At 40.0% G+C, this 230,686-nt stretch carries 215 protein-coding genes, 1 tRNA gene, 2 other RNA genes and 1 pseudogene (2 of these 219 cut by a window edge); 103 read left to right on the top strand and 116 right to left on the bottom strand.

Translation table 11 applies throughout. The annotated features are described in order from the left end of the window. Positions 1–1,628, top strand: the 3' portion of a protein-coding gene (locus AAU57_RS14310) for a hypothetical protein (protein ID WP_231717831.1). Its footprint begins 109 nt before the window's first position; the window shows 1,628 of its 1,737 coding nt (coding positions 110–1,737); its start codon lies beyond the left edge, outside the window; it ends in the stop codon at positions 1,626–1,628. 148 nt (positions 1,629–1,776) lie between these two features. Continuing rightward, positions 1,777–3,411, top strand: a complete 1,635-nt coding sequence (locus AAU57_RS14305) for an amidohydrolase (protein WP_055413567.1) — start codon at positions 1,777–1,779, stop codon at positions 3,409–3,411. Here the strand turns inward: AAU57_RS14305 and AAU57_RS14300 are convergent. From AAU57_RS14300 to AAU57_RS14265, 8 genes are all read right to left on the bottom strand, one after another. Then, positions 3,405–3,842: a YkvA family protein gene (locus tag AAU57_RS14300; RefSeq protein WP_055413566.1), complete on the bottom strand. Its 438-nt coding sequence runs from the start codon at positions 3,840–3,842 to the stop codon at positions 3,405–3,407. The two genes, AAU57_RS14305 and AAU57_RS14300, sit on opposite strands and share 7 nt — an antisense overlap. After that, a complete protein-coding gene (locus AAU57_RS14295) occupies positions 3,839–4,255 on the bottom strand; it encodes a VOC family protein (RefSeq protein WP_055413565.1) in 417 nt (138 codons plus the stop codon). The genes AAU57_RS14300 and AAU57_RS14295 overlap by 4 nt, the downstream gene beginning before the upstream one ends. A 63-nt stretch (positions 4,256–4,318) precedes the next feature. Beyond that, positions 4,319–4,861 carry a ClpP family protease gene (locus AAU57_RS14290; protein ID WP_055413564.1) on the bottom strand — a complete coding sequence of 181 codons (543 nt, stop codon included), beginning with the start codon at positions 4,859–4,861 and terminating at the stop codon, positions 4,319–4,321. Between the two features lie 58 nt (positions 4,862–4,919). Beyond that, the gene (locus tag AAU57_RS14285) at positions 4,920–5,942 is read right to left on the bottom strand and encodes an AI-2E family transporter (protein WP_055413563.1); all 1,023 of its coding nucleotides are present in this window, start codon (positions 5,940–5,942) and stop codon (positions 4,920–4,922) included. A gap of 1 nt (position 5,943) precedes the next feature. Further along, positions 5,944–6,183, bottom strand: coding sequence for a Rho termination factor N-terminal domain-containing protein (locus AAU57_RS14280; RefSeq protein WP_055413562.1), 240 nt, complete (start codon positions 6,181–6,183; stop codon positions 5,944–5,946). Positions 6,184–6,224: 41 nt separating this feature from the next. Next, positions 6,225–7,061 (bottom strand): alpha/beta fold hydrolase, encoded by an 837-nt coding sequence (locus AAU57_RS14275; RefSeq protein WP_231717830.1) that lies wholly within the window; start codon positions 7,059–7,061, stop codon positions 6,225–6,227. 9 nt (positions 7,062–7,070) lie between these two features. Continuing rightward, complete coding sequence (locus AAU57_RS14270) at positions 7,071–7,616, bottom strand: hypothetical protein (RefSeq protein ID WP_055413561.1); 546 nt, start codon at positions 7,614–7,616, stop codon at positions 7,071–7,073. A 121-nt stretch (positions 7,617–7,737) separates the two neighbouring features. Then, positions 7,738–9,258, bottom strand: a complete 1,521-nt coding sequence (locus tag AAU57_RS14265; RefSeq protein ID WP_055413560.1) for a helicase HerA-like domain-containing protein — start codon at positions 9,256–9,258, stop codon at positions 7,738–7,740. A gap of 166 nt (positions 9,259–9,424) precedes the next feature. Here AAU57_RS14265 and AAU57_RS14260 point away from each other — a divergent pair, with 166 nt between their 5' ends. Beyond that, positions 9,425–10,054, top strand: coding sequence for a 7-carboxy-7-deazaguanine synthase QueE (locus AAU57_RS14260; RefSeq protein WP_055413559.1), 630 nt, complete (start codon positions 9,425–9,427; stop codon positions 10,052–10,054). Here the strand turns inward: AAU57_RS14260 and AAU57_RS14255 are convergent. Then, a complete protein-coding gene (locus AAU57_RS14255) occupies positions 10,051–10,590 on the bottom strand; it encodes a DUF2911 domain-containing protein (protein ID WP_055413558.1) in 540 nt (179 codons plus the stop codon). The genes AAU57_RS14260 and AAU57_RS14255 overlap by 4 nt on opposite strands. A gap of 164 nt (positions 10,591–10,754) precedes the next feature. Between AAU57_RS14255 and gyrB the strand changes: the two genes are divergently transcribed. The 4 genes from gyrB (at position 10,755) to secDF (ending at position 18,256) form a co-directional block, all read left to right on the top strand. Continuing rightward, entirely contained in the window at positions 10,755–12,692 is a 1,938-nt protein-coding gene (gene gyrB / locus AAU57_RS14250; protein ID WP_055413557.1) for a DNA topoisomerase (ATP-hydrolyzing) subunit B, read from the top strand. A gap of 87 nt (positions 12,693–12,779) precedes the next feature. Next, the gene (locus AAU57_RS14245) at positions 12,780–13,862 is read left to right on the top strand and encodes a DUF6588 family protein (RefSeq protein WP_055413556.1); all 1,083 of its coding nucleotides are present in this window, start codon (positions 12,780–12,782) and stop codon (positions 13,860–13,862) included. A 146-nt stretch (positions 13,863–14,008) separates the two neighbouring features. Then, positions 14,009–14,929 (top strand): malate dehydrogenase, encoded by a 921-nt coding sequence (gene mdh, locus AAU57_RS14240; protein ID WP_055413555.1) that lies wholly within the window; start codon positions 14,009–14,011, stop codon positions 14,927–14,929. Positions 14,930–15,190: 261 nt separating this feature from the next. Next, a complete protein-coding gene (gene secDF, locus AAU57_RS14235; RefSeq protein WP_055413554.1) occupies positions 15,191–18,256 on the top strand; it encodes a protein translocase subunit SecDF in 3,066 nt (1,021 codons plus the stop codon). A gap of 341 nt (positions 18,257–18,597) precedes the next feature. On the opposite strand, the gene lgt is transcribed toward secDF, so the two are convergent. The 4 genes from lgt to folE form a co-directional block, all read right to left on the bottom strand. Beyond that, positions 18,598–19,533, bottom strand: a complete 936-nt coding sequence (gene lgt, locus AAU57_RS14230; RefSeq protein ID WP_055413553.1) for a prolipoprotein diacylglyceryl transferase — start codon at positions 19,531–19,533, stop codon at positions 18,598–18,600. Between the two features lie 69 nt (positions 19,534–19,602). After that, entirely contained in the window at positions 19,603–19,827 is a 225-nt protein-coding gene (yidD, locus tag AAU57_RS14225; RefSeq protein ID WP_055413552.1) for a membrane protein insertion efficiency factor YidD, read from the bottom strand. Continuing rightward, positions 19,828–21,315: a cysteine--tRNA ligase gene (cysS, locus tag AAU57_RS14220; RefSeq protein WP_055413551.1), complete on the bottom strand. Its 1,488-nt coding sequence runs from the start codon at positions 21,313–21,315 to the stop codon at positions 19,828–19,830. A gap of 77 nt (positions 21,316–21,392) precedes the next feature. Then, complete coding sequence (gene folE / locus AAU57_RS14215; RefSeq protein WP_055413550.1) at positions 21,393–22,064, bottom strand: GTP cyclohydrolase I FolE; 672 nt, start codon at positions 22,062–22,064, stop codon at positions 21,393–21,395. 168 nt (positions 22,065–22,232) lie between these two features. Between folE and AAU57_RS14210 the strand changes: the two genes are divergently transcribed. Beyond that, complete coding sequence (locus AAU57_RS14210) at positions 22,233–26,258, top strand: T9SS type B sorting domain-containing protein (protein WP_055413549.1); 4,026 nt, start codon at positions 22,233–22,235, stop codon at positions 26,256–26,258. An 87-nt stretch (positions 26,259–26,345) separates the two neighbouring features. Here the strand turns inward: AAU57_RS14210 and AAU57_RS14205 are convergent, their stop codons facing one another. Beyond that, positions 26,346–27,869 (bottom strand): OmpP1/FadL family transporter, encoded by a 1,524-nt coding sequence (locus tag AAU57_RS14205; protein ID WP_055413548.1) that lies wholly within the window; start codon positions 27,867–27,869, stop codon positions 26,346–26,348. A 13-nt stretch (positions 27,870–27,882) separates the two neighbouring features. Beyond that, positions 27,883–28,929 (bottom strand): hypothetical protein, encoded by a 1,047-nt coding sequence (locus tag AAU57_RS14200; protein WP_156340230.1) that lies wholly within the window; start codon positions 28,927–28,929, stop codon positions 27,883–27,885. 107 nt (positions 28,930–29,036) lie between these two features. Between AAU57_RS14200 and proS the strand changes: the two genes are divergently transcribed. From proS to rpsT, 3 genes are all read left to right on the top strand, one after another. Next, positions 29,037–30,515 carry a proline--tRNA ligase gene (gene proS, locus AAU57_RS14195; RefSeq protein ID WP_055413546.1) on the top strand — a complete coding sequence of 493 codons (1,479 nt, stop codon included), beginning with the start codon at positions 29,037–29,039 and terminating at the stop codon, positions 30,513–30,515. Positions 30,516–30,593: 78 nt separating this feature from the next. Continuing rightward, positions 30,594–30,665: transfer RNA gene (locus tag AAU57_RS14190), tRNA-Glu, on the top strand. A 43-nt stretch (positions 30,666–30,708) separates the two neighbouring features. Next, positions 30,709–30,960 carry a 30S ribosomal protein S20 gene (gene rpsT, locus AAU57_RS14185; protein ID WP_055413545.1) on the top strand — a complete coding sequence of 84 codons (252 nt, stop codon included), beginning with the start codon at positions 30,709–30,711 and terminating at the stop codon, positions 30,958–30,960. Positions 30,961–31,092: 132 nt separating this feature from the next. Here rpsT and AAU57_RS14180 read toward each other — a convergent pair whose 3' ends face one another. Further along, complete coding sequence (locus tag AAU57_RS14180) at positions 31,093–31,680, bottom strand: hypothetical protein (protein WP_055413544.1); 588 nt, start codon at positions 31,678–31,680, stop codon at positions 31,093–31,095. 243 nt (positions 31,681–31,923) lie between these two features. Continuing rightward, positions 31,924–33,699 carry a transcription termination factor Rho gene (gene rho / locus AAU57_RS14175; protein WP_055413543.1) on the bottom strand — a complete coding sequence of 592 codons (1,776 nt, stop codon included), beginning with the start codon at positions 33,697–33,699 and terminating at the stop codon, positions 31,924–31,926. Between the two features lie 208 nt (positions 33,700–33,907). On the opposite strand from rho, the gene AAU57_RS14170 reads away from it, so the two are divergent. The 3 genes from AAU57_RS14170 to AAU57_RS14160 all read left to right on the top strand — a co-directional run bounded on the left by AAU57_RS14170 (position 33,908) and on the right by AAU57_RS14160 (position 38,185). Further along, positions 33,908–34,318 carry a DUF4293 domain-containing protein gene (locus AAU57_RS14170; protein ID WP_055413542.1) on the top strand — a complete coding sequence of 137 codons (411 nt, stop codon included), beginning with the start codon at positions 33,908–33,910 and terminating at the stop codon, positions 34,316–34,318. A 170-nt stretch (positions 34,319–34,488) separates the two neighbouring features. Continuing rightward, entirely contained in the window at positions 34,489–35,241 is a 753-nt protein-coding gene (locus AAU57_RS14165) for a LytR/AlgR family response regulator transcription factor (protein WP_055413541.1), read from the top strand. Continuing rightward, positions 35,228–38,185, top strand: a complete 2,958-nt coding sequence (locus AAU57_RS14160) for a histidine kinase (RefSeq protein WP_082438642.1) — start codon at positions 35,228–35,230, stop codon at positions 38,183–38,185. The genes AAU57_RS14165 and AAU57_RS14160 overlap by 14 nt, the downstream gene beginning before the upstream one ends. A 173-nt stretch (positions 38,186–38,358) precedes the next feature. Here the strand turns inward: AAU57_RS14160 and AAU57_RS14155 are convergent, their stop codons facing one another. Next, complete coding sequence (locus AAU57_RS14155; protein WP_055413539.1) at positions 38,359–38,847, bottom strand: metallophosphoesterase family protein; 489 nt, start codon at positions 38,845–38,847, stop codon at positions 38,359–38,361. A gap of 285 nt (positions 38,848–39,132) precedes the next feature. Between AAU57_RS14155 and truA the strand changes: the two genes are divergently transcribed. The 3 genes from truA to AAU57_RS14140 are packed head-to-tail and all read left to right on the top strand — an operon-like array spanning position 39,133 to position 42,127. After that, positions 39,133–39,891, top strand: a complete 759-nt coding sequence (gene truA, locus AAU57_RS14150) for a tRNA pseudouridine(38-40) synthase TruA (protein WP_055413538.1) — start codon at positions 39,133–39,135, stop codon at positions 39,889–39,891. Further along, complete coding sequence (locus AAU57_RS14145; RefSeq protein ID WP_055413537.1) at positions 39,884–40,351, top strand: DUF1109 domain-containing protein; 468 nt, start codon at positions 39,884–39,886, stop codon at positions 40,349–40,351. The genes truA and AAU57_RS14145 overlap by 8 nt, the downstream gene beginning before the upstream one ends. A 3-nt stretch (positions 40,352–40,354) precedes the next feature. Beyond that, positions 40,355–42,127: an ABC transporter ATP-binding protein gene (locus AAU57_RS14140; RefSeq protein WP_055413536.1), complete on the top strand. Its 1,773-nt coding sequence runs from the start codon at positions 40,355–40,357 to the stop codon at positions 42,125–42,127. Here the strand turns inward: AAU57_RS14140 and AAU57_RS14135 are convergent. The 3 genes from AAU57_RS14135 to folP are packed head-to-tail and all read right to left on the bottom strand — an operon-like array spanning position 42,124 to position 44,590. After that, positions 42,124–42,966 carry a DUF3667 domain-containing protein gene (locus AAU57_RS14135; RefSeq protein ID WP_055413535.1) on the bottom strand — a complete coding sequence of 281 codons (843 nt, stop codon included), beginning with the start codon at positions 42,964–42,966 and terminating at the stop codon, positions 42,124–42,126. The genes AAU57_RS14140 and AAU57_RS14135 overlap by 4 nt on opposite strands. Next, entirely contained in the window at positions 42,966–43,742 is a 777-nt protein-coding gene (cdaA, locus tag AAU57_RS14130) for a diadenylate cyclase CdaA (protein ID WP_055413534.1), read from the bottom strand. The genes AAU57_RS14135 and cdaA overlap by 1 nt, the downstream gene beginning before the upstream one ends. Before the next feature lie 17 nt (positions 43,743–43,759). After that, complete coding sequence (gene folP, locus AAU57_RS14125; protein WP_055413533.1) at positions 43,760–44,590, bottom strand: dihydropteroate synthase; 831 nt, start codon at positions 44,588–44,590, stop codon at positions 43,760–43,762. Positions 44,591–44,645: 55 nt separating this feature from the next. On the opposite strand from folP, the gene AAU57_RS14120 reads away from it, so the two are divergent. After that, positions 44,646–45,179 (top strand): DUF1599 domain-containing protein, encoded by a 534-nt coding sequence (locus AAU57_RS14120; RefSeq protein ID WP_055413532.1) that lies wholly within the window; start codon positions 44,646–44,648, stop codon positions 45,177–45,179. 178 nt (positions 45,180–45,357) lie between these two features. Here the strand turns inward: AAU57_RS14120 and AAU57_RS14925 are convergent. Next, positions 45,358–45,522 (bottom strand): annotated as a pseudogene (locus AAU57_RS14925) (thioredoxin family protein); the annotation flags it as partial. Positions 45,523–45,822: 300 nt separating this feature from the next. Between AAU57_RS14925 and AAU57_RS14115 the strand changes: the two are divergent. Beyond that, positions 45,823–46,407: a hypothetical protein gene (locus AAU57_RS14115; RefSeq protein ID WP_055413531.1), complete on the top strand. Its 585-nt coding sequence runs from the start codon at positions 45,823–45,825 to the stop codon at positions 46,405–46,407. Between the two features lie 167 nt (positions 46,408–46,574). Next, positions 46,575–47,102: a hypothetical protein gene (locus AAU57_RS14110; protein ID WP_055413530.1), complete on the top strand. Its 528-nt coding sequence runs from the start codon at positions 46,575–46,577 to the stop codon at positions 47,100–47,102. 2 nt (positions 47,103–47,104) lie between these two features. On the opposite strand, the gene AAU57_RS14105 is transcribed toward AAU57_RS14110, so the two are convergent. Continuing rightward, positions 47,105–47,668: a thioredoxin family protein gene (locus AAU57_RS14105; protein ID WP_055413529.1), complete on the bottom strand. Its 564-nt coding sequence runs from the start codon at positions 47,666–47,668 to the stop codon at positions 47,105–47,107. Positions 47,669–47,794: 126 nt separating this feature from the next. Between AAU57_RS14105 and AAU57_RS14100 the strand changes: the two genes are divergently transcribed. Together AAU57_RS14100 and AAU57_RS14095 are read left to right on the top strand one after the other, a co-directional pair. Next, positions 47,795–48,115 carry a hypothetical protein gene (locus AAU57_RS14100; protein ID WP_055413528.1) on the top strand — a complete coding sequence of 107 codons (321 nt, stop codon included), beginning with the start codon at positions 47,795–47,797 and terminating at the stop codon, positions 48,113–48,115. Continuing rightward, complete coding sequence (locus AAU57_RS14095; RefSeq protein ID WP_055413527.1) at positions 48,099–48,440, top strand: tRNA-binding protein; 342 nt, start codon at positions 48,099–48,101, stop codon at positions 48,438–48,440. Before AAU57_RS14100 ends, AAU57_RS14095 begins: the two co-directional genes overlap by 17 nt. A gap of 4 nt (positions 48,441–48,444) precedes the next feature. Here the strand turns inward: AAU57_RS14095 and AAU57_RS15145 are convergent, their stop codons facing one another. After that, complete coding sequence (locus AAU57_RS15145) at positions 48,445–48,615, bottom strand: Lacal_2735 family protein (protein ID WP_055413526.1); 171 nt, start codon at positions 48,613–48,615, stop codon at positions 48,445–48,447. 31 nt (positions 48,616–48,646) lie between these two features. After that, the gene (gene rlmF / locus AAU57_RS14085) at positions 48,647–49,480 is read right to left on the bottom strand and encodes a 23S rRNA (adenine(1618)-N(6))-methyltransferase RlmF (protein WP_055413525.1); all 834 of its coding nucleotides are present in this window, start codon (positions 49,478–49,480) and stop codon (positions 48,647–48,649) included. A gap of 154 nt (positions 49,481–49,634) precedes the next feature. Between rlmF and AAU57_RS14080 the strand changes: the two genes are divergently transcribed. From AAU57_RS14080 to AAU57_RS14070, 3 genes are all read left to right on the top strand, one after another. Next, positions 49,635–50,984: a DEAD/DEAH box helicase gene (locus AAU57_RS14080; RefSeq protein WP_055413793.1), complete on the top strand. Its 1,350-nt coding sequence runs from the start codon at positions 49,635–49,637 to the stop codon at positions 50,982–50,984. 109 nt (positions 50,985–51,093) lie between these two features. Further along, entirely contained in the window at positions 51,094–51,618 is a 525-nt protein-coding gene (locus AAU57_RS14075; protein ID WP_156340227.1) for an OmpH family outer membrane protein, read from the top strand. A 94-nt stretch (positions 51,619–51,712) separates the two neighbouring features. Further along, the gene (locus AAU57_RS14070) at positions 51,713–52,996 is read left to right on the top strand and encodes an APC family permease (protein WP_055413523.1); all 1,284 of its coding nucleotides are present in this window, start codon (positions 51,713–51,715) and stop codon (positions 52,994–52,996) included. A 40-nt stretch (positions 52,997–53,036) separates the two neighbouring features. Here the strand turns inward: AAU57_RS14070 and AAU57_RS14065 are convergent, their stop codons facing one another. The 6 genes from AAU57_RS14065 to AAU57_RS14040 form a co-directional block, all read right to left on the bottom strand. Next, positions 53,037–53,762, bottom strand: coding sequence for a heavy metal translocating P-type ATPase (locus AAU57_RS14065; RefSeq protein WP_055413522.1), 726 nt, complete (start codon positions 53,760–53,762; stop codon positions 53,037–53,039). 6 nt (positions 53,763–53,768) lie between these two features. Beyond that, positions 53,769–54,995 carry a permease gene (locus tag AAU57_RS14060; RefSeq protein ID WP_055413521.1) on the bottom strand — a complete coding sequence of 409 codons (1,227 nt, stop codon included), beginning with the start codon at positions 54,993–54,995 and terminating at the stop codon, positions 53,769–53,771. Position 54,996: 1 nt separating this feature from the next. Then, positions 54,997–55,875, bottom strand: a complete 879-nt coding sequence (locus AAU57_RS14055; protein WP_055413520.1) for an NHL repeat-containing protein — start codon at positions 55,873–55,875, stop codon at positions 54,997–54,999. After that, positions 55,875–56,507: a heavy-metal-associated domain-containing protein gene (locus AAU57_RS14050; RefSeq protein ID WP_055413519.1), complete on the bottom strand. Its 633-nt coding sequence runs from the start codon at positions 56,505–56,507 to the stop codon at positions 55,875–55,877. Before AAU57_RS14050 ends, AAU57_RS14055 begins: the two co-directional genes overlap by 1 nt. 18 nt (positions 56,508–56,525) lie before the next feature. Then, complete coding sequence (locus AAU57_RS14045) at positions 56,526–57,290, bottom strand: hypothetical protein (protein WP_055413518.1); 765 nt, start codon at positions 57,288–57,290, stop codon at positions 56,526–56,528. Between the two features lie 68 nt (positions 57,291–57,358). After that, positions 57,359–57,772 (bottom strand): HYC_CC_PP family protein, encoded by a 414-nt coding sequence (locus AAU57_RS14040; RefSeq protein WP_055413517.1) that lies wholly within the window; start codon positions 57,770–57,772, stop codon positions 57,359–57,361. A gap of 116 nt (positions 57,773–57,888) precedes the next feature. Here AAU57_RS14040 and AAU57_RS14035 point away from each other — a divergent pair, with 116 nt between their 5' ends. Continuing rightward, positions 57,889–59,616: a mechanosensitive ion channel family protein gene (locus AAU57_RS14035; protein ID WP_055413516.1), complete on the top strand. Its 1,728-nt coding sequence runs from the start codon at positions 57,889–57,891 to the stop codon at positions 59,614–59,616. Here AAU57_RS14035 and AAU57_RS14030 read toward each other — a convergent pair. Both AAU57_RS14030 and AAU57_RS14025 read right to left on the bottom strand, forming a co-directional pair. After that, a complete protein-coding gene (locus AAU57_RS14030; RefSeq protein WP_055413515.1) occupies positions 59,613–60,029 on the bottom strand; it encodes a response regulator in 417 nt (138 codons plus the stop codon). The genes AAU57_RS14035 and AAU57_RS14030 overlap by 4 nt on opposite strands. Continuing rightward, positions 60,026–61,276, bottom strand: a complete 1,251-nt coding sequence (locus tag AAU57_RS14025; RefSeq protein WP_197275420.1) for a sensor histidine kinase — start codon at positions 61,274–61,276, stop codon at positions 60,026–60,028. The genes AAU57_RS14030 and AAU57_RS14025 overlap by 4 nt, the downstream gene beginning before the upstream one ends. A gap of 528 nt (positions 61,277–61,804) precedes the next feature. Here AAU57_RS14025 and AAU57_RS14020 point away from each other — a divergent pair. The 6 genes from AAU57_RS14020 to AAU57_RS13990 all read left to right on the top strand — a co-directional run bounded on the left by AAU57_RS14020 (position 61,805) and on the right by AAU57_RS13990 (position 69,355). Next, positions 61,805–63,196, top strand: a complete 1,392-nt coding sequence (locus tag AAU57_RS14020; protein WP_055413513.1) for a hypothetical protein — start codon at positions 61,805–61,807, stop codon at positions 63,194–63,196. 350 nt (positions 63,197–63,546) lie between these two features. Beyond that, a complete protein-coding gene (locus tag AAU57_RS14015) occupies positions 63,547–64,821 on the top strand; it encodes a tyrosine-type recombinase/integrase (protein ID WP_055413512.1) in 1,275 nt (424 codons plus the stop codon). Positions 64,822–64,827: 6 nt separating this feature from the next. After that, positions 64,828–65,787 (top strand): hypothetical protein, encoded by a 960-nt coding sequence (locus tag AAU57_RS14010; protein WP_055413511.1) that lies wholly within the window; start codon positions 64,828–64,830, stop codon positions 65,785–65,787. 396 nt (positions 65,788–66,183) lie between these two features. Further along, entirely contained in the window at positions 66,184–66,525 is a 342-nt protein-coding gene (locus AAU57_RS14000) for a plasmid mobilization protein (RefSeq protein WP_055413509.1), read from the top strand. Then, complete coding sequence (locus AAU57_RS13995) at positions 66,509–68,863, top strand: relaxase/mobilization nuclease domain-containing protein (protein ID WP_055413508.1); 2,355 nt, start codon at positions 66,509–66,511, stop codon at positions 68,861–68,863. Before AAU57_RS14000 ends, AAU57_RS13995 begins: the two co-directional genes overlap by 17 nt. Before the next feature lie 3 nt (positions 68,864–68,866). Further along, positions 68,867–69,355 (top strand): hypothetical protein, encoded by a 489-nt coding sequence (locus tag AAU57_RS13990; RefSeq protein WP_055413507.1) that lies wholly within the window; start codon positions 68,867–68,869, stop codon positions 69,353–69,355. A 1,046-nt stretch (positions 69,356–70,401) separates the two neighbouring features. On the opposite strand, the gene AAU57_RS13985 is transcribed toward AAU57_RS13990, so the two are convergent. Continuing rightward, positions 70,402–71,379 carry a hypothetical protein gene (locus AAU57_RS13985; RefSeq protein ID WP_055413506.1) on the bottom strand — a complete coding sequence of 326 codons (978 nt, stop codon included), beginning with the start codon at positions 71,377–71,379 and terminating at the stop codon, positions 70,402–70,404. A gap of 423 nt (positions 71,380–71,802) precedes the next feature. On the opposite strand from AAU57_RS13985, the gene hsdR reads away from it, so the two are divergent. From hsdR to AAU57_RS15220, 12 genes are all read left to right on the top strand, one after another. Further along, a complete protein-coding gene (hsdR, locus tag AAU57_RS13980; protein WP_055413505.1) occupies positions 71,803–74,112 on the top strand; it encodes an EcoAI/FtnUII family type I restriction enzme subunit R in 2,310 nt (769 codons plus the stop codon). A gap of 21 nt (positions 74,113–74,133) precedes the next feature. Next, a complete protein-coding gene (locus tag AAU57_RS13975; protein WP_055413504.1) occupies positions 74,134–75,171 on the top strand; it encodes a hypothetical protein in 1,038 nt (345 codons plus the stop codon). Between the two features lie 81 nt (positions 75,172–75,252). After that, on the top strand, positions 75,253–76,809 hold the full coding sequence (locus tag AAU57_RS13970) for an N-6 DNA methylase (RefSeq protein ID WP_055413503.1): 1,557 nt from the start codon (positions 75,253–75,255) through the stop codon (positions 76,807–76,809). Beyond that, positions 76,802–77,959 carry a restriction endonuclease subunit S gene (locus AAU57_RS13965; protein ID WP_055413502.1) on the top strand — a complete coding sequence of 386 codons (1,158 nt, stop codon included), beginning with the start codon at positions 76,802–76,804 and terminating at the stop codon, positions 77,957–77,959. The genes AAU57_RS13970 and AAU57_RS13965 overlap by 8 nt, the downstream gene beginning before the upstream one ends. Positions 77,960–77,978: 19 nt before the next feature. Next, positions 77,979–79,331 carry a RelA/SpoT domain-containing protein gene (locus AAU57_RS13960; protein ID WP_055413501.1) on the top strand — a complete coding sequence of 451 codons (1,353 nt, stop codon included), beginning with the start codon at positions 77,979–77,981 and terminating at the stop codon, positions 79,329–79,331. A 164-nt stretch (positions 79,332–79,495) separates the two neighbouring features. Then, positions 79,496–80,011, top strand: a complete 516-nt coding sequence (locus AAU57_RS13955; protein WP_055413500.1) for a hypothetical protein — start codon at positions 79,496–79,498, stop codon at positions 80,009–80,011. Beyond that, the gene (locus AAU57_RS13950) at positions 80,008–80,403 is read left to right on the top strand and encodes a helix-turn-helix transcriptional regulator (RefSeq protein WP_055413499.1); all 396 of its coding nucleotides are present in this window, start codon (positions 80,008–80,010) and stop codon (positions 80,401–80,403) included. The genes AAU57_RS13955 and AAU57_RS13950 overlap by 4 nt, the downstream gene beginning before the upstream one ends. Beyond that, positions 80,384–80,809: a hypothetical protein gene (locus AAU57_RS13945; RefSeq protein ID WP_055413498.1), complete on the top strand. Its 426-nt coding sequence runs from the start codon at positions 80,384–80,386 to the stop codon at positions 80,807–80,809. Before AAU57_RS13950 ends, AAU57_RS13945 begins: the two co-directional genes overlap by 20 nt. 293 nt (positions 80,810–81,102) lie before the next feature. After that, on the top strand, positions 81,103–81,654 hold the full coding sequence (locus tag AAU57_RS13940) for a DUF427 domain-containing protein (protein WP_082438640.1): 552 nt from the start codon (positions 81,103–81,105) through the stop codon (positions 81,652–81,654). 230 nt (positions 81,655–81,884) lie between these two features. Further along, positions 81,885–82,298, top strand: a complete 414-nt coding sequence (locus AAU57_RS13935; RefSeq protein WP_055413497.1) for a LexA family protein — start codon at positions 81,885–81,887, stop codon at positions 82,296–82,298. Then, positions 82,298–83,554 carry a Y-family DNA polymerase gene (locus AAU57_RS13930; protein WP_055413496.1) on the top strand — a complete coding sequence of 419 codons (1,257 nt, stop codon included), beginning with the start codon at positions 82,298–82,300 and terminating at the stop codon, positions 83,552–83,554. Before AAU57_RS13935 ends, AAU57_RS13930 begins: the two co-directional genes overlap by 1 nt. A gap of 410 nt (positions 83,555–83,964) precedes the next feature. Further along, positions 83,965–84,243, top strand: coding sequence for a phage integrase N-terminal SAM-like domain-containing protein (locus AAU57_RS15220; protein WP_197275419.1), 279 nt, complete (start codon positions 83,965–83,967; stop codon positions 84,241–84,243). A gap of 314 nt (positions 84,244–84,557) precedes the next feature. Here AAU57_RS15220 and AAU57_RS13925 read toward each other — a convergent pair whose 3' ends face one another. The 12 genes from AAU57_RS13925 to ssrA form a co-directional block, all read right to left on the bottom strand. Then, complete coding sequence (locus AAU57_RS13925; RefSeq protein ID WP_055413495.1) at positions 84,558–85,931, bottom strand: sugar porter family MFS transporter; 1,374 nt, start codon at positions 85,929–85,931, stop codon at positions 84,558–84,560. A gap of 269 nt (positions 85,932–86,200) precedes the next feature. Next, positions 86,201–88,246 (bottom strand): T9SS type A sorting domain-containing protein, encoded by a 2,046-nt coding sequence (locus AAU57_RS13920; protein ID WP_082438639.1) that lies wholly within the window; start codon positions 88,244–88,246, stop codon positions 86,201–86,203. Between the two features lie 66 nt (positions 88,247–88,312). Next, positions 88,313–90,334 (bottom strand): hypothetical protein, encoded by a 2,022-nt coding sequence (locus AAU57_RS13915; RefSeq protein ID WP_156340222.1) that lies wholly within the window; start codon positions 90,332–90,334, stop codon positions 88,313–88,315. A 17-nt stretch (positions 90,335–90,351) separates the two neighbouring features. Further along, positions 90,352–92,037, bottom strand: coding sequence for a T9SS type A sorting domain-containing protein (locus AAU57_RS13910; RefSeq protein ID WP_055413492.1), 1,686 nt, complete (start codon positions 92,035–92,037; stop codon positions 90,352–90,354). Between the two features lie 52 nt (positions 92,038–92,089). Beyond that, positions 92,090–92,272: a hypothetical protein gene (locus AAU57_RS15135; protein ID WP_156340219.1), complete on the bottom strand. Its 183-nt coding sequence runs from the start codon at positions 92,270–92,272 to the stop codon at positions 92,090–92,092. A gap of 45 nt (positions 92,273–92,317) precedes the next feature. Next, positions 92,318–95,131 carry a T9SS type A sorting domain-containing protein gene (locus tag AAU57_RS13905; RefSeq protein ID WP_055413491.1) on the bottom strand — a complete coding sequence of 938 codons (2,814 nt, stop codon included), beginning with the start codon at positions 95,129–95,131 and terminating at the stop codon, positions 92,318–92,320. A 6-nt stretch (positions 95,132–95,137) separates the two neighbouring features. Continuing rightward, positions 95,138–97,399, bottom strand: coding sequence for a beta-glucosidase BglX (gene bglX, locus AAU57_RS13900; protein WP_055413490.1), 2,262 nt, complete (start codon positions 97,397–97,399; stop codon positions 95,138–95,140). A 6-nt stretch (positions 97,400–97,405) separates the two neighbouring features. Beyond that, positions 97,406–98,743: a glucoamylase family protein gene (locus AAU57_RS13895; RefSeq protein WP_082438677.1), complete on the bottom strand. Its 1,338-nt coding sequence runs from the start codon at positions 98,741–98,743 to the stop codon at positions 97,406–97,408. Between the two features lie 40 nt (positions 98,744–98,783). Beyond that, the gene (locus tag AAU57_RS13890) at positions 98,784–100,223 is read right to left on the bottom strand and encodes a RagB/SusD family nutrient uptake outer membrane protein (RefSeq protein WP_055413488.1); all 1,440 of its coding nucleotides are present in this window, start codon (positions 100,221–100,223) and stop codon (positions 98,784–98,786) included. 11 nt (positions 100,224–100,234) lie between these two features. Continuing rightward, on the bottom strand, positions 100,235–103,240 hold the full coding sequence (locus AAU57_RS13885) for a SusC/RagA family TonB-linked outer membrane protein (RefSeq protein WP_055413487.1): 3,006 nt from the start codon (positions 103,238–103,240) through the stop codon (positions 100,235–100,237). Between the two features lie 218 nt (positions 103,241–103,458). Then, positions 103,459–106,122: a hypothetical protein gene (locus AAU57_RS13880; protein ID WP_055413486.1), complete on the bottom strand. Its 2,664-nt coding sequence runs from the start codon at positions 106,120–106,122 to the stop codon at positions 103,459–103,461. Between the two features lie 788 nt (positions 106,123–106,910). Then, positions 106,911–107,309: a transfer-messenger RNA gene (gene ssrA / locus AAU57_RS14920) on the bottom strand. Between the two features lie 216 nt (positions 107,310–107,525). Between ssrA and AAU57_RS13875 the strand changes: the two genes are divergently transcribed. Further along, on the top strand, positions 107,526–108,758 hold the full coding sequence (locus AAU57_RS13875) for an NAD(P)-dependent oxidoreductase (RefSeq protein WP_055413485.1): 1,233 nt from the start codon (positions 107,526–107,528) through the stop codon (positions 108,756–108,758). Between the two features lie 19 nt (positions 108,759–108,777). Here AAU57_RS13875 and AAU57_RS13870 read toward each other — a convergent pair whose 3' ends face one another. The 8 genes from AAU57_RS13870 to AAU57_RS13835 all read right to left on the bottom strand — a co-directional run bounded on the left by AAU57_RS13870 (position 108,778) and on the right by AAU57_RS13835 (position 114,508). Further along, positions 108,778–109,170, bottom strand: a complete 393-nt coding sequence (locus AAU57_RS13870; protein WP_055413484.1) for a DUF2809 domain-containing protein — start codon at positions 109,168–109,170, stop codon at positions 108,778–108,780. Further along, the gene (locus AAU57_RS13865) at positions 109,160–109,849 is read right to left on the bottom strand and encodes a DUF1361 domain-containing protein (protein WP_082438638.1); all 690 of its coding nucleotides are present in this window, start codon (positions 109,847–109,849) and stop codon (positions 109,160–109,162) included. Before AAU57_RS13865 ends, AAU57_RS13870 begins: the two co-directional genes overlap by 11 nt. Beyond that, complete coding sequence (locus tag AAU57_RS13860; protein ID WP_055413482.1) at positions 109,846–110,145, bottom strand: hypothetical protein; 300 nt, start codon at positions 110,143–110,145, stop codon at positions 109,846–109,848. The genes AAU57_RS13865 and AAU57_RS13860 overlap by 4 nt, the downstream gene beginning before the upstream one ends. Beyond that, positions 110,135–111,520: a DUF4153 domain-containing protein gene (locus AAU57_RS13855; protein ID WP_055413481.1), complete on the bottom strand. Its 1,386-nt coding sequence runs from the start codon at positions 111,518–111,520 to the stop codon at positions 110,135–110,137. Before AAU57_RS13855 ends, AAU57_RS13860 begins: the two co-directional genes overlap by 11 nt. A gap of 121 nt (positions 111,521–111,641) precedes the next feature. Further along, positions 111,642–111,929 (bottom strand): winged helix-turn-helix domain-containing protein, encoded by a 288-nt coding sequence (locus AAU57_RS13850; protein ID WP_055413480.1) that lies wholly within the window; start codon positions 111,927–111,929, stop codon positions 111,642–111,644. 38 nt (positions 111,930–111,967) lie between these two features. Further along, on the bottom strand, positions 111,968–112,609 hold the full coding sequence (locus tag AAU57_RS13845) for a hypothetical protein (protein WP_055413479.1): 642 nt from the start codon (positions 112,607–112,609) through the stop codon (positions 111,968–111,970). Between the two features lie 229 nt (positions 112,610–112,838). Further along, a complete protein-coding gene (locus AAU57_RS13840) occupies positions 112,839–113,315 on the bottom strand; it encodes a GIN domain-containing protein (RefSeq protein ID WP_156340213.1) in 477 nt (158 codons plus the stop codon). A gap of 503 nt (positions 113,316–113,818) precedes the next feature. After that, on the bottom strand, positions 113,819–114,508 hold the full coding sequence (locus AAU57_RS13835; RefSeq protein ID WP_055413477.1) for a T9SS type A sorting domain-containing protein: 690 nt from the start codon (positions 114,506–114,508) through the stop codon (positions 113,819–113,821). A 340-nt stretch (positions 114,509–114,848) separates the two neighbouring features. Between AAU57_RS13835 and AAU57_RS13830 the strand changes: the two genes are divergently transcribed. Beyond that, on the top strand, positions 114,849–117,074 hold the full coding sequence (locus AAU57_RS13830; protein WP_156340210.1) for a response regulator: 2,226 nt from the start codon (positions 114,849–114,851) through the stop codon (positions 117,072–117,074). A gap of 339 nt (positions 117,075–117,413) precedes the next feature. Here AAU57_RS13830 and AAU57_RS13825 read toward each other — a convergent pair whose 3' ends face one another. From AAU57_RS13825 to AAU57_RS13795, 7 genes are all read right to left on the bottom strand, one after another. Then, entirely contained in the window at positions 117,414–118,082 is a 669-nt protein-coding gene (locus tag AAU57_RS13825) for a hypothetical protein (protein ID WP_156340207.1), read from the bottom strand. Positions 118,083–118,362: 280 nt separating this feature from the next. Further along, positions 118,363–119,184: a 3-deoxy-8-phosphooctulonate synthase gene (gene kdsA / locus AAU57_RS13820; protein WP_055413474.1), complete on the bottom strand. Its 822-nt coding sequence runs from the start codon at positions 119,182–119,184 to the stop codon at positions 118,363–118,365. Positions 119,185–119,226: 42 nt separating this feature from the next. Then, positions 119,227–119,544, bottom strand: a complete 318-nt coding sequence (locus AAU57_RS13815) for a rhodanese-like domain-containing protein (protein ID WP_055413473.1) — start codon at positions 119,542–119,544, stop codon at positions 119,227–119,229. Further along, positions 119,541–120,941 carry an MBL fold metallo-hydrolase gene (locus AAU57_RS13810; protein WP_055413472.1) on the bottom strand — a complete coding sequence of 467 codons (1,401 nt, stop codon included), beginning with the start codon at positions 120,939–120,941 and terminating at the stop codon, positions 119,541–119,543. The genes AAU57_RS13815 and AAU57_RS13810 overlap by 4 nt, the downstream gene beginning before the upstream one ends. 69 nt (positions 120,942–121,010) lie before the next feature. Next, entirely contained in the window at positions 121,011–121,727 is a 717-nt protein-coding gene (locus AAU57_RS13805) for a thioredoxin family protein (protein ID WP_055413471.1), read from the bottom strand. Then, positions 121,724–122,191 carry a TlpA disulfide reductase family protein gene (locus tag AAU57_RS13800; RefSeq protein WP_156340204.1) on the bottom strand — a complete coding sequence of 156 codons (468 nt, stop codon included), beginning with the start codon at positions 122,189–122,191 and terminating at the stop codon, positions 121,724–121,726. The genes AAU57_RS13805 and AAU57_RS13800 overlap by 4 nt, the downstream gene beginning before the upstream one ends. A 112-nt stretch (positions 122,192–122,303) precedes the next feature. After that, on the bottom strand, positions 122,304–122,795 hold the full coding sequence (locus AAU57_RS13795) for a YkgJ family cysteine cluster protein (RefSeq protein WP_055413469.1): 492 nt from the start codon (positions 122,793–122,795) through the stop codon (positions 122,304–122,306). Positions 122,796–122,893: 98 nt separating this feature from the next. Here AAU57_RS13795 and AAU57_RS13790 point away from each other — a divergent pair, with 98 nt between their 5' ends. After that, entirely contained in the window at positions 122,894–123,667 is a 774-nt protein-coding gene (locus tag AAU57_RS13790; protein WP_156340201.1) for a hypothetical protein, read from the top strand. Positions 123,668–123,671: 4 nt separating this feature from the next. Here AAU57_RS13790 and AAU57_RS13785 read toward each other — a convergent pair whose 3' ends face one another. From AAU57_RS13785 to ffh, 4 genes are all read right to left on the bottom strand, one after another. Continuing rightward, positions 123,672–124,151 carry a hypothetical protein gene (locus AAU57_RS13785; protein WP_055413467.1) on the bottom strand — a complete coding sequence of 160 codons (480 nt, stop codon included), beginning with the start codon at positions 124,149–124,151 and terminating at the stop codon, positions 123,672–123,674. Between the two features lie 97 nt (positions 124,152–124,248). Beyond that, complete coding sequence (locus AAU57_RS13780; protein ID WP_055413466.1) at positions 124,249–125,139, bottom strand: bifunctional 5,10-methylenetetrahydrofolate dehydrogenase/5,10-methenyltetrahydrofolate cyclohydrolase; 891 nt, start codon at positions 125,137–125,139, stop codon at positions 124,249–124,251. A gap of 109 nt (positions 125,140–125,248) precedes the next feature. Beyond that, positions 125,249–125,593, bottom strand: a complete 345-nt coding sequence (locus AAU57_RS13775; protein ID WP_055413465.1) for a four helix bundle protein — start codon at positions 125,591–125,593, stop codon at positions 125,249–125,251. A gap of 152 nt (positions 125,594–125,745) precedes the next feature. Then, the gene (ffh, locus tag AAU57_RS13770) at positions 125,746–127,074 is read right to left on the bottom strand and encodes a signal recognition particle protein (RefSeq protein ID WP_055413464.1); all 1,329 of its coding nucleotides are present in this window, start codon (positions 127,072–127,074) and stop codon (positions 125,746–125,748) included. 337 nt (positions 127,075–127,411) lie between these two features. Here ffh and AAU57_RS13765 point away from each other — a divergent pair, with 337 nt between their 5' ends. Together AAU57_RS13765 and AAU57_RS13760 are read left to right on the top strand one after the other, a co-directional pair. After that, a complete protein-coding gene (locus tag AAU57_RS13765) occupies positions 127,412–128,176 on the top strand; it encodes a bacteriorhodopsin-like (protein ID WP_055413463.1) in 765 nt (254 codons plus the stop codon). Positions 128,177–128,326: 150 nt separating this feature from the next. Next, a complete protein-coding gene (locus AAU57_RS13760) occupies positions 128,327–128,704 on the top strand; it encodes a PH domain-containing protein (RefSeq protein WP_055413462.1) in 378 nt (125 codons plus the stop codon). Between the two features lie 193 nt (positions 128,705–128,897). Here AAU57_RS13760 and AAU57_RS13755 read toward each other — a convergent pair whose 3' ends face one another. From AAU57_RS13755 to AAU57_RS13700, 13 genes are all read right to left on the bottom strand, one after another. Then, positions 128,898–129,329: a peptidylprolyl isomerase gene (locus AAU57_RS13755; protein WP_055413461.1), complete on the bottom strand. Its 432-nt coding sequence runs from the start codon at positions 129,327–129,329 to the stop codon at positions 128,898–128,900. A 401-nt stretch (positions 129,330–129,730) separates the two neighbouring features. Then, on the bottom strand, positions 129,731–129,955 hold the full coding sequence (locus AAU57_RS15130) for a hypothetical protein (protein ID WP_156340198.1): 225 nt from the start codon (positions 129,953–129,955) through the stop codon (positions 129,731–129,733). Positions 129,956–130,050: 95 nt separating this feature from the next. Continuing rightward, positions 130,051–130,431 (bottom strand): hypothetical protein, encoded by a 381-nt coding sequence (locus AAU57_RS13750; protein ID WP_156340195.1) that lies wholly within the window; start codon positions 130,429–130,431, stop codon positions 130,051–130,053. A gap of 147 nt (positions 130,432–130,578) precedes the next feature. Continuing rightward, positions 130,579–131,187 carry a hypothetical protein gene (locus AAU57_RS13745; RefSeq protein ID WP_055413459.1) on the bottom strand — a complete coding sequence of 203 codons (609 nt, stop codon included), beginning with the start codon at positions 131,185–131,187 and terminating at the stop codon, positions 130,579–130,581. Further along, entirely contained in the window at positions 131,187–131,735 is a 549-nt protein-coding gene (locus tag AAU57_RS13740; RefSeq protein ID WP_055413458.1) for a hypothetical protein, read from the bottom strand. Before AAU57_RS13740 ends, AAU57_RS13745 begins: the two co-directional genes overlap by 1 nt. 179 nt (positions 131,736–131,914) lie before the next feature. Next, positions 131,915–132,262 carry a hypothetical protein gene (locus tag AAU57_RS13735; RefSeq protein WP_055413457.1) on the bottom strand — a complete coding sequence of 116 codons (348 nt, stop codon included), beginning with the start codon at positions 132,260–132,262 and terminating at the stop codon, positions 131,915–131,917. Positions 132,263–132,411: 149 nt separating this feature from the next. After that, positions 132,412–132,711, bottom strand: coding sequence for a type II toxin-antitoxin system RelE/ParE family toxin (locus AAU57_RS13730; protein WP_055413456.1), 300 nt, complete (start codon positions 132,709–132,711; stop codon positions 132,412–132,414). Then, the gene (locus tag AAU57_RS13725) at positions 132,704–132,952 is read right to left on the bottom strand and encodes a type II toxin-antitoxin system ParD family antitoxin (RefSeq protein ID WP_055413791.1); all 249 of its coding nucleotides are present in this window, start codon (positions 132,950–132,952) and stop codon (positions 132,704–132,706) included. Before AAU57_RS13725 ends, AAU57_RS13730 begins: the two co-directional genes overlap by 8 nt. 221 nt (positions 132,953–133,173) lie before the next feature. Beyond that, on the bottom strand, positions 133,174–133,638 hold the full coding sequence (locus tag AAU57_RS13720) for a hypothetical protein (RefSeq protein ID WP_055413455.1): 465 nt from the start codon (positions 133,636–133,638) through the stop codon (positions 133,174–133,176). Positions 133,639–134,334: 696 nt separating this feature from the next. Next, positions 134,335–135,072 carry a hypothetical protein gene (locus tag AAU57_RS13715; protein ID WP_055413454.1) on the bottom strand — a complete coding sequence of 246 codons (738 nt, stop codon included), beginning with the start codon at positions 135,070–135,072 and terminating at the stop codon, positions 134,335–134,337. Next, a complete protein-coding gene (locus AAU57_RS13710) occupies positions 135,072–136,847 on the bottom strand; it encodes a hypothetical protein (RefSeq protein ID WP_055413453.1) in 1,776 nt (591 codons plus the stop codon). The genes AAU57_RS13715 and AAU57_RS13710 overlap by 1 nt, the downstream gene beginning before the upstream one ends. A 54-nt stretch (positions 136,848–136,901) precedes the next feature. Beyond that, a complete protein-coding gene (locus tag AAU57_RS13705; protein ID WP_055413452.1) occupies positions 136,902–137,471 on the bottom strand; it encodes a hypothetical protein in 570 nt (189 codons plus the stop codon). 168 nt (positions 137,472–137,639) lie between these two features. Next, positions 137,640–138,191 (bottom strand): hypothetical protein, encoded by a 552-nt coding sequence (locus AAU57_RS13700; protein ID WP_055413451.1) that lies wholly within the window; start codon positions 138,189–138,191, stop codon positions 137,640–137,642. A 711-nt stretch (positions 138,192–138,902) separates the two neighbouring features. On the opposite strand from AAU57_RS13700, the gene typA reads away from it, so the two are divergent. Further along, positions 138,903–140,708, top strand: a complete 1,806-nt coding sequence (typA, locus tag AAU57_RS13695; protein ID WP_055413450.1) for a translational GTPase TypA — start codon at positions 138,903–138,905, stop codon at positions 140,706–140,708. 170 nt (positions 140,709–140,878) lie between these two features. Here the strand turns inward: typA and AAU57_RS13690 are convergent, their stop codons facing one another. From AAU57_RS13690 to AAU57_RS13680, 3 genes are all read right to left on the bottom strand, one after another. Then, entirely contained in the window at positions 140,879–143,419 is a 2,541-nt protein-coding gene (locus tag AAU57_RS13690; RefSeq protein ID WP_055413449.1) for a M14 family zinc carboxypeptidase, read from the bottom strand. Between the two features lie 72 nt (positions 143,420–143,491). Continuing rightward, the gene (locus AAU57_RS13685; RefSeq protein ID WP_055413448.1) at positions 143,492–143,878 is read right to left on the bottom strand and encodes a PUR family DNA/RNA-binding protein; all 387 of its coding nucleotides are present in this window, start codon (positions 143,876–143,878) and stop codon (positions 143,492–143,494) included. A gap of 68 nt (positions 143,879–143,946) precedes the next feature. After that, positions 143,947–145,695: an ABC transporter ATP-binding protein gene (locus AAU57_RS13680; RefSeq protein ID WP_055413447.1), complete on the bottom strand. Its 1,749-nt coding sequence runs from the start codon at positions 145,693–145,695 to the stop codon at positions 143,947–143,949. 109 nt (positions 145,696–145,804) lie between these two features. On the opposite strand from AAU57_RS13680, the gene AAU57_RS13675 reads away from it, so the two are divergent. From AAU57_RS13675 to AAU57_RS13655, 5 genes are all read left to right on the top strand, one after another. Further along, complete coding sequence (locus AAU57_RS13675) at positions 145,805–146,929, top strand: Glu/Leu/Phe/Val family dehydrogenase (protein ID WP_231717829.1); 1,125 nt, start codon at positions 145,805–145,807, stop codon at positions 146,927–146,929. A 113-nt stretch (positions 146,930–147,042) separates the two neighbouring features. After that, a complete protein-coding gene (locus tag AAU57_RS13670) occupies positions 147,043–147,981 on the top strand; it encodes a transcription antitermination protein NusB (protein ID WP_055413446.1) in 939 nt (312 codons plus the stop codon). Positions 147,982–148,051: 70 nt separating this feature from the next. Beyond that, positions 148,052–148,516 (top strand): DUF1573 domain-containing protein, encoded by a 465-nt coding sequence (locus AAU57_RS13665; protein WP_055413445.1) that lies wholly within the window; start codon positions 148,052–148,054, stop codon positions 148,514–148,516. Between the two features lie 8 nt (positions 148,517–148,524). Next, positions 148,525–148,818, top strand: a complete 294-nt coding sequence (gene yajC, locus AAU57_RS13660; RefSeq protein ID WP_055413444.1) for a preprotein translocase subunit YajC — start codon at positions 148,525–148,527, stop codon at positions 148,816–148,818. A 126-nt stretch (positions 148,819–148,944) separates the two neighbouring features. Next, entirely contained in the window at positions 148,945–149,256 is a 312-nt protein-coding gene (locus AAU57_RS13655) for a GIY-YIG nuclease family protein (protein WP_055413443.1), read from the top strand. A gap of 202 nt (positions 149,257–149,458) precedes the next feature. On the opposite strand, the gene AAU57_RS13650 is transcribed toward AAU57_RS13655, so the two are convergent. Beyond that, positions 149,459–149,938 (bottom strand): SRPBCC family protein, encoded by a 480-nt coding sequence (locus AAU57_RS13650; RefSeq protein WP_055413442.1) that lies wholly within the window; start codon positions 149,936–149,938, stop codon positions 149,459–149,461. Between the two features lie 112 nt (positions 149,939–150,050). On the opposite strand from AAU57_RS13650, the gene AAU57_RS13645 reads away from it, so the two are divergent. The 5 genes from AAU57_RS13645 (at position 150,051) to AAU57_RS13625 (ending at position 156,806) form a co-directional block, all read left to right on the top strand. Then, positions 150,051–151,985: an alpha-1,4-glucan--maltose-1-phosphate maltosyltransferase gene (locus AAU57_RS13645; protein ID WP_055413441.1), complete on the top strand. Its 1,935-nt coding sequence runs from the start codon at positions 150,051–150,053 to the stop codon at positions 151,983–151,985. Positions 151,986–152,088: 103 nt separating this feature from the next. Next, on the top strand, positions 152,089–153,711 hold the full coding sequence (locus AAU57_RS13640; RefSeq protein ID WP_055413440.1) for a maltokinase N-terminal cap-like domain-containing protein: 1,623 nt from the start codon (positions 152,089–152,091) through the stop codon (positions 153,709–153,711). After that, positions 153,708–155,606, top strand: a complete 1,899-nt coding sequence (gene glgB, locus AAU57_RS13635; RefSeq protein WP_055413439.1) for a 1,4-alpha-glucan branching protein GlgB — start codon at positions 153,708–153,710, stop codon at positions 155,604–155,606. Before AAU57_RS13640 ends, glgB begins: the two co-directional genes overlap by 4 nt. Positions 155,607–155,718: 112 nt before the next feature. Then, entirely contained in the window at positions 155,719–156,321 is a 603-nt protein-coding gene (locus AAU57_RS13630) for a hypothetical protein (protein ID WP_055413438.1), read from the top strand. 86 nt (positions 156,322–156,407) lie between these two features. Beyond that, positions 156,408–156,806, top strand: coding sequence for a GlcG/HbpS family heme-binding protein (locus AAU57_RS13625; RefSeq protein WP_055413437.1), 399 nt, complete (start codon positions 156,408–156,410; stop codon positions 156,804–156,806). A 104-nt stretch (positions 156,807–156,910) separates the two neighbouring features. Here AAU57_RS13625 and AAU57_RS13620 read toward each other — a convergent pair whose 3' ends face one another. After that, entirely contained in the window at positions 156,911–157,693 is a 783-nt protein-coding gene (locus AAU57_RS13620; protein ID WP_231717828.1) for a DUF4382 domain-containing protein, read from the bottom strand. 250 nt (positions 157,694–157,943) lie between these two features. Here AAU57_RS13620 and AAU57_RS13615 point away from each other — a divergent pair, with 250 nt between their 5' ends. Continuing rightward, positions 157,944–158,534, top strand: a complete 591-nt coding sequence (locus AAU57_RS13615; protein ID WP_055413436.1) for a DUF4136 domain-containing protein — start codon at positions 157,944–157,946, stop codon at positions 158,532–158,534. 161 nt (positions 158,535–158,695) lie between these two features. Here AAU57_RS13615 and AAU57_RS15125 read toward each other — a convergent pair whose 3' ends face one another. Then, positions 158,696–158,848, bottom strand: coding sequence for a hypothetical protein (locus AAU57_RS15125; RefSeq protein ID WP_156340192.1), 153 nt, complete (start codon positions 158,846–158,848; stop codon positions 158,696–158,698). Positions 158,849–158,883: 35 nt separating this feature from the next. On the opposite strand from AAU57_RS15125, the gene AAU57_RS13610 reads away from it, so the two are divergent. Beyond that, positions 158,884–161,289 (top strand): glycoside hydrolase family 31 protein, encoded by a 2,406-nt coding sequence (locus AAU57_RS13610; protein WP_055413435.1) that lies wholly within the window; start codon positions 158,884–158,886, stop codon positions 161,287–161,289. A 122-nt stretch (positions 161,290–161,411) separates the two neighbouring features. Here the strand turns inward: AAU57_RS13610 and AAU57_RS13605 are convergent, their stop codons facing one another. The 6 genes from AAU57_RS13605 to AAU57_RS13580 all read right to left on the bottom strand — a co-directional run bounded on the left by AAU57_RS13605 (position 161,412) and on the right by AAU57_RS13580 (position 167,480). Continuing rightward, positions 161,412–162,626 (bottom strand): amidohydrolase family protein, encoded by a 1,215-nt coding sequence (locus AAU57_RS13605; RefSeq protein ID WP_055413434.1) that lies wholly within the window; start codon positions 162,624–162,626, stop codon positions 161,412–161,414. A 131-nt stretch (positions 162,627–162,757) separates the two neighbouring features. Beyond that, on the bottom strand, positions 162,758–163,339 hold the full coding sequence (locus AAU57_RS13600) for a hypothetical protein (RefSeq protein WP_055413433.1): 582 nt from the start codon (positions 163,337–163,339) through the stop codon (positions 162,758–162,760). Positions 163,340–163,553: 214 nt separating this feature from the next. Next, the gene (gene pepT / locus AAU57_RS13595) at positions 163,554–164,798 is read right to left on the bottom strand and encodes a peptidase T (RefSeq protein ID WP_055413432.1); all 1,245 of its coding nucleotides are present in this window, start codon (positions 164,796–164,798) and stop codon (positions 163,554–163,556) included. Between the two features lie 155 nt (positions 164,799–164,953). After that, on the bottom strand, positions 164,954–165,373 hold the full coding sequence (locus AAU57_RS13590) for a hypothetical protein (protein WP_055413431.1): 420 nt from the start codon (positions 165,371–165,373) through the stop codon (positions 164,954–164,956). Positions 165,374–165,396: 23 nt separating this feature from the next. Further along, positions 165,397–166,827, bottom strand: a complete 1,431-nt coding sequence (locus tag AAU57_RS13585) for a CCA tRNA nucleotidyltransferase (protein WP_055413430.1) — start codon at positions 166,825–166,827, stop codon at positions 165,397–165,399. Positions 166,828–166,832: 5 nt separating this feature from the next. Beyond that, a complete protein-coding gene (locus tag AAU57_RS13580; protein ID WP_082438637.1) occupies positions 166,833–167,480 on the bottom strand; it encodes an L-threonylcarbamoyladenylate synthase in 648 nt (215 codons plus the stop codon). Positions 167,481–167,594: 114 nt separating this feature from the next. Here AAU57_RS13580 and AAU57_RS13575 point away from each other — a divergent pair, with 114 nt between their 5' ends. Continuing rightward, positions 167,595–168,371, top strand: coding sequence for a lipopolysaccharide kinase InaA family protein (locus AAU57_RS13575; RefSeq protein ID WP_231717827.1), 777 nt, complete (start codon positions 167,595–167,597; stop codon positions 168,369–168,371). Between the two features lies 1 nt (position 168,372). Continuing rightward, on the top strand, positions 168,373–169,212 hold the full coding sequence (locus tag AAU57_RS13570) for a glycosyl transferase (protein ID WP_156340189.1): 840 nt from the start codon (positions 168,373–168,375) through the stop codon (positions 169,210–169,212). On the opposite strand, the gene AAU57_RS13565 is transcribed toward AAU57_RS13570, so the two are convergent. Beyond that, positions 169,192–169,956 carry a glycosyltransferase family 2 protein gene (locus AAU57_RS13565; RefSeq protein WP_055413427.1) on the bottom strand — a complete coding sequence of 255 codons (765 nt, stop codon included), beginning with the start codon at positions 169,954–169,956 and terminating at the stop codon, positions 169,192–169,194. The two genes, AAU57_RS13570 and AAU57_RS13565, sit on opposite strands and share 21 nt — an antisense overlap. 87 nt (positions 169,957–170,043) lie before the next feature. Here AAU57_RS13565 and AAU57_RS13560 point away from each other — a divergent pair, with 87 nt between their 5' ends. Beyond that, positions 170,044–170,889, top strand: coding sequence for a glycosyltransferase family 2 protein (locus tag AAU57_RS13560; protein WP_055413426.1), 846 nt, complete (start codon positions 170,044–170,046; stop codon positions 170,887–170,889). Between the two features lie 50 nt (positions 170,890–170,939). Here the strand turns inward: AAU57_RS13560 and AAU57_RS13555 are convergent, their stop codons facing one another. From AAU57_RS13555 to AAU57_RS13545, 3 genes are read right to left on the bottom strand one after another with little or no spacing between them, the layout of a single operon-like run. Continuing rightward, positions 170,940–171,878 carry a stealth family protein gene (locus AAU57_RS13555; RefSeq protein WP_055413425.1) on the bottom strand — a complete coding sequence of 313 codons (939 nt, stop codon included), beginning with the start codon at positions 171,876–171,878 and terminating at the stop codon, positions 170,940–170,942. A gap of 45 nt (positions 171,879–171,923) precedes the next feature. Further along, positions 171,924–172,838, bottom strand: a complete 915-nt coding sequence (locus AAU57_RS13550; RefSeq protein ID WP_055413424.1) for an ATP-grasp fold amidoligase family protein — start codon at positions 172,836–172,838, stop codon at positions 171,924–171,926. 45 nt (positions 172,839–172,883) lie between these two features. Continuing rightward, on the bottom strand, positions 172,884–173,699 hold the full coding sequence (locus tag AAU57_RS13545) for a 2,3,4,5-tetrahydropyridine-2,6-dicarboxylate N-succinyltransferase (protein ID WP_055413787.1): 816 nt from the start codon (positions 173,697–173,699) through the stop codon (positions 172,884–172,886). A 93-nt stretch (positions 173,700–173,792) separates the two neighbouring features. Here AAU57_RS13545 and ruvX point away from each other — a divergent pair, with 93 nt between their 5' ends. Genes ruvX through AAU57_RS13530 form a run of 3 tightly spaced genes read left to right on the top strand, consistent with a single transcriptional unit; the run spans position 173,793 to position 175,267 of the window. Next, a complete protein-coding gene (gene ruvX / locus AAU57_RS13540; RefSeq protein ID WP_055413423.1) occupies positions 173,793–174,206 on the top strand; it encodes a Holliday junction resolvase RuvX in 414 nt (137 codons plus the stop codon). 19 nt (positions 174,207–174,225) lie between these two features. Beyond that, on the top strand, positions 174,226–174,816 hold the full coding sequence (gene def / locus AAU57_RS13535; RefSeq protein ID WP_055413422.1) for a peptide deformylase: 591 nt from the start codon (positions 174,226–174,228) through the stop codon (positions 174,814–174,816). A 43-nt stretch (positions 174,817–174,859) separates the two neighbouring features. Beyond that, positions 174,860–175,267 carry a DUF5606 domain-containing protein gene (locus AAU57_RS13530; RefSeq protein WP_055413421.1) on the top strand — a complete coding sequence of 136 codons (408 nt, stop codon included), beginning with the start codon at positions 174,860–174,862 and terminating at the stop codon, positions 175,265–175,267. A gap of 109 nt (positions 175,268–175,376) precedes the next feature. On the opposite strand, the gene AAU57_RS13525 is transcribed toward AAU57_RS13530, so the two are convergent. From AAU57_RS13525 to rlmD, 4 genes are read right to left on the bottom strand one after another with little or no spacing between them, the layout of a single operon-like run. After that, entirely contained in the window at positions 175,377–176,078 is a 702-nt protein-coding gene (locus AAU57_RS13525) for a DUF6048 family protein (RefSeq protein ID WP_055413420.1), read from the bottom strand. Then, on the bottom strand, positions 176,059–176,571 hold the full coding sequence (locus AAU57_RS13520; RefSeq protein ID WP_055413419.1) for a DUF6452 family protein: 513 nt from the start codon (positions 176,569–176,571) through the stop codon (positions 176,059–176,061). Before AAU57_RS13520 ends, AAU57_RS13525 begins: the two co-directional genes overlap by 20 nt. Then, positions 176,564–178,027 (bottom strand): TlpA family protein disulfide reductase, encoded by a 1,464-nt coding sequence (locus tag AAU57_RS13515; RefSeq protein ID WP_055413418.1) that lies wholly within the window; start codon positions 178,025–178,027, stop codon positions 176,564–176,566. The genes AAU57_RS13520 and AAU57_RS13515 overlap by 8 nt, the downstream gene beginning before the upstream one ends. 4 nt (positions 178,028–178,031) lie before the next feature. Further along, complete coding sequence (gene rlmD, locus AAU57_RS13510) at positions 178,032–179,453, bottom strand: 23S rRNA (uracil(1939)-C(5))-methyltransferase RlmD (protein WP_055413417.1); 1,422 nt, start codon at positions 179,451–179,453, stop codon at positions 178,032–178,034. A gap of 146 nt (positions 179,454–179,599) precedes the next feature. Between rlmD and rocD the strand changes: the two genes are divergently transcribed. After that, the gene (rocD, locus tag AAU57_RS13505; RefSeq protein ID WP_055413416.1) at positions 179,600–180,871 is read left to right on the top strand and encodes an ornithine--oxo-acid transaminase; all 1,272 of its coding nucleotides are present in this window, start codon (positions 179,600–179,602) and stop codon (positions 180,869–180,871) included. Positions 180,872–180,960: 89 nt separating this feature from the next. Here rocD and AAU57_RS13500 read toward each other — a convergent pair whose 3' ends face one another. The 4 genes from AAU57_RS13500 to AAU57_RS13485 all read right to left on the bottom strand — a co-directional run bounded on the left by AAU57_RS13500 (position 180,961) and on the right by AAU57_RS13485 (position 184,104). Further along, positions 180,961–181,323, bottom strand: coding sequence for a CCC motif membrane protein (locus tag AAU57_RS13500; protein ID WP_055413415.1), 363 nt, complete (start codon positions 181,321–181,323; stop codon positions 180,961–180,963). A 99-nt stretch (positions 181,324–181,422) separates the two neighbouring features. Continuing rightward, on the bottom strand, positions 181,423–181,785 hold the full coding sequence (locus AAU57_RS13495) for a CCC motif membrane protein (protein ID WP_055413414.1): 363 nt from the start codon (positions 181,783–181,785) through the stop codon (positions 181,423–181,425). Between the two features lie 13 nt (positions 181,786–181,798). Continuing rightward, positions 181,799–182,092 carry a DUF2752 domain-containing protein gene (locus AAU57_RS13490; RefSeq protein WP_055413413.1) on the bottom strand — a complete coding sequence of 98 codons (294 nt, stop codon included), beginning with the start codon at positions 182,090–182,092 and terminating at the stop codon, positions 181,799–181,801. Positions 182,093–182,097: 5 nt separating this feature from the next. Then, positions 182,098–184,104, bottom strand: coding sequence for a T9SS type A sorting domain-containing protein (locus AAU57_RS13485; protein ID WP_055413412.1), 2,007 nt, complete (start codon positions 184,102–184,104; stop codon positions 182,098–182,100). Positions 184,105–184,215: 111 nt separating this feature from the next. Between AAU57_RS13485 and AAU57_RS13480 the strand changes: the two genes are divergently transcribed. Beyond that, positions 184,216–184,407, top strand: a complete 192-nt coding sequence (locus tag AAU57_RS13480) for a hypothetical protein (RefSeq protein ID WP_055413411.1) — start codon at positions 184,216–184,218, stop codon at positions 184,405–184,407. Then, positions 184,400–184,936 (top strand): Smr/MutS family protein, encoded by a 537-nt coding sequence (locus AAU57_RS13475; RefSeq protein WP_055413410.1) that lies wholly within the window; start codon positions 184,400–184,402, stop codon positions 184,934–184,936. The genes AAU57_RS13480 and AAU57_RS13475 overlap by 8 nt, the downstream gene beginning before the upstream one ends. A gap of 2 nt (positions 184,937–184,938) precedes the next feature. Here AAU57_RS13475 and AAU57_RS13470 read toward each other — a convergent pair whose 3' ends face one another. Beyond that, positions 184,939–185,916 carry a hypothetical protein gene (locus AAU57_RS13470; RefSeq protein WP_055413409.1) on the bottom strand — a complete coding sequence of 326 codons (978 nt, stop codon included), beginning with the start codon at positions 185,914–185,916 and terminating at the stop codon, positions 184,939–184,941. A gap of 71 nt (positions 185,917–185,987) precedes the next feature. Here AAU57_RS13470 and AAU57_RS13465 point away from each other — a divergent pair, with 71 nt between their 5' ends. Continuing rightward, positions 185,988–187,145, top strand: coding sequence for a cysteine desulfurase family protein (locus tag AAU57_RS13465; protein WP_055413408.1), 1,158 nt, complete (start codon positions 185,988–185,990; stop codon positions 187,143–187,145). Here AAU57_RS13465 and AAU57_RS13460 read toward each other — a convergent pair. Beyond that, on the bottom strand, positions 187,142–189,619 hold the full coding sequence (locus AAU57_RS13460) for a TonB-dependent receptor (protein ID WP_316931658.1): 2,478 nt from the start codon (positions 189,617–189,619) through the stop codon (positions 187,142–187,144). The two genes, AAU57_RS13465 and AAU57_RS13460, sit on opposite strands and share 4 nt — an antisense overlap. Positions 189,620–189,628: 9 nt before the next feature. Next, positions 189,629–191,338, bottom strand: a complete 1,710-nt coding sequence (locus AAU57_RS13455) for a M23 family metallopeptidase (RefSeq protein ID WP_055413407.1) — start codon at positions 191,336–191,338, stop codon at positions 189,629–189,631. 118 nt (positions 191,339–191,456) lie between these two features. Here AAU57_RS13455 and AAU57_RS13450 point away from each other — a divergent pair, with 118 nt between their 5' ends. The 4 genes from AAU57_RS13450 (at position 191,457) to rny (ending at position 193,820) form a co-directional block, all read left to right on the top strand. Next, a complete protein-coding gene (locus AAU57_RS13450; RefSeq protein WP_055413406.1) occupies positions 191,457–191,744 on the top strand; it encodes a hypothetical protein in 288 nt (95 codons plus the stop codon). Between the two features lies 1 nt (position 191,745). Then, complete coding sequence (locus AAU57_RS13445; protein ID WP_055413405.1) at positions 191,746–192,036, top strand: cell division protein ZapA; 291 nt, start codon at positions 191,746–191,748, stop codon at positions 192,034–192,036. 51 nt (positions 192,037–192,087) lie between these two features. Next, a non-coding RNA gene (ssrS, locus tag AAU57_RS14915) (6S RNA) lies at positions 192,088–192,197 on the top strand. Between the two features lie 45 nt (positions 192,198–192,242). Continuing rightward, a complete protein-coding gene (gene rny / locus AAU57_RS13440) occupies positions 192,243–193,820 on the top strand; it encodes a ribonuclease Y (RefSeq protein WP_055413404.1) in 1,578 nt (525 codons plus the stop codon). Between the two features lie 228 nt (positions 193,821–194,048). Here rny and AAU57_RS13435 read toward each other — a convergent pair whose 3' ends face one another. Both AAU57_RS13435 and xerD read right to left on the bottom strand, forming a co-directional pair. Further along, positions 194,049–194,996, bottom strand: a complete 948-nt coding sequence (locus AAU57_RS13435) for an aldo/keto reductase (protein ID WP_055413403.1) — start codon at positions 194,994–194,996, stop codon at positions 194,049–194,051. A gap of 69 nt (positions 194,997–195,065) precedes the next feature. Continuing rightward, positions 195,066–195,968 carry a site-specific tyrosine recombinase XerD gene (gene xerD, locus AAU57_RS13430; protein WP_055413402.1) on the bottom strand — a complete coding sequence of 301 codons (903 nt, stop codon included), beginning with the start codon at positions 195,966–195,968 and terminating at the stop codon, positions 195,066–195,068. Positions 195,969–196,169: 201 nt separating this feature from the next. Here xerD and AAU57_RS13425 point away from each other — a divergent pair, with 201 nt between their 5' ends. After that, entirely contained in the window at positions 196,170–196,778 is a 609-nt protein-coding gene (locus tag AAU57_RS13425) for a porin family protein (protein ID WP_055413401.1), read from the top strand. 94 nt (positions 196,779–196,872) lie between these two features. Beyond that, positions 196,873–197,304 (top strand): type II 3-dehydroquinate dehydratase, encoded by a 432-nt coding sequence (gene aroQ / locus AAU57_RS13420; protein ID WP_055413785.1) that lies wholly within the window; start codon positions 196,873–196,875, stop codon positions 197,302–197,304. 72 nt (positions 197,305–197,376) lie between these two features. Here aroQ and AAU57_RS13415 read toward each other — a convergent pair whose 3' ends face one another. Next, entirely contained in the window at positions 197,377–197,730 is a 354-nt protein-coding gene (locus AAU57_RS13415; protein WP_055413400.1) for an NINE protein, read from the bottom strand. 45 nt (positions 197,731–197,775) lie between these two features. Here AAU57_RS13415 and AAU57_RS13410 point away from each other — a divergent pair, with 45 nt between their 5' ends. Then, positions 197,776–198,657, top strand: a complete 882-nt coding sequence (locus AAU57_RS13410; protein WP_055413399.1) for a hypothetical protein — start codon at positions 197,776–197,778, stop codon at positions 198,655–198,657. Between the two features lie 312 nt (positions 198,658–198,969). On the opposite strand, the gene lpdA is transcribed toward AAU57_RS13410, so the two are convergent. Then, positions 198,970–200,361, bottom strand: coding sequence for a dihydrolipoyl dehydrogenase (lpdA, locus tag AAU57_RS13405; protein ID WP_055413398.1), 1,392 nt, complete (start codon positions 200,359–200,361; stop codon positions 198,970–198,972). Between the two features lie 75 nt (positions 200,362–200,436). On the opposite strand from lpdA, the gene AAU57_RS13400 reads away from it, so the two are divergent. Both AAU57_RS13400 and AAU57_RS13395 read left to right on the top strand, forming a co-directional pair. Next, complete coding sequence (locus AAU57_RS13400; protein ID WP_055413397.1) at positions 200,437–201,549, top strand: quinone-dependent dihydroorotate dehydrogenase; 1,113 nt, start codon at positions 200,437–200,439, stop codon at positions 201,547–201,549. A gap of 174 nt (positions 201,550–201,723) precedes the next feature. Further along, on the top strand, positions 201,724–202,344 hold the full coding sequence (locus AAU57_RS13395) for a LysE family translocator (protein ID WP_055413396.1): 621 nt from the start codon (positions 201,724–201,726) through the stop codon (positions 202,342–202,344). A gap of 6 nt (positions 202,345–202,350) precedes the next feature. On the opposite strand, the gene AAU57_RS13390 is transcribed toward AAU57_RS13395, so the two are convergent. Both AAU57_RS13390 and AAU57_RS13385 read right to left on the bottom strand, forming a co-directional pair. Beyond that, the gene (locus AAU57_RS13390; RefSeq protein WP_156340186.1) at positions 202,351–202,884 is read right to left on the bottom strand and encodes a hypothetical protein; all 534 of its coding nucleotides are present in this window, start codon (positions 202,882–202,884) and stop codon (positions 202,351–202,353) included. Between the two features lie 128 nt (positions 202,885–203,012). Next, on the bottom strand, positions 203,013–204,791 hold the full coding sequence (locus tag AAU57_RS13385; RefSeq protein ID WP_055413394.1) for a glycoside hydrolase family 15 protein: 1,779 nt from the start codon (positions 204,789–204,791) through the stop codon (positions 203,013–203,015). Positions 204,792–204,886: 95 nt separating this feature from the next. On the opposite strand from AAU57_RS13385, the gene AAU57_RS13380 reads away from it, so the two are divergent. The 14 genes from AAU57_RS13380 (at position 204,887) to AAU57_RS13315 (ending at position 217,823) form a co-directional block, all read left to right on the top strand. Beyond that, entirely contained in the window at positions 204,887–207,103 is a 2,217-nt protein-coding gene (locus tag AAU57_RS13380; RefSeq protein ID WP_055413393.1) for a bifunctional alpha,alpha-trehalose-phosphate synthase (UDP-forming)/trehalose-phosphatase, read from the top strand. Positions 207,104–207,139: 36 nt separating this feature from the next. Further along, the gene (locus AAU57_RS13375) at positions 207,140–208,003 is read left to right on the top strand and encodes a hydroxymethylglutaryl-CoA lyase (protein ID WP_055413392.1); all 864 of its coding nucleotides are present in this window, start codon (positions 207,140–207,142) and stop codon (positions 208,001–208,003) included. A gap of 833 nt (positions 208,004–208,836) precedes the next feature. Further along, entirely contained in the window at positions 208,837–209,913 is a 1,077-nt protein-coding gene (locus tag AAU57_RS13370) for a 2Fe-2S iron-sulfur cluster-binding protein (RefSeq protein ID WP_055413391.1), read from the top strand. Positions 209,914–210,058: 145 nt separating this feature from the next. Next, entirely contained in the window at positions 210,059–211,021 is a 963-nt protein-coding gene (paaA, locus tag AAU57_RS13365; RefSeq protein WP_055413390.1) for a 1,2-phenylacetyl-CoA epoxidase subunit PaaA, read from the top strand. A gap of 54 nt (positions 211,022–211,075) precedes the next feature. Continuing rightward, complete coding sequence (paaB, locus tag AAU57_RS13360; RefSeq protein ID WP_055413389.1) at positions 211,076–211,372, top strand: 1,2-phenylacetyl-CoA epoxidase subunit PaaB; 297 nt, start codon at positions 211,076–211,078, stop codon at positions 211,370–211,372. Between the two features lie 42 nt (positions 211,373–211,414). After that, positions 211,415–211,762, top strand: a complete 348-nt coding sequence (locus tag AAU57_RS13355) for a four helix bundle protein (RefSeq protein WP_055413388.1) — start codon at positions 211,415–211,417, stop codon at positions 211,760–211,762. A gap of 53 nt (positions 211,763–211,815) precedes the next feature. Beyond that, positions 211,816–212,616 carry a 1,2-phenylacetyl-CoA epoxidase subunit PaaC gene (gene paaC / locus AAU57_RS13350; protein WP_055413387.1) on the top strand — a complete coding sequence of 267 codons (801 nt, stop codon included), beginning with the start codon at positions 211,816–211,818 and terminating at the stop codon, positions 212,614–212,616. 77 nt (positions 212,617–212,693) lie between these two features. After that, entirely contained in the window at positions 212,694–213,191 is a 498-nt protein-coding gene (gene paaD, locus AAU57_RS13345) for a 1,2-phenylacetyl-CoA epoxidase subunit PaaD (protein WP_055413386.1), read from the top strand. 106 nt (positions 213,192–213,297) lie between these two features. Next, on the top strand, positions 213,298–214,077 hold the full coding sequence (locus AAU57_RS13340) for an enoyl-CoA hydratase-related protein (protein ID WP_055413385.1): 780 nt from the start codon (positions 213,298–213,300) through the stop codon (positions 214,075–214,077). A 44-nt stretch (positions 214,078–214,121) separates the two neighbouring features. Beyond that, positions 214,122–214,475: a four helix bundle protein gene (locus tag AAU57_RS13335; RefSeq protein WP_055413384.1), complete on the top strand. Its 354-nt coding sequence runs from the start codon at positions 214,122–214,124 to the stop codon at positions 214,473–214,475. Further along, positions 214,475–215,692 (top strand): 3-hydroxyacyl-CoA dehydrogenase NAD-binding domain-containing protein, encoded by a 1,218-nt coding sequence (locus AAU57_RS13330; RefSeq protein WP_055413383.1) that lies wholly within the window; start codon positions 214,475–214,477, stop codon positions 215,690–215,692. Before AAU57_RS13335 ends, AAU57_RS13330 begins: the two co-directional genes overlap by 1 nt. After that, a complete protein-coding gene (locus tag AAU57_RS13325; RefSeq protein ID WP_055413382.1) occupies positions 215,689–216,096 on the top strand; it encodes a PaaI family thioesterase in 408 nt (135 codons plus the stop codon). Before AAU57_RS13330 ends, AAU57_RS13325 begins: the two co-directional genes overlap by 4 nt. Positions 216,097–216,168: 72 nt before the next feature. Next, positions 216,169–216,546 (top strand): four helix bundle protein, encoded by a 378-nt coding sequence (locus AAU57_RS13320; protein ID WP_055413381.1) that lies wholly within the window; start codon positions 216,169–216,171, stop codon positions 216,544–216,546. Positions 216,547–216,611: 65 nt separating this feature from the next. Beyond that, entirely contained in the window at positions 216,612–217,823 is a 1,212-nt protein-coding gene (locus tag AAU57_RS13315; protein ID WP_055413380.1) for an acetyl-CoA C-acyltransferase, read from the top strand. Between the two features lie 13 nt (positions 217,824–217,836). Here AAU57_RS13315 and AAU57_RS13310 read toward each other — a convergent pair whose 3' ends face one another. The 3 genes from AAU57_RS13310 to AAU57_RS13300 all read right to left on the bottom strand — a co-directional run bounded on the left by AAU57_RS13310 (position 217,837) and on the right by AAU57_RS13300 (position 220,253). After that, positions 217,837–218,562, bottom strand: a complete 726-nt coding sequence (locus AAU57_RS13310; RefSeq protein WP_055413379.1) for a hypothetical protein — start codon at positions 218,560–218,562, stop codon at positions 217,837–217,839. An 82-nt stretch (positions 218,563–218,644) separates the two neighbouring features. Continuing rightward, positions 218,645–219,445, bottom strand: a complete 801-nt coding sequence (locus AAU57_RS13305; protein ID WP_055413378.1) for a hypothetical protein — start codon at positions 219,443–219,445, stop codon at positions 218,645–218,647. Between the two features lie 4 nt (positions 219,446–219,449). Next, positions 219,450–220,253, bottom strand: coding sequence for a hypothetical protein (locus AAU57_RS13300; protein WP_055413377.1), 804 nt, complete (start codon positions 220,251–220,253; stop codon positions 219,450–219,452). Positions 220,254–220,571: 318 nt separating this feature from the next. Between AAU57_RS13300 and paaZ the strand changes: the two genes are divergently transcribed. From paaZ to AAU57_RS13280, 4 genes are read left to right on the top strand one after another with little or no spacing between them, the layout of a single operon-like run. Continuing rightward, the gene (paaZ, locus tag AAU57_RS13295; RefSeq protein WP_055413784.1) at positions 220,572–223,115 is read left to right on the top strand and encodes a phenylacetic acid degradation bifunctional protein PaaZ; all 2,544 of its coding nucleotides are present in this window, start codon (positions 220,572–220,574) and stop codon (positions 223,113–223,115) included. Between the two features lie 27 nt (positions 223,116–223,142). Beyond that, complete coding sequence (locus AAU57_RS13290; protein ID WP_055413376.1) at positions 223,143–223,463, top strand: GIY-YIG nuclease family protein; 321 nt, start codon at positions 223,143–223,145, stop codon at positions 223,461–223,463. Positions 223,464–223,507: 44 nt separating this feature from the next. Then, the gene (locus AAU57_RS13285; protein ID WP_055413375.1) at positions 223,508–224,260 is read left to right on the top strand and encodes an enoyl-CoA hydratase/isomerase family protein; all 753 of its coding nucleotides are present in this window, start codon (positions 223,508–223,510) and stop codon (positions 224,258–224,260) included. 50 nt (positions 224,261–224,310) lie between these two features. After that, positions 224,311–224,910 (top strand): transferase hexapeptide repeat family protein, encoded by a 600-nt coding sequence (locus AAU57_RS13280; RefSeq protein ID WP_055413374.1) that lies wholly within the window; start codon positions 224,311–224,313, stop codon positions 224,908–224,910. A gap of 34 nt (positions 224,911–224,944) precedes the next feature. On the opposite strand, the gene AAU57_RS13275 is transcribed toward AAU57_RS13280, so the two are convergent. Beyond that, the gene (locus tag AAU57_RS13275; RefSeq protein ID WP_231717826.1) at positions 224,945–225,316 is read right to left on the bottom strand and encodes a hypothetical protein; all 372 of its coding nucleotides are present in this window, start codon (positions 225,314–225,316) and stop codon (positions 224,945–224,947) included. A 112-nt stretch (positions 225,317–225,428) separates the two neighbouring features. On the opposite strand from AAU57_RS13275, the gene AAU57_RS13270 reads away from it, so the two are divergent. After that, the gene (locus tag AAU57_RS13270; RefSeq protein ID WP_055413372.1) at positions 225,429–226,790 is read left to right on the top strand and encodes a dihydrolipoamide acetyltransferase family protein; all 1,362 of its coding nucleotides are present in this window, start codon (positions 225,429–225,431) and stop codon (positions 226,788–226,790) included. 77 nt (positions 226,791–226,867) lie between these two features. Continuing rightward, positions 226,868–228,889: a thiamine pyrophosphate-dependent enzyme gene (locus AAU57_RS13265; protein WP_055413371.1), complete on the top strand. Its 2,022-nt coding sequence runs from the start codon at positions 226,868–226,870 to the stop codon at positions 228,887–228,889. A 56-nt stretch (positions 228,890–228,945) separates the two neighbouring features. Here AAU57_RS13265 and AAU57_RS13260 read toward each other — a convergent pair whose 3' ends face one another. Beyond that, entirely contained in the window at positions 228,946–229,428 is a 483-nt protein-coding gene (locus tag AAU57_RS13260) for a GIN domain-containing protein (RefSeq protein ID WP_055413370.1), read from the bottom strand. Positions 229,429–229,843: 415 nt separating this feature from the next. Between AAU57_RS13260 and AAU57_RS13255 the strand changes: the two genes are divergently transcribed. Further along, positions 229,844–230,266 carry an OsmC family protein gene (locus AAU57_RS13255; RefSeq protein ID WP_055413369.1) on the top strand — a complete coding sequence of 141 codons (423 nt, stop codon included), beginning with the start codon at positions 229,844–229,846 and terminating at the stop codon, positions 230,264–230,266. Further along, positions 230,263–230,686: the beginning of a trans-sulfuration enzyme family protein gene (locus AAU57_RS13250; RefSeq protein ID WP_055413368.1), read on the top strand. Its footprint extends 743 nt past the window's final position; the window shows 424 of its 1,167 coding nt (coding positions 1–424); the start codon lies at positions 230,263–230,265; its stop codon lies off the right edge, out of view. The genes AAU57_RS13255 and AAU57_RS13250 overlap by 4 nt, the downstream gene beginning before the upstream one ends.

Genomic DNA, 230,686 nt, shown 5'->3' with positions numbered 1-230,686 from the left:
CGGTTGTCAAGGCTTATGATCCATCTGTGGCAGATGCTTTTAAAGTCAAGAGTACACCACAATTGAACGACACCACAAAAATCCAGAAGAAAGCAGTTACCTACAGCATATTTTCTGTTCCTGTGGCATCAACCTTTACACCAGCAAAAGGAAAGCTGTCAAGATTGAAGCCTAGACAACGACCTACCTATTACGATAACTATGCTCGTTTGGGATTTGGTAACTACGGCAACATCGTGGCAGAATTTGCAGGGAATATTGAAGTGGATAAAGACAGTGATTTTGGGATATTCCTAAATCACAATTCCTCTCTAGGTGGTATTGATGAGGTGCTTCTTGATGATTCTTACCTAGATACGGCATTGGACCTTTCATTTGGTCATCGATCTAGATCTGCTAGCTATGGTATCACGGCTGGCGCGAGATATCAAGGTGCAAATCTATATGGTGTGAATCCTTTCTTTACACAGCAATTGATCAATCAAGATCTGGACGACAAGGATGTAGGCGTGAATTATCTTTCTTATGGTTTGGGTGGTAATCTTGATTTCTTTGATTCGGTTTTTAAGAGTTTACAGGCTAAAGTGACTGGGATCACCAGTAATATGGATGGTAGTGAGATACGCGCGATGATTGAGCCACAGCTTGCGTTTGACATCGAGGGAACCGAAGTAGAATTGGGAGTTTCGATAGATTATTTATCGGGTGGTTTTGATGATCAAGGCCGCTTACCAGCGCAAACAGATTACTCTTATGTAAGTTCAGGGGTCAATCCTAGCATCAATTTATATGGTGATCTTTATAAAGTAGAGTTGGGCGCGACCGTGAATTATTTATCAGATCTTGAAAACAGCGACGGTCAATTCAACATCTATCCAGATATTCTTGCGACCTACAAATTACTGGATGATCAGATCATTGCTTACACCCAGATTTATGGTGGTCTGGACATGAATAGCTTGCAGCAATTTGCAGATGAGAACGTTTTTCTCGCACCAGCTATTGATATCAAACCTACTGACCGCGTGATCGACGCACAACTAGGTTTGAAAGGAAAAATCACCAACAACGTAGGCTATAAATTCTATGGTGGTTACAAAAAAGAAAATGACCGCTACCTCTATACTAAAGATGTAGGTCGCGTGATCGCTGCACAAGCTCCCAAGGATGAATTGGGTAACGTGTTTTTCACTGAGTATGCAGATGTTGCCACGACCTTTTTTGGTGGATCTTTGAGTGTAGACGTGAGTTCTAAGTTCAATATGACACTCAACGGTCGCAGTATGAATTATGATGTCACAAATGCTGCAGATATTGAGAACACTGCCTCACAACTTCCAGAATTCACCGCAGATGTGGTAGGAACCTATCAAATCACTGATAAGTTGGATATAGGCACGACCGTTTATTTTGTAGGAGAACGCGATGTATATAGAACTGGTTTGGGTGTAGAATCTCTGGACAGTTTTGTGGACCTAAATGTAGATGCCAATTACAAGATTAACCCTAGATTGACGGTCTTTTTGAGAGGAAACAACTTGACTGGCGGCAATTATCAATATTACTTAGACTATCCAGTGCAGGACCTACAGGTTTTAGGTGGAGCAGTTTATAAATTTGATTTTTAAAAATATGTTCGCTTTCCTGTGTGCCTGCAGCCAGGTGCGAAAGCGGAAATTTCCCAACTATTAATGAGAATAAAAAGAAGCTATCCAATAAGGTAGCTTCTTTTGGTTTTATGAGATATCACAAAACTTTGTGTCTTATTTTTAACCCATGAAAAATATCTTCTTCCTCGCAATAGTTTTAGTCCTGGCATCCTGCAAAAATGAAAATGCAGATAATTATGTCGATGCCATTTATACTAATGGTAACATCTACACCGTCGATAATGCATTTAGCGTGGCAACGACTATGGCAGTAAAAGACGGAAAAGTCTTTGCTGTTGGAAGCCAAGACGAAATCGATGCACTTAATTTGAAGTCAGATAACATTATAGATCTAGAAGGTCAGTATGTATATCCAGGATTGATTGATGCGCATTGCCACTTTTATAGGTTCGGAGAACAATTACAACAGGTAGATTTGAAAGGCACTACTAGCTACCAAGAAGTACTGGATAAAGTAAAAGCCTTCCAAGAGAAGAACAATAAATCCTACATCATAGGTCGCGGTTGGGATCAAAACGATTGGGATGTAAAAGAATATCCAACAAAAGCAGAATTGACCGAACTTTTCCCCAACACACCTGTTGCTCTTACACGTATTGATGGACATGCAATGATTGTAAATCAGGCGGCTCTTGACCTCGCGGGTATTGATGAGCAAACGGCTTTTTCAGGTGGTGATATTGAGCAAATTGATGGTCAGCTGACTGGAATATTGGTGGACAATCCCATGGAATTGATAGAAAAAACATTTCCTGCCGCAAGCCGTGAAGCCGATATTGAAGCGTTGATGGATGCTCAGGAAATCAACTTTAGCTATGGACTGACAACGGTAGATGATGCTGGTTTGAATCGCAACACCATTGAATTGATCGATAGCCTACAACAGGCCGGAGCTCTAAAAATGAAGATTTATGCCATGGTAAGCAACACACCAGAAAACCTAGATTACTATCTGGATAAAGGCACTATAAAAACCGATCGGCTGAATGTAAGATCCATCAAGTTCTACGCAGATGGAGCTTTAGGATCTCGCGGTGCTGCTATGAAAGAAGAATATTCTGATCGCGAAAACCATTTTGGAGCACTCCTTAGTAGTGTGGAAGATTTCAAAAAAACAGCAGAGCGTATTGCCGCGACAGACTATCAAATGAACACGCATGCCATAGGCGACAGTGCCAATGTTGTTGTTCTTAAGACGTACCGTGAATTACTCAATGATATGCCAGACAGAAGATGGCGTGTGGAACACGCCCAAATCATTAGTCCAGCAGATTTTGAATATTTTGATCGCGATAGGATTTTACCATCGGTACAACCTACTCATGCGACGAGCGATATGTATTGGGCTGAGGATCGAGTAGGAGCAGAGCGCATCAAAGGTGCCTATGCCTATCAAAAACTGCTGGATCAGTCAGGAATGCTTGCATTGGGAACTGATTATCCCGTAGAACAAGTCAATCCATTTTTGACGTTTTATGCCGCGGTTGCAAGACAGGATACCACTGGTTATCCTGAAGGTGGTTTTAATCCGCAGGATGCGATCTCTCGAGAAGATGCTTTGCGAGGTATGACCATCTGGGCAGCTTATTCCAATTTTGAAGAAGAGGAAAAGGGAAGTCTGGAAAAAGGAAAATCGGCAGATTTCATGATTCTTAAAGAAGACCTCATGAACATGCCGATTCAAAATGTGCCCAACCTAAAAGTAGTTGGGACTTATATCAATGGTGAAAAGGTTTATTGAGCCTCTTCTATCTTTTCAATTTCTTCTCGAGTGATGTGATCTTGGGATATTTTCCAGTCCAGATAGCGATGTAGGTCTGAATCAATCCAGCCCACAACAATGGTCAATACGGTGATATCATCTAGATAACCCAATCCAGGAATAAAATCTGGAATAAGGTCAAAGGGACTAATTACATATAGCAAGGAACCACCTATGGCAGCAATGGTAAACCATGGTACTGCGGTGTAGACACCTTTGCGGTAATCCTTGATCATCATCATCATGACATCGACGAGTTTGTAATACTTTTTAAGCATTTTGACCGTCGACATAAGAAAGGATAGTTTTCCTTCTCTTTTGATCACCTCATCCACATCTTCTGTGGTAGTTTCATTGGTTTTTTCCAGCACATAGTCTTGGTCTGGCGTAAAAAAATCTTTCAGATTCATGTTGCAAAAATTTGGTTGAAATCCTTGAACGATTTGAATTCCAGCGCATTTCCGCTAGGATCCTTGAAGAACATCGTGGCCTGCTCGCCAGGTAATCCTTCAAATCGTATGTAGGGTTCGATTATAAATGTGATGTTTTTGTTTTGTAACTCTTTCGCGAAAGCGTGGAAATTATCCCATTCCAGTACCACACCAAAATGCGGAACTGGTACAGACTTTCCATCTACAGCATTGGAAACCTCTGGTGCAATATTGTCGCTCACGTGAATGACGAGTTGATGGCCAAAGAAGTCAAAGTCCACCCAATGGTCACTACTGCGGCCTTCTTTCATGCCCAAGGTGTCACGGTAAAATGCTCTAGTGGTTGTGATTTCCCGCACGGGAATCGCTAGGTGAAATGGTGTTAGACTCATGTTCTAAATGTATAAAAAAAGCCGTCCTTGTTAGAAACGGCTTAGGTTAATGTATTCTCAATATTAGAGGATGCCATCCACGATACCGTACTCAACGGCCTCGTCTGCGCCCATCCAATAATCGCGGTTAAAGTCCTTCATCACCTTTTCAAAGCTTTGTCCACAATTATCTGCTAGGATTTGTGCGCTAAGTTCCTTGGTTTTGAGGATCTCAGTAGCGGTGATTTCAAGATCTGCACCAGTACCGCGAGCGCCACCACTAGGTTGGTGAATCATCACACGGCCATGTTTTTGTATGAATCTTTTTCCTTTGGCACCACCAGAAAGTAGAATACTTCCCATAGAGGCTGCAAGACCGCTACAAACAGTACTTACTGGACTGCTTATTTGTTGCATGGTGTCATAGATGGAAAAACCAGCAGTAACATAACCGCCTGGACTGTTGATTACAAAAGTGATTTCTTCATTACTTAAGGAATCCAGATACAATAGTCTGTCAACACAGTGTCTTGCGGTACGGTCATCTACCATTCCCCAAATGAACAACTTGCGTTGCTCAATGAATTTTTCATCTATTTTATCCTGGAGTTTTATCGCTTTACTCATTCAATTTTTGTTTGGCATAAAAATAAGAAAATATAGGTTGGCAGCTGTTGTAATGATCTTAAATGGTTTCATCCCGATCACCATATTCTTTCTTGTAGATTTTAATCAAAAGTAAAAACAAGCTGATCAATAAAGGACCAAAAATAAGTCCTATAAATCCAAATAATGGAACACCTATCACCACACCGATCAAGGTGATCAAAGGATGAATATCAGCTAGCTTTTTTTGAACGATCAGTCTAAATAGATTGTCTGTGGAGCCTACTACCACAGCGCCATAAATTAGAACACCTATCGCAGCTTCTGTATTTCCTTGAGCCAATAGCAATATGACTACTGGACCTATACCTAAGGCAGTCCCAACAAAAGGGATCATACTACCTATTACCGTCACCCCAAACCAGAAGAATGGATTCTCTACTCCAAATATATAATATCCAATCAAAGCTACAGCACCTTGCATAATAGCTACCAGTGGTATGGCAATAGCGTTGGATTTTACCAGATCAATACTTTCTTTGCCTATAGCTTCTATGTTTTTCTTCTTGAGTGGCAGGTATCTTAAGGTAGCGTTTTGCCAGGTTTTCCTTTCAACTAGCATATAGTATAAGATGAAGAACATAACACCTACCGCAATAAATATGGTCAAACTGGAGCTCGCAAAGTTGCTAAACACGTAAGAAAGCGTACTCTTTACCTGATCTCCCTCTATGGCTGGAATCACATCAAAACCAACATATTCTTCTATCTGTACGATTTGAGACTTGATTTGTTCTGTAATTTGATCACTGTTTGCGAGCGCATCTTTGATCTGCGAGGTAAACATCAGAGCCAATCCTGCAATAGGTAATAGGATGACTATAATACTCACTACGAGCAATAAGGTTGCTGCTATCCACGGTTTCCATCCTTTTTTTTCAAAGTATCGTTGCGCAGGAACGAGTAAGACATAAAGAGTTACAGCGGCAAGTACACCACCTAAATAAGGTAACATCTCATAGATGATTAACACTGCTGCCATTAGGAGTGCTAACACTACAAAAATCTGTCTTATGATGCTGGCTGGTATTTTTTTATTCATCCTAGTTGTTTCGTAGGGCTTCTATAAGTTCTTGCTTATTCATTTTGGAACGCCCATCGATACCTACTTTCTTGGCTTGTTGGTATAGATCTTCTTTGGTTCGATCCTCGTATTTCTTGGCTTCACCACCTTTTTCTCCGCTATCAGGTGTGTTGGCGATACGTGCCGCTTTTTCTTGAGAGTATCCTTTATCTCTTAAGGCTTCGTACTGGTCTTCGTTTTTGATGCTAGGTCTGCCCATCTTTTTATTTTAAAGATACTGTGAACCTTGAGCTATTTTTCCTATAAAAAGGCTAAGATTTGATCAACGACTTCTGGTGTATGAAGGCTATGGCCACCAGTTTTGGAAGTGTAAGTGGATGCATTTTTCAATCTAGAGGCAATAGATGGCATGCTTTCATAACCTACAATCGCGTCTTGCTTACTGTGAATAAGAAGCACTTGTGCATTAATATCTTGCACAAAATCTGCAGAATTAAACTCAGAAATATGGAAACCGTACGTTTTGAGCAATAAGTCATCAATGGCTTGGTAGACCTTGTCGTTGAACCCAGTCAATTTTTGATATCCATTCATGATCTTGTCAAAACGATCTGGACCACCCAACAAAACAATTTTTTCTATAAAATCATGAGGATGTTGAGACTCTTGATAAATTGTCGCCATGGCACCAACACTATGGGCGATGATGATCTCTGGCTGGTATAGCTCTATGACCTTTTTAATTTCTCTGGAATATTTCACAGCTGTAAAGTCTGTGCCACTGGACGCACCATGGGCCGGCGCATCTGTGGAAATGATATTATAATCCAGTTCACGCAATGGATCAATCAAGTACTTCCATCGCCAAGAGTTGGATTCCCATCCATGGATCAGTAAGATGGTTTTTCCTTGACCTTTCCAATGGTAAAGTTGTACAAAACCTTCTTCTGTAATCAGTTTTTGTTTTCTTGCCGTGTTTAAAAATTCGTTTTGGAACGGCTGTATTTTTCCTGCTCGTGGATGGCTAAATACGTGTAGCGCCTTTTGCCCAGCTTTCTCTTGAGAGAACACCGAGATAAGGTTAAAATAAAAGCCGTACAGTTTAGGTACGGCTTTGTTTAAAAAACTTTTAAGCATAATATGAGGTTACCAACTTATGAAAACGTACTCTGGTTTTGCAGTATCAGGAATCATCGTTTTCTCAATCGTTGCGCTTACGTCATAAGTAACTTCCGCAGGTAATTCTTCCTTGTCGATTGTGAAATAAAAATTTTGTTCGTCTACCCAGATCACGGCGCTGTTGATCATGTTGTCAATACTGCTCACTTTGTAGGTGTCGCTTATGGTTTTAAAATCGCTGTCGATGCTTATACCTTCTGCAGTGACATATCGATTGTCTCTTACTCTAATGTTTTCAATAGTAGAGGTACTGTCAGATTCATAAGGCGTTAATGATAACAAGTGCTTGCCACCTTTTTCATAGATCTCAATAACGTTGGGACCATTGGCATATTCATCGTCTTGAACGGGATTTACAATGCTGTCCATGGCAAAAAGGCTGTCGATTTGATACACCATGGCATCTTTGGTCAACATTCCTATGCGGTCCTTGTTCCATTCAAATGGATCTTGTTCTTCCGCACAACTGGCGAGAACGGTAATGGTAACTAGTATAAAAAGTAACTTTTTCATATAAAAATTTAAGGTTGTAAAATTACGTTGACTGTTGGGACTAGCCAATTATAAAATGGTTTGTTTAAGGCAAAAGATTTGGAGAGTTTCGCTTTCGCGAAAGCGGAATATTTTACCATCATTACTTCAACGCCTTACCTAGAATTCCCATCACGCCACGAATGAAGGTAGCGCTGGTGAGCACTTTGATAATGGGGTTTTGTCGAGTACTTCTTCTGCTGGAAGAGCTTGAACTGGAAGTTCTGGCACGTTCTTTTTGAGCCTTTTCCTTGATTTCATCTTCGTGGGCTTGATCCATTTTTTCCTGAAGCATTTCCTCGGCGCTCTCGCGGTTGATGGACTCATTGTATTTGTCCGTCAATTCAGAGTCTGCAATGAGATCGTCCAACTCACGATTTGTCAAAACGTCCATACGACTTTCTGGTGCACGTAGCAGTGTTGCCGCTAGCGGGCTAGGTCGACCTTTCTCATCCAGTGCAGATATCAATGCTTCACCTATTCCTAGAGAGGTCAACACTTCTGCAGTGTCATAATATTCTGTTATGGGGTAGTTTTGTGCCGTGAGTTTGATGGCTTTGCGATCTTTGGCCGTAAAGGCACGCAATGCATGCTGCACCTTGAGACCCAACTGGCTCAAGACACCTTCTGGTATATCGGTAGGGTTTTGAGTTACAAAATATAGACCGATACCTTTTGAGCGAATCAGTTTTACGATGCTTTCAATCTGATCCAGTAATGCCTTGCTGGCATTGTCAAAAATCAAGTGAGCTTCATCAATAAATAGCACCAATTCTGGACGGTCGCTGTCACCTTGCTCTGGGAACGTGCTGTAGATTTCGGCAAGTAGGCTCAACATAAACGTCGAGAATAATTTAGGTCGGTCCTGAATGTCTGTGAGACGTATGACGTTGACATAGCCGTCTCCATTTTTATCCTTGCGCACCAGATCTTTCACTTCAAAACTGCGCTCGCCAAAAAACAATTCGGCGCCCTGTTGTTCCAGTTCGACCAGTTTACGCATGATCGCGCCAGTAGATGAGGTTGATATGCGTCCATATTCTGCCTGGAATTCGTCTTTACCGGCACCCGTTGCAAATTGAAGCACCTTTTTTAGATCTCTAAGATCCAGTAATGGCAATTTGTTATCATCACAATATTTAAATACAACACTTATGATTCCGGCTTGTGTTTCTGTCACATCCAGAATTCTGGATAGCAATACCGGGCCGAACTCGCTTACCGTGGCTCTCATGCGCACACCATCCTGTTCAGAAATCGTCATGATTTCTGTTGGGCTGGCCCTCTTTTTAAAGTCCAATCCTATGGTCGCATGGCGTTCGTCAATCTTTGGGTGGCCATCGCTAGCCGCGGCAATACCAGAAAGGTCTCCTTTAATATCCATCAATAAAGATGGCACGCCTTGCTGCGATAATTGCTCTGCAATGATTTGTAAAGTCTTGGTTTTACCGGTTCCAGTTGCACCAGCGATCAAACCATGGCGGTTCATGGTTTTTAAAGGGATTTTTACATGTGCTCCTGTAATGGCATTTCCATCCAGCATCGCGGCTCCCATGATGATGCTATCACCTTTGGGACTATAACCTTCTTCAATGCTTTTTACAAAATCTTCTTTTCTGGACATAGGTAAAGCTTTAGAACAAAAGTAAAAGAAAAACAAGTGGTTGGAAAGACCAGTTTAAATGGCGTTTAAAAATCCAAACAGCTCATGGTTATTGAAGTTAAAATCAGCGTGTTTAAGGCGCTTAAACTTTTTCCAGTACATGATAATGAATTATTTTTGCAGCCGCATGAAAGACACGATTGAAAATAAGGTAGATGCTGGTGTAATGTTGCCACTTATGGAAGAATTCTACACCATTCAAGGTGAAGGATTCCATACAGGTACGGCAGCATATTTTATAAGAATAGGTGGCTGTGACGTTGGTTGCCACTGGTGCGATGTCAAGGAAAGCTGGAATGCCGAAACGCATCCACCTACAGCCATCGAGCACATTGTGGAAAATGCAGATAAATGGAGCAAGACCATCGTGATCACTGGCGGCGAGCCGCTCACGTGGAACATGCAACCGTTGACCACTGCGCTTAAGGATCGCGGCATGACCGTGCATATCGAGACCAGTGGTGCATATCCATTGACGGGAACCTGGGACTGGATTTGCCTATCTCCCAAAAAGGTGAAAATGCCCGTTCCAGAAATCTATAAAGAAGCAAACGAGCTTAAGGTAATTGTGTATAACAAGAATGATTTCGCTTTCGCAAAAGCGGAATCTGAAAAAGTATCTTCTTCCTGTCAATTATTCCTGCAGCCGGAATGGTCCGTGCGGGAAAAAATGATCCCGTTAATCACGGAATTTGTCATGGAAAACCCAGAATGGCGCGTGTCTCTACAAACGCACAAATATTTAAATATTCCCTAGTTAGCGGCCACGTCAAAGTGTAGACTGGCGATGCGATCGTCCCAACCCATAAAGATGGTGCCGCCGTCAATCTCATCAATAATCCTGATGGAGAAATTCTCAATGGTTTCTGGAGCTGGCGATACCTTCATGTCGGTCGTGAAAATATCATATTGATTGTCATATCTCGTTCCCCATTGGGTGGTCTGACTGTTCAAGATAAACTTCCAGTTCTCTTCTCCAGGAATTGTGAAAATACTGTAGGTGCCTGCCTCAACGAGTTTATCATTGATGGTCACGTCCTTGTAAAAAGTAATTTCAGTAGCTTCATTGGCTCCAGTTCTCCATACCTTACCGTAGGGAACCAATTCGCCAAAAACGACTCTATCGCGCTTTGCTGGCCTGCTGTAAATAATGCGGGCAATCGCTGCCTGATCATCACCTCGATACATCACTACATCCAGCGGACTTTTGTCCAAGCCGGAAAAGGCGAGGTCCTGAGCAGTTGATAATTGACTAAGAAACAATAGGCTGAAAAGCGGAATGAAATATTTCATAATGAGGTCGTTTTTATTACAACCAAAATTCATCAATAATATTGCCGTCCGTTATTAATAATTTGTTAATAACTTAACCGGTCCAATAGCGCCAAACAACCTATAAACACTAATGGTTCACTATATTTGTTTATTACGCATTATAGCAAAATTTACTAGGATTTATGAGCGAGGATAACAAGAAAAATTACGGTGCCGATCAGATTCAGGCGCTTGAAGGAATGGAGCACGTGCGCATGCGTCCATCCATGTATATAGGCGATGTGGGAACACGTGGTTTGCACCACTTGGTTTATGAAGTAGTCGATAACTCTATTGATGAGGCGCTAGCCGGTCACTGTGATAATATCGAGGTGATTATAAATGAGAATAACAGCATCACGGTGACTGATGATGGTCGTGGTATCCCAGTAGATATCCACAAGAAAGAAGGAGTGTCTGCACTACAAGTGGTAATGACTAAAATTGGTGCTGGTGGTAAGTTTGACAAAGACTCTTACAAAGTTTCTGGTGGGTTGCACGGTGTAGGTGTAAGTTGTGTGAACGCACTTTCTGATCACTTGAAAGCAACGGTTTATCGCGATGGAAAAATTTACGAACAGGAATATGAGCGCGGTAAGGCGATGTATCCTGTTAGAGAGGTAGGAACTACAGATAAAAGAGGTACGGTAATTACATTCTTGCCAGATCGCAGCATCTTCCAACAAACGACGGAGTATAACTACATCACTCTTGCAAACAGATTGCGTGAGCTATCCTTCTTAAATAAAGGAATTCGCATCGTTCTGATTGATAGAAGAGTTAAGGATGAGAATGGAAATATCATTGAAGAGGTGTTCCAGTCTGAAGAAGGATTGAAGGAATTTATCCGCTTCCTAGACGATACACGCCAGCCTATTATTGCAGACGTGATCTCTATGGAAGGTGAAAAGAATGACATTCCAGTTGAGGTAGCCATGATCTACAACGACAGTTATTCTGAAAACCTACATTCTTATGTAAACAACATTAATACCCATGAAGGTGGTACGCACCTAAGCGGTTTCCGTCGTGGATTGACAACAACGCTCAAGAAATATGCTGACGCCTCAGGTCTATTGGACAAGCTGAAGTTTGATATTTCGGGAGACGACTTTAGAGAAGGTTTGACGGCGATTATTTCTGTGAAGGTTCAAGAGCCTCAATTTGAAGGTCAGACCAAAACGAAATTGGGTAACCGTGAGGTAACTAGTGCGGTTTCTCAAGCGGTTTCCACTATGTTGGAAGACTATTTGGAAGAAAACCCAGCCGATGCCAAGACTATTGTCCAAAAGGTGATTCTTGCCGCAACCGCTAGACACGCAGCTCGCAAGGCACGTGAAATGGTACAGCGCAAGACGGTCATGAGCGGTGGTGGATTGCCAGGAAAGCTTTCTGACTGCTCAGAAACTGATCCAGAAATCTGTGAAGTATTCTTGGTTGAGGGTGACTCCGCAGGTGGAACGGCAAAAATGGGTCGCGACCGTAATTTCCAAGCGATCATGCCATTGCGTGGTAAGATCTTGAACGTGGAAAAAGCGATGCAACACAAGGTCTTTGAAAATGAAGAGATCCGTAATATTTATACAGCATTAGGTGTTACCATTGGAACTGAAGAAGATTCCAAAGCATTGAACCTGGACAAACTACGTTATCATAAGGTAGTCATCATGTGTGATGCAGATATTGATGGTTCGCACATTGCAACATTGATCTTGACCTTCTTCTTTAGATATATGAGAGAGTTGGTAGAGAAAGGATACGTCTATATCGCCACGCCTCCATTGTATCTTCTTAAAAAAGGAAACAAAAAACGATACGCATGGTCCAATAAGGAACGTGATGAAATCAATGAAGAATTTGGTGGATCTGCTGCCATACAGCGTTACAAAGGTCTAGGAGAAATGAATGCAGATCAATTATGGGATACGACCATGAATCCTGAATTCAGAACCCTTAGACAAATCACCATTGAAAACTTGCCAGAAGCAGATCGAGTTTTCTCCATGCTTATGGGTGATGAAGTGCCGCCACGACGTGAGTTTATTGAAAAGAACGCTATTTATGCCAACATCGACGCATAACATCCAGCTTATTTAAAAAGTAAAAATCCTGACTCTAAACTAGAGTTGGGATTTTTTCGTTTATGAGATAACCCTAAAACCACCACTATGAAAAAATATATTGTTGCCCTAACGATCTTGTTGACATCAACGTTTTCAACCGCACAGGATGGTCTTTCTGAAGTTCTTGCTGCTGGACTGGATGCAGCGACCTCATTTACCAACTCTTATGCAGAACCAGCTGCCAAAGCCTTTTCCTATAATCTATCTGCTGGATGGTATGATGACGCTCGAGCCTTGCCCAAGGGAAAATTCAATGTCACTTTAAGAGCGCAGGCTACTTTCTCTAGCGATGATGAAAAATCTTTCCTCTTAGATCCAGTTGTGTATGAAGGGCTCATTCAAAACTCGTACGACAATACTAACAGTCCACCTGCAAATATTCGTGTTACTTTTGGTGATGGCAGCAGTACGCCACGATTGATTGCTACTGCTTTAGGAGAGAATGATCCATCGCAGTCACTGGTCGTTATTTCTACAGATCGCACCACTGGCATTGAAACCAGCCGGTCGGTTATTGAATTACCGCAAGGACTAGGTAATGCTGGAGTGGACGTGGTACCATCGGCTTTTTTACAGGCTGGATATGGATTAGGCGCTGGACTGGAATTGAAGGCCAGATTTGTACCTAAAATACAGATTGACGAGGCAGAAATCGCTATTTATGGTGGTGCCCTACAGTGGCAGTTGACAGAAGTTTTGGACAAAAATGATGTGCTGCCGGTTGAGATTTCTGTTTTGGCAGGTTACAGCATCTTGGATGCGCTGTATGATTTTGAGGATGGTGCCGTGGTCGATGGCGTGGACCAGCGACTGGAAACAAAATCGGGTAGCTTTACATTATCATTAATTGCAGGAACAGATTTCAAAGTCCTTAATTTTTACGGTGGTCTCAATTACAACGCAGGCACCACACAGACTGATTTGCTGGGAACGTACACCGTTCGCAATTCAGGCAGTATTTTCCCGGTATCCCAAACTTTTGAAGATCCCATAACGGTAAAAACTGACGTGAGCTCCATGCTGGGCACGGTCGGGACTAAGCTTACACTGGGTTTTTTCCAGATCGATGCGAGCTACACACTGGGCGCGTTTGATACGGTCAACAGTGCTATTGCCTTTAAGTTTTAGCAGTTCCCTCAAAAATTTATGGGTAAGATCCCGGCAACCTTTGAGATAGATTTAATTATTAATAAATACGATTTCAATATCTTTAGGGCTTGAAAGAAATTCGCTTTCGCGAAAGCGAGATAATTAATCATCAATAAACACATTTTATGAAAGTTACCGTAGTAGGAGCAGGCGCAGTAGGCGCGAGTTGTGCAGAATATATCGCCATCAAGAATTTTGCTAGCGAAGTTGTTTTGCTGGATATCAAAGAAGGTTTTGCCGAAGGTAAAGCGATGGACCTGATGCAAACCGCATCACTTAATGGTTTTGACACTAAGATTACTGGTGTGACCAACGATTATTCCAAGACTGCAGGTAGCCATATTGCCGTCATCACTTCAGGAATACCGCGCAAGCCTGGTATGACCCGTGAAGAGTTGATAGGAATCAATGCTGGGATCGTAAAATCGGTTTCAGAGAGTATTGTAAAGGAATCACCAGACGTGATTTTGATAGTAGTTTCCAACCCGATGGATACCATGACTTATCTAGCACATCAATCTACGGGATTACCTAAAAACCGCATCATAGGAATGGGTGGTGCATTGGATAGCGCTCGTTTCAAATACAGACTAGCCGAGGCTCTTGAAGCTCCTATTTCTGACGTTGATGGAATGGTCATAGGTGGTCACAGTGATACTGGTATGGTGCCATTGACCAGACTTGCAACACGCAACAGTGTCCCGGCAAGTGAGTTCTTAAGTGAAGACCGCTTGAATCAAGTTATGGAAGACACCAAAGTAGGTGGAGCTACATTGACTAAATTATTGGGAACCAGCGCATGGTACGCACCAGGTGCGGCAGTTTCTGGACTGGTACAAGCTATTGCCTGTGACCAGAAGAAGATTTTCCCATGTAGTACGTTGCTAGATGGCGAGTACGGTTTGTCTGATCTTTGTATAGGTGTCCCAGTCGTATTGGGCGCTAATGGTATTGAGAAGATCGTGGAGATCGACCTATCAGACGAAGAAAAAGAACACCTGCACAAGAGTGCCGAAGGTGTGAAGGCTACCAACGCTTTGTTGTAAAAACCTTTCTTTAAATAACTGAAACCGCTCATTTTGGGCGGTTTTTTTATGCCCAGATTTGAGCGACGGTAATATGAAAGTTGTTACTAGCTGGGATTGTGGAATGTTCGCTTTCGCGAAAGCGATGACCACACAAGCCTACAAATAAATTTTAAAGCGTTGTTTTCCAGTGGGGTTGCGATTTAAATTTTAATTGCTAGAAGATGCTCGAAAGCCTATATTTGCTCGTTCAAATTTTAACAACAATTAAAGATTTAAAGAATGCAAAATAAAGGACTGATCAGATTCTTTGCGATCATTTTTGCAATTGTGAGTATCTATCAACTTACGTACACTTTTATTACCAACAAAGTTGAGAATGATGCAGAGGCTTATGCTGAGAGAATCGTGGATGCAGATGCGCCTAATTCTTCATCGCTTATCGAGGAAGCTAGAAAGAGATATCTAGATTCTGTAGCGAGTAAGGACGTTTGGGGTGGCTACACCACGTATGCAGGTGCAAAGGATAATGAGCTTAAAAAAGGTCTGGACCTTAAAGGTGGTATCAATGTGATCCTTCAAATCTCTGTTCGCGACCTATTAATAGGTATGGCAGATGGTTCTACTGATGGTGACTTCCGTACGGCACTGGATCGTGCAGATGAGCGCATCAAGGATGGACAGCAAAGCTATTATGACTACTTCATTGAAGAGTTCAACGCTATAGATGGCGCACAGCTAGCTTCTCCAGATATTTTTGCCAATCAGGAAATGGAAGGCCGTATTGACTTTGATATGTCAAATGGTGACGTTGAGCCTATCTTGAGAGAAGAGCTACAGTCATACATGGTGAGTGCTTTTGATGTATTGAGAAAGCGTATCGATAAATTTGGTACGACTCAGCCTAACATCCAGCAGCTAGGAAACACGGGACGTATCCTGATCGAGATGCCTGGTGAAAGAGACATCAAGCGTGTTGAGCAATTGTTAGTAGGTACCGCATTGTTGGAATTCTGGCATGTGTATAAAGCTGGAGACATTGCTCCTTATTTAGTAGCGGCAGACGCTTACTGGGCAGATAAGATTGCCAGTGAAAAAGGTAATGTTGTTGCAGACTCAACTGCTGTTGAGCAAGTAGCTGACACAGTTGCTGTACAAGAAGAACAAGACAATTCTCTAGAGTCTCTTTTGAATGATAATGAGATTGATAGCGAAGACCCTATCGATGAACTTGATGAGGCACAATATGATGCCAACCCAATCCTTTCCAGAGTACTTGCTCCAGGAAACACCGCTGGTCCTATTATCGCTACTTTTAGAGCTGCAGATCAAGAGTTGATCCAAGATTACCTTGATGATCAACAGGCAAGAGCAAAGTTAAATCCAGCACAACGCTATGTGAAATTTGCTTGGGGACGACCTGAGTTGAATGACGAGTTGGGTTATGAACTGATCGACCTTTATGCGATACGTTCCAATGCGCAAGGTGAGGCTCCACTTTCTGGTGGCGTTATTACCAATGCAAAGCAAGATTATGACATCAACGGTAAAGTAATCGTTAGTATGTCCATGAATAGTGAAGGTGCAAAAATATGGGAAGAAATGACCACTGAAGCCTTCCAAAACCAAACACAAGTTGCGGTTGTTCTTGACAACACAGTTTATAGTGCTCCGGGAATCAACGATGGTCCTATTGCTGGTGGTAACAGCCAGATATCTGGAGACTTTAGTGTTGCAGAGGCAGAAGATCTTGCTACCGTTCTTAAAGCTGGTAAACTTCCTGCAAGAGCCGAAATTATCCAGAAAGAAATCATAGGCCCATCATTAGGTCAAGAAGCGATCAATGCTGGTTTATGGTCATTTGCGATTGCCTTGTTGTTGGTATTGGTATGGATGTTCTTCTATTATGGTAGAGCTGGATTGTATGCAGATATCGCATTGTTGGTCAACATTCTTTTCATCTTTGGTGCATTGGCATCCTTTGGTGCGGTATTGACCTTGCCTGGTATTGCAGGTATCGTATTGACCATAGGTATATCGGTAGATGCTAACGTACTGATCTTTGAAAGAATACGAGAAGAGCTGGCAAAAGGGAAATCACAGGCAGACTCCATCAAAGATGGTTTCAATAATGCCTTGAGTTCTATTTTAGATGCCAACATCACGACCTTCTTGACGGCCGCGATTCTATACATCTTTGGTACTGGACCTATCCAAGGTTTTGCAACCACTTTGATGATAGGTATCCTTACATCATTGTTTACAGCGATCTTTATCACCAGATTATTTATTGACGGTTATGGTAAAAACGGTAAGTCACTAGCATTTACTACTAGCTTTACTAAAACTTGGTTTACCAATATCAATATCGACTTCCTCAAGAAAAGAAAAGCAGCTTATACGCTTTCTGGATTCTTGATCATCGCGAGTATCATTTCTCTTGCAACCTTGCAATTGAACTTTGGTATCGACTTTACAGGTGGTCGTAAGTACACCATACGTTTTGAGCAGGATATGAATGCGACTGAGGTCACCAGCATCTTGAGCAGCCCAGAAGTATTTGGAAGTGCTGAGGCTAAAACTTATGGAGCAGAGAATCAGCTAGCGATCAGTACCAAGTACAAAATCGATGGTGATGACAGTGAAGTAAGCGCAGAGATCGAGGAGAAGCTATTCAACTCCTTGAAGCAATTCTTCCCAGCAGACTTGACCCAAGAGGAATTTGCAGATGTAAGTGAAGTGGACAAGGATTATGGTATCATGTCTAACTTCCAAGTAGGACCTACCATTGCAGATGATATCTTGACAGGATCCCTTTATGCGATCTTTGGATCGTTAATCGTAGTGTTCCTTTACATCTTGATACGTTTCCGTAGATGGCAATTCTCATTAGGTGCGGTAGCGGCAGTATTCCATGATGTGATTATCGTACTGGGTGTATTCTCGGTGACTTATAAGATCATGCCATTTAACATGGAGATTGACCAGGCATTTATCGCTGCGATCCTGACGGTAATAGGTTACTCACTTAATGACACGGTGGTTGTGTTTGATAGAATTAGAGAGTTCATTGCAGAAAAGACCAATTGGGACTTCGGTCGTACCGTGAATGGTGCGATAAGCAGTACGATCTCTAGAACTTTGAATACTTCCTTGACCACGTTGATTGTATTATTAGCGATCTTCATCTTTGGTGGTGAATCTATTAGAGGCTTCATGTTTGCCTTGATAATTGGTGTGGTTGTAGGTACGTACTCATCGGTATTTATCGCGACTCCTATCATGTATGACTCATTGAGAAAGACTAAAGACAGACCTAGAAAAGCAATTCCAGAGAAGGAAGCTTAATAGTTAAGTTCAAATACACAAAGCCCGAACATCATGTTCGGGCTTTTTTTATGCATTGATCATAGGTTTTGATGGGTTTCGCTTTCGCGAAAGCGAACTCAATTGAGCCAGAGTAACAGTTGGTTTCTAGTTTATCTTAGTTAGAAGATATACCAAGGGCTTAAAGCTCCATTCATCCAAAGAACGAAGGATAAGGATCGGCAGCAAGCGATGGTTTAAATAGTTGTGTAGGAGTATTAGGATGATAGGCTAGAGCCATGATCAAACACAGAAGAATCCGGACGTAAAAAAGCCTCTAGCAATGTAGAGGCTTTTTTAAATAAAGTTATACTTGACGTATGTTAAACCTCACGCTTGATCCAGCTCTCAGGTCTAAACATGAGTAGTAAACCTAATAGAATAAATGGGATACTCAACATTTGTCCTGTATTTAAGCCAAAGATAAAGTTCTCGCCACCTTCTACCTGCTTGATCTTCACAAACTCAATAAAGAATCTCGCTACAAATAAGCCCACAAAAAACAATCCTAGCAAGTAGCCTACTTTCTGTTTTTTGTCCGTTTTCCAGTAGACAAAATAAAGTAAAACAAAAAGCGCTACATAGCACAACGCTTCATATATCTGCGATGGGTGACGCCATGGTATAGAATCTAGCAACGCAGAATATTGCGGATCGTTGACCACAGCCTCAATCGCCTTATCGGTATCCTTAATTCCTGTTGCATAGAGCGCATCGCGCACCGCAGGATCTGAAGTGTCTCTTACAAATTTAAATGCCCAATCCACATCAGTTACCTTACCTACAATCTCACTATTGAGCAAATTACCCATACGTACAAAGGCTCCACCTATGGCGGTAGGAATCACAATACGATCCAGGATCCAGAACATATGCTTCTTCAAATGCTTGCGACTGTAGAAATACATAGCAATCATAATACCTATTGCAGCACCATGACTGGCCATTCCGGCGAAACCGGTCCACTCAAATGGGCTCAGTTTGAAAGGGAGAAAGACGTGTAATGGGTCTGTGAACAGCACTTCTGTTTCATAGAATAAATAGTGACCTATACGTGCACCTGCAAGACAGCCTATGACCGTGTACATAAATAAAGGATCCAATTTATCATGGCTGATACCATCCTTTGTAAAAATGGGCTTGATGATGTACCATCCCAAAACAAAGGCAACCACATAAGAAAGGCTGTAAAAATGAATGGTAAAAAACCCTAGGTCTATACCTTCTAACGGATTCCAAATGACTTTAAGTGGTAACATGTATATGGTTTAAAAAAGGTCTAAAATACTATTATTAATTCGCTTACGCTATGGTCAAGAATGGAGTCGTTAAGGTACAGGATCATAACCTTTGCCGCCCCAAGGATGACAACTTGCAATCCTTTTGATTCCCAGCCAGGTGCCTTTAAAAAGGCCATATTTCTTCAGGGCTTCAACGGTATAATGGGAACAAGTAGGTTGATATCTGCAGGTAGCTGGCAAGAAAGGCGATATTCCAGTCTGGTAAAATTTGACTAACCAGATAAGGGGTTTTGCAGCGCCTTTTGCCTTCATTTATTTAGTGGTAAATGTGGTGCCTTCAGCGCCATCTTTTAATTGGATCCCAGCCGCGGCCAATTCATCTCTTATCTTGTCACTGGTTTCAAAATCTTTTCTTGCTCTAGCCGTGGCACGTAAATCAATGATAAGCTTCATGGCCGCATCCATATGTTTACCGCTGGTAACATCTTCATTTTCACTGGCCGACTTGACACCTAAGACATCATAGAGAAAGGCATGAATCGTCTCTTGGAAAAGTTCCAGATCTGACTGGGTGATGCTCTCATTACTTTCATTGATGGAATGAATCATTTTTGCACCTTCAAATAATTCTGCAATCAGAATAGGTGTATTGAAATCATCATTCATCGCATCATAGCATTTTTGAACCCATGCTGGGATGTCAATGCTGGAGGATGAAGATACTTTTAGGTGATCCAGTAAGCTTATCGCTTCCTGCAATCTGTGTAGACCTTTTTCTGCTGCAAGGATCGCATCGTTACTAAAGTCCAAAACAGATCTATAATGCGCCTGCATCATAAAGAAACGAACGACTGCTGGAGAGAAAGCCTTCTCCATAAAATTATTGTCTCCCGTAAAAAGCTCTTCTGGTAAAATGGAATTGCCTGTCGACTTGGACATCTTTTTACCTTCAAGGGTAAGCATATTGGCATGCATCCAGTAATTCACAGGACTATGTCCATGCGCTGCTTCACCTTGGGCAATTTCACATTCATGGTGTGGAAACTTTAAGTCCATACCACCACCATGCAGGTCAAAGGTCTCGCCTAAATATTTTGAACTCATCACCGTACATTCCAGGTGCCATCCAGGAAACCCATCGCCCCATGGACTGGGCCATCTCATGATATGTTGCGGCGAGGCTTTTTTCCACAATGCAAAATCCTGCGGATTCTCTTTCTCACTTTGAGCCGCCAGCTCACGGGTATTGGCAATCATGTCTTCCAGATTGCGACCGCTCAGTTTTCCATATTGATGATCTTCATTGAATTTAAGTACGTCAAAATAGATGGAGCCATTACGCTCATAAGCATAGCCCTTTTCAATGATCGTCTTAATGATTTCAATTTGCTCTACAATGTGCCCAGTAGCGGTAGGCTCAATGCTAGGCGGCAAACTGTTGAAACGCTTCATCACGTTATGAAAGTCTAGCGTGTATTGCTGTACGACTTCCATGGGTTCTAGTTTTTCAAGTCGCGCTTTTTTGGAAATTTTGTCCTCGCCTTGATCGGCATCATCTGTCAAGTGGCCGGCATCTGTAATGTTACGTACGTATCGCACCTTGTAGCCCAGATGGGATAGGTACCTGTAGATCATGTCAAAACTGATAAACGTACGACAGTTCCCTAAATGCACATTGCTGTAAACGGTAGGTCCACAAACGTACATTCCCACGCGGCCCTCGTGAATAGGTACAAACTCCTGTTTTTCACTGGCGATGGAGTTGTAAAGTCGCAGTTTTTGCTGGTTGTAAAGTGCCATGATCTTATGATGTGTGGATGATGTTGAAGTATATCGCTTTCGCGAAAGCGAACTTCTCAAAAATCCATGTGGTTTGTTTAAAATTTGGTTTCAAGTTTAATATAATCGAGAAACTCGCTTTTTACTTGTGGGTCCTTGAACTTACCGCCAAACTCGCCTGTCACCGTGCTGCTGTCGATATCGCGTATACCGCGACTGTTCACGCACAAATGCTTTGCATCGATCACGCAGGCTACATCTTCTGTATTCAACACCTGTTGCAACTCACGTACGATCTGGATGTTCAAACGTTCCTGTACTTGTGGGCGTTTTGCATAGTAATCTACAATGCGGTTCATTTTGGAAAGGCCCACGACATTACCGTTGGATATATAGGCAACATGGGCGCGGCCCACGATAGGCAATAGGTGGTGTTCACAGGTAGAGTAAAGGACGATGTTTTTTTCAACCAGCATCTCGTTGTACTTATACTTATTTTCAAAAGTAGAGGCGCTGGGTTTCATTTGAGGTCGTAACCCTCCAAATATCTCGTTGACAAACATTTTTGCCACGCGGTTGGGTGTGCCCTTGAGACTATCGTCTGTCATGTCCATTCCTAGCGTGACCAGGATCTCATGAACATTTTTCTTGATGGATTCTATCTTTTCTGCATCAGATAATTGGAAAGCGTCCTCTCTTAAAGGAGTTTGCTCGTTAGAGGATAAGTGATCCTGGTCTTCCATATTATCTAAAAAATCTTCTACTTTCATACAAATCTTGCAGTATTCCTGCGGTAAAAATTAGACTGCAAATTTACAAATTACAAAGAGAAGACCACTTGTAAATCTAAAGAGACTAAATCAACGATTCCAACGTTTTTTAAGGAGCATCTTATTGTCGATATTTACGCTAACGGTTTTCACTACGATAAAAACTCTATGAAGTCTTTTTTACTACTTTTTCTGCTTTTATTCACTGGTCTGGTTTCAGGTCAAGATATCATAGAGATGCCTGACGGTACTAGTGGTAACGTTAGATTTGTAGGTTGTGATCCAGATATATTTACAGATAGTGGTGGTATTTCCAATTCTTATAGTTCCAATGAAAGTGGTCAGATAACTTTTTGTCCAGTGATTCAAACAGATAGGATGACCTTTGATTTCAATTCATTGCAACTGGGTCCTAATGATTTATTAAGGGTTTATGATGGTGACTCTACCGCCGCCCCTTTGCTAACTACATTCTCTACCAGCTCTATTCCATCTGCGGTGGTAAGCGCAAGTCCAGGCAATCCTACGGGCTGTTTGACTTTTACTTTTGTGAGTAACGGTAGTGACAACCGAGCTGGCTGGGAAGCGACACGATCTTGTGTAGACCCATGTCAAACCATAACACCATCCATAACTACCACGCCGCCCAGAGATGCCGATGGAATATTGCGCATATGTCAGGGCGATACCGTTCAGTTCAATGGTCAGGCTACTTTTAGCAACGATGGCACTGGCGCTACTTATGAATGGGATTTTGATAATGGACGTGGTTTAAATCCAGGACAATCGCAATCTGAAACGTTTAATGAAGCAGGTTCCTATCAGGCTAGATTCATTGTCACTGATAATACCGGCTGTACCGATAGGGATTTGATTGACCTGGTCATACAGGTGTCGAATGATCCGGATTTTACAGGTACAACTACTCAGGATCAAGAAATATGCCTAGGTGAGACAACGACCTTGACTGGAATGGTAGAGACGGTAGAGTTTGTAGTCACGCCAGCGCCACCGGTTTCAGGTACAACTTTTTTGCCAGATGGTGATGGTGTTAGTTATGAGACCTGCATTGATGTACAAGGCTTTAGCCCAGGTGCTACTTTTACAGATGCATCAAATCTGGTTTCACTATTTATCGACTTGGAACATTCTTGGGCAAGTGACCTAGATATTATCATTACCGCTCCTAACGGTTCTTCGGTTGAAATATTGGGATCTGGACAATCAGGAAGTAATAAGAGATTTGGTAATCCCAACTTTACAGATTCTGGTGGCCAACCTAATAATCCAGCCGTTAATCCACCTGGGACTGGATTTGAATATGTCATTAGAGAAAGTGCACCGGCAACCAATACGTTTCAAAATGCTGTAGCTAATATTTCACCGGGAAGTTCCCTGCCAGCTGGAAGTTATTTACCTACAGATCCTTTTTCAAATTTCATAGGGAGTAATTTAAATGGTCAGTGGTGTTTGAGGGTTACCGATAATATAAGTTTGGATAACGGTTATATTTTTGAATGGGGTTTGAATTTTGACCCAACGCTATTACCAGCAAACCTTTCTTTTGAGCCTAATAAGGTGAGAGAAGAATGGCAGGCAGATCCTACCATCATCGCTACCAATGGTAACGAAATCACTGTGCAACCAGATGTATCTGGTACAAAATGCTATACGTATGAATTTGAAGATAGCTTCGGCTGCATTTATACCGAAGAAGTTTGTATTCAAGTAAATCCAACTCCAAACCCTAACGATCCCGAAGATTTAATGATTTGCGATACTGTCGGATCAGTAAATACAGTAGATCTTACCCAAAACACAGCCGTAATGCTCGCTGGTCAAAACAGCAACAATTTCCAAGTGGCCTACTACAGACAGTTAACTGATGCCGAAAACCTGACCAACCCTATTGCGAATCCTTCGCAGTTTGCCGCACAAAATACTGCAGAAACTATTTATACGTCCATCACTAATGGTTCTAATGGTTGTTCTGTAGTTCGTGACTTTCAGGTTTCTATCAATCAAGCGATTTATACGTTCCCTGGCAATCTTTCAGTTTGTGATGATGCGTCAAATGATGGCGTAGAAACTTTTGACCTTTCTGCACAAACGCCAACTATTCTTGGAACTCAATCTACTGCTGAGGTAACCGTCACTTATCACAGAACACAAGCTGATGCCCAAAGCGGAGCCAATCCTATTGTAAACACTGCTAACTATAGCAATGAAAACTCTCCAACGCAGATCGTTTATGTAAGAGTAGAAAATAACATTGATAATGGTTGTTTTGCTACAGGTGACTTTACCTTGACGGTTGGTGGTAATCCTGTTGCAAACCCGATAGCTACTTATAGGGTTTGCGATGATGCATCTAACGATGGTCGAGCGGTATTTCAATTGCAAACCAGAGATTCAGAAATTTTATTGGGTCAAAGCGCTGCAGACTATGAAGTGACTTACTATCTGTCTAGTAATGACGCTGCGTCGAGACAAAATCCTATTGACAAAACCAGTTTTCAAAACACCACAAACCCGCAAAATATTGTCGCTCGTATTGACAGTCGTTTCAATACTTCTTGTTTTGAAACCACAGACTTTGATCTAGTGGTAGATCCGTTGCCAGTATTGCAAAGGCCCAATCCATTAGTGAGCTGTGATGATCCTTCTGGCGATGGTAGTGAGGTTTTTGACTTAACTTCAAACAACACATCCATCCTAAATGGATTGAACAGCGCAGATTTTGATATTACATATTACTTATCACAAGCAGACGCAACCGCGGCAAACAATTCCATTGCTTCTTCATATACCAGTAATGTACCAACAGACATTGTTTATGTAAGGGTTGAAAACAATCTTACCGATTGTTTTTCCACAACAGATTTTGAGATCATCATCAATCCGGTTCCAGCTGTCGCTGCGGTACCCAATCTTGAAACTTGCGATACAGATAATGACGGGACAGCTATTTTTAGATTAAACGATCGCCTGGATCAAATACGTAACGGACAATCTGGTGTTGAGGTCACATTTTTTAATTCACAAGCAGATGCCTTATCAGACAGCAATTCTCTAGACGCAGAATCCTATTCCAGCAGTGGTTTGGAAACCATTTTTTATAGAACAGAATTTACGTCCACAGGTTGCTTTACTACTTCCAGTTTTGATATTGAAACGATAACGCCACCAGTAGCTGCCATGCCTGCGGCTGTTGAACTTTGCGATTCTGGTGACGGGACTGCTGTCTATAATCTGGCCAATAGCGATGCGCAAATTCAAAATGGTCAAACCAATACCACAGTCACTTATTATCAGACACAAGCAGATGCAGATGCAGATCGATCTGCGATTGATAAGAATTTCTCTTTTAGTGGCGATGTCACTTTGTTTGCTAGACTGGAAAACAGTAGTGGCTGTTACACGACGACGACTCTAGAATTGAGATTCGGTCAATTGCCCTTGCCACAGTTGGAAGATGAGGTCGTATTGTGTCGTGATCCTCAAGGGCAATTAGTGAATGGACCTGCCGTACTTGATACTGGATTAAGCGATGCAGATTTTGACTTTGAGTGGCGTTTTGATGGACAATTATTGCCTATGGAAACTAATTCTGTACTTATCACAGAGCAGCAAGGAACATATGAAGTTACGGCATTTAATGCGGTTACAGGATGTTCCACTATGGCTATGACCGTGGTGAGGCTAGCGGGCGCACCAGATACCTTTACGATTGACATTACCAGTGAGCCTTTTGAATTGAATCAACAAATCGTTATTGATGCTGTAGGACCTGACGATTACTGGTTCCAACTGGATGGTGGATTGTACAAGGACAGCAATATATTTGAGAATGTATCGCCAGGTGTTCATTTTGTAACCATTGCAGAGCGTAATGGCTGCGGTAGCGTGACAACACAAATATTTGTTTACGGCTATCCTAAATTTTTCACGCCTAATTTTGATGGTTTCAATGACACCTGGAACGTAGCCGCTGGCGATAGATTGCCGGTATTGAACATTTACATCTATGATAGGTATGGTAAATTTCTCAAGCAACTGGATCCTACTGGTGCCGGTTGGGATGGAACCTATCTAGGTGAGCTATTGCCCAGTTCTGACTATTGGTTCAAGTTGGAATATGAATATGAAGGCACTACAGGCGCTGCAAACGGGCACTTTTCTCTAAAAAGATAAAGGCATCTAATGGATAGATGCCTTCAGTTGTAATAAGTATGTTTTGGAGTTCGCTTTCGCGAAAGCGAAATCATCTCCAGCCTAGATCTAAAAATTAAAGCCTAAACTTACCATGACATTGCTGGTGTCGTTGTTGATGTCTCCTCTTGTCGTTAGGCCAGTATCAAACAATTGCTGGCTGTAGTTTCTTTCTGAATAATCGTAAGAAACATCAAGAGTAGTATTTCCCCAATTGTAACCCAATCCCAAACTGAAACCGTTGAGGTCATCCATGATGGATTTGTCTTCATAAGGTGATTCTACCGTGCGATAACCACCACGCAGCGTCAATCGCTCGATACGATATTCACCACCGATTCTAATGGTATTTGCACGCTGTAGATTCTCATTGATGAAAAGATTGTTGTTGGTAAAGTTGTCATCGATGCCAGTTTCAAATTGAAGGTGAGAATAATCTCTTGTGGAGTAGTCAAAGCTTATCAACCCAGAAGTACCGAATATGTAAGCAATACTTCCAGTCAAACTACCTGGCGTTCTCAACTCGTAAGATGGGTAGATGTTAATGACGTTGGGACGAACTATTGCGTCTACAAAACTTCCATTTTCGATTCTCGTTGTAGAGATATCTTGGGTCAAGGTTTCATCGATACTATACCATGTAGGAGATTCATAGGTGGCACCTATTCGTAAAGATTCCGTTAGGTTGCCTATAGCTCCCAATTGAAAAGAAAATCCTGCTCCTTCCACATCCAGTCGGTTGTCAAAACGAACATCGGTAGTGGTGGCATCAGTATTACTGTTTGCTTCTTGAAACGAGGTGAATCTTGCATAATCGATAAAATGACCATTAAGATTAAGTCCAAAACTCCATTTTTCAGCAAACTGTCCCGCGATATTCACCGATGTTTTCCATTGCGAGCCTGCAGTCTCTACTTGGTATGCCTGCGTGAATGCACCTGTGCCTGTATTCGATACATATTGGGTGTTATTAGGATTAGCATCATCAACGGCATCAATAACAAACGCTTCATAACCTAGGAATCCTTGTTGAGCATCAAATCCTACTTGTTCTCCTAAGAATTGGTACAAATCAGAAATCGTTTCGCCATTTCTAACTTGGAAATTATCTACGGTAAAACCGTTTGCATTATTTAAAAAATACTGAGAAATGGATGTGTTTCCAACGCCTCTCAAAAACGTGTAGTCATCATATTGTCTAGTGGTGTCGTGATTAAGGCCTATGGCAAATTTGTTCAACAGGTTATCCTGCACGCTATTAAAGACCAATACACCACCAAATTGATTGAAGTTGATATCGCTTTCACTTGAATTGGTATCATTCCCAAAATAGATTCCACTGTTGTTCTTTTTATTGTATCCCAAAGTAAAACTTGCATAATGATTAGCAAAAATAGCTGAACCTGCAGGGTTTTGTCCGACAGCAGTCAAGTCACCACCTAATGCGCCAAAGGCGCCACTCAAGGCGCGGTACCTCGCAGTTCCATAGAGGTTATCATTTTGGCCATAAATTAGACCATCGTTTACTGTTTGTGCTGCACAAAAAAGCGCACCTGCAAATAGCGCGCTTAATGTTAATATGTAATTTTTCATAGTTTTAATTAAATTATCCTCTTCCACCTGATGACCTGCTTCCTGAGGAGCGACTTCCAGATGATCTGCTGGAAGATCCTGTAGATCTTGAACTAGAAGAGCTAGGCCTAGGAGATGATGAACGTGTCGTCGTTGTTGGACGAGATGATCTCGTTGTACTACTACGAGTAGATGAAGTACTTCTAGTTGGCGAAGCAGATCTAGTAGGAAAACTTGATCTTGAAGTAGAAGTCGATCGTCTCGTGGTAGTAGGTATACTGCTACGAGTAGTGGTACTTCTTCTAGTGGTATTAGTAGGTACAGATGATCTGCGAGAAATAACTGATCTTGAATCACTTATTCTAGAGGCAGGTCTCGCTACGTTTCTACTATTACTACTGCGAAATCTATTGTTGTATGCATAATTATTTCGGTTTCCACGATAATAGTTATTTCCGTAAAATCCTCCGTAATAGGGATTAAATGCATAACCGCCGAAGAAAGGATCATAATAACCGAATGGCGGACCACCAATAGCATATCCAAAAGTGCTTACTCCGAAAGGCAATGCCCAGAAAGGAACATTAGCATATCCAAACTGATTAAATCTAAACCTATTGAATCCGTAATAGCCTCCGTAACCGAAATTATTGAATCCATATCCAAATCCGAATGGAGATCCAAAACCATAACCAAATCCAGGATTATTATAGAAATTTATAATTGTTTCAGATGGGTTTGTTCCCCATGCCGGTTGAGCTGCATAGTCTAGAACGTAATCGCCATTTTCTTGGTCATATCCATCGTCAGTGTAATTTTCTACGTCGGTGAATATTTCATCTTCTGATCCGCCAGAATATTGTGCCGCTTCTAATGCAAATAATTGTTGATAATAGTTAGAGGAGTTCTGTTCGTAAGTCTCGCTTAGAACTTCTTCCTCTTGATTAATGACTGTCCCACCATAAATACCATCATTATATGAAGAATCAGTGTAAGAGCCACACGAGGTCAAAAAAGCAATAACTAGACCCAAGCCGATGACTTTGGATGCGGCATTTTTGAAAGTAGTATTTGTTTTCATGGTGTGAATTTTTAAAAGCATTTAATAAAAATAAGTAGTTTTGCGAGCAGCTGAAAGCTTTTAACAGAACCCTAATTAAGGTACAAGTTTTGTGCCAAATCCCATATATGAGTAAAAACCTAACAAGTAGATCAGAAGACTATTCAAAGTGGTATAATGAACTGGTGGTCAAGGCCGACTTAGCCCAAAACAGCGCTGTTCGTGGTTGTATGGTGATTAAGCCTTATGGGTATGCTATCTGGGAAAAGATGCAAGCAGAACTGGATCGCATGTTTAAGGAAACGGGACATCAAAACGCTTACTTTCCACTTTTTGTACCAAAAAGCCTCTTTGAGGCGGAAGAGAAAAACGCAGAAGGTTTTGCTAAAGAGTGTGCTGTGGTGACTCATTATCGATTGCAAAATGACCCTGATAATCCAGGAAAGCTACGTGTGGATCCAGAAGCGAAACTGGAGGAAGAACTAGTGGTGAGGCCTACAAGTGAGGCGATCATCTGGAGTACTTATAAAGGATGGATACAGTCTTACAGGGATTTGCCTTTGTTGATCAATCAGTGGGCTAATGTGGTGCGATGGGAGATGAGAACGAGGTTGTTCCTTAGGACGGCAGAATTCCTTTGGCAAGAAGGGCATACCGCTCACGCTACCAAAAAGGAAGCACTAGCTGAAGCTGAATTGATGAACAATGTCTACGCAGAGTTTGCTGAGAACTTCATGGCCATACCTGTTATCAAAGGAACTAAAACAGAAAGCGAACGTTTTGCGGGAGCAGATGAAACTTATTGTATTGAAGCGCTGATGCAGGATGGTAAAGCCCTACAAGCTGGAACTAGTCATTTTCTAGGTCAAAATTTTGCCAAGGCTTTTGATGTGAAGTTTGCCAATAGTGAAGGTACACAAGAATATGTTTGGGCTACTTCATGGGGTGTTTCCACAAGATTAATGGGAGCGCTTATCATGACACATAGCGACGACCAAGGATTGGTCCTGCCTCCAAATCTAGCGCCCAATCAAGTAGTCATTGTTCCTATTTATAAAGGAGCAGAACAACTTGAAGAGCTTTCCAGTACAGTTCAAGATATTATGAAAGGTTTGCGAGCCTTAGGAGTAACGGTGAAATATGACGATAGAGATACCTTCCGACCTGGAGCTAAATTTGCCCAACATGAATTGCAAGGTGTGCCTTTGCGCATCGCAATAGGTGCAAGAGATTTAGCAAATGGAACCGTTGAACTCGCAAGAAGAGATACGTTGACAAAGGAATCTGTCGCGTTGGAAGGAATTGAGCAATACGTGAAGGATCTTCTCGACGAGATTCAAAACGCCTTATTTGAAAAAGCACTTTCTTATCGCGAAGAACACATCACCGAAGTGGATACCTTTCCAGAATTTAAGAAGGTGCTCAAGAATAAGGGCGGTTTTATATCGGCACATTGGGATGGAACCGCAGAAACCGAAGAAAGAATTAAGGAATATACCAAGGCCACTATACGTTGCATTCCCATCGAAGGAAGAAAAGATGCAGGTAAGTGTGTGTTGACAGGAAACCCTTCTGAACAAAGAGTTCTTTTTGCAAAAGCATATTAATTCAAGAAAAATTTGCAAGACGTTTGCAGGATTAAAAAAAGTGTTTATTTTTGCATCCGCTTAACGAGCAAAATTAATGGCCCGTTCGTCTATCGGCTAGGACGCATGGTTTTCATCCATGTAAGAGGGGTTCGATTCCCCTACGGGCTACAATAACATAATCGGTTTCTTAAGAAACCTAGTTTAAAAAGATATGGCAAATCACAAAAGTGCTTTAAAGAGAATTCGTAGAAATGAGGCTGCAAGAGTACGTAACAAGTACCAGCACAAGACTACACGTAACGCTATCAAGAAATTGAAAGAGACTGAAGATAAATCTGCAGCAGAGAAATTGTTTGTAGAGGTAACTTCCATGATCGATAAGTTAGCTAAGAAAAACGTTATTCACTGGAATAAGGCAAGTAACCTAAAATCTAAATTAGCAAAGCACGTTGCTTCTATCTAGATTGTAAGTTCAAAAAGTATTTTAAAAGCTTCTCACCAAGGGAAGTTTTTTTATTTTATCATAGTTCAATTCATAAAAAAGTTCCAAGCCATAAAAATAGCTTGGAACTTTTTGTATTTAAACATTGAGAGTTTAATTAGCTGTTCTCAAGCGGGACAGCTTGTTGCGTTCATCCTGTAATTGTCTTCCTAGAAGTTGCTTTTCTTCAATAGACTTGCGGCGCAACTCTTCAAGTTCTGCCTCGCTAGTGGCAAGCTCTGCTTTAGCTTGTTGGGTTACCGCGTTGCTCTTGCGGTATTGTAAGATGATCGATACAAGCGCAATGGCTAGCAAACCGACGATAGACCATACCATGATGTTGTACACATCTTTATTCATCGCTATTCCCAGTATGGAGATGGCATCTTTTTCGGCATTCAATTGCTCGACGTTGGTATTTGCGGCTGTTAGTTGCTCTTGCAAGGGAATTTGGGCTTGCTTTTCAAGAGCAACGCTTTCTTCTAGCTGCTCAATTCTTTCATTAAGCTCTAGGATGTAGGTAGAGGTATTTGCTCTTAAGTTTTTTAGATCACTTTCCTTAACAACTTTATAGTTGTTGAAGTCGTTGGATTCAGAAATCAGTTTTTCAAACTGATTGTCTATAGGATTCTGATCCATGGTTTGCTCCTGCGCGACGCCTATGGCGGTTATGAACAAGCCAGTGTAGATGAGGTTTTTCATGTTAGTTACTTTAGGGTTTTATAGGGTAGTTACTGGAACAACGCACAAACGGCTGCCAGATTATCATCTGATCTCGAAATTTTCAGAAGTTTTTAAAATAATCTTTATTAGATGTCATTGATGTTGTCCAATGGTCATTCCAGTAGGTTCATGGATGAGGTTTACGAGAAATTCGCTTTCGCGAAAGCGAACACGAAAAAGCCCCACAATTAAGTGAGGCTCTAGGTAGGATATTATTTGAATCTAGTCGTTCATGGTCGCAAGAAACTCCTCATTGTTACGAGTTTGCTTGATACGTTGAGACATGAATTCCATAGCTTCTACAGGATTCATATCGGCCAGGTATTTTCTCATGATCCACATGCGCTGTACTGTGTCTTTGTCCAGTAATAGGTCGTCACGACGTGTTGACGAAGAAGTAAGGTCAATGGCTGGGAAAATACGACGGTTGGAAATGTTGCGATCCAGTTGCAGCTCCATATTACCGGTTCCCTTAAATTCTTCAAAGATTACCTCGTCCATTTTAGAGCCAGTCTCTGTTAATGCTGTAGCGATGATCGATAGTGATCCACCACCTTCTATGTTACGAGCCGCGCCAAAGAATCTCTTAGGCTTATGCAATGCATTGGCATCCACACCACCAGATAGGACTTTACCACTCGCTGGTTGTACCGTGTTGTAAGCTCTTGCAAGACGAGTGATGGAGTCCAATAGGATCACGACATCATGTCCACATTCTACCATGCGTTTTGCCTTTTCAAGAACGATGTTAGCCACACGTACGTGATCGTGAGCTTCCTTATCAAAAGTAGAGGCGATCACCTCACCGTCAACGTGACGTTGCATGTCAGTTACTTCTTCTGGACGTTCATCAATCAAAAGGATTAATTGATACACTTCTGGATGGTTGGCAGCGATAGCATTAGCGATGTCTTTCAATAGCATCGTTTTACCGGTTTTAGGTTGTGCCACGATCATACCACGCTGTCCTTTACCTATGGGTGCAAACAGATCCATCACTCTTGTGGAGACGCTTGCGCGTCGCTCTGCCAGGTTGAATTTCTCATCTGGGAACAATGGTGTCAAGTGCTCAAAAGAAACACGATCACGAACCACACTTGGGTCCAGGCCGTTGATTTGTGAGATCTTGATGAGTGGGAAATACTTTTCACCTTCTTTAGGTGGACGCACCATTCCTAGTACCGTATCACCAGTCTTCAACCCAAACAATCGTACTTGCGATTGAGATACATAGATATCATCTGGAGATGCTAGGTAATTGTAGTCACTACTGCGCAAGAAACCATAACCATCTGGCATCATGTCTAGAACACCTTCGCTCTCAATGATTCCATCAAATTCAAATTCTGGATCACGGTAGCGATTACGGTTATCCTTATTGCCTTTAGGCACGTTGTTTTGGTTGTTGTTGCGTTGGTTCTTTTGACGTGGATTGCGGTTGTCGTTGCCATCCTTGTCATTATGATCGTTGCGACGATTGTCATTGCGGTTATCGTTGCCGTCCTTATCATTCTTGTTGTCACGACGGTTATCGTTACGGTTGTCATTACCGTTCTTGTCGTTTCTGTTGTCAGAATCCTTGTTGTCGCGTGGTTTGTTTTGTCTAGGATTCGGTTTGTTGGTGGAATCCTTGCTCTTTACCTGACGTGGATTGGGCTTGTTATTGGCCTTATCGTTTTTGGAATCGGCATCGTTTTGATCAGACGACTTGTCGTTTGAGTCATTTTGATTTTTTGCCTTACGCTCTTTAGGTTCACGCTTTTTGGGCGCTGATCTAGGTTTACGTTCCTTAGGTGCGTCTTGCTTAGGAGATTCTGGCGTTGAATTATCGTCAGCATCTAATTTTTTCACCACATCTGGATTAGCGGCTTGTAGGTCAAGGATTTTGTAGACTAGGTCCAGTTTGCGCATGGCGCGAAATTTTGGAACGTTCAATCCTTGAGCAATTTCCTGTAGTTCAGGAAGTTTCTTTGATTTTAAATCAGCTATTTGAAACATGTAATTATGGAAAAGTGTATGTAAATTTTCTTGAGGGATAAATGAGACTGGAATCTATCAGAAAAATTTTCAGTCCCTAGTTAACCTAATAAGAGGTGGTTAACTGTAATGTCCTACAATGATACGCTAAAAAAAGTTTACCAACCCTTGTTTTTTGCCTGTAAACTGTATTTTTGTCCAGCTTTAAAGAAAATTTAGGCTTTACACCATGATACAAAGAATACAGACCATATGGTTGATCCTTGCCGCTGCTTGTAGTGGTGGTTTGATATTTCTGGTAAGCCTATGGATCGATGGTGAGGGAAATGAAGTTGTGGCGATGGATGAAAATTCTTATTTTGGTGCCTTTGTGGCAAGTGCCGTAATTTCGATCTTTGCTATTTTTCTGTATAAGAATAGAAAGCTACAAACGGTGATCAACCGTTTGAACATAATGTTGAATTTCATTTTGCTAGGAGTTTTCGTATATCGAGCCCTAACGATGTCTGGAGCGACGGCGGTTGCAGAGAAAGGCATTGGGATGTTCATTCCTATCCTATCTATCGTTTTACTGGTCCTTGCAAATAGGGCTATAAGAAAGGATGAACAACTCGTAAAATCTGTGGATCGACTACGATAAACACAAGAATCTTAGTACTATTAGTGTGAAAACCTGCAGGGCGCCACCCTGCAGGTTTTTTGTTTATGGGGCTTTTATTGAGTTCGCTTTCGCGAAAGCGAATTCACTTTTAATCTGCATTACTTCCTACCAGCTCATCATCTGCCATTTCTTTTTCCTACATTTAAAACATGATTAATGTGGTAATTATCGATGATGAGGTAAACGCAAGAATGTTTCTTGCCAACCTTCTAGAAAAAGAGCTGGGTGCAAAATTGCACCTGGTGGAAAGCTGTAGCTCTGTCCAAGAAGGAGTCCAGGCCATCAAGAATAATAAAGTGGATCTCGTTTTTCTGGATATACAAATGCCAGAAGAAGATGGCTTCCAGCTCATGCAGTATTTTGACGAGATAAATTTTGAGGTCATTTTTGTGACGGCCTATGATCGCTATGCTATCAGAGCCTTTGAATGCAGCGCATTACATTATTTACTTAAGCCGCTAGATCCAGAAAAGGTAGGCCAAGCCATCACTAGATTTCAAAAAACACGTGAGCACAAACAAGCTATTTTAGAGAAATTTGATGTCTTTACAGATTATCTGGACAATAAGCGAAGTAAGGAAAGGATCGTATTCAATACGCCTACAGGATTTGAAGTGGTGGTGCTCAAGGATATTTTATATGTGGAGGCAGCTGGAAATTATTGCCAGTTCTATTTTCAAAACAAGACTAAAAAACTCGTAACGAGTTCCATGAAGGCTATTGAAGAGTGTCTGCCAGAAAAGGATTTTTGCCGCGTGCACAATTCATACATCATCAATCTAAACGAAGTGCGTTCTTTTATAAATGCAGATAAAGAGGTGAAGTTGCGCGATGGTACGTTAGTGAAAGTATCAGAACGTAAACTGGCTTATTTCAAAAACCGAATTAGTGAAATGGCATAATCTACTCTGTTGCCTGCTGGTTTCTTTAGTTGGTTTTACGCAACAATATCCATCTACTCACTTTTCTGATCGCGACATACTGCCTAACAATACGGTGCGCACTCTGTTTATTGCCAAGGATGGCGCATTATGGATAGGAACTGATAACGGTCTGGTCAGGAAATATAACGATCAGGTGGATTCCTATTTCAAGGAAGATGGCCTTACCCAAAACAATATCTGGGCAATTAATCAAGATGTTTATGGGAATATCTGGATAGGCAGCTATGGTAAAGGGTTATCTACTTTTAAGGACAATAAAATTATTCCCTACGCTCATAATGATCAATTACCAGATCAAGAGGTTACCCAGCTATTTATTCATGATGAATGGTTGTACATAGGAACCAGCGATGGACTTGCGGTGATAGACATGACTCGTCCTGACCGTATCATAACCTACGATCCTAATTCCATTCCTGACGATCCTTTCAACGTTCAAGGATTTTTAGAGCTCAAAAATGAGGTTTATGTGATCACCTATGATGATGGGATTCACAAGGTGGCACTCGATGAGGATAAAATCTCATTAAATCGCGTTTGGGCGGAAAAGTATCTCTATGGCGCTTCTCAATTCAAGGATTCTATGTATTTAAGTGGCAAGCAGTATTATAAAACTGTTTCCACAGCAGGTTTTACAGATATAACTTCATTGAGAAAAATGGAACCGCGAGGCAATTCTATTTTCTGGGATTATGAGCCATTGGAGGATAGACTTTTTGCAGCCGGTTGGGGAATCTATTCTAAGGATGGTGGGATTTATGAGTTAGTGCCAGGTGGATTTGAGTTGCGAAATGAGTTCTTTGATGTTGAAAGTACTCAAGTAACATCGCTTGCGGTGCAACGTGAGTTTGGTTTGTTATATCTAGGTACTTTGGATAATGGTTATTACGAAATCAGACTGGATCAATCAGTCTCATTTGAAAAATCAAATCACGATAGGGTAGTCGATTTTGCGCAGCTGGACGGTGATATGATTACCCTATACAATGATGCGTTGCAAATAGAGAACATTTCTATTGACGCTAACCAATTCAAAAAATGGCAAGTAGAATATGTTGATAGCAATCCTAATGATCTTCCTAAATACGAGAATTACTTTTATGAATTAAAGTACGATACATGTCCAACGGACATTGTTTTCTATAGCGTCAAAGAAAACCGTGGTACTATTTGGGTAAACACTTCTATCGGTATGTATCAATTTGATGGATCTGGAGCACTCATCAACTATATGCCTGTTCACGCTTTGGAATTCAATTTTACAGCAGATGGCCAATTGATAGAGCCTAATTTTTATCACGGCACGCGGGTTTATGATAGTGTTTCTACCATGAGATACACGTACTATGATGAGTCCAAATCTATGGATAACCCTAGGTTTGTGGTTGGCAGCTTTCAAGATGGAAATAAAACCTATCTCACCTCTATTTTTAATGGTTTATATGTCTATGAAGATGGACAGTTTATCTCATTAGCAGAAAACAATATTTGGAACGAGAAACGATTAAGGTTCATTACTGAACTAAATGACGGTAGGAAGGCGGTCACCAATGAAGACGGTGATGTATTTGTTATTAATGACGATTCAACATTTAAAGCAAGTCAGATCCATCGTGATCCATCACATGGTAAAACCATCACCTTTCTTTCTTCCTATAAGGATTTCATCATTCTGGGCACATCACAAGGAATAGTTTTTCACAATGGTGATCGCGAGATATTTATGAATCAGGAGCAAGGAGTTGATTCTAAAATCTACAATGGTTTTGTAAATGATGGCATATTGCATCTAGCTAGTGATCACGGTAGCTATTCTATACAGCTGGATGCAGTTCTTAATCAAAAAAGTAGGGTAGACCACATAGGTCTGCAATCTTTGATGATTAATGGTACAGAGATTAACGCAGCTGAAATGGTCAACGGTAAAATCAATTTGGATCATGATCAGAATTCGCTAGAGATTCAATTGAGTACCAACAACCATCCGTTCCCGGGAAAACTGAGATACAGTTACCGATTAGATGAGAGCGATTCGTGGATAGAACTACCAGAGAATAAACTTACGTTGCCTTTTTTGGATTCTGGCGATTATCAATTATTTGTCCAGATCGATGATGCTTCAACAGGTTACAAAATGGATCAGAAGATCCTAGAGTTTCATATTGCCAAACCATTTTACAAAAGCAATCTGTTCCTAGCATTGATCTTTTTGGTATCCATGATGTTTTTGATAGTTTATTTTCGCTTTAAGCGAAAACGTGCTTATCAAACAGCTCTAGAAAAGGAGTCTGTCACTAAGAGAATTGAAGAAGTTAAAATGGAGGCGTTGCTATCCCAAATGAACCCACATTTTATTTTTAATTCACTCAATTCTGTTCAATATTTTATAAGTAATAATGAGAATGATCGGGCTATGAAATACCTGGGCACATTTTCAGATTTGATCAGGTCCAATTTGCACAACACAGAACGACCATTGATCACGTTAGAGGATGAGATCGCGTATTTAAAGAGATATATAGATCTTGAAAATGCTAGATTCTCAGACCGTATTGAGGTTATATTCATTGTAGATCCAGAGCTGTCGTTGACACAAACGCATATACCAACAATGATCTTGCAACCTTTTGTTGAAAATGCGTTTATTCACGCCTTTCCCTCGCGCATAGAATCACCGCAAATAAGAATAGAATTTGCCGTTATCGACTCGCAGTGCTATCAATGCACGATCACGGATAACGGAATAGGTGACGTCAGTTTCCATAAAAACAAGCATCACGTTTCCAAGGGCACGCAACTGGTTCGGGAACGATTATCTTTTTTGGGTTATGATGCAGAAAAGGCTCTACAGATAAGCTATTCACAACATGGAACTCTGGTAAAGCTCGAATTAGAGCGATAGCAGTTATCCTAAAATAGGCGGCAGTTATGTATTGGAAATAAAACCTCTAAGTAATTGAATTAGGTTTGAAGAATCAAATTGGTTCAAGAAATTTTGGGGGATTTTTCTTGATAGTTTGAGGTTAAAAAGCTGGAAGCTCAATTCCGGCTTTTTTATGTTGTAAACTTTTCTAGTTACCGATCCTTTTCAATAACCTCCAAATTAGAAATCTTCCCAGCATTAATTTCAAACCTGAGCATGGTTCGTTTTTTATGGAAGCCATGAATACCTATAGCGCCTGGATTCATATGTAGGCAATCGATCTTTTTATCATTGATTACCTTGAGAATGTGGCTGTGCCCGCAAATAAACACGTCTGGTGGATTGCTATAGATTTCCTGTCTGATGTTGGGATTGTACCGTCCAGGATAGCCGCCTATGTGGGTGATCCACACATCCATTCCTTCGCATTCAAATCGATTATGCAAAGGGAATTGGGTTCTTGCCTTATCGTCATCAATATTTCCATATACGGCTCTTAAAGGTTTGAGAGCCGCTATCTTATCAGTCACTTCTAGATTGCCAATATCTCCGGCATGCCAGACTTCATCAGCCTGCAAGATATATTTTTCCATAAAATCGTCGTAATGACTGTGCGTATCTGAAAGGAGTAGAATTTTCATGAAGCGAAGTTAGGATGGCAAATTTATAAAACACAGATTTTGAGGTTCAAGTTCAAGTTCACGTTTAATGATTAAAATCATGAAATAGGAGACCACATCAAGGCAACCATATCTCGCCTGCCGCTCGATACTGGTTTTCATTTTGATGATTTCAAGATTATAGCTACTTAACGATTTTACGCTTTTCAATTTTAAGTTCGAGTTCGAGTTCGAGTTCGAGTTCGAGTTCGGGTTCGGGTTCAGTTCGAGTTCGAATTCAGATTCTGAACAACTACCTTTGCAGTCATGCAAAAACAGCGCTATTTTATTGAGCTTGCCTATGACGGCACGGCCTATCATGGCTGGCAGCGACAACCGCAAAGTATTTCTGTGCAAGAAGTGCTGGAAGATGGATTGTTAAAAATGCTGCGAGCGAAAACCTACGTCACTGGAGCAGGAAGAACCGATACCGGAGTTCATGCGACCCAAATGTTTGCGCATTTTGATTGGGAATGCGAATTGGATCCCATTCAATTGACGTATCGTCTCAATCGCTGGTTCCCTAAAGATATTAGTGTTTTTGAAATAAAAAAAGTGACCGACAAGGCGCATGCGAGATTTAGTGCAACACATCGATCTTACGAATACCGCTTCCATCTTAGACCAGACCCATTCAAGAACAGATCAAGGTATATCTTATATAGAATACCTGATATAGCACTAATGCAAAAAGCAGCAGATGTTCTATTGGACTATACTGATTTTGAATGCTTCTCGAGAACGAACACAGACGTAAAGACCTATCTTTGTGACATTAGTGAGGCGCGCTTTGAACAGAATGGTTTTGAACTAATTTTTCACATCACCGCTAATCGTTTTCTTAGAAATATGGTCAGAGCAGTGGTAGGCACTTTATTGGAAGTAGGCTACGGGAAATTGGAAGTTGAAGATATGCATCGCATTCTCAAATCGAAAGATAGAGGCAAAGCTGGCGCCAGTGCACCAGCTCAAGGTTTATATCTTACCAGAGTACGCTATCCTCAAGAAATTTGGATCGATGAGTAATATTTTATTTAAAGAAGAACAACGTTTTGATCAGTGGTGGTTAAAGCTGCTCATTGTGTGTGTCATATTGATAATTGCGGTCAGCGCTTTTGTGGCGATTGGACAATCATCGGATATGATCGTCATGGCAGCGACGGCGCTAAGTTGTTTATTGGGAATCGTGTTGATGGGCTCCATTTTTTACATGAAACTCACAACGACTATTACCGACGAGAAAATACACATCAGGTACTTTCCATTTTTGAATAGAGAATGGAAGTGGAGTGATGTCCAAACAGCAAAAGTCATTGACTATGGTTTTGTAGGTGGTTGGGGAATCAGAATTTGGACAGGAATGGGAACGGTTTACAATGTCAAGGGATCTAAAGGTCTCCATTTCAAAACCGATTCTAAAGAATACGTGATAGGCACACAAAAAGAAGAAGAATTGCGATCCAGTGTCGCGCATTTGCTTAAATAATTTATGGCATCAACTACAGGTAATGCATTTGACCTGTCGCTCTTTAAGCGACTTTTATCCTATACTAAGCCTTATAGGCTTACCACCATTTTTGTAGCCGTAAGCGCGATACTCATCGCGGTCGTGGCTCTAGGGATGCCTTACCTTATCAAGGTATCCATTGATCAACACATCATACCACAAGAATTTGAAGGTTTTGATACCGTCATTTATATGATGATAGGTGTCCTGATGGCAGACGTTCTACTACAACTTAGTTTTATCTTTTATGCCAACTGGTTGGGACAGCAAGTGATACGCGACTTGAGAACCAAGTTGTTTGATCATATGATGGGCTTCAAAATGAAGTATTTTGATACCAGCGCCGTTGGTAAATTGGTCACCAGAGCGGTAAGTGATATAGAAACCATTGCCAGTATATTTTCAGAAGGCTTGTTCGTGATTATTTCTGATCTGCTCAAAATGATTGTAGTCCTAGGATTTATGGCGTTTTCCAGCTGGCAACTCACACTAATTGCGCTCATCGTTATGCCGTTTATTCTGTACGCTACGAGGTTGTTCCAAAAAGCGATGAAAATCGCCTTTGAAGAGGTGCGTAATCAGGTAAGTAATTTAAATTCCTTTGTACAGGAGCGCGTGACAGGAATGAAAATCGTCCAGATTTTCAATCGCGAGAAGGTAGAGTACCAGCACTTCAAAGAGATTAATGACAAGCACCGCAAGGCCTGGATCAAAACCGTGTGGTACAACAGTATCTTTTTCCCTATTGCAGAGATGTCTTCCAGCATCGTGATAGGCCTCATCGTGTACATAGGCGTCATCATGAATATAGGGTCAGAATTCAGACTGGTGGAAATAGGTACCATCGTCATGTTCATTGACCTTTCCCAAAAGCTTTTTAGACCACTGCGACAAATCGCAGACAAATTCAACACCTTACAAATGGGAATGGTGGCGGCTAACCGCGTGTTCAAGATACTCGATACCGATTCTAGGATTGAGGATAACGGCACGTTGATCGCATCCAATCTTAAAGGTGACATTGAGTTCAAGAATGTTGATTTCGGTTATGTTGAGAATGAATTGGTTCTAAAAAATCTTAGTTTTAAAGTAAATGCCGGTCAAACGGTGGCCATAGTAGGTGCTACCGGCGCAGGAAAATCTACGATCATCAATTTGCTTTCCAGATTCTACGAGATCGATGCAGGAGAGATTGTGGTGGATTCCGCTTCCGCGAAAGCGTACCAACTAGAATCATTGCGGGCTCAAATTGCTGTGGTGCTTCAAGACGTTTTCTTGTTTGCAGACACCATTCTAAACAACATCACTTTAAAGGACGAAAGTATCACCGAAGAGGATGTAATAGCTGCCGCCAAAAAAATTGGCGTGCACGAATTCATTAATTCACTGCCTAATGGCTACCATTACAATGTGAAGGAACGTGGCGTCATGTTAAGTTCTGGACAGCGACAATTGATTGCCTTTTTGCGAGCCTACGTGTCTAACCCTAGTATTTTGGTACTTGACGAGGCCACCAGCTCTGTGGATGCCTACAGTGAGCAATTGATCCAGGACGCTACTGATATCATTACGAAAGACCGCACGTCCATCGTCATCGCCCATAGGCTTGCCACGATTAAAAAAGCCGATAAGATCATCGTTATGGATGCAGGAGAAATTGTGGAAATGGGAACGCACCATGAACTGCTCCAAAAAGAAGGTGGTTATTACAAAAACCTTTATGAGGTACAGTTTCTACAGCAAGAAGTGGCTTAGGTGCTCTGTCCAGGAACTAAAGAGGAAACATCGTAACCTAATTTCTCAGCCAGTAAAATAAAGGCAATAAACAAAACCGCAGCTATGATAATAAATAAGATGATCATCACAACCATTACTATGATACTTATTAATGATTTTAGGATCATAGTTCCTGTATCTAGATTAAAAGATCTCTTGTAGCAATACGCAGAGTGAAGAAACATAAATAAAAACCCTACAAACGACCAGTAATAAAAGATTGTAGGCGAAACATATATCAAAAGAATACTTATAGGAGTTGTAACCACTACCATGTGCCCGTAGGTATATAGGTAGAATACCACATGCTCCGTAAAATTAAAGTACTTTCTACCCCAAAAGGTGATACGGCCAGCGATGGCTAGTATTGGGATCGTCAATAAGAGAAAAACACCTTGATAGTCCATCATGGTAGAACTAAGAGCGGTTTGTCTCTCGATCTCTTCTGGACCCATGTTTGCAAACGCCATTGAGTCAAGTAGCCCAGATTCTTCCATGTATTGATCCATGACATTAGTCTGTTTAATAACAAATACATAGATACCAGTGATGAATAAGGCGACTAATAAATACCTAACGGCATCCATATAATAGACACGTCGACCGTTGATGTATCCGTTGATAACGGCTTCTGGTTTTCTGAATAAATCTATAAACGTATGTCCAAACTTCGTATCGAGACCCAAGTACATATCGCTAAAATCAGAAGCGACATTGCGCATGGTGATTCTGTTCTGGATCCATTTGGCACCACAGCTAGCGCAGTGTGTGTGTCCCACATAAAGCATGTGACCGCAATTCTTACATTCTCGTTCCATTAGTCCAGATGTGTTTTGATCTTGTCTGCTAGATCGTCCATATCTTCATAACTTTCAAAGGCTCCATCCATAACCAGGGAAACCTGTCCGGTTTCTTCACTCACGATAATCGCCATGGCGTTACTGCGCTCTGTCAGCCCTAAAGCCGCACGGTGACGCAACCCAAATCGCTGCGGGATTTTTCTATTGTCAGAAACGGGTAAAATGACCCGTGTGGCGGTAATCTTGTTGCCTTCTATGATCATCGCTCCATCGTGTAACGTACTGTTTTTATAGAAAATGCTTTGGATGATGGGTGCATTCACAACAATGTCCATGGTGTCTCCAGAATTTTTAAGAAAATCCAGCGAGCCATCGCGTTTGATGGCAATCAGGGCACCAGTTTTGGTAGCGCTCATACGTTTGCAGGCAGTCACGATTTCATCGACCACGCCGCTGTTGGAATCTATGTCTTCCTTAAAAAAACGCAGCTGTCTTAGAAACCTTCTTTTAGAAGTGAATTGGGTGGAGCCCAGCATTAGTAAAAAACGCCTCAATTCTTGCTGGAACACCACGATCAAGGCAAAAACGCCAGCACCTGTAAAAGCTCCCAACGCTCTGGACAACATTTCCATTTTCAAGAACAGCGTGACCTCATAGATCAAATAGATGATCACGATCCCTATGAAGATGTTGATCGCCGCGGTTCCCTTTACCAGTCTATACAAGTAGAATATCAATGCTGCAAAAAGCAAGATATCCACAAGGTCGATGATTCTAAATTCTGGTAACTCCATACCTCGTAAAAATAGGATTAATTATTTTGAATGGATTGATGCAATTGTATCACTTCCATAGCTTCCTTGACATCGTGAACTCTTAGAATTTTGGCGCCTTGATCCAGACATTTCATGTGTAGGGCACTGGTGCCATTGAGCGCCTCGCTAGCAGTAATTCCTAGGGTTTTATAGATCATGGATTTGCGCGATACACCTGCAAGAATGGGAAGACCGTGAAAATATAAGAGATCTAGATTCTTAAGCAACTGGAAGTTTTGTTGGGTCGTTTTAGCAAAGCCAAAACCAGGATCTATAATGATGTCTTTTATGCCGGAAGCTCTGGCAACGTGGACGCGCTCGGCAAAATACTGGTTGATCTCTAGAACTAGATCGTCATAGTCGGTTAGGGATTTCATGGTCTGCGATGTGCCGCGCATGTGCATCATGATGTATGGCACGCCTGCGTTGCCTACGGTTTCCATCATCTTGGCATCCAGATGTCCTGCGCTTATATCATTGACGATGTGAATACCGTGTTGAAGTGCTTTTGCTATGACGCTTTCGCGAAAGCTGTCACAACTAATCACGGCGCTAGGAAAATGCTTTTTGACCAGATCAATGACCGAAATAACACGTTGGATCTCTTCTTCGGCTGAAATATCCTCACTATCAGGCTTGCTGCTATAACCACCTATATCGATGAAGGTCGCACCGTCTGCCAGCATAGTTTCTACCTGTTTCAAAATGTCTTTGTCAGATTTGAGCGCTCCACCATCATAAAAGGAATCTGGTGTGATGTTGACGATGCCCATGACGTGAGGTGTTGAAAGATCAATCAATTTACCGGCGCAATTTATCGTGGACATAAGGATAGGTTATCGTATTTTGTGGGCTCAATTTACACCAAATTATAGAGTCTTTATGAGCGCCACCAGCCAGCAATATGATCAAGTTATAAGCACGTGTCGGGATCTTTTTACTAAGAAAATGGCAGACTACGGCAGTGCCTGGCGCATCTTGAGACTGCCATCGCTTACAGATCAGATTTTTATCAAGGCGCAACGCATACGCGGCCTACAAACTCTAGCCGAATCCAAAGTGGATGAAGGTCAGGAAAGCGAGTTCATTGGCATCATCAATTATTCCATCATGGCATTGATCCAGCTGGAAAAAGGCGTCGTCGAACAACCAGATCTCAACCTAGAACAAGCCACAGAACTCTATGATAAACACGTCGCGATCACCAAGCAGTTGATGATGGACAAAAACCACGATTATGGCGAGGCCTGGCGCGACATGCGCGTGAGCTCTCTAACCGATTTGATCCTACAAAAATTATTGCGCGTTAAACAAATAGAAGACAATGCCGGCAAAACCATAGTTTCAGAAGGTTTGGAAGCCAACTATCAAGACATGGTCAATTATGCGGTTTTTGCGATGATTCATCTTTCTTAGGTTCTAGGTTAGAACCTACTTGTCATCCTGAACTCGTTTCAGGATCTGATGGATGTTATCGCATGAAGCTTACTCAGCTCCACTACATTCTGATGATTGAATCCTAGAAATCGCTAGTTTCACCATAGACTTCTGACAGATGCTGAAATAAATTCAGCATGACAATGCTCACAGTAAGCTACTCTGCTTTCCACTTAATCCCACATCCCATACTGGGCTTCTGGTTTTCAGGAACCTGTTTATTTCCTAGCAAGGAGTCCAGTGCTTCACGTAAAGATCTACCTGTTAGCGGTATACCATTTTTAGGTCGGGAATCGTCCAGCTGGCCACGGTAGACCAGTTTGTTATATATCATTTAATGCAATTCAAGTATATTTAGATTTATATAATATTATAAAACGCGATAGTGGGATTTGCTTTCATGGTGGTCATTATTTCAACATTATCTCACTAAGAAAATGTTTATCTTACTATTCTAACACCGAAGAGATTACAGCGTAATTGTGTCGTTGAGGAAAATGGTGAACACTTTGAAGTATTCAATTTTCGTTTGTAGTAAGTAGAAAACAATAATCTTATTGAAGAAAGATAATGTGTTATAGGTCACGAAGGTGGAAGAATTGATTGCCGGTAAAAAAATAAAATGAAAATAGCTTTATCTCTTTTAGTTACATCAATTTTATTTTGGTTTGTAGGAAATCCGCCTACGACCAATGAATTTAAATCTATTTTAAATAGACCAAAAATTGCAGTTTCCTATTTTAAACAAATTCAAGGATCGTACAAAATAGAAATTCCTGTAAATCTGCGATGGGAATTACAAGAAGTGGTAGATCAGTATGCGAGTGATGATACTAATTTGGAAACCTGTGATTCTGCTGAAGTCAATGTCAGTTATCAAGTTGAGTTTTATAATGGTGATATTTTGAGTTTAAGAAAAACTACAAGTATTTTTAACTGTTACGCAACTGCTGTCGATTATCAGGAATATATAAATCTGTTGGTTTTCAACGATACAATTTTTACCGTAGAGATTGATTACAATCGATTGGATAACAATTTATCCTCGCCAAGAGAGATGCCTTCAGATTGTTCTTCTGATGAAAAAAAAGTATCATTATTTTTCTGTGATGGAAACGTTTTCATCAATGAATTTATAGATGAGATTTGTCAGGTGGATACGGAAATTCGTTTAAACGTTGACAATATGATCTTTAGGGCCTTTTAAATTAAAATCTATAAATTTCACTTCCACTTAATCCCACAATCCATAATAGGTTTTGGTTTTCTGGAACTTTTTCTGAAAGAGCATTCAGAGCTTGGTGATTAGGTTTTTCTAAAACCTAAATGCATATTAATATTATTAGGTGTTTAAAATTGAATTAGGATAAAGAGATGGAAAAGATTGTTAGAGTTTTAATAGTAGTAATTTCTGTTTATAGCATTCAGGTTAAGGGTCAGATACCTGGATTTACTACCAGTTTCGAAGAGAATACCTTTTCTTATAATGGAAAAATGGTACACGAAACTTATTCTGTGGAAATTCCAGGATTCAATGAAGCAATGACGTATAGTCCAGAGGAACTAGGTGTGAATACTAACCATTTAAACATACAGTTTTTCAGCGAGGTTGACGGTATTTTTAAGTTTTATCTGAACGATGAGCTGGTTATGAGTCGAGAAGTGAATACTAAAATTGATGAAAATGGTAAGTTGCCAAATCTTATATTTTACCCAATACAATTTCCATCTGGCAACAACTCTGCTATTTTGAAGGTAAGTTTACTCAAATATGGTGAGTTTCAAACTGAAATTAAAAAAAGCCATCCTATGCTATATTTAAAGCGATATGATGGTGAATGGTATTTAGATCATACGACTGTGGTTCAATTACCCTTTCAATTTTTTCTTACTAATAATTGATATTATTGTTGCATTTTCCACTTAATCCCACATCCCATACTGGGCTTCTGGTTTTCAGGAACCTGTTTGTTTCCCAGCAAGGCATCCAGTGCTTCACGAATGGACCTGCCTGTTAACGGGATGCCATTTTTAGGTCGGGAATCGTCCAGCTGGCCGCGGTAGACCAGTTGGTCTTCGTTGTCAAACACATAAAAATCTGGTGTGCAGGCTGCGTCATAAGCTTTTGCAACCTCTTGGGTGGCATCGTACAAATAAGGAAATGGGTAATCATTCTTATCGGCGACCTGTTCCATAAATTCTGGGCCATCCTGTGGATATTTTACCACATCGTTACTGGATATGGCCACAAAGCCAAAACCAGTCACACGATAATCATTAGCCAATCTTACAATTTCTTCATTGACGTGAATCACATAAGGACAATGATTGCAAATAAACATGACGACGGTTCCTTTTTCACCTTTGATATCTTCATAACTCAAACGATAACCAGATACGGTATCCAGCAATTCAAATGATGGAGCAATAGTTCCCAAGGGCAGCATGGTAGATGGCGTTAATGACATAGGATAGTTTTAATTACTGGATAGGTCGCATATCGCTAAGATATGTAACCTAAGCTTATATTAAAGTTTTGAAAACCGTACACTAGGGACGACATTCAATTCATAGCTTTATATAAAATAACCAACATGAGTAAGTTTAAAAACGGATACGACACACTTTCTATGGCTGTAGAAGATTTACAGTCTATGGGCTATACTATCGATTATGATCTTGTCGAGGATGGCCTCAAATCAAAAGACCTCAAAAAGAAGTGGAAAGCAGAAGAGCTTGAAGTGGTCAAGTTCTACCGCTTTGAAGGCGTCTCTGATCCTGCAGACAATACCATATTATATGCAATAGAATGCAACGATGGCAATAAAGGACTATTAGTCGATGCTTATGGAGCAGATGTATATATTTCTCCAGAGATGATTGAAAAGCTAAGAATGAATGAAGAAAAACCTTAATTGGGAAGAATTTTCTAGAATTGATATGCGCGTCGGCACCATTGTCGGCGCGCAGTTGTTTCCAGAAGCTCGTAAACCGGCCTACAAGTTAGAGATCGACTTTGGTGAAGAGCTGGGAATTCTTAAAACAAGCGCACAAATTACAGACCATTACCAGCCAGATGATCTTAAAGGCAGACAGATCATTGCCGTGGTGAATTTCCCAGCTAAACAGATTGCCAATTTCATGAGCGAATGCCTGGTATTAGGCTCCGTTGATGAGAATAATAAAGTGATTTTATTACAACCAGAACGCCATGCCCAGAATGGTGACCGCGTGAGTTAAAGGTCTATTTCTTGTCCAGTAAATCCAGTTTTTTGGAAATCTCATCAGCCTTTGCATAGGCCGCGTCACTGGCAGCACGATCTGTAGAAGATAGGCGGTGATAATCTGCCATCAATTTTTTGTACTGCTCCTGTAATTTTTCAGCTTCTGACTTCTTATTGAATAATCCGAACATTGTTTTTTCTTTAAGTCGCAGCCATCAAGGTTTAATTACCAAACTTCCACGCGAGTATGCGGCTTTCCTTGTTTCCCGTTTGCATGGGAATGACCTTCACTTCTGCATTGAGTTTTGTGGCTAGTTTTTGAAGTTTTGGTAAGTTACGCTTTCGCGAAAGCAGACCTGTAAACCATCCTACCTGTTCCTTAAAGTCTGCAGATTCCTTAATCAGCCGTTTTACAAAAAGTGCCTCGCCACCGTTGCACCACAGCTCGTGCGACATACCGGCAAAATTGCGGCTTTCTTCCACGGTACCTAGTTTGCGTTGTTTTTTCAGATTTTCCTTTTCGGCTTCCTCGGCGCTGGCATAGAATGGTGGATTGCACATCACAAAGTCAAAAGTTTCACCATCCTTGATGATGCCCTGCAATATGTTGGATCGATCCTGTTGGTGTCGTATTTCAACCGCGGCATTTTTAAGGGTGTTATCTTTTGCATGAGCGATACTTTGCTCATCTACATCGCTGCCTACCATTTTATAATCATAAATCGCATTGCCCAGAATGGGATAGATCGCACTGGCGCCGCAGCCTATATCCAGACCCGTTTTCTGACCTTTGCCTATCAGGTCTGCAATGTGGTGGATGTAATCTGCACGTCCAGGAATAGGTGGATAGAGGCTGCCGGCCGGCAATTTCCAGTAACGCACATTATAATGGTGCTTGAGCAGCGCAGTATTGAATTCCAGGATGGAGTCCGGCTTGCTGAAATCAATGGTGGTGGCTCCGTCAGGTGTTTTGGTAAAATGGGATTCCAGTGCTGGATGGGCTTCGGCTAGTTTGACAAAATCATAACCGTACCTGTGAACGTTTCTTAAATGCATGCTGCAAAGGTAAATGAAGTTGAACTTGAACTTGGGTCTGAATTTGAAAGGAAAAATCTTGGAGGAGTTCGCTTTCGCGAAAGCGAACTCATCATGGATACTTCAAGTTCAGGTTCGAGTTGCGAAAGAAGTACCTTTGCAAAAAATTACGGTCATGAAACACTTCAAGGAACTAGGTCTAAAAACACCTCTACAGAACGGTCTGGACGATCTAGGCTTTGACACCATGACGCCTATTCAAGAAGAGGCTTTTCCAGCGATTCTATCGGGTCGTGATGTGATAGGTATTGCGCAAACGGGTACTGGTAAGACGTTGGGATATATGTTGCCCTTGTTGCATGAGCTTAAATACAGCGAGAGTCTGGACCCGCGATATTTGATTCTGGTCCCTACACGCGAACTTGTGGTACAGGTCGTAGAGCAAATCGAGGCCTATGCCAAATACATCAATGTACGTGTCATAGGTGTTTATGGTGGTACCAACATCAATACACAGAAAAAAGCCTTAGGCGATGGCTGCGATATCGTGGTCGCCACGCCTGGTAGGTTATATGATTTGATCGTCGCACAGTCCGTTAAATTCAAATTTTGCAAGAAGGTCGTGATTGATGAGGTGGACGTGATGCTGGACCTGGGTTTTAGGTTCCAGCTCAATAATATTTTTGACCATTTACCTACCAAAAGGCAAAACATCATGTTTTCTGCCACCATGACAGATGATATTGAGGAGTTTATAAGATCCTTTTTCTCAAACCCTTTAAAGGTGAGCATAGCAGTTTCAGGAACGCCTTTGGAAAACATCGAGCAATCCAGTTATCCAGTGCCTAATTTTTATACTAAGGCAAACCTACTCATGCATCTACTTTCTGATGATACGGTTTTCTCCAAAGTGTTGGTCTTTGTTCCCAATAAAAAAAGCGCGGATCGTTTACAAGAAGTCATGGCGCCGCATTATGGTAAAGAGATTGCCGTCATACATTCCAATAAAACGCAAAACTACAGGTTGCGCAGTATTGAGTTGTTTGATTCTGGCACCTGTCGCATTTTGATAGCGACAGATGTCATGGCACGTGGACTGGATCTTTCCAAAGTCTCTCACGTTATCAATCTTGACGTCCCTAGGTTTCCAGAGAACTATATGCACCGTATAGGTAGAACCGGTCGCGCAGAACAAAAAGGAAAGTCCATTCTTTTCTTTACTGAGGAAGAAGCCCAAAACAAAAAGGACATTGAAACCTTGATGAATCAACCTATAGAGGTTTTGTCCTTTCCAGAGGATGTTGAGGTATCTAAGCAAAAGACGCCAGAGGAAAGTCCCGTATTGAGAGAAATTCACAATCCACACAAAACCATGGAAGAGGAGCGTGGCGATTCCTTTCACGAGAAGAAAGACAAGAATAAAAAAGAGAACCTGGGCGGTAGTTATCGCCGTGAAATTGCCAAAAAATATAAGAAGCCCAAGACGCGCGGAGACAAAAATGCCAACCGCCGCAGAAAAAAATAATTCAACAATTAAACGATCGCCTTTAAAAGTGGTCTAGTATTTGAAATACCCTTGAAAATTAGTCTCAAAATAAGTGATTGCTTATCTTGCGGCCTTTAAAATCCTTAAAATGAAAAAAGTACTTTTATTATTATTTTTAGTAGCAGGAACTGCAATGGCACAAACAGGTTTTGTACAGTATGAAGCCATTCTAGCCAGCATGCCAGAAGTAGAACCTATTCGTAAAGAATTAGGAGACCTAACCACAAAATTGCGTACAGAGTTAGAGAGTGCAGAAGCAAAATCTGCTGAAAAACTTCAAGATTTACAATACCAAGCACAAAAGCCAGGTACAACTCCAGAGCAGAAGCAAGGTCTTGCACAACAGGCGCAGGCATTGCAACAAGAGTTTGCCAATGCATCTAAAGCTGCAGAACTTCAATTAGGTGCTAAGGAAAATGACTTAATGAAGCCTATCCTTACTAAGTTGAATGAAGCCATTCAAGCGGTAGCAAAAGAAAAAGGATTAAAATTAGTTGTCAACGCATCTCAGGTAGTTTACTCTGAGCCAGGTGCCAACATCTCTATAGATGTGGCAAAACGTCTAGGTATCAAAATTGATGCTGACGGTACTGCAGCAGCGGCAGGAAACTAAGTTTTTTGACATATTAATTAAAGTCCAGCTCATTGAGCTGGACTTTTTTTTGCGGTCTATTTGAGATACATTTATTGTCCCAATATCGAGAAATATGAGCGATGAGAAGATCTCCTTAAGAGGAGCAATTTCAATAGGAGTTGGAGGAATGGTAGGTGGTGGAATTTTTGCCGTTTTAGGTCTGGCCATTTCACTCTCAAAAGGTGCAACACCAGTAGCTTTTCTTATCGCAGGAATCATAGCGTTATTCACCGCATACAGCTATTCAAAATTATCCATGGCTTTTCCAGACAGTGGTGGCACCGTGAAATTTATCAATGAAGGGTTTGGTAAGAACACTTTTAGCGGTGGATTGAACAATCTTCTTTGGATTAGTTACATCATCATGTTGGCATTGTACGCCAGTGCTTTTGGTTCTTATGCGCCTAACTTGGTTTCTATAACAGGCGATCAAAATATCGACTCTCATATATTCATAACAGGCGTTGTTTTATTAGGTACAACGATCAATTATTTTAGCGCTAAACTGGTAAGTACTATAGAAAGCTATGCTGTGATTGTCAAGGTGTTTATCCTTTTGGGTTTTATAGGGATAGGTGCTTATGGACTTTTGGATAGCGATCATATTGCTCAGTTAAACCCGGCTAAATGGGAAGGTGCTTTTCAAGTTATTACAGGTGGTATGGTGATTTTTGTGGCCTACGAGGGATTTGAATTGATAGCTAATTCAGTATCCAACATGACTGATCCAGGAAAAAATATACCCAAGGCCTATTTCTATTCTGTTGGATTTGTGGTATTGCTTTATATCGCTATTGCTGTTATTGCGGTAGGCTCATTATCCTTTGAAGAGATAAGTCAGGCAAAGGATTATGTATTGTCAGAGGTTGCACGTCCATCGTTGGGCCAGGCTGGTTTTACCATTATGACTATTGCTGCACTTATTTCCACGTTCTCGGCAATTAACGCAACTCTTTATGGGGGTTCTAGGGTGAGTTATAAAGTTGCCAAAGAGGATGAATTACCACATGAATTCACCGCAAAATTCTGGAATCATCCCATAGGCCTTGCGATCATTTGTATCGCTACCTTGTTACTCGCAAACCTTGCGGAATTGGAAAGCATTTCCACTTCTGGCAGCGCAGGGTTTCTTCTACTATTTACAGTCGTGAACTACACAGCCTATAAAAAGAGGTCAAAGTTAAAAGCCAGTAGTGGTTTGACCCTTGCAGGAACAATTTTATGTTCAATCGCATTTATTGTCCTGATCGTCCAGCAGTCGCAAAGTAACTTGACGGGTGTATTGATTATTGCTGGTATCATAGCCATGTGCTTTTTAATGGAATATATCTACAAAAGATCTGAAAAGAAAGCGTAGGCTGCACGATAGTTCGCTTTCGCGAAAGCGAAATAACCTTCTACATCACGAGCATCAATACAGCCATGACAATCATAATGGCATTTTCAATAAAGGTTGCCTCAGTCATGGGAAGTTTGAGCGCCGTGCCCAGACAAGCGCACTGAATGGACTTTTTATCCAAAAGTGTTTTAGATACTCCTATAGTCGTTATTCCCAGCACCACGAGCGTTGCGATCAAAGCGATATCGATCTCAAAACGCATCAGGAACATCAAACCCAATGCGGTTTCAATAAATGGATAGATCCATCCATATGCTGGAAGGACTCTAGCCAGCGGATCGTACATACTAAAGCTTGCAGGGAAACCTTTTAGATCCAGGATTTTGAAAAAACTAAATACGATAAAAAACAGTCCCATAAAATCCAGCATTGCCGTGCTCCAGGAATCTCTGGAATAATTGAGTAATACGGTAGCAATAGTGATATATCCCAAAATTATAAGGAGCGGTTGCAGCTGCTTTAATTTTGATGGCTCATTGGTACTGGTCTCAATAGAACTGTTGGCAAAAACATTGGTTTCCTGTTTTTGCTGTATGGTATATTTTTCTGGAAGTGCTTTTTGAAAGGTGTCTAGATTTATATGACGCTTCATTTCAATACGAGCAGTCTCACTTTCAAGATCTACAGTGGCACTAATAACACCTTCTACATTATTGAGAACTTGCTCGACATGGGTACGACAGCCATTGCAGGTCATGCCTTTGATAGTATAGGAATGTTTCATAATGTTCTAAAGGATAAAAAATTTGGTGATTAATCCACCGGTAAGCCATAAATAACAAGCCAGTGCGGCAAATTTCATAATGCTTTCCAACAGTGCGCTTTTAGGCGCCATTTCACTCATGTTGTGATCTACGTCTTTCTTTTTGAAAAAGCCCAGATAAACCAAATAGCCTGATATTACCAAGAAAGTAAGGTTGAGGTAAAAGGTGTAGTCTATCTTAAAATACGTACTGTCTTGAATTTTGACCTGACTGGGATCTGGTAGCATGTTGAGTAAGTCAAAACCATAATGAAGGGTTAGCGCTGCACCTATCAAAGCAGTAAATAGTAGAAATAATATGAATAATGACATCTTCCAACCGTAATATCTCGCATTGATGCGCAACACTGGGAAAACCACCAGATCACTAAAAATAAAGGCCATCACTCCAGCAAAGCTGACTCCTTTACCAAAGAGCAAGGCTGCTAATGGTATATTACCCATGGATCCAATAAAGGTCAAAAATGCAGCCACTGGTCCAACGATGATGTGTTCCAAAATTTCAAAAAAACTAAAATCAGTATTGCCGGGACCGCTATTGATGAACAGTGTTTGGAAAAATGAATCTGGAACAAAGGCCGCCACGATTCCCGCAATCGTAAAGCCTACTGTAACATCTTTCCAGACCATTTGCCATTCCATTTTGTATTTTTTGGAAACGCGTGCCCAACTTTCCTCTTTTACGATCTGCTTTTTCCAATCTTTTGAAGCTTCTTCAGATTCGTCTTGATCGTCCTTTAGATTGTTGCGGGCTTTATCAATAAGTTTTTTAGGGTTTATAATCCTGATAAGCAACCAACTTATCAGGATTAAAAGAATACCACCCAAATACTCACCTACAACAAACTGCCATCCCAAAAATATGGAGATGATGATTCCCAGCTCGATCACAAGATTAGTCGATGCTAATAAAAACGCCATGCTGGATATAAAGCTGGCACCTTTTTTAAAAATGGACTTAGTAGATGCCAGTGCAGCAAAGCTGCAGGAACTGCTTATAAATCCAAAAAAAGTTCCCAAGAGCACGCCTTTACCTTCTGCACCGCCCATCGTCTTTTGCATGCGCTTTTCGGTTACAAAAATTTGGATCATACTGCTTATGATATAACCCAATGCAAAAGCCCATAACGCCATCCAGAAAAACCCTACCGACGTGTAGGCGGCCTCACCCCAGTTTTCAAGGAAGTTATTCATGTTATTCCTCCATTATAGGTTTTAAAGTATAACGTATCATCTCACCATTACGATAATTCGTGATGTATAAGATATCCTCGATAACCATCAAGTCTGTTGGTTTGTCAATACCAGATTCCAATACTTGCTTCAATTGATAATCCATCCCAAACACAAGGACGCGATCATTTTCAAAATCAGTTAGAAATATTTCTGAATCGCTCACGTAGATTCCTGTGGCTGCATTGAAGTTTTGGTCCTGTCCAAACTCTGCCAACACTTTCCCAGTTTTATCAAAAACCTGCCCGCGATTGTTGTAGGCATCTGCTACAAAGATCTTGTCTGCCGTGATTTGAACATCAGTTGGATAGTAGAAATCGCCCATGGCTTTTCCTTCTTTCCCAAAACTGATCCATTGGCTACCATTGTAGTATAGAATCCTGTTGGTGTAGAAATCTGCGATCGCAATTTCATTTTCATAAACACTTATTCCAGCAGGCGCGTCCAGAGAATCGTTAATGACGAGATAATCCATTTTATTATCGCGCATCACAGCAATGGAGTCACGTCCATATTCTGGTACGAACAATGCTCGCTCCTGAAGCATGGAAGTGGTCATCTTATCAGTGATCTGCAGGTCTGCTTTCCCAAAATCAAGGTGCATGGGACGATCAAAACCTTCCATCTCAAAAAGGATCTCACCATCGGTATTTACCTTAAGAACACGGTTGTGGTCTCCATCACTTAAGAAGATATCGTTACCATCTGCAGTGATTCCTATAGGATTGATGCCGTCTAGTGCAATCGTTTTTTCAAACTGCCATTCTTTAGGTTGCTCTACTTGTTCATTGCAAGAAATCATCCCGAAGAATATCGGGATGATATATATCAAATTCTTCATTATATGGCTCTTTTATAGTGACAACAAGCAGGTAATGCGTCATAGGTAGCATCGCTTGCCTTTGCGGTTTTAGTGTCATGACCTACTTTAGCCATGCTGGTAGCTACGGCTTCCCTATTGGTTTTTGAAGCGTCGTGAGCAATGGTTAACATATGGGTCTTTTCATCCCATTCTGCGGTGGAAACGCCAGCAAGACTGGATGCAGCTTTCTCGATACGTGCTTTACACATGCCACATTTACCGTTGACGTACATTTTAGTTGTGGTCAAGTTTGCTGAAGCGACTGCATCTTTTGAGGTAGCGTTGCTTTCCACTTTTCCATTGGCTCTATTGATAGTGGCCAGTTTAGGTGTGTAACCTGCTTTTTCCACTTGAGAGACGACAGCGTCCATAGTCAATTCCTTATCTGCCGGATAGCTGAATGAGAAATCTCCAGTTTCAATATCTATTTTGACATCTTTGATGCCTTTGAATTCCTTGAACTTTTTTTCAAGACCGTAGGCGCAAAATGGGCAGCCTAGACCGTCGACTTGTACTTCAAATTGATCTCTTTGATTTGATTTTTGTGCATCCGCTTTCGCGAAAGCGAACAAGCTAAAAGCTATGCTCAGTATGATTGCTATATTTTTCATGTTGTTATTCTTTTAAAATTAAAATGTGTATCGTGTGCCCAGAAACACGGAATAATTTAGGGCTCTATTATCTGGAATATCTTGTACCAATGGCAATTGCAAAGCAAGGTCAAAAGTGATGTTCTTGCTCGCATACTGGATACCTTGTGCATAAAGCAACTGGTACCAGTCACGTTCATGCAACCAGGCGCTGGTATATTCAAAATAAAGATTTACTTGTTTATTGGGATACTGTGGCTTGAGTAATGGCAACCCAAAGCCCAACTTGGTACGAAATTCATCCATCGTCCCATTAGGCATGGAGTTGTAACCTATCTCTGACGAGATACCATACTTAAGGGTTTCCAGCCCAGCAACCACGCCATAGTAGCCCGAATATTTACCAGTACTAAGATCCATAAGATCCAGCTCTTCTCCAGTAGGTAAGGTTTGCAGCGTTTTTGCCACCATACGGAAGGTCTTTCCCGTTCCATCCTTGCGGTAAAATTGGTATTTACCTAGAAGCTTAATGTCTGCTAACGAGCTACCGTTCGCATCATCTAGATCATAATTGATGTAGGGTAAATGAACTGCTACCAGGCTATTAGAAGTAGGCAAATAGTGAAGCATCAGCGGTACATAGATGGCCGTACCGCGCTCTGTATTGCGTATTTCGGTTAATGTTTTTGTTGTAAAACTGCCGCCACCTAGCATGATGGGCTTATCTGCAGTTATAGGTGGTCCTTGAGAGTACGCTTTCGCGAAAGCGAAAACCATACAAGCCACCACTAAAAATTGTTTCATTGTGTATAAAATTGAGTTTGACTTAAGGTTAGAATGAAATCAATCATTCCATGAAAGACAAAAACAATCTAGATAAGAAAGGAATCGTGTAATAAAAAGAGGTCGCGACCCGGTAATGGCGGCGACTCCTTAATGAGTCTGTTTTGTGCAGTATCCAAATCCTGTTCCAATAGAACGGCATAAGAATATGCAAAAGAGGTGATAAAGACCAGCTGGTCTAATGAGAAGTCAAATGTAGTTTTCTGAAAGTCCTGATCGCTGTCAGAAACGATCTGCTTGTCCTTGCAGCAACCCATATCCTTCATGGCATCGTGCATTTCAGGATCGGTGTCCTGCATCTCGCAACTGCGGGCATCATCGTAAAAAGCGATGTCCACAAGGTGATCACCACAAAAATGCGTCGCAATACTAAACGACGTTGTGGTAAGCAATAGCAATAATGCCATTGTAATGGAAACAGACTTGTGAATCAGCGATTTCATGACTACAAAGTTACAAAATGAATGCCATAGTGATACATAAGTCTTCTTAAATAAATGGAAAAGGAGCGCCCGATGGGATTCATATCAATATATTTAAAAATAAAACCGATCTAGCCATGCACTTTTTACGATTTCTATATTGTTTTTTACTCTTTAATGTAGGTGTTGTCCACTCTCAAAAACCAGCGGATACTACCCAACAAGAATCGCAACTTCCAAGTAAGGAATCCATCGTTGATGAAAATGCTGGTTATGCCAGCAATCCAATACTGGAATATAACGACTCCTATTATATTCTTTCAAGAATCAATGAAAACATTGGTCTACCTCCTACAAAATTCAATTACCGCACGCCGCAGGCGACCCTGGAAGAATTTGTCCAAGCATGTCGTGACGAGCGATTTGAGGACGCTGCCTATGCATTGAACCTGAATAGGATGCCTAGCAACCTGACGATTGAGGATGCGGCCGTACTCGCAGAGAAGCTATATTTTGTGATGAACCAGCGCGTCAATATTGAATGGGGTTCCATATCTGACCGTCCCGACGGACAAATCGATATACAGACCGCGACTAATAAGGCCATAGCGGGCAGCCCTAGACGTAGTGTTCATTTTGGCGAACTGGACCTGGAAGGTCGCGATGCGAGCTTAAGGCTGCAAAGAGTTAAGTATAAAGACTTTGGTGCATTCTGGCTCATCAGTGCTGATACGGTAGAGAATATAGAAGAGTTGTATCGTATTTATGGACCACGTCAACTTGAATTGATGATGCCTGAATGGGCACGATTTGGTGTTTTAGGTTTACCTGTATGGAAGATTTTAGGAACGCTGATCTTGATTGGACTTTCCTTTTTAATTGGAAAGTTGGGTTCTTATATCGTTCGCAGATTGTGTCGTAAGAGTAGGTTTGCGTGGTTAAAGGTAGTAGGTAAAAACCTGGCAACACCTTCTGGGTTTGCCATTGCCGTGCTATTCTTCTACATCACCCTTAATTCTCTCATTAGTTTTAGTGGTCCGTTTGCCAGTTGGCTCTATTCTTTACTGCTTATCACGGTCATATCTTCCATCACCTGGCTCATCATGAAGTTTATAGATAGCTTCATGATCTACATTGCTGAAAATAGGATAGGAGACACCAATCCTGAGGAAAACAGCCAGGCCAGACAGATGTTGACTTATGTAAGTGTTGCTCGTCGCGTCGTGACTTTTGTGGTGATTATAATAGGTATCACGGTGATCATTTCCCAGTTCCGTTCTTTGGAGAAACTCGGGATTTCTTTATTGGCTTCGGCTGGTGTGTTGACTGTCGTTCTGGGAATTGCAGCTCAAAGTACACTGGGAAATATTATTGCCGGTATACAGATTGCCTTGACCAGTCCAGCAAAAATAGGCGATACGGTAATCATCAATGATGATTGGGGTTATGTAGAGGATATTCGCTTTACTTATATGGTCGTAAGAACCTGGGACCAACGCAGACTCGTCATCCCGTTGAAGTATGTCATTAGCAATATTTTTGAAAATTGGTCAATGACAAATCCGCATCAAGTACGACCGATAATTGTACACGCAGACTATAGAATTGATGTCCAAAAAGTCAGAGAGAAATATGAATCGTTGTTGCGCAACCACGAATTGTGGGATGGTGAGCACGAGCCGGTTATTCAAGTTGTGGAGGCCGGTGAGGACACCATAGAGATGCGAGCACTTTGTTCTGGAAAAGATGCCAGTACTACATGGGATTTACATTGTGAGCTAAGAGAACAATTAGTAGCCTTTATAGCTGATCTAGAAGATGGCTTATATCTTACTAAAACTCGCGTGGAATTGAAAAAAGACTAGTCGTATTCTTCTTCCAATTTTTGCAAGATTTCTCTCAACATGCTTTCATCAACAGGTTTAATGATATAGTCTGTAAGTTCGCTAATGGATTTAGCTCGTTCTACATCAGTTGGGTCGATAGACGATGATACCATATAGATCGTAATTCTCTTACCTACCTTTGGTTTGAGCTTAATATATTCTTCCATAAACTCAAATCCATTCATGATGGGCATATTGATGTCTAGAAAGATCACATCTGGAAGTTCTTGTGCATTGGCAATATTATCAATCATAAAATTGATGGCTTGCTCTCCATCGGAGAAGACTAAAACTTTTTTGGCAAATCGCGATTTTTCTACGGTGCGCTTGAAACCATATTGATAGATTTCGTCGTCATCAATTAAACTTAGAATAAAAGGTTTTGCACTCATGCGGTTTGTTTTTTGAAAGTTACAATAAAAGTAGATCCTTTATTTGGAATACTATGCACTTCGATCGACCCGCCTAAAGATTCGACTTGATTTTTAACAATAAATAGGCCTATACCTTTTGAATTTTTATTCCTGTGGAAGGTCTGATGTAAACCGAAGATTTTTTTGGCTTGACGTTCCAAATCGATTCCCAGTCCGTTATCTTGAACGTACAGTTTAATTGCGTTCTTTTCATTCTCGGTTCTCAAGTGTATTTCTGGAGCTCTCTTTGTATCGCTGTATTTCAAAGCGTTGCTTAGTAAGTTGAGCATAATGCTTTCCAGATATACCTTGTTATAAATTACGAATGGAGCATCTGAAAAGTTAGCAGTGATTATCGCTTTTTGGTTCAAGATCTCGCCGACTAACAAGTCCTTCGTTTGACCTAAAACCTTTTCAAAGATTAGTTTTTGAGTTGGTATTTGTTCTTCGGTTTTAGTTTTTATTCCTGTTAGTAAAACATTTACCGTTTCGTCTAAATGCTGAATCACGGTATCAAATTTCTGGAAGAGTTCGGATTTCTCTTCTTCACTATCAGCATCTTTATAAAAATTGGAGAGAAAAATCAAATTGCCAATAGGCGCCCTCAAGTTGTGAGCGGTTATCTGAGCATAATCGGATAATTGCTTATTGGCGGCAGACAAGCTTTCATTCTTATCACGCAGATGACGTTGTGCTGGAAGAAGTACGAGAAAAAATTCAGCCATAATAATAAGTAGTGCGATACCAGTTAAAACATAACAGATGAGCATGGCGAGTTCATTTTTTCTTTCTGATTCCTTCTGTAACCAAAGGGTAATTTGTTCCATATGGTCAAGAAACTTACCTTCAATTGAAATGATTAATGCGACTTGAGACTCTAATTGAAACTTTGAATCTGCGCTTAGGATCTTATCAACAGCTTTGCTAATTTCTTCAATTTGAAGATTTGTTATTTGAAGAACTGAATCTACCTTTTTGAGATGGTCGTTCGTTTTATTTTTCTGGGATAAAAATTGTTGTGCCTCTTGTAATTCCTGAACGCTTTGATATAGCATATCGTTGCTGTATGCTGTTGAATCTTCTGTATTTCCTAGCAAATTGTACAACGCTTGCTTTGTAATGCGTTGACTCAACATTCGTTGGCGTCCTGACTTATTAATTAGAATTGCGTCTTCTTGCTGCAGCGATATAAAGTATGCAAGGGTTATCGCGATCAATATGATCATTACCGTAATGGTGATGGTAAAAACGGTATAAGAAGTCTTGAGATGTTTTGTGAAGTTCATAGGGATGATAGAAAACATCAAAATTATATTAGCAGTATGTAGCTCAACTACGTGTAAATATAAGGATATCAACTAGTTTTAAGACTTTGTACTTTAGTTGCATATAGAGCAATAGTAAGTTTTGAAATTCAAATTTCTAATAGCCCTAATATTTCTAAGTTAAAGAAATCGGCCTCAAACAACTGGCTTTCAGTCCTTCAGAATTCTACGAAACCATTCCTTTGTTTAAGAATTCGATTTTTTAGGGTAATTGTCGTCAAACAATAATTACAAAGATCAGTAGACCTGACAATCTTAAGTATACTAATGTTTCAATATTTGATTTCTGAAATTAAGAAATAAGCAGTTTGATCGGTATAACTTGTAGTTGCCGCCGTTGATTCCTAAAAGTCGAATATAATTCCCTCATGTAGAATTCTTGTCAAACGCTCAGTAAAGCTCGTTAACTTTCTACTCTAAACTAATACTATGAAAAACTTTAATAAAATTTTTGTTTTAGGATTATTGGCAATGGTGCTTGCCTGTAGTCCAGAAGAATTGGATGAGTTTGACAATACTCCTGAGGTACAGGAGTCCAATTTAGAACTTGGTATGAAGAGTGCCAAAAATTCTAAAATTGAAGGAATACGGGTCACCTATAAGCTTAAGGAGGCAGATGTTCCTGGAATATCAGGTTTTATAACGATTAGAGATGCTGGAAAAAAAGGTATTGAAGCTTTCATCAAACTCAAAAACACCTCGCCAGGATTGATGCATCCAGTTCATATCCATGAAGGTGTATTTGGTCAAGAAGGAGCTCGTGCCAAAACATTGAATCCTGTTAATGGAACTACTGGTATATCCCAAACTTATTTTACTCACATGGATAATGGTGATGTGGCAGATTTTGATGAGTTGGTCAACCAGCGTGAGTACTATGTAGGACCCCATTTTAGTATGGAGAATATGGAGACCATACTTGCAGTAGGTAACATAGGTGTTTTGGATCCACCAGTGACTTGTTCTGATTGTAGCGGTGGTCTTGATAGATTAGCATTCCAGTACAACGGAGATAAAACGGCTAGAGTACAGATCAAGCAATCCAATGGACACGTCATCTTTGACGCTCATGTAGATCCAGAAGAGCAAATTACTATTGCAGGAACTAGAGAAGATGGATCCTTTGGAGATAAAGTCTACATCTATGTGAACCACTGTAAAGTTGCTAAAGTCGTTACAAATTGTGATGAAGCAGTTTTAGTGGGTGACACTTTTGGAGATTTTGAGGTCGTAGATGGAAACAGCGTTTTAGGTGGTCCTATATGTGATGCTCCTGAAGAACCAGAGCCAGAATGCAATGACTGCGATGGTAAGGTGAACTACCTTTCTTTAAAATATACGGGTAGCCATGGCGCAAAAATTACCATTAAACAATCTCAGGATTATAAATATGTATTTCATGACTACGTCAAGCCAGGTGAAGTCATTAAGATTTATGGTAAGGCACATGATGGTTCGTTTGGTAAGGAATTGAAAATCTATTTCAATTTCATTTGTAAAGATAAAATTGATACAAGCTGTGATGAAGCTATAGGTCCAGGTAGCACATACGGTAATCTAACCGTAGTGGAAGGAACTAGTACAAACGGCGGAGAATTGTGCGAGGTAAGCGGCGACAATGATGATCACGATGATGACGATGACGATGACAAAGAATGTAAAATCACGGACTGGTGGCACAAACACTCATCTTGGTGTCAAAAGAAGACTTATTGTTCCAGCTACGGATGGTGGCATAAACACGACTATAAGTGCTACAAAAAACCATCAAAATGCAAGAATAAAAGCAGATGGCACAAGCATAGTTCAAAGTGTTCTTAATTAGTAATATTTAAGAATTTACAATTTCATGCAAAAAGCCCGATCATTTTGTGATCGGGCTTTTCTTGTCATATGTTTATACAGCTTAGTTACAAACCAGTGTTAAAAGCTCATGAATAAAAAAAAACACCATACATTTTCGTATGGTGTTTTGATCTGTGGAGTCGGGCGCTCTTAAACGATACAATTCTATTCTAATTAAATAATGTTTCTTTTGCTTAAAATACTGATAATCAGTATTTATATACAGTTGGTTTAATTTTAATTTGTGAATATGATTGTATGAGTAAGAAATAGATTGCAGATTTGTCGTCAAGATATCGGCAAACTTTGCCGGAGATACAATTAATATGGCGACTATAAAATTTGCACTACATACAAAATCTAAGAACAAACAGGCACCTATTTATGTACGTGTAATTGATGGTAAAAAGGTTGACGTAAGGCGTAAGACAAACCTATTTATCGATCCAGCCAAATGGTCTGTAAAGAACATGCCTATTCAAAAGGATGCTGAAACCAGACAATTGGCAATTGATCTTGATGAATTAAAAGCTTCAATTCAGAAATCCTTTCAGCATGAATCAAAACTAGGTTCTGTGATTGACGGAAATTGGCTCGTCAATGCTATAAATAAACATTTCAATCGAACAAAAACCGATGATGCTAATTTACTAGTAACCTATGGTAAAGAGTATCTCAAAAACCTCGAATATAAGCAGTACGATAACGGTCGTATTGGTGCGAGCAAGAGTAGTTCTGCAAAATATAAGGCAGTTGTTAAGAAGCTAGATTTATATGATGAATATGTCGGCAAAAAGCATGCGTTGACAGACGTTGATATTTCTTACGGTAAAGGTATAACTGCTTTTATGAAGACAGAACAAAAGTTGAGTGATAATACTGTAGGTCGATTTTTGAGATTTGTCAAAACGATCTGTCTGGATGCAAAGAAAAATGGATATGATGTTAGTGATCAATTGGATTTTTTCAAAGGCTTCACTGTAAAAACGCCCAAGATATATTTAACATTTGAGGAAATTGAGAAGGTACATTCCTATTCTTTTAAAGAGGAAAAATATCGTACTACTGCATCTTGGCTAGTCATAGGCTGTTACACCGGTCAACGAGTTTCGGATTTGTTGCGGATGAATGCATCAATGATCAAACAGATACAAGGACATCGTTTTATTATTCTTGTCCAACAAAAAACAGGAAAGAAAGTTCAGATACCTATACATCCGAAAGTTCAAAATATCTTGGACACATATCTCGGTAATTTCCCACCTGTATTTGCTAATAACCTTGATAGCGCAAAAGCTCTCTTTAATAGGTATTTGAAAAAAGTCTGTGAAAAGGCTGGATTAGACGAGGTTGTTAATGGTAACAAATTCGATAAGGATTCAAAACGATATTTGAACGGTAACCATTCGAAGCATGAATTAGTCAGCTCACACATATGTAGAAGATCGTTTTGTACCAACTTTTACTCTACACAATTATACCCAACACCATTATTGATGAATATTACAGCGCATAGTTCAGAAGCCCAATTCCTAGACTACATCGGTAAAAAGCCAATTGATTATAGTTTGCAGCTGGCCAGAATTTGGAATAATACATAAATAACAATGAAGAACCTATTTCGACCCACTAAGAACGCTTTTAAGTTATTGCCAAAAAGGGAAAACGGAGCTTCCGAAAAATTTATTCATGCAGAATTGAAATGGATTGACTATTTATGTCCCTCACATGATTACTTTGATTTTTTTGATTATCGACAACCAATTGCCGATTTCACTTCCCTAATAAACAATGAAATCTTTGTTTTTGATATAGAAGCCATATCAAAATATGCGGAGACATTGGGCCTTCTTAACCCATACGTTTTAGACTATAAAAGCTATATCCCTGAAATAATTGATTATGAATGTTATTATTTTCCATCTCCCTTTGAGTTTCGAGAGATTCATATAACTGAAGACGAGGAGTATTTTACAGAAACTCAAATGAGGGAATTGATTATTCAAAAACTGGTGACCCTTTCACGATCAAATCTGAATTTGACGATGGAAATAGCTGACTTTTATCTCAATACAATACAAGAAACCAAAAGCATACTTAATATTATTTGTTCGGAATGGACTGATGAGTATTCTAGGTATGAACTACTTGAAAGTGAAAGGAGTTTTCTAGAATTGAATAAGCAGCTAAATAAAAGACACAATAGTCTTAAACATGTAAAGCTTGAATTTACGCAAGTCGATATCGAAACAGAGAAAGAGCGATCCAATGCTGCTGCAAAATGTCGACAATTGGAAATACTTGGGTTAGATAAAATTTTGAAGAGTGCTTTTAAAAATGCAGATAATCCTGCTGCATCGATAGCCAATTTTCTACTGTCTTTCAGGAGCATAAAACCGGTTACTCTGAAGACCCAACTACATGGCACAATTTCAAATTATTCTGGTTCCAATTCAAACGCTAGAAACGTATCCCAAAATTTTAAAGAAAAGGATTTTGACTATTTACGTTCAATAGGCATTGATCGTTCTATCATTAGTAAATACAAGACTAACCACAATCCGTAGAAAAAGGATTTTTGTAGATCCTTTCGGTATCCTCTTCCAACATTTGTGGTAATAGAAACATTTTCATTATGCACAAACAAATACAATTCATATTAACGACGCCTGACGAGTTAACAAGGACAATAATTGATGCCATCGATACGCGATTAAGAGAATTCGAGAAGGAATTAACTAAAACTCCTACGATAGAATATCTCACTCGAATAGAAGTCTCCAAACTTTTAAAAAAGGACCTCAGCACGATACATCTTTGGACGAAGAAAGGCACTTTGGTAGCATACTATATTGAAGGTAGTGTGTTCTATAAAAGATCTCAAATAGAAGAGGTAATGACGAGTCTAGTTACTAAAAGTGATACTCACTGAGCTACTATCCACTTTTAATAATCTTTATTTTATGAAAAGCAATGCTTCTAGAAAAGCTGTAGGTAAAACTGAATGGATTAAAATTAGGGTGACTTCTTTGCAGAAAAGACGATACAACTTGATGGCAGAGAAAATGGGATATAATCTTAGCGAATATATACGCTTGCTACTGGAAAGCAAACCGATTCCAATAAGAAAGACCAGTGAGGAAAATGAATTCATACGATCACTATTTCTCGAATCAAATCGCTGGCAGAGTGTTGCTAATATGTTCAAAAAATCAGATCCTAGGCTTTCCTCAGAAGTAAGAGAATTAGTGCAAGAGTTTCGTCACAAAATCCGTGAATATTCCCAAAATGATTGCAAAAGTTAGTACCACAAGCAGTGCCAAGGTAGCCATTGATTATGCAAATGATCAAAAGAAAGAGGCGAAAATAGTCTCCAAACACATGCTGCTAGGTACTGAAGTGAACAAATTTCATCAGGATTTCGAAATGATTCAAAAGCTAAACACCAATTGCAAGAAGAATGTAATCTCGGTGATACTTTCCTTGTCGGTTGATAATAAAGCGAAGGTGACTAATAAAGTTTGGAAACAGGTGGTAGCAGATTTTAGTACAGCAATGAAACTTGATCAACATCAACACGTCGCTTTTCTTCATAAAGACAAATCGCATCGACATGTTCATCTTTATTACAATAGAATAGATTTTGACGGTAAGGCCTATAAGGATTTCAAAATAGGTAAGAAAGCAGGTGATGTGGCTCATGAAATAAGCCTGCAGCGTGGTTGGATCAGCGCAAAAGAAATATCTAAAAATAACAAGCAAGAAAGTATACCAATAAGAAAGGAAACATACCAGAATCACCAGGCTATAACTGAGAGTCCTTATTGTTCTACTCTGGAGAAATACATCGATTCTTTCCGACTTAAAGACGTTGATGTTAAAATAGTAATGGGCAAAAACGGTAAGGTTAATGGTTTAAGATTCAATACTCAAAAATATAGCTTCAGGGCCAGCGAAGTGCACAGGGAGATGGGTTTTAATAAAACGATCAGGAAGATTTATCCGCAGCTTAGTTTAAAACAAGTAAATGAAGAGCTTCTGACAATTTTTAAGAATTCAACAGATGAAAGGAGTCAAATACAGTTAATCAAGGAAATTGATAGAGCACTTCAACAGATCCAACCTGGCTGGATCAGCGCTAAGCAAGTATCTAAAAATAAGAAACAGGAAAGCATATCTATAAGGAAAGTAATTCACCAGAATCACCGCGCTATAATTGAAAATCCCAATAGCTCTACTCTGGAGAAATACATCGATTATTTCCGACATAAAGAAGTGGACGTTAAAATAGTAATGGGGAAGAACGGTAAAGTAAATGGTTTAAGATTCAATACTAAAAAATATAGCTTCAAGGCCAGCGAAGTGCATAGGGAAATGAGTTTCAATAAGACGATCAGAAAGATTTATCCACAACTTAGTTCAAAGCAATTTAATGAGGAGCTTTCGGCAATTCTTGAGAGTTCAACATCTGAAGGGAGTCAACAACAATTAATCAAGGAAATTGATAGAGCACTTGAACAGATCCTAGGTCAAACAGTGATTAACGAACAAGAGGATGAAGATATGAGGATAAAGAATCGCCAAGAACAATCTTCTACACTTGATAAATCGCTGCCAGTTATGGATACGCAAAACGCGTTTATTAACCGGGAGAAAAGCTATATCAATAATTTTTTAGAAGTTAATGATATAAGGAGTTTGCCTCAACTGGCCTTGCTCTTAAGAAGTCAGAATGTGAAAATAAACCCTTATGGATTTAGTGGGCAGATGGCTAATACTTCTATGGTTCAGCCTTATTTAAGAATGACTTCAGAAAAGGTGAATGAAAAAGTTGACCTTTTCAAACTCCTTGAGCTCATCTATCCAATGGCAACTATCGATAGGATTAACAAAGTTGTTGAGGCGTCGAGGATTAACAGACTAGCATCACTAAATGCATTGTTCAACTCAATAGATCTGGGCTTAAAGGAAGAAACTGTAAAGCATATTAGTGCTCCTACCAAGATTTATGACTCAGCCAATCATAACAACTATCTGAAAGAATCAGAAGTGAGTGACGGATATAAATCAAAATTGGATGCGGCACCTTCAAGAAATAATTTGGAAAATATTTCTGCTAATCAGCACCAGAGTACAGGTAAGAATGAGCAACAAAAAAAATTATCACCAAAGGAGTACATCAATAAATTACATTATCAAATAATTTCTAATCCCGATATCACGGGACTAAAGGAATATGTCGATGAATTTGCGAAGCATGGCGTTATCGTAGGTTTTGATAAAGGAAAGTTTTTTAATGATGTCAATGCTTCCTTTTCCTTTAAGGGTTACACAGTGACTGTTGAAAATATTCAACACAATGAAGAGTTTTATTCTTTAATGATGAATGGTGTTGATAATAACTCTAAAAACTTATCAGCTGATGTATCAGTAGACGAACCCAATCCAGAATTTACAAATGCGTCAGAAAATACACCTACGTTTAGCATAGAAGAGACGCCAAATGATGAAATGGGGCGTTCTTTCCACAACTATTCTACATCAAAATTTGTTGCCAGTGATGACATTGAAGATCCGGGAGACCCTGATCACTGTCACAATCCAAAAAAGAAAAAGAAGAAAAGGAGAGGTTATAAGCGATAAATTATGTCAAAGCAGTCCAATATAGAATTAAATCAAGAAGTAATCTTAGATCAGTTGACCGAGGTCGCAGAATTGATATCCAAGAATAATCTTGAATCAAAATTCAATGAGATGCAAGAAATGCAAATGCTTTCTGCAAAATCTGTTGATAAAAGATTAGTCCATCTAGAACAGAGGCTAGGAGAAATGCAAGATTTCCTTAATACCATTATTAAGAATCAAAGTGTGGTAGATAAATTACTTAGCAAATCTGAGCACGACGCTTACGCCAGTAAGGTTAATACAAGTATAAATCACCTAAATGATAAAATTCAGAAGGTTACAAAGCGTCAATCAATTCACATTAAAAAATTAAATAGTATTCAAAAAAGTATTGATAATCAAATTAAGAAAGGTATTCTTCCCTTAGTTCTTTACGTAGTTATGACCTCTGTAATACTCATAGGTGACGATATGTATGAATTCATATTGTTGATTTGGAATTTGTTTTAGGCACTTTACATTTTTAGTTATAGTTCTTCAACCCTTTTTAAACATGCGGCAGCTTTTTTGAACTTTTTAAAAAGATGCTAGGAATCCGTTGTTGGCTAGATTAGCCTAAATAGGAATTAAATAAACACTTCACGGGATTTTTAAATCATTTACTTAAAGCGGCTTACACCTTGCCTTCGTGCCCTTTGTATTCATAACTTATTTGATTCGTAGAAAACCATTATTCGCATGAAACCACTATGATGCTGATCTATATTTAGATTCTGACAATTCTACACACACACACACTCGCTTATGGCTATACCTTGGCTTGATTAGCTATAAGATTAGCCACAGTCTTTTTTAAGATTTAAATCTTAACAGGATAGAATTCTAAAATCAAAGAGAATAACAATAGAGATGTTGTAGTAGGTTTTTTACATTTCGTTTATCAATATTATAGCGTATGAACAAAATTGTGAACTAGTTCCTAATATCTATTAATGTATTCATTGTGGTTTAAATAAACACTCATATACTCTTCAATGTATACTTATTTATCAATAAATAAGTATATCTATTTATAAACATATATATAAAGAAATAAATTCATCTATTTATTTATAAATAAACATAGAAACTAATAAATCTATTTATATATAAATTTATATATAAATAATCTTATAAGAATATAAACTTATAAACTTATAAGATTATAAGATTATAAAACTATAATAGTACTGCGTGTAAAAGTGCTTTCAAACAACCAGAAACATCGACCTATATCTATTGTTTTTAATTCTAGCCATAATCACGATATTCCTTATTACTAGTGCTTCAGTTGTTTTTTTGAGATTAAAGTCGGCTTTTAGATGGTTTAGCTGGGTTACTTGATTTTAGGGGTGGTGGTTTATTGGTTATAGAGTGTGAGTATGCAAGTAGTGTGCATGTGGCCACACGCACCAAATTTTTTCTCCCGGTGGTTGCAAAAATCTACTTGTTTTGAGGTTATCCTCAAAATTTGATAGAAGTCTAGATAATCAATGAGTATCAATGAGACTAAGCTGTTATTTAACGTAATCCGAAAGCGGAATCATCCTGATATGTAACTCGTTTTTTTCATGATTACCAGTAATTACATAACTTCCTTTTGGATTAATAACTACCTCTTCTGGGAAGCTTACGACGTTCATGTATTTCACTTTTTTAGACCCAGAGTTGGTGTCGCTTTTCAAAATATATTCTAAAATTTCGGATGACATTTGTGGCTCTTTTCTACTAATTTTAGATGTTTTTTCTACCGTTTTCAAACTAGAAATATGTTTAAAACGAGCTAACGTTTTTTCACTAGGAGCATTGAGGCATTTGAAAGCTTTAGGGTACTCTTTTGATTCCTCACAATAATATTTAATTGGAGGTTCTCCTTGATCTTTAATTGTAAGATTTGTTATTCTGCCATAACTAGTTTTTTCTACTTCGATTAATCCTAAACCATTCAAATGTTCAATCATCTGTTCAAATGCGTTATCTAAACCCAGCAGACCTTTTGTGTTTGGTAGATTGGAGGTGATGGAATTACCAGCATAAATATTTAGTAGAATACACTCATAAGAAAATTGCAAGCCAAGTTCTACTGGATCAATATTTACGTGAATACGGTTTATATGATTCTGAAGAACACGGGAGGCATGTTTTGTCTCTAATTGCACTACTGAATCTCGACAGTTTTGACAAATGTTTCTATCCCATATCCTGTCTGAACCAATTCTATTGTTTCTCGCTTCAGCTCTTGTGTGAGCCTTATAAAATGACACTTGATTACAAACTTGACAATTGATATTTCTGTTGACGTAAGATGTCTCCATCACAATAGCCAGCAATTGATGTCTTGAAAGTTTGTATTTATCTATTAATTCCCCTGTGGTATATTGAAAGGACCGAGTATTCGTTTTTTTGAGTAACCAATAGTTGTCGGATACTTCAATATTGTAATCGTTTCGATTTGGATGATAGCTGATATCCTCTTTCTTAAATAACGGTGTCATGCTGTTGAATGATAAAGGCGCTAACTGAAGTATACCTAAACAAGGTATCGCCAGACACCCGAGACAGTATAAACAGCAGCGCCCATGGCACCCTGCTTAACTTGGTCTGTCTCTTAAAAACTGGCGATTTTTGTTTAAGACCTAAGCTAAACGCTTAATTAATATGTAGTACTATGGATCTATTCCATGTATGGATTTTGTTTGGTATTAAGTTAAAAGATTATATGTTAGAGTAATACTTTTTAGTTGAGTAATAGTAAAGTTTTTATTGTATCAGGATATAAGTTGTCACGCTTTCGCGAAAGCAAAATCATATAAGAACTACTGCAATTGGATGATACATTATTTATTTATAAGGATTTTCAACAAGTTGTGTTCAGATAGTGCAGCAATAAGTATCTTGAACCCAATACATTTAAGTGAATGACTAGAAAACTAACGGAAGAAGATACCAGAGCACGCTTTATAGATCCTGCACTGGTAAAAGCTGGCTGGACACCAGATTTGATATGGCGTGAACATTACTTTACTGATGGTCGTAAACTCACGGGCAACAAGCGCGGCAAAGGTCTTAAAGCAGACTATTTACTACGTTTTAAAAATAACAGCTTAGCCATTATTGAGGCAAAGGCTATAGGTAAACACCCCACAGAAGGTTTACACCAAGCCATAGGCTATGCGCAAAAATTATCCATAGATGTGGTCTATGCTACAAATGGTAGTAAACTCTATGAGTATATTATAAGTAGAGGTTATGGCGATTATATTGAGGAATTCCCTTCTCCAGAAGATTTATATAATCGTACCCATGAGCGACGCACTGATTTAAAAAGAAAATTACATGGTATTCCATTTAAGATGGAAGGAAACTGGCAACCTAGATATTACCAAGAGGTCGCTGTTCAAAAAACCATGAACGCCATTGCAGAGAACAAGCAGCGTATATTACTAACACTGGCTACAGGAACAGGAAAGACCTTCATCGCATTCCAGATTGTGCATAAACTGCTTACTGCAAAATGGAACCTAGAGCATGAGGATCGTAAACCACGTATATTGTTCCTAGCAGATCGCAACGTACTTGTAGATCAAGCGATGACTAATACATTTAATCCTTACGAGAGTGATCTGGTTAAAATAAACGGTGAGGAAATAAGAAAACGCAACGGCGTGGTCCCTACTAATGCTTATGTGTTTTTTGCCATTTATCAAGCGATAGCAGAACGCGAAGATATAGGTGGTTATTATAAAAAATACCCAAAAGACTTTTTTGATTTAATCATCATAGATGAATGTCATCGCGGTAGTGCAAATGAAAGTGGAAGTTGGCGTGAGATTCTGGATCATTTTGGTAAAGCAGTACATTTGGGATTAACGGCAACTCCCAAACGTGATGATAACGTAGATACTTATGATTACTTTGGAAAACCTATTTATGAGTATTCACTTAAAGATGGCGTAAATGATGGGTTTCTCACACCTTATAAAATTAAGCGCCTCAAAACAAATATCGATGAGTACATTCATAATAGTGAAGATTTAGTTGTTGAAGGCGAGCTGATTAAAGATCATTACGATATCAATGATTTTAATAAATCTATCGTGTTGCCACAACGTACAGAACTCGTAGCAAAAACGATCCTGGAGCAAATGAAGCCTATGGATAAAACCATCATCTTTTGTGCAAATCAAGCGCATGCACTGGATATGCGTGATATGATTAATAAACATAAACTGGTAAAAGATGCAGAATACTGCGTGCGTATTACCAGTGATGAAGGCGATGCAGGTAAAGTTCTTTTAAAGCAATTTCAAGACAATACTAAAGACATTCCTACTATCCTAACCAGTTCTAAAATGCTTACCACTGGTGTAGATGCAAAAAATGTGCGCAATATCGTGCTCACGGCGCCTATAGGTAGCATGATAGAATTTAAGCAAATTGTAGGTCGTGGTACACGACTTTATGATGGTAAAGATTATTTTACGATTATAGACTTTGTAGGAGCTACTAATCACTTCTATGATCCTATATGGGATGGACCTGGTGATGATGAGCCTGCAACCATTGTACCTGGTCAACCACCTAAGCCTACGCCTCAACCAGAAGATGAAGGTGTAGTGGTTGATCCACCAGGAGAATACCATCGCAAAGCAACGGTGCTGCTCTCTAATGGGCAATCCATCAAAGTAACAGATACAGAAACACGATACGTAGATGCAAACGGTAAACCACTTACCGCTCGTGAATTCATAGAAAAACTCATAGGCGAGTTACCAGAACTTTTTGAAAACGAGCAGCAACTACGTGATGCGTGGGCAAATCCAGATACACGAAGCGCTTTGCTAGAACAACTAGGTCAACAAGGTTTTGACCGGGAACAACTAGACGACTTACGTAATATGGTCGCTTCACCAGATACAGATATTTTTGACGTGCTATCGCATCTGTGCTATCGCAGTGATTTAAAAACCAGGCATGAACGTGTAGGAGCAGTAAGTAAAAATCCAGTGCTAACCGTTTATAAAGATGCACGCGCAGTCGCTTTTCTAAACTTTATACTAGAGCATTATGAAAAATATGGTGTTGAAGAATTGCGCCGTGATAAACTGCCAGATCTCATTCGGTTAAAACTAGGAACTACACATGATGCAAAAGAAGCCTTTGGCGGGATGCAACCTCTTATGGATGCTTACCTAGGATTGCAAAAAGCAATTTATCAAGCGAGTTAAATCAATTAATCCAATAAATAAATGACGTTTAAAGAATACATAAATACAATCAATGATAGATCTAAACTTTATGATATTGGAAATCTTCAAGATTATCGAAATCAATGGAAAAAAATAAATAACAACTTTAGTTTATTTGAACTTTCAAATACTGAAGAAAAGGAAAAATGGGCATCGCACAAAGGAGCTCATAAAGAAGTTCAATTCAACACTTCATTTGAATACGATGATAAGGTTAGATACGGTATAGCTTTATCTATTAGGTTGCATCAAAACCTTAGGGATTTAACACCATTGCAAAAACGTTTTTCAGTACTCAACGAGATTATAGAAAATCAAGACTTTGACTTTTCAGGTTATAAAATGTTTAGATGGCACAATTCTAATAGAACGGTTGAAAAAAAAGTCGAACCAATACCTCATGAATGGGCCTTAGACGGGAATTTTATTTTTATAGGGAAAATCATTAATCGCGATGATCTAGAAGTTGAAGATGTTTTAAAAGTCTTTGATGATTTATTGCCATTATATAAAATGATAGAAGAAAGAGTACGCACACAGCAGGATCTGCCTCCAGAAGTAAAGAAAAACAGACTAGAAGAACAAGGTCAACTTAATTTTAAAGATGCAAGAACGCCATCAAATGATTTTACTTATACACAGCAAGAGCGAACCATAAATGCCGTAGTACGTCATAGAGCGTTACAAGAAGAAACAGCTCAATATCTCGCTAATCTTTTTGGAGATATTGTCAAAACAGAATGTAGATTAGGTCGATGCTACATAGACCTTGTTGCAGATTTTGATGCCTATTATGAATTTTATGAAATAAAAACAGCTTCCACAGCTTTGGGTTGTATCCGTCAAGGTCTTGGTCAACTATTAGAATATGCAAACTATTACTCACATAGCAAACCCATTCAACTTACTATTGTGGGAGAACCCAAGCCTACAAAATCTGACTTAAATTATCTACGTAAATTAAAATCAGTATATAATATTCCCATAAAATATCTGTCAACTAAAGACTTTAATAATGTTGAAATAATTATTGACTAACAAACGCTTTCGCGAAAGCGAAAAAAACAAACAGCAAAACAAACCACCAAATCCCACATCCCTAAATCCTAAACAACTACAATGTCAGACATATCAAATAAAATTACTCGACTTACAGACATCTTGCGTCGTGATGATGGAATAAGCGGTGCGATGCACTATACAGAACAAATCTCATGGGTGCTGTTTCTCAAATTCCTCAACGATTATGAAGCGCAAAAGGCAGATGAGGCGATTATTGAAAACACCACTTATAAACATGTATTGCCAGTAGAATTACAATGGCCGGTATGGGCATGTCCTAAAGATGAAAACGGTAAGCCCGATGTAAAACGTGCCAAAACTGGTGACGAGCTCAAGGATTTTGTAAATGAGACGCTTTTTCCTTATTTGAAAAGCTGTAATGATGATGTGCAGGACACACACAGCATGCGCTATAAAATAGGCGCCATCTTTGAGTATCTGGATAACCGTATTGTGAGCGGTCATACCTTGCGTGAGGTACTGGATATTATAGACAGTATGAACTTCCAGAGTCAGGACGACCTCTTTGAGCTATCACGCATTTATGAGGACCTGTTAAAAGGAATGGGAAGCGATGGCGGTAATAGTGGCGAGTTCTACACACCACGTGCGGTGATTACAGCTATGGTACAAGTGCTCGATCCACAAGTAGGTGAGACCGTTTATGATGGTGCCGTAGGTAGTGCCGGTTTCTTAGTAGAAGCCTTTGAACACATGCGCCATCAAGAGATGAGCGCCAGCCAGTACGAGTTTTTACAGACCCAAACCTTTTACGGTATGGAAAAAACCTCGCTGGGATATGTCATGGGTATGATGAATATGATCCTGCACGGTATAGAAAGTCCTAACGTGGCAAAGGGAAACACACTGGCACAAAACATTATGGATTATAGCGATAGTGATAGGCACGATGTGATCCTGGCAAATCCACCTTTTGGCGGGAAAGAAAACGCACAAATGCAGGCTAACTTTACAGTAAAAAGTAACGCTACAGAACTGCTGTTTATGCAACACTTTATGAAACGCATGAAAGTAGGTGGCCGTGCTGCGATATTGATCCCAGAAGGGATCTTGTTCCAGAGTAATAACGCTTTCGCGAAAGTAAAACAAGACCTACTACATAATTTTAACCTGCATACCGTGTTGAGTTTACCCAGCGGTGTATTTTTACCTTACAGTGGTGTAAAAACCAATGTCATTTTTTTTGAACGTGCAGGAAGTACTTGCGAAATCTGGTATTATGAAGTAAATCCTGCAAAAAAACTGACCAAAAACAATCCCATCACCGCAGACCATCTGGCAGAATTTATCCACCTGTTTAATAACCCAGAACTGCGTAATACTACATCAGAAAAACGAGCGGTTACCGCAAAAGTAAATTTCAGTTCAAGCGAGAGCCGAGAACTTTTTGGTACCGCAATTGCAAATCCTGGCGAGAACGACTGGACTATAAAAGCTAGCGATATTAAAGACTATGACCTTAGTGCAAAAAATCCACACAAAGTCGAAGATGTCATACACCGCAGTCCACAAGAATTGCTATCTAGTATTAAAAAGAATGATGCGACCATTAAGGAATTGATGAACCAGATAGAAAGCTTGATCGATGGGTAATTGGGAAGAGGTAAAGCTAAAAGATGTTATAAAGGTTGTTAATGGTAGAGCTTATAAAAAACCAGAGCTTTTAAGCAAAGGAAAATACCGTGTGCTTCGAGTTGGTAATTTATTCACTAATAACAGCTGGTATTGGTCCGACTTAGAATTAAACGAGGACAAATACTGTGATGATGGAGATTTGATTTATGCTTGGTCAGCATCATTTGGACCAAGAATTTGGCAAGAAGAGAAAGTTATTTATCACTATCATATTTGGAAAATGATTTGTGATGAAAAGAAAATTGACAAAGATTTTGCTTTTCATTTTTTAGATTGGGATAAAGACATGATGAAAAAGGAACATTCTAGAGGTGTTGGAATGTTTCATTTAACTAAAACAGCTATTGAGAATAGAAAACTTCTTTTACCACCACTACCAAAACAAAAGCGCATCGTTGCAAAGCTGGATGGCTTATTTGAAAAGATAGATGCTGCTATAAAATTGCTAGAAGAAAATATCGCTCACACGCAGGCCTTGATGGGTAGTGTGTTGGATGGAATTTATTCAGATGGTGATGTAATGATCAAAGATCTTTGTATCGTTGGACCAAAGAAATCAGAAGTAAAGGATCTAGATGACACGCTAGAAGTTTCATTTTTACCAATGAGAGACTTGAATGAACATGAAATTAATTTTAAGCCCAACGAAATCAAAAATCTCAAAGAAGTCTATAAAGGTTACACTTATTTTGCTGATGGCGATATTATACTAGCTAAAGTGACACCATGTTTTGAAAATGGTAAGGCAGGTTTAGCAAAAGGTTTATTAAATGGAATAGGTTTCGGTTCTTCAGAATATCATGTTTTGAGACCAAACGAAAATGTTCTTCCTGAATGGGTATATTTTGCAGTCTTAACAGAGCAGTTTAGAGTGACAGGAAAGGAAAATATGACTGGCGCTGGTGGTCTTAAAAGGGTTCCTAGACCATTTCTGGAAGAATGGAAAATACCAGTTCCTAAATTATCAATTCAGAAAAAACAGATTAATAGAATTGTTCAAATACAGGAAGAAACTAAAAAACTCAATGATTCAATAACCCAAAATTTGGAAGACTTAAAGCAGTTGAAGAGTAGTTTACTGGATCAGGCATTTAAGGGTGAGTTGTAGGGAAGATTTAAATAGTATTATGGTTTCAAATGAACAAATTAATAGATTAGGAAAAAGAATTCTATTAAGTAATGGTAAGTTAGAGAATAGTGATTTAAAAGAACTACAAGACTTTAGACTGTCTTTTTATGAACCAATGCGAGATACTTTTAATCGTTTAGTTATGATTAAAAGCCAAGTAAGAACTAGTGCTATTGTTGCTTTTAGATTAAAAAGAATTAGCACTATCATAAATAAAGTTTTTCGAGAAGAAAAAATGAAATTGTCAAGAATGGGCGACGTAGCTGGCTTGCGTATGATTTTTGATAATGATACTGAAGTTTTTAAAGCTCGTGATTTAATATTAAAAGAATTTGATCTTTCAGGAAAAATAAGAGACTATATTGATAACCCGAAACCGATTGGTTACAGAGGTTTACATATTTATGTCAAAGATAGAAAAACAGGAAAACGAATTGAAATACAATTACGAACTGTTAAACATCACAATTGGTCTACTTTAGTGGAGATTACAGATTTTATTTATGGTACAAGACTCAAGGAATTGGGTTATGATAGTGATCCAGAATTTGCGGAATTTCATTCCTTAATGTCCAGTGATAAGGAGTTAGAAAAGCAAGAAGCAGAATTGATTTATAAAGTATTGGAAAAAAGAGATTTTATAAATAAACTAAGTAATCTTTTTAGGAGAAATTCAGCAAAAGTAAGAGCGCAATGGAATCCTAAAATGAGTAAGAATAAATACTTTCTAATTGAGGCATCAAAGACTTCCTTTCCAATAATTACAGGTTATAAAAATTATAGTAAAGCAGAGGAAGATTATTTTAAAAAATATAAAGAAAGTGATGAAACTGAAATAGTTTTGGCTACAATTAATAAACCAACCTTTAGCCAATTATCATTGGCATATTCAAATTATATACTGTCTTATCATACCTTTATTTCTGATGCTGAGGATATAATTAAAAACCTTGCAATTAGAGCTCTAGAAGATAAAAAAGTTTCTAGGTTTAAGAATATTTTTTGCACATATGAAACTATACAATCCAATGTGTTGTTGGGAATTGTATCTGATAGCTTTTCTACTATCGTTTCGACTACCAGAAATGGTCAGCTCACAGTAACTTCTGACCGAAAAATAACTAGATCTGATTTAAATAAGTTTTTAAAAAGATTAAATTCTAGTTTAGCAAGTAGAACGAGTAAGCATAAGCATTTCATGCAAGAATTAGAGTTATACATTCCAAATTCAAAGTATTCAAAATGGCGTTGCGAGAAATTTTTGAAATCACATGATAAAAGAATTTCAAAAATTTTGAAGGAGCAAACGATAAGTGTGGATAATCAGTCAGATAAACAACTGCTTATTTAAAAGATTTTTTTGATTAAATTAATTTAAGAGTTAAAGCAGTTAAAGAGTGTTTTACTGGATCAGGCATTTAAAGGTGAGTTGTAGGGAATGAAGAATTTCGTCGAAAATTATCAACATATTAAGTGTTATAACTTATAAGTTATATATATTCGTCTTGTCTAACAATGAAATACTCTGTCACACATGAAGCATCTTTCAAACATCTTGAGGTTTATTCCCTTACACCTGTTGGTGAGTCTACGAGTTTATTTGTTGAATTTAGAGACCGACTAGCCTTAGAACATCCTAAAAAACTCACTCATTTACTAGAATGTATAAAGCAACTCGGCGATCGTGGAGCTTTAATAAGATTGTTTCGTAATGAACAATCAGGATCTGAGTTACTGGCTATACCCAAGAAAAATTACAAAACTGACCCTACATATCAAGAAGATGGACAACCAGCAAAAAATATGTTGCGTTTGTACTGCCATAGACTTAATGAAAATGTTTTATTTGTCTTCAGCGGTGGACTTAAAACTGCAGATGACCCTTTGAAGTGTCCTAACGTAAAAGAGCACTTTTTAAACGGGCAAGAATTTTGTAATGCTATAGATAGCGCAATAAGAGATAAAGAAATATACTGGAATGAAGATGTTACAGACATCGATTGTTCAGATGATTTTATTATAGAAATATGAAAAAAAATAAAGGAAATAGTATAACAGACTGGTTAGAGACTAAAGGTGATGCGATCACACGACGTATGGTAGAAAATAACTTCTACTATATTGATCGTATTACTCAGTACATGAATGATCAAGGAATAACATCTATTTCAGAGCTTGCAAGAATTTTAAATAAAGAGCAACCTCAAGTTTACAGATGGATGTCTGGAGAACAAAATATCACTAGTCAGACACTGGCATATATTGAATTAAAGCTGAAAATTAGACTAGTAGAGCAGGGAAAAGAGCAACGATCCAACCAGCAGCCTATTATTTTGAGTTTGGATTACAACAATAGATCTCAAAAGTCTGATTCAGATTATCAAGAAAACAATACCATAAGTTATGCAGCAGGCACTTGCTAAGGCAAATGAAATTTATGTAAATGGCATTCAGTATGATAAGGAATCTATTAGATCATTTGCCCCATCTCAAGATGCGCTTCCTGGTATAGTACTAGATTTTGCACATAATCTAGAAGACGGATTAATGCGCATAGATTTAGGAATGACTCTTAATGGAGCGATTGTATCAGAGGTGTTTTTTCATTATAAAGTAGATCAACTAGATCGCTTTTATGAAATTACTGGAGAAAAAATGGTTAATTTTAATAACGCATTTATCAGTCAACTATGTGGTATTTCTTATGCTACTTTAAGAGGTCTAGTATTAGCATTAACTCAAAACACTTCAAATGTTCTACTACCCATTGTTGACCCTAAATTAATTGTAGAGACTTTTCATAAAAAGGGTGAAGAGGAGAAGCGATGATATAGAAAACAATCTCCTATAGAAAGAATAAAAAACTGATTCTTGTGAGTTCAATAATACCTATTCATCATACAGACTAATAAACTTAGATGTAATTCACTCTTAGAGTCAAACGATTTACAATGCAATATTAATAATTTCATTGTATCAAAGGATATTTTAGTTCTCGACTGCTCTCGATAGGATGTATTGTAGTGATCGACCTATAAGATGAACTTCTTGATAGTACAAAAACATGGAGTAGCATTTGACATGAATTTTAAGAATGACACAATTTCTATACTAAAACTGCTATGAACATCAACAAAGACTGGTTACAAAAGGCACGTGATGGTTGGAACAGTAGAGGTAATACAAGACCACCTTTTGCCATCGAACCTAAGGAAGGTCAGCGTTCCGTGTGGGACTTTCCGCGTCCGCCAGCGATTGAAAGGGTAGACAAAGAGGTGATGGTCAAATACCAGAATAAAACCATTGCTCTGACGCAACAGGCACTGGCGGTGCTAGAAACGGCCAGTCCGCCTACCTATTACATACCACAAGAGGATATCGACATGGAGATGCTGGAGCAAATACCTAGGAAAAGCTCTTTTTGCGAGTGGAAAGGTGAAGCAACCTACTGGGGCTTAAAAGACAACATGTCTCGACCTATCGCTTGGTCCTATACCAATCCTTTTCCTGAATTTATAGAATTGAAGGACTACCTAGCATTCTACCCACAACACCTGGATTGTTTTGTAGATGGTATTGAGGTAAAAGCCCAGCCAGGCGACTTCTATGCCGGCTGGATCACACCTGACGTTACCGGACCTTTCAAAGGGGAAACAGGAACAGGTCACTGGTAGGAAATAGCCAACTTTTGACATTTATAACAAAAAATAGACACTAGAGAGGTAGCGACTGGCCATAAGCGTTGCTTCGCTTCTCGTCTCAAGATGATCAGATCAGTGCTTCTATTGAGGCAATTTCTAATCCACTCATAGTTAATTACCTAATAACTTTTTAGTTCAGACGATAAAAAACGGTATGATAAAATTGGAATTATTCCTAGTTTTGCCTTGGAAATATTCCATAAATGAAGATCAGCTATAACCTTGATTCTGTTTTATCACTACCGTACATAGGTCCCATTTCTTGTGGGTTTCCATCGCCGGCAGACGATCATTTGGATGAGGCCATTGATCTGAATAGGGAATGTATCAAGAATAAAAGCGCGACATTTTTTGGTAGGGTAAGTGGGGACAGTATGAAGGATGCTGGATTGGATGATGGGGATCTATTAGTCATTGATAAAAGCATTAAACCTAAAAACGGTCATATTGCGGTTTGCTTCTTGGACGGTGAGTTTACGGTCAAACGCATCAAAATGGATAAAAGCGGAATTTGGTTGATGCCTGCCAATAAGGATTACCAGCCCATTTTAGTGACACCAGATAACGAACTGGCGATTTGGGGTATTGTGGTAAATGCGGTGAAGTACCTGCTGTAATGTTCGCACTCATAGACTGTAATAATTTTTACGCTAGCTGCGAAAGGGTATTCAATCCAGCCCTTGAAAAGGTTCCGGTAGTCGTGTTATCAAATAATGATGGTTGCGTCATTGCCCGAAGTAATGAAGCGAAAAAACTAAACATTAAGATGGGAACTCCTGCTTTTCAGGTGACCAATTTGGTCCAATCTCATGGACTTAGGATATTCTCTTCCAATTATGCATTATATGGCGACATGAGTGCTAGAGTCATGTCTTTATTGAGTGATTTTTCTCCTGAGGTCGAACTGTATAGTATTGACGAAATATTTCTAAAACTGATGGGTTTTGAAAAATTTGACCTGCATGACTATGGAGTAAAAATGAAGGAAATGATTTCCAGGTGTACAGGAATCCCGGTAAGTGTCGGTATTGCACCTACCAAGGCTTTAGCAAAAGTAGCCAACAAAATAGCCAAGAAGTATCCAAAACACACGATGGGGGTTCACGTGATCAACTCGGACAGCCTAATCGAAAAATCCTTAAAATGGACCAGTATCGAGGACGTATGGGGAATTGGCAGGAGATATGCGGCAAAACTGAAAGCGATTGAAGTACATACGGCTTGGGACTTCATTCAACTTCCTAAGGATTATGTACAATCTCAAATGAGCATTGTTGGCATTCGTTTACAAAGGGACTTGTCGGGCGTGCCCACATTAGACCTGGAAGAATCTAAAGCTAAAAAGAACATGGCAGTAACCAGATCTTTCAGTAAAAATTACGATTCTTTTGATGAGGTCAAGGAACGAGTCTCCATGTATTGCGCAAAATTGGCCGAAAAACTAAGAAGGCAAGACAGCTGTTGCAGTCAGTTGTTTTTATTTATACATACCAACGCTCACAGAAAAGATCTCAAACAATACAGTAAAGGCATTACCATCCGTCTTCCCTTTGCAACCAATTCAACCATCGATATTACAAAATCGGCTATTTGTGGTTTGGAGCGCATTTACAAACCACAGTATCTATATAAAAAAGCAGGCATTATGGCACTAAATCTGACTCCGGCATCAAATCGCCAGATCGCTCTTTTCACACAAGAGAATCCCAAGCATTCACAGCTGATGAAAACGATAGACCACTTAAATAAAAACACCTTTGGCAATGTGCGATTCGGTGGCCAAGACCTGCAACGCACTTGGAAAATGAGACAAGAACACCGCAGCAAGCGCTACACCACCAGATTAGACGAAATCATCACAATTAAATGCTAGTAAATAATGGAAGCATCATCTTGGTTCCCACATCCTGCAAGGCAGGTAATAAGGTGTGCTCCATTCATTCCATTTCGTTCCATAAAACATCCCTGCAAGGGGTAACCTTTTTAGGTTGTCATCCTCGACTCGTTTCAGGATCTCATAGTCGCTAGCAAGATCTAGGTTTTAATCCCCTTGCAGGGACCGCCGCCACTTCCACCGCACCATCCAAGAGCGCGGCTTGTTGTATTTCACACATTCCATTCAATACGCACTCGCGTCTACCGTTGCCCCTTACCTGCCTGCCGAGAGGCAGGAATCCCAGTCTGGTTACGCGCTTAAGGCGCGAGTATTTTTTAAAGGGTCAACCGCCGCTTCATGTTTTGCGAGCCTGCGTGTCGCAAGGGCGTAAAGGGTGTCACATTTTTTTGACAAGTCTTTCATCAATCGCAATAACCACTCACGGTCAATACCGTGAAGCTCAAAATCGTTTCATTGGACTGGCCAAGAATAATGCTGTTGCTGGATTACCTGTAGAGCAGTTATCAAGGCGGGTATTTGCAGAATACCTTAGCTGTTTGGCACATGATAATAATAATGCTACTAGCTTGAATAACAACAAACGCGCTATGAGCGCATTGTTCTCTAAATTGGTCCAAGCGTTAATTATTGAAGTAAACCCTTCAGCTAAATATTGTAACAGCTAAAAGCGCTCCACTTGAAAACAGACCATTTACTGCTAGTCAGTTTTAAAAATGAATGTTTTTAAAAATTAGATTAAAAATATTAATTGGATATAATAATCAATAATCTATCTTAAAATCAAACCATCTACACCCCAATAACCACAAGTTTCAAGCATTCATTTCTTTTAGTATTCAGGATGGTTTATCAGATAGGAAGATAGAGGTTTCAAATCTTTTTTCGAATTCTTTGGAAATGAATTAAACCATACAAGAAAAATATTTTAGAGTTTTTACTCGCCGTTACATTTAACTGCAAGTGATATGGATTTATTAATTCACCAAAAGTTTTCTATCTCTTCAAGAGATTTGCCCTTCGTTTCTGGAATGAATTTGTAGGTAACTATCATTATAATTACGATAAAGGCGATGAATATAAAATATGGTAGAGAACCATTCCATAAAGAGCCATTGTTAATCTCGCTATCCATAACTATAGGGAATGATTGAGATACTACATAATTTGCTGCCCATTGACCAGCTACAGCCACAGACATTGCTACACTTCTAATTTTATTTGGAAACATTTCAGAAAGCAAAACCCACACAACAGGTCCCATGGAAAGAGCAAAGGACGCTATGAAAATCAAAACGCCTAATAAGGATAAAAAGCCAACGGATTCCTGTTGTAGCGTTATTCCCAATAAGGAGAATCCTAGGATCATCCCAATGGAACCTATATAGATTAGTGGTTTTCTTCCTAATTTATCTACCGTGAACATAGCCACGAATGTGAATACGAGATTTATGAAGGCTAATAATATTTGTTGCGATAAAATATCGTCTTTACCGAATCCGAGTGCTTTTTCAAAAATATCTGCACCATAATATAGCACAGCATTGATTCCTGTAAACTGCTGTAATACAGAGATAGTGGTTCCAATTGCAATGATTCCGATTATCGTTATTGAAAAATAATTTACGTTGGTTGTCTTATCATTTTTTTCAAGAGACTTTTTAATTTCCGTTATTTCTAACAGTGCTCTATCGGCTCCATGGATTTTTGTCAATACTCCCAAAGCAGCATCATTATTCCCTTTTAAAGCTAACCACCGTGGACTTTTTGGCACGAAAAATAGTAGGGTTAAGAATAGACAGCTAGGAATTAATTCTGACCAAAACATATGCTTCCATCCAAACTCAATATTCTCTGCTTCTGATAATTGATTACCAATAAAATAGGTTGCTAAAAAGACAACGAAAAACCCTATGACTATAGCAAGTTGGTAATAGGTAACCATTTTACCTCTTATTTCGTTAGGAGCAATTTCAGCTATATACATAGGTGCGTTCATGGAGGCAATACCTATCCCGAGGCCGCCAATAATTCTAAATATGACAAGTAGAGATACGGACTCTGGTAAAAATGAAGGTAAGCCGGATCCATAAGCTGAAATTGAAAACATTACAGCTGAAATCAATAGAGAGTATTTTCTCCCAAATTTTATGCTTAAAGGACCAGCGGCAATAGCACCAATTAAACAGCCTAATAAGGCGCTCCCTACGACCCAACCTTTCATCGCAGAATCTAAATCAAAATGCTTGCTTAGGTAAAATTGAGCGCCATTAATAACACCCGTGTCATAACCAAATAACAATCCACCTAGGGCAGAGACTGCGGTAATCAATAACAGAAAAGTTCTTTTATTCATGTTTATAGGTGTCTTGCTATCAGTTTTACTGATTTTATTTTTCTAAATCTTAAAAGTTTATGGTGGTAATAGTATAAAAACCGAGAATGAATCAACTTATCATAAAGTAGGAAGTTGATAAATATCTTGGTTCATTGAAAAATGGTAATAAATTTATTTAGCACCTAGTTATTTAGTAGATGTTCGCTTTCGCGAAAGCGAAAAAACGCATAGGCTAATGTCGACTAGCACCAGAGACTAAATTCAATTCACCATTTCAAAATAAAATTTTACTCTTTCAGGATTTTGAAAATAGATTTTTTGCCAGCGGCATTCATTTCTATAAAATACATTCCTGAGGAAAGGCTGTCAGGCAGAATGATACTTTCTACTTCTTGTTTTGTGACTATTTTAAAAACTTCACGTCCGTTGATGTCTAACACCTTGATCGAGCCCTCATTATTATTTTTGATACCGGTATGAATCGTTATACTGTGTGTAAATGGGTTGGGATAAGCTTTGAATGACGGAATTGTCTGAGAATCTTTGGAAATTGTTTGCAGTGTATTTTTAGGAGCACTCGCTGCCGTGATTCCGTTGTAGGCAGAGAACCAATATTCCCCTAGATGTTCTGGTAAAGTCGCAAGTCCAAAGAGCATCGTGGAGTAGTCAACGACCTGAATGTAATCGGTACGTTGTGCTGGATTATTTCTCTTATATCTCCACAATACCTTTTTAAATTGATTGCTTGGAATACTGTAAACAGACGGGCCGTTGCCGTTGTCATACAAATTCAAAAGATCATAATAGCTGCCAGGATTCACTGGCATATAACCGCTGATGATATGTGGAGAAACTATATTGTTGGGATTGTCCAATACCTTATCTGCAGAATAACCGCCGTTGGGTACTTCACCTGCACCTAATCCCCATTCATAAGTGTTGGGAGCACCAGTATCTATTGCATATTTCTTATCGGACTCCTTCCAATTATTGAAATAGTTCATATAGTCTGGATTGAACTTGAATGTATTTATGAAGTAATAGCAAAATTGCGGTATGAAGGATGATACAAATCCATTGTTAGCATCTGATAAGGTTTCAAAGCCCCAGTAATTAGGATGTGGTACCGGTGCTGTTACGGGATTTGCAAAATAAGTATTCCAGAAATTTAGCGATCGTTGTTGATCCGCTTGATTGTTTGTAGGCGTATGTAGGGCCAACCAGGAAACCAACATGTATTCATTGAACGGAAGGGTAAACACTGTACCGTTATTTCCTGATTGATCCAAAACCATGGCTATTTGATTGTTGGTTCCAATGGCTTTCGTATAATCCATACCTGTGAGCAGTGCATCTACATTTGCCACAACAGTTGGATTGTTTGCGAAATAATGTTTAGTCATGTAAAGCGCCATGGTAAAAATACCGTTATCCATTGTGCTGTATTCACTTGACCAATTTCCGTCAGGGCCACCATTTACATAATTGAAATATCTAGGAAACATTCCCGCACCATTGGTACGCCCACTGTTTTTAAATTCAATGAGCTTTTGGGTCGTAGTTATGACGCGTTGTGCCGCATTTGCTTCCCAGTTGGCATCGTCCTGCGTTTTTTGATACATGGCGTCCGAAATACACATGGAAATCAAACCTATACCGTTTGCCACGATACTTGCTGGTTTATCGCCTACATTTCCTACATCCACAGCATCAATGTAGATCCCATTTGGTCTTCTAGCTTCTGTGATAAGTCGGTAGCTGTTGTTAAACAGTTCATTCACATAAGTGTGCGGCGTGGGACTGTTTGTAAGTTGAAGATCATCTACGTATACATTAATATTTCTAGATAACCCAACAGGATCTCTAGAATCAGGCATGACGCTTATCTTAGTGTATGTTCCAGATAGATTGCTAAAGTCAAAAACGAGATCCTCCCATTCATTTATTTTTGAAGGTGGACTCATGCTTTGAATTTCTACCGCACCTGCTGATCCACCTTCAAGTTTTACTCTTACCGAAGTCCTTCTTGTTTTGTAAACTTTGAGGTGCAAGAACTTATTACTGTTGAGATTGATATTTCGGTTTGACCAAAACCCGCACCATGGAATTCCATCTTTATCTCTAAATAAACGGCTAACCGTATTGCTGGTATTAATTCCTGATTTAGAAGGGTTTGCAACAACGGAGATAGTACTATTATCGATAGTGCTACCGCTTTTCATGATGTTCATATTCATGGCAGGACCTTCATAATCCTCAATGATCTGTGCATTCAAGTTGCAGTTCATTAAAACCAAAGCTGTCATTAGAATGAGGGAAAGTAGGAGTTTCATATTTTGGTTGTTTAAGGATTAGATAATTAAAATGGCTCATCTACAGTGCAACAGCCATTACTTTATTTACGGTGCTTCAAAGCGTATATCATCCAAGAAATAAATGTCAGCTGTTGACATATTGGTTTCTCCTGCATTTACAAATAGTACCAATGCGTTGTTACCATCGCCAATTGCATCACTAAAATCAAAGCTTAATTCTGTCCATTCCCCTGTCACAGTAATATCTGCAAATACTTCAAGCGGTGTACCGCCCTCCAGTTTTGCTAAAACCGGAACTGGTGCTTGAACGTTAGATAGTATTTTAATTTTCAGTGTGCTATTGGTACTCAAATCGAACGGTCCTTCTAGATCAATGAATAAATTGTCGAAGGGATCTGTCCCATTATCTGTATATCGCCCAACATTGGCACTTCTATTAATGCAATCAATATTAGGGTTGTCCACTACTGGTGCATCGTCAACTGTTGGAACGGCACCCAAATGATAGTTTTGCTGACAGTTGAAATCACTTATGATAGATAGATCCGGAGCGACACCTGTACAATCTTCAGCGACTACACTACAAGGATTTGACTCAAATTGGAGGTTATCGATATAATAAACATCATTTTCAGTTCCATCTTCGGCTCCTGCGTTGAAAAATAGAATCAATGTGTCGTTACCTTCTCCAATGACTGATGAAAAGTCAAAGGTATATTGTACCCATTCATTTATTTCAGTGATATTTGAAGTTACCTCTAGTGGTGTAGTTCCGCCTTCCAGCCTTGCAATTAAAGGTGCTGTTTGAGTTGAGTAAATCATGATCGTGAATAGGGAATTCTCAGATAAGTTTATTGGCATCTCAAGGTCTATTATGAGGTTATCAAAAGCAATTGTTCCATTATCTATATAGGCACCAATAATATCACTTGTATTGATACCGTCAGGATCAATATTATCTACTACAGTAACTAGTGCTGGATTGAGAACATAATTTTGCTGGCATTCAAAATCTGATATGATGGATAAGTCTTGAGTTACTCCTTCACAAGGATCCACAAAGGGCTCAAAACTTAGGTCATCGATTAGATAAGTGTCTGCCATAGTTCCATTGGTGCTGCCTGCGTTGAAGAAGATCACCATCGTATCGTTTCCATTACCTACGGCTTCTGTAAAATCAAAGCTGTATTCTACCCATTGATTGACCCTACTAATGACGTTAGTTCTCTCTATTTCTTGAGAACCACCTTCTAATTTGACAGTTATCGGTCCTGTATTTGTTGAATAAACTTTTAATGTGAATGAGGCATTTTCAGAAAGGTCGATAGAATCATCAAAATTGATTTGAAGGTTATCAAATGCTTCTGTACCATTGTCGATGTATTCACCTACTTGCGTACTTTGATTGATTCCACGAATAAATGGGTTGTCAATAATCTCAACGCTAGTTTGAGCTGGATCTGCACCCAAAAAATAATTCTGTTGGCATTCAAAATCACTGATAATGGAAAGGTCTGCAACCACATCTTCACATGGATCTACTGTTGGGTCGAACTTGATGTCGTCTATTAGGTAAATATCATTTCCATTGTTTTCAATCCCACTATTGAAAACGAGATTGATCTGATCATAGGTTTTATCTCTTTCATCAAGAAGGTCAACCTCATAGGTTACCCATCGATCATTACCTGCGATGATGACATCATAAATTGCCATACCGCTGGGGTCACCAGTTAGTTGTATTTCTAACGTTCCAGTGATACTGGTTTTAACTTTAAAAGTAAAAGTAGCATTGGTTGACAGATCAAGACCACCGTTAAAATCTATGGTCAACGCATCTGTAGCGCTCGAGCCATCAATATATTCTCCAACAAATTTTGAAGTGTTTTCGCCCGTTTCACTAGGATTTCTAATGACTTCAACTCCGTTGATTTCTACGTTGGACTGACATTCAAAGTCTGATACGACAAACGGGTCGATAACCACATTGTCAGACGCACATCTTTCTGTAGTTAATAATTCGTACCTCTCCAACTCTCGCTCACAAGAGAAAAGGGATCCTATAACAAAGGCTAGAAGAAGATGTTTAGATAACGAAGTATTCATTTTAATTTATTTAGTCATTATTGTTTTACAAACTTGATCACAGCCATAGAGGTTGAGTTTTCAAGTTTGATAAAATAGATTCCGGAACTTAGACTAGTCACATCAACTAAATCAGAAGTGTTTTTAGTTTTTCTAATGACCGTTTTTCCTGAAATATTGAGTATCTGGTAACTATCTACTTTTTCTGAAGAGGAGATATTTAATATATCAGTTGTCGGGTTTGGGAATAATTTGATTTGTGAAAGAGTGTTCTGTGCACTGGATGCAGTTGCACTAGTAAACAGTAAATCATCAAGATAGTAGATGTCTGTAGTGGTGCCGTTAGATACTGCTGGATTTACAAATATGGCTAGCTCTGTATTTCCGTTATCTTGAGAAGCGGTAAAATCAAATGTAAACTCTTGCCACTCGTTCACGGCGCTAAAATCTGAGTAGATCTCCTGCTCAGCTGTCCCTCCTTGAAGCTTTGCTAAAATCTGAACGGAGGTAGGAGAGTAGAGCTTGATTGTGAATATTGGATTAATCGATAAGTCTATAGGAGTTCCATAATCAACCACTAAAGCATCAAAACCTTCCGTCCCATTATCTGTATACTCACCTACATACTCACTAGTGTTAATTCCTGTAGGAAATGGGTTTGTGATTTTTACCAAAGCACCAATGATAGGATTAGAAGGTGCAGAGCACTCAAAATTTGTAATTACAGGTTCCTCGCAAGGTGTCGCCTGTTGTGCCGGCTCGTCAAACGCAAGGTCATCAAAGTAATAAATATCGGTTGTAGTGCCGGTCGTTACATTAGGGTTTACAAATAGTACCACTCTAGTATTTCCATCACCAACTGCGGAACTAAAATCGAATGTAAATTCTTGCCATGTATTCACCTCACTAAAATCAGAAAAGATCTGAGGATTGTTTGTGCCACCTTCTAATTTCGCTAAAATTTGCACAGAACTGGTAGTATAGAATTTTAGTTTTAAAACGCTATTGGTGCTAAGGTCAATAGGTGTACCATACTCAATAGAAAGGTTGTCAAATGGAGCTGTTCCATCGTCCGTATATTCTCCAACATTCTCACTTGTGTTGATTCCTCCAGGGAATGAGTTTGCAACGTTGACTAATGCGCCAGTGATCGTGTTAGATGGAGCAGAGCATTCAAAATTTGTAATTACGGGTTCTTCACAGGGTGTACCTTGTCCATCAGGCTCAACAAAGGTCAAATCATCAACGTAATAGATGTCTGTTGTAGTACCTGTCGTAACGTTGGGGTTTATAAACAAAACTACCTTTGTATTGCCATCGCCAACAGCGGCACTAAAGTCAAAGGAAAATTCCTGCCATTCATTAATCACGCTAAAGTCAGAAAAGATCTCTGGTTGAGGAGAACCACCTTCTAGTTTTGCTAAAATTTGAACCGAGCTAGTGGTGTACAGTTTAAGTTTCAAAACGCTATTTGTGGTTAAGTCTATAGGCGTATCATACTCTATAAAAAAGTTGTCGAAGGCAGCCGTTCCATCGTCAGTATATTCTCCCACATTTTCACTCGTATTGATACCGCTGGGAAATGGATTTACCACATTCACAACTGCTCCAGTAATAGGATGAGACGGCTCAGAGCATTCAAAGTCCGTAATTTGAGGGTCGGTACATTGACCATAGCCAGTATAGGCTAACAAGCCTAAACCAATAAGTAATATTTTTTTCATAATTCAATCTATTATATAGAGTTTGATTGCAAGAAGTGAGTTTTTACATCAGCTACTGCTTATTGTTTTTCAATTTTTTGTACCCTAGATAGGAACCTACGGCCATTGCTATACCTATCAAACCATTAATAGGCGCCATAGGGACATCATCGACATTCCCGTCATCGGGAAGGTCTATTTGCGCATATAGGTCTCCGTCAATCATTGTTATTACCAACATTACAAGGGCTACCATTAGGAATCGATTTACACATTTATTGAAGTTCATAGCGGTGTTTTTTTATTGAATGATTATTTTTTGGGAAACAGTAGTTCCGTCTTGTACTATCTCCATGATATACATTCCCTGACTCAGGCTTGAGACATCAATGCTTTGAAGATTACTTGTGTTGCTTAGACTTTGCTGTTGCACTTTTTGCCCCAACGTGTTATAGATTACCAGCTGTGTTTGCGTAGCTTGATCTAGAATAATATTGACGTTACCATTTGTAATCGGGTTTGGAAATATTTTAAATCCAATTGCGAGGTTATTTGTTGTGGATAGTACCGCTTTCGCGAAAGCGATATCAAAGCGATCCTCATTAATACTGGAATCATTTGATGAGTTCACAGAGAATTCTACTAAAGTTTCAGAGTCGTTTTCCAATAAAGTTTTGGAACCCGTAAAATTGTCAATCAGGTAAGTGAAAATCTCTCCCATATTTGCAACGGTTACCTTCATGATGTAATTTGACTTTTGATAGTTGGTGAATGACAAGTCGATGATCTCTTCATCAATGGGAAATGCACGGCTCTGGATGCTCAATTTTTGACCATTTGCCATACTGGCCATATTCTCGCCCAAATTGCTGGCCTTGTATGCATCTGTGGTTTCAACCTCATTACTGTACTGATCTGAAAACCTTATCGCTAGACCGTCTCTAGGTGTTTCGTTATTAGAAAAAGCATTTGCATCAAACAGGCTGACATTTATAATTCCAATAGTACGGTTCGAATTACCACTATCGGGCGCTTCAAATGGTACCGCCACAGGGCTACCAAGTGCCTTGTTAGATTCACTAAAAGTTACAGAAGGCATAGCTGTACCGTCAGTCCCAGGATCCAGAGTATTAATGAATACGCCGCTACCAGCCTGTAGAAATCTCGATGCCTGCGTTGGAGAAGCATCAGTACCAGCGTTGGCACCTAAACTAAAATTCGTAATATCATCGCTTCCATCTGTCGCTGCACCAAATCCTACGGTGACAAATGCTCCCAAGTCACCCAAGGTAGGATCATACACGTGAATGAATTCCTGATTTATTTCAGTAGCGGAATTTAGTACCTGTTCCATATCTACTGGTGCCTGATAAGGGTTTGCCACTAGGGACGAACCGTTACCACCAGCTTGAAAGTCTCCAGTATTAAGTTGAACTCCATTTAAGGTTTGGTCACCAGTAAACAATGTTCCAGTAGATGATAATGTGGTTGCTGTCGGAGTGGCGTTATTGTTGCTCAAATCAATGCTTCGATCTCCTCTTACAAACAATAAATATCCAGTACCATGGTCAAGCGTTGTAGCAGTTGTCATTATTGCTTCATAGTTTGCTGGTGACGCTTGTTCATCAACAGTAAACATAGAGGACTGATTAGTTGCTGTTTGGTCAAAGCCATTTGCCACTCCACCGGTTCCCGTAATATGAGTATCCAGTTGCCAGTTGGTACTTATCGCACCTGCATTTTGTATTGGCGTTGATAACAATCGATACGCTCTATTTGAGGCTGGAATGTAACGCTCTACTGTAATGTTACCATTGAAAGTCGCAGTTGCAGCATTACCTACCGCAGATGTACCATCGATAGTACTTTTTAGAGTGAGATTACCATTACTGTTTATTGTAGCTGCATTAGGAACTAGCGCACCAAAAATATTGGTATCACCATCGCTGGTTAATGACGCTGCAATATTGATTCCTTGGGTGTTAAGGATAGCACCAGTTGAAACAAGGATGTTAGCTGCTAAAAGGTCATTCGTTGTTTCTGCGGCACCGCCTTGAATCAAAACATTATCTAGTGTTGTTGAGATATCTATGCCATTACTAGGTTCGTTAGGAGTCCAAGCGACAGCGTCGTTTTTGTAGCTGTAAACCGTTCTTTCTACCGTTCCAAACTGTAACTCGTCGATATAATAAATATCATTAGGTGTTCCCGTCGTAACATTTGGATTGAAGAACAGAACCAGACGTGTATTTCCCTGGCCTTGAGAAGCACTGAAGTCAAATATGAACTCTTCCCAGGTATTAACTTGACTGAAATCTGAAAATATTTCTTGAGGTGTGCCACCTTCAAGTTTAGCTAAGATCTGAACAGAGCTAGGAGAATAAAACTTGATTTTAAATAGATTATCTTCGGAAAGATCGATGACGCTACCATAATCTATAACCAGGGCGTCAAATCCAGCAGTACCATTATCGGTATACTGTCCTATAGTCGGACTAGTATTGATACCACCTGAGACGGAATTTGCTACTGGTATCAATGCACCATTAATGGTTTGCGTAGCAGGAGAGCATTCAAAATTTGTGATGAACGGTTCCTCACATGGCGTCACTACGGAATCATCAAATAATATATCATCTAAATAGTAAAAATCTGAAGTAGTTCCTGTTGAAACACCTGGATTAATAAAAAATACTACTCTGGTATTTCCACTTCCTTGAGAAGCGGTAAAGTCAAATGAAAATTCTTGCCATGTATTTAACTGGCTGAAATCAGAAAAAATTTCTTGAGGAGTTCCACCTTCCAGCTTGGCTAAAACCTGAACTGAATTCGTTGAGTAGAATTTAAGTTTAAGTATTGGGTTCACAGACAAGTCTATTGCTGCTCCGTAGTCAACTACCAAGGCGTCAAAGCCTTGAGTTCCATCGTCTGTATATCTACCGACATTTGCGCTGCGATTTATATCGTGCGGAAATGGATTTGTTACCGTTACAAGAGCTCCAGTGATAGGGTGAGACGGTGTGGTACATTCAAAATCTGTGATGTCTGGATCAGTACATTGAGCGGACCCAATGTAAGCGCAAATCGCGAAAACAAAAAGTAAAGAATATTTCATAATAGCTTAAGTTTTAGATTTTTTGAATTCAAAATTGAAGGAGTTGGTAAACTCATTGTCAGAATCACCAGCGACGAACAAGTCATAATCGCCTGCTTCATTGACAAATTCCAATTTGTTGTTGTGAAACTTTAGATCTTCTGGTGTGATAGTAAATTCTATTGTTTTGGTTTCCCCTTTTTTCAGGAATATCTTTTCGAAGCCTTTCAACTCCTTGACTGGTCTTGTGATACTGGCAAAACGATCCTTGATATAGAGTTGTACGACCTCTTCACCATCATAGTCACCACTGTTAGTCACCGTTGTTGATATTGTTATAGAATCATCAACAGTCATTGTTTTTGAGGATAATTCTGGCCTACCATAGGTAAACTTTGTATAACTAAGTCCGTAGCCAAAAGGATACATGGGAGAGTTGTCGACATCGATATATTTAGATACATATCTCTCGTGCGCACCTGGAATATCCTGAGGTCTACCTGTGTTCTTCATATTGTAGTAGATAGGAATCTGACCTACGTTTCTTGGGAAAGTCACTGTTAGTTTTCCTGCTGGGTTGTAATCACCGTACAATACATCTGTTACCGCATGGCCACCGCTTGTTCCTGGAAACCAAGCTTCTACAATTGCATCAGCTGCCTCACTTTCATAGCTAAGGTTCAAAGGTCTACCGTTGTACAATACCAGTACTATAGGTGTTTCTGTTTTCTTTATTTCTGCAATGAGTTGCTGTTGGTAGCCTGGCAACAAAAGATTAGTTCTACTTGCGGCCTCACCACTCATTCGCTCTGATTCACCCATTACCATCACTACCACATCCGCCGCTTTTGCGATCTTGATGGCTTCAGTGAAGTCGGGCTGTTCAGAATCTTCTATGTTACACGCTTTCGCGAAAGCGAAATTCTTATTTTGAGCTTCAAACCCTTCTTTGACACTAACTGCAATTCCGTCTCTATCACCTTTTGCTGCCCAATTTCCTATGATGTGGAATTGATCATCTGCAAGTGGGCCTATAAGGGCGATTTTTTGAGAATTTTTCAAAGGCAAGATGTCACCTTCATTTTTAAGCAGAACCATTGACTTTCTTGCTGCGTCTCTGGCAACCTCTAAGTGGTCCTCGTGAAGTATGATTTCTTTTTCCTGTTGCTCGTTAGAGTATTTGTATGGGTCTTCAAAGAGTCCCAATTTGAATTTCAACCTGAGAATGTCTCTTACAGCTTCATCAAGTCTAGAAATTTTGATTTTTCCATCTTCAATGGATTTTTTCATATAATCCTTGAATACACCACCTTGCATATCCATATCGACTCCAGAATTCATTGCAATCTCGCCAGCGTGTTCCAGGGTTTCTGCACTTCCATGGTGAACCATTTCATTAATAGATGTATAGTCTGTAACCACAAAGCCATCAAAATTCCACTCGTCCCTAAGTATATCTTTGAGTAAAAAGCTGTTTCCAGTAGCGGGAACTCCGTTAAGTTCATTGAAGGCTGTCATAAACGTGGCAACATCCTGATCCAAAGCCGCTTTAAAAGGAGGTAAATATGTTTCTCTTAACGTATTCAAAGACATGTCCACCGTATGGTAATCTCGACCGGCTTGCGCGGCACCGTATGCTGCATAATGTTTTGCACAGGCGAGAATAGAGTATCTATCATTGAGATCATCTCCTTGAAATCCTTTTACTCTAGCTCTAGCAATCTTGCTACCAAGAAATGTATCCTCGCCAGCACCTTCTGCAATGCGTCCCCATCTTGCGTCCCTAGCAACATCTATCATAGGAGCAAAAGTCCAGTGCAGACCCTCTGCAGCCGCTTCCTTAGCGGCTATTTGAGCTGTTTTTTCCATCAATTCAAGATCCCAACTGGAAGCTTCACCCATTGGTATGGGAAAAATAGTTTTGTACCCGTGGATGACATCGTAACCAAAAATTAAAGGGATTCCCAAGCGTGTTTCCTCTACCGCTACCTTTTGCAATTCTCTGGTAAATGCGGAGCCCGTAGCATTAAAAATGGCGCCTATTTCTCCGTTTTTGAGATAGTTGACATAATTGGGATCCATGATGGGACCTGTTTGGTCTTCTATACTAGAGTACAATACGGTTTGCCCAATTTTCTCATCTAATGTCATGATGGATAGTAGTGAGTCGATTTTTGTTTCAATCTCACTATCACTTGGTGGATAATATGAAGTATTGCGATGTTTCTCAAAACTGCTGGAGAGCAATATTGCCAGAACTAAAACTGATATGTAGGTAGCTTTTTTCATCATTCCTTAATAAATAAATCCTAATACGTCTAGTCCTTTCTGAACTTGTTCATCCTGCATGAATAAATTCCATAACAATTGAGTTCTATGGTTTTCAATCATGGCTACAATGGGTCCTTGATCAATCGCTAAATAGCCATCGTCGAAATAGTTGAACTCTTCACTAAAGGCATCATAAAAGCCATACTGACCCCATAAACGATCGTTGAGGTTGTAATAGAAATATTCCATTGCTGCCATAGATTTGTCTGGTGTATAAGGAAAAGATGATAATGCTGCAGTAGGAGTGATGACTCCTATGTCATTTAATGGATCATGTACCGCATAACCGTTGTAGTCATTGCTCGCGGTTAAGCCCCAACTATCACCACCATAACCCAAAAAGTCCTTTGGATTGTTGCGACAATATTCATAGTTAATTAATGAATGGGCGATGTTCTGCTCTAAATAGTTTGCATACTGATCAGATAGATTACGTGGATCCAAGCCTATGAAAGAGTAGTGAGAATAGAATAATGGTCCTCCAAAATCAACTCCCAAAGGCAACATTGTCCCAACGTAAGTGTTACCGTTGACCATCTGACCATTTCTAGCCCAGCCATTTTCATAAGTTTCTCTGGTGATAGGGAAAGTATTTGATCCAGCTGCAAGTACGTAAACCAATAAAGCTTCATTCCATCCTTGAATTTGTAAATCAATGGCAAACTCGTTATCAGGAGACCAGTGCCAAGTCAATACGTTTTGTCCTCTTTCAAAGAAACTCCATTCCACATTGTCATATAAGGCGGTGATGCGGTTTCTTATGTCTAGCTCTTCAGGGTCGTTCACGGACATATATTGCTTATAGATGAGAAGTCCTTCCAAAAGAAACGCTGTTTCAACGATATCTGCTCCATCATCAAGCGGACTGAAATCTCTCGTGACTCCAGAATCTCCCAAATACCAATGCGAAAATGCACCGTGATACGTCTCACAATTTTCTAAGAAATTGAGGATTTTTTGCATTCTTTCTATAGATTCTGATCTCGTGATCCATCCACGTTCCACTGCTGCCGGAAAGGATGCTATACCAAATCCTGAACCACCGGTAGTCACAACACGAGCTCCATCGCCGCCTATAGCATTGTCTTTTGACGTCTCTCTAGCAAGACCACTGTTAGATTCAGCAAATTCCCAGAAGTAATTAAACGTTCTTTCTTGAACAAGGTCCATCAAAGCTTCTGAAGAAATTCGTTCTACAGTTGGCTGTTCTATGAATCCAACATCTGGTGGTGGTGCGGTGATGTCCTCATTCGTACAATTGGTAGTAAGAAATGCTGTAATGGTAAAAAGGGCGAACTTCATTGCTTTTATGCTTTCTGAGTATATTCTCATTGTTCTATTATTAGTAATTAGGGTTTTGAATAAGCGCTCCACCACTTAAATCAATTTGTTCTTGAGGTATAGGAAACACCTCATGTTTTCCAGCTACAAAAGGAATTCCTTTGGAATTCAACACTGCTTCGGCACGACCTTGTCTTACCAGGTCAAAATATCTATCATGTTCAAACGCTAGTTCTAACCTTCTTTCTTCCCAAACTCCCATCGTGCTAACATCGCTGGCAGGATCAAGACCGGCACGTCGTCTAACTCGATTGAGTGGTGTGGCAACATCACCACCTAATATCGATTTTGCCTCGGCATTCATTAATAGAACCTCGGCAAATCTTAAGAGTCTTACATTTTTACCGGTAAATTCTGATTCTGTCAGAATGCTGGAGTATGCTTTCTGATTATAGCGTGGATTAGGAACATTGGGACTGATGACTCTACCGTCAAACAATGTTTCTCCAGCAAGAATGAAAGTGGCATCTTGTCTTAGATCATCTGGACTATAGGCATCTGCTAAATCTTGTGAAGGAGTGTTAAAGCCCCAACCCCAGCCACTCTCGCCTCGTACACCTTGGATGGTACTATACTTGTCCACTCCGGCAGCAGGATCAGTACCTCTAGCTTGAATTTCAAATATGGATTCCATATTATTTTCTGATATCTCTTTCCATATATCTTCATAATTAGGAGTAAGATCGTATTCTCCAGAATTGATTACTTGATCAGTAAGGGTTAAGACCTCAGGCCATTTGGATTGATACATACTTACTTTTGCTAGCAAAGTTTGCGCAGCTCCTCTAGTGGCCCTTCCAAGTTCTGAAGCAGGATATTCACTTTTTGCTGGTAGGTTTTCAATTGCAAACTGCAAATCGTTTTCAATAAATGCGTAACATTCTTCTTTGGTTTTTCTAGATAAAATATCTGCGGTGATCTCATCTTGAGAAGTAATATTAGATATGATAGGTACACCGCCGTAAACCTGAACCAATCTGAAATAGAACAATGCTCTTAAGAAACGGGCTTCACCAATAAGTCTATTTTGTAAAGTTTCTTCCATTTCGAATTGAGAGATCCTCGAAATTGCTTGATTAGCACGCTGGATTCCTGCATAGTGACCACTCCACACTTCAGCTACTGAAATGATAGTTGGAGTTATATTAAGTGCGTCCAATAAATTCTTGTCGGCTCCAGTATCTCCTGGAATGCTTCCTTTATCTGCGTCATCAGATGCTATACTGGAAATTCCTGTCCATCCAAATGAACTCATTTCCCAGCGCAACAAACTGTTGTAAACCGCATTTACTAACTCTGGAGCTCTTTCCGCAGTTAAAGCGTCTTCGGTTTCCTGATTAGATTCCACTTCAATGAAATCTTCCGAGCAGGAGAATAAAAATAGTCCGCATACCAAAGATGCCAGATAGATTCGTTTTGTTATTTTAAAAGTGTTTTTCATAGCAATTTGATTTAAAACGAAGTATTCAATCCAATGTAAAATGATCGTAGGGTAGGGTAAGCATCTAATTCAATTCCGGCATTTCCTAGAGGGGCTCCCGGTAATTCAGGAGTAAATCCAGAAAACTTTTGGAATATAAATGGGTTTTTAGCAGTAGCGTAAACTCTTAGGTTGCTCAAGAAAAAATCTTCTTTCAATGGCAGGGTGTAACCTACTGTTATATTATTTATTCTCAAGAAATCTCCATCTTCTAGGTAATAAGTCGACGATAAAGGAACATCGTTGAATGCTCTAGGCGTCGTGTTGCTGGGACGACCATTCGTATAACGACTGTTGAAATTGATGGATTCAATATTTTCATTTCCAAAACGCTGAGCTTTCTTACCGTTGTAGATTTTATTACCAACATTGAAATAGGTATCGACTGTAAAGTCGAAGCTTTTATACTTAGCACCAAGATTTACTCCACCGTAAAACTTAGGTAGATAAGAGCCGAAATATGCTCGGTCACTTTCATCTACAACACCATCTTCATTGAGATCTTTATAAACTAGGTCTCCATTATCATCTATTCCGGCTACATCGTATAAATAGAAGCTACCTAAAGGTTGACCTACAGTTATCTTCTTAGTATACTGGCCATTGTTGATAAAACCACCTAATTGTTCTAAGAAAAACGGATTAGTGACTTTCGTGATTTCATTTTCGTTGTAAGAAGTATTAATACCTATAGAGTATGATAAATCATTGGTTATTTCATCTTTCCAATTCACGGCTAGCTCAATACCTTGGTTTTGTATTTGACCAACGCTAGCGTTGAATGGATCTAATCCAAGAAGACTAGGTAAATCTATTTGTAGAATAGCATTTCTATTAAGTCGTTGATAAACATCTAGCTCACCAGATAATCTGTAGTCAAAAAGGGAAAATTCTACCCCAAAATTGTACTCCTCGGTGGTTTCCCATGTGAGATCTTCTTGAATTGTTCCCGTAATGGTTATTCCCTGCTGCAGTTCTTGATTTTGACCAAAAGGGTAGAAACCAGCAGCACCAGTGGTAGCGGCAAGGACATTCAACGGAACATTTTGATTACCCAATTCACCATAGCTTGCTCTCAATTTTAGAATATCAAAACTTGTTTCATCCATGAAATCCTCTTGGGTTAGAACCCAACCTGCACTCACTGCAAAGAAGTTTCCATACTGCTGACCTTTTTGAAATTTGCTAGAGCCATCTCTTCTAAAGGATCCTCCAAAAAGATATTTGTCATCATAATCATAGTTGATACGAGCTATGTACGAGTACAATCTGTCTCTTACACTTAGCGCGCCAGAGTTTAGCTGCGTTTCATCTTCATCACCAGTATTTAGATTGAAATTTAAATTTGAATCCAGAGGAACATTATTTCTAGTAGCTGTTAAAAATTCGCTACCATTTTCCTCTGAGGTGATACCTAAGGTTGCATTAATGGTATGCACATCATTAAATGTTTTGTCGTAAGTGAAATAGTTATCTAAAAACCATCTGTAGGTGTTAGTGTGAGTTACTGTAAGTCTAGTGTTAGCTGGATTTTCTAATTCACCTTCAAAACTACTTACCGTATTAAATGGGTTCTGAGCTAAAAAATTACCAAGTCTGTTTCTAAAGGAATAAAATCTACCATACTCTGTTTCTATAGAAAACCTTGAAGTAAATGTCAAGTCTTCAAGAATGTCGTAGTCAATTTTAAATGCTCCTTGTAGCTTAAAAAATTTATTTTTGTCTTCTTTAAATTCATTACTGGCATCTATAGCTGGATTAGCAACATTATTGATGTTAATAGATGACCCGAAATCTCCGTTTTCATCTCTTATCGGTATAATTGGAGCTTGTTTGTATGCAGAGGTAAACAGAGCATAATTCTGAGGAGTACCAGTAGCTAGCTGAGAGCTAAAGTTGTGAGAGAACCTTAATTTCTCCGTTAACTTGTACTCAATGTTACTTCTTACTGTAAGACGATTGAATTGATCATTTAGTAAAACGCCGCGCTCTTCATTGAAACTTGCACTGAAGAAAGCATTTAAATTTTCGGAACCTCCAGAAGCAGAGAGGTTGAAATTATTAACCAGGCCAATTTGTGTGATCGCTTCCAACCAGTTGGTATCATATTGCTGATCTGTTGGTATAAAACCTAAAGTGCTATTATCGTTAGTAGGGTCGTTATCGGTTAAGTAGGTTCTACGCAAGGCTTCATTGCTATAGATAACATATTCAGATGCATTTGCAAGTTCAACACGGGTAAGTATATCTCTGAATCCAGTGTACGCATCTAGATTGACTCTCATCTCGCCTGTTTTACCTCTTTTAGTAGTAACAATCACTACTCCATTGGCACCTCTATTTCCATAAATAGCTAGTGATGCAGCATCTTTCAAGATATTGACGGATTCAATGTCTGACGAGTTGATGTTATTAATGTTGTCAGTTAGGATACCATCAACAACATACAAGGGGTCTCTTCCACCTTGCACGGTTCCTAATCCTCTTATGATTATTGTAGATGCTTGACCAGGAGCGTCAGAAGCAATGATGTTAACTCCAGCAGCTTTACCCTGCAAAGCTTGAGTCACATTTAAAACTGGTTCTTTAGCAACTTCTTCTCCTTCAACTCTTGATACAGAGCTGGTGAGGATTGCCTTCTTTTGTTTACCATAACCTACTATAACAATTTCCTCTAGAGAGTTCACATCGGTCTCTAGTACGATACTATAATCATTTCGATCATCAACGATAAATTCTTGAGTTACATACCCTAGGTAGCTTACACTAATTACATCACCTTCTTCAGCTTGTAGGTTAAACTCTCCGTCAAAATCTGTTTGAGCACCAGTGTTTTTTGATTGAATGAAAACTGTCGCTCCTAGAATAGGAGTATTTGTATTATCGAAAACCTTTCCAGAAATAGTTTTTTGGGCTAAAACAAGTTGACCAAAGAACAGAAAGATTATAGCGGTAAAAAATTTAGCTTGAATACTCATAAATTACTCTTATAAACTATTAGGTATTAAGGTGTTATACCAGTGTACCCAAATTTAAAAGAATCATTATGGATGTAGTTGTATTCAGAGATCATGAAACCACAATCACGTGTAAGTGACTGATATAAAGAGCGATAAAATTTTCGTAAAAATAAAATTTAACACTTTGATGTACTGATGATGTGGTAATATTTAGAGCCAATATTGCTGATATCCTATTATAATTGCGTCAAAAATTCATTAAAATTAATATCAGTATCCAGATCTAGCTTTTTTCTCAGGCGATAACGTTGTAGTTCCACACTTCTTTTAGTTATTCCCAATAAAGGAGCAATTTCTTTTGAAGTAAGACCAATTTTGATATATGCACAAAGCTTTTGATCTTTCGAAGTTAGTTTTGGAAACCTGCGGGATAGGTTGTTGAAAAAGTCCTCGTTTAAGGAATTAAATTTCGATTCAAACAGCTGCCAGTCATTTTTACTATCCAGTTGTTCACCAGTTCTTTTTAAAATATTGCTAGTTCTTATCTTGTTTGGTGAACTCTCCTGCAGCTTTCTTAACTCATTGCGTAAGGTGATGATCGCCTCATTTTTTCTTACAATAGTTGCTGTACGATTAATGAGTTCCTTTTGTCTGGATTCTACTTGCCTAATTAAATTATCCTTTTCGATTTGCTCAATTTCCTGCTTAGCACGCTTCATTAAATCATCTTGAGCCTTTTCGTGCGCTTTGGTCGCTTTGATCTTTTGGTATCGTCCAGCAGCAAATAGTAGTCCCAAGAAAAAGGTTATATATATAATACTCATCCACCAGCTTAAATACCATGGCGGTGAAACATAAATGCTTATAACTTTTTTTAGACTCATATCTCCATTATCTATAATCGATAACTGATAATTTCCGCTTTGAAGATTTCGCAAAACAAAGCCTCCGTCGACTATCACTTCTGATTGTTTCATTTCACCTCTAAGCCTATAAGTAAGGTTATGATCAAAACTACCAAGAGAATAAACTTTAAATGAAACAGATCGACCTTCTTGATAGCTTAATTCCAGTTCATCATCATTCAAGTCAATTCTATTTCCATTTGACAGAATATTTTTAATGATCAATTCGTGATTGTTATCTTGCCTCCGTTTAGAGGTATTTATCAATGCAAAACCGTCCTTCAGGTTGATGATAGCTTCATTTTCATTCTTCGATATTATCTTGGTGTAACCATCTACCAGCTTTGCAATTAATTCTTGATTATAGAACCTTATAGATTCATTAGTATCTTGTTCCAAATAACTAATTCTGGAATCATCTTGATTTAAGAACCAAAGTTTTTTCTGATCCTGACCTATCAGTAGATTATTTTTATAATTTTCAGTAGTTATAAATTTTTGGTTTTCTTCTTGGTAGGCATACCAAATACCATCTATGATGAAATACGGCTGTTTTTTAATTTTGACAATATCTACATTATTATTTGCCACAAGTTCTTTCTCTTGAAAACTATTTACCATTTTTATCCTCTTTTGAACTGGATCAAAAGTGATTTTAAATAAATTTTTAAAGTTATCAGTAGCCCAGATCAGCTCGCTGTTTTCAACTACGATATTGTCGATAGGGACATCAAGTCCAGATAATTTGGATATGGAATATATATTATTTTGATTGCTTAAAATACCTATACCGGAGTAGGTGGAAATAAGAAAATCATTGGAATTAGGAATGGCTACATAATCGTAAACACCACTGTAAGAACCTTCGATTAAATCTAATTTTTCACCATTAAGGATAAAAGCTCCTCTATTGTGACCAAAAAATAGTTGACCATTAGATTGATGAATGCCCCAGCAATGACCTTCCGAATTTTCTAGTAGATTCAATTGGTTGTTTTCAAAGGTGTAGACCCCTGTATTGCTCGCGAGATAATATTTATTTTTAAAAAATGCTATGTCATAAACAGTACCTAGAACACCAGAGTCATCGCTGTAAAATGTTATTTCACCATCAATTGCAACACGGCTCACACCATTATCAAGAGCAAGCCATAACTCGCCTTCATGAACTTTTATATCTAGTATAGTGTTATTACGAATGCCTGCTTGTCGATTAATAACTTTTACCTTTTGGCTACCAATGTCGTAAACAAGTACTCCATTTTTAATCGTGCCAAAAGCAATGGTGTTGGAGCCGACAAATTCAACCTTGTTAATGATGTCATCTTTCAGCATTTGGTTTAAAGAATTTGACAAATTAATGAGATTTCCATTCTTAATTAGAAAACCGCCTTTGTTTAAATCATAGATAAATATTTGATCCTCATAAGTTTTAAGGTTATTGATAGCCGTCAATCCTTTCAATTCTTCGTATTCATTGAAAGAGCTGATTTGATAACCGTCAAATTGATACAGTCCTTGTGAAAGGCTACTATAGAGTAGTTTGTCATTAAATATTGCCAAACTTGATATGTCCAATGAGTTAGCAATTAGAGCGATGGTGGATCCATTATAAGAATAGATAGAACCAAATGACCTAAAATAAACCACACCGTTATGCTCAATTATTTGCCAAAATTCTTCACTTTGAAGAGGTGTGTTTTTTGGAAATTTTGATGATAGAGAGTGGTATTTTAGTTCACCATCACTTTCTGTTTTCCAGTATCCGAACTCTTCATAAGATCCAGTATAAATACGATCGTCTACACAAAGTACAGATCGCACTATCATCTTTTTAGGTATAGGGTGCATAGACCATGATTGACCATCGAATCTGGACAACCCTGAATTATTAGCAATTGAAATTATTTGAGATGCATCGACATCAATGCTCCAGTTTTGACTACTGCCGTAGGAATAATTAGTTATTTCAGGATACAGCTTTTGAGATTGCATGCAGGTACTCGCGCTCAAGAATAAAATAAGGAATAGAAACTTTGGCATTCTAGGCAACTTTTTCTGAAATAACCTTTCGGCAGATATATTAGGGTACGTAAACTTAGTATAATTTTAATGGTCATTGAAAAATCGGTTGCCTCAAATCTACTTCATTAATATCCCTAATTTTGACCAATGGTTCTTCGATATTAACGAAATGCCTCTTCTTTAAACATCATTTTTTTCGTGTCTAGAATAGGGATCAATTCAAAAACATTAGTAGGCTACCTTTTAAATCTAACGAAGATAAAATCAACATGGAACTAGTAGTTTTTGCACTTCCTTCATGATGTTTTGATTTTAAATAGGAATAAAGTGTTATACGAAGAATGCGTGGCATTTATCCTGTATTTTACCCATAAGCAACTTCGTTCTAAGCATATAAACCTTTAATCTGTTTACAATCCATGATATCAATAAACATTTTTTGAAAACACGTATATTACAGAACTAACCTTGTGGTTGCTTGGATTGTTTGATTTGTTGTAGGCTAAATCAAATTTGACTTGATTTATTAAAATTCCGCATATAAATTTAGGCTTTACAATTCACCTAGAAGCAGAATGTTATACTATTGAAGCTATTTACAGATTGGTTTTCCAAATTCTGCATAAAAGTGCGATTCCATATTGATGATTTGATATCGATTCCATAATATAGTCTAAAGAATATTTAGGCAAATTATCGGCAAGAAGTTTAAATAAAAAACCACATAAAACTGAAATTCTGTCATATGTGGTTTAGTGCTGTGGAGTCGGGCGGATTCGAACCGCCGTCCAAACGAGCGACTTCATCGCTTTCTACATGTTTAGTCATCATTTAATTTCAGTCGATGCACCGGTCGATAACTACCAAAGCACCGCTTGTCTTCGCTTAAGTGTCTCCTCAACATCAAAGCCCTGATGAGGATAGGTCTATTTTTACGAATTCTCTAGATCAAGTGCCATAAACCAAGGCCTTTGAGAGAATTCCTGCTTGCTCACCTTGTGAGCCGAGGCATTATCCTACTATGATTCGGATTATGCAGCTAGGGCGTAGTTATTCTCGCCGTTTAAAAAAGATGAATCATGAGATTTAAGAGCTATGGCCCAGCGCTCTACATGCTTACGATCAACCCAGTCTCGCTGTCAAAACCAGTCGACCCCATTTTACTCATCAAAATTTGATCAGCAATCCCAAAGCAATCTCTCGATTTGGGTTGACAAAAGTAACCTAATATCAACGATTTTGTGTAAAAACCATGCCAAAACGCCTATCATACACATGCCTCGCTACATCTATATAAAACCTGCATTTAAAAGTTTCCAGTTTCCATCACAGGGCTTCATTTAGTATCTTTCGGCAATACAAAATCGTCTATTATGAAGTTCGCATTGATTCAGGAACGCAAGAGTCCACCAGATAGAAGAGTGGTGTTGTCGCCTGTTCAAGCGGCTGTTTTTAAAGACGCTTTCGCGAAAGCGGAACTTGTAGCAGAGTCCTCTGCAATTAGAATATTCAACGATGCCGCCTACATGGCAAAAGGCATTGAAGTAGTTACCGATGTCACAGATGCAGACGTTCTGTTAGGCGTTAAAGAAGTGCCTATCGACGGGTTGATTGCTGGAAAGAAATACTTTTTTTTCTCTCATACCATAAAGAAGCAACCCTATAATAGAGACTTGTTGCGGGCAATTTTAGACAAGAAAATCGAGCTGTACGATCACGAGACTATTGTGGATGAGAACAACAATAGGCTGATAGGTTTTGGTAGATATGCTGGACTGGTAGGCGCTTACAATGCTTTTAGAGCATTGGGATTGCGAGATGGATTGTTTGAAATGCCCAAGGTGAATGACCTGGCAGATTTTGATGAGGTAAAGACAGAACTTAATAAAATCAAGAATCAGTTGCCGCCTATCAATATCGTAATCACGGGAAGCGGTAAGGTCGCTGGTGGTATTTTGGAAATACTGGAGATTCTTGAAATCAAACAATTGTTGCCCAAAGAATTTCTACAATTGGGACAGTTTCAAAACAATCAGATCGTTTTTACGCAGCTTGACGTAGAAGATTATTATACTAGAAAAGATGGCTTTAAACCTACAAAAACCGAATGCTACAATACTCCAGAATTACTGGAGTCTGATTTTATGAAGTTTGCAGCTGTAGGCGGCATGTTGATCACGGGTCATTTTTACGGTGACGGCGCACCCTATTTTTTCACGAGAGAAGACATGAAGTCTCCAGATTTCAATATCTCAATGGTGGCAGATGTAAGTTGCGATATTGATGGGCCTATTGCATGCACGCTGCGAGCATCTACGATTGAAGATCCCATCTATGGATATGATCCTGCTACAGAGACTGAAGTTCCTTTTAAAACAAAGAACTCCATAACGGTTATGGCTGTAGACAACTTGCCCTGTGAGTTGCCCAAGGATGCTAGCGAAGGTTTTGGTGACATGTTTATCGATCGAGTCTTACCAGCATTTTTCAATAACGACGCTGACGGTATCCTGGAACGCGCCAGAATGACAACCCATGATGGAAAATTGACTCATAGGTTTGAATATTTAGAAGATTACGTATACGAGCCGAAGACAAAGTTTTAGGACCATGTTTCATTTTCTTTCAGTGTTTGAAAGCATTTTTACAAGAAATGTTTTTTTCAAGAAAGTAAACTGACAATGCACCTAGTGAGTACATCAAAAGATCCATCCATGAAAAGGAAGTCCCTATCATGATGCGGGCTATTTTGTTACCCATTAAATCCAACTTATCGACAATTTGAATGTATTGTAGAAATTCAACGGCATAGCTAATGAGCAGGGCAAGTGTGATCCCGTTACGAACGCTTAACCTGCTCACCGACATAAGTAAACCGTACATTACCATGCTGGCAAACAGATCGCCTAGATAAGGTCTTATAAAATCATCATTGATATAAAGCGCAATGATGATCTCAATTGCAAGTAAGAGTAAAGTAGCGACGATGTAGGTTCGTCTTGATTTTCTAATTAACATATCGTTCCATCGTTTTGTAAAAGACGTGACCCAAAAACAACAACATGTACATTGCCGTGATCTGAAACCATTCAAAATAATAATGCATTGGGTTTGTAAAAAGATCCATAGAATCTTTAACCAAGTCTTTAGTGTGATGCAAGAGATCCCATGAATTATATCTCAGGTTTCTACCTAAGTGAACACCTATCGAGCATAAAAGGAAGATAAGGTGAACTGTTGTTGACTTCTGGATTTTACTCCATCCAGTAAATACTACAGACATCAAATCCATCCAGTGTTTAATGCTCAAGTACAAGTAATACAATCCAGTTATGGCATAAGCAGTAAGCAAAATAAAGTCCAGCCACCAATAGGTCGCACCTATTTCAAGGTGAATGAAATCTGTAATCATGTAGGGTGCATTGGGCAGAAACAAGAGCCATAAGACCGAGTAGACCGAAAAAATCAGCCGTCTTAAAGTTTCGGGAAGTAGTTCCAAATATGAATATCGACGTTTCAAAATCCACATCATTCCATATGGCAGTAAAGCAAGAAATAAATTCCACCCCATGAATAAAAAGTAATGCTCATGAGTAATCTTGATGCGCAACGCTAGAATCAATAAACATATGGCTGTTAAAGCGGTAGTATTGACAGCTTCTCGGTGCAACTGATTGTTTATGGATACTCTAGTCATATGAATCTAATGCTTATATACCCTATTGTTATAGGAATATTGATGAGGATACAGTACAGCGTGAAAAAGTTTTCTTTGTAGGTTTTAGTCAAAAGGAGTCGTACGCTTATACAGATTAAAAATATCCCATTGCCTAAAATGGCTAGGAAAAAAAATAGTACTCCAAAACCTAAAAGATAATCTTCTGGAATTAAAAAGGATAGAATAAATAGTAGACCACCTATGACAAAACAACCCAAAGCAAAGAAAACAGCAATCTTGTTCAAGATCATAAACTGAGAAATTCTATTTTTCATAGGTAGACGCTTTGTAAAAAGTATAGTTGAATTCCTGCCAGTTGCGGTCCTGAAGATGTGATGGATCAATTTTCTTTGAATAACGCATCTTATCATGCGACGTCACCTCTTCATAATGGTTGGTTTGTTTTAAAACAAATGCATTCTGTGGGAAATGTTGATAAAGTTGGTAGGTGTTGTCAAAATCATGTTTGATGTTATATCTGGAAATTACCGCAGACCAATTGATCCAGCCCAGTACGGCAAGTACTGCTATACTCCAGCTCAGGTTCTTACGCATTAGAAATGCAAAGTTAAATGCACCTTGAACCTTTATAAAGACAGTAATGATCCCAATGAGGCACAGCACCAGATATATAAGAACACCTATACGTTTTTCAGTTAGGCCATACGAGGTGATATATTCCCATGTTTTCATGGCAATGGTGACCAACAAAAAACTGTTCAACACCATCCAGCCATAGGCGAGAAGTTTGATGGTTTGATTGGATTTTAACCAATTGATAGATCCTCTAAAAACAAAGGCGATCAAACAAATGGCTACTACCACGCTGGCTATGGACGAGTAAACGCCTTGGTGGACCGATTTGGAAAGATCTGCAGCGGTAAAATCAGATAAATGGGTCAGAAACATGAATTCAGAGATTAATACCAATACCAGCAATACATTCAGTGCGATTAGAGATAAGGTGCCTATTCTCAATTCTGTTTTTACACTTGATGGATCAATGGTGGTGGCTGGTGTCAATAGGTTGCCTTGGCGGGCATCTGCTTGTTTTAGCTCCTCGATAGTATTGGGCTGGATGATGTTGAGCATTAAAAAGGTAGCCACACTAGCGGTAAAGAACCAGAGAAAATCAATGTATTCAAACTCGGCGAGGATGGTATTGAGCCATTTATCAAAAACCGGATTTACATTACTGTAAAAGGAAACAAAAACAACGACCAGTACCAACGGTATACCTATACCTAGAATCCATTCACCATATTTTATTTTCTGTATTGATTTTTCTTGGGAATCAGCTGACGGGTATAAAAACCCGTGGAAGATTCCCAAAATGGAATTGTAAACCCCATTGATCAGACTTATGTAGATGCTGGCTCTAGGATAGGCAAGGTATCCCAAGAATAGAAAGATACAAGCAAAGTAACTCCACTTCGCTGGTGTGGAGCCATGATAGGCAATGGCAACGGCGCTCAAAACCACGCCAATCATGCTTGCAGTCAGCGGCCAGGTCCAAGCCACCTTTTTGTTGCTCACCAGCAAGGCGATGATTAAAAAGACCGAAAATATCAAGACGTTGATTCCCAGAAGTTGATCGTGGAAAAGTAGTGCAAACAGCAAACCGCCGGCGATGGATAATATATTTTTCATGAATGTTTGTTTAAAGGTGTTTTGTTTTTAATGAAGTAGAATAATTGATGTAGATAAATCTTGGAATAATATAAAGTACTTTGAAATACAAAGTAAAAGAATAAAAAAATTTCCTTTCCTGTCATTTTAGTAATTTTTCAAGTGCGGTAAGGTGTTGTTTGAATGCTGCACGACCTAAATCGGTAATACTATATCTTGTGTTGGGTTTGCGGTCGATAAATGATTTTTTAACTGAAATATAGTCTTCTTTTTCAAGCGCCTTGCAGTGACTGGCAAGGTTGCCATCCGTGACTTCCAGAAGATCCCGCAACTCTTTAAAATCGGCATCATCGTTGACCATAAGCACAGACATGATTCCTAGTCGTATGCGGTTTTCAAAGGCCTTGTTAAGATTTGTGATGATGCTCATGCTTTGTTAATCTGTTGATGATGTTGGAGTAATAAAACCTAATATTTCCTATCAAACTTAAGATACATAATCGTTCCGTAAATGATATGGCAAACCCCAAAACCAAGCGCCCAGAAATACAATCCGTAACCTATAAATTGAGTGTTTACCAAACCTATAGCGATACAGGTTAAACCTAAATATCGCACGGTTCCAAAGGTGTATTTTGAGGCGTTAAAACAAGCCAAACCATAAAAGATCAACATCGCTGGCGCGACAAGACCCACCAGTCCATATTGCCACAAGACTAAGGTAAATATAGCACCCGTTAATGCTGGAACCGCAAAACTGCCCAGTAGTCTAAAGGATTGTTTATTCCAGACTTTTTGATTTGATTTTTTTGCCTTGCGATAGGTAAGAATGTACGCCGTCACTAACGCAAGCGCCAGAATTACTCCACATAAAAGCAGTAGCTGTAGCGCTGTATTTTCTTGAAAAGATAATTCCAAGAACAAACTCATGCTGTCTTGATACCCGTTATTGTAGGCCTCAGTAACGATGGACTGCGCTATGTAAGCGCCCACTAGTGCATAGATCCCAGCCAGGACGCCGCTCAAACCAGACAGCGATAACACTCGGGTGGATTTATCCATGATCTGGCGTATTTCTTTCAGATCATCTGCATATTTATTTTTCTGCATATTAAAGTACTTTGAGTTACAAAGTAATATTAAAAGATAGAATCCTGCAATAGAAAAGGAGATAATTTCGCTTTCGCGAAAGCGAAATATTCATATCTATAAGTCGATCGATCTCTAAATATCAGCTGATCTTATTTTTATAACGTACTGGATTATTGTGGAAAACTGGAATGTCCAGTCACAAAAAATGCCTTGTGAACAAGGCATTTGATAGTGGAGAAAATCGCATCTATCTTGATGAAACTACCATTCCATCTTTAATGACAGTTTTTGAAGTCGCACCGGTAGCGGTTACGTTACTATTGCCATTTTGGTTAATGGATAGATCGTTTATTCTCGTATTTCCTAGATCTAGACTAGCACTTTCATTAGTCATTACTGTAAGTCTGTCCAGTGCGTTAAAACCATTCACAGTAACATTTGCCGCGCCAGATATTTGTATGGCATTCAAGTCTCTAGTGTAGATTCTGATTTTTGTGGCAGAATTACCACCATTAACCTGCAATCTATTTGAAGTTGAAGAGATCATTGATTTCATATCTTCCATATTACCATTGAACTGAATCTTAGAAGTTGGCGCGTACCTTATCTCTATCATCGCGTCACTATCAATTTTAATGGAAGAGAATCCATTTATCTCCATGGAGACTTGAGCTGTGGAGATGCCTGCAATAGCCAGCATGAACCCTAAAAGTAGATTTTTCATAAGTAGCAGATTTAAGGATTGTTATCTAGCAGTAATTTACTATTTATTTCTGAATATATTTATTAATACAGCAACTATTTGTGATCATAATTACCGTATCGATAGTTTTAATCGTGATAAATTGTGATATTATGACTTGAGTAATTTGGAAAACTTAGGCTTCAATGGTGTGGAGAGTGCTGAAGGATTCAACTCTTTCGTGAGTTTTATTCTTACATAGGAATAAGGATGACCAATAAACATTTTGGCTTAACATTCCAAAATCATTTTTAATGGTCTTCTCTAATAATAAATGGTAACCATCTATTGATTTTCCAAGTGATTTTCTCTTTCAAGAAGGTGTAAAATGATCGTATTGGCCTGTAGATTAATGTATTCGCTTTCGCGAAAGCGATATATTCACTTAGATACGTGGCATAAAAATATGCCGACACTCAGATTAGATTCTGGAAGTTTAAGGAAGTAAAATCACCAATCAGTTTATCCAGTGGTATAGACTGTAGTTAGTTTTTGATGATTTTTTTATAGATGGAACCACCAGTTTGTTGGTCCATTATTTGGAGTACGTAGGTACCTGTACTTAAAGACGAAAGATCTATGTTATTGCTAGACGTCTTAAGGATGGAACTGCCTAGCATATTAAAGACCTGGACATTTATCGCTTTATCGTAAGCTATGGTAACGGTAGATGTCGTGGGATTTGGGAATACTTGAATGTCTGCTTCTCTAATTTCAGATGAACTTAAAGACTGTTTGCTGGTTGCTGTTATAGCGGTTATGTGTGTTGGGTTTGAAAAATTAAACGTCATCTTCTTTACCTGCTCGTTCAAATTACTGTCCAATAGGATCCATTCTTCATTAAGGTCCTTGATCATCAATCCTAGATCTGCTTCTTCAATCTCATTCAAATCCTGGTTGTCATAGTAGAAATGAACCATTCCACTGTAGCTTTCTACCGGGTTAGTCCACATGATTACTTTTTTGATACTCTGTGGACTCGAAATGGGAGTTTCAAACGAGGTCACCTCGTTGGGTCCTTGTAGATCATAGTTGGTAGAAGGCTGTAATTCTGCACCATTTATATAAAGTGATCCACCATCATTGATAGACAAGCTGCTGCCAGAGGTCAATGTCAGATCTTGTGCGGTCGCAATAGTTGCAGAGAATAGGAACAGAAAAGTAATTTTCAACATAAAGGGATCTTATAAGATGATGGTGATCAATGGTTTCCATCACCTACAATAATAAGGTTAATTAAGATGCTTTGGGCATAAATTCGATTAACGGTATCTTTTTGATGAAATTAAAAGATCTTTTGAATCTCGAAAGGTGCATTCATCGAATTCTTATACAATGCATATTCAAGAATCTTTTTCATTTTCTGTTCAGATATCATATAATCGTTAAATCAGAAATGCCTTAAGGACAATAAGTCTATGAAAGCTTTATTTCAACTTATGGGTTCTCAAACCATAGGAAAGTTGTATTTTCATTTTTTAAATTTATACCAACTAATATAGAATCACAGCGCTTTTGAACACAACGAGCATAATTTTTAAAAGATGTTTTTTTACCATCGTTTTGTTTGTCGCTACGCTCATTTGCCACGCTCAAACGGAAGTTTCGGACGATAAACAAGAACAGGTTCAAAGGGAAGAGCTATATAAATTACGTGACGAAATAAGGAGAGCCTATGAAAGTCAGGATTACGCGACTACTATTGAATTAGGTAAAAAGGGAAGAGAGCTTAGTGACGATAAAAGATTATATCAGTACTATACGTTGATATCTAGCAATCTCGCTAATGCTTTGATCAAAATAGAAGATACTACAACGGCTATAAGCATTTTTGAAGAATCCCTTGAGAAAGCTAAAATTTATCAAACGGTCGATGCCCCAGAGAAGGAGAGGCTAGAGATTCTAATCTCTGCCAACATCGATCTGGGTAACGTACTCGCTTTGACAGGTAAGTTTGAACAAGCTATTGAAAAATATAAAGAAGTTCTTGAGCTTACTGACGATTCTGATTCAGTAGGATTATTCATTATCAACTATAATATTGCAGAATGCTATTTGGAATTAGGTGATCCCGATGCTGCCTTTCCTTACTTGATAGAATCTAACCGACTGGTCGATACACTTGATATAGACGTTTATTCTGCGACAGCCGGACTCTTATCAGGTAAGTATTACTACCGACAAGGTGATTATTTACGTGCACTGGAAGAGCTCGATAGAAGTGTTGACCTGGCAAAATCTGTCGATTATGTTGAGGTGATAATAGAATCTTATGAGTACACGATAAACTCTCATAAGGCGCTGGGAAATTTTGAGGAAGCTTTAAAGGTTTCTGAAAAATTGGATGAAATTCAAAATAGAAAATTCGAAACCGACCGTATTGAAGCCGTTCAAAATGCCAGAGCTAGTTTTGAAGTTGACGAGATGAAGAGAACGATGGAGGCAGAGATCAGGTCGAGTAGACTTGAAGCAACTATTCTATGGTCGTCGATCGCTTTATTTATAGCAATAATTTTAGTCGTTATCCTATTTATAGGTTTTTACAGGATTAAAAAATTGAATAAAGATCTGATAGAGAAAAATGCAGTGTATTTAAAGGAAAAAGACAAAAGTGAAAAATTACTGACGGCAAGAAACGCTTTGTTCTCCAGAATAAGTCATGAACTAAGAACGCCTATGTATGGTATCGTTGGAATTTCCAATATTTTGATGGAAGACAATGAAATACCTGAAACTCAAATGGAGAACGTGAGGTCTTTAAAATATAGTGCTGATTATCTATTGTCCTTAATAAATAATGTTCTGGAAATGAACAAATTAAATAGGTCTACGAACAACTCTTTAGTACAGGAGGTTTTTAATATTAGAGAGCTTTGCCACCATGCTGTGGAGTCTGCAAAATTTATCTCGCCTGATCACACGAATAATTTTCAAATCGAGATAGACCCCAAAGTTTCGGAAACTTATAAAGGAGATGCTGTCAAGCTCATGCAAGTCCTCATCAATTTATTGGGTAATTCAAACAAATTTACCAAGAAGGGCAAAGTGTTCTTGAGAATCGAGCATCGCAGTTCTAAGGACAAATCCGATGTTTTACATTTTTCAGTTAAGGATACTGGTAAAGGAATTGAAAAACATAAGCTGCAGGATATTTTTGACGAGGCTAAATTCATCAACCATAATGAGGAAAACGAAGGCACAGGATTAGGTCTGCCGATAACTAAAAAGATTCTCGAGTTACAGGATTCCAATCCAGAGATTACCAGTCAAGTTGGAGAAGGTACTACCGTTCATTTTAATTTGCAGTTGGAAAAAGCCCAGGTTTCTGATCATAGTCCAAGTCGCCCAAGAATAAATAAACAAGAAGACTTACGTGGCAAGTCTATTCTAATTGTTGAGGATAACAAGATCAATCAATTAGTGACTAGGAAGATTATCGAAAGCTACAAGGGTAAATATGAAATAGCGGAGTCTGGTCTGAAGGCTGTTGAAATGGCTAAAGAGAAAAGTTATGACCTCATCCTGATGGATATTAATATGCCTCCTGGAATCGATGGATTTGAAACTACGCGACGTATAAGGGCTTTCGACGAGAGTGTGCCAATAGTGGCTCTTACAGCTGTCGAGCAAATAGAAATTGAAACCCGAATGGCCGATTCCTCGATGGATGATTATCTGATCAAGCCGTTTAAAGCAGAGGACTTCCTAGATAAGATTATCAATAACCTTATCAAATCCTAGTATACGATTTAGTACTTCACCTTAGACATTACCTATAAGTTATGTAACGGTCGGTAGCTTCGTGGTAGATTTCTCCAGTCAGTCATAGAACGATTCTGAACTACTCTTCTTTGCGCGGATAATATTAATGCTGGGGCCTTGTGTAGTCTATTAAGGTTATTTCTAGAAGCCTATTCTAACTTGCCTAAGGTACCTTAACAGGATTAAGAGCCTCTTTGGAAATGGACTGTTGTTCCATGCTGAGTGCTGAGAATTAAAATAGCTCTTCAACAAGGTGTTGAAGAGCTATTTTTATAAACTACAAACGGTTTTAAGGCCAGTTTTTCAATCTAAATATTTCTAGAACTTAGATACAACAACCCATCTTTTGATTTGGGCGTCATACATAACTAGCAACATTTCATTTTTCTTGACAGTATAATCATTTGCACTAATACCTCCGTAGATCCTGTTTTCTTCAGATGAAGATTCGTTTTCCTTTAAAATTTTCACTGTTCCAGATGTCGGATAAATAAAAGCCATAGTTCCATCAGATGCAGCTTTAAATCCTGTGATGGTAACTTCTTCATTATTGGTGTCATTACTCAATCTAATAACTGGCTTTGAGCCTCTTCTATCTCCTGGTAAAATAACTATGCCCAAATCCATGTCATTAATTAAGGCATCAGAACCTGGCTCATATAATTCTTCCAATGTTTGACCGTTAGGCAGTTCACTAGGAGTAGGATCCGTTGCAGGAAGTTGAACCCTAAGCTTGTTGCCTTCCAACACAATATTTTCATCAATTTCAATTGGGATAACGTTACCGTTAGCATCCACACCCATGATGTAAACGACATCTCCAGTTGCCTGGAAACTTTCGTTAGTCTTATCCAAGCTCCTTACCCTTAGGGTACCATTGACGTCAAGGTTTGCGGTAGGAGCATTTGTATTAACCCCAATTTGCGCCTGTGCAAAAAAACCTGTAGATAGGGTTACGGCCATTATTAGAGTAAAGATATTTTTCATTTGGGTAAATTTAGTAACTACAAAAGTAAATTTGTTACTTACAAATCACTTTGAAAACTTAATTAATCGACGTAGGACTATGAAAAATAACTTTAATCGATACAATTACTCGTTAAAATGAAGCTTGCTTAAAATTTTTTTGATTTTGTGAAGAAAATATGGTCGTGAATGAAGCGCAAATAGCTCTCTTTTAGGTATTCAAAACCTAATTAAACGACGATTTAGTAACAATTTGCATTGAGAATCTTTTCAAAATATAAGCTCTGAAAGCTAGTTGAGCTTAGTTAAATGAGTTGATGGTTTTTCTAATGCTTACTAACCTAGTCAGCAAACCCTCCAAATATTTTAAGTCAAGCATGTTCGCTCCATCGCTTTTAGCATTAGCGGGATCAAAGTGCGTCTCAATAAATAGACCGTCCACCTGGTTCACTATTCCTGCACGCGCAATCGTCTCAATCATATCTGGACGGCCGCCGGTAACACCACTAGATTGATTGGGCTGCTGCAAGCTATGTGTGACATCTAGAACCGTTGGTGCGTACTGACGCATGGTAGGAATACCTCTAAAATCAACAATCATATCTTGATAACCGAACATAGTACCACGATCTGTAATCATCACTTGTTCGTTTCCAGAATCAGTAACTTTCATTGCAGCGTGTTTCATGCTCTCAGGAGACATAAATTGTCCCTTCTTAAGGTTCACTACTTTACCCGTTTCTGCAGCGGCGACCACAAGGTCTGTTTGGCGTACTAGAAACGCAGGGATTTGCAGTACATCTACATATTCTGCAGCCATGGCGGCATCACTTACTTCATGAATATCAGTGACGGTTGGAACATTAAAAGTCTCGCTCACTTTACGCAAGATTTTTAAGGCTTTTTCATCACCTATTCCCGTGAAACTATCGATTCTACTGCGGTTAGCTTTCTTGAAACTCCCTTTGAAAACGTAAGGTATCTCAAGCTTCGCCGTGATTTCCACCACTTTCTCTGCAATTCGCAACGCCATTTCCTCACTTTCAATGGCACAAGGTCCAGAGAGTAGAAAAAAGTTGTTAGCGTCTAGATGTTGAAGCTGTGGTATTTTAGATAGATTCATATAACAAGATGGAATAGAAATTAATAATGGGAAACGGTGTGTTTATTCAGGAATAACGGTATCACCATCCCAATTGCTATAACCACCAGTTAAATTGTAGAGGTTATCAAGTCCTGCCTGCTTCATGATCTGGCAAGCCTGTACACTACGACTACCTGCTCTACAGTAAACGTAATAATTTTTGGAGGCGTCCATCTCCTGGATTCCGTTCATAAATTCTTGTGGCTGGTACAGGTCCAGTTGTTGAGCTCCAGGAATGATTCCTTCTGCTACCTCTTCATTGGTACGAACGTCTAAGATGACTTTGTTATCATCTTTTTCAGTCAACTCTTTCCACTCTTGATTGCTTAGATTTTTCATAATGCTTGGGTTTCTACGGGTGCACCCGCAATGTTTTTGATGGCTCCATAACCACCTTCTACGTTAATCATGTTTTTAAGTCCTTGAGACTGCGCTATACTCGCATAAATTACAGATCTATATCCACCAGCACAGTGAACATGGTAAGTGGTATCTGCTTTCAGTTTTTTGATATTCTCGTGCGCCTCGTCTAAGGTATACAAAGGGACATTATTCAAGTGGGATTTTTGATATTCCACAGGTTTTCTTACATCAAGAACATGTTGTACCTGACCTTGCTCCAATTCTCTTACAAAGTCAGCAGCCGTGATGTTTTCAATAGTCTCCACTTCAAAACCAGCTTCTCGCCAGGCCTCAAAACCTCCTTGCAAAAATCCGTTTACGTTATCATAGCCTACTCTGGCCAGTCTGGTAACCGCTTCTTCTTCACGTCCATCTGGCGCTACTAGAACTATTTTTTGATCAATATCCTGAATCAATGAACCTACCCATGGTGCAAACTGTCCATCAAGTCCTATAAACCACGATCCTTCAATGTGACCTGCGGTAAATTCTTGCGGGCTTCTAACATCCAGGACTAAATAAGCCTCATCTTCTGCAAGGCTTTTAAAAGCTTTGGGCTTGATGGCCGTTAAACCACGTCTCAGCACCTCGTCGATGCTAGAGTTCACACCACGATTCATCTGGACATTCATAGGGAAATAGGCTGGTGGTGGCGCAATACCTTGGGTGACCTCTTTAACAAAGTCTTCTTTACTCAAATCTGCTGCAAGGGCATAGTTGGTAGCTTTTTGATTGCCTAGGGAATCGCTGGTCTCGCTGCTCATATTTTTTCCACAAGCACTGCCAGCACCATGAGCTGGATATACAATGACATGATCTGGCAGCGGCATGATGACATTGCGCAGTGAATCATATAATAATCCTGCCAGGTCTTCCTTGGTCAAATCAGATTTTACGGCAAGATCTGGTCTTCCCACATCACCTATGAATAAGGTGTCTCCGGTAAAAAGCGCTTTGGCTTTGCCTGTATTATCTTTCAATAAATAGCAGGAAGATTCCATGGTGTGACCAGGCGTATGTAGCAAGGTAACACTGACGTTTCCAATGGAGAAAGATTGATGGTGTCTCGCTTTCGCGAAAGCGTAACTCGTCTCAGCATTGGGACCTATAACAATCGTGGCACCTGTTTTTTGAGCAAGATCTACATGACCGCTCACAAAATCTGCATGAAAATGGGTGAGAAAAATATATTTAATGGTGGCATTATCCTCGCTCGCGCGATCAATGTATTGCTGTACTTCCCTTAAAGGATCAATTACCGCAGCCTCGTTTCCCGAAGAAATATAGTAGGTTCCCTGCGCCAGACATTTTGTATAATATTGCTCTAAAACCATGTCAACTGTTTATGCAAAAATACGCATAATCTTGTGGGTTGAGAGGAAATGGAGAAGAAGCCTGAGCGTCTACTTTTTGATGGAACAACCTATCGCCACGGTAGTTTTAGGCTCAACCTCTGTGTTGTTGAGCAATGCATCCAGGGCATCTCTTAAAAAGTGATTCTTGACCGCGCTGGCGTCTTTATGATTATCATCGATGGCACCTATATAACGTACCATATTTTTATCACCTTCTTTTTTCAACAGGAATACATGAGGTGTTTTAGTCGCACCATATTGCGGATAGATGTCTTGATTTTCATCAAATAAATAAGGGAATGTAAAGCCCTTTTGTTTAGCTCGTTTCTTCATGTTCTCAAAGCTATCATCAGGATACAACTCTGGATTATTGGGATTGATAGCGATCACTGGATAACCTTTCTTTTTATATTCTTTATCAATGGCAATAATCCTATCCTCATAGGCTTTGCTATAAGGACAATGATTACAGGTAAAAATGATGATATAACCTTGAGCTTTAGGATAATCACTTAATGACTTATAGGTACCATCGATATTTTTTAAATTAAAATCGGTTGCTACATCACCTATTTGGTAGCCTGCTAGGTCCTCTACTTGATCGATTTCATAATTGGGATCTTCATCGACAACTTCGGTATCGCTGTCCTTCTCGGGATTGTCGGCATATAGCTGATCTGATGACGTGTAATCCATCACACCAAAAAGGATCGCCACCGATAGGGCAATCAAGCAAACAACAGTTAATATTTTAAGCGTTTTCATAGAAATTTATTGACTTCTTCTTCCAACTCTGAGGCAGTGAAAGAAGTATTATAGAACATTTTTTTTGAGCCTTTTTGAATCAAGGTTGCTGGAATGGCACCATCCCAATGTTGATCTACCATAGGGATCCATTCGGCAGCATAGGGATCGTCCAACAATTTGACGGTTGCGGTAATGTTGTTTTCTTCTAGAAAGGGATTGACCAATTGCTCCACATTTTCAACATCATCAAGACTGATTAAAATCACCTCGACATTTTCATTGTCATCAATGGCAACAAAGGCTGGCAATTCTTCTACACAAGGCAGACACCAGGTTGCCCAAAAATTGATCACTTGAACTTTATCAGTTGCCGGTTGATCGATTAACTGAGTAAGATAGTCTCTTTGAACTACTTCAGTAGTGCTTGGCTCCTTAGTAGTACAGGAAACAGCTGCGATTGCCATCAATAATAAAAGGGTCATTTTTTTCACGTGCGGAAGATAATTCAACAGTGTAATTTGATATTGATATTTAACTAACCTTAGCTATATCGTGACAAATATTGTGGGAATTTAATAGGTAAAATATTACAAATCAGGATTTAATCAATTCTTTCATGCGCTCTACCACCTGAAAAGCTGCCGGGCAGATAAAAGTATTTGCAATGGTGAGCGATGCGATCTGGGTAAGCTTCCTGCGATCTGTATGTGGATACTCACTACAGGCTTTAGGACGAACTTCATAAATCCCACAATAATTATCAGCGCCTAAAAAGGGACAAGGAACCGTTTGTAACACATAATCTTGATCTTCATCAACGCGCAGATAGGTATCAATAAAGGCTGCCGGCTTCATTTTGAAGTGTTTTGCAATCCGGTTGATGTCATTTTGCGTAAATAAAGGTCCAGTGGTTTTGCAACAGTTGGCGCAAGTAAGACAATCTATTTCTTCAAAGGCTTCATCGTGAAGTTCTTGAGTAATGGAATCCAGATTCTTAGGCGCTTTGCGCTTCAATTTCTTGAAAAAGGCGACATTCTCTTTTTTGCGTTGTGCGGCTAATGATGGAAGATCTTCTGGTGAAATCATGCAGGGCTCAAGGCCATATCTTAAAGTTATGGCAATTTAAAAAGAAGCTTTTGGCTTTTAGGTGTGATCCACCTAATTTGTAACTATAAAAATTAAAAATGAAAAAATTAATAACGCTTTTGTTCGTCATCAGTCTAATGGGTTGCTCCAGCGATGATGGTAATAATGATGTGGATAATGGTAACAATGCAGGCAATGGAAATGCTAACCTACGAGCTACCGGCGCCAGTGCAGAAGAGCTGCTAAGATCTGCAGAATATGATCAACTTGAGATTGAGGTGATCTATATCAACGGCGCAAGGCCAGAAACGGAAACGCTAGTGAACCTAAGAACGTTTTTGCAAGAGCGACTTAATAAGCCTGATGGTATTACCATCATTGAGCGCAACATCACAGACAGCACCGGTGAGAACTACACGATAGAAGAAATCGACGATCTCGAACAAGCAAACAGAACCAGTTTTACCAGAGATAATACTATTGCCGTGAGCATCATTGTGGCAGATAAACCTAATGAAAGAGATGAAGGGAATTCTGTGGTTTTGGGAACCGCCTACCGCAACACATCGCTGGTCATCTATCAAAGTACCATCGAGCGTTTTAGCGGTGGTTTGAATCAGCCATCACGAGTGAATTTGGAAACTACGGTTTACAATCATGAGTTTACCCATCTTATGGGCTTAGTCAATCTAGGCACACCTTTACAAAGCCAGCATGAAGATGCCGATAACGAGAATCATTGCGATGTACAGGGTTGTTTGATGTTTTTTGAAATCAACGGTGGTAATGTTTTAAACATGATGAACATGAGCAGCATACCACAACTGGATGCACAGTGTCTGGCAGATCTGCGAGCTAATGGCGGCAGGTAAGCTTTTAAATTTCTTGAACGATTCTCAGGTAGGTGACAGGAGCAGTACAGTTAGCATCTGGTGGGCAATCAGGTTCAAGAGTTAATTCTTGACCTGATTCATTTAAAGTGTAGAAATAAACTGGATCTCCAGAATTGGTTCTTTGTAGATTTTCTCTTGTAGTAAAACTACCATCGGTACTTATCTCAAATACATCCAGATAAAGTTCTAGTTTGTTGCCATTGATGGCGACCCATCGACCTTCTTCATACTGCTGGAAACCCAGAAACTCCTGGGTGCTCAGGTCGATTCCCGTAACGCTGTAGATGTAGGTACCATCAGCCCTGAAATTGAAAAATTCCTTTCGTTCAATATCACTGTCGGTGGTGACATTTTCCCAGGTGCCCACAAGGTCTTGATTAAAAACAGAGTCTTCGTCGCACTGGAATGCTGTGGTCAATAGTATTAGACCCAATAGAATGGAGTATACACGAACAGCTTTCATAGATTGGTTTCACTATAGATGATCCATTCCTCAAAAGGTTGCGTCGGGCAACATGATATTTTTAGTTCGCTTTCGCGAAAGCGAACTCAACACACCACTACTTTTTTGCAGCTTCTCTGTGTCGCTCTCTAGCTAAAAGCGTGTTCTTCAACAACATGGCGATTGTCATAGGACCAACACCGCCAGGAACTGGAGTGATGTGACTGGCTTTTTTGGAAACGTTTTCATAGTCCACATCTCCAGTGATGTAATAGCCGCGCTCGCGGGTTTCATCTGGAACGCGTGTGATTCCCACATCGATGATAACGGCGCCATCTTTTACCATTTCGGCTTTAAGGAAACCTGGAACTCCCAAAGCAGTGATGATAATATCTGCCTGAGAGGTGATCTGAGTGATGTTTTTAGTGTGACTGTGCGTTAGGGTCACGGTAGAATTACCTGGAAAACCTTTTCTTCCCATCAAGATACTCATGGGACGACCCACGATATGGGAACGGCCTATAACAACCGTGTGTTTTCCTTTTGTAGAAACCTCATAACGCTCCAGCAATTCCAGAATACCAAAAGGTGTTGCTGGAATAAAGGTGCTCATATCCAGCGCCATGCGGCCAAAATTTGTGGGATGGAATCCATCCACATCCTTATCTGGATCTACGGCCATCAAGACTTTTTGGGTATCGATTTGTTTAGGCAATGGCAACTGGACGATAAAGCCGTCGATGTCTGGATTATTGTTGAGCTTATGGATCTCGCGCAGTAATTCCGTTTCACTAGTGGTGTTGGGCATGCGTACCATGGTACTTTCAAAACCTACACGCTCACATGCGCGAACTTTTGAACCTACATAAGTCAAGCTCGCACCATCGTTACCAACGATTACCGCGGCCAGGTGTGGTACCTTCTCACCATTGTTCTTCATTTCCTGAACGATCTCTTTGATCTCGTCCTTTATATCATTTGAAGTTTTTTTACCGTCTAGGATGGTCATAATTTATAGGTTGTTAGCAATTATTTCTACTGTGTTACTGTGATGGATGTTTTTTGAACAAGTTAATCTCAAATCTCAAATCTCAAATCTCAAATCTCAAATCTCAAATCTATTTTTTGATCATGGAATTGAATATTAACTTCAATTGGTTGGCTTCATCAATTAAGTCTAAATATAGGTCATGATCGTCAGTATTATTTTCCTGCAATAAGCGTAACCAATAACCACATTCTTTTGCTTCTTTGCGACAGATTTTGATCCTATGTTGAAAATCTTTTAAGCTGATGTGCTCATTTGATTCGATATAATTTGCGCCAACAGATCCACTGCTTCTAATTAATTGTTTACCATCCTCCTGATTTTGCAAATTATATTTTAAACCTCTAACTAATTTACGCACATCATTAGCAAAATTATAAGTCCTCTTCTCTAGTTCAAACGGCTTTTCTTTCATCACAGCAAGTTCAATAGAGTAAATGGTGGTTTTGTGATTTGGGATTTAAGGTTTTCTCCTTGCTCTTTATTATCTGGTGCTTGGGATTTTCTTTCAATTTGTGATTTGAATTTTAAGCGCAGCGAGTATTTGGAATTTGGAGCACAGCGACCTTACCTCATTTTGCTCATGGCCTGCATCATTGCCTTGCCTTTACCGCCTTGCATCATCTTCATCATTTTACTCATCTGGTCAAATTGTTTTAACAGCTGATTGACCTCTGTCACAGACGTACCGCTACCGGCAGCAATGCGTTTTTTACGGGAGCCGTTGATGACCTGTGGCTGTGTTCTTTCTTGTACGGTCATGGAATGGATAATGGCTTCAATACCTTTAAAGGCATCATCGTCAATGTCCACATCTTTCAACATTTTACCAGCACCAGGAATCATTCCCATGAGATCCTTCATGTTTCCCATTTTCTTGATTTGCTGGATCTGGTTCAAGAAATCATCAAAACCGAATTGATTTTTGGCAATCTTCTTACTCAGCTTGCGGGCTTCCTCTTCATCAAACTGTTCTTGGGCACGCTCTACCAGCGATACGACATCACCCATTCCCAGAATACGATCTGCCATACGTTCTGGATAGAACACATCGATCGCTTCCATTTTCTCACCGGTACCAATAAACTTGATAGGCTTGTCCACCACAGATTTGATCGACAAGGCCGCACCACCGCGAGTATCACCATCCAGCTTAGTTAGGACGACACCATCAAAATTTAGGCGCTCGTTAAAGGCCTTGGCCGTATTGACCGCATCTTGACCCGTCATGGAATCTACTACAAATAAGGTCTCGTGTGGTTTGACCGCAGCATGAACATCTGCAATCTCGGTCATCATTTGCTCATCAATGGCAAGTCGGCCAGCGGTATCTATAATCACCGCATTAAATCCGTTTTGTTTGGCATAGGCGATCGCGGCTTGAGAAATCTTTACAGGATCTTTCTCATCACGGTTGGAAAATACCTCAACACCTATTTGCTCACCTACAACGTGCAGCTGGTCGATCGCCGCAGGACGATAGATATCACAGGCAACCAACAAGGGTTTTTTACTCTTTTTGGTTTTAAGGAAGTTAGCCAGTTTACCAGAAAAGGTCGTTTTACCAGAACCTTGTAGACCAGACATCAAGATAATGCTAGGGTTGCCAGAAAGGTTGATGCCCTCTACAGAGCCGCCCATTAATTCTGTTAGCTCGTCCTTGACAATTTTAGTAAGTAGCTGTCCTGGCTTGAGCGTCGTGAGAACGCCTTGACCTAGTGCCTTTTGCTTTGCCGTTGCGGTAAATTCTTTGGCGATTTTATAATTGACATCGGCATCTACAAGTGCGCGACGTATTTCTTTTAGTGTATCTGCAACGTTGACTTCTGTGATGCTACCGTGTCCCTTAAGGACGTGCATCGCTTTGTCCAGCTTATCCGTTAAATTATCAAACATATTCTATACTCGTTTTTGAAGATGGCAAAGATAGAATTTCGTTGCATGGCGTTCAAGGTTTTACAATGTTAATCTATTAGATATGGCGATGGATGTGTTCGCTTTCGCGAAAGCGAGATCTTACTGCAAGGAAATAATCTACATCATCATGAAATAGACACGGCTGTTTATGGAATTTGTAGGAAAATAGGGTGTAGAGTTAGATTATTGTTATTTATAGACTATCTTAATCTTGATTAGCTAATAATTTCTAAAGAAAATTATTTTTTCAACAAAACGGCGTTAGCTTTAAATGCGAACTACGACATTACACAAATAACAACTAAACTATTATTTTATGAAATCTTTACTTTTAAATCTGGAAGTAGCCCAAATGGCTACCGATGATTATGTTGGTTTTACCTTCTTTGTAGGTAGTATGGCCATGATGGCTGCCAGTGCATTCTTCTTTTTGTCATTGAGTAATTTCAATACAAAATGGAGAACGTCTGTGTTAGTATCTGGTTTGATCACCTTTATTGCAGCAGTACATTACTTCTACATGAGAGATTATTATGCCACGTTTGATGATTCCCCAACGTTCTTTAGATACGTTGACTGGGTATTGACCGTGCCGCTTATGTGTGTGGAGTTCTATCTTATCTTAAAGGTAGCCGGTGCAAAGGTAGGCTTGATGTGGAAGTTAATTTTCCTATCTGTAGTGATGCTGGTTACAGGATACTTTGGTGAGGTTGTAGCTTTAGGTAACCCTACTGGACAATGGATTTGGGGATTGATCTCTGGTATCGCATACTTTATGATCGTATATATTATCTGGTTTGGTGAGGCTAAGAAGCTTGCGGTATCTGCAGGTGGTTCCGTTTTGAAAGCCCACAAAATACTTTGTTGGTTTGTTCTTGTTGGATGGGCGATCTATCCACTAGGATACATTTTAGGAACTGAAGGTGGTTTATTCGGTCTACAGTTAGTAGAAGATCCCAAGGCGGCTCAAGAGTCCATGGATGTGGTCTACAACATAGGAGATGCCATTAATAAAATCGGTTTTGGTCTTGTGATTTATGCTCTAGCAACGAGCTCTATGAAGGACAAAGCAACCGCATAGATTTTTTAAATATTCATAAATGAGCCACTTTCCTTTTGGGAAGTGGCTTTTTTAATTTGTGAGTGCGACGCTACTCTTTAACACGATTATATCATACTTGGTACCAACTAATTTTATTTTTATCAGGAATCAATTAATAGACAATCTCACATGAGTTTTATAGATAAAATGCTGGGTAATGCAGGAGAAGTTACCGCAGAAGAATTGCTGAAAGAATATGGTCATCTCCTTATTGAAGGCGAAACTATTGAAATGGGATTTGTCCTTTTTAGAGATGTATTCCTGTTCACCACAAAGCGCTTGATCTTGATTGACAAACAAGGGCTGACGGGAAAGAAAATGGATGTGAAGTCCATGCCTTATAAAAGCATCTCAAGATTCTCACTGGAGACTGCTGGGACCTTTGACCGTGATGCGGAACTTAAAATCTGGATCTCAAGCGAGAACTTGCCCAGTGTAAGTAAGAAATTCTCAAAGGCGGTAGATGTTTATAAGGTACAAAGACTGCTGGCTACCAAGACGTGCTAGAATATGGTCTAGCTATCCATGCTAACCGTATAGATGATGTCAGTTCAATCCTGAAGTTTTAGATTTTGGGATCACATAATCCTTTCATCACGCGGACAGTTTAAACCGTGCTGATTTACTCTCAAAGAAAAATCCCTTCTGCAATTAATACAGAAGGGATTTTTTTATTCAAATCTCTATGGAGATCTAACCTCTAGTTGATACCGACAACTTCCAGTTCAAATACCAGATCTTGTCCGGCAAGTGGGTGATTGGCATCTACAATGATAAAATCATCCTTTACATCTGCAACGCGCAATTGACGCTCAGATCCATCTGGATTTTTTGCCATCAATCCCATTCCTACTTCTGGTTTGATTTCTTCTGGCAATTGATTGCGTTCAACTTTATGGAACAATTCTTTTTGAACATCACCATAAGCTTCAGCCATAGGGATTTCAATCGTTTTTTTCTCGTTCACCTTCATTCCGGTCAGTCCTTTTTCAAAACCTGGAATCAATTGGTTTTGGCCCAATTTTGCTTCTAAAGGTTCTCTATTTTCTGATGTATCAAAGACACGACCGTCATTTTTCAATTTACCCGTGTAATGAACTTTTACCGTATCGTTTGCTTGTACTTGACTCATAATAATTCACTTTTTTGTGTGAGCGGCAAAGGTGAAAAATGCAACGGCCAAACCCAAACTAATACCATGATAACTAGCTGGATTAAGAAAGACTTAACAACTTAACTCGCTGTTTGTTAAATGACAGCGTGATTGAGAACCAAATTTTGTTCAAATGGAGTAATTGTTAACTTGTATTTGAATGTTGGACTGCCTTGATTGGTTTTGATTGATGGTGTTATGTGTTATTCTCAAATGATGGATCGTATAGTACATATGGCATTGCTATGTATGACAAGAGGAATGCGTGCTGGATGGGTTTTATTTGGTCTTCTTATCAAACTGAAAATCCGTGAGGATTTTCGTAAGTAGGCTTGCACTAGCAATTAATTTTATACGTTGTTGGCGGTAGTTTTTATTCCTTAAGGAACTTCATATTTATAAACTACTTTGGTCAATTTGTTTTCTGTAAATTCCATTTCAGCTAAGAATTCAAGTCCTCCTAGAACAAAAGGTTTTAACCCTCCAACTTTATTGGATTCTTCATTTTCAAGCATAACAAAACGCCACTCTAACAAGTCTTTGTCATTTACTTGTTCGACCGAATCAGGGGTTCCAAAGATTTTCTTTACTTCATTAATTGACAAGCCAAGTCTTATTCCTTTCTCAGTTTGAATCCTGTTTAATTCAATGGTCTTTTTGTGGTTATTGACTTCTATTCCTTCAAATTGTAGCAGACTGATTAATTCCGGATCGGTAATTTCTTTTCTGTTAGAATTGCTGTAGTTATAGAGTAGTCAGTATATGGAACGAAATATAGATTGCTCTTACCGTCCGAACTAATAAACCACTTAGAACTATCTTCTTTAAACTGGCTGAATTGAGAAGCATTTATATCAAAGAAGTCAGGCTGTATTCCATTCGTGTAGTTTGGTTTGTCCATTTGAACTTCTGACGATCTAATACTGTTAGAAGTGTGTTCTTCTACTATTACCTCTTTCTCTTCTTGTGGTTTTTCAACTTTCAAAACAGGAATGTCCAAGTCTGATTCCTTTTCAGCAGAATTATTCTGTCCGCAAGAACTCAAACTGATAACTATTAATGTGTAGATAAAGTATTTCATTTAATTACCGCCAACGGTCTCGGCTATGAGTAGTTGCGTGGTTTAGTACTTAACTTTGCAAGTACACACCAAACTGAAAATCCGCGAGGATTTTCAGAAGTAGGCGAGGACTAGCCATTAATTATACGCGGTGTTAGGGCAAGTTTTTTATTTTCTATGGAACAAATAATCTAATTCAATTTCAATTCGTGGTTTTTCAAATTGTTTGTCAGTTAATGGCGAAAACAGAATTTTATAAGGTAATCTCAAATCCTTAAAAGTCTTGAAATATGCAATATAATTTTCTCTCTCAACATAATCTCCTCTGTCAATTGATGAGCCGTGAATTAAAAGAGTTGCTGTAATATTCTCGATTTCTCCATCTGAATTTTTTAGGACGACAATATTTTCTAAATACTTATCAATCGGTTTATTGTTTTTAGTCTCAACTTTATATTTTGAGTATAAACTATCCTTTTCGATTAAAATTACTTTGTCAGTAGATTTGAAAAACGGTAAAGAAACTACATCTCCAATTCTATTCATTTTTCCAATATAGGATTTAATATCCTCATCTGTATTTAACCTTGGATATTCATTTTGAATTTCTCCATTTTGGTCATAAGTTCTTACATACGTTTTTTTTATTCTTTCGATTTTGAAATATTGGTCGACTTTTTCTTGATAATCGAAAAATGAATTTTTAAATTCTTCTGTGCTATTTGCTATCCATTCAGTTTCTATTTCTCCAAATAAGTCAAAACCTATTAAAGTCATTACATTATTCTGGATTGTGGAATAAGGAATTTTAATCTAAATCTACCAAAGAGGTTTTTGCCTAATTTTCCATCGTTATCTTTCAGTAGTTCCATATTCTCGAATAGTGTTCCATAAAAACTGAACTTATCGATTGTTTTATCAATCATTTTTGAATAGTCTGATAAATTATAAAAATTAGTGTTCTTTTTATGATTTACTATATCTAATAAAAAGACATTATTTCTCGTTAAATCTTTTGGGTAAATGTCTTTTGATAAATTTCCTCTTAAAATATAATGTTTAACAATTTTCTTTTTTTGAATTAATTGAAAATCATAAATGACATTGTTAAGTAAATATTTATTCCAAATTTCTCCTTGTTTTAGAGAGTCAAGGCTTTTGAATTCAGGATTTTCTGAAACTAAATTTTCGTAAGGGTCAAAAAATATAACTTTAAGTTCATAATTCTCAAACTCAAGTTTTTCAATTGTTTTAGATTTCTGCGCAAATGAAGTATTTAGTCCGAATATTAAGAAGGTAATTAAAAGGACAAATTTTTCTTTCATAGTTCAATTTTGGGTTTTTTGGCAAATTTGCCCTAACGGTTTGGTATAACCGTCAGTTACGGATTAATATGCGTTAATTTTCGGTTAAGTACTGGCGTTAGCAATTCCGAGTGGATTCGCACGTAGTCGAATCCGCCGTAATTGCCGTTATACATTGTTGGCGATAGTTTTTTATTTTGCTATTCATTTAACCTTATAAATTCATTTGTGAAATCCGTATCAGAGGTTTTTAGGAAAAGAGTGTCTTTTTCCGAATTCAGTCGGTAATGCATTATAAAGTCCGTTTCTAATTCAGGGTCAATGTTTGTCAGTTGCGTATAGTAAATTTTTGTACTGTCATTTTTCCAAGAAAATTTAGTTCTTTTTTCCCAAGCGTTGTAAATCAGAGAATCTTTGAAAAATTCTAATTCAACAATATTCGCGCTTTTGGTAGATTTCCAATGTCCAATTAGGTCAGGATTAATGTTGTTTTCTGAACAACTTTGTAAAAATGATACTAATATTAAAATTCTGATTGCGTTTTTCATTCAAATTAATGCCAACGGTCTCGGCTATGAGTAGTTGCGTGGTTTAGCACTTAACATTGCAAGTACACACCAAACTGAAAATCCGTGAGGATTTTCAGAAGTAGGCGAGAACAAGCAATTACTTATAGCCATTGTTGAGTGTAGTTTTTTTATTCGGTTATTCTGTTTTTCAAATCCATTTGACCGTGTAAAATTCTTGTTATTTCAATCGGATGGTCAATTCTTTTTCGATAAAATATTATGTGTCGATTTGCTTTTAGTCCGAAAAGGTTAGATTTAATCCCATTATAGTTTTTTCCTAATTCTTGATTGTCAGCTATATCTTGGCAAATATCAAGAAGCATATCGTAATATCTGTCAGCTTGATTTTCAGACCAATTCTCAACTGTATACTCCCAAATTCTATTTAAGTCAGCTACAGCCTTATTGGTCAATTCGTATTTAGCCATTCTTTTTGCGTTTAGCTTTTAATTCCTCAAGATTTTTTTTTGGGTCGAAATCGTGAGCAATTCCACTATCAATTCCTTCTTGAATAGCATTTCTTAACGCAATTACTTTGCTTTCCTCATTTTCTAAAAGTCGAAGTCCAGCTCTGATTACTTCGCTTACATTTTTATACCGTCCAGCAGAAACTTGGGTTTGTACAAACTGGTCAAAATAATTTCCGAGCGATATTGATGTATTTTTCATTTTAATCATTTTTATCAAACATACCAATTTTTGGTAAAAAATCAAATTTTCTAGATTTTCGCTCAAATCACACCGAACAGCTAACGGTCTATTATAACCGTCAGTTACGGGTTAATATGCGTTAATTTTCGGTTAAGCACTAACTTTAGCAATTCCGAGTGGATTCGGACGTAGTCGAATCCGCCGTAATTGCGGTGATATATTGTTGGCAGTAGTTTTTTTTAATCAAAGTCAAAATTGAATTTTACATTGGAGTAGACATAAGATTTTTGTCCAATTGTCTTTTGAATAGAAATTGGAGATACACAATATCCACTTTCAATTAGTTTGTCTTTTAATACCTCTGGAAATTGAGGGTTTATTCTTTTTATTTTGGATTCTGATTCAAACAATTTTGTTAATGTAAACTTGAGTTTATTCTTATATGCACTCTTTACAAAAACGTGAGTTAATTGAGAGTCAATTTGATATCTAACCTCTTCTCGTATATCGATAATGATTTTCCAAAATGATTCTGAATATAAAGATGCAGGCTCTATAAATCCATAAATGTGACCAACAGGAGTTAACAAACTTCCTCCATGCTCTTTACGAACTATATGAAATAACTCGCCAATTATTCCATCCTTATACAGAGATCTAAAGTGAATCGTATAGTCTAAAACATCTATTTGTTTATTGTTCATTTAAATTACTGGCAACGGCAAAGGTATAATGCGTGTGAGGCGTTCCCTTACGTTTGGCTGTAACCTTGCCATTGATTGGTTTTGATGGATGAAGATAGTTAATGTTGTTGAATAGAAGCCTCGCGTGGAGCATCCTGCATCCGACGAGCACCGCGAGAGGAATGCGTGCATTATGCGCTTTATGCTATGTTCGTATCAGTTGGTGGAGGAAGCGAGATCCTATCCAGGTAAACACCTACCTTTTGAATAGGCTTTGAATAACGGTTGCCGTTTCTGTCTTCGACGAGCGAGGTAGGAATGAGAGGAAGACATAAGAGTATATGGGAAGCCTGTCTGCCGGCATACAGGTCTTGAAATTTTGTGTTCCCCTGACTGGTTGAAGATCTTGATAATGCAGGCACTCAAATGATTCGTGATTCTAAGCCTTAGCTTCAAAATTTCATAGCGGAGAGCTACGGCCGCAGGCAATTGGCCTGAACGGTCTTGGCTATGAGTAGTGCGGGCGCAAACACGCACTTTCCTTTCGATTAGGTACATAGCCAAAACCTTGTTTTCTTGCTTATTATCTTTTCTTTTTAATGAGCCAAAACAAGGCTTTGGCGGTCTTTGCAAAATAGCGATTTTTTTGGGGCTAAGCACCTAATCCCGAATTACTTATAGTCGTTTTTGGCAACTGGCAGTTTCAGTATGTTAATTCTACTCCATTAATTTTTCAATAACAGTACTATAATTATCTGTTAGCTCTATATACTTTTCTAGTTTTTGGGCAATATTTATTACGTGGGTATAGCCTGGTGCGTTCATGTCGTATGTATTGAGAGTAGTGGGCAGAGCGAGAATTTCATTAAACTCTTCTTTGGTAATACTAAAATCCTTGGAGATTGTCTCTTTGAGGAAATGAATAAAATTGTTAATATCAAAAAATCTATACTTAAACTTGCTTGAATGCGGCAGGCTAGCGTAGCCTCCTTTCACAAATGTGGGCTTGAACAAAAATTTATTTTTACTGGATGATTTTTTATTCCCATTATAGAACAGTTTTATTGGCTTGTTACTGGTTGCAGTATAATTAACCTTATCTGCCCGAATGATAGCGAATAAATTTTTTTCTCTATATTGACTCACATTATACATTATTGTATTAACAGAATCCCTATAAAATTTCTTATTGTTTTCAATTTCATTTTCCCTAAGCTTTCCAGCGGCATTTTTATGAAATTTATACTCTATCATTGGGCTGAATTTCCCGAACTGTACCGTGGGCGACAGAAGTTTTTCAAAATTGTACCCGTTACTTCCTTTTAATGCGTCAAGTGGTTCAGGTTCCCCTTCTTTATAGAACTTTAAATCGGTAGATCTGTAGCTTATAAAAGGAGTGGCATATGTATATACACTCATATCTTCTACTATTTCTTCTGGATTTTTTCTCATCATTACATCATATCCCGATTCTCCACCAATACCATAAATAGCCGAATGTGCTGGTTTATAGTATTTTTTTTATAATCTATTTTTTCATTTTTACCTTTATGTGTGGAGGAATAATAGGACAGTGGAGCATTAGTCCATTGGGTTTTGTAGTCATTGTTTGTGAGCCACTCCGTACCTTCAAAGTTTGAAATGGGAAAAGTCAAATAGATATATCTGTCATCCAAAACATACATAAGTGCAATTGTTTTTTTATCGGTGCTTAAATATTTACAAATTACCGGTTCTATTCTCTCGCTGTCCTTATTTCGCACTCTATCAAGCCTGGGCAATTCATTTTTTAAGTATTGGTCAAACTGCAAATCATCAACTGTAATTTCTCTATTGTCTGTGACTTCTACAAATTTATCGAACATATCAATCAATCTATAATCGGGTTTTTCAAGCTGTGAAAGCAAACTATAGATCCCTGGTTTTATATCATAGCTGTTCCAGTTCGCTCTTATGTTTGGATAATTTTCCATAAATGATAAAATGTTATAGACTTTTGCCTTATCTGCATTAAATCTTTCGTGATGTATGGTTGGTTTAATTGCACTTCCAAGAATTTTTTTGTCCAATTTTATATTCATAAGATGCTGCCCTTTAATAGTAACATGATTTCTTGATGAATATCCACCAAGATGGTTGTTATCGTCGATTCCCTGTTCTGTTTTTATCTCAAAATCTAAACGAAGTTTGTCACCCTCGAAATAAATATCGGTAATTCTTTGCTGCACAATTGCGCCGTAACTATAATAGGATCTATTACCAAATAATAGATAGTACTCCATGATGAACTGTTTTATATCGTCTGGCTCGTCTGGGATATTTTTTGATGCGTATTTTTTTCGAATTTCAGCTATGTCATCTTTGTTGATTTGATTGAGTGCTTTACCCTGTTTTTCAAATTCTTGATCTCCCCACCTCTCGTTCATTGCATTGTTTATACGTTTATTGCTTCCGTCAAATATATCTGCCAGCACTCCGCCCAAGGCATTGCCCAACTCTTCTACAATCACTTTATTATTTCTATTATCGCGCTCGTAATCTGCCATTACCTGTGCCTGTCCGCTGGAGTATCCTCTTATTTCAAGTTCCTTAACACGTTGAGAAAACTTGTAATTGCTTATATTCAACCTAGATTTTTCATACTCCTCCCTAGTCATTACTTTTTTACTTTCCTTCTTGCTGGATGTAGAACTGCTATAGCTGCTGGACGTACTTTTAGAAGTATCAGAGATTTCTTGGGAAGTTGAGTTTGTGTCTTCCTCTTTTATATCTGCACACCGCTGCAATGGCCTAGCAAAGCTGGCCAGGTCTACATCAATAATAAGTAGTGTGGCACCTTGGTCTGCCGCTGTCTTTATAACTCTATCAATATCGCTTTGCCGAATGTCTGCTTGGTTAGCAACCATTGGCTTTTCTCTATACATCTCGGGCATTTGTTTTTTGGCAGCATAATAAACTGGATGAAACTCTACAGCATCTGCAATTTTAGTTTGTACTTCTTGCCACCAGTAATTATCTCGAGGATAGCAAAGTTCCTCTGATGGAAAGTAAGCTGCATACCAATGGTACTGTCTTTCATCTGGATCTGTATAATCTTTAAACATACCGTAACCTCCTATTCCGATTTTTTCAGTTATTCCCGATTTGGAGTAGCATTCACATTTTTGATCTTGCGCAAAAAGAGGAATAGTGATAAAGAGGATAAATAAATAGAGAATTGTACTTTTCATAATATAATTTTAAACAAGGGTTTGGATAGACTTATTTTTTGGTAATAGATTTTCCTAAGTTATAAGTAATGCCAATAAATGTCCTATTTCAAACATTTGATTGGTAGGTATGTCGTTTGTGACTAAATCTACAGGTGTATTTAACTCCAGAGTATTGCTAAGACGGTTAACGCGCCCCATAGCAACACCACCTGATATAATGATGCGCTCGTCCTTTCCTATGGCTAAACCAGGACCTGCAAGTATTTGAAATTTTTGATTAGCTGTAAGCATTATACCTACACTAAACATTGGTGCTATTGTACCGTAGACTCTATATTTTATATTGGCCATACTGCCAAAGCCGAAGTCATAGGGTCCATTGTCATTTTCAATAACTCGTTTTTGGCCTAGGTTATCTGTATCATCAATAGCAGTATATTCATTATCAAGAACTGAACTGATAAACATACCTGCACTAATGTCTATTTTTACGCCATTGGTTACCCAAAATCTATAGTGATACGTTTCAGGTTCGGTTTCGCTACCTATGGTATGACGCTCTAAGGTAATGTTTACAAAATCTATGTTTTTACCGTGAATATCTATAGGTAAAGTAAAATGTGTAAAGTTTGCTGAAAGCATTTTGTTAAGTAACTCAACGATGTTCTAACTATTTTCAACATAAGATTTTTGATTTGCTTTAAAAAATGCCTTTAAATCATCATCACTTTCTGTATCAGAATAAGCTTCATAAAGCAATTGTTGGCTATCCTTTATACTATTAAATGCGTTACTATATTTATCGCGTTTTTAATAAAATAAGTTTTGGTTTATAACATCTGCACCTTGTTGTATTTTAAGGTAGGTCTCTATATCGTTATATAGGTTTTTCTGTTCAGTTAGTATGAGTTGAGACGCAACCTTTAAAGAATCGTTGAAAGTTAAATCACTATCTGACTTAATTTTTAACTCGGTCTTAGCTTCATTGATTTTTACAACGCCGTAATGATCGAAAATTTCATTAATGTTGTTGTTGGCATCGATTTCCAGACTATCATCCATTTTTTCAAATTCTTCAGCTGGTAAATCTTTCGGGATTATATAATCCTCAAAATTTATTAAAGCTTCATCTTTAAAGATATTTACATATTCATGTTTTAGGACATATTTGTACTTAAACGGGTTGGCATTGGTAAGTTTAAACACTAATTGCTGTTTTGATTTAACCTTTAAACCCTTTTCATTTACAATGGAGGGTTTGCTTAAATCCAGGTCGTAAATGATGTTTCCAAGAATAGAATCATTTTGTGCGTTTAGGCAAAGTCCTGTAATAAAAATGCTGAACAGTATGAGTTTTTTCATTTTTTCCGATTCGTAGCTCCTAAAATAAGACCTTAATCTACAATTAGTCAATACCCTTTATGGGGTATTTATTGCTTGATGCCAACGGCAAAGTTATAATGCATGTGAGGCGTTCCCTTACGTTTGGCTGTTACCTTGCCTTAATTGATTTTGATGGATGAAGATAGTTAATGTTGTTGAATAGAAGCCTCTCGTGAAAAACCTGCATGCTACGAGCACCGCGAGAGGAATGATCATTACAGGCATTTTATTTTGCCTGGATATCTATTAACAGAAAGCACAACTAGTGACAATAGATTACAAAAGTAAAAAGGATTATTAAGGCAGTTTAACAAAAATTTTAATATTTCGAAAGAAAGCTATTTTCCATTTCAGATACTAAGGAGATACTAAGGAGATACTAGGGAGATACTTAGGGGATAGTGTATGGCGTTCTTGACAAATAAGTATGGATCAAGTATAGATCAAGTAACCTTAAGTCATGCTATGGTCTTGACTCCATTATTTTCTTTCCTGGGTAGTAGGCGTTATGATGCAAAAGCAAGGAGAACGCATGGAGAATGGCAAAACAGCGTAGACACTACCACTCGTGTTGGTTGAAAAACAAGAGTTGATTATCAGATTATTACCTCAAAACCTACTTTAACGCATCAAAGGCTTAAAAACCAATAAATAAGACTACTTTTGCAGCCGCTAAGAAGCGCTATTTTTATGAAAGATATTAGAAACATTGCGATTATTGCTCACGTTGACCACGGTAAAACCACACTGGTTGATAAGATCTTGCACCACTGTGAGATTTTCCGTGAGAATGAAAATACGGGAGAATTAATCCTTGATAACAACGATATTGAAAGAGAACGTGGGATCACGATTCTTGCAAAGAATGTATCTGTAATGTACAAGGGTACTAAAATCAATATCATCGACACACCTGGTCACGCAGATTTTGGTGGTGAGGTAGAACGTGTATTGAACATGGCAGATGGTGTGTTACTGTTGGTAGATGCCTTTGAAGGTCCTATGCCACAAACCCGCTTTGTATTGCAAAAGGCCATCGACCTTGGTTTGAAGCCTTGTGTAGTGGTCAATAAAGTAGATAAGGAAAACTGTACACCAGACGAGGTACACGAGTCTGTTTTTGACCTGATGTTTGAATTGGGTGCAGAAGAATGGCAGCTGGATTTCCCTACCGTTTATGGTAGTGCAAAAAACAACTGGATGTCAGAGGACTGGAAGAACGAGACCAGCAATATCGAGCCATTGCTGGATATGGTGATTGAGCATGTTCCAGCTCCTAAAGTAGAAGAAGGAACCACTCAAATGTTGATCACTTCTCTAGACTTCTCAAACTACACCGGTCGTATCGCGATAGGTAGAGTAAAAAGAGGTTCCATGAAAGAAGGACAAAATGTGACATTGTGCAAACGTGATGGTTCTATGACCAAAACAAAGGTCAAAGAAGTATACGTTTTTGACGGTATGGGAAAAGCCAAGGCAGAAGAAGTCATGGCAGGTGATATTTGTGCGATCGTAGGTCTGGAAGGTTTTGAAATAGGCGACAGTGTGGCTGACTTTGAAAACCCAGAAGCTATGGAAACCATCGCTATCGATGAGCCTACCATGAGCATGTTGTTCACCATCAACGATTCACCATTCTTTGGTAAGGACGGTAAGTTTGTGACCTCACGTCACATCAAGGATCGTTTGACTAAGGAATTGGAAAAAAACCTTGCCTTGCAGGTACACGATACTGGTGCTGCAGATAAGTTCATGGTATTTGGCCGTGGCGTATTGCACCTTTCTGTATTGATTGAAACCATGCGTCGTGAAGGTTACGAATTACAGATAGGTCAACCACAGGTAATCATCAAGGAAGTAGATGGTGTAAAATGTGAGCCTATTGAAGAGTTGTCTATCGACTTGCCAGAGAATGTAAGCGGTAAGGCAGTTGACATGGTTACTTTGCGTAAAGGTGAAATGACCAGTATGGCACCTAAGGGCGACCGTATGTTGATTGAATTTAAGATCCCATCACGTGGTATCATAGGGTTGAGAAACCAATTGATCACCGCCACTGCTGGTGAGGCCATCATGAACCACCGTTTTATAGGTTTTGAACCTTATAAAGGTGAGATTTCTGGACGTATCAATGGATCCATGATTTCTATGGAAAAGGGAACAGCGATTCCTTACTCGATGGATAAGCTTCAGGATCGTGGTAAATTCTTTATCCATCCAGGAGAAGAGATTTATGGTGGACAAGTAGTAGGTGAGAACTCAAGACCAGATGATCTTGCGATCAACTTGACTAAAACCAAAAAACTTTCCAACGTACGTAGTGCAGGAAACGACGATAAGGTAAAGATTGCGCCACCGGTAAAGTTCACGTTAGAAGAAGCCCTGGAATACATCCAGAAGGATGAATATGTAGAGGTAACTCCTAACCACTTGAGATTGCGTAAAATCTATCTTGACGAGAATGAGCGCAAACGTAGAGGTAAGGAATTGAGCTAGATGTAGCTTCAATCATATATTAAAAAAAGCAGATTCGTGAGAATCTGCTTTTTTGTTGGATGTAAGTTTTTGTTCTAATTTTTGCTTTGCTTTCCTGTCTGCCGACAGGCAGGCGCGAAAGCGAGATCACCTAAAGTCCAGCCTGCATCAAAAAGCTTTGTGCATTACCATTACATGGCCTTTGCAAAGAATATGGCGTTCATCATTAACTTGTTGGTGCCGTACCAAAAGGCTCTAAAATTGGTATTGTCGGTAAAGCCGATAACATCACCTCGGCCATAGTTGTTGTGTACAAAGGGTCTGGTATTTCTCAAAGCTGCTAGGTTGGGTTTAGAAATATATCCTGCCATGAGAGGTTCATTGGTGTATTTGATGGGATTGCGATAGGAAGTGCTATCAGCCTCTACAAACATAGTTGTGTTTCTAAATATAGGCAGCTGGCTGTCCTTATACCCAAAAGCAACAGGATGCGATCGATCCAGTTGGGTTTCAAAAATGGCTCCACCTATGACCTGTGCGCCGTTAAAATCACCGCGTTGCTCAAAAGTCACGTTTTTGGCAGGATTTTCAGTGGACTTAAACGTCACTGGTAACATCTTGCTACTGGACATCCAGCGCAGCGAATTGCCAAAACCTATAAAGGTACCACCAGAGCGTACCCAAGACTGCAGGCTTTCCATCGTGCTCTTGTCTGGCGACCCATAAGAATTGGGATAGATGATAGTGTTGTAATTGCTCAAGTCGGCACGGCCTAGACGATCGCGTTCTATCTTAGTGATCGCAATATCATAACGTTGGTCCATCAAATGCCAGATCTCACCAGCATCGTAAGAATCAATGCCATCGCCTATCACCAGCGCAATTTTGGGATCTTGCAAAGGCACAAACGAATTAGATCCCAAATCGATTCCTGTGGTCAATCCCGTAGAAACCGCATCCATTACCACCGCTGTCTCATTAGTATATTCCTGCAAACGCTCCTGCAGTTCATTTTTGGAAAAAGGTTGTCTCGATACCGGTATCATGATCGTACCATAGTCATACGTTTTACCGTTGAGCGTGAAGGGCTGCATCGCCACTTTGGCAATGATCTCATCCCTCAATAGCTTGTTCAATACCTTAGGTGTTTCGTATTCATTCCATTCCATCAGGTAGGCGTAGTCTGAAACCGCAAGAGGCTTTTTGGTACTGGAAGCTTTATGGATCTCAAAAGAATTTTGGTCCATCGTGGCGGTCACGTCTGCTCCAGTAGCAATATTTCCAGCATTCATGGAATAGTCCAGATCAAAAGCCAGCGGGAACGTCCATGCGCTAATGTCATAGAAAAGACTGTCTGTAAATTCAGTGTCTTTTTGAAACAAGGCTTGGATCAATCTACTTTTCTTCTGCGACTTGGGAATGACGTATGCATAACCTTTCTTGTATTCTTTTCCGTCTACTTGGACATCTTGGTTGAGCTCCTTTAATCGTATCTCATGGCGTAGTAAAACCTCTGCAAACGCATCGGTTTTTCCAGAGTCTTTGGCATCGCCAAAAATGATATTGCCTGATTTGGTTTCATTGGCAGCATCTCTATAGAACTTCGCTTGATAGTTCAATAGTTTGTCTTTCATACCGTTGGCAGCAGCCAGCGTGCTTAGCGCTGCGGTAAATTGGTTGCGTATGGTAAATGGAAAAGTCAAAACCCCATTGACTGATTCCTGCGCATGTCCACGGGAACTCGCCTGCTCAAACAAAATCCCTATGCCACCGTTTACATCTGGAAACGTGGAGCCCTTACCGTAATAGAAGTCATCAAAACTTTCCTCGGTATAATAAAAGGATCCTATTTTATCCAGCGCCGCGGAATGATAATTACCTATTTCCTTGGTAAGTTCTTGGTTCATTTGTGGGGTCAATGGGTTGGTCCTAGAAGGTATTCCTGGCTGGAAGAAGAAGCTGGAATTGGTTCCCATCTCGTGATGGTCGGTCAAGATATTGGGCATCCACTTATTGAAGGTAGCGATGCGTACTCTGGATTCTGGCAATTGTACCGGCAACCAGTCGCGATTCATATCAAACCAGTAGTGATTGGTACGACCACCAGGCCACGCCTCGTCATATTCGCGGTCATTGCCATCAATAGTGATGTTTTCGTTTTTATGCTGATTCACCCAACCTGCAAAACGCTGCAGTCCATCAGGATTAAAACTGGGATCCAGCAACACCACGGTATTGTTCAGCATCTCATCAATTTTGGATCCCTGTGCAGCCGCCAGGTAGTAGGCATAAAGCAATGCAGCATTGGAACCACTAGCTTCATTCCCATGAATGGAAAAACCCTGATATATTACAATAGGATTGTTTTCACTGGATGTACCATCAATATTTGCTTGATGTGCCTGGCGCAACGCTTCCACATTTTGCAGATTGCTGGGCGAGCTCACGGTAAGTAGGATCAAGGGTCGGTCCTCAAAGGTCTTGCCTCGATTCTCGATAGTGATGCGGTCGCTGGCACTGGCGAGCGCCGTCATGTACTGAACCAGCTTGTCGTGGGTCACATGCCATTTCCCGGGAACGTACCCTATCACTTCTTCAGGTGTTGGGATATTGGGATTGTAGGTGACGTCTGTGGGTAAGTAGTAATCCATTTGTGGATCAACAATGGTTTGTGCGGTTACCGCTTTCGCGAAAGCGAAAAAAACAGCCAGCACTAGTACAAGATTCCTCATGTGGTTTTGAATTAGGTCAATAAAATAAAAAGCCTTTCACAGGGAAAGGCTTTATGGAATGTATGGTAATGATTAAATATCGTCGAAGTCTACGTTGGTAAAGCTTGCCGGGTGATTAGGCTCTGTAGCATCGTCTGAGGCTGGTGAGGCTGAATCTTCTTTTTTGAAATCGGCTTTGTGGCGCTCTGAAATGACCTCGTCGCCTTTCTGGTCGATGATGTAGTCGGTCACCTCTTTAAGCGTATCGCCAAATTCTGCAAAGTCTTCCTTGTACAAGTAAATCTTGTGTTTCTTGAAGTGAAAGCTACCGTCATCATTGGTGAACTTCTTGCTTTCTGTAATCGTGAGGTAGTAGTCGTCTGCCTTTGTAGATCGTACGTCAAAGAAATAAGTGCGTCTTCCTGCACGAACTACTTTTGAATAAATTTCTTCCTGCTCCTGATAATCTCTATCGCTCATGTCGGTCTTTTGGGTGTTAAGCACTCAAAAATAGGAAAAAACTTGAAAAGCCTATCTATAATTTTGGCTTACTGTTCCAGCATTTGATTGGCATACAAATCGGCATAATAGCCGTCTGCTTCCAGTAGCGTCTCATGATCACCGCTCTCTATGATGCTACCATCCTCTAAAACGATGATAAGATCTGCATTCTTGGCAGAGCTCACACGGTGGCTCACGATAATGGTGGTGGTGTCTCGGGTTACTTTTTTGAGGTTGTTCAGGATCTGCTCTTCAGTCTCTGTATCTACGGCACTCAAACAGTCGTCAAACAACAAAATGTTGGGTTCTTTGATAATGGCCCTTGCAATGGAAACCCTTTGTTTTTGTCCACCGCTTAAAGTGATGCCTCGCTCGCCCAGCACGGTTTCATAGCCGTGAGTGAAATTCTTGATATTCTTGTGAACGACTGCATTTTTTGCGGCAGCAACAATTTCTTCCTCACTGGCATCCTTGTTTCCAAAGGCTATATTGTTCCCGATAGTGTCAGAAAATAAAAAGGCATCTTGAGGTACATATCCTATGGATTGTCTTAAATCATCCAGATTCAAATCCCTAATAGGTTTACCGTCAATCTTGATAACGCCATCGGTCACATCGTATAGGCGACCAATCAATTCCAGAACGGTAGACTTACCGCTACCTGTTTTACCTAGTATGGCCAGTGTGCCGCCACTGTGAATTTTGAAGGAAAGGTCTTTAAGCGCATGGATGTTGGTGTCTTCATAGACAAAATTGACCTTGTCAAACTCGATGCTTCCTTCGACACGAGTAGTTTCTTCTACTAGGTTTTGAATCTGGGGTTCAATGTCCAGAAATTGATTGATGCGTTTTTGGGAAGCCTCAGCTTGCTGGATCATGTTGGTCACCCAACCCACAACCGCTACCGGCCAGGTAAGCATATTGACATAAATCAAGAATTCTGGAATGGTTCCTACTTCAATTTCTCCTGCAATGACCTGACGACCACCTACGTAAATCACCAAAATATTGCTAAGTCCAATTAGCAATACCATCAAAGGAAAAAACAAGGCTTGAACCCGTGCAAGGTCAATGTTCTTGTCCTTACTGTCATTAGCCACCTGCGCAAACTGAGAATTCATTTGAGATGCGAGATTATAGGCCTTGATGACCGAAATGCCACTAAAAGCCTCTTGAGATATGGTGTTGAGATTGGACAAGTATTGCTGTACCAGTGTGGAGCGCTTGTGAATCTCGCGGCTTACCACATAAATAGCGATAGATAAAAACGGCAATGGCACGATGGTGTAGAGTGCAAGCGTTGGTGCCGTGTCGATCATTGCGGGAATCACCACGGCAAACAAAGTAATCATGTTGATACCATACATGATGGCTGGCCCCATGTACATGCGTACTTTAGAGACATCTTCGCTTATGCGATTCATCAAGTCACCTGTACGATTCTGTTTGTAAAAGCTTAATGATAATCGCTGGTATTGCTGGTAAATGATATTCTTGAGATCATACTCCAGATGCCTGGAAACCACAATGATCAGTTGGCGCATGATGAACGTCAAAATCGCTGCAAGTAGGGTAGTGCCTAAGATGATGCCTATATAAAGAAGTAGGTCGTCCTTGACCTGTTCTAGATCAGTACGTTCACCGTTCCCATAGGCGTTGAGTAGATTGATGATCTTACCTACGTACTTAGGCAAGTAAAGAGACAAATATCTGGAGGCAATCGTGACAATAATTCCAAAAATGAGCTGCCATTTATACTTGGCAAACAGCTTATTGAGCTTCAGTAATTCCTTCATAGGTACGTGTCGTACATTGTTAACTATTGTAAGTTGAAAATAGGCGATAAGTCCATTGTTGATTATGTAAAATCAAACTACTTTTGCAGCGCAAAATCAAACGCCCTTAATGGGTTACACCATGTCTCAAGACTATACTACTTTAGAAAAAATCATCAATCAGGATCCGGTTTTTGGACAGTTGTCCTTCAACGATCATGAACAAGTGGTTTTTTGCAACGACAAAGATACAGGATTAAAGGCCATCATAAGTATACATAATACGGTATTGGGCCCAGCTTTGGGCGGTACGAGAATGTGGAATTATGACAACGAATGGTCTGCCCTAAATGATGCCTTAAGGCTCTCTCGAGGCATGACTTATAAAAGCGCCATTACCGGTCTTAATTTAGGTGGTGGTAAGGCAGTGATCATTGGGGACGCCAAAACCCAGAAGACTCCAGAGATGATGCGCAAATTTGGTGAGTTTGTTCACAGTCTTAGCGGTAAGTACATCACCGCAGAGGATGTTGGGATGAATACAGAGGATATGGACCTGGTGCGTGAAGTAACTCCTTACGTCACAGGAATTTCAGAAAGTAAAGGTGGCTCTGGTAACCCATCGCCCATCACCGCATATGGTGTGTTTATGGGAATGAAGGCTGCAGCACAGTTCAAGTATGGTAGTGATGTGCTAGAAGACAAAGTCATCTATGTAGAAGGTGTAGGCCATGTAGGTGAAACCCTTGTGGAATACCTCACGGAAGAAGGTGCAAAGGTCGTCATTGCAGACATCAACCGCGAGCGCCTGGAAGAGGTAAGCTCTAAATATAGAGCTACCATCTATCAAGGTGCAGACCTGCATTCTGAACCTATGGATATCTATGCGCCCTGTGCGTTAGGTGCCACGATCAACGACAACTCCATCAACAAGCTGCAGGCACAAATCATCGCTGGAGCGGCTAACAACCAGCTGGCCGATGAGGCTAAACACGGCATGTTGCTACAGCAGCGAGGCATCGTATATGCGCCAGATTTCTTGATCAACGCTGGTGGTATCATAAATGTCTTTGCAGAGCTGGAAGGTTACGACCGTTCAGAAATCATGCGCAAGACAGAAAACATCTATACGACGACCATCGAGATCCTTAAAAAGGCCGCAGATAATGGGGTCACGACGCACACCGCTGCGCTACAGATCGCTCAGGCACGTATCGATGCAAGACGAGCAGAACACAGCAGTCAATCCCATTAATAGTAGTATTTTTGCAGTCCTCAAGCTGTAATTTGCAGTGAGGATATTGATAATTACGCTTTCGCGAAAGCTGACTCGACACCAGCCGCGTTGCATTTATAAAAAACGTTCTTATGCTTACCCGTAGACATTTGCGCATCAAGGTCATGCAGGCCGTTTTTGTCTTTCATAGACAACGACCCGATGACTTGAAGGAATTGGAAAAATTTCTCAATGGCAGTATGACGCAAACCTTTGTACTGTTTCTTTACATGTTGCAGCTACTGGTAAAAATCCATGAACTGGCAGAACAGCGCTTCAAGCTGGCCCAGGACCGCTTCACGGGATCTGAAGCTGTCAAAAACCCTAGTCGCGCACTTATAGAAAACAAGGTCTTAATCGAGCTTGCCAAAAGTCCAGCCCTTAAGGAAGCTCTCAAGAAACGCAAATTGGATCCTTGGCATCTAGATTCAAAATATGTGGAGCGTCTTTATGAGCAGATCGTCAATGACAAGATCTTTGTCATGTACGCCAGTGAGGAAAGTGATAGCATCAAGAAAGATCAAAACTTTGTTAATTCCATATTTTCTGAAATCATAGCACCAGATGATGAATTGATGAGTTATCTGGAAGATGCGAACATCACATGGATGGATGATTATCCACTGGTGAATACAGAGATCATCAAATTTGTAAGAAAGATAAAGGTCAACAAAGAGATCAAACTTCCAGAATTAGTCAAGGACAGTGAAGACATCAAATTTGCGATGGACCTTTTTAGACGTACCATCTTGAACCATGACGAATTATGGAACCGTCTGGAAGGAAAAACTCCCAACTGGGATTCAGAACGTATAGCACAAATCGATGCGGTCATGATCATGATGGCTCAATGTGAATTCTTGTATTTCCCTAGCATACCGGTTAAGGTATCTCTTAATGAATATCTGGAGATCTCAAAAGATTACAGCTCACCCAAGAGCCGCATCTTTATCAATGGAATTTTGGACAACTTGCTCAAGCAGTTCCAAAAGGACGATATGATCAATAAAATAGGGCGCGGCACCATGTAACGGAATGGTTTTTGTCGTTGTTCATCCCCAAGCATTTCCTTATATTTGAACGCTTTAAAAAATGAATAAAATGAAAAAAATAGTTTTGTTGTTTGCAGCAGTTGCTGCCGTGACACTTACAAGTTGTAATGAATCCGCATCTGCAAAGATTGATGAGGCTAACCTTACTGCTGCTGCAGACCGTGAGTCCGTAGAGGCAAATTATCCAGTGATGACTTTTGACCAGCCAGAATATGATTTTGGAACGGTCAATGAAGGTACTGTTGTTGAAAAAGAATATACATTCAAAAACACAGGAACGTCTCCATTGATTATCGTGAATGCAAAAGGTAGTTGTGGATGTACGGTTCCTACGTGGACTAAAGAGCCAGTAGCGCCAGGAGAAGAAGGAACCCTTCTTGTCAAATTCAATACCAGTGGTAAGCCTAATGCACAGAGTAAATCTGTAACCATTACTACAAATACTGAAGCTGGAACTGAGGTGATCGTCATCAAAGGTTTTGTAACTGGAAAGTCCAGTACACCTAACGCCTAATCCTTTTTATGGAGCAGTTTATGGCATTTGCGCCTTACGTAGGTATTGCACTGATATTTTATTTTCTAATTATCAGGCCACAGTCTAAACGTCGCAAAGAAGAAAAACAATTTGCAGAATCCCTTAAAGTAGGAGATCGTGTCATTACCACCAGTGGTATTCACGGTAAGGTCAACCAGATCAATGCAGACAAGGGAACTGTAATGATTGAAACTGGAGCAGGAAAGATGCTTTTTGAAAGAACTGCCATTTCGGTAGAGCTTACTAAAAAGCTCAACACTCCAACAGATGTCAAGAAATAATTTGAATTTATAGTAGTACCAAGCCCTTGAGAAATCAAGGGCTTTTTTTTTGGCTTCGACTCCGCTCAGCCATCACAAATAGATTCTATGTTGAAAACATCCCTTAGTTGTAAGTATATTACGAGGATGAAAGGATGGATGTACATATTGCTTTGTTCAAACGGTAGTTATTATACTGGAAGTACCAATGATCTTAATCGCAGAATGATCAAACATCAAGCAGGGTTAGGTGCAAATCATACCAAAAAATATTTACCGGTAGAACTCATCTATTTTGAAGAATTTGATAGAGTTCAGGATGCGTTCTATCGAGAAAAACAAGTTCAGGGCTGGTCCAGAGCTAAGAAAGAAGCACTCATCAATGGATTTTCTGACGAATTGAAAAAGTTGGCAAAGTGTTTAAATGATACTTCTCATGAGAAATGGCGTAAGGAATAAATAATTCGATTTGTGGATCTGGATCATTTCGACTTCGCTCGATGACCTGCTTTGCAAGACAATTCTCATGTCCAATAAGTGCTATGTTAGCAAAGCCTAACTAACGGTGACTGAGCGTGATCATAGTCGGGTGACTGGCGTAGCCAGATTCAGGTAACTGAGCGTAGCCAGAGTCTAGTCTGGTGACTGAGCGTAGCCGAAGTCACATCCCAGGCAGCTCCTTCCAGCTACCATCTTCGGCAGTTTGTTTCAAAAAGTGGTTGCGTTGCTCTAACAATCGAGTCATATATTTCTCAAGAAAAAGGAAATCGGCAAGATGGCCTAGCCATCCTAGTGGCGAGTCGTAGTCAAAGATGTCTTTCATCAATGTACTGCCATCTTCTTGAGAGCTAAAATGATGCTCATGGCGAAAGTGTTTAAAAGCACCGCTCACCAATTCATCCGCAAAAAATTGATGCGGGCGCACGTCTGTGATCAAACTTGTAAGCTGTTGTTTGATGCCAAAGTGTACCGCTTCCCAGGTCACGGTTTCACCTTCTTCTACCAGTCCAGTCGTTCTGCCAGCAATGGCCTTCTCTTTGGTGTGTTGTAGGGAATCTTGATGTAGGTCTATACTGCGCGCCAGGTCAAAAACCACCTCGAGCGGTGCGTTGACTTTAGTATGCAGGACTATTTTAGGCATGAAGACTTTTTGTAAAGATAGACCTCAAATTTTGGGGATGGCGCAATCGCTTTCGTAAAAAGAGCAACAGCAGTTGTGCTCTTTTATTACATTTGAAAAAACCTTTCCATCCATGAATCAAGAACGTGTAGTTATAGAAAATGTCCAGCCAGTCATCAATGCTGGTCGTCACGCCATCAAAAGAGTAATAGGAGAAACCGTGCATGTGAGTGCCACCGTTCTTGTTGACGGCCACGATGTCATTCAAAGTGCCGTTTTGTATAAACATGAAAAGGCGAGAAAATGGCAGGAACAACGCATGGACTCGATCGGGAACGACGATTACAAGGCGAGTTTTCAAGTAGAAAAACTGGGCAAACTTCAGTATAAAGTTCAAGGTTGGGTCGATTATGCACTCAACTGGCGTCATGGGATCTCCAGAAAACTGGCCGACGGTCAACACGTTAAAAGTGAGTTGCTAGATGGAGTGATTCATTTAGAGCACGCTTACGCGAAAGCGAACAAAACCGAACAGTCCTTGCTTCAATTCGGGATTGAGTCATTTCAAACCGACTCTCGATATGATGAGGCCGTTGAGGTCGCCTTATCAGATAGGTTAAAAGACATATTCCTTAAATATCCCGCAAAGCAGTTCGCTGCAGAGAGTGAGGTTTTCATTTGTAGCGTAGACCGCGAGAAGGCAAGATTCTCGACCTGGTATGAGTTTTTCCCACGCAGCGCTGGACAAAATTATAACCACGGGACTTTTAAGGACTGTATCGAGCTATTGCCCTATGTGGAAGAGATGGGCTTTGATACCTTGTATTTCCCACCAGTTCATCCTATTGGAGAGGTCAATCGCAAAGGAAAAAACAACACCACAACAGCGCATGGTGACGATGTAGGTTCTTGTTGGGGAATAGGTTCAAAAAATGGCGGACATATGTCGCTACACCCACAATTAGGTAGTGAAAAAGATTTCAAGAAGCTGGTGCAAGAGGCAAAATCCAGAGGTATTGAAGTAGCTATGGATTATGCTTTGCAGGCAGCACCAGATCATCCTTGGGTAAAAGAACACAAGGAATGGTTTAGATGGCGACCAGATGGAACCGTACAGTATGCAGAGAATCCGCCGAAGAAATATCAAGACATTCTACCTATCTACTTTGAAACTACCGATTGGAAAAATCTGTGGAAAGAGTTACTGCGAGTAGCCTTATATTGGGTAGAAGAATTTGACATCAAGGTATTTAGAGTCGATAATCCACATACTAAACCTTTTCATTTCTGGGAATATCTCATTGGCGAAGTCAAGAAAAAACACAACGACGTCATCTTTTTGGCAGAGGCTTTCACAGCACCTAAAGTGATGAATCAGCTGGCTAAGGTTGGTTTCCAGCAATCCTACACTTATTTCACGTGGCGCAACAACAAGCATGAATTACAGGAATATGTGCACGAACTCACCACCAGCCATCAAAGAGAATACATGCAACCCAACTTCTGGCCCAACACGCCAGACATCAACCCATATCATTTACAGTCCGGTAACGAGAGCGTTCACTTGAATCGCTATGCGCTCGCTGCCACCTTGAGTTCCAGTATAGGAATTTATGGTCCCGTGTTTGAGCAAATGATCTCCAGCGCTCTTCCTGGCAAGGAAGAATATCTGGATTCTGAAAAGTTCCAGATTGCTAATTACGACTGGAGCAAGAGAACCAAACTTACCTTGATCATCACTAAGATCAATCAAGCGCGCAAGAATCTCGCAGCGCTACAACAAACCAATAATATCAAGTTCCTGCACCAGGACAACAATCAATTGATCACCTTCTACAAATGGAGTGAAGACCGAAAGAGCGAAGTAATCGTGGCCATAAACCTTGATCCATATTACGAGCAGGAAACTTGGGTACCCATGCCTTTACAAGAGATGGGAATTGATGAGCATCATGGTATTACCGTAAGAGATGTCATTACAGATAGTAGTTACCACTGGAGCGGCACACACAATTATGTAAAGATCAATCCCGTATTGCCATTCCATATATTTGAGGTGAAGAGATAACTGTTTGATTACCTCATAATCTTTCTATATTTATAGGGTAATCAAATCAAATTCTCAAGAAGATTCTTATATTTTTGAGATCTACTCAATTTATTGATAATAAGTGTCCAAAACCAAGCTCACAAACCCAAAACCCTGGGAACAACTTCTAGACGATGCTGCCTTTAAAAAGCAGCTGACTCATGATATTTTAGAGAGCTACGTGGTACAGCAACGTTGGTATGGTGGCAAGAGCAGCACGCTCAAATATCTTGAGATTAGTGAGTTTTTTACCATTGCTCACAAGGGCGATCACTTTTATGGCTTATTGCTGGAAGTCAATTTTAAAGAAGCGTTTTATCAGCATTACTTTTTGCCCTTAGGTTTTGTAGCGGATAAATCTGCCGCATTAGAAGGTTTGATCGCGCCTATCAAGCTGGGCGATCAAGATGGTTATTTAGTAGATGCGCTATATCTGGATAGTTTTAGAAAAGTACTTTTTGAAAAAATCATTGAATCCCAACCGGTAGAAGGATTGGGTACGATCACTTTCCATGCTGGCGAAGAACTGGATGAAACGCAATACGTTTCCAGCCGCTTTCTAGGCGCAGAGCAATCCAATACCAGCATTATCTTCAATGATAAACACATCATTAAGTTTTTCCGTAGGATTTATAGTAGTACCAATCCAGACTATCAAATATCACGCTACCTTACAGAGCAAACTTCGTTTGACCGTTCGCCTACGTACACAGGTTCCATTAACCTTAATATTGTCAAAAAGCACGATATCACACTGGCATTGATGCAAAAATTAGTGGACAATGATGGTGATGGCTGGGAATGGATGTTGGAAGAGTTGAAGGTTGTTTTTAATACGCTTTCGCGAAAGCGAATTGACATCAAATCCTTACCAGACGTCAAGCTATTTACCAGATTAAAATTACAAGAGGTGCCACACGAGATTGTCGACTGGACTGGACTGGACCTTTTGAAAAGAATCAGAACCCTGGCACTGCGCACGGCACAATTTCACGTGGCTATGGGCGGCGAGCGCAACGATCTAAAGTTCACGGCAGATAAGTATAACGGTGACTACAACGTTTGGCTTAAAAACCGATTGTTGTACATGTTCCAGAATAGGCTCAACACTGTAGAAAATAATCTGCATAAATTGAGTGGAGAAGCGCTGGATCTAGCACAGGAATTACTGGAGCGTAAAAATGAGATACGCAACCGCTTTATACAATTTGACTGGCACCACATGAAAGGTGAACGCATACGTATCCATGGTGATTACCATCTAGGTCAGGTACTAGTGGACGGCGAGGACTTTTATCTTTTGGATTTTGAGGGTGAACCAGAAAGTACCATACGCGACCGCAAGGTCAAGCAAATGCCACAAAAGGATCTTGCTGGGATGTTTCGCAGTTTTCATTACGCGATCTATTCCACGATTTTTGATCATGGAGAAACCACGGGAATTTCAAGAGACGACCTTTATGAGGCAGGTGAATTATTGTATAAGTATTTGATTTCCATTTTTATGGATACGTATTTGCATCACGTGCACAATAACAACTTGAACATAGGCTACCGCAAGGAAGTCAATTTCTTATTACAGTTTTGCCTACTGGAAAAGGCCATTTATGAATTGGGCTATGAGTTCAATTCCAGACCTAGCTGGGCCATTATTCCATTGCGAGGCATCCACAGTATCATGAACCATAAACAAGAAAAAGTATGAGCCAGGTAATCACGCACTCGCTGTTTACAGATTTTGACATTAATCTTTTCAAATCTGGAAAGCATTACAGGCTTTACGAAAAATTCGGCTCGCACATTCTTGAAAAAGATGGCGTCAAAGGAACCTATTTTGCCGTCTGGGCACCAAGCGCTAAGGCTGTGAGCGTCATTGGAGATTTTAATTTTTGGGTAGAAGGTGAGCACCAGTTGCAGGTACGTTGGGACAGCAGCGGTATATGGGAAGGGTTTATTCCTGGAGTGGAGCAAGGCGCAACCTACAAATACAAGATCCACTCGTCACACAACGATATCAAGACAGAAAAAGCAGATCCATATGCTCGTCGCTGTGAGCATCCGCCTAAAACGGCCAGCGTCGTATGGCAATATGATCCCAAGTGGAGCGATGCAAAATGGATGAAAACGAGGGCAAAACACAACGCACTTGATGCGCCCTATTCTGTTTATGAGGTACATCTGGGCAGCTGGAAACGCAAGATTGAGGAAGATCGCAGTTTGAGCTATCTGGAATTGGCAGATGAGCTGGTCGCTTACGCGAAAGCGTTACAATTCACCCACGTAGAGTTCATGCCCATCATGGAATATCCCTATGATCCTTCATGGGGCTACCAGTTGACGGGATATTTTGCGCCTACAGCAAGATTTGGTTATCCGGAAGAGTTTGCGCAACTCGTCGATGCGATGCACAAAGCTGGAATAGGAGTCATCCTGGATTGGGTGCCATCCCATTTTCCAGAAGATGCCCATGGACTGGGATTCTTTGACGGTACTGCTTTATATGAGCATCCAGATCGCAGAAGAGGTTATCATCCAGACTGGAAATCCTTGATATTTAATTACGGTCGCAACGAGGTCAAGAGTTTCTTGATTTCAAATGCACTGTTCTGGATGGATCAATACCACATCGACGGCTTGCGAGTAGATGCCGTGGCAAGCATGTTGTTTTTGGATTATTCCAGAGAAGATGGTGAGTGGGAACCTAATGTTTTTGGCGGTAGGGAAAATCTGGAAGCCATGGCATTTCTAAGAGAAATGAACGAGGCTGTTTATCTCAATTATCCAGATACACAAACCATTGCCGAGGAGAGCACTAGCTTCCCGATGGTGAGTAAACCTACCTCTATAGGTGGTCTCGGTTTTGGGATGAAATGGATGATGGGATGGATGCATGATACCTTAGAATACTTTAAAAAAGAACCTATTTATAGACGTCACCATCAAAATGATTTGACATTCTCGATGACTTATGCGTTTACCGAGAATTTTATGCTGCCGCTATCGCATGACGAGGTGGTTTATGGTAAGAGCTCCATCATAGGTAGAATGCCCGGCGACAGCTGGCAAAAGTTTGCCAACCTGCGATTGCTTTATGGTTATATGTTCACGCATCCTGGCGGTAATTTATTGATGATGGGATCAGAATTTGGCCAGCACGATGAATGGAAATTCAATGGCAGTCTGGACTGGCATCTCACACAGTTTGCAGATCATCAGGGAATTATGAACGTGATTACTGATTTGAACAAGTTATATAAAAAACAACCGGCTTTGCACGAGAAGCAATTTGATGCCGCTGGGTTTGAATGGATCTCGCATGAAGATGCAGACAACAGCGTCATAAGCTATGTGCGCAAGGGAAATGATTCTCAGATTGTTGTCGTTTGTAATATGACACCTGTACCTAGAGAAAATTATAGAATAGGTTTGCCAGCAATAGGTAAATACAAACTGCTGTTTAATAGCGACGATTCAAAGTACGGCGGATCTGACTACAAGATAAAAAAGTCCTTTACGGCTCAAAAGGAGAACTGGCAATATCGCGATCAAAGTGTCGAGTTGAACTTGCCGCCACTTGGGGTTTTGGTTTATAGGGTTTAAAATCGGCAGGTTTAGATATACACTGATAATAGTTATTTCATTTCTGTCCTTTTTATCTATAGCTCAAGACAGTAGGGAAGATTTGTTGGAACTGGCATTGAAAGAATTGAGTATGAGCAAATCTGATATTGCCGAAGATCTTCTGGTTATTGAAAAGATTTCCGAAAAAGAGTCAGCGCTTCTAATTCCAGAGATTGTAGAGCAAAGCGAAGAATTCATTGCTTACAAATTTGACTTGGTAATAGTTCAAAACTCGACTGGACTCATTCTGTCGCAATTAACAAAACAAATCTTTTTGAAAAGTGATGCCACGAAATTGTATAATGCTGAGGTTGATTACAATTCAATAATGGTATCCGATCGATTCGATTCCCTTAGTGTCATCATAGAATATTATGGTAGCAGTCGTGTCAATCCACACTCTTCAAAAAACTTGTATGCATTTGAGCGAGTTGGCGATGAAATAAAAACCACGCTCGAAGACTTTGTGATTCACGAGATCATTGGAGAAAACGATGGAGGATTAAATGGATCTTACAAAGAATCAAAAAGGCTAGTTACACCATGGAACCATACACAACACCATTCAGATCTTAGAATTCAAGAGGTAGTCTTAAAAAGTAAAGTGATTGATGGAGATGAAGAGATATTGAGTATTTCAAAGAATGATGTTGCTATACTTAAGTATTCCAATGGAAGTTATTACTGTAAGTAGCAATTGATTGGATTTCCCGTTAAACTTCACATAATCATACTTTTTAAGACGGGAAATCTATTACTTTAATGTTCAAATAATTAAACATGAATATTACACTTAAACAAGCTCAAGCGATCATTGAAAAAGCGATGGCCAAAGCAAAAGAAATCAACACAAAAATGAACATCAGTGTCGTAGACGCCGGTGCCAATCAAGTTGCGTTCGTTCGTATGGATGGTGCATGGCTGGGAAGTGCTGACATTGCTCTCAAAAAAGCCAAAACTGCTCGATTTTTTGACATGCCGACCGGTGAGATAGGCAAAATATCACAACCAGGTGAATCCCTTTTTGGAATCGAGCACTCTAATGGCGGTCTGATCAGTTTTCCAGGTGGATTACCTATTAAAAATAAGGATGGAGACATCATAGGAGCGATAGGTGTGAGCGGCAGTACTGTTGAAAATGACCACGAGGTGGCAGGAGCTGGAGCAGCAGCCATCTAGTAAAACACTATAAATGCAAAAAGGTCCACTTGTTCAAGTGGACCTTTTTTTAGTTCAAACTTCAATTGAAATTTTCCAATCTCAATGGTTGGGTTTGAATGTGATTAATTCAAGTTAGTAGTGCCTAGGGCAGTAACCTCGCCGTTCACAACAACAACATCATTGATTACAACCGTTTGTAACTCGGCCGCTGGATCTGCTTCAATGGTAACCGTGTAGGTTCCGTTAGGTACACCATTAAGTCTATACAGTCCATTCACATCAGTAAATGTGCTTATCTCGTTAACTCCATTGCTGGCCATAACTTCAACTTGAAAGGTTGTAGGTTCCACATCACCTATGATCGCTCCAGACAATGCCGCTAATTCAGTTCTAATTACGGGTTTTAAAGAGTAACCACCATTACCTTGACGTACGATGGATTTATCTGCATCAAAGTCTAGAATGAATTCATAAAGAATGCCGCCTTCCAATTCTTGATTCACATTAAGCTTCAAACCTGATTGTTGGGCGCTAGGCGTTGATAATGGGAATTCTTGACCGTCAACAACAACAGAGTTATCGTCTCCTAGGATCAATCTGATTTGGTTGATTCTTCCAGCTGGGATTTCGTCATCTGCTAGCACAACGTTATTTCCACCAGTCAATTCGAGAAGGTCATAGATGCCGGTATTATCCATATCAAGCACTAATTCTTCATCATCTGCATCGCCGTTAAATTTGATGGCAACTGCCTCTACATCAATAAAGACGTTATCATAATCACCGGGCGCATCCACAAGTTTAATGTTAACTCTGGCTGGTTGTGTGCTGTCATTGTCGTCGCTACAGGAAAATAATGTCGTTGTCATTGCAACCAACATCAGGGAATAAATTAGTTTCTTCATTTTTAGGGTTTTAAATTAATTAAGGAGTTCAAACTTAATTTAAGTTTTAGGGTTGAGTTCCTATATGCTTGTTAATAAAGAGATCCTTAACAATTTGGATTTGATAAAGCCATCTGAGATTTCAAATAGAAAAAATGGAAAGGATAGTGAAGAGTTTATGCTGTGATACCGAAAGTTGTTAATATAAGATCAATTAGGCTTTTTGTAGGATAAGTCGCTGCAGTGCAGTCGTATCTTGAAAATAAAAACTATGAAAATTTTAAAACCTTTATTTTTTGTACTTACTGTGGCGCTTGTTTATAGCTGTGGTCCTGCGGTGAATACAACCAAACCTACTGACGATAGCCTGAAAAAATATCAGAGCTTTTCCTATTTGCCTAATTCTGCTATAGAAATGCCAGATATGGCTATGAATGATGATGTGAACACATTGGTAATTCAGCAAATCAACGATCGAATGATGGATGCTGGGTACGAATTAGACAGAACCAAACCAGATTTACTGGTATTGGTAAGTACCAAAGTTGATGAAACTACAGAGACGACCACAGATCCAGTATATGCGCGATATGGGAACTATAATAGACCAGGATTGAGAGTCAATTCTTATTATAACAATTACTACTACAATGGTTACAACACATTTCCAACCGTAGTTGGGTACGATACAGATACCTATAACTATAAGGATGGTACATTGATCATTCAATTGGTGGATCGTGAGTCACGTGAAACGGTGTGGAAAGGAATAAGTAGCACCAGTATCTACAACAGTGGAGACACTGCTGCCATGACCAGTCTGGTCAACGCGATTTTTGAGGAATACCCGTTATTGAAATAGATAAAAATCCCAATTAAAACAAAGCCCGTTTGATTAACGGGCTTTTTTTATGAAACACCTACGCGATAATTTGCGCTTTTTTTTAGTACGAATCTTTCTTCCTAAGCTTTGAAAAAATGCAGGATTGGCAAAAAATAGAACTCCTGATCGTCGATCCCTTATTAGTTCACTTTTACATGATATGGACTGTAATAATTTCGCTTTCGCGAAAGCGATATCTTCTCCATCTTGAAGAAAACGGTTGCATAACTAAACACATTAATGCGTGAAATTCCAATGGTTTTTTTATACTTTCCCACGTTTATACGGTACATACTAGTGCTTTAAGAAATTTGAACAACATCATTTTATGATTACTAATACAGAATTACATAAATCTGGTAATGTGTTTCCCGGGATGCTTACCAGTTTCACTCATGTAGTGGATACATTGATTTTCAACTCTAATAACGGCGTCATCCTTCAAGTACAGGTTTTGAGAGACAGCGTCCTGAGGTTTAAATATGGTACAGGCGGCAAGATGGAAGAAGATTTTTCTTATGCCATTGATGACGATGGAAATAGAGGATACAACAAATTAAAAGTCACAGAAGAAGAGGCTTATTATGAAATCACCACTTCTAAGATCATTTGCCAGATTGCCAAAATCGATCTGCGCAGCCGCATCTTTGACATTGATGGAAAAATCATTTGTGAAGATGAACTAGGCTTTCATTATGAAGAAAGTTATGAGTATGGTGGCGAGGTCGTAAAAATGTCCAAAAAGGCACAACCTGCCGAGAGTTATTATGGGCTGGGCGACAAGCCAGCCGACAATAACATGCGCGGTAAGAGATTTGAACTTTGGGGTACAGATCAATACGCCTTTGGAAAACAAACCGATCCTTTATATAAGAATGTCCCTTTCTATTTAGGGCTTCACAACAAGATATCTTACGGTATCTTTTTTGACAACACCTTTAGATCCTACTTTGACTTTGCTCAAGAGCGTCACCATGTGACCAGTTTCTGGGCGCAAGGTGGTGTGATGGATTACTATTTTATCTACGGTCCAGATGCAAACAGCGTCGTGAGCGGTTATACAGATTTGACCGGTAAACCAGAATTGCCACCATTGTGGGCATTAGGTTTTCACCAGTGTAAATGGAGTTATTATCCAGAAAGTAACGTACGTGAGGTGGCTCAAAAGTTTCGGGATTTAAAAATTCCTTGTGATGCTATTTATCTAGACATCGATTATATGGATGGATTCCGTTGTTTTACCTGGGATAACGAGAAGTTCCCTAATCCTACTCAAATGATTAGCGATCTACGTGAAGATGGTTTTAAAACCATTGCCATTATCGATCCAGGTATCAAGGTAGATCCTGATTATAGTGTCTATCAAGAAGCCATGGAGAAGGATTACTTCTGTAAAAGAGCAGATGGTCCATATATGAAAGGAAAAGTATGGCCTGGTGAGTGTTATTTTCCAGACTATACCAATCCAGAAGTGAGAGAATGGTGGGCTGGATTGTTTAAAGGCCTTATTGCAGACAATGGGCTAGCAGGAATCTGGAACGACATGAATGAGCCTGCCGTTATGGAGGTTCCCAACAAAACGTTTCCAGACGATGTACGTCATGACTTTGATGGACATCCATGTTCTCATAGAAAAGCGCATAACATCTATGGTGCCCAAATGGCCAAAGCCACCTATGAAGGCGTCAAGAAGTTCATTTATCCCAAGCGACCTTTCGTCATCACAAGATCTGCCTATTCTGGTACACAGCGCTATACTTCAAGTTGGTTTGGTGATAATGTTGCTACTTGGGAACATTTGAGTATTGCGAATATACAGGCGCAGCGCATGGCGTTGTCAGGAATGTCTTTTGCGGGATCTGACATTGGTGGTTTTGCCGAGCAACCAACCGGTGAATTGTTTGCCAGATGGATCGCGTTAGGGATATTCCACCCGTTTTGTAGGGTGCATTCCAGTGGTGATCATGGCGATCAAGAGCCATGGACTTTTGATGAAAATATCACAGACATTACCCGCAATTTTATCGAACTTAGATATAAGTTGTTACCGTATCTATACACCACCTTCTGGCAGTATGCCGAAGAAGGTACACCTATGCTGAAGTCTCTCGTGCTTTATGATCAAGAAGATCCGCAAACGCACTATAGAAATGACGAATTCATTTTTGGTGATAAGATGTTGGTGTGTCCCGTTCTGGAACCTAATGCCAAGGGCCGCCGCATGTATATTCCTAAAGGTGAATGGTACAACTTCTGGTCTCGCGAGACCATTACCGGTGGTAAGGAAGAATGGGTTGATGCCGACATTGATAGCATCCCATTGTTTGTAAAAGCAGGGTCCATAATTCCTAGATATCCAGTCATGCAATACGTAGGCGAGAGTAAAATCGAATTTTTGACTCTTGATGTTTACTATACACTAGGATCCGATAAATCTGTAGTTTACGAGGACGCCTCAGACGGTTATGATTATAAGAAAGGCCGTTTTAGCTTGCGTAATTTGAGATTTAAAGGAACTAAGGATCAAATGACTATATCTCAATTTAAAGATGGTAAGTACACTACAGAATATGAAACGCTACGTTTCAATTTTATAGGGATGCCGTTTGAGATTGATTATGTAGAGGTGGACAATGTTCGCATTCCGCTGGAGGATCTACAGTACGATCGCAAAACACAGACCATGCTTGTCAACAAGGAATTTAGTGAGTTCCATGTGGTAGGTAAGAAATAAATGGACCGTTGTTCTGTCTGCCTACAAAAGGCAGGCGCGAAAGCAATACTTTTCCCAATCAAAACAGCTCGCAAAAAAACATTTTGCGAGCTGTTTTGTTTTTAATAATATATGTCATGGAGTTAATAAATGATAGGTGCTGGATTGCTAAAGGTTTTTTTGCCATCCTTCCAACCAGCAAGCGCTTGGGGTAATTTGCGCACGGCACTAGCAATGGAATCGGTATTCCATAAAACGAGATCTGCAGGCTGTCCTACTTCAATGGCTCTGGTTTTTCCTAAAATTTTAAATGCGTTGGTAGTGATCATTTCAAAGCACTGTCTCATTTCGTCGTCTGTCGACAATTGGCTCACGTTTGCATACAGATTTGTCATACGCAACAAGTTGCCGTCACCATAAGGCGTGAAGGCGTTTAAAATATTATTTCTGCTTATAGCAGCATTGAGATCCAGATCATCAAATTCTGTCGCTCTTAGAACTCCGCGAGGTATGAGTTTTTCATGATCGCGGCCATTCAAAAACAAATCTGTTGCAGGCAATACACAAACGGATACGTTATGATCTGCCAGCATTTTTTCCAAATCTTTACGCCGATCTGTTTTTAGAGCCATGAGTTTAGTCACGTGACCTATGGATACCTTGTTCTTGAAATTTGTTCTATCCATTACCTCGCACATGTATGGAATAGAGCTGTTGCTGGCTTCCAGATCAAAATCCATATGAAAATCTACACTCAAGTTATATTCTTGAGCAAGTTTAAAAACAAGATCTATGTGAGCTTTGGGATCCTTGTCTTTATAGGGACAACCGCCTATGGTTTTGATTCCCGATTCAAAAGCTTGCTGGAGAAGCTTCACTGTTTTAGGAGCCGTTGTTAGACCGTTTTGGGCAAAAGCCACCATTTCAATATCTACCTGGTGGGAAACATCTTTTTGAAGCTGCTGCAAAGCTTTAAGACTGCGCAATTCTGTTTTTGAGTCGGTTTCTACATAGGTTCTCACGCTGGTGGTTCCATGTGGCAGGATCATCTGGATCACATTTTTGGCACGCTCGTAGACGTCTTCTTCGGTAAATTCTTTTTTGGCTTGACCCGTTTGTTTCACGGCCTCGTCCAGCGTTCCTTCTTCAATAGTCGAGCGATCCAAAATGCAGGCCTTATCCAGATGCAAGTGACTTTCTGCAAGGCCAACGGTGACCAACTTTCCATGGCAATCCAAGGCGTCATCTGGGGTCTTGGCATGATGTTCTATGCGAGATATTACCTGATCTTCAATGTGAATATCGACAGCTTGCTTTTGGCGATCCAGCTTGCAATTGTAAAGAATCGTTTTGCTCATTGATAGTAGTTATAAGGGATTGTAGTAGTTTCCGCTGTAGCGCCTGCCTGTCAGCATACAGGTAAGCAAACTTTACCAAAATAAAAAAGACGCTCGATAAGAGCGTCTTTTTAATAAGAATTGTGAGGATTTTAAAACCTCCACCCGAAATTCAATCCACCTCTTACTCTAATATCGATATCGTCTACAGGATCATCGGCTATTCCTAAGTCACGACCAAAACCTAATCCTAGATCAATTAGAAAGCCGCTATTGCTCACCCATTTCCAACCTATACCAACACCAATGGCGGTTTCAAAATAATTCTCTGTATCATCAAAACCAGAAGGGAATTGGTCATAATCTTCATAGGTAAAGAATTTCAAAAATCCCTCAGCATAAAACCCTTTCGCACCATAGTCTTCTTTAGAGAAAAAGTATTGACGGTAGTACGGCGTGAATGAAAACTTTTCTAAGTCGCTGTAATCAACATCGTCGTCATTGTCTAGAAGAATGAATAGATCTGCACCAACTCCTGAATATCGCCCCAAGATATGTTCGTATCTAGGGCTGATTGCAGGAAGGACTAATGCCGCAGTAACGTCAAGTGAAAGCTCACGTTTCTTGATACTAGTAAAGGAATCTAGCCTATTTTGAGAATCAGTTTGTTCCTCATCTTGCGCTAAAGAAATTAGAGAGAAGGAGAAAAAGACAAATAGAATAATTTTTTTCATCGGTTGGTTATCATTTATTAGATGCAGGAAATATACAAAGGTTGCGTCGACATACTGTAAAAGTTTACCAACCTAGCTCTGTTTATTCTATTTAACCAGCAACTTTTTAAATCTTTCCAGAAAGAACCATAGCTTTTCGCTGGGTTATATTTACAATACTCGAATAACCAAGCAGGCATTTGAAACACCGTTCACGATAAATAATTTTTGCTCTTTATTTTTTAGGTGATTTCTTCTTTGCAACCAACTCTGCAATTCTCACAATCACTTTACTGGCTGCGATCATGCTTTCTACGGGTACATACTCATAGGGTCCATGAAAATTGTGGCCGCCAGCAAAAATATTGGGACAAGGTAATCCCATATAACTCAATTGGGAACCATCGGTTCCACCACGTATGGGTTTTATGATAGGTTCAATGTCTAGATCTTTCATTGCTTGCTCTGCAATATCAACGATATGCATGACAGGCTCCACCTTTTCCCTCATATTGAAATATTGATCCTTAATCTCGATGCTAACTGCTTCACGCTCATATTGAGCGTTCATGTCTGCAGCGAGTTTGTGCATCACATTCTTACGAGCCTCAAAATGGGCTTTATCGTGATCGCGTATGATGTAGTGTAGCTCTGTCTTTTCAACAGCACCTTTCATATTGTGTAAGTGGAAAAAACCTTGGTAATCTTCAGTATGTTCTGGAGTTTCCAGTCTAGGCAAAGAATCTATAAACTCTGTAGCGATGTACATCGAGTTGATCATCTTTCCCTTGGCATAGCCAGGATGTACGATTTTACCTGTAAATGTCACTACAGCTCCAGCTGCGTTGAAGTTTTCATATTCCAATTCGCCTATCTGGCTGCCGTCCATGGTGTAGGCCCAATCTGCACCAAATTTTGCCACATCAAATTTATGGGCGCCACGACCTATTTCTTCATCTGGAGTGAAACCTACCTTAATTGCTCCATGCTTAATTTCTGGATGATCCATAAGGTGCTTCATCGCCGTCATGATCTCTGTGATTCCTGCTTTATCATCTGCAGCGAGTAGGGTAGTACCATCGGTAGTGATGATGGTCTGGCCTTTGTATTGTTTAAGGTCCTCAAAGTAGTCTGGTGAGAGCACCAGGTCGCTGCCTTTTAACGGAATATCGCGCCCGTCATATTTCTCTATAATCTGTGGCTTGATGTTTTTTCCCGTAAAATCTGGAGTGCTGTCAAAGTGGGAAATAAATCCAATTGTGGGCACTTCAAAATCCACATTACTAGGTAGCGTCGCCATCACATAAGCATTCTCGTCAATGCTCACATCCTGCATTCCCATGTCGATCAATTCCTGATGCAGTTTGCGTGCAAGATTCCACTGTTTATCTGTGCTGGGCGTGGTCTCACTTGCTGGATCTGACTCTGTATCAATCGTAATATAACTTACAAACCGGTCAATAATGGCTTGTTTTTCCATAGCTTAAATTTGATGGGTAAAGATAAGATTTGACTCTTGAAAGGAACTAAAAATTATCAAAAAGCCAGATGCCAGTGTGGCTGGTTGAAGAAGGTATGAAGTGGAATGGAATTCGCTTTCGCGAAAGCGATATATTTAATTACACCGCAACACTTTTAAAACTGAAGATTGCGCGAAAAGGGATTTTCTACCTGTGAAAAAATCGTATTTCTTCCAGCTTCATACAATGCTGGATTTTGAAGTTTGTATTTCATGGCGTATTCATCCAGAATCGTAAAGTTGATGACCAAGTTATCGTACAATTTGGCAAGTCTGTCATTGTCTGGATCTACCATCACTATGGGCTGTGTATTTTTAGTCTGAAGGTTTTGTGACCAACCGAAATTTCTATTGGAAACCTGAAGCCTACCTGGTTGTTGTAATCTAGTCATAGAATTGAGCAAAGATTGCGGCTGATAGCTGGTCTGGACTAATGAAAAAGAAGTCCTTTTGACTGGCGCAGATTGTGCGTTAGTCGTGTAGCAGCTCGCGAAAATAACTGCTATAGTGAGGTAAAACGTGGTCAAGAATTTCATCCTAACTAAGTTAAGAAAAATTATTAAATGGTTTGAGGCTTTAACCCTAATTGCTCACCTTTTTGCAACATCAATTGATACGCTGCATCGTGCTCGTTAGGGATATCACCGTCCAATATGGCTTCTTTAATCGCAGATTTGATCATTCCTATCTCACGGCAAGGCTTCAAGTTGAAGGTTTGCATGATTTCCTCGCCAGTGACCGGCGGTTGGAAATTGCGTACGTGATCACGTTCTTCAACCTCGACGATTTTATCACGCACTTTCTGGAAATTGTTGTGATATTTCTTGAAGCGCTTTGGGTTTTTAGTAGTGATATCTGCCTCACAAAGAGTCATCAAATCCTCAATGTGATCGCCAGCATCGTGTACCAATCTCCTAACGGCACTGTCTGTGGCAGCCTCATCAATTACCGCAATGGGTCGTGAAGACATGCGCACCATTTGCTGTACAAACTTCATCTTATCGTTAAGTGGCATGCGCAACCTTTTGAAAAGATGATAAACCATTTTTGACCCCTTAAACTCGTGACCATGAAAGGTCCAGCCTACCTTTTTGCTAAATCGCTTAGTAGGTGCTTTACCTATATCGTGAAGCATGGCTGCCCATCGCAGCCATAGATCATCTGTATTTCTGGAAATATTGTCCACCACTTCCAGTGTGTGATAAAAGTTGTCTTTGTGCGTTTGTCCTTCTACCTCTTCAATACCTTTAAGAGCGGTCAATTCTGGCAATATAAGTTCTAGTAGACCTGACTTTTCCAGTAATAGGAATCCATGTGATGGAGCATCGCACATCATGATCTTATTGAGTTCTGTAACGATGCGCTCGTTAGAGATGATCCCGATGCGGCATGAATTTTTTTGAACACTTTTAAAGGACTCTGGTTCTATGGTAAACTTCAGCTGGCTTGCAAATCGTATCGCACGCAACATGCGTAAAGGATCGTCACTGTAGGTGATATCTGGATCTAGTGGCGTCTTGATGACTTTCTTTTTCAAGTCGTCCAGCCCATCAAATGGATCCAATAAGTCGCCGTAATTATCAGGTTGTAATGAGAATGCCATCGCGTTGATGGTGAAATCACGACGGTTTTGATCATCTTCAAGGGTTCCATCTTCTACGACAGGATTGCGGCTGCCGCGATCATAGCTTTCTTTTCTCGCGCCCACAAATTCCAATTCTAGATCATTGGTTTTGATCATGGCTGTTCCATAATTCTTGAAAATGCTGATCTTGGTGCTTTGTGGGAGCAGCTCTTTAGTCTTTTGTGCCAGTTCAATTCCGCTGCCTATGGCCACAATGTCGATGTCTTGTTTGTTGCCTCTTTCCAGTAAAAAGTCACGTACAAAACCACCTATAACATAGGCATCTACACCTATGTCTTGTGCTGCTTGACTCAGCGTTTGAAACACGCTGGACTTTATCGCTTCCTTAAAATTATGCTGAGGCATGTAACTTACTTTCTAATGACCTTGATCACGCCGTTGTTGGATATTTTCATGATGGCGCTAGGTTTGACGTTTTTAGCTGGTAAAGGTAGATCCACGATGTGATTAATGCGCTCTTTCAGTTCCTCTGAAATGTCTTCAAAATGAACCGGTGAAGGTTGCCCGCTTATGTTTGCGCTGGTAGAAACGATGGGTTTGCGCAGTCCTTTAATAATCGCGCGGCACAAAGGATCGTTGGTCACACGTATAGCAAGCGAGTTGTCGCTCGCGATGAGGTTTTCTGCAACGCTTTTAGGCCTATCATAGATAATGGTCAATGGATCTTTATTGACTTTAAGAACTTCCCAAGCCATGTCAGGAACTTCTTCAATATATTGATCCAGCATTGGGAAACTATCCACGAGGATCAAAAGGGATTTTGATGGATCACGTTCCTTTATTTCATAAATCTTTTCTACAGCCTCATAGTTTGTGGCATCGCAACCTATACCATAGATGGTATCTGTAGGGTAAAGAATGGTCTGGCCCTTTTTGAGCGCAGCAACAGCTTCTTGAACAATCGCTTTAGGAACTTCTATTTCTGGTCCCTTGGTTTTCTTGTTTTCGCGACCTCTTACTTGGTCTCTTCTATTCTTATGTCTATCGCTCTTACTCATTGGTGCAAAATTAAGGATTCTACAGGCATGTTGTAAAAGTTATGGTAGTATTGTTTATGAAATGGTCAACTAGTTCAACCTGCTTTTGATTTGTAAAGAACTAAAATTGTTACTTTGCACATCAAACTTGAAAGGATCATGCGCAGTGAGATATTTGTGAGTAGTACGCTTTCGCGAAAGCAGTTTCAAAACATCCTGGAGCTTTTTCACGAATCTAATCGAAAACTGGGTGATGATCGCAATGAAATCAAGATCGTGGAATTTGAGAACAGAAGGCTGGTCGTCAAGTCTTTTAAAGTTCCTAACATCGTGAATCAAATTGCTTATCGTTTTTTTAGAAAATCAAAAGCAGAGCGCTCATATCTAAATGCTATTTATCTAAAAAACAATGGTATAGGAACTCCTGAGCCTGTTGCTTACCTAGAGCAGCGGCGAGCAGTAGGTTTTTATAAAAGTTACTATGTCAGTGAGTATGCCTCACATGATTTTACCTTTAGGGAATTGATTCACGACGATTCCATTGAAAATAAGATTGAGATTCTAGAGTCTTTTACGCAGTTTGTATATCGTATGCATGAGGCACAGATCTACTTTTTGGATAACTCACCTGGCAATACCTTAATTTCTATAAATGAAACCAGCTATAAATTTTACCTAGTTGATTTGAATAGGATGAAGTTTTATGACATACCAGTGGAAGATCGACTTAAAAATTTTGAAAGGCTGTCACCTCAAAAGTGGATGTATGAAATCATGGGTGCTAAATATGCAGAACTAGCAGGACTCGATGAAGATCAGACCATTCAAACTATGTGGCATCATGCAGAAAAGTTCAGGCAGTATTTCCAAAACAAAAAGCGTTTAAAAAAGAAATTCAAAAAATTCATCTAACATGAAACTCAAAGAGTGGCCATCTTCTTTATATCATAGTTACCGTCTAAGTAGGATAAATATTTCTCAACTCATTGACAGAGACGTTCCAGAAATAGACGCGATTGTTTCCCTAACTTCAATACCATCTAGACTAGGTACTATTCACATTACATTGAAGAGTATCATGCTACAAGATTGTAAGCCAAAGAAAATCGTTTTATGGCTTCATAAAGATCTAGAGGGTACGTTACCAACATCACTTACAGATTTGACTCAAGGCTTGTTAGAGATCAGATACTCAGATTACACTTTTTCACATAGAAAACTCATTCATAGTGTGGTCGAGTTTCCTGATGACATGATCATCACCGTTGACGATGACATTATTTATCATCCATCAACTTTGTCCAGCCTTTATAAAGCAGCCATCAAAAACCCCAAGAAGGTGACTTCTCATAGAGGCCGTAATATTTCGTTTGATGATAAAGGTAAAGTGTTGCCCTATGCTCAATGGAAATACGCAAACAAAGATACGGCAGACAAAAACTGGTTCATGCCTATTGGTGCTTTTACGGTAGCTTATCCTGCAGGTGTTTTAAACGAACAAGTCACTGATGTAGATACCTTTATGAGAATTACTCCCAAGAATGATGATCCATGGTTTAAAGTGATGGCTTTGTTGAATTGGAATAACAGCGTGATTTCTGGATATGACCTTCCAGAACCTATTCCTATTGCAGGAACCCAAAAGATCTCACTTAAGAAAGTCAATGTAGATAAGGATTTTAATAGAGAGCAAATGGAAAACATACTTAATGAATTTCCTGAACTCAGAAAATTAATCAATACCTCTGCGTAGCAACCATAACTTGACGTAGCGCATAAACACCATGTAACCTCTCAAATAGGCTATAGTCAATCCTACAAAGCCGTCAAGAAAACCGCGCTGGATGAAATAGTGTTTTGTGAACGACCATATAGGTTTGATGATGATATGAAAGAAAGTGATTTTCCCTGTCTTTTGATCATAATCTAAGGCTTGATGAGAGGCGTATCGCTGTAGCTTTCTCATGTGCGCATCGATCCCTACATACTTATAATGAGTCAGTTTGTTTTTGAGATATCCTACGCTACCATCGGCAATGATTTCAGAATGGACATGTTTGTCGGCATAGCGACATTTCGACTTTCTAAAAAAGCGTATGACTTTATCATTTTTCCAACCACTGTAACGCACTTGTTTACCCATGAAAAAATTAAGCCTACCTATCCAGTAACCTACATGAGGTTGCTCATCAATTTTTTCAAATAAGTTTAGGATCTCTTCCTTGAGTGCTGGAGTTACTCTTTCATCAGCATCTACCAATAAAATCCATTCATTAGCTGCTTGTGGAATGGCCCAATTCTTCTGGCTTGCACTATGCTCATATTCCCTAACAAGCAGCTTATTTATGTATGGCTGGGCAAGAGCCACAGTGTTATCTGTGCTGTTACTGTCAACGAGAACCACCTCATCGCAAAATTCAACCGATTTTAAAACCTCTACTATATTATGTGACTCATTATAGCAGGGAACTATAGCCGATATCTTGTACTTCTGCATAAAAGCAATTCTCTTTTCAAACAAAAATAAACTTGTTACCGACTTCTCCTACTTTGTATAACTTATTTTTCCGAAATTTGTTCATCTATGGTCCAAGAACCCGTCATCTCAGTAATTATAAGTACTTACAACTCGTTAGAGTGGCTAAAAAAAACGCTGTGGAGTTATGAGCAACAAACTTTCAGAGACTTTGAAATCATCATTGCAGATGATGGTTCTGATGAGGAAACAGCCAATTTTATAAAAGAATACCAACCAAAATCCAATCGAAAAATAATTCATATATGGCATGAGGATAACGGATTTCAAAAAAGTGCCATTCTCAATAAGGCACTTTTAGCTTGCTCTACAGAGTACGTTGTGATGAGTGATGGAGACTGTCTCGCCCGAGAGGACTTCCTTCAGGTACATTATGAAAGGCGTAAGGAAGGATATTTTCTTTCTGGCGGTTATTATAAACTACCATTGGATCTTTCCCAAAAAATCACCAAAGACGATATCCTAACCCAAAAATGTTTCAATCTACAGTGGCTTAAGAGAAACGGTTTACCAGAAAGTTATAAAACCCAGAAGCTCAACTCTGGTTTTGTACAAGCAAATATCATGGAAAGATTGACACCTACCAATGCTAGTTGGAATGGTCATAATTCTAGCGGTTGGAAAAAAGACCTTTTGGCAGTTAATGGGTTTGACGAACGAATGCAGTATGGAGGACAGGACAGGGAACTAGGTGAGCGTCTTTTTAATTATGGTATTAAGTCTATCCAAATAAGATACAGCGCCATTTGTTTGCATCTGGATCATAGTCGTGGTTATAAAACCCAAGAATCTATCGAGAAGAACAAGGCTATCCGGAAGAATACTAAAACTTCAAAGTCTGCTTTTACAGAATATGGCATTATCAAAAGGTCACCAATAAAACAACAGGATTAGTAATATTATTCGAATATTTTAATCCTAACCCTTAAGTTAAAGCATTTCAATCAAGATAAAATTCGGTTTGTCAACCAATCAAAAAAGAAATTAAGAGTTTTTGGTGGACAACGATCAAGACTTTGAAGACCCATAAATAATTTGTCGCTAGATCTGTATTGTAGTTTGTACTTGTACCAAGGCAAAGGTTTCTTGTAGGATCTAAAGTAGATGAGTTTTAAGTCATTTTCTAGATAACAAGTTTTATTTTTTATCTCAAGATGGTTGGACAATCCTTGCGGCAATACCTGAGTTTTATTTCTAAATCTGTGCTGGATATTGTTTAAAAAAACACCCTGATGTTTAGAGAAATATTCCGCAAGAGTCGATTTCCTCATCGGGTGAGGTGTATGTCTGAAATTATAATATCGTGAATGTCCCGCGAGTTTTGCAGAGGCCTGTTGGGCATATTTATGACCATAACGTTGCTTGCTGAATTTTTTATAAAAAATATTCTCATCAAGATTCAGCCATTTACCTCTCAGAACCGGAAGACCATTTCTAAAGAAATCCTCTGGCACGGTTTTGTTGATGAGGAAAAAGTCATCATTCATATAAATAAAATGCTCAGCGAGGTTGGGTATTCTATGTAGACAGCTCTCGATGGACCTGTTGTTAAATGTAGGCAAGTACTCTTCAAATCCGTCAAACACCTCTTTATGATCCACTATTACAACCTTGTGAAATGAATGATTAGATCCTTTATCTTTAAGAAAACTAGGTGTTTGATTATCTGTGATGATGAAGATATTTCTAATGAACGGAGCGAACTTAAGGATTGAATATACCGTAAATTCAATTTCATTTACTTGATCAAACCTGGTTCTAAATCCTTCATCATTGATTTTAGAACTTACCTCGAGATAAGGAAGCATTTTTTTGCGGTGTTCCTTATCATTTCCATCAACCCACAAAATGACTGCATCTATTGTAGTTTCTGTTTGATTCATGGATATGGATGAATTAATTTTATATTGAGGTGATATCAAATCTCACTAAGGAAAACTAGTGATGGGCTCGTTTTCTTCATTGAGCTCTGGTAAGACAAAATAATCTCCTATAATCTTATTGTATTCCTCGGGAAGCCATTTAAGCCGAGCATCAGCTGGATAGAGTGTAAGTTCTCCAAAAATTGTTTTACCGTCAATAGAATAAAAGTCCACTCTGACAAAAGGTAAGTTTTCAGATAATTTAGTCGCTAGCGTGATCATCTCTTCAAGATTGCTAGGCTTTTCGATCGTCTCAGCTGCATTGTCGTGAAGTGTTTCATGACCGAATGGTAGCAGATTAAAATCTACATCATAAGTGGTATGGTTATGACCGGTAAATCTATCTAAGTGAGCTGTGAAGAACTTGATTTCTCCATTAAAACAATAAAATTTATAATCGACTAAAAAGGATCTTCCTTCTTCTTCTAGAAATTTTTCTACAACAATCCTGGGTTCAATATCCTTATAGGCCCATTCTTGACCTTTCCGGTAATATTGATTGATGCCTAACCATTTATTGAGTTTCTTTATGGTTTTTTTTCTATCCAGATTTGACTTATCCTTTACAATGATGTTGAAACCACTCGCATGAGTGGCTTTAATTACAAATCGCTCTGGTAGTTCATTAAAGGGTATTTCCTCACCTTTTTTGTAAACTCCGTACAATTCGTTGAGGTATTGTGAGCCTATTTTTTGCTCTACATAGGCTCTAACGGCATATTTATCTGCTAATTGGTTTAAAATCTTGGGATGATAAAAAACTTTGTACCATTCTAATTTTTCGTTGAATTCTAACGGATTCTCCAGATCCATTTTCTTTCCTGAGAAATATTCATAATGACATTTCACATAAAATTTAGGTGGTAACCAGCGCATTTTTCTCAAAGTGCGCATTGCAAAATGACGTATCGGATTTGACATTATAAATTTAGATCAGTGTACGGTTTGTAATATAGTCTTAAACTGTTACACTGCCACATCATACTCGCGCAGGGCATCGTTGAGCGACGTCTTTTTGTTGGTGCTTTCCTTTCGGGTTCCTATGATTAGGGCGCAAGGCACATTAAAGGTTCCTGCTGGGAATTCTTTAGCATAACTACCAGGGATCACTACAGATCTTGCAGGAACAACGCCTTTCATCTCTTTAGGTTCATCACCAGTCACGTCAATGATTTTTGTGCTCGCGGTAAGTACCACATTAGCACCTAAAACAGCTTCTTTCTCCACGCGCACACCTTCTACAACGATACAACGCGATCCTATGAAAGCATTATCCTCAATGATTACTGGAGCGGCTTGTAGTGGCTCAAGAACACCGCCTATACCTACGCCACCACTCAAATGCACATTGGCACCTATCTGGGCGCAGCTACCTACGGTTGCCCAGGTGTCTACCATGGTTCCTTCCTCAATGTGCGCACCTATGTTTACGTAACTGGGCATCAAGATCACTCCTTTGGAAATGTAGGCTCCATGACGTGCCACCGCATGGGGTACTACTCTTATGCCTTTATCTTTATAACCCGTTTTAAGCGGGATTTTATCGTGAAATTCAAGAGGACCACATTCTATGGTTTCCATTTTCTGGATTGGGAAATAAAGCACGACCGCTTTCTTCACCCATTCATTTACCTGCCAGCCGTTGTCTGTAGGTTGTGCGACGCGCAGTTCACCACTATCCAGTAGATCTACCACGTTGCGTATTGCATCTTGTGTTACTTTATTTTCTAAAAGGCTGCGGTCTTCCCACGCGTTCTCGATGATGTTCTTTATCTGTTCCAAAAAATTGTGCTTTAAGAATTCAAAGATAAACGCAAAAGTTGAATATGGTATCTTCATTCACGAACTGGGCTATTATGCCTATTTTTGCAAAATATGGGACGCATACTGGCGATAGATTATGGGAAAAAACGCACCGGCATTGCCGTAACAGATCCCATGAAGATCATTGCGTCGGGTTTGTGTACCGTAGCGACCTATGAACTTAATAAGTGGTTGGAAGAGTATATTGTGAGTGAAGATGTAGAGACGATCGTCATAGGTGAGCCCAAGCAAATGGATTATACCGATAGTGAGTTGGGTGGCGTGATTAACGCTTTCGCGAAAGCGTTACAAGTCAAATACCCTAACATCAAGATAGAACGCATGGATGAACGTTTTACCTCAAAGATGGCTTTCCAGACCATGATCGATAGTGGTTTGAATAAAAAACAACGTCGCAACAAAGCTCTGGTAGACGAGATAGCTGCGACCATCATCCTTCAATCCTATATGGATAGAATAAGATAAGAACTGAAACAGTACAAAAATGATTTTACCAATAGTTGCTTACGGTGATCCAGTGTTGCGCAAGGAAGCGCAAGAAATAACGGTAGATTATCCTAAGCTGGAAGAAGTAATCGAGAACATGTGGGAAACCATGTATAACGCTGCTGGTGTAGGCCTTGCCGCGCCACAGGTAGGATTGCCCATACGCATGTTCATGATCGACACAGAGCCTTTTAGCGATGACCCAGATTTGAGCGAGCAGGAGCAAAAGGAGCTTGCGGGCTTTAAAAAGGCATTTATTAATGCTCAAATCCTAGAAGAGACCGGTGATGAATGGTCTTTTAATGAAGGTTGTTTAAGCATACCTAACGTTCGTGAAGATGTTTTTAGACCTGAAAAGGTTACCATCCAATACCAAGACGAAAACTTCAAAACTTATACAGAAACATACGATGGTTTGATCGCCAGAGTCATACAGCATGAGTACGACCACATTGAAGGGATTTTATTTACCGATAAAATTTCCAGCCTCAAAAAGCGTTTGATCAAGAATAAATTAAATAACATATCTAAAGGGAAAACAAGTGTAGATTACCGCATGCGTTTTCCTGATGCAAAAGGCCGCAGATAATTACGGTTTTATATATTTGCGATCGCTTTAAAAGAAAAATATTATGAGTCTAGACAGCATTTTGTCCATTACAGGGAAACCAGGATTATACAAATTGAAGACCAAAGCCCGCAGTGGCTTTGTCGTGGAATCTCTTATGGACAACAAAACATCCATTGTTGGGATGAGTCACAACGTGAGTGTTTTAAAAGACATCTCCATTTATACCTATGAGGCAGAGGTTCCTTTAAAAGAAGTCTTTAACAAGATTGCCAAAAAAGAAGACAAAGGTGCCGCTATTAGCCACAAAGCATCTAAAGATGAGTTGAGCAACTATTTTAATGAAGTCTTACCAGAATACGATGAAGATCGTGTTTATGCCAGCGACATTAAAAAAGTGGTGCAGTGGTATAACATTCTGCAACAAAATGATTTGTTGGACAGCTTGTCAAACTCTGAGGAAGAAGAATAGAGTACCAATATATACAAATATCAAAGCCTTTTCAATGTTGAAAAGGCTTTTTCTTTGCTGTCTATTTAGAATCAATTACTTGATGGAGCTATGTTTTAAAAAAGCAGAATTACTTTTTGTAAATAGGAATACGGTAGGAAATGCCATAAAAATAACCGACGCCTATTTCGCCTGTATCATAGGTGCGTCCAAAACCGGGTATATAAAGATTGTCAAAATTATCAGGCTGATCTTCCGCAACAAGTCTTTTTAGCTGAACATTTAAGGACAGATATACATTGTTTAATACTTGAACTTTTACACCAGCTTGAATCTCTGCCCAGAAAGCCGTCAGTCCAGTAAACTCTTCATTAGGGAATCTACTAGGTGCAGGAAAAGAACCTACCTCTTCGTAAAAGTCAAACCTATTTAGGGTTTGTGAAAAGCTTGAGGCACCTGCTCTAAACCCTACATAAATCATATTGTCTAGATCGAGCCAGTTGCCATAGAAATTATAATCTGCGCCAGCTTTGATATAGGAACCAGTGGTTTCAAAATCAATTTGATTGGTTTCACGATCAAGAGTTTCGGTTCCTAGTTCGCCGGCGACATACCAGTCCTTGGTAAGTCTATAATCTGCCATGACTTGAAAGCCTGTGTATTCATCGTCAATAGCTGTGCGTACTAGACTGGCTAGATCTATTCCTGCTCGCAGTCCATAAGTCGTAGGATATACAATGGTATCATTTGCCACAGGTTCCTGTGTGGTTTGCTGTGCACTTGCAAGGCAAGCCACCATTACGAACAATAGGCTAGTGGCGTATCTCAACATGAATGTCATTTTTTGAGATGACGTCAGCATTTCTTATGATGACGTTGCTTATCCATGGATTTACGGGATCTTCATCAGGTCTTTCCAAACTAAGATCCAGAAAAGATGAGGTAAAGCCGCAGGCACGGTTGAGGTATACTTCTTCCTCGGTATATCTAAAGTTGATAGGGTCTGCATTGACAGCGCCGTTGGACGTACGAGTGAATGCAAAATTGGTCACGTTTTGATCATTTCGTAAGGGTATAGAAATCGAGTCTACTTGTGTGAGACTAGTTGCGCCCGTACCATTAAGACTGACTGCAAAATTCTCTTCGGTTTCAAACACTTGGAGCCTTTCCACTGGTTTGCGCAACAATGGGTTTCTAGCATCTAGAAAAACGATCACCAGTCGTGGCACATCCAACTCTTCTGGAATGCACAAGTCATCCTTCTCACAAGATGAGAAGCAACAGGCAACAAGCAGTAAAACCGCTATGATTTGATTTCTATTCATTAATAAGTTTTGTCAGCAACTCTGTCGTAGCAGGATAGCTGGGTCTGTGAATATAATCAGATAGAACGATCTCTCCAGATTTATCAATAACGGTATAGGTAGGATAGCCTTCTAATTCTATCATTTGTCTCACAACTTTTGATTGATCCTCATCAAGGAAATAGTGTTTTCCCTTGATCTGAAACTCCGCAATGGATGGTATATATGCACGTCTTTCACTGCTGTGACAGAAATATACAAACTCAACATCATCATTGAATTTTTCATGCAGTTTAGGTGATGCCTCTTTAAATTCGGCTTTGCAGGGACCACACCAGGTTGCCCAGTTGTCAATGTAGACAACTTTACCATTGGCATTTTCAATAATCTCTGCTAAGTAATCCTTTGGATCTTCACTTTTAAATTCTAGAAGTTGAGCTTCCTCAGGAAGTTCTGGACTTTCCAACAGCTTTTTCTCACTTTCATACCTGGAAGCAATGCTGTTTCTGATTTCTTCATCGGCCACCTTAGATAAGTACTGGTCACTAGTAGATTCATAAATGTCAACATTGTGATCCTGGAACTGGTTGAGATAAAACTCATGAATGACCAGGTCGTGTAGCAATGACCCGTCTGATGAGTTCGCTGCTATTTCAATGGCTTTGGAATCTACGCTCTCGCCTTCTTCCACGAGCAATCTGGCTCTGCTTTGATAGTGGTATTTTAAGGTGTATACCAATCTTTGTATGATAGAAGTGTTGATCAAATCTTCTTTTTCAAGCTTAGGAAGGCTGTTCAGGAAATCAAAGTATTCGCTGTCTGCCGCAGGAGCTTCCAGTCCATAATAATCTCTGTACATCGCATAATCAATCTTGGAATTGGGAAAGAAAAACTTCTCACGCGACGTGATGTAATCCTGCAATAATGTATCATTAATGGAAGACATGAATTTCTTGTTGTAATCTGCGATGGTGGTTTGTTCCGCTTTCGCGAAAGCGATAAAATCATCTGTCGCCTGTACTTCTTCATTGTTGTAATACGATTGCACGTCCACTGGGAAATCCTTCAAATAGAGTTGCAGATTGTTATTAGTATCTGCATGATCTCCCGAAAATTTAGGTGCGATCACCTGTGTAGTGTCCACAGCTTTTTCAATAGTCACATTGATGGAATTGCCGGGAACAGCAATCAAGCTAAAAGGTCTAGAAGCAAAAACGGTGACCTCTCTAGGGTCTGTCAATTCCAACTCCAACTGGAAGGTGCCATCCTCGTTGAGGTCTGCCGTGTACTCGTCGTAATCGCTCTTCAAATAATCATAGGCATAAACCTGCACCTGGGAAACATCCAGCGAGTCTGCTGGGTTTACCATACCGGCAATGGTAACCGTATTGCTTGTGATAATGGCCTCTTCAACCACTTCATCTTTACAGGCAAAGAGTAGGATTGCCGTTAACAACAGTAAAATGACTTTTTTCATGGTATTATTTTAATTCAAGTAAAACTACGTTTTCCACATGATGGGTTTGCGGGAACATGTCCACCGGACGCACACGCACCACTCTGTATGCATCATCCAGTAACGCTAGATCACGTGCCTGTGTTGCGCTATTGCAACTAACATATACAATTCTTGGTGCCGCAAGGTTCAAAAGTTGTGCAACTACATCTTTATGCATACCATCACGCGGTGGATCTGTAATGACGACATCTGGCGTGCCGTGCTTATTGATAAAGTCCGTGGTGAACACGTCCTTCATATCGCCCACATAAAATTCTGCATTTTCTACATTATTGAGTTGGGCGTTTGCTTGCGCATCCTCGATAGCTTGAGGTACGGACTCAATTCCCACGACTTTGGCGGCTTTACCAGCAACGAATTGGGCAATGGTACCAGTACCGGTGTATAGGTCATAAACGATCTGAGAACCGTCCAGTCCAGCAAAATCCCGAGTAACCTTATACAGTTCATAGGCCTGTGCAGAGTTGGTCTGATAGAACGATTTTGCACTAATTTTAAACTGCAGGCCCTCCATTTTTTCCATGATAAAATCATCACCGTCGTACAACACCACATCTTGATCATAGATCGTGTCGTTTGCCTTCTCGTTTATGATGTATTGCAGGGACTTGATTTCTGGAAACGATTCTTTCAAATGCTCCAACAAAGCGATGCGCTGTTGCTCATGATCCTGATAAAATTGAATCACCACCATCACGTCGCCAGTGCTGGACATGCGCAACATGAGCGTGCGTAAGGTGCCAGACTTTTCTCGTGGTGAGTAGTAGGAGATATTTTCCGCTTTCGCGAAAGCGTGGACACTCAAACGTATCTGCTCACCAATGGCTGGGTGCAAGTGACATTCATCCAGATGTAGGATCTTGTCCCACATTCCAGGAATGTGGAAGCCTAACGCTTTTTTATCGTCATCGTCCAGCTGCACGTCAGACTGAATCTCTTCAAGCGTCAACCACCGATTTGCCGAGAAGCTGAATTCCATCTTATTGCGATAGTAGTATTGCTGCTCGCTGCCCAGAATCGGTTCAATCTCTGGCAATGTAAGGTGACCTATGCGTGTTAGGTTTTCAACAACTTCCTTTTGTTTGAAAAAGAGCTGGCTGTCGTAGGCCATTTCCTGCCACTTGCAACCGCCACAAGTGTCGTAATGTTTGCAAACAGGTTGTGTGCGTCTTGTGGATCGCTCGTGAAACTGCGTCACTTTTCCTTCATAAAAGGACTTGCGCTTTTTGAAGGTTGTTATATCAACTACATCGCCTGGTACTGCATCGGTAAGGAATATAACTTCACCGTCGGCAGTTTTTGCGACACTTTTACCTCTAGCTCCTGCATCAACAACAGGTACTTTTTCAAAAGTTTTTTGGGCTCTTTTTCTTCTTTTGGACATGGATTCAAAATTAAGCCAATTGCCACGACTAGAAATGGGTTGGCGCCATATTTTGAACCACTCTAATCAATAATGAATTAACGCGCCCTAAACGGATTGCACAAAGCCTTTTTTGTAATTTGCGACAAAGAAATCAAAATATACAAATGAATATTACAGCGTCCAGATCAAAAGAACTTATAGAAATAGAAGAAAAGCACGGTGCCCACAACTACCATCCATTACCAGTGGTGTTAGAGCGTGGCGATGGTGTCTATGTCTGGGATGTAGAAGGAAAGCGTTATTATGATTTCTTGAGTGCCTACAGCGCCGTCAATCAAGGTCACTGTCATCCTGCAATTATTGAAGCAATGACAAAGCAGGCGCGTACCTTGACACTTACCTCAAGAGCTTTTCACAATGATAAGTTGGGCAGGTTCAATAGTTACATGACCAGCTATTTTGACTTTGACAAAGTACTGCCCATGAATACTGGTGCAGAGGCTGTTGAAACCGCCATCAAGATTGCTCGTAAATGGGCCTATGAAAAAAAAGGCGTTGCTGAAACCGATGCTCAAATTATTGTTTGTGACAACAACTTCCATGGTCGTACCACCACTATAATCTCGTTCTCCAATGATGAGAACGCCCGTAAAAACTTTGGACCCTATACACCTGGTTTTATCAAGATACCTTATGATGATACTGAGGCTCTTGAAAAAGCCTTACAACAAGATAATATCGCTGGATTTTTAGTAGAGCCTATTCAAGGTGAAGCTGGAGTTTATACACCAGCAGATGATTTTATGCGTCGCAGTAAGGAATTGTGCGAAAAATACAATGCTTTATTTATCGCAGATGAAATCCAAACCGGTATCGCAAGAACAGGAGCGTTGCTCGCCGTTTGTGGTAAATGTACTTGTGATGGATCTTGTGAACGACAAGAGACCTATGCCAGACCAGATATCTTGATTTTAGGAAAAGCATTATCTGGCGGAGCGTTTCCCGTAAGTGCCGTTCTTGCCGATGATGATATCATGAACGTGATCCATCCAGGACAGCATGGAAGTACTTTTGGTGGGAATCCAGTAGCAGCTGTAGTAGCTATTGCTGCTCTTGATGTTGTTAAGGAAGAATCGCTCGCTCAAAATGCTCGCGAATTGGGAAATTACTTCCGTAAAAAAATCAATGAGTATATTGAAACCACTGATACTGTCACTTTAGTAAGAGGCCGTGGTTTATTGAATGCGATCGTGATCAATGATTCTGAAGACAGTGATACAGCATGGAATATTTGTTTGAAATTGCGAGACAACGGTTTACTTGCTAAACCTACTCACGGCAACATCATACGATTTGCGCCACCATTGGTCATGACTAAAGAGCAACTCGATGAATGTATAGAGATCATCATCAAAACGCTAAAGGATTTTGAATAGTTCTAAAACTTAGATGGAGTTAAGATCTAAAAAATAAAAAAGGGGAAAACGCTAGTTTTCCCCTTTTTGAATTACCGTGCGGTTCTCCATTACATACAGCCTGCTTCTTCCATCGCTTGGTAAAGAGGTGCCAACTGCTCTTCCGTCACGTTAGGATTGTCAGCAAATGTATCAATATACCATTGGTAGAATGCACATTGGTTGTAGTAGAACGCTACTATAAGTGCTAACCCTATTAAGGATATGATAAGCGAAATGATGGCTACCGTTTTAGCCGTTTTCATTGCCTTTCCATTAGAATACAAATCTGGATTTTCGTTGTATTTCTTCAACTCCTTAGAGGCTATCACTAATGCTATAATAGCGGCTACGGTTCCAATCCCGTATATACAGCAGCATAAAAACCCTACGATGGAAAGAATGTAAACTACAGTGGTGTTTAATTTTTGCATGTTAGTTGGATTTAGTAGTCTAAATATAAAAGAATTTACTTTTTTAGAATAAAAAAGGGAAAGCCGACGCTTTCCCTTTGAAAATAAAAACTAGAATATTTAATCCATATCAGCTTCTGCTTGAGCTCTAGTTTGGTCAATAATGTCTTGCGGCACGCCCAGACTTTCCATAGTGTCCAGTGTTTGCTCTAATCTTTCTTCTTCGCTAAGAACAATGTATTGATAAGCAGTGTATGCTGCCATTATTCCAGATAAAATCAAAGCAACAAGTGCCACGGTTTTTGCTGTTTTCATTGCCTTTCCATTGCTGTAAGCTTCTGGGTTTTCGGCATATTTTTTTAGTTCTTTAGTAGCGATTACGAAAGCAATTATGGATGCTATGAATCCTATTCCGTAAAAGCAGCAGCATAAAAACCCTACAATCGAGAGAATATAAACTACAGTGGTGTTTAATTTTTGCATAATAGTTGGTTGTTTAGATGAATGATAATTTAATAATGTAACTGGTCAATATGGTTCCGATGACGATTATGGTTCCCCATAATTTGATTTTCTCTCCATACTTTACATTGACAAACATATCAAAAATTAGGAAACCTAATAGAAATATTGCGGGCAATAATGCCGGATACATAAAAAAGGAATCGATCACCTTTCCCTGTAATAACAGAGAAATGGACCGCTGGATACCACATCCAGGACAGTCCATTCCTATCATTTGCTTAGTGAAACAAGGCAGCATCCAGCTGTCGTCCACAACTATACTCATAATTTCTAATTAGAAATAATCACTTTCTTAGCCAGCTCTTCATCATCAGGCGTAGACACCTTGACAATGTAAATCCCAGCGGAATACGATGACGTATTAAAGGTAAATTCTTGATTTACTTCTTTTGGATTTTGGCTTGCCACCAATCTACCTGCTAAATCAAATACACTAATGTCAGAAACATTTTTGCCAGCTGGGTTTTGAATGGTCAACAAACTACGCTCATTGTTTTGAAAGATGTTGAACGCATCTGTAGCAAGTAATTCATCACCATTGCTCAATGTTGATTTTTCTTCAAAAACGATTTCATATCGATCTGCCACAGTTCCTTTACCAGTTGTAATAGTATAAGAATCATTTAATATGTCATGATATGTATCGGTTTGTTTGTCGTGGATCAACACCTTCTCAGTTTCAAAATTCACCATGGTTGTCACGGCAATTTCAAAAGTTGATGTAGCTGCTGCAGATTTAAACGATACTGGCACAGCTGTTTGGTTCTTGTCATAAGGAACAGCTTGAATCACATATTCATTACCATTTAATGGCATGTAAATGTCTGTATTCACTTTGTTAGCATTATTGCTACCTTCAAGTCCCCAATCATAATCCTCGGTAGCACCTTGTCCAAAAGACAATACCATCTGTCTATTATATCTTTTATTGATGAACGTGTTCAATAGTATTTGAGGTCTAACGTATTTAATAACATTAGCATTTGCGGTTTGATCATTTCCTGAATTAGGAGCAGCTTTGAAAAATGAATTAGTCGGATTTTCTTTCACGAATTCACGTTGTGCGTTTGTGAATGTTGCAATACCATTTCCAGAAGGAAAAGCATTACCAGAACCGTCATTATCTCTAACGATCATGAAACCTTGACCTATCGGAGCATATCTTCTTGTAGTTCCAATGCCAACTGGAAATGAAGGACCACCAGTTATAGTAGTATTGGAACCGCTGATTGGCACACCACTAGAGTCGTACCTAAAAAAAGTCGCAGGCACAAAAGTTCCGTCATCCGCATCATTGCCAGCCTCACCTGGTGTATAAACCCCATAACCTCCTTCATATTCTTGAAGAATATGAGTCGTAGAATTTGAATCCCAGAAATAGATCTCTGGAGTAATGTCTGGATTGTCTTCTAAAAAGTCCTTTAGGTCTAAAGCAGACGGATAGGGGTTACCTACTAGTGAGAAATCACCTTGAGCGACTCCTACTTCTATGTCACCATTGTTAGGAATACCTCTAAAATCATAACGTTGTCCCATTCCTAATTCTGAGTTTTCTATATTAACTCCACCACCATCAAGTATAACTCCCTTCATGGTAAAACCATATCCTGGTAAAACAGTAGCTGAAGGATCAGCAAATGATTGCCATCCAAAATATCCAGATGTCCCTCCATTACCAGCTCCATCTCCAACACTATTATAACTGTAAAGCCATCTGGAAGCTATTCTTAAGGGTTGGTTTATAATAGTCGGGCCTGTCTGCGTCGCTTGATTTGTGAATTCCTGGTCATCTGTTCTACCATCTCTTACATTTGTTCCAAAAATGAATGCTTGATCAGCATCTATAACAAAGTCTGTTTCAAAGTCAAAACCTTCAGTAAGAATGGGGAAGTAGATTTGAGTGTTCTTGAAACCTGCATTAGCTCCAGCATCAGGCTCACTTACCGGAGATGACCAATAGTTATACGTAAAATTATTTGCGACACCTTCTTGAAAAACAGAAAATGTTCCTGCACCAGTATTAGCAGATCCAACATTTCCTTGAATAAGTTGAGCGATTTGACCATTCCCGTCTCCCGAGGCGTCTGCGCCTTCTCTTAGATAAAAAGCAGATCCAGTTTCTCCTGGTGCAGATGGTGCATCGCGCAATTCTAGTTCTTGAGTGATAAAAATATCAGTACCCTTAGAATAGATAAACGCGTCATTGACAACGTGAACCTGCGCTATGGAACTACCTGCAACAAAAAGAGTTGCGATAAAGAATGTAAAGTTTTTCATAGAGGTAACTTTTACTAAGACAAAAATATACTCTTTAAAAGAGTAATATTGTTAATTTCAAATCTAATTAATCTTGTCTTAAATACTATCGGCAAAATACACAATTATTCGATGAACGATAATAAAAAACAGCTTTTTAACGGTATTTTAGTTGTGGTAGGTGCCGCGTTACTGGCTTATTCCCTTACAGTTACGGGCGTGAGCGTGTATGTGCAGATCGTCGGATTATTCATTCTGATGATAGGAGCGTACCGTGCGAGCAAGCATTGGGCAAAACATAAAAACGACCATTTAGATGAGTAACAAGTTTTCCAAAGGAGATAAAGTGCTGGTGCTGGACGACGATATGAGTGGAGTTGTCGCTTTCGCGAAAGCGAAACAAATCACCATCACTACTGCAGATGGTATTGATCTCACCTTTCATGAAGATGAGTTGATTCTTGATAGGCGGTTACAGGTAAAACACATCGAAGTGAAAAAGGAACCGGCTCCCAAAAAACCCAAAAGACGCATACAGTCCCGTAAAAAAGGAGCATTTATCCCAGCGGTAGAAGTGGATTTACATATCCACCAGTTGACCGATAATGAGCGATATATGGATAATTATGACATGCTCAACCTGCAAATTGATACTGCCAGAGACAAGATAGAATGGGCGCACCGCAACAACATTCCAAAACTGGTTTTTATCCATGGCGTAGGCGCTGGAGTACTCAAACAAGAACTGGACTTTTTGTTTGAGCGCTATGATTACCTAAAACATTATGATGCTGATTTCCAGAAATACGGTAAAGGTGCCACTGAGGTGTATTTATTTCAAAATCCTAAATAGAATTACTCTTCTACAAATGCTGGAGTGACGGTAACTTGTCTCTCTGGTATAATGTATGTTCCAAAGTTTCTGATTTGATCAAAGTTGTCAAAAACAATGGTTTCTTCTCCTCTCACTAAAGTAAGGTTAGGTATTTGAATCTCAACCACAGAAATTCTGTCATAGCTGTGCGGTATAAAACTATCTATGGCCGGTGAGACGGCATTGGCAACCTCAAGATTTAGATAATCTGGCCTGCCGTTAGTGATGTCATTAGTAGGATCAAGGTCACGGTTAGCATCTTCTTGAATGGTTAAAACACCATCGTTATCATCATCATTGTCTAGATAATCAGGAATACCATCGCCGTCTGTATCACGACTCTGGGTTAAAGAGATGGTACCATCATTTTCAAATACCACGCCTTCATCAATAGTAGGGATATTATCACCATCATCATCTGCATCAATTTTGTCGGGTAACCCATCACCATCCGTGTCCTGGCCTGATGGCTCCAGATAGTTGGGTATGCCATCGAGATCGCTGTCTAGTCTTTCATCCTCTTCATTATTTAGTGCTTCTGTGGATGTGAGAATTTGATTAGACGCAATCAAATTGATCTCTCCAGATCTCGAAATAAGAGCGTCTATCACGGTAGGTGTTGCCGGTGGCAGCAGGCTACAAAAATAATCATCACCAGGTGCTGCATTGTATTTTCTATATTCTACACGGTTCATATCACTTATTCTTAAACCAGTGTAGGAACCATCTATATCCAGTAAGTTTCTATCAGTAGTAAGCTCCACGCTCAAACTTTCAAAAGTGTTGTTATCTACTTTGTAAAAAAGATAGGTTCTAGAGTCTGTATCTGTACCTGTATCTGTTTCTGGTAAGCAAGCCTCTACGTCAATGCCTTGAAAAGAAAGATCCTCTACAATGATGTCGCCGTCATCGCAGGAAACCAGCACTAGCAGCAGTAAAAAACAGTATATATTCTTCATATTCCAAAGGTAGTATATCATTATAATATGATCATGTGCTTTATTGTTTCCTAAAATTTTATTTTTGTTGCATGAAGCAAGTATATCTAGATAATGCAGCGACCACGCAATTGCGACCAGAAGTGGTGTCTCGCATGACAGAGGTTTTGTCAAACGTGCCCGGCAATCCCAGTTCAACACATAGCTATGGACGCAGCGCTAAATCTTTGATAGAGACCGCTCGCAAGAACATTGCAAAGCAATTAAACGTCACTGCTGCCGAAATTATTTTCACCTCTGGTGGTACAGAAGCTGATAATCTTGCCATACACAGCTGCGTTAGGGATCTAGATGTCAAACGCATTATTACTACAGGTATCGAGCACCATGCTGTAGTATATATCGTGGATTACTGTCGGGATAAATACGGTATCGAGGTAGAGCACGTTAAATTGAAAGAATGCGGTACTCCAGATTATTACCATCTAGAGCAATTGCTTCAAGAGTCTGATAAGAAAACTTTGGTTTCCTTAATGCACATCAATAATGAGATAGGCAATAGGCTCGACATAGAACGTGTAGGTGGCCTGTGTCGTAAATACAAGGCACTATTTCACAGCGATTGCGTTCAATCCATAGGTCACTACGAGATGGATCTTGCGGAACTTCCCGTGGATTTTACGGCGGTAAGCGCCCATAAATTTCATGGTCCTAAGGGCGTTGGGTTTGCCTTCATAAGAAAGGGAACTGGTTTGAAGCCCTTAATCCTAGGTGGTTCACAAGAACGTGGCATCAGGGCAGGAACTGAAAGTGTCCACAATATTGTAGGAATGGATCTAGCCATGCAAATGGCATATGAAAACCTTGAAAAGGATCGAGCCTACATCAAGGACTTAAAAGAATATTTTAAAAATTCGCTCGAGGCGAAAATTGATGGCGTCAAGTTCAACGGTAAATGTGCCGATGGGGATAACTCCACCTACACGCTATTGAACGTTTGCCTACCATGTCCAGCCGAAAAAGCTGCAATGCTGCTGTTCACCCTGGATCTTAAAGGAATCGCATGTTCTAAAGGTAGCGCTTGTCAAAGTGGTAGTCAAAAAGGCTCTCATGTCCTGTCTCAAATTTTGAATGAGGAAGACCTGGACAAACCTAGTTTGAGATTTAGCTTCTCTATCTATAATACCAAAGAAGAATTGGATTATGTGGTAGATGTTTTGAAGGAGTACCTAGAGAGTGCCAATAATTAAAACCTAGCCACCACTCTAAAGTTAAGCACTCGTGGCGTCAAGAAGTTTGGGATCGCAATCTGCCTGCTAGTGGCAATGTCTCTGACCCAAATATTTGTGATGCTGTTCTGGTTGTCAAAGATGTTGTAGATCTCGGCACCTATATAGAACTCATCAAAATTGGCGAAAGTCTTGCTATCATTATTGTCATCCTTGAATACATAATTGATACCTAAGTCTGCGCGACGATAATCCCGCAATCTAAACTGAAAATCATAGGGATCTGCATAATTAGGTGAGCCGCCAGGAAGACCTGTGTTGTAAACCAAGTTCAAATACATGCGCAGTTGTGGTAAATTAGGCACATAATCCTGAAATAGCATGGCAAATTTCAGACGTTGGTCTGTCGGTCTGGAGATGAATCCGCGGTTGTTGAGGTTCTCTTCTGTTTTGAGATAGCCAGCACTAATCCAGCTTTCGGTTCCTTTAATGAATTCACCGTTGAGTCTCAAGTCCAGACCATACGCATAAGCTTTGGCATCATTGTTTGCACGATAGCGTATTCTTACATTTTCCAGCGTGTAAGTGTTGACGTCGCTTAGATTTTTGTAGTACGCTTCACTAGTCAGCTTGAAAGGCCTGTCATTCCACTGGAAACTCCAGTCGTTCCCAATCACAAAATGAATGGATTGCTGGGCTTTGACATCTGGGTTGACGCTTCCATCCTCATCACGTAATTCTCGGTAAAAAGGTGGCTGGTGATAGACTCCAGTAGAGATTCTAAAAAGCATGTCCGTCTCTTTCCAGTAAGGTTTTATGGCAAACTGTCCACGAGGTGAAAAAACGGTTTGATTGGAATCTTCAAAGGCATCGCCACTAACGGTCCAATTGTGAAAGCGTGCGCCTAGGTTCCAGAAGATTTCACTATTTCCCCAGTAACCGCGGCTGCTATATTGAGCAAAACCCTGTATGCGAGAAACCTTCACTTCATTATCTGCATTGATAGAGGTGAATGGTACTAGAGGCGCGGTAAAAGGCGTGTATGGCTCATCATTTCTTAGGTTTCCTCCTGGTGGACGCACATTGAATCCAGCACTATCAACAACCGTATATTCTCGCACACGATCCCTAATGTCTTCCACATTGGCTTTAATGCCCCAATCCAGCTGATCGTTAGAATTGCCTTCTTTTTTAAAAACGAAAGTTCCACGATGTTCAAGTGTAGCGATCAAAGCGTCTAGGTCATTACGGCCATGTTCCAGTTCTGAACCTATACCGGTGACAAAATCCACCTGTCCAAAATCACGACTGCCTATATCTGTATTGGGACTACCTAAACCATACTGGGCGAGAATGTCATAATGCTCTTGTTCCTGCGTATGATAGACGCTTGAAATGAGTCTTAAATTAAGCTGATCATTGACATCATAACTCGCTTTTACAGCGCCAAAATAGGTCTCATATTGATCCTCTTCCTGGCCTTGATAATCAATCACCACCGCAACAGGTTCTTGGATAGTTCCGAAGTTTGTCTGTCGGTCACGAGGTTCAAAATCATAACTGTTGATTGCGATGTTTCCTAAAAAGCCCAGTTCAAATTTGGGATTGACTCGATAGGTGATGTACGTCTGTGCGTCAAAAAACCTCGGTACTGCATTGGCTACGGTTTCCCTAGAGTTGATGAAAAGACTGTTGTCTCTGTATCGCAATCCAGCTGTTGCGGTCATCGCTTTCGCGAAAGCGGTTCCCTCAACAAACGCATTTGCTCCCAACAAACTGGCGTCTATACCAGCGGCAAAATCTGTAGGCCTGCGGTACTCCAGATCCAAAACCGAACTGAGTTTGTCACCATATTTTGCCTGAAAACCACCAGCTGAAAAATCAACACTGCGCACCAGATCTGTATTGACAACGCTCAGGCCTTCCTGCTGGCCGCTACGTATCAAAAATGGGCGATACACTTCGATTTCATTGATGTAGATGAGGTTCTCATCATAATTTCCACCTCGCACGGCGTATTGAGTGCTTAGTTCGTTGTTGTTATTCACTCCTGGTAGCGATAGTAGAATGTTTTCCACACCAGGTTGGGCGCCTGGGATTCTTCTGATCATTTGTGGATCTATTGTGGTCACGCCGGTAAATTGGCGGTCTGTGGTGGCATTAACGACAACCGTTCCTATTTGTTCTACAGCTACCTTCATAACAGGGTTGATCTCCAGAATCTCACCACTTTTCAGTAGGAGTTGTTGGATCGTCAAAGAGCTGTAGGAGACGCTTGAGAACCTCAGGTTTATAGCGGTATTGGCTTCAACCTTGATCTCATAATACCCGTTGATGTTGCTTACTGTACCTATCGTAGTGCCTTGAACACTTACATTGACATTTGCTATGGGTTGCTGTTGCTCGTTAAGTATGATACCTTGAATGGTCGCTTGTTGGGCGTGAGCAGCCATGGAAGCGGTCATCAAAAAAAGTAGAAGGATGAAGTATTTCAATGTGGTCAATTATTCCTTTCGGTGAAATGTAGCTTCAAATTTACTGCTATTTCCCACATTGTCCGTGACGATGACCACCAACTCATTATCAGTATCTGTAACGACGCCATCCTCAAAGTAATGCGTCAATAGATCTGTTTTGTAATCGTATTCCATCAAAATGAATTTACCATTCACTGTCGCACGATAGGCCTGGACGCCCGTATCCTTATCGTTAATCTTTAATTTGAGCGTTTGGTTTTTACTGATCCATTGTCCATCCTTGAAATTGACGGGTGCGATGGTGGGATCTTTGGTATCCTTGCTAATGGCGTAAGTGCCTAGGGTTTTAGTAAACGCAGTTAATGTGTTTCCTTTCAAACGTGAAGGAGTGTAGTAGGCAGCACCCCAAGAAGTGGTCCTCGCGATAAAATATTTGTCGCGATCCTCATCCTGTTTGCTGCTCATGTCATAATTGATCACCATGTTTTTATGTAATGGCACGATGTCCTCATGAACTTTGAGCGTGTCAGAGTTCTGTTTGATGTTCAAAAAAGTATCTTCATAAAGCGACCCTTGCGGGATGGTAAGCGTGAAGGCTCCTAAAGTTGTAGTATAAGTCTCATTGTGTGGTATCAAAGTAGCGTCTTTTGGGCTGTCAACTTGCAGGTTTTCTAATTTGGACTCGTTGGTAATGTCCATCACGATCTCGCTGTCGTTGCCTTTAAAATCTGTGATATTGACTTTATAAACATGAGTGGATCCAGGATCAAAAAGCTGTAGCTTTCCTTGATTGTTGACATCGCCGTAAAGACTAAGCGGGCTACCATCTGGAACATATAGTCTAGAAATACGGCTCTTGCTTTTTTTGAAATGTTCAAAATCAATCATTTGATTGATGTATCGGGTTTCATCAAAAGAAAATTTATCAAATGTCATTTCAAAATGTGGACTACCGTTGAAGTAGGTTTTTATGGTATAGACACCATTTTGATTGTTGGCTCCATCCAGTCGGTCATTAGTATTGACGCCCATTCCAATGTTTCCGTAAGCTGAAAAAGGTTCCACTTTGAATTTACCATCCTGTAAGGGAACCACACGAAGTAGTTGCGCCTCATTTTTTCCATTTACGGTTGACTCTGCATCTAGTGGGTAGGCTTTGACTTGTTTCACTAAAGGATTTCTGGAATCTGGAATATCGATTCCAAATAGCATGGGATTCATGGGTCGTGCCGCTCCATCACGTATTTCAAAGTGAAGGTGTGGTCCACCGCTACCGCCAGAATTACCGCTGTAGGCAATGATCTCATCCTGATCTACTCGCAATTCCAGATCGTCTGGATACAGTTGGATCTCATAACTTTCTTGGGCATATTGTCTTGCCTTCACATATTCTTCAATCCTTGGGCTAAATTTTTCAAGGTGTGCATACACGGTAGTATAGCCATTAGGATGCGTGATGTACAGCGCCTTTCCATAACCATAATGCTCTATCTTGATACGACTCACGTAGCCAGCTGCAGCGGCATGAACGTTAGCGCCTGTTCTCTGATTGGTTTTGATATCCAGACCACTATGAAAATGGTTGGAGCGCAGCTCACCAAAAGTACCACTTAGAATAAGTTTGATGTCCAGAGGATGATGGAAATAATCCTGTGGAAGCTCTTTTGTAGTTTGGCTTTCGCCAAAGCGAACTAAAAATAATCCCAGTAACAGGAAACAGATATATTTTGTTTGCATCTTCTAAATATATGGTTAGGAATGTTGATCGCAAAAAGGTTTTCAAACTTTGTTCCATAAATATTTGATTTGTCTGTGTGGAAAGTTAATTTTGTTGGAACCGCATTAATTTTGCCCAATGTCCACCCTTTTAAACCGCATTGATCAGATAGAGCTTAAGGTCAAAGCCTTAATCATTGAAAATCAAAGGTTGAAAAAGAAATTAGATTCTAAACAAGAGTCTATTGAAGGATTTAAAAAGCAGCTAGAGGTCGCGCAAGAGGCCATTCAAGAAGGCAATGAGACGATCGTTATGCTTAAAACGGCAAATGCGATGCTAGGTAGTGATGATTACAAAACAAAAACAAAACTCAAGATCAATGCACTGGTCCGTGAAATAGATCAATGTATTGCACAATTAGCATAGGTTGGAAGGTAAACTCAAGATTAAGATATCGATTGCAGATAGAGTCTATCCTTTAACGATTGACCCTTCTCGAGAAGAAGGTTTGCGCAAGGCAGCAAAAAATATCCAGGCGATGATCAAGCAACTGGAGCAAAGCTATGCCGTGCGTGACAAGCAAGATGTCCTTGCCATGTGTGCGCTGCAGTTTGCAGCAAGATCTGAGCAACATACTATTGATAAGAGTGATGATAATGAAGAGGTCCAGGATCGTTTACAGATACTGGAACAATTATTGAATCAACACTTGTCATAAACGTTCTTTAAATAAACAGTTACTACCTGCACTTGTTTCATTTTTTGGTGAACTCAACACTTAATTCTTTAAAAAAAGTGAGTCGTGGTTGTAAAAGCAAGCCGTGCCTAGAGCCGGATCCTTGATCAGCCAGTTAGCTTTAAACTTTATTTAGGGAGTTCAGACAAAACCGAAACTCGTGCAGGTTTTTTTATATATAACAACCAATGGATACAACAACAGTGATTATAGCGGCGATCGTCGCACTTATAATAGGACTCGCCATAGGCTTCTTCATAGCCAAGGCAAAAGTCGAGAAAGGTAAAGCCTCACAACTCATCATTGATGCTAAAAAGGACGCCGAGTCCATCATCAAAGAAGCCGAGGCGAAAGGTGAAAAAATCAAGTCTGAGAAAACCTATCGTGCCAAAGAAAAATTCATAGAACTCAAATCACAGCATGAAAAGGAAATCATGCAACGTGAGAAGAAAATGAGCGATGCTGAAAAGCGAACCAAAGACAAAGAGTCCAAAGTATCTAATGAACTAGCGCAAACAAAACGTTTAAGCCAGAGTCTTGATAGCAAAATCAAAGACCTTGACGAGAAGCGAGAAGCTTTTTCCAAAAAGCAGGAAGAAGTGGAGAAACTTCATGAGCAGCAAATCAAGCAACTCGAAGTCATAAGTGGTATGTCTGGCGACGATGCTAAAAAACAATTGGTAGAATCTCTCAAGGACAAAGCAAGAACAGAGGCGATGTCTATCATTCAAGATACCATTGAAGAAGCAAAGCTAACAGCGCAACAAGAAGCGCGTAAAGTGATCATCAATACGATCCAAAGAATAGGTACTGAAGAAGCCGTTGAAAACTGTGTTTCAGTTTTTAATCTTGAAAGTGACGATGTCAAGGGACGTATCATAGGCCGTGAAGGTCGTAACATACGAGCCATTGAAGCTGCCACAGGAGTAGAGATCATTGTTGATGACACTCCAGATGCCATTATCTTAAGTTGCTTTGATAGCGTGCGACGTGAAGTAGCACGACTATCATTACACAAACTGGTAACTGATGGAAGAATTCACCCAGCACGAATTGAAGAAGTGGTGAGCAAAACCAGAAAGCAGATCGATCAAGAAATTGCTGAGGTAGGAAAAAGAACCGTTATCGATTTAGGTATCCACGGTCTGCATCCAGAGCTTATAAAAATGGTAGGTAGAATGAAGTACAGATCTTCCTACGGTCAGAATCTTTTACAGCACAGTAGAGAAGTAGCAAAATTATGTGGTACCATGGCTGCAGAACTAGGCTTGAATGCTAAGCTTGCCAAACGTGCTGGTCTCTTACACGATATAGGTAAGGTTCCTGAAACGGAAGACGAGACACCACACGCTATCTTAGGAATGAAGCTCGCAGAAAAGCATGGTGAAAAACCAGAGGTTTGTAATGCGATAGGAGCACACCACGATGAGATTGAGATGACCTCGTTATTATCACCTATCATTCAGGTTTGTGATGCGATAAGCGGCGCGCGTCCAGGAGCTAGAAGACAGGTACTGGATTCATATATTCAGCGTCTTAAGGATCTAGAAGATATCGCATTTGGTTTTGGAGGTGTGGAAAAGGCTTATGCCATTCAAGCAGGAAGAGAATTGAGAGTGATGGTGGAAAGTGAAAAGATTTCAGATGATAGGGCGGCGCAGTTATCCTTTGAGATTTCCCAAAAAATTCAAACCGATATGACCTATCCAGGTCAAGTGAAGGTGACTGTTATTAGAGAAACGAGAGCGGTGAATATCGCTAAGTAACTTTAAGGTTATAAATAGCAAAAGCCGCTCGATTTGAGCGGCTTTTTTTGTTTCTAATGTCCCTAAGATCAGAAACTTTTGCTAAGTTCCAATCACACATCCTAACGGTTGCTTGAGCTGATTGACTCTTAACGCTGTCTATAAAATATTACCCCTAATAACTTTAATAGACATTCCAAATATCAGAAGGAACATCAAGCAAATCAATACCCCATAAAGGGTATATTTTTACTCATCATATATATTGTCATATCCTTTTTCTGGAACTTCAAAGAATTTACCAGTGACATAACGGTAGTGTCTGTCAAGGCTTGCGAGATCTTTGAGATCTTGCTCATCAAAGTTCACCGCAGCAGAAGCTATGTTGGATTTGATGTGGCCTTCACTAGTAGATTTAGGTATCACCGCTGTACCTCTTTGGTGAGACCATGCGATAAGAATCTGTCCAGGTTTGACATTGTGTTTTTTCGCTAGAGCTTGAACGGTCTCCAGTTCCATCATGTTAGGCTCATTGTCCTGTTTCATCCCGTCAGATCTGTCGCCACTACCTAATGGTGAATAAGCGGTCATGTTTATTCCATTCTTGCTGCAGTATTCAAATAAGTCATCTTGCTGCAATAATGGATGTAGTTCTACCTGATTCATTTCAGGAACATCATCTGTTTTGGAAATCAAGTCCTTTAATTTTTCTACTGAAAAGTTGGAGACTCCTATGTGCTTGGTCAGACCCGCTTTTTTGAGTTCAATCATGGCATTCCAGGTGTCGATGATAGGTGCTTCTTCTGGCGTCAAATAATCTTCTGGTCCAGATGGATTGCTTACGTCTGGTTTAAAAGCCACAGGCCAGTGGATCAAATAAAGATCCAAGTAATCTAACTGTAGATCCTTGAGTGTTTTCTCAAGCGCTGGTTTTACGTCCTTAGGCAAGTGTGCATTGTTCCACAATTTTGAAGTGATCCACACATCTTCTCTTTTGATTTTCCCTTCAGAAAACACCTCGTTAAACGCTTCGCCTATCGCAGCTTCATTACCATAGGTCGCGGCACAGTCGATGTGACGGTATCCATTGTTTAAAGCGATTTTGATGGCGTTTTTTACCTTCTCGTCATCAGATTTCCAAGTTCCCAATCCTATAGCGTCAAGCTCGTCGCCATTTCTAAATTTTAAAGTTTTCATGTTGTTTTTTTTGAAAGTTACGCTTTCGCGAAAGCGAACTCAAAACAACTGCCTTACTTTGACACAACTTTAATAACTAGCTCGCGGATGGAATTTTTCCAATACTTCCTTTAAATAGGTGCGATTCACATGGACGTAAATCTCTGTGGTGGTGATGCTCTCGTGGCCCAGCATGGCCTGTATGGACCTTAAGTCTGCACCGTTTTCCAACAAATGTGTCGCAAAAGAATGCCTAAAGGTATGTGGACTTATCTTTTTCTTGATTCCGGCGATTATCTTAAGGTCCTTAATAATCGTGAAAATCATCGCCCTTGTCAGGCCGTTACCACGCCGATTGAGAAACAAAGTGTCTGTATGTTGAGGTTGCACTGGCACATGACTGCGTATGAGCTCGATATAGTCGTTAATTATAGAAATGGTTGCGTCGCCTATGGGAACGTAGCGTTGCTTATCGCCTTTACCGGTAACCAGTATGACGCCTTCTTCAAAATACAGATCGCTTATCTTCAAAGCAGTAAGTTCTGAAACGCGCAAACCACATGCATAGAGCGTTTCTAAAATAGCACGGTTGCGCTCACCATGTGGCGTGGATCGATCGATCGCATTGATCAAACGGTCTATTTCCTGAACGCTTAAGGTGTCAGGCAATCGCCGGCCTGTTCGTGGTGTTTCAATAACTTCAGTGGGATTATCCATACGGTAATCTTCCATTTGTAGATAATTGAAAAAGCCTTTGAGACTGCTTATGGTTCTGGCTTGAGTGGTAGGCTTTACTTCACCAGCGATGTGATGTATATAATCCTTGACATCCTTAGTGTCTAGAGTTATAGGACTTTTTAATAGCTCTTGATCTGTCACCCAATGTGCAAGCTTATTAAGGTCTCTAACATAGGCTTTAATCGTGTTATTGGATAAGCCACGTTCTAGCTTGAGATACAATTTAAAATCGTGGATGTGCTTTTCCCAGTTCATGGGTTAAAGGTCGGTAATTATTGCTTTGATCTCGTGCTACACGATACGAAGAATCCTAAACTGCTGATTATGAATAAGTACCTTTAAAAAGTCTATTTTTTGTTGATTCTTTAACAATTGGCTCTATAATTTGATAATTCGTTATGATATTACGTTTAAGGAACGAAATAATATTGTACCATAAACTTTAAACAAACTAACATGAAAAAAGTATTAGCAATTGCAGTAATCGCATTAGGATCCATAGGCTTTGCTCAGGCACAGGAAATTGATTTTGGTGTACAAGTAGGATACAATATCGCAAACCTTCAAGGTGACGACGTAGAAGATGTCGATGCTCGTAATGGTATCAATGTAGGTATTACTGGAGAGTATGAATTCGGTCCAAGTTTTGGTCTTTTAGTAGGAGCTATTTACTCTCAACAAGGAGCAGAAGGAGTCAATGCGTTTGGACAAGATGTTACTTTAAAATTAGATTATATCAATGTTCCAGTTTTAGCTAAGTTCTACTTAGGTGGTTCTGGTTTCTCTATTGATGCTGGTCCACAAATAGGTTTTGTTGTCAAAGATGAGTCAGAGATAACTGATGGTGTGCTAACGGGAACTACGACAGATTATGATGCCGAATCTATTGACTTAAGTGTTGGTGGTGGTTTAACTTACAAGTTTAGAGAGGGAACGGTTTTAGAAGGTCTATCTTTAGGCGGTAGATACATGGTAGGTGTTTCTAACATTTATGAGGATGATAGTACTTTAGATGATGATATCACTAATCAAGTATTTTCTATCAACCTAGGATACAAGTTCTAGTCAGCAATAAATCATGAAAATAGAAAGCAGCTCTTTTGAGCTGCTTTTTTTGTTTTCGCTTTCGCGAAAGCGTAATTACCAATATCTTTCCATCATGAAAATACTCATCATCAATGGTCCTAATCTCAACCTGCTGGGCAAGCGCCAGCCAGAGATTTATGGATCTGTGACGTTTGATCAATACTTTGCAGATCTCCAGTTTCATTTTAAGGAAATTGAACTGGCCAGCTACCAATCCAATGTAGAAGGTGAGTTGATCAATAGATTACATGAGGCGCAGGATGAAGACTACGATGGTATTGTCCTAAATCCTGGAGCTTATACGCATACCTCACTAGCACTGGCAGATGCGGTATCATCCATAGAAACACCTGTGGTAGAGATCCATATTTCAAATGTCATGGACCGTGAGCAGATCAGGCACATTTCCTACATTTCAAAGAATGCGGCTGGAGTTGTTTCTGGTTTTGGCCTTGATGGCTATAAATTGGCGATTCAATCCTTTGCAAACCTTAGGAATCAGTAAATTAATTTGACCCCAATAAAAAACCCGTCCCGATGGATACCGAGACGGGTTTTATCATTTTATGAGGTCTAATTATAGACCAGGATATCTTCCTGTTATAATATCGATACCATCAATAATCCATCCTACTAGGAAGAATCCACCAGTTAGGATAAAGGCAAGGTTCCAATACCATGGACTACCTAAGAACCAACGGTGACCAGCTAAAAATCCTGTGATAGGAATGATCCAAAGAACAAAAGCGATAGTTTGATCTTCTGACCAGTCCACGGCAGCTGGTGAACTTAGTACTGTTTCTGTTTCTTCTACATTAGTGGTAGCGTTTACAGTGGTTACTGTTTGACGCTCTACTGGAAAAGATGCGTAGCTGTAAGAGCCTACAAGCATGAAAATGCTCATCAAGGCAAGAGTAAGTTTGAATTTCATAAGCGATAGTTTTGTTAGTTATCTTTACCAAATATAGTTTTTTGAATGCGACAGCTTTTCTTCTTTGTAATTTCTCTAACGTTTCTATCGGCTTTAGGGCAGCAAAATATTGATTATGTAGGCTTGCTGGCCTTGCAGGACAGCACTTTTATTTCCTACAAGTTGGAATTAGTAGAAAAGGATGGAATCCTCAAAGGATTTTCCTATACAGATTTAAATGGTCCTCATGAATCGCAAAATACTATTGTAGGTCGATACAACTCAAAGGAGAACAAAATTGAATTTCGCGAGGTGGACATCGTTTACACAAAATCACCTATCAAAGAATTGGATTTCTGTTTTGTCTATTTTACAGGAAACCTGCGCAATCTTAAAGGTAGAGCAACACTAGAGGGAAACTTCAAGAGCTACTATAACGATCTTCAACCCTGTATCGACGGCAGGTTGATTATGCAAGGCGAAGAAAAATTTGTTCGCAAAACCGAAAAAATTACCAGTCGCGTTGAAAAGATGGATAAGGTACCAGACAGTATCAAACAACGCATCGCAAACAGCAAGTTCTTAAACTCCAGTGAGCGCCAAGGTCTAAAAGGTGGCGAGACACTCAATGTTTTTTGGGAATCAAAAATCGCCTATCTGGAGATTTGGGATCCCGGTAAGGTCGATGGCGATGCCATGTCCATTATGTTGAATGGAAATGTGGTCAAAGAAAGTTATGCACCGCTCAAGGCGAAAACTAAAATACCACTCACGTTCAATAAAGAGATCAACACTTTAACTCTTAAAGCGCTGTCTGAAGGAACCGATCCACCCAATACCGCCCAAATAAGAATTACTGACGGTAACGGTAAAGAAATAAGTATGCTGTCCAGCTTTAAGGTAGGTGAACAAGTCAAAGTGGTTTTCTATAAAAAGGATTTGAGATAGGGTAGTGGCAGTTGGAAGCTGTAAAAGATGAGTAGAATCATGTGAATCTCTTTTTTCGCGCTTCGCAAGCTCCTTATTAAACTGTCATGCTGAAAACGTTTCAGCATCTTGTCAATTTGGAGTTCACTCGCCTTAGGTTAATTGCATCTGAACTCAAAAAGCCTGAACTCAAAACATTGATAAGACCCTGAAATAAATTCAGGGTGACAATCGTCAAACCAAAAAAACGCCCAGAATCCGCAAGGATCTGGGCGTTTTGAATTATCAACGTTTTAGTCTTAGTACTAACTACTAATTACTAAAAGCTCAATGCTACAAGTGGATCACCTCACCATATGCATCTGCTACGGCTTCCATCACCGCTTCACTCATCGTTGGGTGTGGATGTACTGCTTTAAGCACTTCGTGACCGGTAGTTTCTAGTTTACGACCTAGGACGGCCTCGGCAATCATGTCAGTAACACCAGCACCTATCATGTGACAGCCTAACCATTCACCATACTTGGCATCAAAGATCACTTTTACAAAACCATCCTTGGCTCCAGAAGCACTTGCTTTACCTGATGCACTAAATGGGAATTTACCAACCTTGATATCATATCCAGCTTCCTTAGCTTGTGCCTCCGTTAAACCTACACTGGCAATCTCTGGAGTAGAGTAGGTACATCCTGGGATGTTTCCGTAATCCAATGGCTCCACGTGCATGTCAGCGATTTTCTCTACACACAAAATACCTTCGGCACTTGCAACGTGAGCCAGTGCTGGACCAGCAGTGATGTCACCTATGGCATAATAACCTGGGATATTCGTTTGGTACCAATCGTTGACTAATACTTTACCACGATCTGTAGAGATTCCTACTTCTTCAAGTCCTATATTTTTAATGTTGGTTTCAATACCAACGGCACTTAAAACAATATCTGCTTCAAGAATTTCTTCTCCTTTTTTGGTTTTAACGGTAGCTTTTACGCCATCGCCGCTCGTGTCGACGCCCGTTACCTCACTAGAGGTCATGATATTGATACCTGTTTTCTTGAAGCTGCGCTCCATTTGCTTGGATACATCAACATCTTCTACAGGAACGATACGATCTAGATATTCTACAATAGTCACCTCAGTTCCCATGGAGTTGTAGAAATACGCAAACTCAACGCCTATGGCGCCAGAACCTACGATGATCATTTTCTTAGGCTGGCTTTCCAGCGTCATCGCCTCGCGATAACCTATGACTTTCTTGCCATCTTGCGGCAAGGAAGGCAAGGTTCTGGATTTTGCACCAGTGGCGATAATGATATGATTAGCTTCTACAGTGGATGTAGAACCATCTTCTGCCTTTACTTCAATTTTCTTTCCTTTTTTAAGCGTTCCATAGCCCATGATGACGTCGATCTTGTTCTTCTTCATCAAGAACTGCACGCCTTTGCTCATACCTTCAGCTACATCACGAGAACGTTTTACAACCGCACTAAAATCTTTATCGGCGCCAGAGACTTTCAATCCGTAATCCTCGGCATGGTTTAAGTAATTAAAAACATCGGCACTTTTTATAAGCGCTTTGGTAGGAATACAACCCCAGTTCAAACACACACCACCTAGACTTTCTTTCTCTACGATCGCTACTTTCATTCCCAGTTGGGAAGCGCGAATGGCAGTCACATAGCCTCCAGGACCACTACCCAAAACGATTACATCATATTTACTCATATCTATCCATTTTTAAGAGACGTAAAAATATAGAATAAACGGCTAACGATTGTATTTTTGACCAACCCATTTCCCATGTACAAATCCGTCATACGACCGCTATTATTTCGCTTCGATCCAGAAGGTGTGCACCACTTTTCATTTAAGGCGATCAAATTATTGAGCAAGGTGCCTGGTTTTAGTTCGCTTTCGCGAAAGCGATACAAACTTCAACATCCTGCATTAAAAAGAAATCTATTTGGCCTCGAGTTTGAGAATCCTGTAGGAATGGCTGCGGGATTTGATAAGGATGCCAAAGCATTTGCAGAGTTTTCCAACCTTGGTTTTGGATTCATAGAAATAGGAACGCTCACGCCAAAACCCCAAGAAGGAAACCCCAAACAACGATTATTTAGACTTAAGGACGATGCAGCCATCGTCAACCGAATGGGATTCAATAATGGTGGCGTAGATGCTGCTGTAGAGCGGTTGAAGCAAAACTCGGTCACTTCGACTCCGCTCAGTGACCAGCATCTGGAGGCTTCGACTTCGGTGGCTGAGCGAAGTCGAAGCCACCGAAGTCAAAGCCATATCCTGATAGGTGGCAACATTGGAAAAAATAAAGTCACACCCAATGAAAATGCGGTGGACGACTACATTATTTGTTTCAATAAGTTGTTTGATCACGTGGACTATTTTACGGTCAATGTGAGTTCGCCCAACACGCCTGGATTGCGCGAGTTGCAAGACCGCAAGCCGCTCACGCACATTTTGCAAACCTTGCAAGATTTAAACAATGCAAAACCAACTCGCAAGCCGATTCTCCTCAAAATAGCTCCAGATCTGACCGATGATCAATTGATGGACATTATCGGGATTGTTGAAGATACCAATATCGATGGCGTGATTGCCACAAACACAACAATCGAGCGAAAGGACCTAAAAAGTGACTTCAACCTACAAAAAGAAGCTGGCGGCTTGAGCGGCGCACCACTTAGCAATCGCGCGACTGAGGTGATTTCATTCCTACATCAAAAAAGTAAAGGCGCTTTTCCTATTATAGGAGTAGGCGGTATCATGACGGCACAAGATGCGATCGATAAATTTAAAGCAGGCGCCAGTCTGGTACAGTTGTACACGGGTTTTGTTTATGAAGGACCGGCGTTGGTACGTGATATTAACAGAGAGATTTTGAAACAAGGCCTTTAAAAATTACGGTCATGCTGAACTCGATTCAGCATCTTCAGATCTGCAGGTTAAATGATTATTTTAAATTAGAATTGCAACCATAAAACAAACTCCGTCAGACCATTAAATAATTCAAGGTGACAAAAATCGCCATCATGCTGAATTCGTTTCAGCTTCTCTCAGAAATATAACTCAATGCTTGAATCCTGCATCGCCTTTTCCCTCGCGGCTTTCCTGCTGGCCATCTCGCCAGGACCCGACAATATTTTCGTCCTCACACAATCTGTCGCTCGAGGCGCTAGGTATGGCATTGCCGTAGCCAGTGGTTTAATTACAGGCTGCATCTTCCACACGTCATTAGTTGCATTAGGATTTGCAGTGATTTTGCGGGATAATGAATGGCTGTTGTTGCTTATTAAAATCTTCGGAGCGATCTATTTGCTGTTCTTGGCCTACAAAGTCTATCAATCGGATGGGTCTATTCATTTAGAAGAGAACACTACAAACCATCAAAGCTGGTGGAAGCTATACCGAGTAGGCATCACCATGAATTTGTTGAATCCCAAAGTGACTTTATTCTTCTTGGCTTTGCTGCCACAGTTTGTAGTTCCTGGCGCTATGGAAGAATGGATACAGATCTATATTTTGGGCGGAATCTTTATGCTGGTATCGCTGATTACTTTTTACCTGATCGCCTTTTTAGGTGGCAGCGTGGCTCGATTTATACGATCTTCCAGCTGGTTTGGTCCAGCGATGAAGTGGACTCAGATTATTGTTTTTGTAGGTATTGCGGTGGTGATATTTGTTATAGATTAGAGTGGATCAATCGCCACACTGCTGATTGTAGTAACGAACAATTCCTTCCATATCCGTTCTTTTAATATCCTTACTTTTTATTTTCTGTATCAGTGCCGGACAGTCTTCAAATAAGGAGTATTCTTTCTTTTTTAGCCTTCTCCCTAATTTTGTGACTTTGTTCCCTTCTTCCAAATAATAAGTTATCACGGTCGTAAAAGACGGAATTCCATTCATCGATGCCGTAGTAATCGTTGTGCTTCTTAGGTAAAGATTCTTTTTTCCTTCTTCTACCCAAAGTAATAAATTGATTTCCTTGCCATCTTCTATGGTGATGGAGCGGTAACGTTTGCCATCCACATCTACACCGGACACTTCGCTCGCTTTGTAATCAATAGCCTCAGCAGATTCATTGGATTTAAATTTAAACCCACCGAAAAACCTTGATTTTACAAGACCGCTTTTTACCGTTCCGTCTTTCAAGTAAACGGTTCCAGATTCATCCTGGGCATTAACGATAAACGTGGCCATTAGCAGCACACATATTAGGAATGATTTCATGCAAATTACTTTATTGGTTTTTTACAAATTTATTGAATAAAGAGATTATAGATAATCTTTAGGTTTTCACAAGCGGGATTCTTACACAATAATTCTTGTGATTCTGCTTTCGCGAAAGCGAACTCATATCAAGCTTTTGTAAATTCTTTACTAAAATTAATCGCCGTCTCAATCAACGCCAGATGCGAGTATGCCTGCGGGAAGTTCCCCAATAGTCTCTTGGTCTTGAAATCAATATCCTCACTAAATAATCCCAAATGATTGCTGTAAGAAAGCAATTGGTCAAAGTATGCTCTAGCTTTTTCGGTTTCACCTATTTTATGCAGGCTGTCGATCAACCAAAACGTACAAATCGTAAAGCTGGAGCTGGGCTCTCCAAAATCATCATTATTCTTATACCTATACATCAAACCATCGTTGCATAATTCTTTTTCGGTAGCCTGAACGGTGCTTATAAATCTTGGGTCATCTGCCTGTATAAAACCATATTGCTGCATGAGTAATGTGGAAGCGTCCAGGTCTTTAGAGCCATAGGATTGCGTGTAGGCTTGCACTTCTTCATTCCATCCATTGTTATAGATGTCGTCGTGGATCTCGCTGCGCAACTGTCGCCATTCTTTCAAGTATTTGACGCGTCCCAAAATCTCGCTTATTTTGATCGCGCGATCCATCGCTACCCAGCACAACAGTTTTGAGAATACAAAATGGCGATCTTCAGTACGCAATTCCCAGATGCCTTTGTCTGGCTCTTGCCAGTGCTGATTGACAATAGAGGTCACACTTTTGATGATGGTCCACAGTTCCTCGCTATTCTCCAGACTTGTCTCAAATTGAACAAACTGCTGGTAGATAACTTCCATGAGGATGCCATAGATGTCATTTTGTTTCTGGATGTAGGCAGCATTTCCAATACGAACTGGACTCGAGTCTTTGTAGCCAGAAAGATGGTCCAGAAATTCTTCGGTCAGGTCTTTCTCGCCGTTGATACCGTACATGATCTGTATCTTTTCGTCTTTTTCTGGTATGGTGTTGACGATAAACTGAAGGAACTTGCGGGCAGATTTCATGTGTCCCAATCCAGCTATAACGCGTATGACCATTGAGGCATCACGTATCCAGCAAAAACGGTAATCCCAGTTTCTTACCTCACCAATGGTTTCTGGTAAACTGGTGGTCGCTGCTGCGAGCACGGCACCTGTCTTCTCAAAAGTTAGTGCTTTAAGCGTTAGTGCGCTGCGTACAATCTCTTCTTGGTATAAAGGATAGCGAGTCGTACGCTCGCTCCAGTTCATCCAGTAGGTTTTGGTACGTTGAAACTTTAAATAGGCGCGATCCAGCGTTTGAGCCGTTAGTTTTTCATGGTAAGACAGCAGTAAGAAGGCATTGGAATCTAGAGTGATCGTGTTTTGATCAATAATATCTTGAAGTTTTAGATCGCTGTATAGAAAGACAGATTCATATTCACCTTCTGTGGTTTTGCTATGGATGTATTCTCCTTCTTCTTCGGTTTCCGTTTTGCCTAGGGCGTATTTCAATTTAGGGTCGTACTGAACTTGAAACTGCGGTGTTCCCTTGATCAGCCTTATAAATCGTACAATATCTGGTGGTGAATAGAAACTACCATCCTGATGTGGATACCTAGGCATAAAATCAATGACTTGAAAGGCGTCTGTACCATTGTCAAAGGTCGTACTCAAGATATTGGTTTGCCATAAATATTCCTGCTCGATGGTATAATCGTCAGCTACTTTAAAAGAAAGACTACCACCTTTTTCATCGTCTAGAATTTTGGCAAAAACAGAGGCACTATCAAAAATGGGCAGGCAACACCAGTCGATGGATCCTGTTTGAGATACCAGTGCCGCACTCTTACAATTTCCAATAATTCCGTAATTCAGGTTCTCCATAAAATGTTATCTTAATTAAAATCTGTTCCAGATTTCAAAATGAAAACCCGAAATTTAAGGATTAAAGAACCATCCACATAAAATCAGTTCAGTTTATGAGCAAAACTATCATCGTATCCAACAGATTACCCTTGCAACTCTCTATTGAAGATGGCAAGGTAAGTTCAGAACCCAGCGTTGGCGGGCTGGCCACAGGCCTTAAGTCGGTACATCGAGACAGCAACGGCTTATGGATAGGTTGGACAGGACTCACGGTAGAAGAAACGCCACAAGAGCTGGAAAGTGATATTGAAAAAGCAGTTCAAAACCAACAATGTGCTGCAGTAGAGTTGACACAGTCAGATATGGATGGTTTTTACTACGGTTTTAGTAACCGTACCATCTGGCCACTCTATCACTATTTTATGGAATATGCAGAATTTGATAGCGAAAACTGGGAAATCTATAAAAGCGTCAATCAAAAGTTTGCCGATGTTGTTCTGGAAAATCTGGAAGAAGGTGACAACGTCTGGGTACATGATTACCAGTTGATGTTACTGCCACAATTGATCAAGGAAAAGCGGCCAGACGTGTCCATAGGATTCTTTTTGCACATACCATTTCCATCTTATGAGGTTTTCAGGACACTGCCATGGCGTGACCAGATCTTGAAGGGACTTTTGGGCGCAGACTTGTTGGGCTTTCATACCTATGATTATGAACGCCACTTTTTGAGCTCAGTAAGCAGGATCTTGGGGCACGAGGTAAGTTTTAATGAGATTACTTATAAGGACCGTCACATCAAGGTAGACAGTTTCCCTATGGGAATCGATTATGAGAAGTTTCACGCTTTCGCGAAAGCGAACTACGAACAAACAGACAAGACGCAAAGTGAACTACAGCGTCGCCTAGACCTCCATGCAACGGCCACTCCAGATGCCAAAATGATTCTGTCCATTGATAGACTGGATTATACCAAGGGAATTGCAAACAGGCTTAGGGCTTTTGAACACTTCCTGGAGAAATATCCTGATTATACAGAAAAGGTAAGGCTCGTGATGCTGGCGGTTCCCAGCCGTTCCAACGTTCCCCAATACCAAGTACTTAAAAAAGAAATCGACGAGCTGGTAGGACGCATCAATGGGAAGTTCTCAACCGTGAGTTGGACACCAGTATGGTATTTCTACAGGTCCATGCCGTTTAATAATTTAATTGATTTGTACACCTCTTGTGACGTGGCTCTTATCACGCCTATACGTGACGGAATGAATCTGGTGGCCAAGGAATACATCGCCACGCGCATCGATCGTACAGGTGTGCTTATTTTGTCAGAAATGGCTGGTGCCTCTAAAGAGATGAATGAGGCGTTGCTCATCAATCCAAACGATATCAACCTAATTGCAGACACGATCAAAGACGCGCTTGAAATGCCAGAAGAAGAGCAGAAAAAGCGCAACAAATTCATGCAAAAGCGACTGGAACGCTATAATGTAGAAAAATGGGCTAGCGATTTTATGACCAAATTGGATTCCGTGAAGAGTACACAGTCCGTTGCTAAAGCGACCTTTCTTAACGAGAAACAAGAAACGGAAATTCTAGAACGGTTCAAAAAAGCCAACAAGCGTATTTTCTTCTTGGATTATGACGGTACCTTGAGAGGCTTTGTCAATAATCCAGGAGATGCAAAACCAGATCAAGCGTTGCTTGAAATGGTTGAAGATCTACAATCCAATGAAAAGAATGAAGTCGTGGTGATAAGCGGTCGTGATTCCGTCACGCTAGGAGAATGGTTCAAGGATGTACCAGTAACCTTGATTGCAGAACATGGCGTACTTAAAAAATACTACGGTAAGGATTGGGAATTGACAGAAACCATGAACAATGATTGGGTACCTACCATTCAGCCTGTGATGCAAAATTATGTGGATCGCACGCCAGGAACTTTTATAGAAGAAAAAAACTACTCGCTGGCATGGCATTATCGCAAGGCAGATCCAGAACTAGGTGAGCAGCGGGCAAACGATTTATCTAACGTGATAAGAGAGCTGACCAGCAATCATGGTCTTAGTGTGCTGTCCGGTAACAAAGTTATCGAGATCAAGAGCAGCAATGTGCATAAGGGCAAGGCGTCCAATAACCACATTCTTAATAAAAACTATGATTTCATCTTTTGTATAGGCGATGACTGGACCGACGAGTTCATGTTCCAAGACCTGCCAGAAGATGCCGTAACCGTTAAAGTAGGTGTCGCCAGCACGGCTGCCCGTTATTACGTAGATGATACAGACCATGTGCGCAAGGTGTTGACTAAATTTAGGCAAGCATCATCATAATGATAATAATCTGCGGTAAATACTATCTTTACTGCAATGGATGCAGTAAAAATTATAGAATGTCCACGTGATGCGATGCAGGGAATCAAGGACATGATTCCCACGGCCACTAAGGTTCAATACCTGCAATCGCTGTTGCGATGCGGCTTTGATACCATAGATTTTGGCAGTTTTGTGTCGCCTAAGGCGATTCCTCAAATGGTCGACACCGCTGAGGTTTTGGCACAGCTGGACCTGTCAAAAACCGATTCAAAACTTCTCGCCATCGTTGCAAATTTGCGTGGTGCACAAGATGCTTGTGAGCATCCAGAGATTGACTACTTAGGGTATCCTTTTTCTATATCTGAGAATTTCCAGATGCGTAATACGCACAAGACCATTGCTCAGTCCGTAGAGTTGTTGCAGGAAATTTTAGATCTCGCTTTCGCGAAAGCGAAAAAAGTGGTCGTCTATATATCCATGGGATTCGGTAATCCTTACGGTGATCCTTGGAATGTAGAGATAGTTGGCGAATGGACTGAAAAGTTAAGCACCATGGGCGTTGAGATCTTGTCGTTATCAGACACTGTGGGAACCTCAGATCCAGAATCCATCGACTATTTGTTTTCGAATTTGATTCCTAAATATCCGAAGATCGAATTTGGTGCTCATTTACACACAACGCCCAATAAGTGGCATGAGAAAATAGATGCCGCCTACAAAGCGGGCTGCCGCAGATTTGACGGCGCGATCCAAGGATTTGGTGGTTGTCCTATGGCTAAAGATGAACTTACAGGCAATATGCCAACCGAGAAAATGGTAAGCTATTTTAATGCTGCAAAAGCCAACTGCAACGTCAACGCCATGCCTTTTGAGAGCAGTTATAATGAAGCCACTAAAATTTTTAGGCAGTATCACTAAGAACGAATGTTGAACTCGCAATTTTAGATTAAAAGCGCTCAAACGTTTTGGTAAAAAGGGTTTAGGTGTACATGTCAAAATACTTTTGTAGATTGATTTTTTAAATAACTACTGATGAAACTCAAACTGTTTTGTATTCTATCCATATATGTGTACTTGATACCTTTACTATTGATGGTTATAAGTATCTGGAACAAACCAACAATTAATACCGAGATTCCATACCATTTGAAATGGATACCACTTTCATTATTTGTCCTTCTATTATTTTACTCGATTAGCTTGCATCGTCGTACGCTGCTAGATTCCCATAGGAATTTCCATAATCCAATTTCTCATACTCTTTTTCTGATTTTGTTTTCAATCTCTGGACTTGGCGGACTTGTGGGTGGTTTTATGTCGTTGACTGGTAATATTCAAGTAGATATAGTTGGAGCTTTTTTAGTAGGGTTGACATGTTTTTATTATGCCTTTGTCTTTATTTATTCCATGTTCCTTTTCCCATACAAAAGGTCAACCAATTCAATTTCTGCATAACCGATTCTTGATAAGAAACAATCGGTAAAAAGTCCTTGCAAAGTTATCGTCTAGTAAAGTCTTTACCAAAATCTGCGCTATGGCACTAGTTTGAAAACTAAGGTTTTCACTCAAGCACAACCTGCGATGGCTTCATAGAATTACTCAAATTTCTGAAGTAGATAAACGCAAAATTTTTTAATTCCTGTTTCGAGCTACAGTCGAGAAAAGAAATAGGCAAAATCACTCACTGTTAAACCACTTGCACATCAAACTAACAAGTGTTAGTTTCGTAGGTAATTAACGACTTAATAAGAGTGAATAAGTTCCACGACATACGATTATCAGAGGTATACAAAGAAACAGAAGACACTACAGTTCTCACTTTCGACGTGCCAGAACAGTTAAGATCTGACTTTGATTACCGTCAAGGACAATTTTTGACCTTGAGAGCGACTATCAATGGCGAGGACGTGAGGCGCAGCTATTCGTTGTGCAGCAGTCCACTAGATCAGGAATGGAAAGTGGCTGTGAAAGAAATCTTTGAAGGCAAATTTTCTACCTATGTCAACCGTGAGCTTAAAACAGGAGATACATTACAAGTAGCAGCTCCTAGTGGTGATTTTGGGATTGAGTGTGTAGATGAAACTGTGACCAAAAATTATATCGCTTTTGCTGCCGGTAGTGGTATTACGCCTATGCTCAGCATTATAAAAACGCATTTAAAGAGTGAGCCCAATGCCAAATTCAAGTTATTCTACTTGAACCGCACGGCAAAATCCATTATCTTCAAAGAAGAGATAGAAGCACTGAAAAACAAATACTTAAGCAGGTTTGAAGTCTTTTATTTCTTGAGTAGGGAACATCGCGACATTCCTCTGTTCAACGGGAGATTTGACAAAGAGAAATTGCAACAGCTGACTCAAACGTTGATCAACGCACCGCACACAGATGATGCATTTATTTGCGGTCCAGAAGAAATGATTTTCTTGATTAGAGATGAGTTGGTCGCTGCAGGAATGAAAAAAGAAAACATTCATTTTGAGTTGTTTGTGAGTGGTTTGAGTGATGCCGACAAGGCACGAGCAGCTGCGGCTCTCGAGAAAAAAGTACAAGGTGTGGACGTCACCATCATTGACGGTAGTAAGGAGTTTCATTTTGTACTTGCAGATGAATTTGATAACGTCCTCGATGGTGCGATAGCGGCAGGAGCAGATTTGCCATATGCTTGTAAGGGTGGCGTTTGTAGCACTTGTAAATGCAAGGTTGAGGAAGGCAGTGTAGAGATGAAAGTCAACTATGCCTTGACTGATGAAGAAGTAGCTAAAGGTTATGTTTTAAGCTGCGTGAGCGTTCCTACCAGTAAGAAATTAGTAGTGAATTATGATGTTTAGTTCGCTTTCGCGAAAGCGGAATAACTGATAAACATCTAAACAGAAATAAATGTCAGCCTGAGCTTGTCGAAGGCGAATTAATAAATGACCGTAGGTGTCGAATCCAAGAGATTCCTGCCTGCGCAGGAATTAAAAAATAGAAACCATGAGCGAAGCAGAAATCAAGAGTTTAGAAGAGCAATTTGATGCAAAAATTGCCCGTGACGAGAAAATCGAGCCCAAAGATTGGATGCCAGAGAAGTATCGTAAAACACACATACGCCAGATTTCCCAGCATGCGCATTCTGAAATCGTCGGGATGTTGCCAGAAGGAAATTGGATTACTCGTGCGCCTTCCTTACGACGTAAGGTCGCTTTGCTGGCTAAGGTTCAAGATGAGGCTGGACATGGTTTATACCTCTACAGTGCTTGTGAAACTTTAGGAATCACACGTGAGCAGATGTATGAAGATTTGCATTCTGGTAAGGCAAAATATTCTTCCATATTTAATTATCCAACGATTACATGGGCAGACATGGGCGCGATAGGCTGGTTAGTCGATGGTGCAGCGATTATCAATCAAGTGCCGCTATGTAATACATCCTTTGGGCCATATGCTCGTGCCATGGTGCGTGTTTGTAAGGAAGAAAGCTTTCACCAGCGTCAAGGTTATGAGATCATGTTATCACTTTGTAATGGAAGCGAAGAGCAGAAAGCGATGGCACAAGATGCATTGAACCGCTGGTGGTGGCCATCACTAATGATGTTAGGCCCAACTGATGCAGAAAGTACGCACACAGAGCAATCCATGAAATGGAAATTGAAGCGTAAAACGAATGACGAATTGCGCCAGCAGTTTATTGATCAAACGGTACCGCAGGCAGACATTTTAGGCTTGACGATTCCAGATCCAGATTTAAAGTGGAATGAAGAAACAGGACACTATGATTTTGGCGAGATCAATTGGGATGAATTCTGGCAAGTGGTAAAAGGCCATGGACCTATGAATAAATCCAGGCTTGATGCACGCAGAAACGCTTGGGAAAATGGCGCTTGGGTACGTGAAGCTGCAACCGCATATGCAGACAAGCAACGCGCTAGAAAAGAAGAAGCTGCGCAAGCCGTGTAATTAATAAAGTGAGCCGTCGTAAGGCGGCTTCGCTATTTGACAACACCTATTTATATGAGTAATTCAAGTAAAAGAGAAATCCCGCTTTGGGAAGTATTTATAAGATCCAAAAACGGTCTAGAGCACCGTCATTGCGGTAGCCTTCATGCCGAGGATGCAGAAATGGCCTTAAACAATGCACGCGATGTTTACACAAGACGTAATGAAGGCGTCAGCATTTGGGTGGTTGAATCTACCAACATCACCGCAAGTAGTCCTGATGATAGTGGTTCATTATTTGAGCCGGCAAACGATAAGGTGTACAGACACCCTACGTTTTATGAGTTGCCTGATGAATTAAAGCATATGTAATTTCAAAAGTAAAATTAAAAGGAAAAACAAAATGAATTCAAAATGACCGATAAACCTTATGACGTTGAGGAACGATTGATTGAATTTGCCGCACAGGTTACCATTGAGTTTAATTTTCCTCTTAAAAATTATGCGTGCAAATACTATGCAGAGCAATTGATTAGATCGTCGGGAAGTGCTGCTTTGAATTATGGAGAGTTTGCTGGAGCTTCATCTTCTAAAGATAGAGCCAATAAATTGAGAATCTCTTTTAAGGAAATGAAGGAATGTCATAATAATTTGCGAATTCAATCGAGAGCTAGTTTGTTAAAAACTAATCAAGCCGACTTAATTGATGAAGCATTGCAGCTTTGCAAAATCTTATCTACAATTATCAAAAACCTTAAATAAGATGGAAAAATAGCCACGCTTATTTTTCATTTTATTTTTCATTTTATTTTTTAATGAAACCACTAAAAGAACTCAACCCACAATTCCTAGAATCAAAAGAAAACAAAAAGCACCTCATAGATTATCTACTGGGCGTAGCTGATAATTTCTTGATTCTAGGTCAACGTTTGGGAGAATTGTGCGGTCATGGACCTAATTTGGAGCCAGACATCGCGATTACGAATATCTCATTGGATTTATTAGGTCAAGTGCGTAGCTATTATCAGTACATCGCACAATTGAAAGGTGATAAATCGACCGAAGATGACATTGCTTTTTTAAGAACAGAGCGCGAATACAAGAACACATTACTAGTCGAGCAGCCTAACACAGATTTCGCTTACGTTATTGTACGTCAATACTTCTTTGATGTTTACAATAGATTATTCCTGAACGCTTTGCAGCAAAGTGCGGACGTAACCTTACGAGCATTAGCATTTAAAGGAATCAAAGAGGCCAACTATCACGAACGTTTTTCAGGAGATTGGTTAAAACGTTTGGGAGATGGTACGGAAGAAAGCAAGGCCAAAACTCAAGAAGCAGTCAATAACCTATGGATTTTCACAGACGAATTATTTCATAAAACAGATGCAGATCGTGCTATGATAGAAGCTGGTGTCGCGCCAGATATGATGCAACTTAAAGAATACTATTACGAGAAAATTGAAGAGCACCTCACCATCGCCACTCTAGAAATTCCAGAAGTTGAATATTTCCAAAAAGGAGGTAAGCAGGGAATTCATAGTGAGCACATGGGATATATACTTTCTGAAATGCAGTATATGCAGAGAACGTATCCAAATTCTCGTTGGTAATTAAATCCAAAGTCAGGCTGAGCATGTCGAAGCCTATATAGACAATAAAGCCTCTAGTTTTAATCTCAAACATTTAAATGACCCAAGATCTGAACATATCCAATGACATCCTCGCCATTCTTGAATCCGTAAAAGATCCAGAGATACCGGTGCTCAATGTGGTGGATCTTGGAGTAATTCGCGATGTGAAGGTGAATGGTAAAGAGATCACGATCAAGTTGACGCCTACCTACAGCGGTTGCCCAGCGATGGATGTGATAGGAGATGAACTGGAACGAGCCTTTGAAAAGGAAGGTTACACGACTCACGTTCAGCTAGTGATGAGTCCGCCATGGACGACCGACTGGATCACAGATCGCGGCCGCAAAGCGCTTGAGGAATATGGTATTGCTGCTCCTTTAGAGGAAACCGCAGACAAAGACGTGCTGCTGAATGAAAAGAAATTGGTCAAGTGTACCAATTGCGGTTCGCAAAACACAAAACTCGTGAGCCAGTTCGGTTCCACGGCGTGTAAGGCCATGTTCCAGTGCGAGGATTGCCACGAGCCTTTTGATTATTTCAAATGTTTGAAATAATGATTGATTTGACATGTTTTCGCTTTCGCGAAAGCGAAACTTTCAAAATATTTCCAATAAACTATTAACTAAAGCTGTACCACCAGCGGCTTGACAACCACAAAAAATGTCAGACTCCATACAACTAGAAATCAACCACGGCATTGCCGAAATAACATTCAATCGCCCACAGGTATTCAACTCCTTCAATAAAGAGATGGCATTCTCCCTACAGCATGCGCTGGATCGCTGTGCTCAAGATGACGTGAGAGCCGTCATGATTACGGGTAATGGCAAGGCATTTTGTGCCGGTCAAGACATTCAGGAAATTACAGATCCAGAATTGAATCCAGGTTTTGAAGCTATTCTCGACGATCATTACAATCCGATAGTGGTTAAAATCCGCAATTTGGAAAAACCAGTGGTTGCTGCGGTAAATGGGGTAGCTGCTGGTGCTGGAGCAAATTTGGCTTTGTGTTGTGACATCGTTATTGCCACAGAAAGTGCCGCTTTCATTCAGGCATTTTCCAAAATTGGTTTGATTCCAGATAGTGCTGGAACCTTCTTTTTGCCTAGACTTATTGGTTTTGGTAAAGCAAGTGCCGCCATGATGCTGGCAGATAAGATCACTGCAAGCGAGGCAGATCAATTGGGAATGATCTACAAAGTGGTCAAGGATGAAGAATTTCTCGCTTTCGCGAAAGCAACCACACAAAAACTCGCGCAACTACCCACAAAAGCTCTCGCCAATACCAAAAAAGCACTGAACGAATCCATGACCAACAACCTGGAACAACAACTCGCTCTGGAATCCAAACTACAAATCGAAAGCGCCAACACCGCAGACTATGAAGAAGGCGTCGCGGCTTTTATGGAAAAGAGAAAGCCTAATTTTCAGGGAAACTAATGATATCAGATCGCAGATTTTTGACATATGATTTTTGATTTGATATGAATGCACAGATTTTAGAGGATAGATTGATTGAATTTGCGGCCAACATTATCGTTGCTGGTCAACATCTTGATAAGAGTTTTGCTGCGGAACATTTGTCAAAACAATTGATTCGATCTGCAACATCGGTTGCTTTGAACTACGGTGAGGCGCGTGCTGGTGAATCGACTAGAGATTATTTACATAAAATGAAAATTTGTTTAAAAGAACTAAGAGAGAGTTATGTAAATCTAAAAATCCAGAAACAGTCAAAGACCATAACAAATCAAGATCTTATTGACAACCTACTGGATGAAAACAATCAGCTCATATCAATTTTTGTCGTGAGTATAAAAAACACAAAAACAAACTGATGTCAGAAAATCAAAAATCAAGAATCAAAAATCAAGAATCAAAAATTTCCAAAGTAGGCATCATAGGCGCAGGAACTATGGGCAGCGGTATTGCTCAAGTGGCGGCGACGGCTGGTTGCACGGTCAAGCTTTTTGACCTGAACGCAGACCAGTTAGAGAATGCAGCATCTGCCTTGGAAAACATCCTTAACCGACTGGTGCAGAAATCCAGAATAGATGAGGCTGAGAAAAGTCGTATTCAGCAGAATATTCATTATATCAACAAGCTGGAAGAGTTGGCAGATAGCGATCTGACGATTGAGGCGATTGTTGAAAATCTAGAGGTCAAAAAGAAGGTTTTTTCACAATTGGAAAACATAGTTTCAAAGGATTGCATCATCGCTTCCAACACTTCAAGCTTGAGCATTACCAGCATTGCAGCTTCACTTGAAAAACCAGAACGCTGCATCGGGATTCACTTCTTTAATCCAGCGCCGTTGATGAAATTGGTAGAAATTATCCCAGCGGTACAAACGGAAGACCAAATCACAGAAACTTCTGTAAATACGATCAAAGGTTGGGGAAAGACTACGGCAGTAGCAAAGGACACGCCCGGATTTATCGTAAATCGTGTGGCCAGACCGTTCTATAGTGAGGCGTTGAGAATGTATGAAGAAGGCATGGCAGATATCCCAACCTTGGATAAGGTGGTGAGACAAATGGGTTTCCGCATGGGGCCTTTTGAACTAATGGATTTTATAGGTCACGATGTGAACTATGTGGTGACCGAATCGGTTTTTGGGGCGTTCTATTTTGATCCGCGTTATAAGCCTTCATTGACTCAAAAACGTTTGGTAGAAGCTGGATGGCTGGGAAAAAAATCTGGTAGAGGTTTTTACAAGTTCGAAAACGGAAACAAAATCGAGCCAGAACACGATCCAGAAATGCTGACTGGCGCTGACGTTAAAGCTATCCAAGACCGTTTGCTGGTCATGCTCATCAATGAAGCTGCTGATGCGTTGTACCTGCAAATCGCAACCGCTGAAGATCTAGACAACGCCATGACTAAAGGAGTCAATTATCCCAAGGGATTGCTCGCTTGGGCCGATGAAAAAGGATTGGACTGGTGTGTGAATCAGTTAGATGCTTTGTATGACTTCTACAGGGAAGATCGCTATCGCTGTTCACCATTGTTGCGCAGCAAAGCCAGCAAGAATGAAAAATTCTTTCAATCATGATTGACGGAACAAAAATTCCTGCCAAAATGCTTTCTCTTGACCCATTTTCTACCTGGTTGGGAATTGAGATCGTGAGCGTCGAGGTAGGCCGAGTGAAGTTAGGAATGACGATCAGACCAGAAATGCTCAACAGCATGGGCAAGGCGCATGGCGGCATCACTTATTCGCTGGCAGATACGGCTTTTGGTTTTACTTCAAACACACACGGCAAAAAAGCGGTTTCCATCGAGACTAGCATCAACCATATAGAGGCGCTGGAAGCAGGCGATTACATCACTGCAGAGTGCACACTAGACAAGACCAAAACAAAAGTAGGCTTCCACATGGTTGAGGTCAAGAAAGGCGATGAGCTCGTAGCACTTTTTAAAGGCGTAGTTTACAGAACCAGTAAAGATTGGGAATAAGTTCGCTTTCGCGAAAGCGTAGTAGGCCTGAGGTCTTAGGTATGTGGGATGCGGTTTTTGTAGATTTACATTATGGAAAGTAATTACCGTTTTGCATTCGAAGAACTGAGAGTCTATCAAAAGGCGATGGATTTGGGTGAGCTTGTGGATAATTTGACAAGTAAGTTCCCTTCACGTGAACTTTACGCGTTAAGCTCTCAATATCGACGAGCTTCTGATTCCATCGCTCTGAATCTGGCCGAAGGTTATCCAGGTAGTGATGCTCAATTTGTAAAACATATTAATTATGCTTTGTACAGTTCTAACGAGTGTATTTCGGCGAACGAAAAGGCTTTGCGTAGAGGTTATATCAGCTTCAGTGAAAGTGAAAATGTTAGATCGGACATCACCGATATTCAAAAAATGCTGACAAGTTTGAGGGATAAAATCCGTCAAAGAATCAATAAATAATAATTTACCACATACCACATACCACATACCACATACCACATACCACATACCACATACCACACACCATGAAAAACACCTACATCATAGACGGCATAAGAACGCCTGTCGGAAATTATAAAGGAACCTTAAGCGCCGTACGTGCAGACGATCTGGCGGCACACGTGATCAAAACCATCGTTGAAAAACATCCAGAAATTCCACAAGACGCCTATGCCGATGTGATTATGGGTTGTGCCAATCAAGCTGGAGAGGACAACCGCAACGTGGCGCGCATGGCAGGATTGCTCGCAGGATTGCCATTTTCCGTGCCTGGTGAAACGGTGAATCGTTTATGTAGTTCTGGATTGAGTTCTATAGTGCATGCACACCGTGCGATACAAACTGGCGATGGCGATGTATTCATATCTGGTGGTGTGGAAAATATGACTCGTGGGCCACTCGTGATCGCAAAGCCCAGCACCGGTTTTGGAACAGATGCCAAGATGTATGATTCGAGTTTTGGCTGGAGGTTTGTCAATCAGAAAATGGCCGATATGTACGGCGTGGACGGCATGGGAAACACTGCTGAAAACCTGGTGGAGAAATTCAATATTTCGCGTGAAGATCAAGATGCTTTTGCAGCATGGTCGCAACAAAAAGCAGCCGCGGCACAAGAGTCTGGTAGATTGGCCAAAGAAATTGTACCGGTCGAAATACCGCAACGCAAAAAAGACCCGATCATCTTCAAAGATGATGAGTTCATTCGTGCAGGAACCACCAAAGAAATTTTATCAAAATTACGTCCAGCTTTTAAAAAAGATGGCGGATCAGTCACCGCAGGAAATTCCAGCGGTTTGAACGATGGCGCCGCAGCAACGATCGTTGCCAGTGAAGACGCTGTCAAAAAATATGGACTCCAGTCTATGGCGAGAATTCTAAGCAGCGCCGTAGTAGGCGTGGAGCCCAGAATCATGGGAATAGGTCCTGTTGAGGCCAGTAATCGCGCATTGGAAAAGGCAGGACTCACCATGGCAGATATGGATGTGATCGAGCTCAATGAGGCGTTTGCGTCACAAGCTTTGGCTTGTATAAGAGAATGGGGACTTCAAGATAACGATCCTAGAATCAATCCCAACGGTGGTTCCATAGCTATAGGGCATCCATTGGGAATGACGGGAACGCGTCTTGCTTACACGGCAGCGTTGGAGTTATCGCTTTCGCGAAAGCGATATGCCCTTATCACCATGTGCATAGGTGTAGGTCAAGGATATGCGATGGTGATTGAAAATGTGAGTTAGAAGGCTCTCTTTTTTAAGGTAGATCCAACACTTTCTCAATGAAAAAACTGCTGGCGTTAGCCCGATTGAAAAAAGCAGTGCCCGTAAATTCTGGTGCCACTGCCTTGCATAAGATGCTCAGCTCATCACCAGCACTCAATTCGAGCGTTTGTGTAAATGAGATGGAACCATTAGTGGATCCTGAGTTAGGATCCATTTCTGAACTACGAAAGTATGGACCTAGACCAGTATCATTTACCTGTAATCTGGCTTCGACTTGTGCTTGATTTATACTTGAGGCCATGGAAAGATTCACGGTAATCTGGTATCTACCATTTTCGGTAATTCTAAGATTTTTATTGTCCAATCTGATGTACAAATTAGGACCATCATTAAAAATAGGTTCTGCTGCTACATCACCAAAAATAGATGCTTTGACACCAGTTGGATCGTTCAGGTTATTAGATGTGTCTTGATTCTCATTTGCAAATTTTGCCATTGCACCTATAGCGGCATTAAGACGTTGCCATTTAGTAACCGTCCAGTAGTAATAACCAGTTTGTAAATTGACATTGGTATTATAGACAAGAGTTCCCAGTTTGATGCTGGAAGGCAAAGGATCTGTGTCACTTAGGCTTGTCAAGTGAACTTTTGGGAAAAGAACACCTGATTTTTCAGCACCATCGACATCCTCAATATGTAGAATAGTACCTGTTGCTGGTGCATCTGTACCTATTCCAATCTGCGCTTTCCCAAGCATGCAAAAACAAACCGAAAACACTATAGATAGTGAGTGGATGAATCTGTTATGTAGGTATATGTCCTTCAATGCTATGAATGATTTATAATAGTTTTTGAATAAATATAGTCGAGGTACCTAGGGATCTTAATCTCACAATTCCAACGTTTTCATTTTTAGAAGGATTGTATCTTAAGGTAATCGTTTGACCGGCGTCGATCTTTACAGATTGTGTAAATGATAAAGATCCGTTATCCACGTCGCCTGCAGTGGCGGTCATATTCATTTCGGTACTGCGATACAAGGGACCTCTGTCCGCACCGTTCACACGTATTCTTATATCAATTTCTGCTCTTGAATTTCTTTGAGGTGTGCCAGTTGTTCCATAGGTTCCAACTAATGATAAAGCCACCGTTACTTGATAAATTCCAGTTTCGTTGACGGTAATTCCCGTGTTGCCAGAAGCTTGGTACAAAACTGGATTGTCACTGAATTCTGTATTGCCTACAATCCTCACATTACCGCCACCACTATTCATGTTAGGTCCCGTCACTCCAGCAGATGGATTGCTGTATTTTGCCATCTGGCCTATGTAAGCGTTAAAGCGAGTCCAAGCCGTTCCATCCCAAAAGTAATATCCCTTACCAGTGCTGGTATTGGTATTAAAAACCAATGTGCCCAACTCTGTTCCTAAAGGCAATGGGTCTACGGTGAATAAGTCTAAAATATCTACATCTGGTAAAACAACCCCAGAAGATTCTGGTGCAGCTTTCACGTCAAGAAGCAGACCAGCCGAAGGCGCTTCAGTGCCTATTCCAACTTGCGCCATGCTCACATAAGGGATTAACGCTATAAAAAGCGACATCAATAGAACGGATGATTTGTTTGAAATCCAGTTGATCATGATGCTAATTGATCTTTATGATATAAAAAGAGCTGGGTCTACTGGAGTTGAGCCATACGATATTATTTCCACTGTTGTTTGCACGGTAGGAAACTAGACTTAGCACATCGCCTTCTTCTAGCTCTAGAATTTCTACAAAACTAACCGCACCATCATCATCTTCACCTGTCCTATTGTCTTCCATTTCAGAACTATGTTGATCGGCACCGGGATAACTAATGACTCCTAGATTACTTGTTACTTGGATTTTGATTTCGACAAGGTTATCATCGATAGAATCATCATCTTCTTGTGCTTCTAATCCTAGGGTGACAGCGATGCGATACCTGCCTTTGGCATTCACTCTCAAATTTTTTCTGCGTTCTACGGCATTAGCTCCAACCATTTCATACAAATTATTGCTATTTTCAAACTCTGGATTACCAAAAATTGGAATTTTAAAACCAGCACTCTCATCTTGGTTTAAATCACCAGCCGTATTGTCTGCAACAGGATTACCATAGAGTTCCTTTTTACCTATAAATGGATCCACGAATTTCCAGGTATGTGCCGGTTCATCCCACCACACATAGCCTAAACCAGTTATCGTATTCGTATTAAACGTGAGCGTCCCATCTTCAATACCTACCGGTAATGGGAATTCTGTGTCAAGGTCTTCAATATTAGACCTTGTTAGGATCACACCTTCAGCACCATTTCCAGTAACCTCAAAAGCTACTCCATCAGAAAACTGGCTGGTGTTTACACCTACCTGACTTCTACCTATAAAAAAGGCCGAAAAAGTTAAAATGTAGGAAAGCAACTTCATGGAAACCAATAGTTTATACTTAAAGATAATTGACAGATCAATGGAACGATTTAATGATGCGACTTATTAGCAAATTCAGCGATAAAATGCGTTGTTAAACGAATGATCGATCCATCTACGCAAATATTGGGCCTATAGTTGAGCCAAAGGCCACATAACAGAGTAGGTTTATTCCTTCCTATAAAACTATTGGCAGCGCATTTATACTAACAACTGTTAGTTACGTTTTATCATTTTCGTATTTTAGCAGAAGGCATGATGGGGTTTCGCTTCCGCGAAAGCGAATTTCAAAAACAGACATTTACACACTCAAATTTTATGATCCTAAAAAGTTACATCAACGGTCAATGGCAAGCTGGAAAGCAGGACGGTAACGAGCGCTTCATGTGGGATGCGATTACCGGTGAGCAAATAGGTGCTACTAGTACGGCAAACCTTGATATTGCTGGTGTTTTGCAATATGGTCGCGATCACGGTAAAGTGTTGCGGGACATGACTTTCCAGCAGCGCGGTAACATGATCAAAAAACTGGCGCTGTATCTGGAAAAACGCAAGGCTAAATTCTACGAGATCAGTTATCGTACCGGTGCTACTCGGGCCGACTCCTGGGTAGATATAGAAGGTGGCTTTGGGAACCTATTTGCCAATGCCAGTTTACGTAAGCTTTTCCCAGACCAGAGTTATGCTGTAGAAGGTGATCCTATAGATCTCTCTCGCGGTGGCCGGTTCATGGCGCATCACATTCTCGTACCTCGCAAAGGTGTTGCTGTACATATTAACGCCTTTAATTTCCCAGTTTGGGGAATGTTGGAAAAATGCGCGGTCAACTGGATGGCAGGTATGCCGGCAGTGGTGTTGCCTGCACCACAAACCGCTTTCTTGACAGAAGCTGTCGTGCGTGAGATCATCGCTAGCGGTATCCTACCAGAAGGTGCACTACAATTATTAAGCGGTTTAACCACAAGTGTTCTGGACACGGTAAATTCCACAGACGTTGTCACATTTACGGGTAGTGCAGCCACTGGTAGAAAATTGAAATCACATCCACGATTGCTGGAAGAATCGGTACCATTCACCATGGAAGCCGACTCTTTGAACTCGTCGGTTTTAGGACCTGATGCCGTTCCAGGAACTGCAGAGTTTGACATATTCATCAAGGAAGTGCGCAAGGAAATGACCTCAAAAGCAGGTCAAAAGTGTACGGCGATCCGTAGGATTATGGTGCCAGAAAACCTGATGGAAGATGTGCAAATTGCCTTAGGAAAACAACTTTCCCAAACCGTCATAGGCGATCCTCTATTGCGTGAAACACGCATGGGCGCTATGATTAATAACAATCAGCGTGATACGTTGAAAGAACAAATTCAAAAAATCTCCAAGACTGCCGAAATCGTCTACGGTAACCTCGATGAGGTAGAAATACTGGGTGATCGCGCCCAGAAAGGTGCCTTTATATCGCCCATTTTGATGCGTGAGGACCAGCCATTTAAAAACAATGCTGTTCACGAGGTAGAATGTTTTGGTCCCGTGAGCACGCTCATGCCGTACAAGAATCTAGACGAAGCGATCGAGCTGGCACACATGGGTAAAGGCTCGCTGGTGAGTAGTGTGGTTACTGGAGATGACGCTTTCGCGAAAGTGTACACCATCAACGCCGCATCTTCCCATGGGAGGATTTTGACACTCAACAAAGAAAGCGCTCCACAATCCACAGGTCACGGTTCGCCATTGCCACTATTGGTTCATGGTGGTCCAGGACGTGCTGGCGGTGGCGAGGAAATGGGCGGTTTGCGCGGCATCAAGCATTACATGCAACGTTGTGCCGTTCAAGGAAGTCCAACTTCATTGACTGAAATTACAGGAATTTACCAGCCCAATGGTGCTTATAAGGAAGCCGAAAAGCATCCTTTTGCCTACCATTATGAGGATATCAAGCCTGGAATGTCGTTGGAAACGCACAAACGCACCATCACAAATACGGACATCCAGAATTTTGCAAACCTCACTTGGGACCATTTTTATGCGCATACAGATATTACCAGTCTGGAAGGCAGTATTTTCAAGAAACGCACGGCACATGGTTATTTCATCATAAGTGCGGCCGCAGGACTGTTTGTTTATCCTAATAAAGGACCGGTTTCTGCCAACTATGGTTTGGAAGACATTCGGTTTTTACGACCCTTATACCACAACGACACGATTTATGTGCGTTTGACCTGCAAGGAAAAACGCGAGCGCGACGTTTCAGGTCGCGAGCATCCCAGCGGAATCGTAAAATGGTATGTCGAAGTATTTGATGCAGAACCCGTAGATTATGAAAACGGTAAAACTGATGAGGAAGCCGAATCACTTGTAGCGATTGCCACCATTCTGACCATGGTAGAAAAGAAGCAAGACATATTCAAAGAGATTACAGAGAAGTATATTAAGTCCGCTTTCGCGAAATTGAACTCAGATACCAAACCTCAATGGGGTTCCATGACTCCTCAACATATGGTGGAGCATTTGGAAATGAGCTACCGTATCGCCAGCGGTGAAAAACAAGATTTTGACATCACTACGCCCGATGAGCATTTAGAAAAAGTCGCCGCTACCTTGTGGAATTATGATAAGATGCCTCAAAATCACAAAATGCCGCTCATGAAACAAGACGGTACGCTGGAAGATTTGCAACATGAAAACCTAGAAACTGCTAAGGCAAAAATGCTGGAAGCTCGAAAGGAATATTTAGATTATTTCAAAAAGAATCCAAAAGCAACCACCAAAAATGCTGTTTTTGGAGAACTAAGCAAATATGAATGGACTCTACTAGAGCGTAAACATTTGAATCATCACTTTGAACAGTTCAATATTTCCGCGTAGGCGGAAATCTTTAAATCGGTTATCGAAATGTCTGAAGTGAAAACCTACTATGTTTACATCATGTCCAGTAAAAATAATAGGATTCTGTACGTAGGTGCGACTGGTGATATTGTAAGAAGAACATTTGAACATACATCCAAAAAATATAAAACATCCTTCTCAGCAAAGTACAATGTGGATTGGTTAGTTTATTATGAAGAAATTATTGGAACATGGAAGGATACTTTTACTCGAGAGAAACAGATCAAGAAATGGAACCGTGCATGGAAAATGCGCTTGATACAAGAAAAAAATGAAGACTGGTTGGATTTAAGTAGCGACTGGGATTTTAGTAATTATAAAGATTAAGTAAAACGATAAAAAGATCTCTGCCTACGCGGAGAATTATAGCCATGACAAAACCATACGTAAAAACAACAACTGAAAACTCAATAACCACCATTGAATTCTTTCATCCGGCGCACAACTCCCTGCCAGGTGATGTTCTGGCACAACTCGCACAAGCAATTACTGATGCAGGAAAAGATGAAGCGACTAAAGTGATCATCCTCAAATCTGGTGGTGAGCGTACCTTTTGTGCCGGTGCCAGCTTTAAGGAATTGATCGCGATTGATGATGAGAAAACGGGCGAGATCTTCTTCAGTGGATTTGCAAATGTGATCAATGCCATGCGCAAATGTCCTAAATTCATTATAGGTCGCGTGCAGGGCAAAACCGTTGGTGGTGGCGTTGGAGTTGCTAGTGCGACCGATTATTGTTTCGCGACCAAATTTGCAGCGATCAAACTTAGCGAGTTGAACATAGGTATCGGACCATTTGTGGTAGGTCCAGCCGTAGAGCGCAAATTAGGTTTAACCTGCATGAGCCAGATTGCGATAAATGCCAACGAGTTCTATTCACCAGAATGGGCACAACAAAACGGCTTATTTGCTGAGGTTTACGAATCGACAGAAGAAATGGACGTAGCGGTTCATAAATTTGCAGAAAATCTGTGCACCTATAATCCTGAAGCCATGAAACACATGAAACTAATGTTTTGGTCGGGTTGTGAAAACTGGGATGAATTACTTGCTCAAAGAGCAAAAATTTCCGGAAAACTTGTGTTGAGTGAATTTACCAAGGAAACGCTCAAGCGGTTCAAATAATCCTATTCAGTCGGGATGTCGCAGGTCGGCTTCTCTAAAAACCTAGCGCTATGGCAATTTTCAGTTTCAAGGGACACATACCTGTTATTCACGAGAGTTCATTTGTGCATCCGCTGGCGGCGGTGATTGGTAATGTGATCATCGGGAAGAATTGTTATGTAGGACCTAGCGCGGTGATACGTGGCGATTGGGGCGAGATCATTCTGGAAGATGGCGTCAATGTCCAAGAAAATTGCACGGTACATATGTTTCCTGGTAAGAGCATTCGCTTTGCAGAGAGCGCACACATAGGCCACGGTGCCGTGATTCATGGCGCAAATTTGGGTCGCAATTGTCTGATTGGTATGAACAGCGTGATCATGGACGATGCCGAGATAGGTGATGAGTGCATTGTTGGTGCTATGTCCTTTGTCAAGGCCGAAGCGGTCTTTGATCCCAGATCCTTGATCGTAGGCAATCCCGCCAAAAAAATCAAAGAAGTCAGCGACGAGATGATCGCCTGGAAAACCGCTGGCACAAAGCTCTACCAACAACTTCCAACTGATTGTCATGAAACCATGAGTGAAGTCGAACCTCTACGAGAAATCCCAGCTAACCGACCAGTGCAGGAAGATTTTTATAAGACGTTGCAGGAGATGAAGAAGAATTAATTAGCAGTTTGTTAATTCTACCAATTAAAACTACCTAAACTTGTTGTATTGATGTTAGTTGTTCTTTCAGTTGTATGCGGTGCTCCTTGAGTTGCCTTATTTGTTTTGCATCTTGATATTTCCAAACAAAGTACGCAACTAGAAAGGCTAGTGTGTAAAAAATAGCAAATGCAATAGCTGTACCCATATGGCCAAAATCGCTTACATCAACAGCTTTAACCGCTTCCCTACGATGCAACCCGTCAGGTTCATGCGTGTAGACAGGACCTACAACACTCATAAATATTCCAAACAAGATGACTTTAACCTTGTTTCTACCTATCCAGTTCTTGGATTTTTCAGCTCGCTCAATTTTATATTGATTGGCCAGTAAGGCTTTCTTCAAATATTTTGCCTGCATACTCATACTTAAATAACAAATTTAAGTGAATAGTACCAATATGGATTCCGCTTTCGCGAAAGCGAATTCCAACATAATCTTCACGACTAACAAGTGTTAGTTTTTGTAAATTTGAGTCATGGCAACAATGACAGATTTTATACTGCCCAAAATGGGCGAATCCATTACTGAAGGAACCATTCTCAATTGGCTGGTTCAAGAAGGTGAATCCTTTGCAGAAGGCGATATTCTGGTAGAAGTAGGAACGGACAAAGTAGATAACGAGGTGCCGGCACCATGTGACGGGACGATGGTCAAACATTTATTTGGGAACGGTGATGTTGTTGAAATTGGTGAGCCTGTTGCGCAGATTGAAGCTAGTGATGAATCAACAAAAGCAAGCGCTTCTTCAAAACCAGAAGCAAAGGATCTCAAAAAACCTAGCGGACTGGAAGACGTTCAAAAAGATAGTGAGGCCAGTGCAGCCTCTCAAAATAGGACCGGTTCGAGCGACAGTCGAGAACGAGTTGCTTCAGCAGTTCAAAAACAAGTTTCCAGTTCTTACGTCAATAAAAACCTATTCGTCAGTCCGTTAATTGATAAAATTGCTCGCGAGAATCACATATCCTATGAGGAACTTGCCCGTATTCCTGCCACTGGAGCTGAAGGTCGTTTGCGCAAGAGTGATGTCATCCAGTATTTAAATGATGGTCGTCCGTATCAGTTTGCACAAGCTGTAAGCAACGAGCCAGACCCTACAGCCTACCGTATTCCTCAATTGAAGTTTGATAAAGGAACCGGTAAGATTATCGAGATGGACCGCATGCGATCCATGATTGCAGATCATATGGTGTATTCAAAACACACCAGTCCACACGTGACGGCTTATGTAGAAGCAGACCTTACCGATTTGATGAACTGGAGAAATGCCAATAAAGCCGCTTTTCAAGAGAAGCATGGTGAGCGATTGACATTTACACCACTATTTGTAGATGCCGTGGCCAGAGCCATCAAAGAGTTTCCAAACATCAATGCCAGCGTCGATGGTAAGAACATCATTGTAAAAGAGAACATTAATGTGGGAATGGCAACTGCCTTACCATCAGGAAATCTCATTGTTCCCGTTGTAAAAAATGCCGATCAAAAATCTTTACCAGAAATTGCTGCAGAGGTAAATCGTATGGCAAATCTCGCAAGGGAAAATAAATTAGGTGGCGATGATATTAAAGGCGGAACATTCACAATCTCAAACGTTGGAACATTTGGTTCATTGATGGGAACACCTATTATCAATCAGCCAGAGGTTGCGATTTTAGCTACGGGAATTATCAAAAAAAGTGCTGAGGTAATGACGAGAGACGGCGTTGACAGCATTGAAGTGAGGAGTATGATGATGCTGAGTTTGAGTTTTGATCATCGGGTGGTTGATGGATTTTTGGGAGGTAGTTTCTTGAAGCAAGTGGCTTTGAACCTAGAGGAAGCTCCGCAAACTAATTATTAAGCGAAGCCGCCATGTAGCGGCTTGACTATAAAAACAAAGATTTGGAAAAGTCAGTATTAGAAAAAGGATTTCGCAATATGGTGACCGCCAAAGCCATGACAGAACTCTATGAAGAGAACTTCAAAACGGTTTCTAAATATGTGCACGCGACCAGTCGCGGGCATGAGGTGATCCAGACGGCTATCGGGATGCAACTGCTGCCGCAGGATTATATGTTTCCGTATTATCGGGATGATGCGATGTTGCTGGCGATAGGCATGAAGCCTTACGATTTGATGCTGCAGTTATTGGCAAAAAAAGCCGATCCGTTTTCTGGTGGCCGTACCTACTATTCACATCCATCGTTGAATGATATTGATAAGCCTAAAATACCGCACCAATCCAGTGCAACTGGGATGCAGGCGATTCCTGCCACTGGAGCAGCGCTGGGTTTTCATTACAAAGAGAGTTTTGAAAATTCAGAATTCAGAATTCAGAATTCAGAATTGCCAATTGTCGTATGTTCCCTAGGCGATGCCTCAGTGACTGAAGGTGAGATTGCCGAAGCGCTACAAATGGCGGCTCTCAAGCAACTTCCAATTCTTTATTTGGTACAGGACAACGGTTGGGACATCAGTGCCAATGCTGCTGAAACCAGAGCCCAAAATGCCTTCGAATATGCTGCTGGATTCCACGGGATTGAGCGCATTTCCATAGATGGGACTGATTTTGAAGAGAGTTACAATACCCTAAACAAGGTGATCGAGACTATAAGAACAGAGCGTCGACCGTTTTTGGTTCATGCGACCGTTCCCTTATTGAATCACCATACCAGCGGTGTGCGCATGGAGTTTTACCGCGATGATTTAGAAGAATCCAGAGAACGCGATCCGTACCCTAAGATGAGAAAACTACTATTGGACAATGGTTTTACAGCGCAGGAGGTTGATGGGTACGACGCTTTCGCGAAAGCGGAAACCCAAAAAGCCTTACAACAAGCGATGGACATGCCAGACCCAGAACCAGCCGACTTGTTCACGCACGATTTTGCACCAACGCCCATCACCGAAGAGCGCGGCGAGCGATCACCAGAAGGCGCAGAAAAAGTGGTGATGGTAGATTGTGCACTATTTGCTATTGAAGAATTGATGCGCAAACACCCAGAATGTTTGCTCTATGGGCAGGATGTAGGCGGCAGATTAGGCGGCGTTTTTAGAGAAGCCGCAACGCTGGCACAGAAATTTGGCGACAACCGAGTCTTCAACACACCTATCCAAGAGGCCTTTATCGTGGGAAGCACCGTAGGAATGAGCGCGGTAGGATTAAAACCCATCGTTGAGGTGCAGTTTGCAGATTACATCTGGCCAGGATTGAATCAGCTGTTTACAGAGGTTTCCAGATCCAATTATTTGAGTAACGGCAAATGGCCGGTTTCCATGATATTGCGCGTACCGATAGGTGCCTACGGTAGCGGTGGACCGTATCATTCCAGTTCGATGGAAAGCGTGGTCTCTAATATTAGAGGTCTCAAAATTGCGTATCCATCCAACGGTGCCGATTTGAAAGGCTTGATGAAAGCAGCCTATTATGATCCTAATCCGGTAGTGATTTTTGAACACAAAGGGCTGTACTGGAGTAAAGTCAAAGGCACCAAAGGAGCGACCAGTGTAGAGCCTAGCGAGGATTACGTGTTGCCTTTTGGCAAGGCTTGGGTCTTGCAGGAAATCTGGAAAAAGGAAGAAGAAGAAACCTTGAGCATCATTACTTACGGTATGGGCGTTCATTGGGCGATGAACGCCACAAAGGAACTTGGTTTACAGGATAGAGTAGAAGTGGTTGATTTGAGAACCCTGCATCCATTGGATTATGATACCGTTTTTGCCAGCGTTAAGAAATGCGGTAAATGCCTCGTGGTAACTGAAGAGCCTAGTGAGAACAGTTTCTCACGCGCCTTGCAAGGTCGTATCCAGGAAGAGTGTTTTAAATACATTGATGCTCCAGTGATGGTCATAGGTTCAGAAAACATGCCGGCGATACCTCTGAATTCTGTTTTGGAAGAAACGATGATTCCTAGCACGGAAAAGGTGAAGGTGAAAATCCAGGAGATTTTGAATTATTAGAAATAAAAAGGGCCGCAATCATTGCGGCCCTTTTGATATTAAAATATTTTTTAAGACTAGATGGATTCTGTGTCTTTGCCATCAATTCGATAGGTAGCTCCACTGGCTGCAGCAACTCTTACCGTGCTGTCTTTGTCTTTATCTACCACTAAGTTGGTGACTACAATAGATCCAAGATCTACTAGAGCATCTTTACTGGTCTTGATAGATAAACGGTCCAGCGTATCAAACCCTTTAAAGGTCACGATGGCATTCCCTTCAATTTGCAAAGCTTTCAAGTCATTGGTGTAAATTCTGTAACGACTGTCCTTGTCGTTAGAGGTACGCAATTCAAGAGTTCCAACCTCGTTGGAAATGATGTATTGATCTAGTTGATCTTCGCTACCAGAGAATTGAATTTTGGACGTCTGCGATAAATGAACTTCAATCTGGGCATTACTGTCAATTTTGATTCGGTTAAAGCGGTTCAAGTCTTTTGAAACTTGAGCGTTGATAGTTCCAGCGATCGCTAGGCATGCAATTAAAATGATCTTTTTCATAATGTCAATTTTAAAAAGTGTTTATGTTTTTTATTAGAGACACCAAAATTCATCAATAGTTGCATGGGAAAATGAGCTTTGATGATTCCATAACATTCAGATAACCACTCTTTACCTTAGCTTAAAAGACGCTAATTTTCGTTAAGAATTGATTGGCAAAATGCATCAAATCTCCTCGAATATTGCTGTCCAAATCGTGCATTTCTATGACGGCTTAACATTCAGTTCTTGTTATGATCATATGCTACTTTTTCAAGCTAACGGTCCAGTTTTAGTGCTATCTTTTTATGGGTTGAAATGAGTTCGCTTTCGCGAAAGCGAACCGCTTAAAAGTCTTTTGAACATCGTAAAATTTTAGGCAACCTAGTCGGGCAATTCAATATGAATCACGACCTTTATTTTTAAATAGTTTGCAATGAAAGTAACTCTAGAAAGAAAAAACATGGAATACCTGCTGGAAGCCAAAGGAGCCTCTGGAATTCCTGTAATGATTGATAATAAAGGCAGTGAAATAGTACAGGGTTCCAGTCCCATGGAACTGATCCTTATGGGTGTAGGTGGTTGCAGTGCGATTGATATTATTTCCATTCTCAAGAAACAGAAGCAGGAAATCGATAATTATAAAGTTGAGGTGACTGGCGATCGAGTGGAGCAGGATGGCTCCAAACCTTTCAAAGCCATTCAAGTGATGGTTTCCCTGGCAGGAGCAATCGATGCTGCCAAGGCACAGCGCGCAGCAGATCTAAGTTTCCAGAAATACTGTAGCGTTTCCAAAACATTTGATAGTGTCGTAGAGATCACATATCATGTCATACTTAACGGTAAAGCCATCTCATGAAGCATTTTGAAACCGAGGCGATAAGAGCCCAAATGGAACGGTCCCAGTATAAGGAACATTCCACACCTTTATATTTGACATCCAGTTTTGTTTTTGACGATGCAGAGGAAATGAGAGCCTCTTTTGCAGAGGAAAAGGAGCGCAATCTATACAGTCGTTTTACGAATCCCAATACATCAGAATTTGTAGATAAGATCTGTAAACTGGAAGGTGCTGAAGCTGGTTATGCCTTTGCTACAGGAATGTCTGCCATCTTTACAACCTTTGCTGCACTACTCGATAGTGGCGATCATATTGTATCATGCCGCAGCGTTTTTGGCAGTACACATACGTTGTTCACCAAGTATTTACCTAAGTGGAATATTACCACCAGTTATTTCACGGCAGACCAAGTGGATCGAATAGAATCTCTTATAAAGC

It is taken from the genome of Nonlabens sp. YIK11 (genome assembly GCF_001413925.1).
Lineage (GTDB): Bacteria > Bacteroidota > Bacteroidia > Flavobacteriales > Flavobacteriaceae > Nonlabens.
The sequence above is the reverse complement of the archived record's forward strand: the minus strand, read 5'-3'. Positions and strand labels throughout refer to the sequence as shown.

Coding starts and splice junctions, on each gene's coding strand:
- AAU57_RS14305 (WP_055413567.1), top strand. CDS start 1,777: ATGAAAAATATCTTCTTCCTCGCAATAGTTTTAGTCCTGGCATCCTGC.
- AAU57_RS14300 (WP_055413566.1), bottom strand. CDS start 3,842: ATGAATCTGAAAGATTTTTTTACGCCAGACCAAGACTATGTGCTGGAA.
- AAU57_RS14295 (WP_055413565.1), bottom strand. CDS start 4,255: ATGAGTCTAACACCATTTCACCTAGCGATTCCCGTGCGGGAAATCACA.
- AAU57_RS14290 (WP_055413564.1), bottom strand. CDS start 4,861: ATGAGTAAAGCGATAAAACTCCAGGATAAAATAGATGAAAAATTCATT.
- AAU57_RS14285 (WP_055413563.1), bottom strand. CDS start 5,942: ATGAATAAAAAAATACCAGCCAGCATCATAAGACAGATTTTTGTAGTG.
- AAU57_RS14280 (WP_055413562.1), bottom strand. CDS start 6,183: ATGGGCAGACCTAGCATCAAAAACGAAGACCAGTACGAAGCCTTAAGA.
- AAU57_RS14275 (WP_231717830.1), bottom strand. CDS start 7,061: ATGCTTAAAAGTTTTTTAAACAAAGCCGTACCTAAACTGTACGGCTTT.
- AAU57_RS14270 (WP_055413561.1), bottom strand. CDS start 7,616: ATGAAAAAGTTACTTTTTATACTAGTTACCATTACCGTTCTCGCCAGT.
- AAU57_RS14265 (WP_055413560.1), bottom strand. CDS start 9,258: ATGTCCAGAAAAGAAGATTTTGTAAAAAGCATTGAAGAAGGTTATAGT.
- AAU57_RS14260 (WP_055413559.1), top strand. CDS start 9,425: ATGAAAGACACGATTGAAAATAAGGTAGATGCTGGTGTAATGTTGCCA.
- AAU57_RS14255 (WP_055413558.1), bottom strand. CDS start 10,590: ATGAAATATTTCATTCCGCTTTTCAGCCTATTGTTTCTTAGTCAATTA.
- gyrB (WP_055413557.1), top strand. CDS start 10,755: ATGAGCGAGGATAACAAGAAAAATTACGGTGCCGATCAGATTCAGGCG.
- AAU57_RS14245 (WP_055413556.1), top strand. CDS start 12,780: ATGAAAAAATATATTGTTGCCCTAACGATCTTGTTGACATCAACGTTT.
- mdh (WP_055413555.1), top strand. CDS start 14,009: ATGAAAGTTACCGTAGTAGGAGCAGGCGCAGTAGGCGCGAGTTGTGCA.
- secDF (WP_055413554.1), top strand. CDS start 15,191: ATGCAAAATAAAGGACTGATCAGATTCTTTGCGATCATTTTTGCAATT.
- lgt (WP_055413553.1), bottom strand. CDS start 19,533: ATGTTACCACTTAAAGTCATTTGGAATCCGTTAGAAGGTATAGACCTA.
- yidD (WP_055413552.1), bottom strand. CDS start 19,827: ATGAAGGCAAAAGGCGCTGCAAAACCCCTTATCTGGTTAGTCAAATTT.
- cysS (WP_055413551.1), bottom strand. CDS start 21,315: ATGGCACTTTACAACCAGCAAAAACTGCGACTTTACAACTCCATCGCC.
- folE (WP_055413550.1), bottom strand. CDS start 22,064: ATGAAAGTAGAAGATTTTTTAGATAATATGGAAGACCAGGATCACTTA.
- AAU57_RS14210 (WP_055413549.1), top strand. CDS start 22,233: ATGAAGTCTTTTTTACTACTTTTTCTGCTTTTATTCACTGGTCTGGTT.
- AAU57_RS14205 (WP_055413548.1), bottom strand. CDS start 27,869: ATGAAAAATTACATATTAACATTAAGCGCGCTATTTGCAGGTGCGCTT.
- AAU57_RS14200 (WP_156340230.1), bottom strand. CDS start 28,929: ATGAAAACAAATACTACTTTCAAAAATGCCGCATCCAAAGTCATCGGC.
- proS (WP_055413546.1), top strand. CDS start 29,037: ATGAGTAAAAACCTAACAAGTAGATCAGAAGACTATTCAAAGTGGTAT.
- rpsT (WP_055413545.1), top strand. CDS start 30,709: ATGGCAAATCACAAAAGTGCTTTAAAGAGAATTCGTAGAAATGAGGCT.
- AAU57_RS14180 (WP_055413544.1), bottom strand. CDS start 31,680: ATGAAAAACCTCATCTACACTGGCTTGTTCATAACCGCCATAGGCGTC.
- rho (WP_055413543.1), bottom strand. CDS start 33,699: ATGTTTCAAATAGCTGATTTAAAATCAAAGAAACTTCCTGAACTACAG.
- AAU57_RS14170 (WP_055413542.1), top strand. CDS start 33,908: ATGATACAAAGAATACAGACCATATGGTTGATCCTTGCCGCTGCTTGT.
- AAU57_RS14165 (WP_055413541.1), top strand. CDS start 34,489: ATGATTAATGTGGTAATTATCGATGATGAGGTAAACGCAAGAATGTTT.
- AAU57_RS14155 (WP_055413539.1), bottom strand. CDS start 38,847: ATGAAAATTCTACTCCTTTCAGATACGCACAGTCATTACGACGATTTT.
- truA (WP_055413538.1), top strand. CDS start 39,133: ATGCAAAAACAGCGCTATTTTATTGAGCTTGCCTATGACGGCACGGCC.
- AAU57_RS14145 (WP_055413537.1), top strand. CDS start 39,884: ATGAGTAATATTTTATTTAAAGAAGAACAACGTTTTGATCAGTGGTGG.
- AAU57_RS14140 (WP_055413536.1), top strand. CDS start 40,355: ATGGCATCAACTACAGGTAATGCATTTGACCTGTCGCTCTTTAAGCGA.
- AAU57_RS14135 (WP_055413535.1), bottom strand. CDS start 42,966: ATGGAACGAGAATGTAAGAATTGCGGTCACATGCTTTATGTGGGACAC.
- cdaA (WP_055413534.1), bottom strand. CDS start 43,742: ATGGAGTTACCAGAATTTAGAATCATCGACCTTGTGGATATCTTGCTT.
- folP (WP_055413533.1), bottom strand. CDS start 44,590: ATGTCCACGATAAATTGCGCCGGTAAATTGATTGATCTTTCAACACCT.
- AAU57_RS14120 (WP_055413532.1), top strand. CDS start 44,646: ATGAGCGCCACCAGCCAGCAATATGATCAAGTTATAAGCACGTGTCGG.
- AAU57_RS14115 (WP_055413531.1), top strand. CDS start 45,823: ATGAAAATAGCTTTATCTCTTTTAGTTACATCAATTTTATTTTGGTTT.
- AAU57_RS14110 (WP_055413530.1), top strand. CDS start 46,575: ATGGAAAAGATTGTTAGAGTTTTAATAGTAGTAATTTCTGTTTATAGC.
- AAU57_RS14105 (WP_055413529.1), bottom strand. CDS start 47,668: ATGTCATTAACGCCATCTACCATGCTGCCCTTGGGAACTATTGCTCCA.
- AAU57_RS14100 (WP_055413528.1), top strand. CDS start 47,795: ATGAGTAAGTTTAAAAACGGATACGACACACTTTCTATGGCTGTAGAA.
- AAU57_RS14095 (WP_055413527.1), top strand. CDS start 48,099: ATGAAGAAAAACCTTAATTGGGAAGAATTTTCTAGAATTGATATGCGC.
- AAU57_RS15145 (WP_055413526.1), bottom strand. CDS start 48,615: ATGTTCGGATTATTCAATAAGAAGTCAGAAGCTGAAAAATTACAGGAG.
- rlmF (WP_055413525.1), bottom strand. CDS start 49,480: ATGCATTTAAGAAACGTTCACAGGTACGGTTATGATTTTGTCAAACTA.
- AAU57_RS14080 (WP_055413793.1), top strand. CDS start 49,635: ATGAAACACTTCAAGGAACTAGGTCTAAAAACACCTCTACAGAACGGT.
- AAU57_RS14075 (WP_156340227.1), top strand. CDS start 51,094: ATGAAAAAAGTACTTTTATTATTATTTTTAGTAGCAGGAACTGCAATG.
- AAU57_RS14070 (WP_055413523.1), top strand. CDS start 51,713: ATGAGCGATGAGAAGATCTCCTTAAGAGGAGCAATTTCAATAGGAGTT.
- AAU57_RS14065 (WP_055413522.1), bottom strand. CDS start 53,762: ATGAAACATTCCTATACTATCAAAGGCATGACCTGCAATGGCTGTCGT.
- AAU57_RS14060 (WP_055413521.1), bottom strand. CDS start 54,995: ATGAATAACTTCCTTGAAAACTGGGGTGAGGCCGCCTACACGTCGGTA.
- AAU57_RS14055 (WP_055413520.1), bottom strand. CDS start 55,875: ATGAAGAATTTGATATATATCATCCCGATATTCTTCGGGATGATTTCT.
- AAU57_RS14050 (WP_055413519.1), bottom strand. CDS start 56,507: ATGAAAAATATAGCAATCATACTGAGCATAGCTTTTAGCTTGTTCGCT.
- AAU57_RS14045 (WP_055413518.1), bottom strand. CDS start 57,290: ATGAAACAATTTTTAGTGGTGGCTTGTATGGTTTTCGCTTTCGCGAAA.
- AAU57_RS14040 (WP_055413517.1), bottom strand. CDS start 57,772: ATGAAATCGCTGATTCACAAGTCTGTTTCCATTACAATGGCATTATTG.
- AAU57_RS14035 (WP_055413516.1), top strand. CDS start 57,889: ATGCACTTTTTACGATTTCTATATTGTTTTTTACTCTTTAATGTAGGT.
- AAU57_RS14030 (WP_055413515.1), bottom strand. CDS start 60,029: ATGAGTGCAAAACCTTTTATTCTAAGTTTAATTGATGACGACGAAATC.
- AAU57_RS14025 (WP_197275420.1), bottom strand. CDS start 61,276: ATGATCATATTGATCGCGATAACCCTTGCATACTTTATATCGCTGCAG.
- AAU57_RS14020 (WP_055413513.1), top strand. CDS start 61,805: ATGAAAAACTTTAATAAAATTTTTGTTTTAGGATTATTGGCAATGGTG.
- AAU57_RS14015 (WP_055413512.1), top strand. CDS start 63,547: ATGGCGACTATAAAATTTGCACTACATACAAAATCTAAGAACAAACAG.
- AAU57_RS14010 (WP_055413511.1), top strand. CDS start 64,828: ATGAAGAACCTATTTCGACCCACTAAGAACGCTTTTAAGTTATTGCCA.
- AAU57_RS14000 (WP_055413509.1), top strand. CDS start 66,184: ATGAAAAGCAATGCTTCTAGAAAAGCTGTAGGTAAAACTGAATGGATT.
- AAU57_RS13995 (WP_055413508.1), top strand. CDS start 66,509: ATGATTGCAAAAGTTAGTACCACAAGCAGTGCCAAGGTAGCCATTGAT.
- AAU57_RS13990 (WP_055413507.1), top strand. CDS start 68,867: ATGTCAAAGCAGTCCAATATAGAATTAAATCAAGAAGTAATCTTAGAT.
- AAU57_RS13985 (WP_055413506.1), bottom strand. CDS start 71,379: ATGACACCGTTATTTAAGAAAGAGGATATCAGCTATCATCCAAATCGA.
- hsdR (WP_055413505.1), top strand. CDS start 71,803: ATGACTAGAAAACTAACGGAAGAAGATACCAGAGCACGCTTTATAGAT.
- AAU57_RS13975 (WP_055413504.1), top strand. CDS start 74,134: ATGACGTTTAAAGAATACATAAATACAATCAATGATAGATCTAAACTT.
- AAU57_RS13970 (WP_055413503.1), top strand. CDS start 75,253: ATGTCAGACATATCAAATAAAATTACTCGACTTACAGACATCTTGCGT.
- AAU57_RS13965 (WP_055413502.1), top strand. CDS start 76,802: ATGGGTAATTGGGAAGAGGTAAAGCTAAAAGATGTTATAAAGGTTGTT.
- AAU57_RS13960 (WP_055413501.1), top strand. CDS start 77,979: ATGGTTTCAAATGAACAAATTAATAGATTAGGAAAAAGAATTCTATTA.
- AAU57_RS13955 (WP_055413500.1), top strand. CDS start 79,496: ATGAAATACTCTGTCACACATGAAGCATCTTTCAAACATCTTGAGGTT.
- AAU57_RS13950 (WP_055413499.1), top strand. CDS start 80,008: ATGAAAAAAAATAAAGGAAATAGTATAACAGACTGGTTAGAGACTAAA.
- AAU57_RS13945 (WP_055413498.1), top strand. CDS start 80,384: ATGCAGCAGGCACTTGCTAAGGCAAATGAAATTTATGTAAATGGCATT.
- AAU57_RS13940 (WP_082438640.1), top strand. CDS start 81,103: ATGAACATCAACAAAGACTGGTTACAAAAGGCACGTGATGGTTGGAAC.
- AAU57_RS13935 (WP_055413497.1), top strand. CDS start 81,885: ATGAAGATCAGCTATAACCTTGATTCTGTTTTATCACTACCGTACATA.
- AAU57_RS13930 (WP_055413496.1), top strand. CDS start 82,298: ATGTTCGCACTCATAGACTGTAATAATTTTTACGCTAGCTGCGAAAGG.
- AAU57_RS13925 (WP_055413495.1), bottom strand. CDS start 85,931: ATGAATAAAAGAACTTTTCTGTTATTGATTACCGCAGTCTCTGCCCTA.
- AAU57_RS13920 (WP_082438639.1), bottom strand. CDS start 88,246: ATGAAACTCCTACTTTCCCTCATTCTAATGACAGCTTTGGTTTTAATG.
- AAU57_RS13915 (WP_156340222.1), bottom strand. CDS start 90,334: ATGAATACTTCGTTATCTAAACATCTTCTTCTAGCCTTTGTTATAGGA.
- AAU57_RS13910 (WP_055413492.1), bottom strand. CDS start 92,037: ATGAAAAAAATATTACTTATTGGTTTAGGCTTGTTAGCCTATACTGGC.
- AAU57_RS15135 (WP_156340219.1), bottom strand. CDS start 92,272: ATGGTAGCCCTTGTAATGTTGGTAATAACAATGATTGACGGAGACCTA.
- AAU57_RS13905 (WP_055413491.1), bottom strand. CDS start 95,131: ATGAAATATTCTTTACTTTTTGTTTTCGCGATTTGCGCTTACATTGGG.
- bglX (WP_055413490.1), bottom strand. CDS start 97,399: ATGAAAAAAGCTACCTACATATCAGTTTTAGTTCTGGCAATATTGCTC.
- AAU57_RS13895 (WP_082438677.1), bottom strand. CDS start 98,743: ATGAAGTTCGCCCTTTTTACCATTACAGCATTTCTTACTACCAATTGT.
- AAU57_RS13890 (WP_055413488.1), bottom strand. CDS start 100,223: ATGAAAAACACTTTTAAAATAACAAAACGAATCTATCTGGCATCTTTG.
- AAU57_RS13885 (WP_055413487.1), bottom strand. CDS start 103,240: ATGAGTATTCAAGCTAAATTTTTTACCGCTATAATCTTTCTGTTCTTT.
- AAU57_RS13880 (WP_055413486.1), bottom strand. CDS start 106,122: ATGCAATCTCAAAAGCTGTATCCTGAAATAACTAATTATTCCTACGGC.
- AAU57_RS13875 (WP_055413485.1), top strand. CDS start 107,526: ATGAAGTTCGCATTGATTCAGGAACGCAAGAGTCCACCAGATAGAAGA.
- AAU57_RS13870 (WP_055413484.1), bottom strand. CDS start 109,170: ATGTTAATTAGAAAATCAAGACGAACCTACATCGTCGCTACTTTACTC.
- AAU57_RS13865 (WP_082438638.1), bottom strand. CDS start 109,849: ATGACTAGAGTATCCATAAACAATCAGTTGCACCGAGAAGCTGTCAAT.
- AAU57_RS13860 (WP_055413482.1), bottom strand. CDS start 110,145: ATGAAAAATAGAATTTCTCAGTTTATGATCTTGAACAAGATTGCTGTT.
- AAU57_RS13855 (WP_055413481.1), bottom strand. CDS start 111,520: ATGAAAAATATATTATCCATCGCCGGCGGTTTGCTGTTTGCACTACTT.
- AAU57_RS13850 (WP_055413480.1), bottom strand. CDS start 111,929: ATGAGCATCATCACAAATCTTAACAAGGCCTTTGAAAACCGCATACGA.
- AAU57_RS13845 (WP_055413479.1), bottom strand. CDS start 112,609: ATGCAGAAAAATAAATATGCAGATGATCTGAAAGAAATACGCCAGATC.
- AAU57_RS13840 (WP_156340213.1), bottom strand. CDS start 113,315: ATGAAAAATCTACTTTTAGGGTTCATGCTGGCTATTGCAGGCATCTCC.
- AAU57_RS13835 (WP_055413477.1), bottom strand. CDS start 114,508: ATGTTGAAAATTACTTTTCTGTTCCTATTCTCTGCAACTATTGCGACC.
- AAU57_RS13825 (WP_156340207.1), bottom strand. CDS start 118,082: ATGAAAAATATCTTTACTCTAATAATGGCCGTAACCCTATCTACAGGT.
- kdsA (WP_055413474.1), bottom strand. CDS start 119,184: ATGAATCTATCTAAAATACCACAGCTTCAACATCTAGACGCTAACAAC.
- AAU57_RS13815 (WP_055413473.1), bottom strand. CDS start 119,544: ATGAAAAATCTAAGCAATCAAGAGTGGAAAGAGTTGACTGAAAAAGAT.
- AAU57_RS13810 (WP_055413472.1), bottom strand. CDS start 120,941: ATGGTTTTAGAGCAATATTATACAAAATGTCTGGCGCAGGGAACCTAC.
- AAU57_RS13805 (WP_055413471.1), bottom strand. CDS start 121,727: ATGAAAACGCTTAAAATATTAACTGTTGTTTGCTTGATTGCCCTATCG.
- AAU57_RS13800 (WP_156340204.1), bottom strand. CDS start 122,191: ATGACCCTTTTATTATTGATGGCAATCGCAGCTGTTTCCTGTACTACT.
- AAU57_RS13795 (WP_055413469.1), bottom strand. CDS start 122,795: ATGATTTCACCAGAAGATCTTCCATCATTAGCCGCACAACGCAAAAAA.
- AAU57_RS13790 (WP_156340201.1), top strand. CDS start 122,894: ATGAAAAAATTAATAACGCTTTTGTTCGTCATCAGTCTAATGGGTTGC.
- AAU57_RS13785 (WP_055413467.1), bottom strand. CDS start 124,151: ATGAAAGCTGTTCGTGTATACTCCATTCTATTGGGTCTAATACTATTG.
- AAU57_RS13780 (WP_055413466.1), bottom strand. CDS start 125,139: ATGACCATCCTAGACGGTAAAAAAACTTCAAATGATATAAAGGACGAG.
- AAU57_RS13775 (WP_055413465.1), bottom strand. CDS start 125,593: ATGAAAGAAAAGCCGTTTGAACTAGAGAAGAGGACTTATAATTTTGCT.
- ffh (WP_055413464.1), bottom strand. CDS start 127,074: ATGTTTGATAATTTAACGGATAAGCTGGACAAAGCGATGCACGTCCTT.
- AAU57_RS13765 (WP_055413463.1), top strand. CDS start 127,412: ATGAAATCTTTACTTTTAAATCTGGAAGTAGCCCAAATGGCTACCGAT.
- AAU57_RS13760 (WP_055413462.1), top strand. CDS start 128,327: ATGAGTTTTATAGATAAAATGCTGGGTAATGCAGGAGAAGTTACCGCA.
- AAU57_RS13755 (WP_055413461.1), bottom strand. CDS start 129,329: ATGAGTCAAGTACAAGCAAACGATACGGTAAAAGTTCATTACACGGGT.
- AAU57_RS13750 (WP_156340195.1), bottom strand. CDS start 130,431: ATGAAATACTTTATCTACACATTAATAGTTATCAGTTTGAGTTCTTGC.
- AAU57_RS13745 (WP_055413459.1), bottom strand. CDS start 131,187: ATGACTTTAATAGGTTTTGACTTATTTGGAGAAATAGAAACTGAATGG.
- AAU57_RS13740 (WP_055413458.1), bottom strand. CDS start 131,735: ATGAAAGAAAAATTTGTCCTTTTAATTACCTTCTTAATATTCGGACTA.
- AAU57_RS13735 (WP_055413457.1), bottom strand. CDS start 132,262: ATGAAAAACGCAATCAGAATTTTAATATTAGTATCATTTTTACAAAGT.
- AAU57_RS13730 (WP_055413456.1), bottom strand. CDS start 132,711: ATGGCTAAATACGAATTGACCAATAAGGCTGTAGCTGACTTAAATAGA.
- AAU57_RS13725 (WP_055413791.1), bottom strand. CDS start 132,952: ATGAAAAATACATCAATATCGCTCGGAAATTATTTTGACCAGTTTGTA.
- AAU57_RS13720 (WP_055413455.1), bottom strand. CDS start 133,638: ATGAACAATAAACAAATAGATGTTTTAGACTATACGATTCACTTTAGA.
- AAU57_RS13715 (WP_055413454.1), bottom strand. CDS start 135,072: ATGATGAGAAAAAATCCAGAAGAAATAGTAGAAGATATGAGTGTATAT.
- AAU57_RS13710 (WP_055413453.1), bottom strand. CDS start 136,847: ATGAAAAGTACAATTCTCTATTTATTTATCCTCTTTATCACTATTCCT.
- AAU57_RS13705 (WP_055413452.1), bottom strand. CDS start 137,471: ATGCTTTCAGCAAACTTTACACATTTTACTTTACCTATAGATATTCAC.
- AAU57_RS13700 (WP_055413451.1), bottom strand. CDS start 138,191: ATGAAAAAACTCATACTGTTCAGCATTTTTATTACAGGACTTTGCCTA.
- typA (WP_055413450.1), top strand. CDS start 138,903: ATGAAAGATATTAGAAACATTGCGATTATTGCTCACGTTGACCACGGT.
- AAU57_RS13690 (WP_055413449.1), bottom strand. CDS start 143,419: ATGAGGAATCTTGTACTAGTGCTGGCTGTTTTTTTCGCTTTCGCGAAA.
- AAU57_RS13685 (WP_055413448.1), bottom strand. CDS start 143,878: ATGAGCGATAGAGATTATCAGGAGCAGGAAGAAATTTATTCAAAAGTA.
- AAU57_RS13680 (WP_055413447.1), bottom strand. CDS start 145,695: ATGAAGGAATTACTGAAGCTCAATAAGCTGTTTGCCAAGTATAAATGG.
- AAU57_RS13675 (WP_231717829.1), top strand. CDS start 145,805: ATGGGTTACACCATGTCTCAAGACTATACTACTTTAGAAAAAATCATC.
- AAU57_RS13670 (WP_055413446.1), top strand. CDS start 147,043: ATGCTTACCCGTAGACATTTGCGCATCAAGGTCATGCAGGCCGTTTTT.
- AAU57_RS13665 (WP_055413445.1), top strand. CDS start 148,052: ATGAAAAAAATAGTTTTGTTGTTTGCAGCAGTTGCTGCCGTGACACTT.
- yajC (WP_055413444.1), top strand. CDS start 148,525: ATGGAGCAGTTTATGGCATTTGCGCCTTACGTAGGTATTGCACTGATA.
- AAU57_RS13655 (WP_055413443.1), top strand. CDS start 148,945: ATGAAAGGATGGATGTACATATTGCTTTGTTCAAACGGTAGTTATTAT.
- AAU57_RS13650 (WP_055413442.1), bottom strand. CDS start 149,938: ATGCCTAAAATAGTCCTGCATACTAAAGTCAACGCACCGCTCGAGGTG.
- AAU57_RS13645 (WP_055413441.1), top strand. CDS start 150,051: ATGAATCAAGAACGTGTAGTTATAGAAAATGTCCAGCCAGTCATCAAT.
- glgB (WP_055413439.1), top strand. CDS start 153,708: ATGAGCCAGGTAATCACGCACTCGCTGTTTACAGATTTTGACATTAAT.
- AAU57_RS13630 (WP_055413438.1), top strand. CDS start 155,719: ATGAGCAAATCTGATATTGCCGAAGATCTTCTGGTTATTGAAAAGATT.
- AAU57_RS13625 (WP_055413437.1), top strand. CDS start 156,408: ATGAATATTACACTTAAACAAGCTCAAGCGATCATTGAAAAAGCGATG.
- AAU57_RS13620 (WP_231717828.1), bottom strand. CDS start 157,693: ATGAAGAAACTAATTTATTCCCTGATGTTGGTTGCAATGACAACGACA.
- AAU57_RS13615 (WP_055413436.1), top strand. CDS start 157,944: ATGAAAATTTTAAAACCTTTATTTTTTGTACTTACTGTGGCGCTTGTT.
- AAU57_RS15125 (WP_156340192.1), bottom strand. CDS start 158,848: ATGTACCGTATAAACGTGGGAAAGTATAAAAAAACCATTGGAATTTCA.
- AAU57_RS13610 (WP_055413435.1), top strand. CDS start 158,884: ATGATTACTAATACAGAATTACATAAATCTGGTAATGTGTTTCCCGGG.
- AAU57_RS13605 (WP_055413434.1), bottom strand. CDS start 162,626: ATGAGCAAAACGATTCTTTACAATTGCAAGCTGGATCGCCAAAAGCAA.
- AAU57_RS13600 (WP_055413433.1), bottom strand. CDS start 163,339: ATGAAAAAAATTATTCTATTTGTCTTTTTCTCCTTCTCTCTAATTTCT.
- pepT (WP_055413432.1), bottom strand. CDS start 164,798: ATGGAAAAACAAGCCATTATTGACCGGTTTGTAAGTTATATTACGATT.
- AAU57_RS13590 (WP_055413431.1), bottom strand. CDS start 165,373: ATGAAATTCTTGACCACGTTTTACCTCACTATAGCAGTTATTTTCGCG.
- AAU57_RS13585 (WP_055413430.1), bottom strand. CDS start 166,827: ATGCCTCAGCATAATTTTAAGGAAGCGATAAAGTCCAGCGTGTTTCAA.
- AAU57_RS13580 (WP_082438637.1), bottom strand. CDS start 167,480: ATGAGTAAGAGCGATAGACATAAGAATAGAAGAGACCAAGTAAGAGGT.
- AAU57_RS13570 (WP_156340189.1), top strand. CDS start 168,373: ATGAAACTCAAAGAGTGGCCATCTTCTTTATATCATAGTTACCGTCTA.
- AAU57_RS13565 (WP_055413427.1), bottom strand. CDS start 169,956: ATGCAGAAGTACAAGATATCGGCTATAGTTCCCTGCTATAATGAGTCA.
- AAU57_RS13560 (WP_055413426.1), top strand. CDS start 170,044: ATGGTCCAAGAACCCGTCATCTCAGTAATTATAAGTACTTACAACTCG.
- AAU57_RS13555 (WP_055413425.1), bottom strand. CDS start 171,878: ATGAATCAAACAGAAACTACAATAGATGCAGTCATTTTGTGGGTTGAT.
- AAU57_RS13550 (WP_055413424.1), bottom strand. CDS start 172,838: ATGTCAAATCCGATACGTCATTTTGCAATGCGCACTTTGAGAAAAATG.
- ruvX (WP_055413423.1), top strand. CDS start 173,793: ATGGGACGCATACTGGCGATAGATTATGGGAAAAAACGCACCGGCATT.
- def (WP_055413422.1), top strand. CDS start 174,226: ATGATTTTACCAATAGTTGCTTACGGTGATCCAGTGTTGCGCAAGGAA.
- AAU57_RS13530 (WP_055413421.1), top strand. CDS start 174,860: ATGAGTCTAGACAGCATTTTGTCCATTACAGGGAAACCAGGATTATAC.
- AAU57_RS13525 (WP_055413420.1), bottom strand. CDS start 176,078: ATGTTGAGATACGCCACTAGCCTATTGTTCGTAATGGTGGCTTGCCTT.
- AAU57_RS13520 (WP_055413419.1), bottom strand. CDS start 176,571: ATGAATAGAAATCAAATCATAGCGGTTTTACTGCTTGTTGCCTGTTGC.
- AAU57_RS13515 (WP_055413418.1), bottom strand. CDS start 178,027: ATGAAAAAAGTCATTTTACTGTTGTTAACGGCAATCCTACTCTTTGCC.
- rlmD (WP_055413417.1), bottom strand. CDS start 179,453: ATGTCCAAAAGAAGAAAAAGAGCCCAAAAAACTTTTGAAAAAGTACCT.
- rocD (WP_055413416.1), top strand. CDS start 179,600: ATGAATATTACAGCGTCCAGATCAAAAGAACTTATAGAAATAGAAGAA.
- AAU57_RS13500 (WP_055413415.1), bottom strand. CDS start 181,323: ATGCAAAAATTAAACACCACTGTAGTTTACATTCTTTCCATCGTAGGG.
- AAU57_RS13495 (WP_055413414.1), bottom strand. CDS start 181,785: ATGCAAAAATTAAACACCACTGTAGTTTATATTCTCTCGATTGTAGGG.
- AAU57_RS13490 (WP_055413413.1), bottom strand. CDS start 182,092: ATGAGTATAGTTGTGGACGACAGCTGGATGCTGCCTTGTTTCACTAAG.
- AAU57_RS13485 (WP_055413412.1), bottom strand. CDS start 184,104: ATGAAAAACTTTACATTCTTTATCGCAACTCTTTTTGTTGCAGGTAGT.
- AAU57_RS13480 (WP_055413411.1), top strand. CDS start 184,216: ATGAACGATAATAAAAAACAGCTTTTTAACGGTATTTTAGTTGTGGTA.
- AAU57_RS13475 (WP_055413410.1), top strand. CDS start 184,400: ATGAGTAACAAGTTTTCCAAAGGAGATAAAGTGCTGGTGCTGGACGAC.
- AAU57_RS13470 (WP_055413409.1), bottom strand. CDS start 185,916: ATGAAGAATATATACTGTTTTTTACTGCTGCTAGTGCTGGTTTCCTGC.
- AAU57_RS13465 (WP_055413408.1), top strand. CDS start 185,988: ATGAAGCAAGTATATCTAGATAATGCAGCGACCACGCAATTGCGACCA.
- AAU57_RS13455 (WP_055413407.1), bottom strand. CDS start 191,338: ATGCAAACAAAATATATCTGTTTCCTGTTACTGGGATTATTTTTAGTT.
- AAU57_RS13450 (WP_055413406.1), top strand. CDS start 191,457: ATGTCCACCCTTTTAAACCGCATTGATCAGATAGAGCTTAAGGTCAAA.
- rny (WP_055413404.1), top strand. CDS start 192,243: ATGGATACAACAACAGTGATTATAGCGGCGATCGTCGCACTTATAATA.
- AAU57_RS13435 (WP_055413403.1), bottom strand. CDS start 194,996: ATGAAAACTTTAAAATTTAGAAATGGCGACGAGCTTGACGCTATAGGA.
- xerD (WP_055413402.1), bottom strand. CDS start 195,968: ATGAACTGGGAAAAGCACATCCACGATTTTAAATTGTATCTCAAGCTA.
- AAU57_RS13425 (WP_055413401.1), top strand. CDS start 196,170: ATGAAAAAAGTATTAGCAATTGCAGTAATCGCATTAGGATCCATAGGC.
- aroQ (WP_055413785.1), top strand. CDS start 196,873: ATGAAAATACTCATCATCAATGGTCCTAATCTCAACCTGCTGGGCAAG.
- AAU57_RS13415 (WP_055413400.1), bottom strand. CDS start 197,730: ATGAAATTCAAACTTACTCTTGCCTTGATGAGCATTTTCATGCTTGTA.
- AAU57_RS13410 (WP_055413399.1), top strand. CDS start 197,776: ATGCGACAGCTTTTCTTCTTTGTAATTTCTCTAACGTTTCTATCGGCT.
- lpdA (WP_055413398.1), bottom strand. CDS start 200,361: ATGAGTAAATATGATGTAATCGTTTTGGGTAGTGGTCCTGGAGGCTAT.
- AAU57_RS13400 (WP_055413397.1), top strand. CDS start 200,437: ATGTACAAATCCGTCATACGACCGCTATTATTTCGCTTCGATCCAGAA.
- AAU57_RS13395 (WP_055413396.1), top strand. CDS start 201,724: ATGCTTGAATCCTGCATCGCCTTTTCCCTCGCGGCTTTCCTGCTGGCC.
- AAU57_RS13390 (WP_156340186.1), bottom strand. CDS start 202,884: ATGAAATCATTCCTAATATGTGTGCTGCTAATGGCCACGTTTATCGTT.
- AAU57_RS13385 (WP_055413394.1), bottom strand. CDS start 204,791: ATGGAGAACCTGAATTACGGAATTATTGGAAATTGTAAGAGTGCGGCA.
- AAU57_RS13380 (WP_055413393.1), top strand. CDS start 204,887: ATGAGCAAAACTATCATCGTATCCAACAGATTACCCTTGCAACTCTCT.
- AAU57_RS13375 (WP_055413392.1), top strand. CDS start 207,140: ATGGATGCAGTAAAAATTATAGAATGTCCACGTGATGCGATGCAGGGA.
- paaA (WP_055413390.1), top strand. CDS start 210,059: ATGAGCGAAGCAGAAATCAAGAGTTTAGAAGAGCAATTTGATGCAAAA.
- paaB (WP_055413389.1), top strand. CDS start 211,076: ATGAGTAATTCAAGTAAAAGAGAAATCCCGCTTTGGGAAGTATTTATA.
- AAU57_RS13355 (WP_055413388.1), top strand. CDS start 211,415: ATGACCGATAAACCTTATGACGTTGAGGAACGATTGATTGAATTTGCC.
- paaC (WP_055413387.1), top strand. CDS start 211,816: ATGAAACCACTAAAAGAACTCAACCCACAATTCCTAGAATCAAAAGAA.
- paaD (WP_055413386.1), top strand. CDS start 212,694: ATGACCCAAGATCTGAACATATCCAATGACATCCTCGCCATTCTTGAA.
- AAU57_RS13340 (WP_055413385.1), top strand. CDS start 213,298: ATGTCAGACTCCATACAACTAGAAATCAACCACGGCATTGCCGAAATA.
- AAU57_RS13335 (WP_055413384.1), top strand. CDS start 214,122: ATGAATGCACAGATTTTAGAGGATAGATTGATTGAATTTGCGGCCAAC.
- AAU57_RS13330 (WP_055413383.1), top strand. CDS start 214,475: ATGTCAGAAAATCAAAAATCAAGAATCAAAAATCAAGAATCAAAAATT.
- AAU57_RS13325 (WP_055413382.1), top strand. CDS start 215,689: ATGATTGACGGAACAAAAATTCCTGCCAAAATGCTTTCTCTTGACCCA.
- AAU57_RS13320 (WP_055413381.1), top strand. CDS start 216,169: ATGGAAAGTAATTACCGTTTTGCATTCGAAGAACTGAGAGTCTATCAA.
- AAU57_RS13315 (WP_055413380.1), top strand. CDS start 216,612: ATGAAAAACACCTACATCATAGACGGCATAAGAACGCCTGTCGGAAAT.
- AAU57_RS13310 (WP_055413379.1), bottom strand. CDS start 218,562: ATGCTTGGGAAAGCGCAGATTGGAATAGGTACAGATGCACCAGCAACA.
- AAU57_RS13305 (WP_055413378.1), bottom strand. CDS start 219,445: ATGATCAACTGGATTTCAAACAAATCATCCGTTCTATTGATGTCGCTT.
- AAU57_RS13300 (WP_055413377.1), bottom strand. CDS start 220,253: ATGAAGTTGCTTTCCTACATTTTAACTTTTTCGGCCTTTTTTATAGGT.
- paaZ (WP_055413784.1), top strand. CDS start 220,572: ATGATCCTAAAAAGTTACATCAACGGTCAATGGCAAGCTGGAAAGCAG.
- AAU57_RS13290 (WP_055413376.1), top strand. CDS start 223,143: ATGTCTGAAGTGAAAACCTACTATGTTTACATCATGTCCAGTAAAAAT.
- AAU57_RS13285 (WP_055413375.1), top strand. CDS start 223,508: ATGACAAAACCATACGTAAAAACAACAACTGAAAACTCAATAACCACC.
- AAU57_RS13280 (WP_055413374.1), top strand. CDS start 224,311: ATGGCAATTTTCAGTTTCAAGGGACACATACCTGTTATTCACGAGAGT.
- AAU57_RS13275 (WP_231717826.1), bottom strand. CDS start 225,316: ATGAGTATGCAGGCAAAATATTTGAAGAAAGCCTTACTGGCCAATCAA.
- AAU57_RS13270 (WP_055413372.1), top strand. CDS start 225,429: ATGGCAACAATGACAGATTTTATACTGCCCAAAATGGGCGAATCCATT.
- AAU57_RS13265 (WP_055413371.1), top strand. CDS start 226,868: ATGGTGACCGCCAAAGCCATGACAGAACTCTATGAAGAGAACTTCAAA.
- AAU57_RS13260 (WP_055413370.1), bottom strand. CDS start 229,428: ATGAAAAAGATCATTTTAATTGCATGCCTAGCGATCGCTGGAACTATC.
- AAU57_RS13255 (WP_055413369.1), top strand. CDS start 229,844: ATGAAAGTAACTCTAGAAAGAAAAAACATGGAATACCTGCTGGAAGCC.